General features: G+C 70.6%; 180 protein-coding genes, 1 tRNA gene, 1 CRISPR repeat array and 1 riboswitch (1 of these 183 only partly in view). Of the genes, 71 read left to right on the top strand and 110 right to left on the bottom strand.

Annotated features, from left to right (window positions below; translation table 11 throughout):
• From LHJ74_RS22485 to LHJ74_RS22450, 8 genes are all read right to left on the bottom strand, one after another.
• A partial coding sequence (locus tag LHJ74_RS22485) for a GTP-binding protein (RefSeq protein ID WP_260219946.1) occupies positions 1–538 on the bottom strand: 538 nt, incomplete at its 3' end.
• A complete protein-coding gene (locus LHJ74_RS22480; RefSeq protein WP_260219945.1) occupies positions 519–1,139 on the bottom strand; it encodes a DUF742 domain-containing protein in 621 nt (206 codons plus the stop codon). The genes LHJ74_RS22480 and LHJ74_RS22485, both read right to left, overlap by 20 nt.
• Positions 1,140–1,271: 132 nt before the next feature.
• Entirely contained in the window at positions 1,272–1,685 is a 414-nt protein-coding gene (locus LHJ74_RS22475) for a roadblock/LC7 domain-containing protein (RefSeq protein ID WP_260219944.1), read from the bottom strand.
• Positions 1,686–1,695: 10 nt separating this feature from the next.
• Complete coding sequence (locus tag LHJ74_RS22470) at positions 1,696–4,977, bottom strand: sensor histidine kinase (RefSeq protein ID WP_375546800.1); 3,282 nt, start codon at positions 4,975–4,977, stop codon at positions 1,696–1,698.
• Positions 4,978–5,312: 335 nt separating this feature from the next.
• Positions 5,313–5,939, bottom strand: coding sequence for a GTP-binding protein (locus tag LHJ74_RS22465; protein ID WP_375546799.1), 627 nt, complete (start codon positions 5,937–5,939; stop codon positions 5,313–5,315).
• Positions 5,920–6,333 carry a DUF742 domain-containing protein gene (locus LHJ74_RS22460; RefSeq protein WP_260219942.1) on the bottom strand — a complete coding sequence of 138 codons (414 nt, stop codon included), beginning with the start codon at positions 6,331–6,333 and terminating at the stop codon, positions 5,920–5,922. The genes LHJ74_RS22465 and LHJ74_RS22460 overlap by 20 nt, the downstream gene beginning before the upstream one ends.
• A gap of 67 nt (positions 6,334–6,400) precedes the next feature.
• Positions 6,401–6,814 (bottom strand): roadblock/LC7 domain-containing protein, encoded by a 414-nt coding sequence (locus tag LHJ74_RS22455; protein WP_037761444.1) that lies wholly within the window; start codon positions 6,812–6,814, stop codon positions 6,401–6,403.
• A 9-nt stretch (positions 6,815–6,823) separates the two neighbouring features.
• Positions 6,824–10,522 carry a sensor histidine kinase gene (locus LHJ74_RS22450; protein WP_260219941.1) on the bottom strand — a complete coding sequence of 1,233 codons (3,699 nt, stop codon included), beginning with the start codon at positions 10,520–10,522 and terminating at the stop codon, positions 6,824–6,826.
• Between the two features lie 551 nt (positions 10,523–11,073).
• On the opposite strand from LHJ74_RS22450, the gene LHJ74_RS22445 reads away from it, so the two are divergent.
• A complete protein-coding gene (locus LHJ74_RS22445) occupies positions 11,074–11,253 on the top strand; it encodes a hypothetical protein (RefSeq protein ID WP_260219940.1) in 180 nt (59 codons plus the stop codon).
• 114 nt (positions 11,254–11,367) lie between these two features.
• Here LHJ74_RS22445 and LHJ74_RS22440 read toward each other — a convergent pair whose 3' ends face one another.
• The 5 genes from LHJ74_RS22440 to LHJ74_RS22420 all read right to left on the bottom strand — a co-directional run bounded on the left by LHJ74_RS22440 (position 11,368) and on the right by LHJ74_RS22420 (position 17,805).
• Positions 11,368–11,604, bottom strand: coding sequence for an acyl-CoA carboxylase epsilon subunit (locus LHJ74_RS22440; RefSeq protein WP_260219939.1), 237 nt, complete (start codon positions 11,602–11,604; stop codon positions 11,368–11,370).
• Positions 11,605–11,618: 14 nt separating this feature from the next.
• Complete coding sequence (locus tag LHJ74_RS22435; RefSeq protein ID WP_260219938.1) at positions 11,619–13,184, bottom strand: acyl-CoA carboxylase subunit beta; 1,566 nt, start codon at positions 13,182–13,184, stop codon at positions 11,619–11,621.
• A 258-nt stretch (positions 13,185–13,442) separates the two neighbouring features.
• On the bottom strand, positions 13,443–15,062 hold the full coding sequence (cimA, locus tag LHJ74_RS22430) for a citramalate synthase (protein ID WP_260219937.1): 1,620 nt from the start codon (positions 15,060–15,062) through the stop codon (positions 13,443–13,445).
• Between the two features lie 355 nt (positions 15,063–15,417).
• On the bottom strand, positions 15,418–16,521 hold the full coding sequence (locus LHJ74_RS22425; RefSeq protein WP_260219936.1) for a branched-chain amino acid aminotransferase: 1,104 nt from the start codon (positions 16,519–16,521) through the stop codon (positions 15,418–15,420).
• Between the two features lie 258 nt (positions 16,522–16,779).
• Positions 16,780–17,805: a 3-isopropylmalate dehydrogenase gene (locus LHJ74_RS22420; RefSeq protein ID WP_260219935.1), complete on the bottom strand. Its 1,026-nt coding sequence runs from the start codon at positions 17,803–17,805 to the stop codon at positions 16,780–16,782.
• 141 nt (positions 17,806–17,946) lie between these two features.
• Here LHJ74_RS22420 and LHJ74_RS22415 point away from each other — a divergent pair, with 141 nt between their 5' ends.
• Positions 17,947–19,557 carry a purple acid phosphatase family protein gene (locus LHJ74_RS22415; protein ID WP_260219932.1) on the top strand — a complete coding sequence of 537 codons (1,611 nt, stop codon included), beginning with the start codon at positions 17,947–17,949 and terminating at the stop codon, positions 19,555–19,557.
• A gap of 8 nt (positions 19,558–19,565) precedes the next feature.
• On the opposite strand, the gene LHJ74_RS22410 is transcribed toward LHJ74_RS22415, so the two are convergent.
• From LHJ74_RS22410 to LHJ74_RS22400, 3 genes are all read right to left on the bottom strand, one after another.
• On the bottom strand, positions 19,566–19,712 hold the full coding sequence (locus tag LHJ74_RS22410; protein ID WP_260219931.1) for a hypothetical protein: 147 nt from the start codon (positions 19,710–19,712) through the stop codon (positions 19,566–19,568).
• A 389-nt stretch (positions 19,713–20,101) separates the two neighbouring features.
• Positions 20,102–21,733: an L-glutamate gamma-semialdehyde dehydrogenase gene (pruA, locus tag LHJ74_RS22405; RefSeq protein ID WP_260219930.1), complete on the bottom strand. Its 1,632-nt coding sequence runs from the start codon at positions 21,731–21,733 to the stop codon at positions 20,102–20,104.
• Positions 21,734–21,831: 98 nt separating this feature from the next.
• Complete coding sequence (locus tag LHJ74_RS22400) at positions 21,832–22,758, bottom strand: proline dehydrogenase family protein (RefSeq protein ID WP_260219966.1); 927 nt, start codon at positions 22,756–22,758, stop codon at positions 21,832–21,834.
• A gap of 317 nt (positions 22,759–23,075) precedes the next feature.
• Here LHJ74_RS22400 and LHJ74_RS22395 point away from each other — a divergent pair, with 317 nt between their 5' ends.
• Complete coding sequence (locus LHJ74_RS22395) at positions 23,076–24,458, top strand: PucR family transcriptional regulator (RefSeq protein ID WP_260219929.1); 1,383 nt, start codon at positions 23,076–23,078, stop codon at positions 24,456–24,458.
• A gap of 110 nt (positions 24,459–24,568) precedes the next feature.
• Here LHJ74_RS22395 and LHJ74_RS22390 read toward each other — a convergent pair whose 3' ends face one another.
• The 8 genes from LHJ74_RS22390 to LHJ74_RS22355 all read right to left on the bottom strand — a co-directional run bounded on the left by LHJ74_RS22390 (position 24,569) and on the right by LHJ74_RS22355 (position 37,149).
• Positions 24,569–26,053 carry an MFS transporter gene (locus LHJ74_RS22390; protein WP_260219928.1) on the bottom strand — a complete coding sequence of 495 codons (1,485 nt, stop codon included), beginning with the start codon at positions 26,051–26,053 and terminating at the stop codon, positions 24,569–24,571.
• A gap of 144 nt (positions 26,054–26,197) precedes the next feature.
• Positions 26,198–26,890 (bottom strand): TetR/AcrR family transcriptional regulator, encoded by a 693-nt coding sequence (locus LHJ74_RS22385; protein WP_260219927.1) that lies wholly within the window; start codon positions 26,888–26,890, stop codon positions 26,198–26,200.
• Positions 26,891–27,155: 265 nt separating this feature from the next.
• On the bottom strand, positions 27,156–28,745 hold the full coding sequence (serA, locus tag LHJ74_RS22380; RefSeq protein ID WP_260219926.1) for a phosphoglycerate dehydrogenase: 1,590 nt from the start codon (positions 28,743–28,745) through the stop codon (positions 27,156–27,158).
• A 245-nt stretch (positions 28,746–28,990) separates the two neighbouring features.
• The gene (gene ilvC / locus LHJ74_RS22375) at positions 28,991–29,989 is read right to left on the bottom strand and encodes a ketol-acid reductoisomerase (protein WP_260219925.1); all 999 of its coding nucleotides are present in this window, start codon (positions 29,987–29,989) and stop codon (positions 28,991–28,993) included.
• 118 nt (positions 29,990–30,107) lie between these two features.
• Positions 30,108–30,632: an acetolactate synthase small subunit gene (ilvN, locus tag LHJ74_RS22370; RefSeq protein ID WP_260219924.1), complete on the bottom strand. Its 525-nt coding sequence runs from the start codon at positions 30,630–30,632 to the stop codon at positions 30,108–30,110.
• 20 nt (positions 30,633–30,652) lie between these two features.
• Complete coding sequence (locus LHJ74_RS22365) at positions 30,653–32,518, bottom strand: acetolactate synthase large subunit (protein ID WP_260219923.1); 1,866 nt, start codon at positions 32,516–32,518, stop codon at positions 30,653–30,655.
• Positions 32,519–32,790: 272 nt separating this feature from the next.
• Positions 32,791–35,949: a putative bifunctional diguanylate cyclase/phosphodiesterase gene (locus LHJ74_RS22360; RefSeq protein ID WP_260219922.1), complete on the bottom strand. Its 3,159-nt coding sequence runs from the start codon at positions 35,947–35,949 to the stop codon at positions 32,791–32,793.
• Positions 35,950–36,171: 222 nt separating this feature from the next.
• Positions 36,172–37,149, bottom strand: coding sequence for a 2-hydroxyacid dehydrogenase (locus LHJ74_RS22355; protein ID WP_260219921.1), 978 nt, complete (start codon positions 37,147–37,149; stop codon positions 36,172–36,174).
• 70 nt (positions 37,150–37,219) lie between these two features.
• Between LHJ74_RS22355 and LHJ74_RS22350 the strand changes: the two genes are divergently transcribed.
• The 3 genes from LHJ74_RS22350 to LHJ74_RS22340 all read left to right on the top strand — a co-directional run bounded on the left by LHJ74_RS22350 (position 37,220) and on the right by LHJ74_RS22340 (position 39,893).
• Entirely contained in the window at positions 37,220–38,233 is a 1,014-nt protein-coding gene (locus tag LHJ74_RS22350; RefSeq protein WP_260219920.1) for an aldo/keto reductase, read from the top strand.
• A gap of 185 nt (positions 38,234–38,418) precedes the next feature.
• On the top strand, positions 38,419–39,558 hold the full coding sequence (locus tag LHJ74_RS22345) for a PQQ-dependent sugar dehydrogenase (protein ID WP_260219919.1): 1,140 nt from the start codon (positions 38,419–38,421) through the stop codon (positions 39,556–39,558).
• A gap of 110 nt (positions 39,559–39,668) precedes the next feature.
• Positions 39,669–39,893, top strand: a complete 225-nt coding sequence (locus LHJ74_RS22340; protein WP_260219918.1) for a DUF6191 domain-containing protein — start codon at positions 39,669–39,671, stop codon at positions 39,891–39,893.
• Between the two features lie 110 nt (positions 39,894–40,003).
• Here LHJ74_RS22340 and LHJ74_RS22335 read toward each other — a convergent pair whose 3' ends face one another.
• The 8 genes from LHJ74_RS22335 to gatC all read right to left on the bottom strand — a co-directional run bounded on the left by LHJ74_RS22335 (position 40,004) and on the right by gatC (position 50,583).
• Positions 40,004–43,225 (bottom strand): helix-turn-helix transcriptional regulator, encoded by a 3,222-nt coding sequence (locus LHJ74_RS22335; RefSeq protein WP_511262222.1) that lies wholly within the window; start codon positions 43,223–43,225, stop codon positions 40,004–40,006.
• Complete coding sequence (locus LHJ74_RS22330; protein WP_260219916.1) at positions 43,207–43,428, bottom strand: hypothetical protein; 222 nt, start codon at positions 43,426–43,428, stop codon at positions 43,207–43,209. Before LHJ74_RS22330 ends, LHJ74_RS22335 begins: the two co-directional genes overlap by 19 nt.
• Before the next feature lie 153 nt (positions 43,429–43,581).
• Complete coding sequence (locus tag LHJ74_RS22325) at positions 43,582–44,391, bottom strand: hypothetical protein (RefSeq protein WP_260219915.1); 810 nt, start codon at positions 44,389–44,391, stop codon at positions 43,582–43,584.
• A 45-nt stretch (positions 44,392–44,436) separates the two neighbouring features.
• Positions 44,437–46,707, bottom strand: a complete 2,271-nt coding sequence (locus LHJ74_RS22320; RefSeq protein WP_260219914.1) for an MMPL family transporter — start codon at positions 46,705–46,707, stop codon at positions 44,437–44,439.
• A 296-nt stretch (positions 46,708–47,003) separates the two neighbouring features.
• On the bottom strand, positions 47,004–48,512 hold the full coding sequence (gene gatB / locus LHJ74_RS22315; RefSeq protein ID WP_260219913.1) for an Asp-tRNA(Asn)/Glu-tRNA(Gln) amidotransferase subunit GatB: 1,509 nt from the start codon (positions 48,510–48,512) through the stop codon (positions 47,004–47,006).
• 15 nt (positions 48,513–48,527) lie between these two features.
• Positions 48,528–48,773, bottom strand: coding sequence for a hypothetical protein (locus tag LHJ74_RS22310; RefSeq protein WP_260219912.1), 246 nt, complete (start codon positions 48,771–48,773; stop codon positions 48,528–48,530).
• Positions 48,770–50,245 (bottom strand): Asp-tRNA(Asn)/Glu-tRNA(Gln) amidotransferase subunit GatA, encoded by a 1,476-nt coding sequence (gatA, locus tag LHJ74_RS22305; RefSeq protein WP_375546806.1) that lies wholly within the window; start codon positions 50,243–50,245, stop codon positions 48,770–48,772. Before gatA ends, LHJ74_RS22310 begins: the two co-directional genes overlap by 4 nt.
• A gap of 41 nt (positions 50,246–50,286) precedes the next feature.
• The gene (gatC, locus tag LHJ74_RS22300) at positions 50,287–50,583 is read right to left on the bottom strand and encodes an Asp-tRNA(Asn)/Glu-tRNA(Gln) amidotransferase subunit GatC (protein WP_027751508.1); all 297 of its coding nucleotides are present in this window, start codon (positions 50,581–50,583) and stop codon (positions 50,287–50,289) included.
• Between the two features lie 213 nt (positions 50,584–50,796).
• On the opposite strand from gatC, the gene LHJ74_RS22295 reads away from it, so the two are divergent.
• Positions 50,797–53,052: a serine/threonine-protein kinase gene (locus LHJ74_RS22295; protein ID WP_260219911.1), complete on the top strand. Its 2,256-nt coding sequence runs from the start codon at positions 50,797–50,799 to the stop codon at positions 53,050–53,052.
• A 195-nt stretch (positions 53,053–53,247) separates the two neighbouring features.
• Here LHJ74_RS22295 and LHJ74_RS22290 read toward each other — a convergent pair whose 3' ends face one another.
• The 5 genes from LHJ74_RS22290 to LHJ74_RS22270 all read right to left on the bottom strand — a co-directional run bounded on the left by LHJ74_RS22290 (position 53,248) and on the right by LHJ74_RS22270 (position 60,519).
• A complete protein-coding gene (locus tag LHJ74_RS22290; protein ID WP_446033489.1) occupies positions 53,248–55,581 on the bottom strand; it encodes a putative bifunctional diguanylate cyclase/phosphodiesterase in 2,334 nt (777 codons plus the stop codon).
• Between the two features lie 270 nt (positions 55,582–55,851).
• Complete coding sequence (gene ligA, locus LHJ74_RS22285) at positions 55,852–58,113, bottom strand: NAD-dependent DNA ligase LigA (RefSeq protein WP_260219910.1); 2,262 nt, start codon at positions 58,111–58,113, stop codon at positions 55,852–55,854.
• 40 nt (positions 58,114–58,153) lie between these two features.
• Complete coding sequence (locus LHJ74_RS22280; RefSeq protein ID WP_375546804.1) at positions 58,154–59,119, bottom strand: methionine synthase; 966 nt, start codon at positions 59,117–59,119, stop codon at positions 58,154–58,156.
• Between the two features lie 151 nt (positions 59,120–59,270).
• Positions 59,271–59,969, bottom strand: coding sequence for an SDR family oxidoreductase (locus LHJ74_RS22275; protein WP_260219908.1), 699 nt, complete (start codon positions 59,967–59,969; stop codon positions 59,271–59,273).
• A gap of 25 nt (positions 59,970–59,994) precedes the next feature.
• Positions 59,995–60,519, bottom strand: coding sequence for an LOG family protein (locus LHJ74_RS22270; RefSeq protein ID WP_260219963.1), 525 nt, complete (start codon positions 60,517–60,519; stop codon positions 59,995–59,997).
• 19 nt (positions 60,520–60,538) lie between these two features.
• Between LHJ74_RS22270 and LHJ74_RS22265 the strand changes: the two genes are divergently transcribed.
• Positions 60,539–62,527 carry an NAD-binding protein gene (locus LHJ74_RS22265; protein ID WP_260219907.1) on the top strand — a complete coding sequence of 663 codons (1,989 nt, stop codon included), beginning with the start codon at positions 60,539–60,541 and terminating at the stop codon, positions 62,525–62,527.
• 29 nt (positions 62,528–62,556) lie between these two features.
• Here LHJ74_RS22265 and LHJ74_RS22260 read toward each other — a convergent pair whose 3' ends face one another.
• Positions 62,557–64,191, bottom strand: coding sequence for a glycine/sarcosine N-methyltransferase (locus LHJ74_RS22260; RefSeq protein ID WP_446033488.1), 1,635 nt, complete (start codon positions 64,189–64,191; stop codon positions 62,557–62,559).
• Positions 64,192–64,573: 382 nt separating this feature from the next.
• Between LHJ74_RS22260 and LHJ74_RS22255 the strand changes: the two genes are divergently transcribed.
• Positions 64,574–65,068 (top strand): Dps family protein, encoded by a 495-nt coding sequence (locus LHJ74_RS22255; protein WP_260219906.1) that lies wholly within the window; start codon positions 64,574–64,576, stop codon positions 65,066–65,068.
• A gap of 173 nt (positions 65,069–65,241) precedes the next feature.
• Here LHJ74_RS22255 and LHJ74_RS22250 read toward each other — a convergent pair whose 3' ends face one another.
• Complete coding sequence (locus tag LHJ74_RS22250) at positions 65,242–66,537, bottom strand: hypothetical protein (protein ID WP_260219905.1); 1,296 nt, start codon at positions 66,535–66,537, stop codon at positions 65,242–65,244.
• A 179-nt stretch (positions 66,538–66,716) separates the two neighbouring features.
• Here LHJ74_RS22250 and LHJ74_RS22245 point away from each other — a divergent pair, with 179 nt between their 5' ends.
• Positions 66,717–67,895: a cysteine desulfurase family protein gene (locus LHJ74_RS22245; protein WP_260219904.1), complete on the top strand. Its 1,179-nt coding sequence runs from the start codon at positions 66,717–66,719 to the stop codon at positions 67,893–67,895.
• A gap of 24 nt (positions 67,896–67,919) precedes the next feature.
• On the opposite strand, the gene LHJ74_RS22240 is transcribed toward LHJ74_RS22245, so the two are convergent.
• Positions 67,920–68,654, bottom strand: coding sequence for an N-acetylmuramoyl-L-alanine amidase (locus LHJ74_RS22240; protein ID WP_375546798.1), 735 nt, complete (start codon positions 68,652–68,654; stop codon positions 67,920–67,922).
• Between the two features lie 247 nt (positions 68,655–68,901).
• On the opposite strand from LHJ74_RS22240, the gene mnmA reads away from it, so the two are divergent.
• Together mnmA and LHJ74_RS22230 are read left to right on the top strand one after the other, a co-directional pair.
• Complete coding sequence (gene mnmA / locus LHJ74_RS22235) at positions 68,902–70,059, top strand: tRNA 2-thiouridine(34) synthase MnmA (RefSeq protein ID WP_260219903.1); 1,158 nt, start codon at positions 68,902–68,904, stop codon at positions 70,057–70,059.
• A 49-nt stretch (positions 70,060–70,108) separates the two neighbouring features.
• On the top strand, positions 70,109–70,777 hold the full coding sequence (locus LHJ74_RS22230) for a TetR/AcrR family transcriptional regulator (RefSeq protein WP_260219902.1): 669 nt from the start codon (positions 70,109–70,111) through the stop codon (positions 70,775–70,777).
• On the opposite strand, the gene LHJ74_RS22225 is transcribed toward LHJ74_RS22230, so the two are convergent.
• The gene (locus tag LHJ74_RS22225) at positions 70,774–71,664 is read right to left on the bottom strand and encodes an alpha/beta hydrolase (protein ID WP_260219901.1); all 891 of its coding nucleotides are present in this window, start codon (positions 71,662–71,664) and stop codon (positions 70,774–70,776) included. The genes LHJ74_RS22230 and LHJ74_RS22225 overlap by 4 nt on opposite strands.
• Positions 71,665–71,786: 122 nt before the next feature.
• On the opposite strand from LHJ74_RS22225, the gene LHJ74_RS22220 reads away from it, so the two are divergent.
• Positions 71,787–72,545 (top strand): TIGR03086 family metal-binding protein, encoded by a 759-nt coding sequence (locus LHJ74_RS22220; RefSeq protein WP_260219900.1) that lies wholly within the window; start codon positions 71,787–71,789, stop codon positions 72,543–72,545.
• A 25-nt stretch (positions 72,546–72,570) separates the two neighbouring features.
• Here the strand turns inward: LHJ74_RS22220 and LHJ74_RS22215 are convergent, their stop codons facing one another.
• On the bottom strand, positions 72,571–73,404 hold the full coding sequence (locus LHJ74_RS22215) for a thioesterase family protein (protein ID WP_260219899.1): 834 nt from the start codon (positions 73,402–73,404) through the stop codon (positions 72,571–72,573).
• Positions 73,405–73,428: 24 nt separating this feature from the next.
• On the bottom strand, positions 73,429–74,001 hold the full coding sequence (locus LHJ74_RS22210; protein WP_260219898.1) for a cupin domain-containing protein: 573 nt from the start codon (positions 73,999–74,001) through the stop codon (positions 73,429–73,431).
• Between the two features lie 47 nt (positions 74,002–74,048).
• Between LHJ74_RS22210 and pdxR the strand changes: the two genes are divergently transcribed.
• Positions 74,049–75,524 (top strand): MocR-like pyridoxine biosynthesis transcription factor PdxR, encoded by a 1,476-nt coding sequence (gene pdxR, locus LHJ74_RS22205; RefSeq protein ID WP_260219897.1) that lies wholly within the window; start codon positions 74,049–74,051, stop codon positions 75,522–75,524.
• A 158-nt stretch (positions 75,525–75,682) separates the two neighbouring features.
• Positions 75,683–77,140 carry an aldehyde dehydrogenase family protein gene (locus tag LHJ74_RS22200; RefSeq protein WP_260219896.1) on the top strand — a complete coding sequence of 486 codons (1,458 nt, stop codon included), beginning with the start codon at positions 75,683–75,685 and terminating at the stop codon, positions 77,138–77,140.
• Positions 77,141–77,242: 102 nt separating this feature from the next.
• Here LHJ74_RS22200 and LHJ74_RS22195 read toward each other — a convergent pair whose 3' ends face one another.
• From LHJ74_RS22195 to LHJ74_RS22165, 7 genes are all read right to left on the bottom strand, one after another.
• The gene (locus LHJ74_RS22195; protein ID WP_375546803.1) at positions 77,243–78,586 is read right to left on the bottom strand and encodes an ABC transporter ATP-binding protein; all 1,344 of its coding nucleotides are present in this window, start codon (positions 78,584–78,586) and stop codon (positions 77,243–77,245) included.
• Entirely contained in the window at positions 78,523–79,623 is a 1,101-nt protein-coding gene (locus LHJ74_RS22190) for an ABC transporter ATP-binding protein (protein ID WP_260219894.1), read from the bottom strand. The genes LHJ74_RS22195 and LHJ74_RS22190 overlap by 64 nt, the downstream gene beginning before the upstream one ends.
• Positions 79,620–80,618 carry an ABC transporter permease gene (locus LHJ74_RS22185; protein ID WP_260219893.1) on the bottom strand — a complete coding sequence of 333 codons (999 nt, stop codon included), beginning with the start codon at positions 80,616–80,618 and terminating at the stop codon, positions 79,620–79,622. The genes LHJ74_RS22190 and LHJ74_RS22185 overlap by 4 nt, the downstream gene beginning before the upstream one ends.
• 115 nt (positions 80,619–80,733) lie before the next feature.
• On the bottom strand, positions 80,734–82,503 hold the full coding sequence (locus tag LHJ74_RS22180; protein ID WP_260219892.1) for an ABC transporter substrate-binding protein: 1,770 nt from the start codon (positions 82,501–82,503) through the stop codon (positions 80,734–80,736).
• Positions 82,504–82,570: 67 nt separating this feature from the next.
• Positions 82,571–83,569: an ABC transporter permease gene (locus LHJ74_RS22175; RefSeq protein WP_260219891.1), complete on the bottom strand. Its 999-nt coding sequence runs from the start codon at positions 83,567–83,569 to the stop codon at positions 82,571–82,573.
• Positions 83,570–83,864: 295 nt separating this feature from the next.
• Positions 83,865–84,635, bottom strand: coding sequence for an enhanced serine sensitivity protein SseB C-terminal domain-containing protein (locus LHJ74_RS22170; protein ID WP_260219890.1), 771 nt, complete (start codon positions 84,633–84,635; stop codon positions 83,865–83,867).
• Positions 84,636–84,867: 232 nt separating this feature from the next.
• A complete protein-coding gene (locus LHJ74_RS22165) occupies positions 84,868–85,638 on the bottom strand; it encodes an enhanced serine sensitivity protein SseB (protein ID WP_260219889.1) in 771 nt (256 codons plus the stop codon).
• A gap of 181 nt (positions 85,639–85,819) precedes the next feature.
• Between LHJ74_RS22165 and LHJ74_RS22160 the strand changes: the two genes are divergently transcribed.
• Positions 85,820–86,512, top strand: coding sequence for a hypothetical protein (locus LHJ74_RS22160; RefSeq protein WP_260219888.1), 693 nt, complete (start codon positions 85,820–85,822; stop codon positions 86,510–86,512).
• A gap of 172 nt (positions 86,513–86,684) precedes the next feature.
• Here the strand turns inward: LHJ74_RS22160 and LHJ74_RS22155 are convergent, their stop codons facing one another.
• A complete protein-coding gene (locus tag LHJ74_RS22155; RefSeq protein WP_375546797.1) occupies positions 86,685–87,338 on the bottom strand; it encodes an AAA family ATPase in 654 nt (217 codons plus the stop codon).
• A gap of 157 nt (positions 87,339–87,495) precedes the next feature.
• A riboswitch (glycine riboswitch) is annotated at positions 87,496–87,648 on the top strand.
• A 141-nt stretch (positions 87,649–87,789) separates the two neighbouring features.
• On the opposite strand from LHJ74_RS22155, the gene gcvT reads away from it, so the two are divergent.
• The 6 genes from gcvT (at position 87,790) to LHJ74_RS22125 (ending at position 93,283) form a co-directional block, all read left to right on the top strand.
• On the top strand, positions 87,790–88,992 hold the full coding sequence (gcvT, locus tag LHJ74_RS22150; protein WP_260219887.1) for a glycine cleavage system aminomethyltransferase GcvT: 1,203 nt from the start codon (positions 87,790–87,792) through the stop codon (positions 88,990–88,992).
• A 200-nt stretch (positions 88,993–89,192) separates the two neighbouring features.
• A complete protein-coding gene (gene gcvH, locus LHJ74_RS22145; protein ID WP_260219886.1) occupies positions 89,193–89,573 on the top strand; it encodes a glycine cleavage system protein GcvH in 381 nt (126 codons plus the stop codon).
• 28 nt (positions 89,574–89,601) lie between these two features.
• Positions 89,602–90,876 carry a serine hydroxymethyltransferase gene (gene glyA / locus LHJ74_RS22140; protein WP_260219885.1) on the top strand — a complete coding sequence of 425 codons (1,275 nt, stop codon included), beginning with the start codon at positions 89,602–89,604 and terminating at the stop codon, positions 90,874–90,876.
• Between the two features lie 81 nt (positions 90,877–90,957).
• Positions 90,958–92,340, top strand: coding sequence for an L-serine ammonia-lyase (locus LHJ74_RS22135; RefSeq protein WP_260219884.1), 1,383 nt, complete (start codon positions 90,958–90,960; stop codon positions 92,338–92,340).
• Between the two features lie 267 nt (positions 92,341–92,607).
• On the top strand, positions 92,608–92,850 hold the full coding sequence (locus LHJ74_RS22130) for a tautomerase family protein (RefSeq protein WP_260219883.1): 243 nt from the start codon (positions 92,608–92,610) through the stop codon (positions 92,848–92,850).
• Positions 92,851–93,079: 229 nt separating this feature from the next.
• Positions 93,080–93,283 carry a hypothetical protein gene (locus LHJ74_RS22125; RefSeq protein WP_260219882.1) on the top strand — a complete coding sequence of 68 codons (204 nt, stop codon included), beginning with the start codon at positions 93,080–93,082 and terminating at the stop codon, positions 93,281–93,283.
• Positions 93,284–93,310: 27 nt separating this feature from the next.
• On the opposite strand, the gene LHJ74_RS22120 is transcribed toward LHJ74_RS22125, so the two are convergent.
• Positions 93,311–96,466, bottom strand: coding sequence for an AfsR/SARP family transcriptional regulator (locus tag LHJ74_RS22120; RefSeq protein WP_260219881.1), 3,156 nt, complete (start codon positions 96,464–96,466; stop codon positions 93,311–93,313).
• A gap of 221 nt (positions 96,467–96,687) precedes the next feature.
• Between LHJ74_RS22120 and LHJ74_RS22115 the strand changes: the two genes are divergently transcribed.
• The gene (locus tag LHJ74_RS22115; RefSeq protein ID WP_260219880.1) at positions 96,688–97,284 is read left to right on the top strand and encodes a helix-turn-helix domain-containing protein; all 597 of its coding nucleotides are present in this window, start codon (positions 96,688–96,690) and stop codon (positions 97,282–97,284) included.
• A 94-nt stretch (positions 97,285–97,378) separates the two neighbouring features.
• Here the strand turns inward: LHJ74_RS22115 and LHJ74_RS22110 are convergent, their stop codons facing one another.
• The 11 genes from LHJ74_RS22110 to LHJ74_RS22060 form a co-directional block, all read right to left on the bottom strand.
• Entirely contained in the window at positions 97,379–98,155 is a 777-nt protein-coding gene (locus LHJ74_RS22110) for an SDR family NAD(P)-dependent oxidoreductase (RefSeq protein ID WP_260219879.1), read from the bottom strand.
• A gap of 94 nt (positions 98,156–98,249) precedes the next feature.
• Positions 98,250–99,569: an APC family permease gene (locus LHJ74_RS22105; RefSeq protein ID WP_260219878.1), complete on the bottom strand. Its 1,320-nt coding sequence runs from the start codon at positions 99,567–99,569 to the stop codon at positions 98,250–98,252.
• Positions 99,566–100,522 (bottom strand): transketolase family protein, encoded by a 957-nt coding sequence (locus LHJ74_RS22100; RefSeq protein ID WP_260219877.1) that lies wholly within the window; start codon positions 100,520–100,522, stop codon positions 99,566–99,568. The genes LHJ74_RS22105 and LHJ74_RS22100 overlap by 4 nt, the downstream gene beginning before the upstream one ends.
• Entirely contained in the window at positions 100,519–101,391 is an 873-nt protein-coding gene (locus LHJ74_RS22095) for a thiamine pyrophosphate-binding protein (protein WP_260219876.1), read from the bottom strand. Before LHJ74_RS22095 ends, LHJ74_RS22100 begins: the two co-directional genes overlap by 4 nt.
• Positions 101,388–103,325: a M20/M25/M40 family metallo-hydrolase gene (locus LHJ74_RS22090; protein ID WP_260219875.1), complete on the bottom strand. Its 1,938-nt coding sequence runs from the start codon at positions 103,323–103,325 to the stop codon at positions 101,388–101,390. Before LHJ74_RS22090 ends, LHJ74_RS22095 begins: the two co-directional genes overlap by 4 nt.
• Positions 103,322–104,362, bottom strand: a complete 1,041-nt coding sequence (gene argC / locus LHJ74_RS22085; protein WP_260219874.1) for an N-acetyl-gamma-glutamyl-phosphate reductase — start codon at positions 104,360–104,362, stop codon at positions 103,322–103,324. The genes LHJ74_RS22090 and argC overlap by 4 nt, the downstream gene beginning before the upstream one ends.
• Positions 104,355–105,674: a DegT/DnrJ/EryC1/StrS family aminotransferase gene (locus LHJ74_RS22080; protein ID WP_260219873.1), complete on the bottom strand. Its 1,320-nt coding sequence runs from the start codon at positions 105,672–105,674 to the stop codon at positions 104,355–104,357. The genes argC and LHJ74_RS22080 overlap by 8 nt, the downstream gene beginning before the upstream one ends.
• Positions 105,671–106,321, bottom strand: coding sequence for a degT/DnrJ/EryC1/StrS aminotransferase (locus tag LHJ74_RS22075; protein WP_260219872.1), 651 nt, complete (start codon positions 106,319–106,321; stop codon positions 105,671–105,673). Before LHJ74_RS22075 ends, LHJ74_RS22080 begins: the two co-directional genes overlap by 4 nt.
• Positions 106,322–106,491: 170 nt before the next feature.
• Positions 106,492–107,376 (bottom strand): ATP-grasp domain-containing protein, encoded by an 885-nt coding sequence (locus LHJ74_RS22070; protein WP_260219871.1) that lies wholly within the window; start codon positions 107,374–107,376, stop codon positions 106,492–106,494.
• Complete coding sequence (locus LHJ74_RS22065; RefSeq protein WP_260219870.1) at positions 107,373–107,564, bottom strand: lysine biosynthesis protein LysW; 192 nt, start codon at positions 107,562–107,564, stop codon at positions 107,373–107,375. Before LHJ74_RS22065 ends, LHJ74_RS22070 begins: the two co-directional genes overlap by 4 nt.
• A 569-nt stretch (positions 107,565–108,133) precedes the next feature.
• Positions 108,134–109,546, bottom strand: coding sequence for a Glu/Leu/Phe/Val dehydrogenase dimerization domain-containing protein (locus LHJ74_RS22060; RefSeq protein WP_260219869.1), 1,413 nt, complete (start codon positions 109,544–109,546; stop codon positions 108,134–108,136).
• A gap of 1,136 nt (positions 109,547–110,682) precedes the next feature.
• Between LHJ74_RS22060 and LHJ74_RS22055 the strand changes: the two genes are divergently transcribed.
• Entirely contained in the window at positions 110,683–111,438 is a 756-nt protein-coding gene (locus LHJ74_RS22055) for a S1 family peptidase (RefSeq protein ID WP_260219868.1), read from the top strand.
• A gap of 116 nt (positions 111,439–111,554) precedes the next feature.
• On the opposite strand, the gene LHJ74_RS22050 is transcribed toward LHJ74_RS22055, so the two are convergent.
• From LHJ74_RS22050 to LHJ74_RS22005, 10 genes are all read right to left on the bottom strand, one after another.
• Positions 111,555–112,346, bottom strand: a complete 792-nt coding sequence (locus tag LHJ74_RS22050; protein WP_260219867.1) for an ABC transporter permease — start codon at positions 112,344–112,346, stop codon at positions 111,555–111,557.
• Positions 112,343–113,383 (bottom strand): ATP-binding cassette domain-containing protein, encoded by a 1,041-nt coding sequence (locus tag LHJ74_RS22045; protein WP_260219866.1) that lies wholly within the window; start codon positions 113,381–113,383, stop codon positions 112,343–112,345. The genes LHJ74_RS22050 and LHJ74_RS22045 overlap by 4 nt, the downstream gene beginning before the upstream one ends.
• A 40-nt stretch (positions 113,384–113,423) precedes the next feature.
• On the bottom strand, positions 113,424–114,260 hold the full coding sequence (locus LHJ74_RS22040) for a DUF4097 family beta strand repeat-containing protein (protein WP_260219865.1): 837 nt from the start codon (positions 114,258–114,260) through the stop codon (positions 113,424–113,426).
• Positions 114,261–114,363: 103 nt separating this feature from the next.
• Complete coding sequence (locus LHJ74_RS22035; RefSeq protein WP_260219864.1) at positions 114,364–114,903, bottom strand: hypothetical protein; 540 nt, start codon at positions 114,901–114,903, stop codon at positions 114,364–114,366.
• Between the two features lie 277 nt (positions 114,904–115,180).
• Positions 115,181–115,999 carry a maleylpyruvate isomerase family mycothiol-dependent enzyme gene (locus tag LHJ74_RS22030; protein WP_260219863.1) on the bottom strand — a complete coding sequence of 273 codons (819 nt, stop codon included), beginning with the start codon at positions 115,997–115,999 and terminating at the stop codon, positions 115,181–115,183.
• A gap of 55 nt (positions 116,000–116,054) precedes the next feature.
• Entirely contained in the window at positions 116,055–116,858 is an 804-nt protein-coding gene (locus LHJ74_RS22025; RefSeq protein ID WP_260219862.1) for a phytanoyl-CoA dioxygenase family protein, read from the bottom strand.
• 47 nt (positions 116,859–116,905) lie between these two features.
• Complete coding sequence (locus tag LHJ74_RS22020) at positions 116,906–117,841, bottom strand: carbohydrate ABC transporter permease (protein WP_260219861.1); 936 nt, start codon at positions 117,839–117,841, stop codon at positions 116,906–116,908.
• On the bottom strand, positions 117,838–118,797 hold the full coding sequence (locus LHJ74_RS22015) for a carbohydrate ABC transporter permease (protein WP_375546796.1): 960 nt from the start codon (positions 118,795–118,797) through the stop codon (positions 117,838–117,840). The genes LHJ74_RS22020 and LHJ74_RS22015 overlap by 4 nt, the downstream gene beginning before the upstream one ends.
• A gap of 2 nt (positions 118,798–118,799) precedes the next feature.
• The gene (locus tag LHJ74_RS22010) at positions 118,800–120,125 is read right to left on the bottom strand and encodes an ABC transporter substrate-binding protein (protein WP_260219860.1); all 1,326 of its coding nucleotides are present in this window, start codon (positions 120,123–120,125) and stop codon (positions 118,800–118,802) included.
• A gap of 91 nt (positions 120,126–120,216) precedes the next feature.
• On the bottom strand, positions 120,217–121,317 hold the full coding sequence (locus LHJ74_RS22005) for a sialidase family protein (RefSeq protein ID WP_260219859.1): 1,101 nt from the start codon (positions 121,315–121,317) through the stop codon (positions 120,217–120,219).
• A gap of 223 nt (positions 121,318–121,540) precedes the next feature.
• Between LHJ74_RS22005 and LHJ74_RS34245 the strand changes: the two genes are divergently transcribed.
• Positions 121,541–122,230: a FadR/GntR family transcriptional regulator gene (locus tag LHJ74_RS34245; RefSeq protein ID WP_311203335.1), complete on the top strand. Its 690-nt coding sequence runs from the start codon at positions 121,541–121,543 to the stop codon at positions 122,228–122,230.
• A gap of 18 nt (positions 122,231–122,248) precedes the next feature.
• Here LHJ74_RS34245 and LHJ74_RS21990 read toward each other — a convergent pair whose 3' ends face one another.
• Positions 122,249–122,875, bottom strand: coding sequence for a TetR/AcrR family transcriptional regulator (locus tag LHJ74_RS21990; RefSeq protein WP_260219858.1), 627 nt, complete (start codon positions 122,873–122,875; stop codon positions 122,249–122,251).
• Between the two features lie 84 nt (positions 122,876–122,959).
• Here LHJ74_RS21990 and LHJ74_RS21985 point away from each other — a divergent pair, with 84 nt between their 5' ends.
• From LHJ74_RS21985 to LHJ74_RS21975, 3 genes are all read left to right on the top strand, one after another.
• Complete coding sequence (locus LHJ74_RS21985) at positions 122,960–123,355, top strand: DnaJ family domain-containing protein (RefSeq protein WP_260219857.1); 396 nt, start codon at positions 122,960–122,962, stop codon at positions 123,353–123,355.
• A 243-nt stretch (positions 123,356–123,598) separates the two neighbouring features.
• The gene (locus LHJ74_RS21980; RefSeq protein WP_260219856.1) at positions 123,599–124,822 is read left to right on the top strand and encodes a macrolide family glycosyltransferase; all 1,224 of its coding nucleotides are present in this window, start codon (positions 123,599–123,601) and stop codon (positions 124,820–124,822) included.
• A gap of 230 nt (positions 124,823–125,052) precedes the next feature.
• A complete protein-coding gene (locus LHJ74_RS21975) occupies positions 125,053–125,790 on the top strand; it encodes a class I SAM-dependent methyltransferase (RefSeq protein WP_260219855.1) in 738 nt (245 codons plus the stop codon).
• A 113-nt stretch (positions 125,791–125,903) separates the two neighbouring features.
• On the opposite strand, the gene LHJ74_RS21970 is transcribed toward LHJ74_RS21975, so the two are convergent.
• Positions 125,904–128,351 carry an Hsp70 family protein gene (locus tag LHJ74_RS21970; RefSeq protein ID WP_260219854.1) on the bottom strand — a complete coding sequence of 816 codons (2,448 nt, stop codon included), beginning with the start codon at positions 128,349–128,351 and terminating at the stop codon, positions 125,904–125,906.
• Positions 128,352–128,480: 129 nt separating this feature from the next.
• On the bottom strand, positions 128,481–129,386 hold the full coding sequence (locus tag LHJ74_RS21965; RefSeq protein WP_260219853.1) for a LysR family transcriptional regulator: 906 nt from the start codon (positions 129,384–129,386) through the stop codon (positions 128,481–128,483).
• A gap of 79 nt (positions 129,387–129,465) precedes the next feature.
• Between LHJ74_RS21965 and LHJ74_RS21960 the strand changes: the two genes are divergently transcribed.
• Complete coding sequence (locus LHJ74_RS21960) at positions 129,466–130,836, top strand: MFS transporter (RefSeq protein ID WP_260219852.1); 1,371 nt, start codon at positions 129,466–129,468, stop codon at positions 130,834–130,836.
• Here LHJ74_RS21960 and LHJ74_RS21955 read toward each other — a convergent pair.
• Together LHJ74_RS21955 and LHJ74_RS21950 are read right to left on the bottom strand one after the other, a co-directional pair.
• On the bottom strand, positions 130,805–131,392 hold the full coding sequence (locus tag LHJ74_RS21955; RefSeq protein ID WP_260219851.1) for an isochorismatase family protein: 588 nt from the start codon (positions 131,390–131,392) through the stop codon (positions 130,805–130,807). The genes LHJ74_RS21960 and LHJ74_RS21955 overlap by 32 nt on opposite strands.
• A 55-nt stretch (positions 131,393–131,447) precedes the next feature.
• On the bottom strand, positions 131,448–132,125 hold the full coding sequence (locus tag LHJ74_RS21950) for a hypothetical protein (protein ID WP_260219850.1): 678 nt from the start codon (positions 132,123–132,125) through the stop codon (positions 131,448–131,450).
• Between the two features lie 167 nt (positions 132,126–132,292).
• Between LHJ74_RS21950 and LHJ74_RS21945 the strand changes: the two genes are divergently transcribed.
• Complete coding sequence (locus tag LHJ74_RS21945) at positions 132,293–133,159, top strand: AraC family transcriptional regulator (protein WP_260219957.1); 867 nt, start codon at positions 132,293–132,295, stop codon at positions 133,157–133,159.
• Positions 133,160–133,326: 167 nt separating this feature from the next.
• Positions 133,327–133,629, top strand: coding sequence for a putative quinol monooxygenase (locus LHJ74_RS21940; protein ID WP_260219849.1), 303 nt, complete (start codon positions 133,327–133,329; stop codon positions 133,627–133,629).
• Between the two features lie 26 nt (positions 133,630–133,655).
• A CRISPR array of direct repeats spans positions 133,656–133,989; the repeat unit is 29 nt; unit sequence GGGTCCATCCCCGCGTGCGCGGGGAGCAG.
• Between the two features lie 83 nt (positions 133,990–134,072).
• On the opposite strand, the gene LHJ74_RS21935 is transcribed toward LHJ74_RS21940, so the two are convergent.
• Positions 134,073–134,492 carry an ATP-binding protein gene (locus LHJ74_RS21935; protein ID WP_260219848.1) on the bottom strand — a complete coding sequence of 140 codons (420 nt, stop codon included), beginning with the start codon at positions 134,490–134,492 and terminating at the stop codon, positions 134,073–134,075.
• A 166-nt stretch (positions 134,493–134,658) separates the two neighbouring features.
• Between LHJ74_RS21935 and LHJ74_RS21930 the strand changes: the two genes are divergently transcribed.
• On the top strand, positions 134,659–135,501 hold the full coding sequence (locus tag LHJ74_RS21930) for a helix-turn-helix domain-containing protein (RefSeq protein WP_260219847.1): 843 nt from the start codon (positions 134,659–134,661) through the stop codon (positions 135,499–135,501).
• Positions 135,498–135,743 (top strand): DUF397 domain-containing protein, encoded by a 246-nt coding sequence (locus LHJ74_RS21925; RefSeq protein WP_260219846.1) that lies wholly within the window; start codon positions 135,498–135,500, stop codon positions 135,741–135,743. Before LHJ74_RS21930 ends, LHJ74_RS21925 begins: the two co-directional genes overlap by 4 nt.
• Before the next feature lie 16 nt (positions 135,744–135,759).
• Here the strand turns inward: LHJ74_RS21925 and LHJ74_RS21920 are convergent, their stop codons facing one another.
• Complete coding sequence (locus tag LHJ74_RS21920) at positions 135,760–136,248, bottom strand: hypothetical protein (protein WP_260219845.1); 489 nt, start codon at positions 136,246–136,248, stop codon at positions 135,760–135,762.
• 97 nt (positions 136,249–136,345) lie between these two features.
• Positions 136,346–137,821, bottom strand: a complete 1,476-nt coding sequence (locus LHJ74_RS21915) for an NsdA family TPR-like regulatory protein (protein ID WP_260219844.1) — start codon at positions 137,819–137,821, stop codon at positions 136,346–136,348.
• Positions 137,822–137,982: 161 nt separating this feature from the next.
• On the opposite strand from LHJ74_RS21915, the gene LHJ74_RS21910 reads away from it, so the two are divergent.
• Entirely contained in the window at positions 137,983–138,333 is a 351-nt protein-coding gene (locus LHJ74_RS21910; protein WP_260219843.1) for a DUF6415 family natural product biosynthesis protein, read from the top strand.
• Between the two features lie 87 nt (positions 138,334–138,420).
• Here LHJ74_RS21910 and LHJ74_RS21905 read toward each other — a convergent pair whose 3' ends face one another.
• On the bottom strand, positions 138,421–139,143 hold the full coding sequence (locus LHJ74_RS21905) for an SIR2 family NAD-dependent protein deacylase (protein ID WP_260219842.1): 723 nt from the start codon (positions 139,141–139,143) through the stop codon (positions 138,421–138,423).
• Between the two features lie 125 nt (positions 139,144–139,268).
• Positions 139,269–139,910: a TetR/AcrR family transcriptional regulator gene (locus LHJ74_RS21900; protein WP_375546795.1), complete on the bottom strand. Its 642-nt coding sequence runs from the start codon at positions 139,908–139,910 to the stop codon at positions 139,269–139,271.
• A 125-nt stretch (positions 139,911–140,035) separates the two neighbouring features.
• Between LHJ74_RS21900 and LHJ74_RS21895 the strand changes: the two genes are divergently transcribed.
• Positions 140,036–140,905 carry an NAD(P)-dependent oxidoreductase gene (locus LHJ74_RS21895; RefSeq protein ID WP_260219841.1) on the top strand — a complete coding sequence of 290 codons (870 nt, stop codon included), beginning with the start codon at positions 140,036–140,038 and terminating at the stop codon, positions 140,903–140,905.
• A 139-nt stretch (positions 140,906–141,044) separates the two neighbouring features.
• On the opposite strand, the gene LHJ74_RS21890 is transcribed toward LHJ74_RS21895, so the two are convergent.
• Positions 141,045–141,638 (bottom strand): GNAT family N-acetyltransferase, encoded by a 594-nt coding sequence (locus tag LHJ74_RS21890; RefSeq protein WP_260219840.1) that lies wholly within the window; start codon positions 141,636–141,638, stop codon positions 141,045–141,047.
• 136 nt (positions 141,639–141,774) lie between these two features.
• Between LHJ74_RS21890 and LHJ74_RS21885 the strand changes: the two genes are divergently transcribed.
• The gene (locus LHJ74_RS21885; RefSeq protein ID WP_375546794.1) at positions 141,775–143,331 is read left to right on the top strand and encodes an SDR family oxidoreductase; all 1,557 of its coding nucleotides are present in this window, start codon (positions 141,775–141,777) and stop codon (positions 143,329–143,331) included.
• Between the two features lie 66 nt (positions 143,332–143,397).
• Here the strand turns inward: LHJ74_RS21885 and LHJ74_RS21880 are convergent, their stop codons facing one another.
• Together LHJ74_RS21880 and LHJ74_RS21875 are read right to left on the bottom strand one after the other, a co-directional pair.
• A complete protein-coding gene (locus tag LHJ74_RS21880) occupies positions 143,398–144,132 on the bottom strand; it encodes a hypothetical protein (protein ID WP_260219838.1) in 735 nt (244 codons plus the stop codon).
• Positions 144,129–144,941 carry an alpha/beta fold hydrolase gene (locus LHJ74_RS21875; RefSeq protein WP_260219837.1) on the bottom strand — a complete coding sequence of 271 codons (813 nt, stop codon included), beginning with the start codon at positions 144,939–144,941 and terminating at the stop codon, positions 144,129–144,131. The genes LHJ74_RS21880 and LHJ74_RS21875 overlap by 4 nt, the downstream gene beginning before the upstream one ends.
• A gap of 146 nt (positions 144,942–145,087) precedes the next feature.
• Here LHJ74_RS21875 and LHJ74_RS21870 point away from each other — a divergent pair, with 146 nt between their 5' ends.
• Together LHJ74_RS21870 and LHJ74_RS21865 are read left to right on the top strand one after the other, a co-directional pair.
• A complete protein-coding gene (locus LHJ74_RS21870) occupies positions 145,088–145,843 on the top strand; it encodes a type 1 glutamine amidotransferase (protein WP_260219836.1) in 756 nt (251 codons plus the stop codon).
• Positions 145,844–146,091: 248 nt separating this feature from the next.
• A complete protein-coding gene (locus LHJ74_RS21865) occupies positions 146,092–146,676 on the top strand; it encodes a DoxX family protein (protein ID WP_260219835.1) in 585 nt (194 codons plus the stop codon).
• 320 nt (positions 146,677–146,996) lie between these two features.
• On the opposite strand, the gene LHJ74_RS21860 is transcribed toward LHJ74_RS21865, so the two are convergent.
• Complete coding sequence (locus LHJ74_RS21860) at positions 146,997–147,746, bottom strand: SDR family oxidoreductase (protein WP_260219834.1); 750 nt, start codon at positions 147,744–147,746, stop codon at positions 146,997–146,999.
• Positions 147,747–148,021: 275 nt separating this feature from the next.
• On the opposite strand from LHJ74_RS21860, the gene LHJ74_RS21855 reads away from it, so the two are divergent.
• Complete coding sequence (locus LHJ74_RS21855; RefSeq protein ID WP_260219833.1) at positions 148,022–148,957, top strand: class I SAM-dependent methyltransferase; 936 nt, start codon at positions 148,022–148,024, stop codon at positions 148,955–148,957.
• Positions 148,958–149,003: 46 nt separating this feature from the next.
• Here LHJ74_RS21855 and LHJ74_RS21850 read toward each other — a convergent pair.
• The 3 genes from LHJ74_RS21850 to LHJ74_RS21840 all read right to left on the bottom strand — a co-directional run bounded on the left by LHJ74_RS21850 (position 149,004) and on the right by LHJ74_RS21840 (position 150,783).
• Positions 149,004–149,077, bottom strand: a tRNA-Met gene (locus LHJ74_RS21850).
• 83 nt (positions 149,078–149,160) lie between these two features.
• A complete protein-coding gene (locus tag LHJ74_RS21845; RefSeq protein ID WP_260219831.1) occupies positions 149,161–149,688 on the bottom strand; it encodes an ATP-binding protein in 528 nt (175 codons plus the stop codon).
• 327 nt (positions 149,689–150,015) lie between these two features.
• A complete protein-coding gene (locus LHJ74_RS21840) occupies positions 150,016–150,783 on the bottom strand; it encodes an enoyl-CoA hydratase/isomerase family protein (RefSeq protein WP_260219830.1) in 768 nt (255 codons plus the stop codon).
• Positions 150,784–150,929: 146 nt separating this feature from the next.
• Here LHJ74_RS21840 and LHJ74_RS21835 point away from each other — a divergent pair, with 146 nt between their 5' ends.
• Positions 150,930–151,970, top strand: coding sequence for a CopD family protein (locus tag LHJ74_RS21835; RefSeq protein ID WP_260219829.1), 1,041 nt, complete (start codon positions 150,930–150,932; stop codon positions 151,968–151,970).
• Between the two features lie 41 nt (positions 151,971–152,011).
• On the opposite strand, the gene LHJ74_RS21830 is transcribed toward LHJ74_RS21835, so the two are convergent.
• Entirely contained in the window at positions 152,012–153,271 is a 1,260-nt protein-coding gene (locus LHJ74_RS21830; RefSeq protein WP_260219828.1) for a L,D-transpeptidase, read from the bottom strand.
• Positions 153,272–153,593: 322 nt separating this feature from the next.
• Here LHJ74_RS21830 and glgX point away from each other — a divergent pair, with 322 nt between their 5' ends.
• The 6 genes from glgX to LHJ74_RS21800 all read left to right on the top strand — a co-directional run bounded on the left by glgX (position 153,594) and on the right by LHJ74_RS21800 (position 165,228).
• A complete protein-coding gene (glgX, locus tag LHJ74_RS21825; RefSeq protein WP_260219827.1) occupies positions 153,594–155,786 on the top strand; it encodes a glycogen debranching protein GlgX in 2,193 nt (730 codons plus the stop codon).
• A 197-nt stretch (positions 155,787–155,983) separates the two neighbouring features.
• Positions 155,984–157,258 (top strand): MFS transporter, encoded by a 1,275-nt coding sequence (locus LHJ74_RS21820; RefSeq protein WP_260219955.1) that lies wholly within the window; start codon positions 155,984–155,986, stop codon positions 157,256–157,258.
• A gap of 57 nt (positions 157,259–157,315) precedes the next feature.
• On the top strand, positions 157,316–159,175 hold the full coding sequence (locus LHJ74_RS21815; RefSeq protein WP_260219826.1) for an ABC transporter ATP-binding protein: 1,860 nt from the start codon (positions 157,316–157,318) through the stop codon (positions 159,173–159,175).
• On the top strand, positions 159,172–161,100 hold the full coding sequence (locus LHJ74_RS21810; protein WP_260219825.1) for an ABC transporter ATP-binding protein: 1,929 nt from the start codon (positions 159,172–159,174) through the stop codon (positions 161,098–161,100). Before LHJ74_RS21815 ends, LHJ74_RS21810 begins: the two co-directional genes overlap by 4 nt.
• A 225-nt stretch (positions 161,101–161,325) precedes the next feature.
• The gene (locus tag LHJ74_RS21805; protein ID WP_260219824.1) at positions 161,326–162,921 is read left to right on the top strand and encodes a M4 family metallopeptidase; all 1,596 of its coding nucleotides are present in this window, start codon (positions 161,326–161,328) and stop codon (positions 162,919–162,921) included.
• Positions 162,922–163,260: 339 nt separating this feature from the next.
• On the top strand, positions 163,261–165,228 hold the full coding sequence (locus LHJ74_RS21800; RefSeq protein WP_260219823.1) for a M4 family metallopeptidase: 1,968 nt from the start codon (positions 163,261–163,263) through the stop codon (positions 165,226–165,228).
• Between the two features lie 54 nt (positions 165,229–165,282).
• On the opposite strand, the gene glgP is transcribed toward LHJ74_RS21800, so the two are convergent.
• Complete coding sequence (glgP, locus tag LHJ74_RS21795; RefSeq protein WP_260219822.1) at positions 165,283–167,871, bottom strand: alpha-glucan family phosphorylase; 2,589 nt, start codon at positions 167,869–167,871, stop codon at positions 165,283–165,285.
• A gap of 303 nt (positions 167,872–168,174) precedes the next feature.
• Here glgP and LHJ74_RS21790 point away from each other — a divergent pair, with 303 nt between their 5' ends.
• The 8 genes from LHJ74_RS21790 (at position 168,175) to LHJ74_RS21755 (ending at position 180,772) form a co-directional block, all read left to right on the top strand.
• Positions 168,175–170,196, top strand: a complete 2,022-nt coding sequence (locus LHJ74_RS21790) for an alpha-1,4-glucan--maltose-1-phosphate maltosyltransferase (RefSeq protein WP_260219821.1) — start codon at positions 168,175–168,177, stop codon at positions 170,194–170,196.
• Positions 170,193–171,923 carry a maltose alpha-D-glucosyltransferase gene (gene treS / locus LHJ74_RS21785; RefSeq protein WP_260219820.1) on the top strand — a complete coding sequence of 577 codons (1,731 nt, stop codon included), beginning with the start codon at positions 170,193–170,195 and terminating at the stop codon, positions 171,921–171,923. Before LHJ74_RS21790 ends, treS begins: the two co-directional genes overlap by 4 nt.
• Before the next feature lie 988 nt (positions 171,924–172,911).
• Positions 172,912–174,465 carry a maltokinase N-terminal cap-like domain-containing protein gene (locus tag LHJ74_RS21780; protein ID WP_260219819.1) on the top strand — a complete coding sequence of 518 codons (1,554 nt, stop codon included), beginning with the start codon at positions 172,912–172,914 and terminating at the stop codon, positions 174,463–174,465.
• 110 nt (positions 174,466–174,575) lie between these two features.
• Positions 174,576–176,936 carry a 1,4-alpha-glucan branching enzyme gene (gene glgB, locus LHJ74_RS21775; RefSeq protein WP_260219818.1) on the top strand — a complete coding sequence of 787 codons (2,361 nt, stop codon included), beginning with the start codon at positions 174,576–174,578 and terminating at the stop codon, positions 176,934–176,936.
• Between the two features lie 109 nt (positions 176,937–177,045).
• Positions 177,046–178,719, top strand: coding sequence for an AbeC-like domain-containing protein (locus tag LHJ74_RS21770; RefSeq protein WP_260219816.1), 1,674 nt, complete (start codon positions 177,046–177,048; stop codon positions 178,717–178,719).
• Complete coding sequence (locus tag LHJ74_RS21765) at positions 178,716–179,153, top strand: hypothetical protein (protein ID WP_260219815.1); 438 nt, start codon at positions 178,716–178,718, stop codon at positions 179,151–179,153. The genes LHJ74_RS21770 and LHJ74_RS21765 overlap by 4 nt, the downstream gene beginning before the upstream one ends.
• Positions 179,150–180,007 carry a serine/threonine kinase C-terminal domain-containing protein gene (locus LHJ74_RS21760; RefSeq protein ID WP_260219814.1) on the top strand — a complete coding sequence of 286 codons (858 nt, stop codon included), beginning with the start codon at positions 179,150–179,152 and terminating at the stop codon, positions 180,005–180,007. Before LHJ74_RS21765 ends, LHJ74_RS21760 begins: the two co-directional genes overlap by 4 nt.
• Positions 180,008–180,268: 261 nt before the next feature.
• Positions 180,269–180,772 (top strand): GNAT family N-acetyltransferase, encoded by a 504-nt coding sequence (locus LHJ74_RS21755; protein ID WP_260219813.1) that lies wholly within the window; start codon positions 180,269–180,271, stop codon positions 180,770–180,772.
• A 104-nt stretch (positions 180,773–180,876) separates the two neighbouring features.
• Here the strand turns inward: LHJ74_RS21755 and LHJ74_RS21750 are convergent, their stop codons facing one another.
• The gene (locus LHJ74_RS21750; RefSeq protein WP_260219812.1) at positions 180,877–182,307 is read right to left on the bottom strand and encodes a cation:dicarboxylate symporter family transporter; all 1,431 of its coding nucleotides are present in this window, start codon (positions 182,305–182,307) and stop codon (positions 180,877–180,879) included.
• A 220-nt stretch (positions 182,308–182,527) separates the two neighbouring features.
• Between LHJ74_RS21750 and LHJ74_RS21745 the strand changes: the two genes are divergently transcribed.
• The 5 genes from LHJ74_RS21745 to LHJ74_RS21725 all read left to right on the top strand — a co-directional run bounded on the left by LHJ74_RS21745 (position 182,528) and on the right by LHJ74_RS21725 (position 188,448).
• A complete protein-coding gene (locus tag LHJ74_RS21745; protein WP_260219811.1) occupies positions 182,528–184,258 on the top strand; it encodes an ATP-binding protein in 1,731 nt (576 codons plus the stop codon).
• Positions 184,255–184,968, top strand: coding sequence for a response regulator (locus LHJ74_RS21740; protein ID WP_260219810.1), 714 nt, complete (start codon positions 184,255–184,257; stop codon positions 184,966–184,968). The genes LHJ74_RS21745 and LHJ74_RS21740 overlap by 4 nt, the downstream gene beginning before the upstream one ends.
• Positions 184,969–185,306: 338 nt before the next feature.
• Positions 185,307–186,662: an ABC transporter substrate-binding protein gene (locus tag LHJ74_RS21735; protein WP_260219809.1), complete on the top strand. Its 1,356-nt coding sequence runs from the start codon at positions 185,307–185,309 to the stop codon at positions 186,660–186,662.
• Complete coding sequence (locus tag LHJ74_RS21730; protein WP_260219808.1) at positions 186,659–187,543, top strand: carbohydrate ABC transporter permease; 885 nt, start codon at positions 186,659–186,661, stop codon at positions 187,541–187,543. Before LHJ74_RS21735 ends, LHJ74_RS21730 begins: the two co-directional genes overlap by 4 nt.
• Positions 187,544–187,545: 2 nt before the next feature.
• Positions 187,546–188,448, top strand: coding sequence for a carbohydrate ABC transporter permease (locus LHJ74_RS21725; RefSeq protein WP_260219807.1), 903 nt, complete (start codon positions 187,546–187,548; stop codon positions 188,446–188,448).
• Positions 188,449–188,452: 4 nt separating this feature from the next.
• Here LHJ74_RS21725 and LHJ74_RS21720 read toward each other — a convergent pair whose 3' ends face one another.
• Positions 188,453–189,103: a flavodoxin family protein gene (locus LHJ74_RS21720; protein WP_260219806.1), complete on the bottom strand. Its 651-nt coding sequence runs from the start codon at positions 189,101–189,103 to the stop codon at positions 188,453–188,455.
• A 240-nt stretch (positions 189,104–189,343) separates the two neighbouring features.
• Here LHJ74_RS21720 and LHJ74_RS21715 point away from each other — a divergent pair, with 240 nt between their 5' ends.
• On the top strand, positions 189,344–190,225 hold the full coding sequence (locus tag LHJ74_RS21715; RefSeq protein ID WP_260219805.1) for a sigma-70 family RNA polymerase sigma factor: 882 nt from the start codon (positions 189,344–189,346) through the stop codon (positions 190,223–190,225).
• A gap of 117 nt (positions 190,226–190,342) precedes the next feature.
• Here the strand turns inward: LHJ74_RS21715 and LHJ74_RS21710 are convergent, their stop codons facing one another.
• The 3 genes from LHJ74_RS21710 to LHJ74_RS21700 all read right to left on the bottom strand — a co-directional run bounded on the left by LHJ74_RS21710 (position 190,343) and on the right by LHJ74_RS21700 (position 191,495).
• Positions 190,343–190,786, bottom strand: coding sequence for a hypothetical protein (locus tag LHJ74_RS21710; RefSeq protein ID WP_260219804.1), 444 nt, complete (start codon positions 190,784–190,786; stop codon positions 190,343–190,345).
• A 185-nt stretch (positions 190,787–190,971) separates the two neighbouring features.
• A complete protein-coding gene (locus LHJ74_RS21705; RefSeq protein WP_260219803.1) occupies positions 190,972–191,241 on the bottom strand; it encodes a DUF7848 domain-containing protein in 270 nt (89 codons plus the stop codon).
• Entirely contained in the window at positions 191,238–191,495 is a 258-nt protein-coding gene (locus LHJ74_RS21700) for a hypothetical protein (RefSeq protein WP_260219802.1), read from the bottom strand. Before LHJ74_RS21700 ends, LHJ74_RS21705 begins: the two co-directional genes overlap by 4 nt.
• 106 nt (positions 191,496–191,601) lie before the next feature.
• Here LHJ74_RS21700 and LHJ74_RS21695 point away from each other — a divergent pair, with 106 nt between their 5' ends.
• Together LHJ74_RS21695 and LHJ74_RS21690 are read left to right on the top strand one after the other, a co-directional pair.
• Positions 191,602–192,438 carry a helix-turn-helix domain-containing protein gene (locus LHJ74_RS21695; protein WP_260219801.1) on the top strand — a complete coding sequence of 279 codons (837 nt, stop codon included), beginning with the start codon at positions 191,602–191,604 and terminating at the stop codon, positions 192,436–192,438.
• Positions 192,435–192,644, top strand: coding sequence for a DUF397 domain-containing protein (locus LHJ74_RS21690; protein ID WP_260219800.1), 210 nt, complete (start codon positions 192,435–192,437; stop codon positions 192,642–192,644). Before LHJ74_RS21695 ends, LHJ74_RS21690 begins: the two co-directional genes overlap by 4 nt.
• Before the next feature lie 97 nt (positions 192,645–192,741).
• Here the strand turns inward: LHJ74_RS21690 and LHJ74_RS21685 are convergent, their stop codons facing one another.
• Positions 192,742–193,767 carry a 6-phosphofructokinase gene (locus LHJ74_RS21685; RefSeq protein ID WP_260219799.1) on the bottom strand — a complete coding sequence of 342 codons (1,026 nt, stop codon included), beginning with the start codon at positions 193,765–193,767 and terminating at the stop codon, positions 192,742–192,744.
• A 564-nt stretch (positions 193,768–194,331) separates the two neighbouring features.
• Here LHJ74_RS21685 and pta point away from each other — a divergent pair.
• The 3 genes from pta to pyk all read left to right on the top strand — a co-directional run bounded on the left by pta (position 194,332) and on the right by pyk (position 199,282).
• Positions 194,332–196,515 carry a phosphate acetyltransferase gene (gene pta, locus LHJ74_RS21680; protein WP_260219798.1) on the top strand — a complete coding sequence of 728 codons (2,184 nt, stop codon included), beginning with the start codon at positions 194,332–194,334 and terminating at the stop codon, positions 196,513–196,515.
• On the top strand, positions 196,512–197,771 hold the full coding sequence (locus LHJ74_RS21675; protein WP_260219797.1) for an acetate kinase: 1,260 nt from the start codon (positions 196,512–196,514) through the stop codon (positions 197,769–197,771). Before pta ends, LHJ74_RS21675 begins: the two co-directional genes overlap by 4 nt.
• Before the next feature lie 83 nt (positions 197,772–197,854).
• Positions 197,855–199,282, top strand: a complete 1,428-nt coding sequence (gene pyk, locus LHJ74_RS21670) for a pyruvate kinase (RefSeq protein WP_260219796.1) — start codon at positions 197,855–197,857, stop codon at positions 199,280–199,282.
• A 113-nt stretch (positions 199,283–199,395) separates the two neighbouring features.
• Here pyk and LHJ74_RS21665 read toward each other — a convergent pair whose 3' ends face one another.
• The 4 genes from LHJ74_RS21665 to LHJ74_RS21650 all read right to left on the bottom strand — a co-directional run bounded on the left by LHJ74_RS21665 (position 199,396) and on the right by LHJ74_RS21650 (position 203,796).
• Positions 199,396–200,859 (bottom strand): hypothetical protein, encoded by a 1,464-nt coding sequence (locus LHJ74_RS21665; RefSeq protein WP_260219795.1) that lies wholly within the window; start codon positions 200,857–200,859, stop codon positions 199,396–199,398.
• 25 nt (positions 200,860–200,884) lie between these two features.
• Positions 200,885–201,475: a DUF6114 domain-containing protein gene (locus LHJ74_RS21660; protein WP_260219794.1), complete on the bottom strand. Its 591-nt coding sequence runs from the start codon at positions 201,473–201,475 to the stop codon at positions 200,885–200,887.
• Between the two features lie 114 nt (positions 201,476–201,589).
• On the bottom strand, positions 201,590–202,204 hold the full coding sequence (locus tag LHJ74_RS21655; RefSeq protein ID WP_260219793.1) for a DUF6230 family protein: 615 nt from the start codon (positions 202,202–202,204) through the stop codon (positions 201,590–201,592).
• Positions 202,205–202,812: 608 nt separating this feature from the next.
• Positions 202,813–203,796, bottom strand: a complete 984-nt coding sequence (locus tag LHJ74_RS21650) for a tetratricopeptide repeat protein (protein WP_260219792.1) — start codon at positions 203,794–203,796, stop codon at positions 202,813–202,815.
• Between the two features lie 147 nt (positions 203,797–203,943).
• Between LHJ74_RS21650 and LHJ74_RS21645 the strand changes: the two genes are divergently transcribed.
• Complete coding sequence (locus tag LHJ74_RS21645) at positions 203,944–204,579, top strand: TetR/AcrR family transcriptional regulator (RefSeq protein ID WP_260219791.1); 636 nt, start codon at positions 203,944–203,946, stop codon at positions 204,577–204,579.
• Positions 204,580–204,658: 79 nt separating this feature from the next.
• On the opposite strand, the gene icmA is transcribed toward LHJ74_RS21645, so the two are convergent.
• The 4 genes from icmA to LHJ74_RS21625 form a co-directional block, all read right to left on the bottom strand.
• On the bottom strand, positions 204,659–206,359 hold the full coding sequence (gene icmA / locus LHJ74_RS21640; protein WP_260219790.1) for a coenzyme B12-dependent isobutyryl-CoA mutase large subunit: 1,701 nt from the start codon (positions 206,357–206,359) through the stop codon (positions 204,659–204,661).
• 217 nt (positions 206,360–206,576) lie between these two features.
• A complete protein-coding gene (locus LHJ74_RS21635; RefSeq protein ID WP_260219789.1) occupies positions 206,577–206,909 on the bottom strand; it encodes a DUF3817 domain-containing protein in 333 nt (110 codons plus the stop codon).
• Between the two features lie 92 nt (positions 206,910–207,001).
• Positions 207,002–207,511 carry a MarR family winged helix-turn-helix transcriptional regulator gene (locus LHJ74_RS21630; protein WP_260219788.1) on the bottom strand — a complete coding sequence of 170 codons (510 nt, stop codon included), beginning with the start codon at positions 207,509–207,511 and terminating at the stop codon, positions 207,002–207,004.
• A gap of 21 nt (positions 207,512–207,532) precedes the next feature.
• Positions 207,533–208,825, bottom strand: coding sequence for an MFS transporter (locus tag LHJ74_RS21625; protein ID WP_260219787.1), 1,293 nt, complete (start codon positions 208,823–208,825; stop codon positions 207,533–207,535).
• 84 nt (positions 208,826–208,909) lie between these two features.
• On the opposite strand from LHJ74_RS21625, the gene LHJ74_RS21620 reads away from it, so the two are divergent.
• Complete coding sequence (locus tag LHJ74_RS21620) at positions 208,910–209,893, top strand: ArsR/SmtB family transcription factor (protein WP_260219954.1); 984 nt, start codon at positions 208,910–208,912, stop codon at positions 209,891–209,893.
• A gap of 4 nt (positions 209,894–209,897) precedes the next feature.
• Here the strand turns inward: LHJ74_RS21620 and LHJ74_RS21615 are convergent, their stop codons facing one another.
• The 3 genes from LHJ74_RS21615 to LHJ74_RS21605 form a co-directional block, all read right to left on the bottom strand.
• A complete protein-coding gene (locus LHJ74_RS21615) occupies positions 209,898–211,775 on the bottom strand; it encodes a glycosyltransferase family 2 protein (RefSeq protein ID WP_260219786.1) in 1,878 nt (625 codons plus the stop codon).
• A 157-nt stretch (positions 211,776–211,932) separates the two neighbouring features.
• Positions 211,933–212,223 carry an MTH1187 family thiamine-binding protein gene (locus LHJ74_RS21610; protein ID WP_260219785.1) on the bottom strand — a complete coding sequence of 97 codons (291 nt, stop codon included), beginning with the start codon at positions 212,221–212,223 and terminating at the stop codon, positions 211,933–211,935.
• Positions 212,220–212,579: a DUF3817 domain-containing protein gene (locus LHJ74_RS21605; RefSeq protein WP_260219784.1), complete on the bottom strand. Its 360-nt coding sequence runs from the start codon at positions 212,577–212,579 to the stop codon at positions 212,220–212,222. The genes LHJ74_RS21610 and LHJ74_RS21605 overlap by 4 nt, the downstream gene beginning before the upstream one ends.
• Positions 212,580–212,805: 226 nt before the next feature.
• Here LHJ74_RS21605 and LHJ74_RS21600 point away from each other — a divergent pair, with 226 nt between their 5' ends.
• Genes LHJ74_RS21600 through LHJ74_RS21585 form a run of 4 tightly spaced genes read left to right on the top strand, consistent with a single transcriptional unit; the run spans position 212,806 to position 215,426 of the window.
• Positions 212,806–213,444 carry an AIM24 family protein gene (locus LHJ74_RS21600; RefSeq protein WP_260219783.1) on the top strand — a complete coding sequence of 213 codons (639 nt, stop codon included), beginning with the start codon at positions 212,806–212,808 and terminating at the stop codon, positions 213,442–213,444.
• Complete coding sequence (locus LHJ74_RS21595) at positions 213,444–214,094, top strand: AIM24 family protein (RefSeq protein WP_260219782.1); 651 nt, start codon at positions 213,444–213,446, stop codon at positions 214,092–214,094. Before LHJ74_RS21600 ends, LHJ74_RS21595 begins: the two co-directional genes overlap by 1 nt.
• Positions 214,091–214,915 carry an AIM24 family protein gene (locus LHJ74_RS21590; RefSeq protein ID WP_375546793.1) on the top strand — a complete coding sequence of 275 codons (825 nt, stop codon included), beginning with the start codon at positions 214,091–214,093 and terminating at the stop codon, positions 214,913–214,915. The genes LHJ74_RS21595 and LHJ74_RS21590 overlap by 4 nt, the downstream gene beginning before the upstream one ends.
• A gap of 37 nt (positions 214,916–214,952) precedes the next feature.
• Positions 214,953–215,426, top strand: a complete 474-nt coding sequence (locus LHJ74_RS21585) for a MarR family winged helix-turn-helix transcriptional regulator (RefSeq protein ID WP_260219781.1) — start codon at positions 214,953–214,955, stop codon at positions 215,424–215,426.
• Positions 215,427–215,450: 24 nt separating this feature from the next.
• On the opposite strand, the gene LHJ74_RS21580 is transcribed toward LHJ74_RS21585, so the two are convergent.
• Positions 215,451–215,703: the 3' end of a sensor histidine kinase gene (locus LHJ74_RS21580; RefSeq protein ID WP_260219780.1), read on the bottom strand. Its footprint extends 1,373 nt past the window's final position; 253 of the gene's 1,626 nt are visible here — the last part of the coding sequence; its start codon lies off the right edge, out of view; the stop codon is at positions 215,451–215,453.

Raw genomic sequence — 215,703 nt, 5'->3', positions numbered from 1 at the left:
CGCTCTTGGCGTCGCCGCGGTGCCGGGCGTCCGTGGTGATGATCGGCGCGTCCGGCCCGATCTGCAACGCCTCCCGCACCTCCTCCGGCGTATACGGCTGATGACCGTCAAACCCGTTCAAAGCGATCACGAACGGCAGACCGGAGTTCTCAAAATAATCCACCGCCGGAAAACAGTCCGCCAACCGACGCGTGTCCACCAGCACCACCGCACCGATCGCACCACGCACCAAGTCATCCCACATGAACCAGAAACGATCCTGACCCGGCGTACCGAACAAATACAGAATCAGATCCTGATCCAACGTGATCCGACCGAAATCCATCGCCACCGTCGTCGTGGTCTTGTCCGCCGTATGCGTCAGATCATCGATACCCGCCGAAGCCGACGTCATCACCGCCTCCGTACGCAGCGGATTGATCTCCGAGACCGCACCGACGAAGGTCGTCTTCCCCACACCGAACCCACCAGCCACCACAATCTTGGCCGAGGTCGTGGAGCGGGCAGCCGCACCGCCGCTAGAGCTTGCGAAGTCCACTGAGCACCCTTTCGAGCAGTGTCACGTCTGGCTGGCCGTCGGCGGTCGAGTCGCCGCCGCCAGGCTGGTGGATGGCGACGAGCCCGGCCTCGGCCAGATCGGCGACGAGAATCCGGGCTACGCCGAGCGGAATGGAGAGCAGTGCGGAGATCTCGGCGACCGACTTGATCTCGTAGCACAGGTGACAGATCCGCTGGTGCTCGGGCAACTGGCCCTGGAGCTGGGCGGTTTCCGCCGTGGTGTGCACCAGCGCCTCGATGGCGAGCTGGTAGCGCGGCCTGGTCCGGCCGCCGGTCATTGCGTAAGGGCGCACCAACTGCTGCGGCTCGCCGCGGCCCTCTCCGCCACCGGCCTCGGGGCGGGGGCTCGACGACGGCGCCGGCTGGATGCGGGAGGGCGGGCGTGGCGCCTGCTGCTGCGGCGGCGCGGGCGGCTGCCGCTCGTACTGTGGCGGGTGCACCGGCTCGCGTGAGGGCTGGGGCTGCTCTTCCCGCACGTGGTCGCTGGGCGCGGAGGGGAAATTGAAGCGCTTCAGGGGAGACCCCGGAAGCTGCTGGTCGCGGCCATTCCCGTACGACGGGCCGCCTGGGGGCGTTGTCACGATTCCTCCTCCGGCTCACGGACTAGCGGGCCACACTTGCCAGTTACTGCCTCAGCTTCTCAAGCGGGCACCGCGTCCCCGCACCTTATGGGGCAGAGCCGCATTGCGCACGACCTGTCTCCTGTTTGAGAACTAGTTGAGCAGGCTTCCTTGCAGTTCCGCGCGGAGATCGGGAGTGAGAACCGTCCCCGTGCGGTCGACAAGAAGGGCCATCTCGTACCCGACGAGACCGATGTCGGCCTCCGGGTGCGCGAGAACGGCCAGTGAGGAACCGTCCGAGATCGACATGATGAAGAGGAAACCACGCTCCATCTCCACCACCGTCTGATTCACGGCACCTCCCTCAAAGATCCGGGACGCCCCCGCCGTGAGCGAGGTCAGACCCGACGCCACCGCAGCCAGTTGATCGGCACGGTCACGCGGGAAGCCCTCGGACAACGCAAGGAGCAGTCCGTCGGCGGAGACCACCACTGTGTGGGAGACACCGGGGGTGTTGTCCACGAAGTTGGTGATCAACCAGTTCAGGTTCTGCGCCGCCTGGCTCATCGGGCTCACACTAACGCTCCTGATCGTAGGTGCTGCCGGGGCCGAAGCCCTGTCGGTCGTTCTGGGTGGTGTCACCGGTGGTTCGTCCCCGGCGGACACCGCGATGCAGGTTACTCAGTCTGCCGCGCACATCTTCCGGGGACCGGGAGATGTGCGGACCGCCCTGGGGGTCCTGCTCCGCTGTGCCCTCGACCAGGTTGGCCCTGGGCACCCGCCGGGGAAGACCGGATTCAGTGACGCCGCCCGCTTCCGGTTCACGCAGTCTGCCTGCCCGGTCCCGACGGTCGTCGTTCACCGAGGTCCACTCGGAATGGGCATTCTCCGAATGGTCCGGCGGTGCCGGCAGGGACTCCTGCGACTGCTGGTCCGGAGATTCCGTTTGGGGCTGTTGCTGCGCTTCCGGGCCTTCTTCCCACTGCTGCCACCCCGGGTCACGACGCGGCAGCCCTGCGCCGGTGGTCGAGCGGAACGTGCTCGGTGAGGGACCCGGTCGTTCGAAGCCTACGTGGTTGCCGGTGGGGTCGGAAATGCCTTCGACAGATTCCGCTTCCGGCTGGTCCGGCTGCTGCTGACCGTACGGGGACTGCTGTAGGCCGTAGCCGGGATCCGAATGGAGGGGCTGGTCGGGCCGGCCCGGTCCAGCATGATCGTTACCAGACTGATCGCTACTGGTCTGACCATATCCACCCTGGACATAGCCCTCCTGGTCATACCCGGTCCGGCCATAGCCGGTCGGCTCGTAACCGGACGCACCGTACTCGTTCTGGGGATACTGGTTCTGCTGGTAGCCGATCTGGGGATGCCCCGCCTGAGGGTCTCCGGCCTGGGGATGCCCCGCCTGGGAGTGTCCCGCCTGGAGGTGCTCGGGCTGCTGGGGGTGCTCAGCCTGGTACCCGGTCTGCCCGTGGCCCGCGTGTCCGGGCGGGGTCTGCTCGCCGAAGTTCTGCTGCCGTGCCTCGACCGCCGCACGGCGCTCCTCCCGCTGCACCGAGCGGTTGACGGAGTCGAACGCCGAAGGAGCCGAGCCGGGCTCAGCCGGACGGTAGCTGGCGTCGTCGAAACCGAGCTCCGCGGCCGACGGCAGGCTGCTGTCGACGACCGGCGGCGCTGCGTAGGGCTGGACAGTGGTCCCGGGCTGCTCGGTGACGATCGGGGAGACCGTGAAGTCCTCCGCAGGCGCCTCCTCGGCCTCGCCCCCGCCACCACGCGTGATCACCTCGGGCAGCATGACCAGCGAGGTGGTGCCCGCCGCAGCCCCCGAGGGCCGGAGCTGGACCCGGATGCTGTGCCGGTTGGCGAGGCGGCCGACGACGAAGAGGCCCATCCGCTGGGAGATCGAGGCATCCACCGTGGGCGGGTTCGCGAGCTTGTGGTTGATGTCCGCGAAGTCCTCGGAGGTCAGGCCGATGCCCTTGTCGTGGATCTCGATCATCACCCGACCGTCCGGCAGCCGGGTCGCGGTGATCTCGACCTTGGTATGCGGCGAGGAGAACGAGGTGGCGTTCTCCAGCAGCTCGGCGAGCAGATGCACGAGGTCGGTCACCGCAGCACCGTGGATTTCGCTCTCCGGCACGCCGGACAGTTCGATGCGGTTGTAGTGCTCCACCTCCGAGGAGGCGGCGCGCAGGACGTCGACCAGCGGCACGGGCTCGTTCCACCGCCGGCCGGCCTCCTCGCCCGCCAGGACGAGCAGGTTCTCGCCGTTGCGCCGCATACGGGTCGCGAGATGGTCCAGCCGGAAGAGGCTCTCCAGCTGCTCCGGTTCGGCCTCGTTGTTCTCCAGGCTCGTGATCAGTTCGAGCTGCCGCTCGATCAGGCCCTGATTGCGGCTGGAGAGGTTGGTGAAGATTGCATTGACGTTTCCTCGCAGGAGCGCCTGTTCCGCCGCGAGGCGTACGGCCTCTCGGTGCACCTGGTCGAATGCGCGGGCAACCTCGCCGATCTCGTCCCGGCTGTCCAGGGGTATCGGCTCGACGCGGGTGTCGACGCGGCCCGGCTCGGTGCGCGACAACTGGTCGACCAGCATCGGAAGACGCTGCTCGGCGACGCCGAACGCCGCGTTCCGCAGAACGCGCATGCTGCGGCCCATGGAGCGTGCCATCATCCCGGCGACGAGGAAGGCCAGCAGGAGGGCGGCCAGCACGGCGCCACCGTTGACGAAGGCGTCTCGCTTGGCGTCCGCGGATATCTGCTCGGTCTCCTTCACCGCGTCGCCGGCGAGCCGCTTCTCGACCGCGCGATAGGCGTCGAACTCGGCGGTAGCGGCGCTGAAGTAGCTCTCGGGGGTGATTCCCCTGTCCTTGAGCGTGCTGGCACGGGAACCGCCGGCGATGGCGGTGACCATCTTGTCCATGGCCGGCGGGGCGACGAAGGGCCGGTCCTCGGACTCGGCCTCCGCCTTCGCCGCGGCGGTCTCGCGCACACTCTCCGCCTGCACCCCCGCCAGTTGGCTCTTGAGCAGCTCGACGTCCTCGGGGCGGCCGCCGGAACGGTACTCCTCAAGTGCGATGTTCTCGAGGTAGGCGTACGAGGCCAGGGCCGTGAGCTGCTGCTTCTTGCTCTTCTCGGAGGGCCCCGGCTTGAGCAGCAGATGCATGCCGAGGGAACGCTGGAGGGACTCGGCGGACTTGGCCAGCGAGATCGCGTAGACCGCACGTCCGTACGCGGTGACGTTGCCGGTACCCAGACCGAGGTCGTTGGCGAACTCCATCAGCGGGTGCTGGACCTGGACGTAGCCCTCCTCCGTCTGGGCCCCGCTCAACCGGTCGGTATAGGCGGCCTGGCGGAGGGTGGGGAGTCCCTGCTCGGCCTTCTTGAAGGCGGCGAGGCGGCGCTGGAGTGCCGGTTTGTCCGGTGCCCCCTTGATGCGTGCGTCGAAAGCCCGCTTCGCCCTGTCGGTGGCATCGCGCACCTCCTCGACCTCGGGGTCGTCGGGATCACCGCGGAGAAGCGGCTCGGCGGAGCGGTCGCGTTCGTTGGTCAGGGCATGGCTGTAGTCAGCCGCGGCCTCCACCAGTTCGGCGATGTGCCGGGCGTCCTTCGCCTCGTTCCAGGTTTCGATGGATTCCTGGACACGGATGCCGCCGAAGACAAGGGCGACCAGCACCGGGATGAGCAGGATCGCGTTCAGCCGGGTGTGCACCCGCCAGTTCCGTACGGCCATCCTGCTGCCGCCGGTGCCAGGCGGCACCGGCGCGTCGGACTGGCCCGTCGTCGTGCGGGGCGGCGGGGTGAAGTTCCCCCGCGACCCACCTCCGAGCTGCTGGTCAGGACCCTTCTTGCTCCGCCTCACTCGACTACTACCTCTCGGCGTCCGGCCCGCCGACTTCGCTCAAGCCGTGGCTACTGATGAGTTCAACGAATTTCAGCACGTCAAGGCGTCTGTTACCAAACACTTGACGTCGCCGCAATTTCGTGGAAGCCGTCGAGAGGTAAAAAGGACATAGCAACTACTGTGCGACAAAAGCCTATAGAACCATGCGCAGAGGGGAGCGTTCTGCTCGCCGCCAGTGGTTGCGGCAGGGCCAATTGCTTGCCGAACCGTTATAAACCCGGATGAGGGCACGACGAAGAACACACCCACGGGAGTGAACGTCTCCTGCGGCAATAGCTAGTTGATCACCCTGGTCACTTGAGGCGGGCGAGCAGTGCGTGTTCCACGAGAGTGATCAATCCGCTCTTGGCGTCGCCGCGGTGCCGGGCGTCCGTGGTGATGATCGGCGCGTCCGGCCCGATCTGCAACGCCTCCCGCACCTCCTCCGGCGTATACGGCTGATGACCGTCAAACCCGTTCAAAGCGATCACGAACGGCAGACCGGAGTTCTCAAAATAATCCACCGCCGGAAAACAGTCCGCCAACCGACGCGTGTCCACCAGCACCACCGCACCGATCGCACCACGCACCAAGTCATCCCACATGAACCAGAAACGATCCTGACCCGGCGTACCGAACAAATACAGAATCAGATCCTGATCCAACGTGATCCGACCGAAATCCATCGCCACCGTCGTCGTGGTCTTGTCCGCCGTATGCGTCAGATCATCGATACCCGCCGAAGCCGACGTCATCACCGCCTCCGTACGCAGCGGATTGATCTCCGAGACCGCACCGACGAAGGTCGTCTTCCCCACACCGAACCCACCAGCCACCACAATCTTGGCCGAGGTAGCTGCTCGGGGTGCGGATTCCCCGTATCCCATCTGTCCCATCTGACCTGTCTGCCCCGTCTGTGGGCTAGAGCTTGCGAAGTCCACTGAGCACCCTTTCCAGCAAGGTCACAGCGGGGGCGCCGCCGGGCTCGGCGGTGCTGCCCGGCTGGTGAATGGCCACCATCCCGGCCTCGGCCAGGTCGGCGACGAGGATCCGGGCCACCCCCAGCGGAATAGCCAGCAGCGCGGACACCTCCGCGACCGATTTGACCTCACGGCACAGATGGCAGATCCGCTGGTGCTCGGGCAGGAGCCCGTGCAGGTGGGCCGGGTCAGCAGTCGTGCTCACCAGGGCCTCGATGGCCAGCTGATAGCGCGGCCTGGTACGGCCGCCCGTCATTGCATACGGGCGCACCAGCGGCTGGTCGCCTTCACCCCCATACGATGCATGATGATTCGGGGCACCGTACGGGCCGGGCGAGGCGGGCGGCGGGGTCATGGCTCCTCCGGGCGAGGCATGAGGTCGGCGAGGCGGACTGTAGTGCTCAAGTGGGGGGAGCTTCAGATCAGTTGAGGATGCTTCCCTGCAGCTCGGCACGCACGTCGGGGGTGAGAACCGTCCCCGCGCGGTCGACAAGAAGGGCCATCTCGTACCCGATCAGGCCGATGTCGGCCTCCGGGTGCGCGAGAACGGCCAGTGAGGAACCGTCCGAGATCGACATGATGAAGAGGAAGCCACGCTCCATCTCCACCACCGTCTGATTCACGGCACCTCCCTCAAAGATCCGGGACGCCCCCGCCGTGAGCGAGGTCAGACCCGACGCCACCGCAGCCAGTTGATCGGCACGGTCACGCGGAAAGCCTTCGGACATGGCCAGTAGGAGGCCGTCGGCGGAGACCACTACCGTGTGCGACACACCGGGGGTGTTGTCCACGAAGTTGGTGATCAACCAGTTCAGGTTCTGCGCCGCCTGGCTCATCGGACTCAACTAACGCTCCTGCTGGTAAGTGGGGCCAATGTCGTGACCGTCCGTGGCCTGTCGGCCTTGTCGGATGCCACGACGGAGATTGGTCAACCGCCCGCGTACGTCATCGGGTGCACGCGAGACCTGCGGACCGGACTGGGCGGACGACTGCTCCTGTGCGGTGCCCGCGACCAGGTTGGCGCGGGGCACACGGCGGGGCAGTCCTGAGGTGGTGACCCCTCCGGCGGCGGGCTGGCGGAGCTGCTCCGCCTGCCGCCAGCTCTCGTCGTTCGGAGGGGACCCCCAGTTGGCCCCCGCTTCGCGGGGGGTGCCGGTGCCGAAGCCGTCGCCGTTTCCGAGGGTGCCGCGGGCTGGTTCGCGCTGCGGCATCGCCGGTGTGGCGGAGGCGGGGCCGGGGCGCTGGGTGTGCGCCTGCGGCGGCTGCTGCTGGTCGTCGCTGTTGGGTGCTGGTTCCGGTTGGACGGAACGCTGCTGCGACGAGCCCGAGCCACGGAACCAGTTGGATTCCATCGACTCGAAAATCGGGGTGGGCGTGTCGGCCGCGGCCGGGGGCCCGGCCGGGATGCCGAACTCCAGGTCGCGCTGTGGCGCGGGGGCCGGTGCCTCCGGTATGGCGAACTCGCCGGTGTGCTGCGGCTGCGGCACCCGCCCGGTCGGAGCGGGCAGGGCGGGCTGGCCGAACTGCTGGAACTCGCCCGTGTCCTGCGGGCCCTGCTCCGGCCGCACCTGCTCCGGATAGCCGGGAGAGGCGTACTCACCCGTGTCCTGCCGGTTCTGCTCCGGATAGCCCGGGCGGGGGTACGCGCCCGTGTCCTGCGGGCTCTGCTCCGGATAGCCAGGGCGCGCGTACTCGCCGCTCGTCTCCGCGTCGTCGTGCCCGCGCGGAGTCTCCTCCGGGCTGGCCCAGCTGGGCCTTGCCTGCTCCGCGGCCCGGTCGGCGCTGCCCGGCACGCCTGCGGGAGGCGGACCGTTGAAGTCGGGCCGGTCGAACTCCGCGGTGTCCCCGGGGCCGCCCCGGCTTGCCGCACCGGCCGGAGGCGCCGGCGGGGCCTGTGAGGTGAACGGAGGCTGCGGGAACTCCCCGGTGTCGCCCGGCCCGTGCTGCGGACGTGACGGCGATTCGCCTGCCGGACCGCTCCGGGTGGGCAGCGGCGGAGCCGCAGGGGGCTGGCCGGCTCCCAGGCCGTTCGCCGGAGTGTCCTGCCGGGGTGCGCCGACTGGGCGTCCCCCGCTCCGGCTGCCGAAGAAATCGGTGGCCGTGCCGCCCCTGTCGCCTCCCGGCGGGGTGGAACCGGCGCCGGTCGGACGGGTGGGCAGTCCGTTGCTCCGGTGCTGGCCGCCTGCTTCCCCGCTGCTGCCGGGGAGCGCGGGGCGCTGGTTGCCGCCGCCGACCTGGCCGCGCGGCGGGACCGCGCCGAGGCGGGTCGTGGCGGCTGCTCCCGCACTCCTGGGCTCGCGCTGGAGTGCGGCCGCCAGGCCGGGGCCCTTGGGCGCGCCGGAGGCGTTCGAGGCGACGCCCGGGGGTGCCGCGCCCGGCTTGCCCTTGGGACCGGCCGCCCCGCTCTGCGCGGCGCCTTGTGCGACGTCGACGGGAAGCATGACCAGCCCGGTCGTACCACCGGAGTCGGAGGGGCGAAGCTGGATGCGGATGCCGTGCCGCAGTGAAAGGCGGCCGACCACGAACAGGCCCATGCGCCGGGAGACGGAGACGTCCACCGTCGGCGGGTTCGCCAGCCGTTCGTTGATCGCGGAGAGGTCCTCGGGCGACAGCCCGATGCCGGTGTCGTGGATCTCGACCAGCACCCGGCCGTCGGGCAGCGCGTGACCGGTGACCTTGACCTTCGTCTGCGGTGAGGAGAAGGAGGTCGCGTTCTCCAGCAGCTCGGCGAGCAGGTGCACGAGGTCGTTGACCACGCGGCCGGCGACCTCGGTGGTGGGGACGGAGCTCAGCTCGATGCGCTCGTACTGCTCCACCTCGGAGGCGGCGGCGCGGAGCACGTCCACCAGTGGGACGGGCCTGGTCCAGCGGCGGCCGGGCTCTTCGCCTGCGAGGACGAGGAGGTTCTCGCCGTTACGCCGCATACGAGTCGCGAGGTGGTCCAGCTTGAAGAGGGAGGACAGCTGGTCCGGGTCGGCCTCGCGGGATTCGAGCTCGGAGATCAGGCTGAGCTGCCGCTGGATGAGGCCCTGGCTGCGACGCGAGAGGTTGGTGAACATCGCGTTGACGTTGCCCCGCAGCAGCGCCTGTTCGCCCGCCAGCCGGACGGCTTCGCTGTGGACGTCGTCGAACGCGGACGCCACCTTGCCGATCTCGTCCCGGCTGTGTACACCGACGGACTCGACCGAGGTGTCGATGTCCTGCGGCTCGGCCTCGGACATCTGCTTGACCAGCTCGGGCAGGCGGCGGCGGGCGACGTCCTGCGCCGTGTCCTGGAGCCGGCGCAGCGAGCGGACCATCGAGCGGGCGACGACGAAGGCGCCCACCAGGGAGATGCCGAGGACCAGGAAGATCACGACACCGTTGATGATGGCGTCACGCTGGGCCTCGGAGCGGAGCTTCCGGGCCTGCTGCTCCATCTCGGTGAGCAGCGTGTCCTCGATCTTCCCCATCTCGTCGATCTTCGTCTTGTCCTGGTCATACCAGTCCATGTACGAACGCTGCTCGCGCTTGATGCCGTCCGCGGACTTCAGCACCCGATCGCGGTAGGTGTCGGCGGCGGTGATGTTGACGATGCCGCCGTCGAGAGGCTTGAGGAGCTCGGCCGCGCCCTCTTCCTGGATCTTCCCGAACGTCGTGAGCTTGGCGTCCTCACTGGACATCGCTGTGCTGGCGTAGAGGCGGTCGGTCTGCGAAAGGTCGGGGCCGTCCTTGCGGGCCAGGCCGGCGCTGATGATCGCACGCTGGACGGAGGCGAATTCCTTCGCCGAGGAGAACGCGGCGAGAGCACGGGTGCTCTGGATCATCTCGGGGTTGCTCGTGGCCTGCGCCATGTCCAGCGAGAGCGAGAGGAGGGACTCGATCAGTCGGCTGTACCGGTCGACCGTCTGGGAGGTGTACTCCTCGTTGTTGTACGCCGCCTCCCGGATCCCCTTGATGTCGTTCAGCTGACGGGTGATGTCCACGACCGTGGTCTGGACACCCGACATCACCTTGTCGTCCGAGTTGATGTCGCCGGTGTGCTCGTGGAACGCCTGGCGGGCCCGGTCGGTGTCCTCGCGGGTGGCGACGACCGCGTCGTCCTTGTCGTTGCCCGAGCTGATCAGCGGGCCGGCCGACTTGTCCCGTTCCTCCTGGAGGGCGGCGGCCAGCTCGGTTGCGTGCTCCGTCATCTCGGTGAGGAGCTGCATGTTGTCGAGCTGCTCGACGTTGTCCAGGGAGCTGCTGATACGCAGCCCGCCCAGCGTGGTGGCCGCCACTACCGGCAGCGCGAGCAGAGACACCAGACGCGTACTGATGCGCCAGTTGCGCAGAGCAAGACGTGATCCGGGGCCGGTCGGCACTTTGTCCTTCGGGGTCTTCGAGCCCTCGCCGCCGTCTCCCTTGGCTCCTTTGGCTCCCTTGGACTTGGAGCTGCCGGAGTCCTGGGCGGCCGCGGACGGCCCGCTCCCGTGGGCGCGCTGGGGAGAGGAGCCGCGGTTGGTCGAACCGCGCAGCTCCGGGTCCCCCGCAGCGCTGCCATCCCTCTTGAAACGTCCCTGCACTAGCGTCGCAACCTCTGGACCAGGCGTCCCCCCGCTTTGGGGCGGCGGAACGGTATCGAGTCATGGGGGTTCCAGGGCCCCCTGGGCGTCGTGAGTGACCGGCGCGTCCCCTCAGTAACCGCCGCACGGCGCTTGGTCTGCGCCCCCTGCGCGCCGGCTGATTTCCTGCGGCGGTCCGTGGAATTCCAGCACAGTGCCGGATCTCCAACAAGGGCTGTGGATAAGCCCGTGACACCCGTGACGCTACGCAGATATTGGATCACCTGCTGTAGAAAAGATGCCCGGGAAAACGGACTTACCGCCACCAATACCCCGTGCATTACCTGCACTTCACTAGCAGGGAGTGAACACAGAATCTTCACTTCTGCCCCTGGTTGTCCGTTCCCGAGTGGAGAGTTGATCAGGTGTTTTGTCTCGTTTGCCCGTACCTGAGTGAGAAAAATCACACGGCAGAAGTTGCCTAGATCACGGGAGCGCTGGGAATAGCCGTCCTACTCTCAGCATTTACATGCCATAGGAAAACGACAAGCGACTCGCTGGGGACCTCTCACGTGAAGACGACCATGATCACGAACAACATAGCCAACCCGCAGCGCACCACGCTCGCCCATCTCAAGGACACCGAGGAGCTCACCACCGAGGCCGTCGAGACGGGACACGAGCCGCAGCTCCCCGCCCAGACCGCGAACCCGCGCCGCACCGTGCTCATGGACATCCCCGGCAGCGTCTGAGCCGCCCCGCGTCAAGACCCTACGCCAATGGCCCCGTCAGCACCTCTCGTCCGAGGTGTACGGGGCCTTTGACGTGCCCGCTCGTGGCGCGCGGCCCCAGTCAGCGGCTCCCGGTCAGTGCTGCCAGCTGTGTGCCGTGGAAAAGCCGTGCTGACGCTCCAGCCGCCGCCAGGCGGCGCGGCTCTGCCGGGCCGACGGAGCCGTCCGGCTGTGCGCCGCAGCCCGCGCGAGCAGTACCGCGGTGAGCGCCGCCAGCTCCTCGGCATCGGCCTGACCGCGCTCCAGACGGACCAGATTGGCCGTGGTCGGTGCGGCCGGCGCGCTCGGTGCGATCGGTGTGGTCGGGGTCATTGTGCATCTCTCCGTCACTGGGGTGGGTTGCCGTGCTTACGGGCGGGCAGGTCAGCGTGTTTGGTGCGGAGCATGGCCAGCGTCTCGATGAGAACCTGCCGGGTCTCGGCCGGATCGATGACGTCGTCGACCAGACCCCGCTCAGCGGCGTAGTAGGGGTGCATCAGCTCGGCCTTGTACTCCTTGACCATCCGGCTGCGCATCGCCTCCGGGTCGTCGGCGGCCGCGATCTGCCTGCGGAAGACCACGTTGGCCGCGCCCTCCGCGCCCATCACCGCGATCTCGTTGGTCGGCCAGGCATAGGTGACATCCGCTCCGATGGACTGCGAGTCCATCACGATGTACGCGCCGCCGTACGCCTTCCGCAGCACCACCGAGACCCGCGGTACCGTCGCGTTGCAGTACGCGTACAGCAGTTTGGCGCCGTGCCGGATGATCCCGCCGTGCTCCTGGTCCACTCCCGGAAGGAAACCGGGCACATCCAGCAGGGTCACCAGGGGGATGTTGAACGCGTCGCACATCTGCACGAACCGCGCCGCCTTCTCGGATGCCTCGATGTCGAGCACACCCGCCAGCGACTGCGGCTGGTTCGCCACCACACCCACCACCTGGCCGTTCAGCCGCGCCAGCACACACAGCACGTTGGTGGCCCAGCGCTCGTGGATCTCCAGCAGCTCGCCGTCGTCCACCAGCTCCTCGATCACCGCCCGCATGTCGTAGGGCTGGTTGCCGTCGGCGGGCACCAAGTCCAGCAGCGCCTCACAGCTGCGGCCGGGCGGGTCCTCGCTCACCACCGACGGCGGGTTCTCCCGGTTGTTGGCGGGCAGGACCGAGAGCAGATAGCGGACTTCCTCCAGGCAACCGCGTTCGTCGTCGTAGACGAAGTGGGCGACTCCGGAAGTACCGGCGTGCACATCCGCTCCGCCGAGTCCGTTCTGCGAGACCTCGGCGCCCGTGACCGCCTGCACGACGTCCGGGCCCGTGATGAACATCTGGGAGGTCTCCCGCACCATGAACACGAAGTCGGTCAGGGCCGGTGAGTACGCGGCACCGCCCGCGCACGGGCCCAGCATCACCGAGATCTGCGGGATCACGCCGGACGCCCGGGTGTTGCGCTGGAAGATCCCGCCGTATCCGGCGAGGGCGGAGACACCCTCCTGAATCCGCGCCCCCGCGCCGTCGTTGAGCGACACCAGCGGCGCGCCCGCGGCGATGGCCATGTCCATGATCTTGTGGATCTTCGCCGCGTGCGCCTCCCCGAGCGCTCCGCCGAAGATCCGGAAGTCGTGGGCGTACACGAACACCGTTCGCCCGTGCACCAGGCCCCAGCCCGTCACCACACCATCGGTGTACGGGCGCTTCTCCTCCAGTCCGAACCCCGTCGCACGGTGCCGGCGCAGGCCCTCCACCTCACGGAAGGAGCCCTCGTCGAGCAGCAGGTCGATCCGCTCCCGTACGGACAGCTTTCCTTTGGCGTGCTGTGCCTCGGTGGCCTTCTCGCTTGGCCCGCGGCGGGCCTGCTCCCGCAGGGCATGCAGTTCGGCAACGCGGCCGCGGGAATCCTGAGGCTGATCGGTCATGTATAGACCCTACGAAACGCACCCGCTCCGCGCCGTCGTCAGATTCGTACAGTCTCCGCGCCCGATTCATGGCTGCGCTGGACAGAACCGCGCCTCCCAGAGGGTGTCACGCAGGTAGGTCCGCCGGACGAACCGGGCTGAGCTGTGGAATTCCCACAGCCTTCCCCCACCCGCTGTTGACGAAAGGCCGGTCCGCCGCTCCACCGGCCGTGCCGGCTGCCGGTGGAGCGGATGCGCGGGCCCTGCCGTGCTCCCTGGTTATGCGCGGGGCGGCGCCCCGTCGCTCGGCGTCACTCCGGCGCGCAGCAGCCCGTAGGTGTAGGCGTCACCGAGAGCCTGCCAGGAGGCCGCGATCACGTTGTCCGCGACGCCGACGGTGGACCACTCGGTGCTGCCGTCACTCGTGGAGATGAGCACCCGGGTGGTGGATTCGGTGCCGTGCCTGCCCTCCAGGATGCGCACCTTGTAGTCCACCAGCTCCAGCCGGGCCAGCTCCGGGAAGATCCGCTCCAGTGCGACGCGCAGCGCCCGGTCCAGTGCGTTCACCGGCCCGTTGCCCTCGCCGGTGGCGACGACACGCTCGCCCTTGGCCCACAGCCGCACCGTCGCCTCGTTGGCATGGGTGCCGTCCGGGCGGTCCTCGACGATGGCCCGCCAGGACTCCAGCCGGAAGAAGTCCGGGGCGCCGCCGTGCACCTCGTCCCGCAGCAGCAGTTCGAAGGAGGCGTCCGCTGCCTCGTACGAGTAGCCGCGCAGCTCCTGCTCCTTGACCCGGGCGACGATTCGGCCGACCAGCTCGCGGTCGCCGGTCAGGTCGTATCCCAGTTCCTTGCCCTTGAGCTCTACTGAGGCGCGCCCGGCCATGTCCGACACGAGCATCCGCATGGAGTTGCCGACGAGTTCCGGGGCGATGTGCTGGTAGAGGTCGGGGTCGACCTTGATCGCGGAGGCGTGCAGGCCCGCCTTGTGTGCGAAGGCGGAGGTGCCGACGTAGGGCTGATGGGTGGAGGGGGTGAGGTTGACCACCTCGGCGATCGCGTGCGAGATGCGGGTCATCTCGGCGAGCGCGCCGTCCGGCAGCACCGTCCGGCCCTTCTTCAGCTGCAGGGCGGCGACGACGGGGAAGAGGTTGGCGTTCCCGACCCGCTCGCCGTAGCCGTTGGCGGTGCACTGGACGTGGGTGGCGCCCGCGTCGACGGCGGCGAGGGTGTTGGCCACCGCGCAGCCGGTGTCGTCCTGGGCGTGGATGCCCAGGCGGGCGCCGGTGCCGGCCAGTACCGCCCGCACGATGTCACCCACCTGGTCCGGGAGCATGCCGCCGTTGGTGTCACAGAGCACGACCACCTCGGCTCCCGCTTCGTGCGCGGCCCGTACGACGCCGGTCGCGTAGTCGGGGGCGGCACGGTATCCGTCGAAGAAGTGCTCGCAGTCGACGAAGACGCGGCGCCCCAGCTCCCGCAGGTGGGTGACGGTGTCCCGGACCATCCGGAGGTTCTCCTCCAGGGTGGTGCGCAGGGCCAGCTCCACGTGGCGGTCGTGGGACTTGGCGACCAGCGTGACGACGGGCGCGCCGGAGTCGGCGAGGGCGACGACCTGCGGGTCGTCCGCGGCGCGCACACCTGGCCGGCAGGTGGCGCCGAAGGCGACGAGCTGTGCGTGCCGGAAGTCGATCTCTCGCTGGGCCCGCTCGAAGAACTCCGTGTCGCGCGGGTTGGCGCCGGGCCAGCCGCCCTCGATGAAGCCGACGCCGAACTCGTCCAGATGGCGGGCGATGGTCAGCTTGTCGGCGATGCTCAGGTTGATGCCTTCGCGCTGGGCGCCGTCGCGCAGTGTGGTGTCGAAGACGTGGAAGTCGTCGCTGGGGGCTTCCTTTGTCATGGTGGTCTGGCTCCTGTCGGGGTGGGCAAGGGATTCGGAAGACCCGGCTCCACTTATCCCCATCGTCCCGCGTGCTCCCGCCGTCCGGCTCGGTAGGGCCGGAAAACGAAAAAACCCCTCGCGGGTGCGAGAGGTCTGCGCGCGGGTCTGGGACGGTGTCCACTGCCGCCTTCGTGAGTGCGGTCAGTGGTCACTGAGGACCGGCGCGCTGTCACCAATAATCATGGCGAACGAGAGCACGGGGACAGTCTGCACGATTTCCCGGTGAGGCGTGGCACGGTCTCACGATTCGGGAAGCGTGCGGAAGGCACGCGCCCAGGCGCTCCCCCCGCAGCGCCTGGGCGAGCCCGGTGCGTCAGCTCACCGGATGCATCCAGCCGTGCGGGTCCGGTGCCTCGCCGGTCTGGAGGGCGAGCAGCGTCTCGCGCAGCTGTGTGGTGACGCTTCCGGGCTGGCCGTCGCCGACCGTCCATTCCGCGCGGGCGGACTTCACCTGCCCGACCGGTGTGATGACTGCGGCGGTGCCGCAGGCGAACACCTCGGTGAGGGTGCCGTCGGCGTTGCCCTCGCGCCAGCCGTCGGTGGAGATCCGGGTCTCCTCGACGCCGTAGCCCAGGTCCTGGGCGATGGCCAGCAGCGAGTCGCGGGTGATGCCCGGCAGCAGCGTGCCCGTCAACTCCGGTGTGAGGATGGTGGCGCCGGGGCCCGAACCGCGCACGAAGCACAGGTTCATCCCGCCCATCTCCTCGATCCAGCGGCGCTCCAGCGCGTCCAGCCAGACCACCTGGTCGCAGCCCTGCTCGGCCGCCTCGGCCTGGGCGACGAGCGAGCCGGCGTAGTTGCCACCGGTCTTCGCCTCCCCCATGCCGCCCGGAGCGGCGCGGACGTACTCCTCGGAGAGCCAGACCGAGACGGGCTTCACCCCACGCGGGAAGTAGGCGCCCGCCGGTGAGGCGATCACCATGAAGAGGTACTCGTTGGCGGGCTTCACGCCCAGCCCGACCTCGCTGGCGAACATGAAGGGCCGGAGGTAGAGGGACTGCTCGGGCTCGCTCGGCACCCACTTCCGGTCCTGTCGCACGAGCAGGTCGCACGCCTCGACGAAGGTCTCCTCAGGGAGCGTGGGCATGCCCAGCCGGCGGGCGGAGTTCTGGAAGCGCCGGGCGTTGGCGTCGGGGCGGAAGGTGGCCACCGAGCCGTCCCGCTGGCGGTACGCCTTCAGACCTTCGAAGATCGTCTGCGCGTAGTGCAGCGTCATGTTCGCCGGGTCGATCTGGAGGGGCGCGTACGGCTGCAGCTGGGCGTCGTGCCAGCCGCGGCCCTCGGTCCACTTGACGGTGACCATGTGGTCCGTGAAGTGCCGGCCGAAGCCGGGCTCGCGCAGCAGCGCGTCGCGCTCCGCGTCGGACAGCGGCTGCGCCGAGGGCTTGAGGTCGAATGCGATTCGGGGCGTGGTCATGTGAGCGCGTCCTTCACTGAGTGTCTTGAGGACCGCGTCCCGCCGTCCCGTGTACTAGGACGTCCGAGCTTCTCCTCGTACTGCGGCCCGCGTTCGATTATCGCTCGAAGGGAACCGGAAGACGGACGCGGGCAGCGGCCCTGACTAGATGGTGACACCCAACCGCTCGGTTGCCCAGCGGCCGGGCTTGACAGACCCGACCGGCATCGCTGTGCACGCCCGGGATGGTTCCCGGGCGTGCACAGCGGCGGACAGGCCCTAGCTGGCTACTCGTACCGCGATCGCGTCGCCGGTCTGGGTGGTCGTACGGGCGCCGGAGCGCTCCGCGAGGTCGGCGGAGACGGCTTCCTCGACGCGTACGGCTTCGGTCTCGTAGCCGAGGTGCCGCAGCAGCAGGGCGACGGAGAGGATGGTCGCGGTGGGGTCGGCCTTGCCCAGACCCGCGATGTCCGGCGCGGAGCCGTGGACCGGCTCGAACATCGAGGGGAAGTCGCCCGCCGGGTTGATGTTCCCGGACGCGGCGAGGCCGATGCCGCCGGTGACGGCGGCGGCGAGGTCGGTGAGGATGTCGCCAAAGAGGTTGTCGGTGACGATCACGTCGAAGCGCGCGGGGTCGGTGACGAAGAAGATCGTCGCGGCGTCGACATGAAGGTAATCGGTGGTGACCTCGGGATACTCCTGGCCCACCTTGTCGAACAGATTCTTCCACAGGTGCCCCGCGTACACGAGGACGTTGTTCTTGTGCACCAGGGTGAGCTTCTTGCGCGGGCGGGCCGCGGCCCGCGCGTAGGCGTCGCGGACGACGCGCTCGACCCCGTACGCGGTGTTCAGGCTGACCTCGGTGGCGACCTCGGCCGGGGTGCCGGTGCGGAAGCTGCCGCCGTTTCCGGCGTACGGGCCCTCGGTGCCCTCGCGGACGACGACGAAGTCGATGTCCGGGCGGCCCGCCAGCGGGGTGGCCGTCTGCGGGAACAGCTTGGAGGGGCGCAGGTTCACGTAGTGGTCGAAGGCGAAGCGCAGCTTCAGCAGCAGCCCGCGCTCCAGGACCCCGGAGGGCACCGACGGGTCGCCGATGGCACCCAGCAGGATCGCGTCGTGGCTCTTGAGCCGTTCGAGTTCGGCCTCCGGGAGGGTCTCACCCGTCTCATGCCAGCGCCGGGCACCGAGATCGTAAGTCCCGGTCTCCAGCTTGACGTCCTGCGGGAGGACGGCGGTCAGGACCTTGAGCCCCTCCGCCACGACCTCCGGGCCGATTCCGTCACCGGGGATCACTGCGAGATTCATGCTGCGGACCCTACTCTCCGTCCCAGGAACTGACACACCTGGTCCATATCCCGGACGGTTGGCCTGCCGGACGGGTGCGCTTCACCGTGCCGACCGCCCGGAGTCTTCCAGAAGTTGGCACTCGCTGGGAACTTCTCCCCCATGGACACACCACGGATGGGCATCCCCGAACGGCTCGCCGAGCGGATGAGCATGCCCGAGCAGCACGCGTATCTGCGCTCCCTGCTCTCCGGGCGCGGCCGTCCCTCCCGGCGAAGTGTCCTGCGCGGCGGGCTGCGCGGCGGTGCGCTGACCGCCGCAGGAGCGGCCGGCGGTGCCGGGCTGTCGGCCTGCACCTCGGACCAGGAGCGCAGCAGCGACGGGCCCGCACTCGTCCGCTCGCCGGTACGGGTGGACGGCTCGCTCGCCGCGCCCTTCGGTCGGCACCTCGCGTTCGGGGCCGATCCGAAGACCCAGATGGTGGTGTCCTGGCAGGTCCCCTTCGCGGTGCGGAAGCCGTACCTGAGGGTGGGCACCGAACCCTGGGAGCTGAGCCTGAGGTTCGACGCGGAGGTCCGCGAGCTGCGCACGCCCTCGCTCTCGCGGCACCTCGGGGACGTGGAGCAGTTCTATCTGCACGCCGCGCTGGACGGCCTGCGGCCCGGCACCACGTACTACTACGGCGTCGGCCACGACGGGTTCGACCCGACGGCGGCCGACCGCATCTCGACCCTGGGCTCCTTCAGCACCGCCCCGCCCCGCGCGGACGGGCCCTTCGTCTTCACCGCGTTCGGTGACCAGGGCGTCAGCTACGACGCGCTGGCGAACGGCCAGCTGCTGCTGGGTCAGAACCCCGCCTTCCATCTGCACGCGGGCGACATCTGCTACGCGGACGAGACAGGGCACGGCAAGGAGTCCGACACCTATGACGCCAGGGTGTGGGATCAGTTCCTCGCCCAGACGGAGCCGGTCGCGGCGCGGGTGCCGTGGATGGTGACGACCGGCAACCACGACATGGAGGCCTGGTACTCGCCCAACGGCTACGGCGGCCAGGCGGCCCGCTGGTCGCTGCCTTCCAGCGGCCCGGACGCGAAGAACGCCCCGGGCGTCTACTCCTTCGCGTACGGCAACGTCGGGGTGGTGGCGCTGGACGCGAACGACGTCTCCTACGAGATCCCCGCGAACCGGGGCTACACCGGCGGCGCCCAGACCCGCTGGCTCGACGCCCGGCTGAGGCGGCTGCGCAGCACACCGGGCATCGACTTCGTCGTCGTCTTCTTCCACCACTGCGCCTACTCGACGAGCACGCACGCCTCGGACGGCGGCGTACGCGACGAGTGGGTGCCGCTGTTCGAGAAGCACCGGATCGATCTGGTGATCAACGGGCACAACCACGTCTACGAGCGCACCGATCCGATCAGGGGCCACGAGTCCACCCGAAAGCTGCCCGTCGGCGGGACCACCGATCCCGCGCGCGACGGCACCGTCTATGTCACTGCCGGCGGTGCGGGCAGGAAGCTCTACGACTTCCCGGTGCCGGAAAGCTACGAGGGGCACGAGAACGAGCGGGATCACGTCCGGACGTTCCACTGGACACAGGAGCGCTCACGGAATCCGGACAGCGTCGAGTGGTCCAGGGTGCGCTACGCGGGCTTCTCGTTCCTCGCTGTCGAGTCACGGCCCGGCGACAGGCCGGAACTGGCGGTCACGGCGCTGGCGGAGTCGGGACGGCGGATCGACAACTTCGTCGTCAGGCGAGCACGCACCGCGTGATCAGGCACTCAGTGCCCGGTCGCGCCCCCGTTGTCCCGGCGGTCCAGCGCACGCTGGAGTGCCGCGGCAGCGTTCCTGCGGTCGTTGTCCCGGCCGTCACGGCGGTCGCGGACGGCGGTGTGGCGGGCGGCACGGCGGCGAGCGGTCTCGTCCATTGTCGGCAACTCCTTCTGCGCATGGCTTCACAAAGGCGGATTCAGCGCGCCGGAAGGGTGCGGGGGCAGGCATGCGGCAGGGGTCACCTGCGCGGGGCAGCTCGCCTCGCTCGCGATCGCTCGATGGAGCGGAACGTTCGGCTCCTCCTACCGTATGGGCCGTGGGCTGGGATGTCTCGTTTTTACTTGGGCTTCCTACTATCTGAGACGGTGAAGGCCCCTGTGGTCACACGATCGGGTGAAAATGCCGCCCCGCACCGTTCGCCGGGGCAATCACCGCCGGCCGCCCCCGCCCGGACGCAACCGGAGCCCGGCACCCCGCCGCGGGGTGCCGGGCTCCGGCGGTGAGGTGGGACTTCGAAGACACCCCGTAGGCCCTGCCGGGTGCCTCAGCCCATGTGCGGGTAGCGGTAGTCGGTCGCCGCCACCTGCGTCTCCTTGATGGCACGGGGCGACATCCAGCGCAGCAGGTTGAACTTCGAGCCCGCCTTGTCGTTGGTCCCCGAGGCACGGGCACCGCCGAACGGCTGCTGGCCGACGATCGACCCGGTGGGCCGGTCGTTGAGGTAGAAGTTGCCCGCCGCGAAACGGAGCTTCTCCGACGCGGCGGCCAGCACGGCGCGGTCCTTGGCGAGGATGGCACCGGTCAGGGCGTAGGCCGACGCCGACTCCATCTGGTCGAGCATGGTGTCGAAGTCGCCGTCCTCGTAGACGTGCACGGCGATGAACGGGCCGAAGTACTCGGTCTTGAAGAGTTCGTCCTCGGGGTCGGAGCAGGCGACCACCGTCGGGCGCACGAAGTAGCCGACCGAGTCGTCGTACGTGCCGCCCGCGACGACCTCGCAGTTCGGAGCGGTCCGCGCGCGGTCGATGGCGGCCTTGTTCTTGGCGAACGCCCGGTCGTCGATGACGGCGCCGACGAAGTTCGACAGGTCGCTGACGTCACCCATCGCCAGACCGTCCACCTCGGCCGCCAGCTGCTCCTTGAGGCCGCCCTCCCACAGGGAACGCGGGACGTACGCGCGGGAGGCCGCGGAGCACTTCTGTCCCTGGTATTCGAAGGCACCACGGGTGATGGCGGTCTTCAGAATCGCCGGATCGGCCGTGGGGTGGGCGACGATGAAGTCCTTGCCGCCGGTCTCGCCCACGATGCGGGGGTAGGACCGGTAGCCGGCGATGTTCTCGCCGACCGTCTTCCACAGGTGCTGGAAGGTGGCCGTCGAGCCGGTGAAGTGCACGCCCGCCAGCTCCGGGTGCGGCAGGGCGACCTCGGAGACCTCCTTGCCGTCCCCCGTCACCAGGTTGATGACGCCCTTGGGCAGCCCGGCCTCCTCCAGCAGCTCCATCAGCAGCACCGCGGAGTGGGTCTGGGTGGGCGACGGCTTCCAGACCACCACGTTGCCCATCAGGGCGGGAGCGGTGGGCAGGTTGCCCGCGATGGCGGTGAAGTTGAAGGGCGTGATCGCGTAGACGAAGCCCTCCAGCGGCCGGTGGTCCAGCCGGTTCCAGACGCCCTTGGGCTGCATGGGGGGCTGCTCGGCCATCAGCTCACGTGCGAAGTGCACGTTGAACCGCCAGAAGTCGATCAGCTCGCACGGGGCGTCGATCTCCGCCTGCTGGATCGTCTTCGACTGACCCAGCATCGTCGAGGCGGCGATCGTCTCGCGCCACGGCCCGGACAGCAGCTCGGCGGCCTTCAGGATGATCGCGGCCCGGTCGTCGAAGGACAGCGCGCGCCAGGCCGGGGCGGCGGCCAGGGCGGCGTCGACCGCCTCCTGGGCGTCCTGGCGGGTGGCGTTGCCATAAGTGCCGAGCACGGCCTTGTGGTTGTGCGGCTGTACGACGTCGACGCGCGCGCCGCCGCCCATCCGCTTCCGGCCGTTGATCGTCATCGGCAGGTCAACCGGGTGCCCGGCCAGCTCCTTGAGCTTCTGCTCGAGACGGGAGCGCTCCGCGCTGCCGGGTGCGTAGGTGTGCACCGGCTCGTTGTACGGGGCGGGGACCTGGGTCACAGCGTCCATGGCTTCCGTGTCTCCTTCACGTTCGGGGGTCTTCGATAAGGGTCTGGTGGAGGGGGCCGTTTACGGAGCCCGGGGCGGACGACGGGCTGCGGGCCGGGTCAGCGGCGCCCGGCCAGCGCACGCAGGAAGAAGGCGAGGTTGGCCGGACGCTCCGCGAGGCGGCGCATGAAGTAGCCGTACCAGTCTGTGCCGTACGGGACGTACACGCGCATCCGGTGACCCTCGGCCTTCAGCCGCGCCTGCTCGGCCTCGCGGATTCCGTAGAGCATCTGGAATTCGTACTCATCCTGCTTGCGGCCGTGGCGACGGGCCAGCTCCTGGCCGATTGCCACCATCCGGGGGTCGTGCGAGCCGATCATCGGATAGCCCTGGCCGGCCATGAGGATCTTGAGGCAGCGGACGTACGCCCGGTCGACCTCGCGCTTGTCCTGGTAGGCGACCTCGGCAGGCTCTTTGTACGCGCCCTTCACCAGCCGCACCCGGGATCCTTCCCCGGTCAGCGCCCGGCAGTCATCCTCGGTGCGGAAGAGGTAGGACTGCACGACCGCGCCCGTCTGCGGGAAGCGTTTCCGCAGCTCTGCGAGGATGGCCAGGGTGGACTCGACCGTTGTGTGGTCCTCCATGTCCAGGGTGACCGTGGTGCCCGCCGCGGCGGCGCTCTCCACCACGGGGAGCACGTTGCGGTAGGCGAGGTCGTGGCCGCCGGGCAGAGCCTGGCCGAAGGCCGACAGCTTCACGGACATCTCGACTCGCGGCCCGACACCGTCACTCGCGAGGGCCGTGCAGAGGTCGAGATAGGCGTCCCGGTTGCGCAGCGCCTCGGATCGGTCGGTGATGTCCTCACCGAGATGGTCGAGGGTGACGTCCAGGCCGCGGTCCGTCAGGGACCGCACACTGTGCAGCGACTGATCGAGGCGCTCACCGGCGACGAAGCGGTCGACTACGGGGCGGGTGACCGGCGCGGCCGAGACGATACGGCGGATGCTTTCGCTGCGCGCGGCGGCGAGGAGCACGGGACCCAGCACGGGCACCTCCAGTGAAATCGGGCTGACGGCGGGGGTGTCGCCGTGGCGGTCCCCCGGGCGGTCGTGAGGCGACCGGGCGGGCGGGACGGTGATCGAACCCTCCTCCGTGCAACTTAAGGATCCCGCCGCCGCGCCGACATCGACAGCTGTCACGCATCTGTGTGCCGGATCTCAGACATATGTATGAGAATGGTTTCCGACAGCCGGTTTCCCCGGCGGCACCCGGCGGAGCGGCCCGCGCGGCGGGCGGGGCGGAGCCGCGAGTAATCCGGAAGTGATCAAGAGGTGATCAGAGTGAGGGAGGTGACGCGGGCGGCATGCGCGAGGACTACCAGGAGCTGATCGACGAGGTCTCCGCGCTTCTCGGTACCCCGGCGACGCTGGAGAACCGGGATTTCGGGCTGATCGCCTTCGGAGCCCACGAGAGCCACGGGGACAGCCCCGACCCTGACCTGCACCTGGACCCGGTGCGCACCCGCACCATCCTGCAGCGGCGGTCGACCACCGCGGTGCGGGAGTGGTTCGAGAGCTTCGGCATCACCCGCGCCACGGGGCCGGTGCGCATCCCTCCGGACCCGTCAGCAGGCGTCCTCACGGGGCGGCTCTGCCTCCCGGTGCGGCACGGCGGCGTTGTCTACGGCTATGTCTGGCTGCTCGACGACGGCGCGCTCGACCTGGCCGACCCCCGGCTGGCCCAGGCCCGGATGACGGCGGACCGCATCGGCGGACTGCTGGCGGCGGAGGCGAGGACCGGTGCGCGTACGGGAGACCTGCTGCAAGCCCTGCTCTCCGGCTCCGGCGGCAACCGTGACGAGGTGGCGGCGGAACTGCGCACCGCGCTGGGGACGACGGCCGGGGCGCCGTTGGCGCTGATCGCGGTGCTCCGGTGGCCCGGCCCCGCGGGCGGCGGCGCTGACCGCTCGGCGGGCGGCACGGGAGGTGCCGTGGATGCCGCCTCTCCCTCGGCGGAGGGCGGACTCGACGGGTGGGCCCCGAGTCCCACCGGGCTGCCCCATGTGGCGGCCGGGTGCGTGCTCCCCGAGCCCGGCGGCGGCCCGCGCGGCGCGGCGGCGCCCGGCGCCGGGGGCGAGGGCGGCGACGGCCGCGGCGGTGCGTCCGGAGGCAGCCGGCCGGGAGCCCTGGCCGTACTGGTGCGGCTGCGGACCGCCGACAGCCTGGGCCCGGCCCATACGGTCGCGGACCGTCTGCTGCGTGTGTCGCCTCCCGGCGCGGTGCAAGGCGATGCGGCGAGGGGCGGTGCGGCGGGGGCGGCGCGGTTGCTCCGGGCAGCGGCGGGGATCAGCGTTCCCGGCGGCGGGCTCGCCGGGCTGCCCCTGGCCTGGCGCGAGGCGGTGGCTGCGGCGCGAGTGGCGCGGGCGGACCCCCGGCACGCCCCCGTGGCCACATGGACGGCGCTGGGACCGTACCGGCTGCTGACGGCGCTGCCCACGGCGCCCGGGCCCGATCCCGCCGTACGCCCCCTGCTCGCCGCGGCACAGCGGGAACTGGCGAGCACCGCCGAGGTGTTCCTGGACCACGCGGGGCAGGCCGGGCGCACAGCGGCGGAACTGGGAATCCACCGGCAGACGCTCTACTACCGGCTCTCCCGGGTCGAACAGCTCACGGGACTGGACCTGCGGGCGGGCGAGGACCGCTTGCTGCTGCACATGGCGCTCAAGGCCGCACGGCTGACCGGCTGACCCGCCCGGCCTGCGCCGTTGCGCTGCCCGCGCACGCGCACACGTCCGGGACAGCCGCCCATGAAGGCCGCAGCTGCGCTGTCCCGGACGTGCCGGCCGGTCTTCCGTCTTTACCCCGCGTGGGCGGCGGACAGTTCGTCCACCCCGGCCTCGGCGTCGCGTCGGGGCCGCGGCGCGTTCATCACCAGTCCGATGACGACCGCGGCCGCGAGGAGTACCACGGTGGCCACCGCGTAGCCCTTGGCGAAGCCTTCGACCAGCCCGTCCTTGAGCACGGCCGGGGTGGGCTCGCGGTCGGCGAGGTAGTCGGCGGTCGCGCTGGTGGCGACGGTGTTGAGCAGCGCGGTGCCAATGGAGGCGCCGATCTGCTGCGAGGTGTTGAGGGTTGCCGAGGCGATGCCCGCCTCCTCCGGTTTCACCCCGTACGTCGCGTAGTTCATCGCCGGGGCCATCACCAGGCCCACGCCGAGGCCGACCAGGATTTCGGCGGGCAGCACTCCGGCCGCGTAAGAGGTGTCCGCCTTCACCTGCGTCAGCCAGCTGGTGCCGGAGGCCAGCAGCAGCAGACCGGTGACCATCAGGACGCGCGGGGGGAACTTCGGCAGCAGACGAGGGGCGAGACCGCCCGCGGAGACCAGCACTCCGCCGGTGAGCGGCAGGAAGGCGACACCGGTGACCACCGGCGAGAAGTCCTTGACCACCTGCATGTAGTAGGTGAGGAAGAGGAACAGCCCGAACATGCCGATCACCGAGAGCGCGACGGCGAGATACGCGCCGCCTCGGGCCCGGTGCATCACGACGCTCAGTGGCAGCAAGGGCTGCGGCGCGCGGGCCTGGCTGAGGACGAAGAGGGCGAGAAGTACCACGCCGAGCACCAGCGCTCCGATGACCAGCGGGGAGCCCCAGCCCTCGGATTCGGCCTCACTGCACCCGAAGACGACCGCCACCAGGCCGGTGACGGCGAGAAGCACACCGGGCACGTCGAGGCGGGCGCGCTTGGTGGAGAGGGTGTCGGCGGGCAGTACGTACCAGCCGAACGCGGCGATGACGGCGATCGGCACGTTGACGTAGAGGCACCAGCGCCAGTCCAGGTACTCGGTGAGCGTGCCGCCGACCACCAGGCCGACGGCTCCGCCGCCACCCGCGATGGCGCCGAAGACGCCGAACGCCTTGGCACGCTCGGCCGGCTGGGTGAAGCTCACCGACAGGAGTGAGAGGGCCGCCGGTGCGAGCATCGCGGCGAAGACGCCCTGGAGGCCGCGAGCGGCGAGCAGCAGGCCGAAGTTCCCCGCCGCCCCTCCCAGCGCGGAAGCGGCTGCGAAACCGAAGAGGCCGATCACGAAGGCGCGCTTGCGACCGGTGTAGTCGGAGATCCGGCCGCCGAGCAGGAGCAGGCTGCCGAAGGCGAGGGTGTAGGCGGTGATCACCCACTGGCGGTCACCGTCGGAGATGTTCAGTTCCTTCTGCGCGGAGGGCAGCGCGATGTTCACGACCGTGATGTCGAGAACGATCATCAGCTGCGCGAGGCCGATGAAGAGAAGGGCGAACCAGCGCCGGGGATTGGCCTCCGGTCGCACGGCTTCGGTTGCAGACATGACAGTGCCCTTTCTGGGGGTTTTCCAGTGCGGGGAGCGCCGGGGCGGAGAGGTGCCGAGGCGCGGTGGGAGAGGTTTCGCGCATGCCCTGGGTCATCGGTGTGGACCACCGGTGCGGGCTGCCGGTGCGGGTCTTCGGCCTTGTCAGTCACTGCGCGCGGCGGCCGGCGGGTTGGCTGGCGGAGTGACCGGTGGGGTGGCCGGTGAACCACCCGCCATCCGTTCCCGGATGCGCCGGAACCAAATGACCCCGATCGCGGGTCCGGGGAGCCGCTGCCGGCGCGGCCAGGCGGCCGAGGGGCGCAGACCGTCCAGGTAGATCTCCAGCTGTCGGTGGGCGAGCGCCTCGTCCTCGGGAAACCTCCCGCCGGGCAGCGGCCGGGTCAACCGGATGATCATGAAGATGACGTCGCCCGGCACGACGTCCGCACGGAGCAGTGCCGCCTCCTGCGCCTTGATGATCAGCTGCTGCAGCGGATCGACGGCGTCGGGGGCTTCGCCCAGGAGTTTGTTCATCTCGATCCGGCCGAACAGTGAGGGCATCACCGCGCCGATCTTGAGGTCGAGGGCCGCGTGCATCGCACGGCGCAGGGCTTCGAACGGATCGGCTTCCAGCTCCACCGAGTGGCTGATCGCCTGGTAGAGCTCCTGGAGGGTGCTCACCGCCACGGCGTGCACGAGGTCTTCCCGGCTGGGGAACCGCCGGTAGAGGGTGGCGACCCCCACGCCCGCACGGCGGGCGATCTCGTCGAGCGGCGCGTCCGGCCCCTCGTGGACGAAGATCTGCCGTGCGGCCCGCAGGATCTGCTCACGGTTGTGCTGTGCGTCCGCGCGCATCTGACACCTCCAGGAGTTGCCGACAACGAAGCTAGGTGGATGGTTTCCCTCCACCTAGAACCACGCTAGGGCCCAAGTGGAGAGTTCTCATCCGTCTAGGCCCAAGTGATAGGCGAGTCGCCAGATCCGCTTCATATATGCAATCGCGTATGTGCACCCGCGCCGGAAAGGCGCGCGAAAAAGGCCCGGACCGGCGACAGCGCGCCGGTCCGGGCCCGCCCGGCCTGGGGCCGGGACAAGGAACCTCGGGGAACCTCGGAGTCAGTCAGTCCTGCAGGTTGACGTTGCGCGCGGAGGTGGCGCCGATCTCCTCGGCGATCTCCGCCAGCACGGGCGCCGGGATGGTGTCGTCCACGGTCATCGCGACCAGGGCCTCGCCGCCCGCCGTCGCGCGGGAGACCTGCATACCCGCGATGTTGATGCCCGCCTCACCGAGGATGCGCCCGACGGTGCCGACGACTCCGGGGCGGTCGCCGTACCGCAGGAAGGCCATGTGGTCGGCGAGCGCCAGATCGACGTCGTGCTCCCCCACGGCCACGATCTTCTGCTGGTGCCGGGGGCCGCTCAGGGTGCCGGAGACCGAGACCTCCTCGCCGTCCGCCAGTGTGCCGCGCACGATCACCACGTTGCGGTGCTCGGCCGACTCGCTGGAGGTGGTCAGCCGGACCTCCACACCACGCTCCTGGGCGAAGAGCGGAGCGTTGACGTACGACACCGTCTCGTCCACGACGTCCTCGAAGACGCCCTTGAGGGCGGAGAGTTCGAGCACCTTGACGTCGTGCTGGGTGATCTCGCCGTACACCTCGACATCGAGCCGGACGGCGACCCCGCTCGCCAGCGCCGTGAAGATGCGGCCCAGCTTCTCCGCGAGCGGCAGCCCCGGCCGTACCTCCTCGGCGATGACGCCGCCCTGGACGTTCACCGCGTCCGGCACCAGCTCGCCCGCCAGCGCGAGCCGGACGGACCGGGCGACCGAGATACCGGCCTTCTCCTGCGCCTCTCCGGTGGAGGCGCCGAGATGCGGGGTGCACACGACCTGGTCGAACTCGAACAGCGGGGAGTCGGTGCAGGGTTCAGACGAGTAGACGTCCAGGCCCGCTCCGGCGACCCGGCCCTCCTTGAGCGCCGCCGCCAGCGCCTCCTCGTCGACGATGCCGCCGCGAGCGGCGTTGACCACGCGGACGCTGGGCTTCACCTTGTGCAGCGCGTCGTTGCCGATCAGCCCGAGGGTCTCCGGGGTCTTCGGCAGGTGCACGGTGATGAAGTCCGAGACCTCGAGCAGCTCGTCCAGGGTGAGCAGCTTGACACCCATCTGCGCCGCCCGCGCGGGCTGCACATAGGGGTCGTACGCGACAATCTTCATGCCGAAGGAGGACATCCGCTGCGCGACCAGGACGCCGATGCGGCCGAGACCGACGACCCCCAGCGTCTTCTCGGACAGCTCGACACCCGTGTACTTGCTGCGCTTCCACTCGCCGTTCTTCAGCGCGGTGTTCGCCTGCGGGATGTTGCGCGCGGTGGCGACCAGCAGGCCGCACGCCAGCTCGGCGGCGGTGACGATGTTGGAGGTGGGGGCGTTGACCACCATGACACCGGCCTTGGTGGCGGCCGGTACGTCGACGTTGTCCAGCCCTACCCCGGCACGGGCGACGACCCGGAGCTTGCGGGCCGCCGCGATGGCCTCGGCGTCCACCTTGGTGGCGCTGCGCACGAGAATGGCGTCGACATCGGCGATGGACGACAGGAGCTCCGCCCGGTCGGCGCCGTTGCAGTGGCGGATGTCGAAGTCCGGTCCGAGCGCGTCGACCGTGGCGGGCGAGAGCTCTTCGGCGATGAGTACTACGGGCTTGCTCACTGGGTCTCAGTCCTCACTTGTCCTGTGCGGACGGCCGCGTCCCGACGGCCGAAGGCGTGGGTTTGGCAGCCGCGTGGAGACGCACGACGCTGTGAGCCTGTGACGCGCTTGTGCTGCGCAGTCTATCCACCCAGCGAGCGCACCAACCGTCCTTCGGACGCATTGATCACCCGGCCGTGGCGCCGTTCGTCCCGGATCGGGCGGCGGGGGCGGACCGTGCCGGCCCGCCCCCGCCGCCGAAGGGGTCAGGCCTCGTCGTCGACCCAGCTCATGAGCTTCCGGAGCTTCTTGCCGGTGGTCTCCAGCAGGTGGTCCTCGTCCGCCTTCTTGTACGACTTGTAGTTCGGCAGACCCTGCTCGTACTCCTTCATCCAGTTGTGCGCGAAGGTGCCGTCCTGGATCTCGCCGAGGACCTTCTTCATCTCGGCCTTCGTCTGGTCGTTGACGATCCGCGGGCCGGTGACGTAATCGCCCCACTCCGCCGTCTCCGAGACGGACCAGCGCATCTTCTCCAGGCCGCCCTCGTACATCAGGTCGACGATCAGCTTCAGCTCGTGCAGGCACTCGAAGTAGGCGATCTCCGGCTGGTAACCCGCCTCGACCAAGGTCTCGAAGGCCGCCTTGACCAGCGCGGAGGTGCCACCGCAGAGGACCGCCTGCTCGCCGAAGAGGTCGGTCTCGGTCTCCTCGGTGAAGGTGGTCTTGATGACACCCGCGCGGGTGCCGCCGATCGCCTTGGCGTAGGAGAGCGCCAGCTCGAACGCCTTGCCGGTGGCGTCCTGCTCGACGGCGGCGATGCACGGCACGCCGCGCCCCTCCTCGTACTGGCGGCGGACCAGGTGGCCCGGGCCCTTCGGGGCGACCATGCAGACGTCGACGCCGGCCGGGGGCTTGATGAAGCCGTAGCGGATGTTGAGGCCGTGGCCGAAGAAGAGCGCGTCCCCGTCCTTGAGGTGCGGGGCGATCGACTCCTGGTACACCTTGCCCTGGATCGGGTCCGGCACCAGGACCATGATCACGTCGGCTTCCGTCACGGCCTCGGCCGGAGTGGTGACCCTCAGGCCCTGCTCCTCGGCCTTCGCACGCGACGTGGAGCCCTCGTGCAGACCGACCCGGACGTCGACCCCGGAGTCGCGCAGGGACAGCGCGTGCGCATGGCCCTGGCTGCCGTACCCGAGCACCGCGACCTTGCGGCCCTGGATGATCGACAGGTCGGCGTTTTCGTCATAGAACAGCTCGGCCACTTCTCAGAACTCCTTGGCTCAGTGTGCTTCAGTTGGCGCGGACCACACAGCTGCGGATCGCGGATGCGGGCGGCCCCTCCACCGTAGGCGGACGGGGAGCCGCGCGCGGAAGGGTCGGTCAGGCGCTGCGTTCGAGCGCCCGCAGGGATCGGTCCGTAATGGAGCGGGCACCTCGCCCGACCGCGATGGTGCCGGACTGGACCAGTTCCTTGATGCCGTACGGTTCCAGCATTTTCAGCATCGCCTCGAGCTTGTCGCTGCTGCCCGTGGCCTCGATGGTGACGGCCTCCGGCGCGACGTCGACGGTCTTGGCGCGGAAGAGCTGGACGATCTCGACGATCTGGGAGCGGGTCGCGTTGTCGGCCCGCACTTTCACCAGAACGAGTTCGCGCTGGATGGCCGATCCGGGCTCCAGCTCGACGATCTTCAGGACATTGACCAGCTTGTTGAGCTGCTTGGTGACCTGCTCCAGCGGGAGGTCCTCGACATTCACCACAATGGTGATGCGGGAGATGTCGGGATGTTCGGTGACACCGACCGCGAGGGAGTCGATGTTGAAGCTGCGCCGGGAGAAGAGCGCGGCGATCCGGGCGAGGATTCCCGGCGTGTTCTCCACCAGGACGGAGAGCGTGTGCTTGGACATCTGTCGTGGATCTCCGATCCTCAGTCGTCGCTGTCGCCGAAGTCAGGCCGGACGCCGCGCGCCGCCATGACCTCGTCGTTGGAGGTGCCTGCCGCGACCATCGGCCAGACCATCGCGTCCTCATGGACGATGAAGTCGACGACGACGGGCCGGTCGTTGATGGCGTTCGCCTTCTCGATCACCGCGTCGAGCTGGGCCGGGTCCTCGCAGCGGATGCCGACACAGCCCATGGCCTCGGCCAGCTTCACGAAATCCGGGACACGCGTGCCCTTGGGCGCTGCCTCGCCATCGGCGCCACTGCCCGAGCTGAGCACGGTGTTGGAATAACGCTGGTTGTAGAAGAGCGTCTGCCACTGGCGGACCATGCCGAGCGCACCGTTGTTGATGATCCCGACCTTGATGGGGACGTTGTTGAGGGCGGCGGTCACCAGCTCCTGATTGGTCATCTGGAAGCAGCCGTCCCCGTCGATCGCCCAGACCGTACGGTCCGGGACGCCGACCTTGGCGCCCATCGCGGCCGGAACCGCGTACCCCATGGTGCCCAGGCCGCCGGAGTTGAGCCAGGTCGCGGGCTCGTCGTACTCGATGAAGTGCGCGGCCCACATCTGGTGCTGACCCACGCCCGCGGCGAAGATGGTGCCCTCCGGAGCGAGCCGGCCGATGCGCTCGATGACCTGCTGCGGGGAGAGCGAGCCGTCCTCGGGCAGGTCATATCCGAGGGGGTAGGTCTCGCGCCAGCGGTTCAGCTGCTTCCACCAGTCGCCGTAGTCGCCCCTGCGGCCGGCCTCGTACTCCGACTGGACGGCCACGATCAGGTCGGCGATGACCTCGCGGGCGTCGCCGACGATCGGCACGTCGGCGGCGCGGTTCTTGCCGATCTCGGCCGGATCGACGTCGGCGTGCACGACCTTCGCGTGCGGGGCGAAGGAGTCGAGCTTACCGGTCACCCGGTCGTCGAAGCGGGCGCCGAGCGCCACGATCAGATCGGACTTCTGCAGGGCGGTGACGGCCGCGACCGTACCGTGCATTCCGGGCATTCCCAGGTGCTGCGGGTGGCTGTCCGGGAAGCCGCCGATGCCCATCAGCGTGGTCACGACGGGGGCGCCGGTCAGCTCGGCCAGCACCTTCAGCTCGGCGGTGGCACGGGCCTTGAGCACCCCGCCGCCGACGTAGAGCACGGGGCGGGCGGCCTCACCGATCAGCTTGGCGGCCTCGCGGATCTGCTTGGCATGCGGCTTGGTGACCGGCCGGTAGCCGGGCAGGTCCTGCTGCGGCGGCCAGCTGAAGGGCCCGCGGTTCTGCAGTGCGTCCTTCGCGATGTCGACGACGACCGGGCCGGGGCGCCCCGTGGAGGCGATGTGGAAGGCCTCGGCGATCGTGCGCGGGATGTCGGCCGCTTCGGTGACCAGGAAGTTGTGCTTGGTGATCGGCATCGAGATGCCGCAGATGTCGGCTTCCTGGAAGGCGTCGGTACCGATGGAACGGGAGGCCACCTGGCCGGTGATGGCCACCAGCGGGACGGAGTCCATGTGGGCGTCGGCGATCGGCGTGACGAGGTTGGTGGCACCGGGGCCCGAAGTGGCCATGCAGACACCGACCTTGCCGGTGGCCTGGGCGTATCCGGTGGCCGCGTGGCCCGCGCCCTGCTCGTGCCGCACCAGGACGTGGCGCACCCGGGAGGAGTCCATCATCGGGTCGTACGCGGGAAGGATCGCTCCACCGGGAATGCCGAATACCGTGTCGGCGCCGACCTCCTCGAGTGAACGGATGAGGGACTGGGCGCCCGTCATGTACTCGACTCGCGCGGCCGGTGCGGCCTGCTGCTGTGATCCGCCGGTACGGGCCCGTGGCTGCGGTTTGGGGGCCCCGGTGGCCTGCTCGGTCATCGGCTGTCTCTTCTCGGAGAGTGAGGGTTGACGCTCGTTTTGTACGGTCTGTGCGTTTGGTGCCCCGTATCCCGGGCGGTGCCGGGGCATCGGTGCAACAAAAAACCCCCCGTGCCGTAAGGCAAGCGAGGGGAGCGCGTCGCTGGTCATCCGGGGGCAGTGCAGCCCCAGGTCAGCCGACGCGCTGTCCAAGTACGAGAATTCGGGTGCGCATGGCATTGACCTTCCTCCGAGCTGCCTGTAGGTGTCAAGCGGGTGGGACGGTCGTCTCACTATTTGAGCGCATCGGGGGATGCGGGTGACGCGTGCACTCCCTGGTCCGGCCCCGGCCCCCCGGCAGGGCCGGGGCCACCGAGCGGGCTGCCCGTGTGCCACGCGGGCAGCGATCCCGCGACGACGACCGAGCGCCCTGCTCCGGAGTGCTCCGCCGCCGACGGAACGGCCTCGGGCACCGGATAGCCGCCGCTGGTCAGCGCGCGGCGCAGCCGGTGCTCGTCCAGCGCGCCCGAGAAGGCGGCGCCCTGGCCGTGCGTACAGCCCATCGACCGCAGTACCGAAACCTGCTCGGGCAGGTCCACGCCGTCCGCGACCGAGGAGAGGCCCAGGTCTCCGGCGATCCGGAGCAGCCCGGAGGTGATCTTCCGCAGCCGAACGGACTCCGCGATGCCGTCCACCAGCCCGCGGTCCAGGCGCAGCAAGTCCAGGGGCAGTCGACGGAGCGCCGCCATCGCCGCGTAGCCGCTGCCGAATCCGTCCAGCGCGATGCCGACCCCGAGTCTGCGGAGCCCGGTCAGGCGCTGCTCCAGCTCGTCCAGGGGTATGCGCGGGTCGCTGTCGGACAGCTCCAGTATCAGCGAGCCGGGTGGCAGTCCGTGCCGCTCCAGCAGCGTCTCCACCGTGCCGAGGCCGAGTGCGCGGTTTGTCAGCCGGCCGGCGGAGAGCCGCACGGTCACGGGGGTCTCGAATCCGGCCCGGTGCCGGGCGGCGGCCTGCGCCACCGCCTCCTCCAGCAGCCAGCTGCTCATCTCGGACGCGCGATCACCCTGTGGCTCCGCGCCCCGCGCGCCGTCCGGGCGGAGGAACTCGGCGGGGGTGAAGAGTATGCCCTGCGAGGAGCGCCAGCGAGGCTGCGCCGTGACGGCGGTGACCAGTCCGCTGGCCAGCTCGATCACCGGCTGGTGCAGCAGGGTGAATTCACCGCGGTGCAGCGCGCTGCGCAGCTTGGTCGCCTGCTCGGCGCGGCGCGTCACATCGGCCTGCATCTGCGGGGCGTACAGCTTCACCTGCGCCTTGCCCGCCTGCTTGGCCCGGTACATCGCGAGGTCGGCGTTGCGCATCAGGCCGGCCGGGGAGATGCCGGGCTCGGCGAAGGCGATGCCGATGGAGGCGGCCACCCGCACCTCCGTGCCCTCCACCCGGTAGGGCTCGGAGAGGGTGAGCCGCAGTCTGTCCGCGATCTCCCGGATACGGGTCTCCCGGGCGCCGGAGGCGCGGGTGCTGGGGTTTCCGTCGCCGAGGATCAGGGCGGCGAACTCGTCGCCGCCCAGCCGGGCTGCGGTGTCCCCGGCCCGTACGGACTCCTGGAGGCGCCGGGCGGCGTTGATGAGCAGTTCGTCGCCCGCCTGGTGCCCGACGGTGTCGTTGACCGCCTTGAAGCCGTCCAGATCGATGAAGAGCACCGCGGTGTCGCCGTCGCCGCCGCGCCGCCCGCTCAGGGCCTGGCGCACCCGCTCGGTGAACAGCGCACGGTTGGGCAGGTCGGTCATCGGGTCATGCGAGGCGTTGTGCTGAAGTTGGGCCTGGAGACGCACGCGCTCCGTCACGTCACGGCTGTTGAAGATGAGCCCGCCCTGGTAGCGGTTGACGGTGGACTCGACGTTGAGCCAGTGCCCGGCGCCGTGCCGGAAGCGGCACTCGATGCGGGTGGAGGGCTCGGCCGAGGCCGGGGTCGCCAGGAAGCGGCGCACCTCGTGCAGGACGCGCGACAGATCCTCTCGATGTATCAGAGCAGCCAGTTCGGTGCCGATCAGGGCGTCGCCGTCCCGCCCGTAGACCCCCGCGGCGGCGGGCGACACATAGCGCAGCACCCCGCTGGCCGCGGCGATCATGATGACATCGCTGGAGCCCTGGACCAGGGAGCGGAAGTGGTTCTCCTTCTGGGCCAGCTCCTGGGTGAGCGAGATGTTGTCGACGAGCATGATGCCCTGCCGCACGACGAGCGCGAGCACCACCGTGCAGCCGGTGAACAGCACGACGCGGTCGATCTCACGGCCGTTTATCGAGTTGTAGATGATGCTCAGGGTGCAGACGGCGGCGGCCAGGTAGGGAGTGAGAGCCGCGAGTGAGCCCGCCATGGGGCCCCGCCCTCCGGGTGGGGGCGTCTCCGCCTGGGCGGAGGCGTGCGCGGTGTCAGGCGCCGGAGCGGGTGCCGCCGCTCCGGCACCGGACGTGCCGGAGGCGAGGCCGGGCGCGGGTGCCGGTCCGGGCACCGGGGTGCCGAAGTTCGCGCCCGGGACTGCCCGGTCCTGTCGTGCGCTGTGCCGCCCGCATCTACGGGATGTGCCGGACGGGCCGGACGTGCCGACCCAGGGCGCGTACGCGAGCAGCAGCGAGCCCGCGAACCAGCCCGCGTCGAGCAGCTGCCCCGAGCGGTAGCCCTCCCGGAGAGCGGGGAAGACGAACATGGTGTCGCACAGCACCGTCAGGGCCAGCGCCGCGACCGCGGTGTTGACGGCCGAGCGGGCCGCCTTGGGGCGCCTGAAGTGCAGCGCCAGGACCATGCTGACCAGCACGATGTCCAGCAGTGGATAGGCCAGGGTGAGGGCCGCGCGAGCGACCGTGGCGTCCTCCCAGGCGGCGATGTGGACGAGCGCCAGCGACCAGGAGAGAGTCAGCAGTGAACCGCCGATCAGCCACGCGTCGAGCCCCAGACAGACCCAGCCGGACCGGGTGACGGGGCGTCTGGCGAAGACCAGCAGGCCGATGATGGCCGGTGGTGCGAACAGCAGGAAGCAGTAGTCGGCGACGGACGTGCGCGGGACCGGCTGGTCCAGCACCAGCTCGTACCAGCCCCAGACGGCGTTGCCGAGCCCCACCATGGCGGAGGAGAGGCCGAAGAGGAACCAGGCGGGCCGTAAGCGGTTGCCCCGGTGGGCCCGTGCGTACCAGAGGCAGGAGGCGGCGGCGAGCAGTGCGGCCGCGCTCAGCCCGAAGTCGCCCATGACCAGAGCGACCGTCTCCGAACCCCAGCCGACCGCCGCCCCGGTGGCGTACGCGCCGCAGACGGCGGCGAGCACGATCCGGGGGACGGCACCGGAGGTGACCGCGCTGTACCAGGGCCGCCGGGTGGACCGCTCGGCCGACGCGGGCGGCGGCTGCGGTGCTTCCGGTGGCGTGGAGTGCGGGTGCGCTGGAGCCCCCTGGGCGCTCATCGCACACCCCCTGGAGACGGGGTGAGCCGTAGTCCGGGTGTGCTGTGCTCGCCGCACCGCACATGCCGCTTTCGGCGATTGGTCCGTTGGCCGCGCATCCCTCAGCCCCCCTCGTTGTCCTGGTTTCGCCCCCCGTCGGGACGATACACCAGGATGGTCACTCAGGGACATAGTTCCGATACGGTCCGTGACGGACAGGAATGCTGTACATTTCCTCCCTTTTCAGTCGGCCGTCACGAGGACGTGTTCCAGGGGTTCACCGGCTGCCCAGCGCTGCAGTTGGGCGCTCAGAAGGCGCTTCGCACGGGGCAGGAACGCCGTCGTGGGACCCCCTACATGCGGGGAGATCAGGACCCCGGGAGCCTGCCAGAGCGGGTGGTCCGCAGGCAGCGGCTCCGGCTCGGTGACGTCCAGCGCCGCCCGCAGCCTGCCCGACGTCAGCTCGTCCAGCAGCGAGCCGGTGTCCACCACGGCCCCGCGCCCGACGTTGACGAGCAGCGCGCCGTCCCGCATCCCCGACAGGAAGTCCTTGCCCGCCAGACCTCGGGTCGCTTCGGTGAGGGGCAGGCTGAGGATCACGACATCGGCGCGCGGAAGCAGATCGGGCAGTTCAGAGAGCGCGTGCACGGGACCGCGCGCCGTCGTACGCGCCGTCCGTGCCACGCGCAGGACTTCGGCGACCTCGAACGGGATGAGCCGGTCCTCGATGGCGCTGCCCACCGCGCCGTAGCCGACGATCAGCACGGACCGGTCGGCGAGCGCCGGATGGACGCCCGGCAGCCAGCTGCCGGACGGCTGCGCCCGTACGAACTCGGGGATGCCCCGCAGTGAGGCGAGGGTGAGGGTGAGGGCCAGTTCGGCCGTGCTGGTGTCGTGGACACCGCGTGCGTTGCACAGCTGAGTGCCACTGGGCAGATCGGGGACGGCCTGGGTGACATGGTCGATGCCCGCCGTGAGAGTCTGCACCACCCGTACGCCCGTCATGCGCCGCAGCGGGCGTACGGCCACCTCCGTGCCCTTCATGTACGGCACGACGTAGAAGGCGCAGCGCGCCGGATCGGCGGGGAAGTCCGGACCGCCGTCCCAGAAGCGGTAGGTGAGTGAGCCCGGCAGGCCGTCGATCTCGTCGGGCGGGACGGGGAGCCACACCTCGGTGGCGGCCTGCGAGGGGACGCTGGAGTTCGAGGACACAGAAGCCATGGCCAGAGGCTATGCGAAGAGTGTCGGAGGTACGCGCTAGTTTGGGGCCGTCAGGAGGGAGTTCATCCAGGTGGAGCGCAGGACTGTCGGTGCGGCGGCCCTTGAGGTCGGGGCGATCGGCCTCGGCTGCATGCCCATGAGCTGGGCCTACTCCGCCTCCCAGCAGGACGGCGAGAGCTCGCTGCGCACGCTGCACACCGCCCTGGACCGCGGCTGCACGCTCCTCGACACCGCCGACATGTACGGGCCGTTCACCAACGAGCTGCTGATCCGCAGGGTGCTCAAGGAGCGGCGGGCGGACGCCTTCGTCTCCACCAAGGGCGGCCTGCTCGTCGGCGACCAGCACATCGTGGCCAACGGACGGCCGGGCTACGTGAAACGCGCGTGCGACGCCTCGCTCCGGCGGCTGCGCACCGAGGTCATCGATCTCTACCAGCTGCACCGCGCCGACCCCGAGGTCCCGGTCGAGGAGACCTGGGGGGCGATGGCCGAGCTGGTCGCCGCCGGAAAGGTGCGGGCGCTGGGGCTGTGTGCCATGGGCGCGCGGGCCGACCGGCGCCCTGCCCACCGGCGCTCCGGCGGGTCGATGCACGAATCGACACTGCGACAGCTGGCCAGGATCCAGCAGATATTCCCGGTGAGCAGCGTGCAGGCGGAGCTGTCCGTCTGGTCCCGGGAGGCACTGGACGGCCTGCTGCCCTGGTGCGAGGCGCGCGGGGTGGGCTTCCTGGCGGCGATGCCGCTCGGCAACGGCTATCTGACGGGCACTCTGACCCCGGGCAGCGGCTTCGAGCCCGACGACATACGGGCCCGGCATCCACGCTTCACGGCGGAGATGATGGCCGCCAACCAGCCGATAGTCGCCGGGCTGCGCCGGACGGCCGGACGGCACGGGGCCGCCACCACCCCGGCCCAGGTCGCGCTGGCGTGGCTGCTGGCACAGGGACGCCATGTGGTCCCGGTGCCGGGCACGAAGAAGGAACGCTGGGCGTCCGAGAACGCGTCGGCGGCGGATCTGGTGCTGACCGCGGAGGACCTCGCGGAGATCGGCGCGCTTCCCCTGGGCCAGGGGTCCTGGGACTAGGGCGTGTTTGAGAAGTAGCGCCGCGACGGTCCTCGCGGCCAGCTGTCTTCACCGTCGCGGGGCCCGGATGACGGGGGATGTGATGTGCTGGGACTGACGGTTGGATCACCCGTGGTGGTCCGGGTACTCGGGAGGCGCTGAACGTGCGTAGGCATCCACTGGCAGGAGGATCCGCCAGGGCGGCCGTGGCGGTGATCGCCGCCGGAGCCCTGTTCGCGGCCGGGTGTACGTCCGATGGGGATTCGTCCGGTGAGAAGACCGGCAAGCCGGACAAGGGCAGCCCGTCGGCTTCCGGCAAGGAGCCGGACGGCGCCTCCCCCGCCGGCCCGCCCGCGAAGGGGTCCGTGAAGGTCGAGCGCACCGTGGCCACCGGGCTCGATTCGCCCTGGGGGATGGCGGCACTCCCCGACGGAGACCTGCTGGTCTCCTCCCGCGACACCGGCGAGATCCTCCGTGTCGACGGCAAGAGCGGCAAGAAGACCGAACTCGGTTCGGTGCCCGGGGTCGCCCCCGGCGGCGAGGGCGGGCTGCTGGGAATCGCGGTGCCCTCCGGCGACGCGAGCATGGTCTATGCCTATCTGACCACCGCCTCCGACAACCGCATCGTGCGGATGCTCTACGACGAGAAGAAGGAGCCGGGAAACCAGCTCGGTGCACCCGACAATCTCCTCAAGGGCATCCCGAAGGGCCAGATCCACAACGGGGGGCGCATCGCCTTCGGCCCGGACAAGATGCTCTACGCGGGTACGGGCGAAGCCGGGGACCAGGCACAGTCGCAGGACAAGGAGTCGCTCGGCGGCAAGATCCTGCGGATGACCCCCGACGGAGAGCCGCCCGGGCGGGGCAACCCCGAGGCGGACTCGGTGGTGCTCAGTTACGGCCACCGCAACGTACAGGGTCTGGCCTGGGACAAGGAGGAGCGGCTGTGGGCTTCCGAGTTCGGCCAGGACACCTGGGATGAGCTGAATCACATCGAGCCGGGCGGGAACTACGGCTGGCCGGAGGCCGAGGGCAAGGCCGAAGAGGAGGGGTACGCCGATCCGGTCGAGCAGTGGCGGACGGAGGACGCCTCGCCGAGCGGCATCGCCGTGGCCGAAGGCTCCGTGTGGATGGCCTCGTTGCGCGGTGAGCGGCTGTGGCGCGTCCCGCTGGCCGGGACGAAGCCGGTCGCGAAACCCCAGGCGTTCCTGGAGGGGAAGTACGGACGGCTGCGCACCGTCGTCCCGGACGGGCGGGACGGACTGTGGCTGCTCACCAATGAAACGGACTCGCGGGGCACCCCGGAGAAGGGTGACGACCGTATCCTGAAGCTGAAGGTGAGCTGACGGACGCGGGGCGGCCGCGCGGGCTCACCTCCGGAGGCGCCCGGCCGCCTACCGGGGCGCGCGGAAGCCGCCCCCGGGCAGGCCCCTGGGCGTGGGGAGGGAGCGGCACCATGCTCGGAATCAGCGAACTGTTCATGCCCGGCGCTCAGCACACCGAGGACGAGCGGCAGCGCCTCGACCACACCCGTGTGATCGAGGGCGACCACGGCTCGGGGCGTGGGCCGGTCGACCTGGAGTCGGGGCAGATAGTAGTCCTCACGCAGGAGGCGGTGCTGCCGCCGAAGCCGCGCGTCGAGGAGGCACCGGAGGAGGAGCGGGCGACCTTGCGGCGTTAGGGCGGCTCAGGACCTGCCCGGTGGAGTTGTGGGGAAAGCCCCGCCCCACCCAAACCACGCGCCCCACCCGGCCCGTCGGCCCGCCTGTGCGGTGAGTCCCGCCCGTGCCGTCAGCCGGTGACCGGCGATCCCGCGCCGGTGACCAGTCGAAGGCGGTGCGCCATCGCCGCCGCCTCACCGCGACCCGCCACACCCAGCTTCGTCATGATGTTCGACACATGGACACTGGCGGTTTTCGGCGAGATGAACAGCTGCTCGGCTATCTGCCGGTTGCTCCGCCCTGCGGCCACCAACTCCAGGACACCCCGCTCCCGCGCGGTGAGCCCGAACGAAGCGGCCGGCTCCGCCTCCTCCCGCGCGGCCTGCCGCGCGGAGCTCCGCCGCTTCACCTCGCCCGCCGCGGCGGCGCGCAGATCGATCCGGGCCCGAGCGGCGAGCTGCTCGGCCTCCTCCATAAGCGGCCTCGCGCCGAGTGTGGCCGCCGCGGCGTGCGAGAGCGTGAGCAGCTCCGTGGCCTTGGCGCGCGTGCCTTCCGCCACGCCTGAGCCCACCCCGGAGAGCAGCGCCTCCGCCCAGCGGTGACGGGCCTGTGCCAGCTCGTACGGCCGCTCCAGCGGCTCGAAGGCGGCGACGGCCTCCGCCCATTTCGTCTCGTCCGAAGCCCCTTGCGCGCGGGAGAGCTCGGCGCCCACCAGCAGCGAGTGCGCTTTCCACACCACCGCCGGATGCGGCAGTGTGCGGGCCACCCGCCGGATGAGCGCGAGCGCCTCCGCCCGCCCCGCCTCGGCGCCGGGGAGGCCGAGGAAGCCCGATTCGCTGCTGGCGGCCGAGTGCAGCAGCGGCCAGACGTAGACGTGCATCCCGACCGGGATCTCCTGGTCGAGCGCGCCCTCCAGCTCCGCACGCGCCTGGGTGTACGCGCCCCTGTGCGCCGCGAGAACCAGGGCGAAGCGGCGGGCCGGGAGTTCACAGTGCGGCTGGCGCGGCCGGGGCAGTTGCTCGCGCACCCTTGCATGGGCGACCTCCAGGGCGGCGAAGTCCCCCCGGTTCATGGCGAGCTGGCAGGACAGCAGTTCCTGCCAGCCACGGGTGGTGGGCCAGACGGCGAGACGGCGGGCCTTCTCCACCAGCTCGGCGGCCTCGTCCCAGCGCCCCATCGACTGCAGCGCGGCCGCCTGGTTCCCCAGCGCGAACGCTTGCTGGTCGCGCCTGCCGTGCTCCTCGGCGGCCCGGGCACCCTGGGCCGCCTCCTCGACCGCTTCGGACGAGCGCCCCACCAGATCCAGCTCGGCCGCGAGATTGATGCCGGCGCGGCACACCAAGGCGTACGCCCCCAGCTCGACGGCCCGCTCACGGGCAGTGCGGATCTCCGCCAGGCCCGCTTCCACATCTCCCGAATGCGCCATCAGCCCGCCCAGGGTGATCCGGGCGCTGGCCTCGGTGACTTCGGCGCCCACCACCCGGGCCAGCTCGACCGCGCGGACTGCCGTCGACAGCGCATCGGCGCCCGGGGCGTGCAGCATGCCCCAGCCTGCGGCTGCCGTCAGCACCGCCGCATGCACGGCCGACGGGGGCAGGCCGCGGACGAGCTGCTGGGCACGCGCGATCTCGTCCCATCCGTCGCTGCGGCCCAGTGCCTCCATCACCAGCGAGCGCTGCACCCAGAACCACGCGGCGCGCAGCGCGTCGTGGTTTTCGTCGAGCATGGCCAGCGCACGCTTCGCGACGGCCAGCGCACGCTCTATCTCGCCACCCGAGCGGGCGGCGACCACCGTCTCCGCCAGCAGATCCATGAAGCGCAGCGATTCCGCTTCGGGCTCTGCCGCGCAAGCCGGGTAGACCTCGGCGTCATCAATCGGCCGCAGCTTCGCCCGTACGGCGGCCGGGACGTCTTCCCACAGCTCGATCGCCCGCTCCAGCAACTGGTGCTGCTCGGCGTACGCGTGCTGTGCGCGGGCCTCCACCGAGGCTGCCAGCACGGCGGGCAGCGCCTTCGCCGCGTCCCGGCCGCGATACCAGTGGTGCGCCAGTCTGGTCGCGCGCACCTCGGCCCGGACGAGCCCGGGATCGGCCTCCAGCGCCTGGGCATAGCGGCGGCTGATCCGTGCGCCCTCGCCGGGAAGCAGATCGTCGCTGACGGCCTCGCGCAGCAGTGCGTGCCGGAAGCGGTAGCCGCCGTCGAGGCCGACGTCGTCCGCGGGCAGCAGGACGCTCGCCCCGACGGCGGCGCGCAGGGCCTCCAGCAGCTCGTCCTGGGGCAGCTCGCACACGGTGGCCAGCAGGGTGTGCTCGACCTTGGAGCCGCCCTGGGCGGCGATGCGCACCACGCGCTGCGCCGGCTCCGGCAGCGCCTCGACCCGGACCAGCAGCAGATCGCGCAGCGATTCGCTGATCCCGCAGGTGGCGCAGTTCTCGGTGAGCTCCTCCACGAAGAACGGATTGCCGTCCGTACGGTCGAAAATGGTTTCCACCAGCTCCGATTCGGGCTCGGCCACGCCCTGGATACCGGCGATCTGCGCCCGCACCTCCGTCAGGCTGAGCCGGGGCAGCTCGATACGGCGCACCGTACGCAGCCGGTCGTGCTCGGCGAGGAAGGGGCGGAGCGGGTGGCGGCGGTGGATGTCGTCCGCGCGGTACGTCGCGACCAGGATCAGCCGGCAGGACTGGACGGAGCGGTAGAGATAGCCGAGCAGCTCACGGGTGGAGCGGTCGGCCCAGTGCAGGTCCTCGATGGCGAGCACGAGAGTGCGCCCACCGGCCAGCCGCTCCAGCAGCTGCGCGGTCAGCTCGAAGAGCCGGGCCCGGCCGTCCTCGCCGCCGTAGACCTCGCGGTGTGCGGAGGCGGCCGCGGCCGGGAGCGGTGCCAAGTCCGGCAGCAGCCGGGCCAGCTCGGCCTCCCGCCCGCCAGCCGCCGCCATGATCTCGGCGCCGCCGAGCGTCCGGTGCAGGGAGCGCAGCGCCGTGGCGAAGGGGGCGAACGGCAGGCCGTCCGCCCCCAGCTCCAGACAGCCGCCGAGGGCGGTGACGGCGCCCTGCTTCCGGGCGTGCCCGAGGAACTCCTCCAGCAGCCGGGTCTTGCCGACACCGGCCTCGCCGCCGACCAGCAGGAGTTGGGGCTCACCCGCATCGGCGCGCACGAGCATCTCCGTGAGGGCGGCGAACTCCTCACTGCGGCCGACGAAGACCGGGCTGACCGCGATGTTGTTCTCCACGCCGCCCAGCATGACACCGCCCACCGACATCGGGGCTGCTCCGGCGCTGTCCAGTGCGGTGGCCGGGAGGCTCTCCCGGGAAACCGGCATCGTCCGTCCGCCTACGCTGCCTTGGTCCACCGGGCGGTGTGCCGCCTCACCCGCCCCTCTGCCTCGTCGTCCAGCTGACGCCGGCGGCGGCCGGTGACGGCCCTCCGTGCCTGCCGCTCCTCGGCCGCGGCGCGGCGCAGGTCGTCGATCCGCAGCAGCTGTGCCTGGTACTGGCCTTCGTGCATGGTGTGCTCTCCCGAGACTTGGTGGTGCGCGTCTTCCGATGGCTCCACTCTCTTCTCCCAGGGGGGTCGGCCACATCGGGCGCCTTCCCAGTGTTGACGCTTCGGGGTGCCTTAGACGGCGCGGCGGGATGCCTTAGGAGAGGCCCCCAGGGCCTGTCCTGGACGGTGCGGCTGCGGCTCGGCCTTACGTCCGGCTACGCGCTACGGGGCTTCCGCGCCGTCCGCGCCGTCCGGGGCCCGCAGCAGCTGCTCCGTCAGCTCCGCCCGCAGCTGCGCGGCGTCCTTGCGCAGTACGCCGGGCGCCGCCTTGTTCCACCGGGCGGCCGTCTCGTCCAGCGCGGCTGCCAGCTCACGCCGCACCCGGACCCGGCCGACGAGGAGCGCCAGCCCCACCAGGGGCCGGGCCAGCGCGCGGCCCCGCACGGAGACGGTGCAGGTGAGTTCCACCCGCCCGCCGGCCACCGCCCGGGGAGTGACGCGCAGGCGGGCGCGGGCCAGCCGGTGGTCCACGGCGCCGGTGACGGGCGCCGTCCCGCGCCGTGCGCCGCGCCGCCGGTCCGCCGCACTCCACCAGGCCGCCAGGTCCACCCGCAGCATGCCGGAGGCGCGCCGCAGGACGGAACTGCGGCCCGGGGCGGTGAAGTGCCAGTCGCCCCCGAGCGTGCCGGGACGGCGCGCGCCGGCCAGCCGTACGCTCCCGGTGAGCTCCGCACCGTCGGCGGATCGCGCCTCCAGCCGTACGGCGGTGGCCGAGGCGCGCTGCCACTCCTGGATCAGGAGCGCGGCCCGTGAACCGTCCGCCTCCGGCTGCGCCTCGTAGCGCGTGCCGGGGCGCAGGTGCTCTCCGTGCGCCAGGCGCACTTCGGGCACCGCGCGGCCGTCGGAGAGACGGAGCGCGCCGTCCGGCTCGGCACGTACGGACTCGGCGAGGTCATGCAGCATCAGGAGGTACGCCTCGAACCAGCGCCGCGGCACGGGGACTATGGTGACGCGGTGCCGGAATCGGGCCATGCGGGCATCATCGCGGCCGCGCCGTACGCCGCGCAACGGAGGGGGTCAGGACCCGGAGGGCGCCGGGGCGTTCTCCCGCGGAGCCGGTATCGTTCCGGCGGAGCCCACCGGCTGGTCCGCGTCCGCGTCCGCGTCCTCGGGCACGGGCACCTGCTCTGCCGGGGGCTCGATGCTGAACCGCGGCAGTATCCGCTCCAGCCACTTCGGCAGCCACCAGTTGGCGCCGCCCAGCAGATGCATCAGCGCCGGGACCAGCAGGGTCCGCAGCACGAAGGCGTCCAATGCCACGGCGGCGGCGAGGCCGATGCCGAACATCGCGATGATCCGGTCGCCGCTGAGGACGAACGCCCCGAAGACCGCGATCATGATCGCCGCCGCCGAGTTGATCACCCGCCCGGTCTCCGCGAGGCCGACTCGTACGGCACGGCGGTTGTCGCCGGTCAGCTGCCACTCCTCGTACATCCGGCTCACCAGGAAGACCTGGTAGTCCATCGAGAGCCCGAAGAGCACCGCGATCATGATCACCGGCAGGAAGGGCTCGATCGGCCCCGCCCCGCCCATGCCCAGCAGCCCGAGGCCCCAGCCCCACTGGAAGACCGCGATCACCACACCGAAGGACGCCGCGACCGCCATCACGTTCATCACGGCGGCCTTGAGCGGGATGCCGATACTGCGGAAGGCCAGCAGCAGCAGCGCGGAGCCCAGCGCGACGACAACACCCAGGAAGAGCGGCAGCTTACCGAGGATCACGGACGCGAAGTCGTCATAACTCGCCGTCTGCCCGCCCACATGGACCTGCAGCGGCTTCCCATCCGTCTGCTGCGGAAGGACCTCCGTGCGCAGCCGTTCCACCAGCCGCGACGTCTCGTTCGCCTGCGGGGAACTCTCCGGAACGATGGTGATCACGCCGGTGTCGCCGCTGCCGTTGAGCTTCGCGGCGGTGACCTCGGCGATACCCTCGGTGCCGCGCAGCCGGCCGGGAAGTTCGTCGAAGGCGAGTTTGCCCGCCGCCCCGTCGATCTCGGCGACGAGGGTGAGCGGTCCGTTGGCGCCCGGCCCGAAACCCTCGGCCAGCATGTCGTACGCCTGGCGGGTGGTGGCGGTGGCCGGTGCGTTCCCCTGGTCGGAGGTGCCCAGCTGGAGCCCGAGCACGGGCAGGGACAGCACCACCATCACGACCGCCGCCACACCGCCCAGCAGCTTGGGATGACGCTCCACGAAGGCGGACCAGCGCGCGGCCGGCCCGGTGATCCCCTCCTGGGAGGTGGGACCGGTGACGGCCAGCCTGGCCCGCTCCCGGCGGCTGAGGGCTTTGTCGCCGATGAGGCCGAGCAGCGCCGGCAGCAGGGTCACCGAGGCCAGCACTGCCAGCACCACGGTCATCGAGGCCGCGACGGCGACGCCGTTGAGGAAGTCCAGCCGCAGCACCAGCATGCCCAGCAGGGCGATGCACACGGTCACCCCGGCGAAGACGACGGCCCGGCCGGCGGAGGCCACCGCCCGTTCGGCGGCGACGGCGACCGCGAGCCCCTCCTTCAGGCCCCGCCGGTGCCGGGTGACGATGAACAGGGCGTAGTCGATGCCCACACCCAGCCCGATCAGGGTGCCGAGCATGGGGGCGAAGTCGGCGAGAGTCATCAGGTGGCCGAGTAGTCCGATGCCGAGATACGCGGTGCCGACGCTCACCAGGGCGGTGACGATCGGCAGCAGCATGGCCGCGAGGGAGCCGAAGGCGAGCAGCAGCACGACGGCCGCGGCTGCCACTCCGATGAGCTCACTCAGATGCGAGGTGACCCCTTCGGTGGTGGCGACTCCCGGCCCGCCGAGGGCGACGTCCAGGCCCGCCACGTCCTCGGCGGCGCCCTGCGCCTCGTCGACGACAGCCGCCACCTGGCCCTTGTCCAGGTCGTCCGTGCCCGCGGCGAAGTGCACGGTGGCGTACGCGGTGCGGCCGTCGGCGCTGATTTGGTCCGCCCCGTCGGTGCCGTACGGGCCGCTGACCTGGGAGACACCGGGGAGTCCGGCGATGCGGGTGAGCGCCTGCTGCATCCGCTGCTCGACCTCACCCCCGCGCACGCTCCCGGCGTCTTCACCGGTCGTACGCCAGACCATGGAGTCGCTGTCTCCGGCCTGCTGCGGAAATCCCTCACTGAGCAGTTCCCCGGCTCGCACCGACTCGGTGCCCGACACCCCGTAATCGTTCGAGTAGGCCGTACCCGCGGTGGCCACAGCGGCCCCGACGCCGACGAGAGCAGCGAGCCACAACGCCATGATGACGAGACGGCGGCGCAGACACCACCGGGTGAGTCGGACCATATGCGGTTCCCTGTTCGGTCTGTGGATCTTTCAGGGAATCGTGGCCCTCAAAGAGCACATGCGCATGGATGTGGCGATGCGTCGACTCTGGCACCTTCTTTAGATCATTCGGACTTATCGTGCGCTTACTCACACGCCGCAGCTCAGATGGAGCACACAAGGTGAAGGGGCGGCCACCCGCTGGTTTCGCGGATGGCCGCCCCGTCCGGGCAGGTGTTGATCATTCGCTCGGGGCAAGCCGCTCGAGGCAGTGCCCGACTATTCGCTCGGGGCAAGCCGCTCGAGGCAGTGCCCGACTATTCGCTCGGGGCAAGCCGCTCGAGAATGAGTTCCCGCACCCGCCCCGCGTCCGCCTGTCCACGGGTGGCCTTCATGACCGCGCCGACCAGGGCGCCCGCCGCCGCGGTCTTGCCGCCGCGGATCTTGTCGGCGATTGCGGCGTTGCCCGCGATCGCCTCGTCGACGGCCGTGCCGAGCGCGCCCTCGTCCGAGACGACCTTCAGGCCGCGCTTCTCGACGACCTCGTCCGGGGTGCCCTCACCGGCGAGTATGCCCTCGATCGTCTGGCGGGCCAGCTTGTCGTTGAGGGAGCCCTCGGCGACCAGCTCGGACAGCCGGGCGACCTGCTCCGCGGTGATGGGCAGGTCGGCGAGTTCGAGGCCTTCCTCGTTGGCGCGTCGCGCCAGCTCGCCCAGCCACCACTTGCGCGCCTGATCGGCCGGGGCGCCCGCGTCGATCGTGGCGACGATCAGGCCGACCGCGCCCGCGTTGAGCGCGGACTGCATCTCGTGCTGGGAGATGCCCCACTCCTCGCGCAGCCGGTTGCGGCGCAGGCGCGGCAGTTCGGGCAGTTCGGCACGGAGCTCCTCCACCCACTCGCGCGAGGGGGCGACGGGCACCAGATCGGGCTCGGGGAAGTAGCGGTAGTCCTCCGCCTCCTCCTTGATCCGCCCCGAGGTGGTGGAGCCGTCCTCCTCGTGGAAGTGGCGGGTCTCCTGGAGGATCGTGCCGCCGCTGTCGAGGACGGCGGCGTGCCGCTGGATCTCGAAGCGCGCAGCACGCTCGACCGAGCGCAGCGAGTTGACGTTCTTCGTCTCCGACCGGGTGCCGAAGGCGGCCCTGCCGTGCGGGCGCAGCGACAGGTTCACATCGCAGCGCAGCTGACCCATCTCCATACGGGCGTCGGAGACGCCGAGTGCACGGATGAGTTCGCGCAGTTCGGCGACGTACGCCTTGGCCACCTCAGGCGCGCGCGCCCCCGCGCCCTCGATCGGCTTGGTGACGATCTCGATCAGCGGGATCCCGGCGCGGTTGTAGTCCAGCAGTGAGTGCGAGGCGCCGTGGATACGGCCGGTCGCGCCGCCGATGTGGGTGGACTTGCCGGTGTCCTCCTCCATGTGGGCCCGCTCGATGCCGACCCGGAAGACCTCCCCGTCCTCCAGCTGGACGTCGAGATAGCCCTCGAAGGCGATCGGTTCGTCATACTGGGAGGTCTGGAAGTTCTTCGGCATGTCCGGATAGAAGTAGTTCTTCCGGGCGAAGCGGCACCATTCGGCGATGTCGCAGTTGAGCGCGAGGCCGATCCGGATCGCCGACTCGACGCCGGTCGCGTTGACGACGGGCAGCGAGCCGGGCATGCCGAGGCAGGTGGGGCAGGTCTGGCTGTTCGCGTCGGCACCGAGGCCGGTCGCGCAGCCGCAGAACATCTTGGTCCTGGTGCCGAGCTCCACGTGGACCTCGAGGCCCATGACGGGGTCGTAGGCGTCGAGCGCGTCCTCGTACGACGCCAGTTCAGTGACGGTCACGGAATTTCTTGCCTCTCAGTCGTCCGCGAGGACATCGTCCGTGTCCAGGCGCCGGATCTCTCGTACGAGCAGGGCAACGCCCGTGACGATCCCGGCGGCCGAGACCGCCACGTCCAGCAGCTGGAGCTTGTCGCCCTCCTCGCGGGCACGCTGTGCCCGCTTGACGGTGCCGACCACACCGAACAGTGAGGTCGCGATGGACATGTACATCCCGGTCTTTGACTTCTTGAAACCCTTGGCCTTCTGCAGCGTTCCACTCACAGTGACGGTGCCTCCTCAAGCAGGGGATGGCCCCAACGTGCCTGGAGAGCGGCCTCGATCGCCGCACCGACACGGTAGAGCCGGTCATCGGCCATGGCGGGGGCGATGATCTGGAGCCCCACCGGCAGGCCGTCCTCCGGCGCCAGGCCGCAGGGAAGCGACATGGCGGCGTTGCCCGCCAGGTTGGACGGGATGGTGCACAGGTCGGCGAGGTACATCGCCATCGGGTCGTCGGCCCGCTCCCCGATCGGGAAGGCGGTGGTCGGCGTGGTCGGCGAGATCAGCACGTCCACGCTCTCGAACGCCTTGCCGAAGTCGCGCGTGATGAGCGTACGGACCTTCTGGGCCGATCCGTAGTACGCGTCGTAGTAGCCGGAGCTGAGCGCGTAGGTGCCGAGCATCACACGCCGCTTCACCTCGTCACCGAAGCCCGCCTCCCTGGTGAGGGCGGTGACCTCCTCCGCACCGCGGCTGCCGTCGTCGCCGACCCGCAGCCCGTAGCGCATGGCGTCGAACCGGGCGAGGTTCGAGGAGCACTCGCTCGGGGCGATCAGGTAGTACGCGGCCAGCGCCTTGGTGAAGGACGGGCAGGAGACCTCGACGACCTCGGCGCCCAGCTCCCGCAGCAGTTCGACGGACTCGTCGAAGCGCTGCATGACCCCGGCCTGGTAGCCCTCGCCGCGGAACTCCTTGACGACACCGACCCGCAGGCCCGTCACGTCGCCCTGGCGGGCGGCGGCGACAACATCGGGGACGGGCTGGTCGATGGAGGTGGAGTCCAGCGGGTCGTGCCCCGCGATGACCGCGTGCAGCAGGGCGGCGTCCAGCACCGTACGGGCGCACGGTCCGCCCTGGTCGAGGGAGGAGGAGAAGGCGACCATGCCGTACCGGGACACGCCGCCGTACGTCGGCTTGACGCCCACGGTCGCGGTCATGGCGGCGGGCTGTCGGATGGAACCGCCGGTGTCGGTGCCGAGGGCGAGCGGCGCCTCGAAGGCGGCCAGCGAGGCGGACGAGCCGCCGCCTGAGCCGCCCGGGATCCGGGTCAGGTCCCACGGGTTGCCGGTCGGACCGAAGGCGCTGTTCTCGGTGGAGGATCCCATCGCGAACTCGTCCATGTTGGTCTTGCCGAGGATGACGACGTCCGCGTCCTTGAGCCGCTTGGTCACGGTCGCGTCGTACGGCGGGATCCAGTTCTCGAGGATCTTCGAACCGACCGTGGTCGGGATGCCCTCGGTGGTGAAGATGTCCTTCAGGGCGAGCGGCACTCCGGCCAGCGGGCCGAGCTCCTCGCCGCGCGCCCGCTTCTCGTCCACCGCGCGGGCCTGGGCGAGCGCGCCCTCGCGGTCGACGTGCAGGAAGGCGTGCACCTTCTCGTCGACGGCGGCGATACGGGCCAGATGCGCCTCGGTCACCTCGACCGCGGTCATCTCCCCGGCGGCGATCCCGGCGGCGATCCGGGCGGCGGACATGCTGGTCAGGCTCGTCACGTCAGTCAGGTCACTCATGGTGGTCACTCCTCCCCCAGGATCTGCGGCACCTTGAAACGCTGCTGTTCCTGGGCCGGGGCGCCGGAGAGCGCCTGCTGGGGGGTCAAGCTCGGTCGGACCTCGTCCGGGCGCATGACGTTGGTCAGCGGCAGCGGATGGGAGGTCGGTGGTACGTCCTCGTCGGCGACATCGGAAACGGCGGCGACCGCGCCGATGATGTCGTCGAGCTGACCGGCGAAGTGATCGAGCTCTTCGTCTTTCAGCTCCAGACGCGCCAGCCGTGCGAGGTGGGCGACCTCCTCGCGCGTGATGCCAGGCATGCGATCCTCAGGGGTGAGTGCGGGCGGTTCTTCTCGGTCCTTCTCGTTTCCCGCCCAATCCTATGGCGCCCGGCTCCCGGTCGGCGAAGCGGTTTGGCCGCGGAGTGGGAACTGCCGTGGAACGCGGGCGGAAATCGCCCGCAGAGTCGTGCCCCTGCCCGCTCTTCCTGCGCGTGGCTACGATGATCTTTCCGACGGGGGAACGGGGAGCTCATGGCGTACGGAGGGTCCGAGGGCAGGCTGACCGGACTGGAACTGGCTGGGCGGTACCGCCTTGAGGCACGCCTCGGCGCGGGCGGCATGGGCGAGGTCTGGCGGGCACGGGACCGGACGCTCGGGCGCGAGGTCGCCGTGAAGGTGTTCACGCCGCGGCAGGAGCCGGACGGCGAGGAGTACGCGGGCCTGCTGGCCCGGTTCCGCCAGGAGGCAAGGGTCGTAGCGGCGCTGGACAGTCCCTGCATCGTCGCCCTGCACGATCACGGCACCGCCCGCGTCCCCGATGGTGCGGAGGTTCCGTTCCTGGTGATGACACTGGTACGGGGGCGCACGCTCCAGCAGATCATCACCGCCGAGGGACCGCAGCCCGTCGGGCTCGCGCTGGAACGGGCGGCGCAGATCTGCCAGGCGCTGACGGCGGCGCACGCCCAGGGCATCGTGCACCGCGACATCAAACCGGCGAACGCGATGGTGAGCGACGACGGCGCACTGAAGGTGCTGGACTTCGGCATCGCCCGCATCGCCGAGACCGGCACCGGCGCGCTGAGGCTGACTCTCACCGGAGAGATGCCCTTCGGCAGCGTGCTCTACATGGCGCCCGAGCGCTTCCGCGACCAGGCGGGCGACGCCAGGACCGACCTCTACGCAGTCGGCTGCGTGCTGTACGAACTGCTGGCGGGACGCCCTCCCTTCAGCGGCAGCGCCGCCGGAATCATGTACAACCACGTGCACGACATGCCGGTCCCCCCGAGCCGTATCCGGCCGGAGGTGCCCGCCGAGGTCAACCGCGTCGTCATGGGCCTGCTGGCCAAGGACCCGGCGGACCGGCCGCAGGACGCGGCAGGGGTGGCGGAAATCCTCGCGGCCCTCGCGCGGGACGCAGCGCAGGCGCAGCCGGAGGACGAGGCAGGCCCGGAGGAGACGGAACCGGAGGAGACGGAACCGGAGGAGGCCCCGCCGGAGTCGGCGGCCCCACCGGTTCGGGACCCCGCACACGCACACGCCCCTACTCCGCGACGCATCGCCGTCCCGCCCCGTACCGGCTCCCGACCGTCCGCGCCGGTGCCCAGCCGTCCGCTCGACCGTGCTCCGGTACGCCCGGCCCGCCGGATCGGCGGCCGTACCACAGCCGTGCTCACGGCCGTCGGACTGCTGGCGGCGGTCGGTGTGGTCGCCGCCACCGGCTGGCCCGGGGAGGACGGCCCGCAGTACGTGATCGGTGTCCAGGAGGGGTTCGAGGTGGACGGCACGGGTGCGGACGCCGTACGCGCGGCTGTCGAGGACGCGGGCGAGGACCTGCCCTTCACCCTCAGGACCGTCCCCTTGAAGCACGCCGCCGACGCCAAGGAGCGCCGGCGGCTCGAGGACGGCTGGCTGGACCGTCACGAGGATCTGGTCGCTGTCGTCAATCCGCAGTCCGGCTCGCTCCTGTCCTCGAACGGCCCCGGGGATCCTGTGCTGGTCCACGGATGCCAGGGCTATCAGGCGCCCGGCAAGTGGGACGGCAAGACCTTCATGGCGTCGGCCACCCAGCAGCAGACGGGCGCCCGCATCGGTGAGTACCTCGCTGCCGCCGACGGTGTCGACACCGTGTACGTGCAGGACGCGACCGGCGTCCGGGTGGAAGCGCTGGTGGCGGCCCTGCGGCAGCAGGGGGTGCGGGTGGTCCAGGACGACGACCTGAAGAGTGCCGAGCGGCTGGATGAGAAGAAGCTGCGATCCGTCCTCACGGAGGCGGATGCGGACGCCGTCTATCTGGACGACGACAGGCGGTCCGCGTGGACAACAGCCGTGGACGAGAGCGGTTTCGAGGGACTGCGGATGCTCGCCGCCACGGACGTGGAATGCACAGACGAGCCGGGCTCCGACAGCCCCGCCCCGTCATCCGTCGAGGGCTGGCTGCTGGCCCGCAGCTTCTACTCCCCGGAGCGGGACCCGCAGAAGATGCGCCCGATCGGTGTCCGGTCGGCTCTCGGCGCGGAACTGGCAGCCGCACCGTTCGCCGTCGAGACGTACCAGGCGACACGCGCCCTGATCGACGCGCTCAGTGCCCTTCCCGAAGGGCACAGCGCGACACAGGCGCGGGAGGCGCTGGCGGCCGAGCTGGGCTCGGTGGACACCGAGGGCCCGGTGGGCCGGGTCCGCTTCGGAGAGCAGCGCACCGTACGCGAACCCGCCGTCTGGATCGACCGGGCCGAGGACGGCGCCTGGAAACAGACCGCCGCCCTGACGGCGCGCCCCCGGACGCCCTAGGGTCTGACAGATGGCGCCGTCCGCCCGGAGGGCGGTGCTGGCGGCGGCTGGTGCGTGCGGCTGCAAGGCGGAGGAGCGTCCTCGTAGTGGGCTACTCGGACGCTGCGACAACGCAGCAGATGCGCGTGCCAGCCGCCGCCAGCAAGGCGGGATGTGTCAGACAGGCCCTAGCGCCGCGTCCGGCACGAGTGCCGGTCAGGTGACCGGCTGGTCCGCGCCCTCCTCCGTCGGGGCCGGGACCGGCGGCCCCGGTTCCGGAGCAGGCAGCTGGGCGGGTGGCGGCGGCGCTGGAAGCGACGGCGGAGACGGGGGCGAGGGCTGGACCGGAGCGCGCCCTCCCTCGCGGGAGCGGAGCCAGGCGGTGGCCTCCGCCGGCGGCATCGCCGCCGCGACGAGCCAGCCCTGCACCGCGTCACAGCCCAGATCCCGCAGCCGCTCCCAGGTCTCGTCGTCCTCCACTCCCTCGGCCACCACCAGCAGCCCCAGGGAGTGCGCGAGGTCGAGCGTGCAGCGGACGATCTCCGCGTCCTCCGCGTCGACCGCGAGCCGGGCGACGAACGACCGGTCGATCTTCAGCTCACTCACCGGCAGCCGCCGCAGGTGCACGAGGGAGGAGTAGCCGGTACCGAAGTCGTCGAGCGACATCTTCACCCCGTGCCCGGTCAGGCCGGCGAGGGTGTCCGCGGCCCGCTGAGGGTCCTCCAGCAGGACATGCTCGGTGATCTCCAGCTGCAGGGCGCCCGGCGGCACGCCGTGCCGGGCCAGCCGGGCGGCGACCGAGCCGGCGAAGCCGGGAGAGTGCACGTCACGCGGTGAGACGTTGACCGCCACCGGCACGATGAGCCCGCTGGCACGCCACCGGGCGACCTGGGCGAGCGCGGTCTCCAGCACGTACTCCGTCAGCCGGGGCATCAGTCCGGAGGTCTCGGCGATGGCGATGAACTCGTCGGGCGGCACCTTCCCGCGCTCGGGGTGTGCCCAGCGCACCAGTGCCTCCAGCCCGGCGACCCGGCCGTCGAAGCCCACCTTGGGCTGGTAGTGCAGCTCGACCTCGCCCGCGTCGAGGGCCCGCCGCAGATCCGCCAGCAGGCCGAGCCGGTCGGGGGTGTTGCTGTCCCGCGCCGCCTCGTAGACCTCCACGCCCGTACGGTCGCGCTTGGCCTCGTACATCGCGACATCCGCGCGCTGGAGCAGGCCCTCGGCCTCGGCCGCGTGGTCGGGGAAGACGGCGACGCCCGCGCTGGCCTCCAGCACCAGCGTCAGTCCGTCCAGATCCAGGGGGGAGCCCAGCGCCGCGACCAGGCTCCGTGCGACCCGCTGCGCGCTCGTCGTGGATCCGGTGACCGGCAGGAGCACCGCGAACTCGTCGCCGCCGAGCCGTGCCGCCTCGGCGCCGCGGGGCAGCACCTCCCGGAGCCTGTCCGCTATCTGCAACAGCAGCCGGTCGCCCGCGAGATGGCCGAGCGTGTCGTTGACCGAACGGAAACGGTCCAGGTCGATCAGGATGAGCGCCGACCTCTCCCCCGCCCGGTCCGCCTCCTCCAGCGCCGCCCAGGCGCGCTCCATCAGCCACAGCCGGTTGGGCAGACCGGTGAGCGGGTCGCGCAGCTGCTCCTCCGCGCGGGCGCGGGCCATCCACAGCGTGGAGTCGAGCGCGATCAGCGGCACCGCGAACAGCGGCAGCAGCAGCGGCGTGTCGACCGCGACCACCACGATCAGCGGGGAGATGCCCAGCAGTGCGACGGCGACCAGTGCCTGCCGCACCAGCGCGGTGCGGGCGACGGTGGTCAGCGGGACGCTGCGCCCCGGGTAGGCGTACCAGAGCAGCGCCCGGGTGAGCAGCAGGTATGTGCACGCGGCCACGACGATCTCGGGCAGCGCGGACGCATCCCAGGAAGCCGGATCCCAGGGGGTCTCGACCGAGGCACGGGTGCCGAAGCCGAGGAGGGTGAGGGTCGAACCGCCGATGCCCGCGATGTCGATCGCGCAGTGCAGCAGTGCCTGCCGCCAACGATGCCGTCGTGCGGCACCGACGAGTAAGACGACGGCGAGGGAGACGAGGACGGCGGGCATCCAGCCGTAGAGCAGCAGGATGGCCAGGGTGAGGGCGGCTCCCGAGCCGGTGCCGCTCCACCAGCGATCCGGGCCCAGTGCGACCAGATGACCGACGACGATGCCGGTCAGCAGGGCGAACGACCAGCCCTCGGTGCCGTCGGGGAAGAGCGCGCGCTGCTCGCCGAGTACGCGGTACACAGCGGCGGCGAGGACGAGCGCGGCCACTGCGGCGATCACCACGGGCAGGCCGGGCACCCGCACCGACACCAGCCGCTGCAGCCACGGCGCCCGGCTCGCGCCGGGTACCGCCCTGTCGTCCGCCCGAACGGCGTCGGGTGGCCGTCCGGTACCTTGCTGCCGCTGCGGTGCGGACCGGGAAACGGCTCCGTTCACCGTCCCGGCCCGGGGGGAAGCCGCTGACGACTGCGGCGTCCCCGGGGAGAATGCAGCGTCGGCACCGCGGGGTTCCTGCATGCCCGTCCCTCTCACCACGTCCGCACCTGACGCCGCCACGACAGGCTCACCCTTCAACAGTAGGCCGGGGATTGCCTGCTGGGCAGCGATCGGCCGTGGTTGCCTCAATGCGATCTGGCCTTCGACGGTCATCTGCTATGCGCCGTACGGGTGCTGTACACGTATCAGACGGCTTGTGTGGCCGCCCGTCTCCGGAGGCCAGCGGCACCGCCCGGGCCTCTCCTGGCCCGCCGCAGCGGGCGGACCAGGGCCGTTCGAGGGTGCCCGGGACTATTCGGGTGGCGCCAGCGCGACGTCGCGGGCGGCTTCCGGACCCTGTTCCAGAAGGACGGTGAAACCGTCGTCATCCAGAATCGGGACCTTGTGCTGCACCGCCTTGTCATATTTCGAGCCAGGATTGTCGCCGACGACGACGAATGCGGTTTTCTTGGAAACGGACCCTGTCACTTTCGCGCCCACTTTCTGCAGGGCTTCCTTCGCTCCGTCCCTGGTGTGCGACTGGAGCGTCCCGGTCACCACCACGGCGAGGCCCTCCAGCGGACGCGGGCCCTTCTCACCCTCCGGCTGCTCCTCCTCCATCCGGACTCCGGCCGCCCGCCAGCGCTCGACGATCTCCCGGTGCCAGTCCTCGGCGAACCACGCCTTCAGCGAGGCCGCGATCGTCGGCCCGACGCCGTCGGCCGCCGCAAGCTCCGACTCGTCCGCCTCCGCGATGCGGTCCAGCGAGCGGAACTCCCGCGCCAGCGCCTCCGCCGCGACCGGGCCGACATGACGGATCGACAACCCGGTGATGATGCGGGCGAGCGGGCGCCGCTTGGCCGCCTGGATGTTCTCCAGCAGGGCCAGGGTGTTCTTCTTCGGCTCGCCCTCCTTGTTGGCGAAGAAGGTGACGACCTTCTCCTCGCCCGTCTCCGGATCGCGCTTGGGCAGGCCGCTGTCCTGGTCGAGGACGTGGGAGCGGATGGGGAGCAGCTGCTCCACCGTCAGCTCGAAGAGCCCGCCCTCGTCCATGAGCGGAGGCTCGGCGGGCTCCAGCGGCTGGGTCAGCGCCGTCGCCGCGACATAACCGAAGTGCTCGATGTCCAGGCACTTGCGACCGGCCAGATAGTAGATCCGCTCCCGCAGCTGCGCCGGGCAGAACCGGGCGTTGGGGCAGCGCAGGTCGATGTCGCCTTCCTTCATCGGGCGCAGTGCGGTGCCGCAGTCCGGGCATTCGGCGGGCATCTCGAACTCCCGCTCGCTGCCGTCCCGCAAGTCCGCGACCGGGCCGAGGATCTCCGGGATGACGTCCCCGGCCTTCCGGAGCACCACCGTGTCCCCGATGAAGACGCCCTTGGACTTCACCACCTGCTGGTTGTGCAGCGTGGCGAACTCGACCTCGGATCCCGCGACCGTCACTGGTTCCACCACGGCGTAGGGCGTGACCCGGCCGGTGCGGCCGACACCGACCCGGATGTCGGTCAGCTTGGTGTTGACCTCCTCCGGCGGGAACTTCCAAGCGATGGCCCAGCGTGGTGCCCGGGAGGTGGAGCCCAGCCTCCCCTGGAGCGGGATCTCGTCGAGCTTGACGACGACGCCGTCGATCTCGTGCGCGACGGAGTGACGGTTCTCCCCGTAGTAGGCGATGAACTCCCGCACCCCGGCCAGACCTTCGACCACCTTGGTGTGCCGGGAGGTCGGCAGGCCCCACTCACCCAGCAGCTCGTACGCCTGCGAGAGGCAGTCGATGTCGAAACCCTCGCGAGCGCCGATACCGTGCACCACCATGTGCAGCGGGCGGCTCGCGGTGACTCTCGGATCCTTCTGGCGCAGCGAGCCCGCTGCGGCGTTGCGCGGGTTGGCGAAGGGTTTGTCCTCCGCCTCCACCAAGCGCGCGTTCAGCTCCTCGAAGCGCTCCATGGGGAAGAAGACCTCGCCCCTGACCTCCACCAGCGCCGGAATCCGCTCGCCCCGCAGGCGCTCCGGGATGTCCCCGATGGTGCGGATGTTGGGCGTGATGTCCTCGCCCGTACGCCCGTCGCCGCGGGTCGCCGCGCGGGTGAGGCGCCCGTGCTCGTAGGTCAGGTTGACCGCGAGGCCGTCGATCTTCAGCTCGCACAGGAAGTGGTGCTGCTCGACGCCCTCCAGCTCGCGGGCGATGCGGTCGCCCCAGGTCTCCAGCTCCGCCGCGTCGAAGGCGTTGTCCAGCGAGAGCATCCGGTCGCGGTGGGCTACCTCGGTGAACTCCGTCTGGTACTGCCCCGCCACCTTCTGGGTGGGTGAGTCGGGCGTACGCAGCGGGGGGTGCTCCTCCTCCAGTGCTTCCAGGGCACGCAGCAGCCGGTCGAACTCGGCGTCGCTGACGACCGGTGCGTCCTTGACGTAATACCGGAAGCGGTGCTCCTCGATCTGCTCGGCGAGGTGAGAGTGCTGCTCGCGCTTCGCGGCGGGAACCCCCGCCCCCGCAGAGCCGACCGGCGCCGAGCCACCCCTCTCCTCGTCCGCCTGCTGCCCGTGCGTCCGCTGCTCGTCCGCGTGCTGTGTGCCAGCCACCGTCTCGTCCTCCCTGCGGTCCGGGATGAACCGGAGATCATCAGTACTCAGGGTTGTCAGCGAGGGACCTCGCGGCCCGGACGCAGTGCGCGAGCGCGGCGTGGGCGTAACCGGGCGAGGCGCCCGCCAGCCCACACGACGGAGTGATCACCACCGACTCCGCGAGGAGTGCCGGTGACAGCCCCAGCCTGCGCCACAACGACCTGACACCCATGACGCTACCGGCCGGGTCTGACAACGCACCGGATTCGGGGTCCGCACCGGGGATGACACCGGCGAACAGTGCCAGACCGCCCTCGACCGCTTCCCCCATCATGTCGTCCTCACTCTCGGTGAGGAGCCCGAAGTCGAACGAGATCCCGGTGACGCCGGCTCGCCGCAGCAGTGCGAACGGCACCTGGGGCGCGCAGGAGTGGACGATGACGGGGCCGTCATGGACGGCGAACACCTCCCGGAGGGCCCCCTCCACCACGGACCGGTCCACGGCGTCGTACGTGCGGTAGCCGCTGGCGGTGCGCACCGTGCCGCGCAGTACGGCGGTCAGCGACGGCTCATCCAGCTGGAGCACCGGCTGCGCTCCGGGCACCCGCCGCCGCAGGTCCGCCAGATGCGCCCGCAGGCCCTCCGCCAGCGACGCGGTCAGATCCCGGCAGGCACCCGGGTCACCGAGCATCGCCTCGCCGCCGCGCCGCTGGAGCGCGGCGGCCAGCGTCCACGGTCCGACGACGGAGACCTTCAGCGCGCCCCGGTACCCCTGGGTGAACTCCTCCAGGGCGTCCAGGTCCTCACGCAGCCAGGAGCGGGCCCGGCGGGTGTCCCGGCCGGGCCGGTCGCTCAGCCGCCAGCCGCTGGGCTCCAGCTGGACGTACAGCTCGGCCAGCATCCCCGCCGTACGGCCCGTCATGTCCGCTCCCGGGCCGCGTGCGGGCAGCTCCGGCAGGTACGGGAGTGCCTCCAGCGTTTCCGTGATGGCCTTCGCGGCCTCGCGTGTGTCGCCGCCCGGCATCGACCCGATCCCGGTCGCGGCGGCCGTACCCCAGCTGAAACTGCCCTGTTCCGTCACCCGGCAAGCGTAACGACCTGGTGCACGATAGCCAGTGGATCAGGTCGTAAGGGCGCACGGCGGCGCGCCCGCACCGGAAGGCCGGGCACCGGCGTCAGGCGCCGGGCCGCACGCTCAGATCCGTGATCTCGGCGCCGGGCGGCAGGTCCAGCGCCGTGAGCAGCGTCGTCGCCACCGACTCCGGGCTGAGCCAGCTGGACGGGTCGTACTCCTTGCCCTCCTGCCGGTGCACCTTCACCTGCATCGGGGTCGCCGTACGCCCCGGGTAGACCGAGGTGACGCGGACGCCGCTGCCGCTCTCCTCCGCCCGCAGCGCGTCGGCCAGCGCCTTGAGACCGTGCTTGCCCGCGGCGTACGCGCCCCAGTCGGCGTTGGCGCGCAGACCTGCGCCGGAGTTCACGAAGACGACGTGCCCCCGCGAGGAGCGCAATTGCGGAAGCAGCAGCCTGGTCAGCTCGGCGGGCGCGACCAGGTTCACCGCCAGCGTGGTGTTCCACACCTTCGGGGTCAGCTCGCCGACGGGGCCCAGGTCCACCACTCCGGCGATGTGCTGAAGTGAGTCCAGCCTGTCGGGCAGTTCCTGGTGGCTCAGGGCCCAGGAGAGCCGCTCCGGATCGGCGAGGTCGCCGACGAGCGTGCGGGCGCCCGGGAAGGACTCCCGCAGTTCCCTGGCGCGGCCCGCGTCACGCGCGAGGAGCCAGAGTCCGTCACCGCGCTCCAGCAGGCGCCGCGCCACGGCGGCGCCGATGCCGGAGCCCGCGCCGGTGATCAGGTGTGTCGTAGGTGCAGCCATGAGGCCATCGTGCCTCACACGCCGGTCACCCGCCGAGGGCGGTGATCGCCTCCTGCGCGTCCGCGGCGAAGGTGACCAGGTCGGTGAGCGGCACGGGCAGGAAACGCTCCGCATCCATCCGCAGCATCTGCTGCTGCAACCCGTCGTAGAAGCCTGCCGTGTTGAGCACCACGACGGGCTTGCGGTGCATGCCGTGCTTCTTCAGCTCCAGGATGTCGGTGGCCTCATCCAGCGTGCCGGTGCCGCCGACCATCACGACCACCGCGTCCGCGTGCTGCAGCATCAGCGCCTTGCGCTCGGCGAGATCCCTCGCGATGATCATGTCGTCGGTTTCGGCCCGTGCCTTGTGCTGGAGGAACTCCACCGACACACCGATGAGCCTTCCGCCCGCGCCCTGCACGCCGTCCGCCACCACCTTCATCAGGCCGACGTCGGAGCCGCCCCACACCAGGGCGTGCCCGCGCTTGCCGATAAGCTCGGCGAACTCGCGGGCAGCCGCCGTGTAGACCTCGTCGAGGTCCGCGGCGGAGCAGAAGACACAGATGTTCAAAGGGGTGTCCGAGGCGTCCATGGTAAGCAGCCTAGGCGGAATCCGCAGGCGCCGCCCCCACATGGTCGTGTGCGGTGACAACGCGCTGTCGCAGCGGCTCTCCAAGGAGCTGACGACGGTCTACGGGCAGCATGTAACCGTGATCCTGCCGTCGTTGCGGGGCGGTGACCATGGTCCGCAGATCGCCGCGCTGGTGGGCTCCCCTGAGCTGTCCGTACGGGCGGTGGAGGCGCAGGTGCCCGACGACGCGGCGTTGCGTGAGGCCGGTATCGAAGACGCCGCCGCGCTCGCGCTCACCTCGGGCGACGACCAGCTGAACATCCACATCGCGCTGCGTGCCCGCCGGATGAACCCGCGGCTGCGGCTGGTCATCCGGATGTACAACCGCACACTGGGCAGTTACCTGGAGAACCTCCTGGACCGGGCCGCCGAGGTCAACCACCCTGATCTCGACCAGTCGGAGATAGACGCCTCCACCACGGTGCTGTCCGACGCGGACACCGCGGCGCCCTCGCTGGTCGCCGCCGCGGTGGTCGGCAGCGACAAGATCGTGTCCGCCGACGGCCTGTTGCTGCGGGCCAAGGAGCGCACTCTCGGCGCGATCGGCTCCCGGAGCGGCAGGCGCCCGCTGTGCACGCTGGCGCTGCTGCCCGACACCTCCGGGCCGGGTCCGGAGGCGGGCGAGGGCGACACCGAGGAGGAGTCGGAGGGGACCGGCGGGCCCGTACTGCTGCCGGACGAAGCCGACCTGACGGGGCTTCCGGGGCGGCGCGGCGCCGTCGTGCTGGAGGCGATCACGCGGCGCCCGCAGCCGGGGGCCGGCACACGGAGCCTGCCCCGGCTGCTGCCCTTCCAGCCGCTCAAGGAGCTGTTCTCGCGGCGGCTGCGCTACGCGGTGGCCGCGATGGGCGCCGTGGTGGCGGCGCTGGCCGCGGCCAACTGGTGGATGCGCGGCGGGAGTCCGGTGCACGCGGCGTATGTGGTCCTGCTCGACTTCTTCGCCATCAACGATCCCAAGGTGGATGAGCCGTCGGACGAGCAGATCCTCCAACTGCTCTCCGGAATGGCCGGACTGATGATGCTGCCGCTGCTTCTGGCAGTGGTGCTGGAGAGTTACGGCGCCTTCCGCAAGGCCGCCTCGCTGCCCGATCCGCCGCGCGGGCTGTCCGGCCATGTGGTGCTGCTGGGCCTGGGCAAGGTGGGCACCCGGGTGCTGGACCGGCTGCTGGAACTGGGCATTCCGGTGGTGTGCATCGAGCGCGACGACGAGGCACGCGGCATCGCGCTGGCGCGCTCCCGGCGGGTGCCGACACTGATCGCGGATGTGACGGACAACGACGTGCTGGAGGCGGCGAAGATCAAGCGCAGCCGCGCCCTGCTCGCCCTCACCAGCGACGATGGGACCAATCTGGAGGCGGTGCTCTACGCCCGGCAGGTGAAGCCCGAACTGCGGGTCGCCATGCGGCTGTTCGACGACGAGTTGGCCGCCACGGTCTACCGCACGCTCCGCGACACCTATCCGCTCGCCCAGACTCGCAGCCGCTCCGTATCCGCGCTGGCGGCTCCGGCCTTCGCGGGTTCGATGATGGGGCGTCAGGTGCTCGGGGCGATTCCGGTGGGCCGTCGCGTGCTGGTCTTCGCGGCCGTGGACGTACGCGGCAACCCGCTGCTGGAGGGCCGTACGGTCGCCGAGGCGTTCCGGGCGGGGACCTGGCGGGTGCTTGCGCTGGATGTGGCGCGGCCGGGCCAGCGGCGGGCGGATCTGTCATCCCTCTCACCGGACTCAACAGGGCCTGCGGGTGAGCTGGAGTGGGGGCTGCCCCCGGGGTACGTCATGCGGCCGGGTGACCGGATGGTGGTCGCCGCGACCCGGCGGGGGCTCGGTGCGCTGCTGGCGGCCGGTCCCGCGCCCTCGCCCATCCCGGGCCCGCCCCGGGTGCCGGGTCCGCCCCGGGTGCCGGGCCCGCCCCGGGTGCCGGGCCCGCCGCCACCCCCGGTCAACGGGTGACGGCGGGCGCACGGGCCCGAAGTGGCTCCCTAGCGCACGAAGTGAAAGATGCCCCAGGTCAGGTGGTGCTCCTGGCCGCCGTGCACCCAGTCGCGGAGGCCCTTCTTCATGCGGGTGAGGTAGTCCGCGCTGACCTTGCCGCCCAGACCGTCGGCCTCCTGCCGCTCGGTCTCCTCCAGCACTCTTCCGTAGTGCCTGGCCACCTGCTCGCGGTGCTCCTCGAAGCCGCCCTCGCCCACCTCGGTGAAGCCCAGCCGGGCCAGTTCACGGCGGTAGAAGTCCGGTGAGCCCAGGTCGTCGAGATGGATGCGGTCCAGGATCGGCCTCAGCACGTCGGTGGGGCAGCCGTCGACCGCCATCGGGTCGGTGAAGATCAGCTCACCGCCCGGGCGCAACACCCGTGCCACCTCCTCCAGCACCCGGTGCCGGTCACCGCTGTGCAGGAAGGCGTCCTGGGACCAGACGACGTCGACGCTGTCGTCGGGATAGGGGATGCTCTCGAACGAGCCGTCGACGACCTCGATGGCGCCGGTCAGCCCGCGCTCGGCGTTGAGCGTGCGATGCCGCTCGTTCTCCACCTCGCTGAGGTTGAGCGCCAGGACCCGGCAGCCGTGCTTCTCGGCCAGGTGGCGTGCGGAGCCGCCGTAACCGGAGCCCAGGTCCAGGACGATGGAGCGCTCGGTCAGCGACAGCTTCGACGCCATACGCTCGACGGTGCGGTGACTGGCGTCGACGATGGGCTCGTCGGCCCGCTCGTACAGGCCGACGTGGATGTCCTCGCCGCCCCACACCGAGGCGTAGAAGGTGTCGGCATCCGAGGAGTTGTAGTAGCTGCGGGCCGTGGAGACCGCCGCCGAGTGCCCGTCCTCACCCTCCTCCATGATGTACGCCTTCTCCGCCACATGGACGTAGAAATCTGGCTGCTCATCGCGGTAGGTGTGCTGGAAGTCGCCGTACGTCTCGACCCGCTGGAATCCCACATCCGTCATCAGCTGACGTGTGTAGTCTTTACGCAGCGGAAACATGTTGAGGTGGTACACGGAATCGTCCGCGAAACTGTACCGCATACGGCACAGCCCCTCATCCATGTATTCCGGTTCCACCGCGACATCCTCGCCGCAGTAGTAGTAGATGTGCTTGCTGGAGAAGCCGCGGTCCAGGATCGTGTCGTAGTTCCGCTGGTCCAGGATGAGCACTCCGTCATGCTTCAGCATGGCGTAGAACTCGGCGAGCGCCTTTCGTCGGTCACTCTCCGAGAAGAGGTGCGTGAAAGAGTTTCCGAGACAGACGATCGCGTCGTATTCACCATGCACGTCGCGATTCAGCCAACGCCAGTCCGCCTGGACTACACGCAGAATGTGGTCCCCGTACTTGACCCCGTTCGAGAACGCCTGCGCCAGCATCTCGGCGCTTCCATCGGCACTCACGGTCTCGAAGCCCGCCTCGAGCAGCTGCACCGAGTGGAATCCGGTGCCCGTCGCCACGTCGAGCACGCTCTTCACGCCCCGCTTGCGCAGCAGGTCGATGAAGAAGTTACCCTCGCTCTGACTCCTCTTCTCCCAGTCGATGAGCGAGTCCCACTTCTCCACGAAGCTGGGTACATATTCCTCGGTGTAATGCCCTGTTTCCCGGACGTCTACCGGGTTGTCTCCAAATTCCTGCACCGGTCGCGCTGAAATGATGAAACCTCCGGTTGTCGAGTCGGTGGTCTCCGCAATGCGCGGGCACCCCGAGTCTGCGGAGGATTACGGGGAACCACGCATGGGCTCCATCGCATCACTATCCACGGGGAGCGGTAGTCATGCCACCGAATCTCTGATCACACCTGGCCATTGACGTCAAATGCGCGCTCGACCAGCGCATTCTTCGTCCAGAATTTTTCTGCGCTGCAAGAACGACAATTCGTCGCAATAGCCTACGAACAGGCGGTGATCGTCGAACCCCTCTTGCGGCACGCAGTGCCACGGATGCACAGCAGGCGCGATGCGGCGCGCGGCGGTACCGTAGGGGTGCGAACGGGTGCACTCGAGAGAAAGTGAACTAATCGTGACATACACGGTGAAGAGCACACTCCCCGACCATGACCTCAAGGTCGTGGGCGAGGCGCTCCAAGGCGAGTTGGTGGACCTCGTGGACCTCTCCCTTCTCGCCAAACAGATCCACTGGAACATCGTGGGCCCGCGTTTCCGTTCCATCCATCTCCAGCTCGACGAAGTCGTCACCCTCGCGCGCCGTTATTCGGACACGGTTGCCGAGCGCGCCGCGGCACTCGGTATCCCCCCGGACGGACGGACCTCGACGGTAGCCGCGGGAACTGCGGTCGGCACGGTCAATGAAGGCTGGCTGCAGGACACGGTGGCGGTCGCCACGATGGTCGCCGCCCTGTCCTCCTCCATCGGAAAGGCCCGCGAACGGATGACGGCCGTCGGCAGGGTGGACTCGGCTACGGAGGACATCTTCATTAGCCTCACCCTCGAACTGGAGAAGCAGCACTGGATGTTCCAGGCCGAGAACGTCAGCTCGGATCAGCGTCTCGCGTAGAACGCCACCCGTACGGCAAAGCCGTATGCAGGGATAACACGGCGCGAGGGGTGTTTCCCGTATGCGCCGGAATCCAGACCGAACGCGGCGGTCGAACTGGAGCGCGACCGGAAGAAGGCAGAAGAAGGCCCCCGACGGGACGAAACCGGCGGGGGCCTTCTCGCGGAGATGTGTCAGTAGCCGGGCGGAGGGCCCGGCGGGGGCGGCGGGACTACCGGGGGGCCATGGGCAGCAGGCGGGCCGTGCTGGGGCGGCGGCGGGTACGGCTGGGCGTAGTGCGGCGGCGGGTGCTGCCGCTGGGGCTGCTGATACTGGGGGGCCTGTTGGTAGGGCGGCGGATACTGCAGGTACGGCGCCGGGTGCTGCTGGTACGGGACGGCCTGGCCGTATGCCTGCGGCTGATACGGCTGATACGGCTGGGCGTACTGCTGGTGGGGGCCCGCGTGCGGGTCGTACGGGTCCAGCTCCACGGTCAAGGGAGTGAACGGAACCTCCTCGGGCCCCTCGGGTGTCACCGGCGTGCCCGGGCGCACACCCAGCGCGAGGACCGCCAGTCCGCCGACCAGCGTCAGCAGGAGCTCCACCTTCCTCATCAGATCCGGCATCCGAGCGCGCTCGTCCAGCTCGAAGAGCCTCTCCGAGTCGGCGTACTGCCACAGCGTGGTGACGGCTTCCGGCAGCACCGCCAGGACCACGCCGAACGCGAACCCCCGCGCGGACACCCGCCGGTTGGCTGCCAGCGAAACCCCGACGGCACCGATCACGGCGAGCATCGTCCACCGCCAGGCGGGAGCGACGTCCAGCAGCTGGAGCACCGCGTGTTCTCCGAGGAAGTACTGCCGCCAGGTCTCGCCACCGCTCTCGGCGGCTGTGTGGATGTTCCAGCCGATCCCGTACGCCGTCATGATGCCGAGGCACACGGCGATGACGACGGCTCCGGCCTTGGTGGGAAGCTGCGGCGACTCGGACGGCAGCGGCGGCTCCGGCGACGGCTCGTACGGGTTCGGGGCGGGTGGCCACTCCTGCCTGCCCGCCAGCAGCACGACGGCCAGCACACCAGTGAAGACCGCCACCCAGCCGCAGCTGATGAGCGCGGCGTCCAGCGAGGCGTCGTCGAAGAAGCCCTGAACCGTGTACCAGGGTGAGGACTCCTCGTGCGACGCCGCGTGCCAGATCACCGGCACCCGGTAGGCGAAGGTCAGCGCACAGGTCACCGCCAGCAGTCCGCCCGCCGATCCGGCGGCGGTGAACGCGGCGAAGGCCGCGGCGAGCTGCAGCAGGCCGAGCCCGGCATCGCCTGCGCTGGTGGCGGGCATGCTGTCCATCGCCGCGCTGGGCGCGGACCTTGTCCACAGATCCCAGATACCGCCCGTACCCTGCTCGAACAGGTCGTAGAGCACCCAGGTCCAGGTGTGCAGTGCGAAGAGCAGGCAGAAGATCCCACCCGTGATGCGTGCGTTCGTGCTCAACACCCGGACTCGTCCCACACCCACCGGCAACTCCCCCTCGCAACGCCGGTCGACCGGCGGGGCGACCCTAGCAAGCCGGTCTGGCACACGGCGCTACGGCGTGCGCCAGACCGTTACGGGGCACGAACCCCACGCGCCCCGCCGTGCGCCCCCCTAAGGCTCGTAGAATCGGAAACATCATGGCTGATTCCGCCTACTTCGATCACGCTGCCACCACGCCCATGCTCCCCGAGGCGGTGCGCACGATGACCGCCCACCTGGGCGTCACCGGCAATGCCTCCTCGCTGCACGGCGCGGGGCGGCGGGCCCGCCGTACCGTCGAGGAGGCCCGGGAGGCCCTCGCCGCGGCGCTCGGCGCCCGGCCCAGTGAGGTGGTGTTCACCAGCGGCGGCACCGAATCCGACAATCTCGCGGTCAAGGGACTGTACTGGTCGCGCCGGGCCGCCGACCCCGCCCGTACGCGGGTGCTGGCCAGCCCCGTCGAGCACCACGCGGTGCTGGACGCGGTCTACTGGCTCGCGGACCACGAGGGGGCCGTCGTGGAGTGGCTGCCGGTGGACACCTACGGGAGGGTCCACCCGGAGGCGCTCCGCGAGGCGATCGCCCGCGACCCCTCGAATGTGGCCCTGGTCACCGCGATGTGGGCGAACAACGAGATCGGCACCATTCTCCCCGTCGCCGAACTCGCGGCTGTCGCCGCCGAGTCCGGCATCCCGATGCACGCGGACGCGGTGCAGGCGGTCGGGCAGCTGCCCGTCGACTTCGCCGCCTCCGGACTGGCCGCGCTCACCCTGACCAGCCACAAGATCGGCGGCCCGTACGGCGTGGGTGCCCTGCTGCTGGGCCGTGAGTACGCGCCCACGCCCCTGCTGCACGGCGGTGGCCAGGAGCGCGACGTACGGTCCGGCACACTGGACGTGCCCGCCGTCGCCGCGTTCGCCACGGCGGCCGGGCTGGCTGAGGAGCGGCGCGCCGGCTTCGCCGCCGACGTCGGCGGCCTGCGCGACGCGCTGATCGACTCCATACGCAAGGTCGTGCCGGAGGCCGTCCTCAACGGCGACCCGGATCCGGCCGGGCGGTTGCCCGCCAACGCGCACTTCTCCTTCCCCGGCTGCGAGGGCGACTCGCTGCTGCTCCTGCTCGACGCGCAGGGGATCGCGTGCTCGACAGGGTCAGCCTGCACGGCGGGGGTGGCACAGCCCAGCCATGTGCTGCTGGCCGCCGGAGCCGATCCGGAACTGGCGCGCGGCACCTTGCGGTTCTCGCTCGGGCACACCTCCACGGAGGCCGAGGTGGCGGCGCTGGCCGAGGCCATCGGACCGGCGGTGGACCGGGCACGGTCGGCGGGACTGACCTGACTCGCCTGGCCCGGTCGGTGGCGCTCAGCTCTCCCGGCGCTGGTTCAGCTCCGCCCGCACGAGAGCCAGATAGCGCTCCCAGTCCCAGTGGGGCCCCGGGTCCGTGTGGTCCGCGCCCGGGACCTCATGGTGCCCGATGATGTGCTCCCGGTCGGCGGGGAAGCCGTACCGCTCGCAGATGTCCGCCGCCAGTTTCGCCGAGGCCGCGTACATGGGACCGGTGAAGTCCTCCGGCTGGTCGACGAATCCCTCGTGCTCGATGCCGATGCTGCGCTGGTTGTAGTCCCGGTTACCCGCGTGGTAGGCGACATCCAGTTCCCGGACCATCTGCGCGACCTGTCCGTCCCCGGTGCGCACCACGTAGTGCGCCGCCGCGCCGTGCGCAGGGTCCTGGAAGACCTTGAGCGCGATCGCGTAGCTGCCCTGGATGACGTGGATGACGATCCGGTCGATGGTGAAGTCGTCCGGGCGGTCGGCCCGCCGCCAGTTCGCGCCGTCAGCTGCCACCCACTGGGCGGTCCGGTAGTCGACGGCGCCGGGCGTCCGCGGCTTCTCATTCCCCGGCAGCCGCCACCACCAGCGCGAGAGCGCGTCCCGCGCCGCGTACCCGGCAACGGCGAGGGCCGCGGCGCTGCCGCCGCCGATCAGCAGAGCACGCCTGCTGACGCCACCGCTGCCGTCGCGCGCGGTGCCGCCGCCGCGCCTTCCGGCAGGCGCTCCGCCCGGTGCGGCCGACGACCCGCCCGCCCCGTCCCGCACCCCTGCTTCCCCCGGCCCGGACCCCGTCGGTCCTGGTTCCTCCGGTCCTGGTTCCTCCGGTTGGGGCCGCGTCTGGTGCCGCACGTGTCTCCCGTCGCGTGTGCTCGCCTGCCTCCGGTGCTCTCCGGTCCGGCGACGGAACAACGCGCACGGTGCGGTCTCCGGTTCCCCGGCGAGGAGCACGGCACCGGCCCCGCTCACGGGCGTACCGGAGAAGAGAAGCGCGGCACCGTACTCTGGAGGGGTTATGGATGCCACTCCCGCCGCCGTGCCGCCCGAGCCCGCCACCCGCCTCCGTGTCCTCGCCGCCATGTCCGGCGGGGTCGACTCCGCCGTCGCCGCCGCCCGGGCCGCCGCGGCGGGCCATGACGTGACGGGCGTGCATCTCGCGCTCTCCGCCAACCCGCAGTCCTTCCGTACGGGCGCCCGCGGCTGCTGCACGGTCGAGGATTCTCATGACGCCCGCCGCGCCGCCGACGTGATCGGCATCCCCTTCTACGTCTGGGATCTCGCCGAGCGCTTCCGCGAGGACGTGGTGGAGGATTTCGTCGCCGAGTACGAGGCGGGGCGCACGCCCAATCCCTGTCTTCGCTGCAACGAGAAGATCAAGTTCGCGGCGCTGCTCGACAAGGCGCTGGCACTCGGCTTCGACGCGGTGTGCACGGGCCACTACGCCACCGTGGTACGGGGTGCCGACGGGGCCCGCGAGCTGCACCGGGCGAGCGACGAGGCCAAGGACCAGAGCTATGTGCTCGGGGTGCTCGACCAGCGGCAGCTGGCGCACGCGGTGTTCCCGCTCGGTGACACGCTCACCACCAAGGACGAGATCCGGGCCGAGGCGGAGCAGCGCGGGCTGGCGGTGGCCCGCAAGCCGGACAGCCACGACATCTGCTTCATCGCCGACGGCGACACCCAGGGGTTCCTGGCGGATCGCCTGGGCAGCTCGGAGGGCGAGATCCTGGACGAGTCGGGCGCCAGCCTGGGCACCCACGACGGCGCGCACGGCTTCACCATCGGCCAGCGCAAGGGGCTGCGCATCGGGCACCCGGCGCCGGACGGCAAGCCGCGCTACGTGCTGGACATCTCACCGGTGGACAACACCGTGACCGTCGGCCCCGCCGAGTCTCTCGACGTCTCGGCCCTCACCGCCGTCCGGCCGCGCTGGTGCGGCACGGCCCCGGCCGCGCCCGGCCGCTACACGGCCCAGATCCGCGCGCACGGCGGCGAGATCGAGGTCATCGCCGAGCCGGGTGAGGACGAGTTGCGGGTGCGCTTCGCGGAGCCGATGCGCGGGGTGGCGCCCGGCCAGGCGATCGTGCTCTACGACGGCACCCGTGTCGTCGGTTCGGCGACGATCGCGACGACGGAGCGGACCAGGCCGCTGGCCTCCCAGTCCGGAGTGTGAGGCGCGAGGCCGGAGCGGACGCGGGCAGACGGGGAAGGGACACCGCCGGATGACGGACACAGGCACACCGGTACCGGCGGAGGCCGCCCGTACGGACCGCCGGGTCGAGCGCGGGAACCAGACGCGCCAGCTGATCCTGCGCAGGACGGTCGACATCGCCTCGGTGGAGGGGCTGGCAGGGCTGTCCCTGGGGCGGCTCGCGGGTGAGCTGAAGCTGAGCAAGAGCGGTGTCTTCGCGCTCTTCGGCTCCAAGGAGGAGCTTCAGCTCGCGACGGTCCGTGCGGCGAAGCGGGTGTACGTCCAGCATGTGGTGCAGCCCGCGCAGGAGGAACCGCCCGGCATCGGCCGGGTGCTGACGCTGGCGGAGAGCTGGATCCGCTACTCGGAGGAGCGGGTCTTCCCGGGTGGCTGCTTCTTCCACTCCGTCTCGGCCGAGTTCGACGCCCGCCAGGGCCCGGTGCGGGACGCGATCGCCACGGCCCGCCGGGAGTGGATCGCCTACATCGAGCAGACGATCGAGGAGGCGCGGGAGGCCGGTGAGGTCGGGCCGGACACCGAGGTGGCCCAGCTCGCCTTCGAGATCCTCGCCTTTCTGGAGACGGCGAACGCCGACTCCGTCCTGCACGACGACCCCGCCTCGTACGGGCGGGCCCGCGCGGCGATCCGCAGTCGGCTGACCGGCTGCGCCACCGACGCGTCACTGCTGCCACAGCCCTAGGGTCGGTTGGCTGCGGCCTCAGAGCCCGAGAGGACGGCTGCGGGGCCGATGAACTCCAGGGCCGCGCCGAGGACTTCGGGATCACCGAGGATGCGGCGGTGCCCGAGGCCGTGCGTGGTGATGAGGCGGGCGCGGGTGTCGCCGTACGCCAGTAGCATTCTGCGGGACTGCTCGAAGTGCACCGTGTCGTCGTCGGCGTCATGAATCAGCAGCAGGCGGGCGTGCGTCGCCTCGGGCTGGTAGGTAGCCGAGAAGCGGGTCCATATGTCCGGCTCACCGGGGAAGAGCCGGGTTTCGATCTGGCGGCGCAGCTCCGTCCCGATCCGTGGGCGCAGGCGCAGGATCGCGCAGAACTCGTCGGCGAGAAAGCCGAATTCGGCGACGCCGCTGAGGGCGACGACCCGCGCGGCGTGCACGCCGGAGTGCAGCGCCCTGAAGGTGCCCAGGACTCCGAGCGAGTGCGCCACGATGGCCTCGAAGTCCCCGTACCGCCCGTGCAGCCGACCGATGATCTCCTGGTAGTCGAGGACGGTGGTGCCGCGGCCGGTGGAGGCGCCGTGCCCGGGGGCGTCGAAGGTGAGGGGGCTGTAGCCCGCCTGCAGCAGACCGGGCACGAAGGCCGTCATGCGTGAGCCCCGCGATCGCCAGCCGTGCACGAGCAGCACTGGCCGTTCCCCGCTCCCCCATCGATGGGTCACCACCTCCCGGCCGCCCAGCCGCAGCCGCCCTGTCGTCGCCTCGGCCAGCAACCGGGCCTCGGCGGGCCGTACCGCGCTGCGGGCCAGTGCCAGCGGGAAGAGGCGGGAGGCTCCGTAGCCCGCGAGCCGCGGCGTCACCAGGGACGTGCCGTTGAGGGCCGTACGAACGAGTGCTTTGGCGGGATCCATCTTGGGGCTCCTCCGGGTGGGGCGCGGATGCGCGGGCGTGTTCCGGGATCGTGATGAGTGATAAAGTAGCACGATCGTTCGCACACTTTTCAAGGCCGAACAGTGCCACCGAGGAGGAGCAGATGCCTCACCCTTACGAGAGCGGCGCCGGAACCGGAAGCGTCCTCCGGGGCGGACCGAACGCACACTTCAAGCGCGAACTGGACGAGCTGATCGACAGGCAGCTGCTGCCGTGTGAACCCCCCGCCGCGGAAGGGCACCCCATGGACATCGTCGAACTCGACCGGATCGCCGTACGGGAGTCCCTGCGGATCGTCTCGGCCGCGCGGGCCGCGGACTGGGACCGCCCCACCCCCTGCCGCGAATGGACGCTGCGTGGCCTCGTCTCCCATATGGCGGGCCAGCACCGTGGGTTCGCGGCTGCTGCCCGGGGTGAGAGGGCCGATCTCGAGGTCTGGCAGGACGCAGCGCTCGGCGCCTCACCGGGCGAGGTCTACCGCGCCTCGGCGCAGGACGCACTCGACGCGTTCGGCGAACCGGGGCTGCTCCAAAGGGAGTTCTGGCTCCCTGAGATCCGCCCCACCGGCTCTTTCCCCGCCGGCACCGCAGTGGGCTTCCACTTCATCGACTACGTCGTGCACTCCTGGGACGCAGCCGCCGCGCTGGGCCGCACAGTCGACTTCCCCGAGAACGTGCTGGAGGCGGCGCTGCGCGTCGCGGCACAGGTGCCCGACGGCGAGTCGCGCCAGACGCCGGGCACGGCCTTCGCCCCGTCGCTGCCCGTAGCGGCCGATGCCCCGCTGCTGGACCGCACTCTCGCCCTCCTCGGCCGCGACCCGGGGTGGGCCCCTGCCCGGAGGCCCGCCGAGCAGCGCCGGTGAACAGCGCCGGTGAAGAGGACCGGTTTCAGGACCCGTCGCGCAGCGGGCGGGCCAACTGCCGGGACTGGGCGACAAGTCGGTCCGCCGAGTCCCAGACCTCGGCGTCCTCCTCCAGGAACCCGCCCGCCAGATTGCGGGTGCTGAGGGCAACCCGCAGCGGGCCGGGAGCCGGGAACGCCCGTACGTGGACCGTCAGTTCGACGGTCGGCACCCAACCGCCCAGCCCCAGGTCGAAGGCGGTGGGCGGCAGCGAGTCGACAGCCAGCAGCAGGGCGAGCGGGTCCGGCGCCCGCCCGTCGGCCAGCCCGAACCAGGCACGCACCTCGCCCCTCCCGGAGGGCTTGCCCAGCGCCCAGCCGACCGTGGCCGGGTCGAGCCGCATGTCGAGACGTGCGGCGATCGCCGGGGTGTCGGCTCCGCTCGGGTCGTGCTCGGTGCCGAAGCAGTGTTCGTACGGCGGGATCTGCGGGGGCTTGGCGCTGGTGCGGACGTCGTCCGGCAGCGCGTCCAGCGCGCCGTACGTCGCCAGCACGCGGACCCGCTCGACTTCGGTGCCGTCCGCGTCCGTCTGGAAGAGCGAGGCGGAGCCGGTGGAGAGGCTGCGGCCGGTGCGGGCGGTGTCCGTACGGATGACGGCCGGTCCGGCAACGGTCGCGGTCAGGTAGTGGGCACTGATGCTGAACGGGTCGGGGTGGGGCAGCGCGTCGGCGAGGGCACGGCCCAGGACGCCGAGCAGATAGCCGCCGTTGAGCGCGTGCCCTATCGCCCACCCGGCAGAGAGATCCGCGTCGTAGACGCCCGGCTCGCGTCGGCGTACGGCGGTGTCGCGGTCGAACTCGCTGAGAGTGGCGGCATGCATGGACAGCACGCTACACCGACTTTATTACTGTCGGGTAGACAGGGCTGCCGGGCCGTTCTCGGCGAGTGCGTCGCGCCAGACGGCGCTGTCCACATAGTGGTTGTCGTAGTGCTCCGAGGAGCCGCGGACGTCCTGGAAGGTGGCCTCGCCGTGGTGTACGCGCTCCAGCAGCCGGTAGTAGTCGAACCGGGCCATGCCCGGCGTGAAGACCACCAGCGCCTCGGCGGTACGACCCGGCGCGGGCGCGAAGGCGTGCGGCACCATCGGCGGGACGAACAGGAAGTCGCCCACCCCCAGGGTGTGCACCTGCTCTCCGGAGAGGATCCGCAACGAGCCGTCGAGCACGAGGAACATCTCGCCGGCCCGGGTGTGGAAGTGGGCGGGTGCTCCGGGGGATCCCTGCTGGAACGTGGCCCGGTTGGCGGTCAGGGCGCCGCCGGTGGCGCCGGAGTCGGCGAGCAGGGTGATGAGGCTGGTGGGGCCGTCGGCGAGTACCTCGGCATCGGCGGCGCGCACCAGCACCGGGGCGGTGGGCTGGGCGACGGCAGCAGAGGAGGCGGATACGGAGGCATCGGTGGTGTGGCTGTCGATCGTCATGAGTACGACGCTACGGCCGTGATAGACCTTGCGAGGGGTGCATTTTCATGACGGATTCATGGGTCAATACAGCGGAGCGGATCGGCCGTGATCTGCATCTGGAGCTGTCCGGTACGGGCGGTCGCCGTGCTGCCCTGATCCGCGCGCTGCGCGGCGCCGTCCGGGAGGGCCGGCTGGCCGCCGGCACCCGGCTGCCGCCGTACCGATCGCTCGCCGCCGATCTCGGCCTGGCCCGCAACACCGTCGCCGGGGCGTACGCGGAGCTGGTCGCCGAGGGCTGGCTGACCGCCCGGCAGGGCTCCGGCACCCGCGTGGCGGACCGCGCCGTGCCACTCCGCACGGGTGGCGTACCGAAGAAGCCAGCGGCTCACCCGGCCCGCCCGGCTGCCCCGCCCGCGCACAACCTGCGCCAGGGCCTGCCGGACGCCGCCTCCTTCCCGCGCGCCGACTGGCTCGCCGCCGCCCGTCGGGCGCTCAACGCCGCGCCCCACGAGGCGTTCGGGCCGGGCGACCCGCAGGGCCGCACCGAGCTGCGGCAGGCGCTGGCCGCCTATCTGACGCGGGTCCGAGGGGTGCGTACGGCGCCGGAGCGGATCGTCGTCTGCTCCGGCGTCGCCCACGCCATGCGGCTGCTGTTCGGCGGCGGGGTACTGCGCGGCCCACTGGGCGTGGAGGCGTACGGGCTCGGCTTCCACCGCTCGCTGCTGGCCGCCGCCGGTGTCCGCACGGTGCCGCTCACCGTCGACCAGGACGGTGCCCGTGTCGGGGAGCTGGCGAGCGCGCCGGGCGCGCGGGCGGCGCTGCTCACTCCGGCCCATCAGTTCCCGACGGGCGGGCCGCTGTCCGCGCCCCGGCGTACGGCCGTCGTCGACTGGGCCCGCGCGCACGACGGGCTGCTCCTGGAGGACGACTACGACGGGGAGTTCCGCTACGACCGCAAGCCCGTCGGCGCCGTGCAGGGGCTGGACCCGGAGCGCGTGCTGTATCTGGGCTCGGTCAGCAAGAGCCTCTCCCCCGCTATGCGCCTGGGCTGGATGGTGCTGCCCGAGCACCTCGTGGGCCCCGTGCTGGCGGCCAAGGGTGAACGGGAGGGGTGGGCCGGGGTGCTGGACCAGCTCACGCTTGCCGAGTTCATCGACTCCGGCTACTACGACCGCCACGTGCGCCGTACCCGCCAGCGCTACCGGTCGCGGCGCGACCAGCTCGTCGCCGCCCTCGTCGCCCGCGCTCCGCACATCGCCCCCACGGGCGTCGCCGCCGGCCTGCACGCCGTACTGCGGCTGCCGCCGGGCACCGAGCGCGCCACTGCCGAGGCCGCCGCCCGGCGGGGCCTCGCCGTGGACGCCCTCGCCGACTTCCGGCATCCGGACGCGGCGGGGTGCGGCGCCGACGGCCTGGTCGTCGGTTACGCGGCCCCGCCGGACCACGCCTACGGCGCGGCCCTGGACGCACTGTGCCGGATCCTGCCTGAGCCCGGAGGAGCTGTTGCCCCGCCCCAGCCGGGAGGAGACGGCTGCGCCTGATGCCGCCACTGCCGGCACGCCGGCGGCAGGTGCCGCACAGGCCCCTGGTCTTCGTCCCGAAACGGGGCCAACACCCCTTCCCCATACGTAACATGGGACATCACGACAGGACCTGTGCAGTGTGCTCTACAGCTGTGCGCTCGACGGAGAGGCAAGCCATGTCGTTTTTCTCGGAGCTGACCTTGCAGTACATCGCCGGTGAGTGGCGGCCGGGCTCCGGGTCCTGGGACATCATCGACTTCGACCCGTACAGCGGCGACAAGCTCGCCGCCGTCACGGTGGCCACGGTGGAGGAGGTGGACCAGGCGTTCCGCGCCTCCGAGCGTGCCCAGCCCGCATGGGCCGACTGCGGCGGTTACGCCCGCCGTGTGGTCTTCGAGCGCGTCATCCGGATGATCGACGACCGGGAGCAGGAGCTGCGGGACGCGATCATCCGCGAAGCGGGCAGCACCCACATCAAGGCCGAACTCGAACTGCAGCTCGCCAAGGAGTTCCTGCGCGAGTCGATCGCGCTGGCGATGCGCCCCACCGCGCGAATACTTCCCTCGCTGACGGACGGCAAGGAGAACCACCTCCACTGCGTACCGGTGGGCGTGGTCGCCGTCGTCAGCCCCTTCAACTTCCCGTTCCTGCTCTCCATCAAGTCGGTGGCCGCGGCCCTCGCCCTGGGCAACGGGGTGGTGCTCAAGCCGCACCAGACCACCCCGATCACCGGCGGCACGCTGCTGGCCCACCTCTTCGAGGAGGCGGGACTGCCGCCCGGCGTGCTGAACGTCGTGATCACCGACATCGCCGAGGTCGGGGACATCCTGCTCGAACACCCCGTGCCGAAGGTCATATCCTTCACCGGCTCGGACCGCACGGGGCGCCATGTCGCCACCGTCGCCACCGCGAACTTCAAGCGGCCGATCATGGAACTGGGCGGCAACAGCGCCCTGATCGTGCTGGACGACGCCGACATCGACTACGCGGTGGACGCCACCGTCTTCAGCCGGTTCGTCAACCAGGGCCAGGCATGCATGGCCGCCAACCGGATCCTGGTGCAGCGGGGGGTGGCCGAGGAGTTCACCGACAAGTTCGTCGCCCGCGTCCGCGCGCTCAAGGTCGGCGACCCCAAGGACCCCGCCACCCAGATCGGCCCGCTGATCAACTCCTCCCAGGCCGAGGCGGTGACGGCCGCCGCCGACCAGGCGCTGCGCGAGGGTGCCACCGCGCTGCTGCGGGGGCGTACCGACGGCTGTCTGGTGGAGCCGACCATCCTCACCGACGTGCCCACGCAATCAGCTGTGCTGCGGCAGGACATCTTCGGCCCGGTGGCGATCCTGCTGCCCTTCGACGAGGTGCAGGACGCGGTGCGGATCACCAACGACACACCGTACGGACTCGGCGGCGCGGTGCACACCGCGGACATCCAGCGCGGACTGGCGATCGCCCGGCAGGTGGACACGGGGATGTTCCACATCAACGACGGCACCGTCCACGACGAGCCCATCGTCCCCTTCGGCGGGGAGCAGAACTCCGGCATGGGGCGGCTGAACGGCGACGCGATGGTGGAGGCCTTCACCACCCAGCGGTGGATCTCCGTCCAGCACGGGCGGAGCAGCTTCCCCTTCTGAGCTGAGCCCGGACTGGCCCGCGCCCGGACCGTACAGACGCGAGAACTCCCCGCACCGCGCGCCCCGGAGGGCGCCGTACGGGGAGTCCGAGCGGCCGGGGGCTCAGCTCTTGGCCACGGCCTCCTGGCCGGGCCGCTCCAGCTCCGTCTCCTTGACCTGCAGGTGCTCGGCGGACTTCTCCGCAGCGGTCAGCAGTTCGGTGTCCTCGGGGTGCAGGTCCTCGTGGTCCTCCGGGTGGTGGCAGGCCACCTGGTGCCCGGTACGCAGCTCCAGCATGGGGGGCTCCAGGGTCTTGCAGACCCGGGTGGCCTTCCAGCAGCGGGTGTGGAAGCGGCAGCCCGACGGGGGCTTGACCGGCGAGGGAACATCGCCCTCCAGCAGGATCCGCTCGCTGCCACGCGCGGCCTTCCCCCGGGGGTCGGGCACCGGTACCGCGGAGAGCAGCGCACGGCTGTACGGGTGCATCGACGAGGTGTACAGCGACTGCCGGTCCGTCAGCTCGACGACCTTGCCGAGGTACATGACCGCGATCCGGTCCGAGACATGGCGGATCACCGACAGGTCGTGGGCGATGATCACATAGGTCAGGCCCATCTCCTGCTGGAGGTCGTCCAGCAGGTTGACGACCTGGGCCTGGATGGAGACGTCCAGCGCGGAGACCGGTTCGTCCGCCACCACCAGCTTGGGCCTGAGCGCCAGTGCACGGGCGATGCCGATGCGCTGCCGCTGGCCGCCGGAGAACTCGTGCGGGTAGCGGTTGTAGTGCTCGGGGTTGAGCCCGACGACCTCCAGGAGCCGCTGCACCTCCTTCTTCACGCCGCCCTCGGGCTGCACACCCTGGAGCTTGAAGGGTGCGCTGACGATCGCGCCGACGGGGTGCCGTGGGTTCAGCGAGGAGTACGGGTCCTGGAAGATCATCTGAATGTCGCGGCGCAGCGGCCGCATGGCCGCGGTACCGAGATGGGTGATGTCGCGACCCTCGAAATCGATCTGTCCCGCCGAGGGCTCCAGCAGCCGGGTGACGAGCCTGCCCATCGTCGACTTGCCGCAGCCCGATTCACCGACGACGCCAAGAGTCTCACCGGACCGCACCTCGAAGTCGATGCCGTCGACGGCCTTGACCGCCCCCACCTGGCGCTTGAGCACACCCTTGGTGATGGGGAAGTGCTTGGTGAGACCACTCACCCGGAGCAGGACCTCAGCCTGCTCCCGGTCCTCCTCGACAAGAGCCGCCTTGTCCAGGGGGACCGCCTTGTCCAGGGCGGTCTTGTCCTGGGCGGTCTTGTCCTGGGCGGTCTTGCCAGAGGCGGTCTTGTCAGAGGCAGCGGTGTCGGAGGCAGCCTTGCCCGCCCCTTCGGGGTTGGTCATCTGCTCGTCCTCGCTCACAGCTTCGGCGCAATCTCTTCGTTCCAGAGGCGTTCCCGGTCCTCGCGCGGCAGATGGCAGGCGGAGTAGTGCCCGCTCTGCACCTCTCGCAGTTCGGGACGCTCGGTGCGGGTGATGTCGCCCTTGGGGATGTCCGCGTACGGGCAGCGCGGATTGAAGGCACAGCCGTCCGGGATGTTGATCAGACTGGGCGGGGAACCCTTGACCGGGTTGAGACGCTCCGTCCGCTCCCGGTCTATGCGGGGCATCGAGCCGAGCAGGCCCCAGGTGTAGGGGTGCTTCGGCTCGTAGAAGACCTTGTCGGCCGTGCCCCGCTCTACGCACCGGCCGCCGTACATCACCAGGATGTCGTCGGCCAGCTCGGCGACGACGCCCAGGTCGTGGGTGATGACGATGACCGCGGAGCCGAACTCCTTCTGCAGATCCCGGATCAAGTCCAGGATCTGCGCCTGGACGGTGACGTCCAGGGCGGTCGTCGGCTCGTCCGCGATCAGCAGCTCGGGGTTGTTGACCAGCGACATGGCGATCATCGCGCGCTGCCGCATACCCCCCGAGAACTCGTGCGGATAGCTGTCCACCCGCTGGTTCGGCTGCGGGATGCCGACCCGGTCGAGCATCTCGATGGCCCGCTTGCGAGCCACCTTCTTGTCGACGTCGTGGTGGATCCGGTAAGCCTCGATGATCTGCTTGCCGATGGTGAAGTACGGGTGCAGGGCCGACAGCGGGTCCTGGAAGATCATCGCCATCTCGCGGCCGCGCAGCCTGCGCACCTCGTTGGCGTCGGCAGTCAGCAGCTCCTTGCCCTCGAGCCAGATCTCACCGGAGATCTTCGCCTTCTGGCGGCCGTACTGGCCCACCGTGTGCAGGCCCATGATGCCGAGCGAGGTGACCGACTTGCCCGAGCCCGACTCGCCCACGATGCCGAGCGTCTTGCCCTTCTCCAGTTGGAAGGAGAGGCCGTCGACGGACTTGACGACACCGTCGTCGGTCGGGAAGTGGATCTTCAGGTCCCGGACTTCGAGGAACGCGCTCGGTGCGGGCGAGCCCGCGGCCGCCGGCTCGGCGACGGCCGCGTCGGTCTTGCTGAGGTCTGTCATGCGAGCCTCACTCGGGGGTCGATCACGCTGTAGAGAATGTCCACGACGAGGTTCGCGACAACCACAGCGGTGGCCGTGATCAGGGTGACTCCGAGGATCACCGGCAGGTCGCGCTCGCCGATCGCCTTGAGTACCGCCTGACCGAGGCCGGGAAGGGAGAACGTCGTCTCCGTCAGGATCGCGTTGCCCATCAGCATGCCCAGATCCACACCCAGCAGGGTGATGATCGGGGTCATGGTGGAGCGCATCGCGTGCTTGCGGATGACGACCATCTCCCGTACGCCCTTGGCCCGCGCCGTACGGATGTAGTCCTCACCCATGACTTCCAGCATCGTGGCTCTGGTGAGCCGGGCGTACATGGCGCCGAAGAGGAACGCCAGCGTCACCCAGGGCAGGATCATCCCGCTGAACCAGTCGGGGAAACTCTCCTCGATCGGCGTGTACTCGTTACTGACCCAGCCGAGCCCGTAGGAGAAGATCGCGAGGGAGATCAGACCGGTGAAGTAGATCGGCAGCGAGACGCCCGCGAGGGCGACGGTCATCGACGCGCGGTCCCAGATGCTGCCGCGGCGGAGGGCGGAGAGCACTCCGGCGGTGAGCCCGATGATCAGCCAGATGACGGCCGCGCCGATGGCCAGGCCGAAGGTGACCGGGAAGCGGTCGGTCAGCACGGGCCAGATTGCCTGCTCGGTCTTGAAGGAGTACCCGAAGCAGGGCGCGTCGCACCTGGTCGTCGACCCGGCGCTTGTGTAGTCACGGCCGACGAAGATTGCCTTGAAGAACTCGAAGAGCTGGACAAGGATCGGGTCGTCCAGGCCGAGTTTCTGTCGAATGCCTTCCAGTGCCGCTGCGTCGGACGCCTTCCCGACATACATCGTGGCCGGGTCCACACCGGTCCACTTGGGAATCAGGAAGAAGATGCTGAAGACCACCAGAACGATGACGACCAGCATCACTGCGGCGGCGAACAGCCGCCTGATCAGGTATGTGAGCACTGCTCTCGGCCCTGCGGGGGCCCGGGCACCTCCGGAGATCGTCCAGAGGTGCCCGGGCCACCGCCGCGGCCCTCACCTGCCCTTCGTGCCTATTGGCGGGTGTGCCGGCGGTCGGTTACTTCACGCCCAGCGAGGCGTAGTCGTACTGCCCGCTGTAGGCGTAGGTGGAGTAGGCGTTGGTCAGTCGGCTCGAGCGCCAGGTGAGCATCTTCTCGAAGGTGAAGGGCAGGTAGTACGCGCCCTCCATCACCTGCTTGTTGATCGAGGAGGCGATCTCCGCCGCCTTGTCCTCGTCCAGCTCGGCCTCGAACTTCTCGAACGCCTTGTCGATCTTCGGCTCGTCGATCTCGGAGAAGTTGTTGTTGCCGTTGGGCAGGATGTTGACGCTGTGCCACAGCGGCTTGCCGTAACCCTGGACCGAGTTGAAGTCCGGGCCCCAGCCCATCACGATGATGCCGTAGTTCTTCTTCTTGACGACCTTCGGGTTACCGACGATGCCGGCGATCTGCGCGCCGTCGTACTCGTCGATCTGGGCCTCGATGCCGACCTTCTTCAGCGACGCCTGCATCGCCTCGGCGGTGTCGACCTCGACGTCCTTGTTGTTGCGGACGGCGATGGTGGTCTTGAAGCCGTTCGGCTTACCGCACTTCTTGAGCTCCTCCTTGGCCTTCTCCACGTTGGCCGCGCCGTCGTTCTTGGCCAGACCGTACGGGTCGTAGGAGGTGTCGGAGCCCGGGACCACGGGCGGCAGCATGTTGGTGCCGATGTCCCCGCCGCCCATCGGGCCGCCACGCGCGGTCTGGATCGACTTGTGATCCGAACCGTATATGGCCGCCTTGCGGCAGTGGATGTCGTCGAACGGCTTGACCGACTGCGGGAACGCCGCGTAGCGGATGAAGCCGGTCTCCGGGTTGTCGACGTTCCCCTTGTGCTCCTTCAGAGCGGAGGCGCGGCCGGCCGGGCTGAGGCCGGTGGCGTTGAGGTCGACGTCGTAGTCACCGCTGATGAGCCGCTTGTCCAGCTCATCGGGGTTGGAGATCAGGGTGACCGTGATCTTGCCCGGAAGTGCCTTGCGGACGGTGTCCGTGGAGCGCTTCCAGTTCTCGTTGCGGACGAGCACCAGCTTCTTGTTCGGCGAGTACTCCTTGAACTTGTACGGGCCGCTCGAGAACGGCGACAGGCCGTACTTCGACTTGGTGTCCTTGGCCTTGGGAACCGGCGACGAGGAGGTCATCGAGAGCATCTGCTCGAAGTCGCTGTTCGCCTTGGGCAGCTTGAAGACGATCGTCTTGTCGTCCGGCGTCTGGATCGCGTCGAGGCCACCCGGGTCCTTGTAGGGGCCCTTGTACTTGCCCTCGGGGTCCAGGGTGTTCTTCACGTGGACCGGTCCGCCGGAGAGCACGTCCTGTGCCCACTGGCGCTCGATGCCGTACTTGATGTCCTGGGCCGTGATGGGCTTGCCATCCTGCCAGGTGATGCCGTCCTTGAGCTCGTACGTGTAGGTCTTGCCGTCTTCGCTGACCTTCGCCGTGCTCTTGGCCAGGTCCGGCTTCAGCTCCAGGCCGCCCTCGCCCGGCACCGCCGCGGGCGTCACCAGCTGGCGCGAGTAGTAGCGCATGAAGTTCCAGGCGAAGCCGTAGTAACCCCGGGTGGTGTCCCAGGAGTCGGCGTCCTGCACGCCGATGAACTTCAGCGTGCCGCCCTTCTTGTCCGACGGGTTGGCGACCTTGTCGACCGCCGCGTTGAAGCCGGTGCCTTTTCCGCCGCCGTCACCGTCGCCGTTGTCGCTGTCGCCGCCGCCGCATGCCGCTGTGGTCAGCAGGGCCGCGACTACTACGGCTGACGCCGCGGCGCTTCGGCGCCTCGATGTGCCTAGAGATCTCACGATGTCGCATCCTCCGAGTTGTCACGGACCGGACGTAGCGCCGGGCCGGGGTAGGGCATTGAGGGGGTCAGCGGGTGCCCTTCGGGTCGAGCGCGTCGCGTACGCCGTCGCCGAAGAGGTTGAAGGCAAGCACGGTGATGAAGATCGCGACGCCTGGTACCACCATGTACATCGGATCCTCCTGGTAATACCGGACCGCGGTATTGAGCATCTGGCCCCAGGAGGCGGTCGGTGGTTTGACACCGGCCCCGAGGAAGCTGAGGGCCGCCTCGGTGAGGATGTTGGTGGGGATCATCAGCGTCGTGTAGACGGTGATCGGCGCGATCAGGTTGGGAAGCAGTTCCTTGAACAGGATGTAGCGCCTGCCCGCGCCGAGGCTGCGGGCCGCTTCGACGTACTCGCGTTCGCGGAGCGACAGCGTCTGGCCACGCACGATCCGGCCGATGTAGGGCCAGCCGAAGAAGCCGATCACCAGGATCATCACCAGCAGGCGGACCCCGGTGCCCTCCAGGCCCAGCAGCTTGTTGGGCATCACCGCGATCAGCGAAATGATGAAGAGCAGCTGCGGGAAGGCCAGCAGCATGTCCATGGTCCGGCTGATCAGGGCGTCGAGCCAGCCGCCGAAGTAGCCCGCCAGGATGCCGAGGACGGTGCCGAGGACGACCGCGACCATCGCGGAGAGGAAGCCGACGAGCAGCGAGATCCGGGCGCCGTAGACGATCCGGGCGAACACGTCGCGGCCGTTGACCGGCTCGACACCGAGCAGGTGGTCGGAGCTGATGCCGCCCAGCGAGCCGGTCGGAGTGCCGAAGAGCGGGTCGATCAGGTCCTGGTGATACTCGTTCGGCTCCTGGCCGACGAGGCTGGTGATCAGTGGCGCGAAGATCGCGACCAGGATCAGGCTCAGGACCACCACTCCGCCGGCTACCGCCAGCTTGTCGCGTTTCAACCTTGTCCACGCGATGCGGCCCAGCGAGCGGCCTTCCACCGCGTCCTTCGCCACGCGAGCGGCGACATCGGCGTCCGCGGTCTCGGCCGGAACCGTGTCGTGCAATGGTGCCGTCATCGTGGTGAGGACCCCTCTCGGCCGGCGGTGGCCGGCCCACGCCCGCCGCTGTAGCGGCTAGTTCCCTGCAGTTCGTACAAAAGGCCGACGGCCCATGGGTCGGGAGTCTTCATCGCGCTCACGATCACTCGCCAGACCTCCCGGTGAATGGATGCGCAACTGTGATGTCTTCAGGGGGTTTCCGTTATACGGACGGAGATCTTTAATAAGCGGTGAAAAACTGACGATAAAGTCCGTATCTGTCCGCCTTGATCATGAGGGCCAAGACGCTCTGGTCACCGTTGACCACGCCTGATCAGTATGCGCGCGGGTAACCGTACCCGTAGCCCGGCGCCACTCCGTGGACCGCACCGGCGTGCGCGTCCCGGTCGAAGAAGGGCCGCGCGCGGGCGCGGAGCCACATCGTGACCGGATCGTGGTCGTCCGACATGGCGACACTGGACACCGGCAGGCCCTCCGGCACCGCGCCGATCGACTGCTGCATCATCAACCGTACGGAGTCGACGGACGGCTGGCCGGTGTCATAGAGATCCAGGCCGATCGCCAGATACGGCGAGCCCAGCGCGGGCTGCACCCAGGCCCGGCGCAGCGAACGCACCGCCGGGGTGCGGTGGGCGTTGTGGATCAGCAGGGCATAGAACTGCGAAAGCTCCAGGGATGGTTCGGAAATCCGCAGGGGCCCGGCGGGCAGCCGGTCGAGGCCGGAGACGATGCGCCGCAGATCGAGCCAGGGGACGCCCACTCCCCCGCCGGGCGAGTGCGGGTTCAGCCAGATGCCCCAGCGGTCGGGGTAAAGGGCCGCCGCGATCTCCCGCCCGCCGATCACCTCGTGTGCGCGGTTCCATCCGGAGGCCGCCAGCTCCTGCGCCGAGGTCACACAGGGGGCGTAGCCGTGGCCCGCGACCTCCATGTTCCCGTACTGCGCGTCCGGGGAGCCGGCCTGCCCGTTCCAGAGCAGCATCCAGAGCCGGGCCTCGGCGAGGGTGTGCAGCAGTGCCTCGTAGACGTCGTACCGGCTGGGCGACACCTGTCGCAGCAGCTGTTCGACGCTCTCACCCGCGCTCACGTGGGCCGCCCCCTTCAAGTCGTCGCTCAGTCGCGATGCCGGTCATCACTCGGTGGCCTGGCCTGGCCCGACCGAGCCCGCGTGCACGCGATCGGCCCGGGCACGCGGCCGTGCCCCTGTGGACATCCAACCAGCTTACGAGTCCCGGCAGACAGGGCGTGGCGTACTCACCGTGTACTCGGCGGATACTCGGCGAATTGTCGGCCGTGCGAGGCCCGGTGACTCTCAGCCACTACAGCTCCCGTGAGAAGAACGGTCGCACGCACTGCCGCATCCACTCGACGACCGGATCCTGTGCGGCGTCCAGCAGCACCAACTGCACCGGCCACTTCACCGGCACCCTCCCGAGCGCGCGCCCCAGCGCGTCGTGCGCGGACTGCCGGGCCGCCGGATCCAGCAGGTCCAGCTCTATGCCCACGAAGAGCGCCGGCGGATCCCCCTCGCTGCTGGCCAGCGCACGCCGGGCGGTACGCACCGTCGGCACCGCCGCGAACTCTCCCGCCGCGGCGTTCTGGAAGTCCACCGGCTCGTCCTGCCAGTCCGGTTCGTAGAGCCTGACCCGTGCGCCACTGGCCATCCCGGGCACCCGGGCACCCGGCGTGGCCCGGCACAGCTCGGCCACCGCGTCCGGCGGGAGCGGCACCCCGACGGTGCCCTCGGGGTTCACCGCGATGCCTACCCGGGGCGGCAGTCCGCGTGCGAACTCGCTCACCGGCGCGACGCTGAAGGACATGTGTGCGCCGACCACCTGGAGGAACTGCTGCTCCGAGCTGAACACGGGGACGTACGGCGCCCCGCCCAGCTCAACGGTGGGCAGGTCGAGGTTCGGGCTGTCCGGACCGCCCCCCTCGGGCAGCGGCACCCACACGCTGCTGCGCCCGAGTACCTCCAGCAGGCGGCCGCCCGCGTTGGGGACGGTGAGGGAGGCCGCGAGGGTCTCCTCCAGCTCGTTGCCGGGCCAACCGCCACCATGGCCCGGCCCGTACTGGTGCGGAATGGTCATGTGCCCAGCCTAGAGCGTGTTCAGGAGAGTCAGGGCGAGTGATCTTGGCTGGATCACGACCTGCCATGGGACAAGGGGCCACCCGTTTGATCACGTAATGCGATCGACCGGTTGCGATGTGTGGGTTCATCTCGAAAGGTGAGGACTGTCCCCGTTACAACCGCACAGAAAGATATGTCCCATGCGCGTCAACAAGACGACGTCCCTGGCCCTCGCGGCCTCCCTCGCCCTCGGCGGAGCCGGCGCGGCGACCGCCGCGTTCGCCGCCGCCCCCGAGCCCGTCTCCCCGTCCGTCCAGACTCCGGCGCCCCTGCCCGGCACCGGGGAGATCGTTACGCAGAACGAGCTGCTGGGCGACACCAGCGCCGCACTCAGGCCGGTGAACGAGCTGGTCACGGCCGTACTCCAGTCCCCTCAGGGCAAGCTCCAGCAGGCAGAGGCCGAGAGGCACACCGCCGCGGTGCGGACGGCGATCGACGACGTCCGGAAGGCGGCGATCGCCGGCGGCACCGCCCACCGGGCGGCACCGGCACCCGCCGGAGCGCCCGCGGACCTGATCGCCAAGGCGGCGGACCAGTTGCAGAAGCAGGCCGAGGCACTGGTCGAGGTGTCCGCCCCGGCCGACAAGACGACGCCCGGCCAGCGCACGCCGGAGCTGAAGAAGGTGCGTGCCGAGCTGAAGTCCACGATGTCGGCCAGCGTCGACTTCCTGACCGCCGTCGTCTTCAGCGGTCAGCTGCCCACTCCCGGCCTGGAGGGTCTGCCCGAGCTGCCCGACATCTCGGAGGCCCCGCAGCAGCAGGACCAGCAGCAGGCGCAGCAGCAGGCACCGGACGCCGCCCAGAACTCCGGCATCGCCGGACTCCCCGGCTGACCGCGCGTCGACCCGGCGCGCGGTCAGCCGGCAGGCCGCCGGGGCGGGCCCGCCCCAAAGCCGCAGCTGTCCTCGTACACGGCCCGCCGCACCCTCGTGGAGCGGCGGGTCGCGTGCGCCCAGGCCGGACGGGGCCTGCCCGGCCTCGGGCCCTTATGCCCCGTCTGAGCCGTCACGCCTCCTCGAAGGCCACCCCGCACAGCGCGCCGGCCGCATCCCGGTCCAGCAGCACCACCGAGACGCAGCCCGGCGGCAGTTGCCCCTTCGCCGCCTCGGTGAGCAGCCGCCCCACCGCGCGCCGGTGCCGTGCGAACGCGTATCCGGAGACCCCGCGCCCCCGCTCGGCCTGGCCCGCCAGCGCGGTGTCCGCCGATACGTCCAGCAGCACCAGATGGAGCCCGCGCCCGCGCCGCCGCGCGTCGGCGGCCAGCCAGCGGCGCACCCAGCTCTGGGTGCCGCAGTCGTGCACGACCACGCTGGCACCCGAGGCAAGCGCCTTGCGCAGCACGGCGTAGTGCGCCAACCGGACCAGCGGCCGGTAGACGACATACGGCACCCAGCCGGGGAGTCGCCGCGCCCAGCGCTCCCGGGTGTCCTGCGAGTCGATCCGGCTGACCGAGCGCTCCACCACCGCGACCGTGCGGCGGATGAGCGTCGATTTGCCGCTGCCGGGCAGTCCGGAGACCACGACCCGGTCCCCCGCCGGGAAGAGGAGCGTTCTGGCCGCCGTCGTACCGCGCAGATCGCGCCCCGTGAAGGGCACCGTGACCGGTGCGGGTACCGACGCTCCGGCCGTCGTCGCGTAGGCGCTGCGCAGGCTTTCCACCTGAAGTCCTCCCCTGGCCATGCCGCGCGTTCACGGCTCCTCACGAGAGTGTCAAGAAAAGGTAATGAGGTTCAAGACGATTGCTCGCCGTCCACGCGGCCTGCCCATGTCCGTGGGCCCGTGCAATGATGAGGGCGCCAACTCCATACAGGCCGCTTGAATCCGCGCGGGAGAGTCCCCGGTCTCACACGTTCGTGTGAAAGTGCATGTCGTAGGAAGCGCATGCGCTGCGATGTCACACGAGAGACGGGGCGCCGAAGGAGCAAGATCCTCCCTTGAATCTCTCAGGCCCCGATACCGCGCAGGATGAGGCAGATCTGAAAAGCGGGCCGCTCGCCGGCCCCACCCACGGTGCAAGCCACCCGTCCGTACGCACGGACTGATGGCGAACCTCTCAGGTTCCGATGACAGATGGGGAGGACATCCGTGTCACCAGTCCCGGGAGCCTGACATGACCACCGCCAACAGCCCGAGTACACCCAGCGGTCCCCGCAAGACCGCCCTCGACGCCACCCACCGCGCGCTCGGCGCGACGATGACCGACTTCGCCGGCTGGGACATGCCGCTGCGCTACGGCAGCGAGCGCGACGAGCATCTCGCCGTACGCAGCCGTGCCGGCCTGTTCGACCTCTCGCACATGGGCGAGATCACCGTCACCGGACCGCAGGCGGGCGAGCTGCTGGACTACTCGCTGATCGGCAACCTGTCGGCCCTCAAGCCCGGCCGGGCCCGCTACACCATGATCTGCGACGAGCGCGGCGGCATTCTCGACGACCTGATCGTCTACCGGCTGGGCGAGCCGGAGGGCGCGGACGGCTTTGCCGGAGCGGTCGCCCCCGAGGGCTACATGGTGGTCGCCAACGCCGCTAACTCCCAGGTCGTACTGGACGCGCTGAACCATCGGCAGGCCGGTTTCGACGCCGCCGTGCGGGACGACCGGGACGCCTACGCGCTGCTCGCGGTGCAGGGCCCGGAGGCCGCCGGAATCCTGGCCAGGCTGACGGACGCGGACCTGGCGGGCCTGAGGTATTACGCCGGCCTCCCGGCCACGGTGGCCGACGTCCCCGCCCTTGTCGCCCGTACGGGTTACACGGGAGAGGACGGATTCGAGCTGTTCGTCTCCCCGGGCGACGCCGTCGCCGTGTGGGAGGCGCTGCGGGCGGCGGGCACGGAAGCCGGACTCCTCCCCTGCGGTCTCAGCTGCCGGGACACCCTCCGTCTGGAGGCGGGGATGCCGCTGTACGGGCACGAGCTGAGCACGGCCACCACCCCCTTCGACGCGGGGCTCGGCCGCACGGTCAAGTTCGAGAAGACGACGAACGACGGCCGTTTCGTGGGCCGGGAGCCGCTGGAGGCCGCCGCGAAGCGCGCCGCCTCCTCGCCGCCGCGCAAGCTGGTCGGCCTGATCGCCCAGGGCCGCCGGGTGCCGCGCGCGGGCTACCCCGTGGTCGCCGTCGCCTCCGACGGCGGGAGCACGGTGGTCGGCGAGGTCACCTCGGGAGCCCCCTCCCCCACCCTCGGCAAGCCGATCGCGATCGCCTATGTGGACGCGGCGCACGCCGAGCCGGGCACCGGGGGCGTGGCGGTGGACATCCGCGGTACTCACGAGCCGTACGAGGTCGTCGCGCTGCCCTTCTACAAGCGCCAGAAGTAACCGAGCGCCAGAAGCATCCGCCGGCAGCGCGCGAGGGCCGAAACCCGGTCCCGCGCAGCGGTCGGAAACCACCCGGAGGCAGCGGTCGGGAGCCCGGCCCGGCGTCCGGGCCGCAGGTCCCGGACATACGGCAGAGTTCTCCGCAGGCACTCGATCCGCCCGCCCGTCCCCATCGATCCCCCATCCAGGAGAATTGCCCCATGAGCAACCCCCAGCAGCTGCGCTACAGCAAGGAGCACGAGTGGCTGTCGGCCGCCGAGAACGGCGTCTCGACAGTCGGGATCACGGCGCACGCCGCCGACGCGCTCGGTGATGTCGTCTACGTCCAGCTCCCGGAGGTCGGCGACCAGGTAGCCGCCGACGGCACCTGTGGCGAACTGGAGTCGACGAAGTCGGTAAGCGACCTCTACTCCCCGGTGACCGGTGAGGTCACCGAGATCAACGAGGACGTCGTGAACGACCCGTCGCTGGTCAACTCCGCCCCGTTCGAGGGCGGCTGGCTGTTCAAGGTGAAGGTGGACGGTGAGCCGGAGGGCCTGCTCTCCGCCGACGAGTACACCTCCTTCGCCGCCGGTAACTGAGCACCCGCCCTCCCACCAGGAAGTCCTCATGACTCTTCTGAACAGCTCCCTTCACGAGGTGGACCCGGACGTCGCCGCCGCCGTCGACGCCGAGCTCCACCGTCAGCAGTCCACTCTCGAGATGATCGCCTCCGAGAACTTCGCCCCGGTCGCCGCACTGGAGGCGCAGGGCTCCGTACTGACCAACAAGTACGCCGAGGGTTACCCCGGCCGCCGCTACTACGGCGGCTGTGAGCACGTCGACGTCATCGAGGACATCGCGCGTGACCGGGTGAAGGCACTCTTCGGCGCCGAGGCGGCCAACGTGCAGCCGCACTCCGGTGCCTCCGCCAACGCCGCCGCGATGTTCGCGCTGCTCAAGCCGGGCGACACGATCATGGGCCTGGACCTGGCCCACGGCGGCCACCTCACCCACGGCATGCGGATCAACTTCTCCGGCAAGCTCTACAACGTGGTCCCCTACCACGTCGACGCGGACAGCAGCCTCGTCGACATGGAGGAGGTCGAGAGCCTCGCCAAGGAGCACCGGCCGCAGATGATCATCGCGGGCTGGTCCGCCTACCCCCGGCAGCTGGACTTCGCCGCCTTCCGCAGGATCGCGGACGAGGTCGGTGCCCTGCTGATGGTCGACATGGCGCACTTCGCCGGTCTGGTGGCCGCGGGGCTGCACCCCTCCCCCGTGCCGTACGCCGATGTGGTCACCACCACGACGCACAAGACGCTCGGCGGCCCGCGCGGCGGCGTGATCCTTTCCCGCAAGGAGTACGCGAAGAAGATCAACTCGGCGGTCTTCCCCGGCCAGCAGGGCGGCCCGCTGGAGCACGTGATCGCCGCCAAGGCGGTCTCCTTCAAGATCGCGGCGAGCGAGGAGTTCAAGGAGCGCCAGCAGCGCACCGTGGAGGGCGCCCGGATCCTCGCCGAACGCCTCACCCGGCAGGACACCGTGGACGCCGGGGTCTCCGTCCTCTCCGGCGGCACGGACGTGCACCTCGTCCTCGTCGACCTGCGCCACAGCGAGCTGGACGGTCAGCAGGCCGAGGACCGCCTCCACGAGGTGGGCATCACCGTCAACCGCAACGCCGTGCCCAACGACCCCCGTCCCCCGATGGTCACCTCCGGCCTCCGCGTGGGCACCCCCGCGCTGGCCACCCGCGGCTTCCAGGCCGAGGACTTCACCGAGGTCGCCGACATCATCGCCGAGGCCCTCCAGTCGGGCTTCGACGAGACGAAGGCCAAGTCCCTGGCCGGGCGCGTCGCCGCGCTCGCCGCGAAACACCCGCTGTACCCGGGTCTGAACAAGTAGACCCGGACGGGCGCCCCGGCCTCGCCGGGGCGCCCCCCTTCCCGCACGTCCGCCACCGCCTGCCCGCCAGGGAGCACCCCCATGGCCCTCTCCGTCTTCGACCTCTTCTCGGTCGGCATCGGCCCGTCCAGTTCCCACACGGTCGGCCCCATGCGCGCGGCCCGGATGTTCGCCCGCCGCCTCAAGAACGACGGCGTGCTCGCGCACACAACCTCCGTACGGGTCGAACTGTTCGGTTCACTCGGCGCGACCGGGCACGGCCACGGCACCCCCAAGGCCGTACTCCTGGGACTGGAGGGGCACGCACCGGCCACCGTGGACATCACGCAGGCCGACGAATGGGTGCGGCGCATCCGCGAGACCAAGCGGCTGCGGCTCCTCGCCGACGACATAGGCGACACCCACGAGATCGACTTCGACGAGTCGAAGGAACTGATCCTGCACCGGCGCCGCTCGCTGCCCTACCACGCGAACGGCATGACGCTCTTCGCCTACGACGCCACCGGCACGCCACTGCTGGAGAAGACGTACTACTCGGTCGGCGGCGGCTTCGTGGTGGACGAGGACGCGGTCGGTGAGGACCGCATCAAGCTGGACGACACCCCGCTCACCCACCCCTTCCGCACCGGCGACGAACTCCTGCGCCTCACCCGTGAGACCGGCCTGTCGATCTCGGCGCTGATGCTGGAGAACGAGAAGGCGTGGCGCAGCGAGGCCACGATCCGCGCGGAACTGCTGGAGATCTGGCGCGTCATGCGGACGTGTGTGACGCGCGGTCTGGGCCAGGAGGGCATCCTGCCCGGCGGCCTCAAGGTCCGCCGGCGCGCCGCGAACTCGGCCCGCCAACTGCGCGCCGAGGGCAACGCCGAGGCACACGCCATGGAGTGGATCACGCTCTACGCCATGGCCGTCAACGAGGAGAACGCGGCGGGCGGGCGCGTGGTCACCGCCCCCACCAACGGCGCGGCGGGCATCATCCCGGCCGTCCTCCACTACTACATGAACTTCGTACCCGGAGCCGACGAGGACGGCGTCGTCCGCTTCCTCCTCGCCGCGGGCGCGATCGGCATGCTCTTCAAGGAGAACGCCTCCATCTCCGGCGCGGAGGTCGGCTGCCAGGGCGAAGTCGGCTCCGCCTGCTCGATGGCGGCGGGCGGGCTCGCCGAGGTACTGGGCGGCGCCCCGGAGAAGGTGGAGAACGCCGCCGAGATCGGCATCGAGCACAACCTGGGTCTCACCTGCGACCCGATCGGCGGTCTCGTCCAGATCCCCTGCATCGAACGCAACGGCATGGCCTCGGTCAAGGCGGTCACCGCCGCCCGCATGTCCCTGCGTGGCGACGGCCGCCACCATGTCTCCCTGGACAAGGCCATCAAGACGATGAAGGACACCGGCGCGGACATGAAGGTCAAATACAAGGAGACCGCCCGCGGCGGGCTCGCGGTCAACGTCATCGAGTGCTGAGGCTACGGGCCCGGACCTGAGCGTTCCCCTCTTGCGGCACGGGCCGGCGCGGAGCAGCACGAGGGCCCGGCCGCCGGTACCGCGCGGCCCCCTTTTCCGCTCATCGGCCGCGTCTCTCACGCGGCTGCGGGACCCGAAGAGGAACGATCCGGGAACCGGGGCGTGGACAGTGGCGGGCAATCTGGACCGGGCCTCTCGCCCGGTCCGCCGTCGCAGCGGATGCGGACCAGCGCCGTCCGTCGCACCCACGCCCTGAGGAGCCCCAACATGCCTGTGATCACCATCGACTGGTGGCAGGGGAACGACCAGGAACGCCGGACGAACCTCGCGTCCGAGCTGGCCGCCACCGCCTCCCGGGTGACCGGATGCCCGATCGATGACGTGACCGTCATCGTGCGGGACTGCGACCCCGGCCACCCGTACGGGCAGCAGGAGGACTCCTCCGGTACCGCGCACCCGGAGGCGAACGGCTGCGACGAGATGCGGCTGGGCCAGGGAAGCCCCTGGTGAGACGTGCTGCCGCAGCCGAACCTGCCGCGGCGTGCGGCCGTATCCCTCGTGCGCCGCCGCTGGGTGTGCGTCGAGCCGGGACCTCCGTGCCGTGTCCGCCACCGAGCGGAGCGATTCCCGCCGTCTTCCCTGCACGCGGGGTACCCGCGCGGTAACGAGCCCGTACTCGTCCGGGAACGGCTGCCGACAAGTTGATGGCTGTCGCAGTCACTCAACGAGGGGGCACAAGATGAACAGCATGCGGTACAGGGCGGCCGGGGTTCTCACGACGGTCGTACTGGCGACGTCCGGGGGGATCGGGGCACAGGCCGGATGGGGGCACACGGCGGTGAAGGGCCACCACGCGGCCGGCCAGGTGCTCGGTTCCGGTGAGGGACCGGCGGTCGTGGTGACGCCTCCGGGCTCGGGCGAGGGCCCGGCCGTCGCGAACTGAGCCGGTCCCGTGGTGGTGGTCTCGGTGTCAGCCGTGGTGGTGGTCGCCCACCGGAGCGTTCATCGCGTTCAGCAACTGGGCGGCCTCGGCCCGGCGGGTGTCGGCGGTCGCGGTGTCTCCCCGCTCCGCCAGTACGTCGGCCATCCCCTTCAGGGCTCGCGCCATCTCGATGCGGTAGCCCATGGCTGAAGCGATACGGTGCGCGTCGGAGTGCAGTTCCCACGCCTCGTCGTGGTCGCCGCTCAGGAGGCGCAGGGCGCCGAGGATGTTCCAGACGGCCGCCTGCCGGATCGGCGCGCAGCTGCCGCGGGTCAGCTCCAGCGCCTGTGCCGCGTGCGCCGCCGCCCGCCCGGTCTCCCGCAGACCGCGCCACACCCTGGCGGAGAGGGCGAAGACCAGCGCACTGTCGCCCAGCGGCGCCGACTCGTCGCACAGCCCGAGGGCCCGGTCGAGGCAGGTGCGCGCGTCGTCGTCCTTGCCGAGGCCGAGACGGGCGAGGGCGAGGTCGGTCAGCGCCACGATCTCGTTCTCCCGGGCGCCGATGCGCTGGTTGAGCTCGACGGAGCGCTCGGCGGCGGCTGCCGCCTCGGCATACCGGCCCATGTGCTCGAAGAGGGAGCTGAGGTTCGTCAGGGACTCGGCCTCGGCGCGTGGAGCGCCCAACTCCCTCTTGATCGCTATGGACTGCTCCAGGTGGGGCAGCGCTTCACCGAACCGGCCCAGCGTGGCCAGCAGCAGCCCGAGCATCCCAGTGTTCTTGGCCTCGCCCCGCTGGTCCTTCAGCCGCACCGACAGCTCCAGGCCCTCCTGCGCCATGGTGAGCCCCTCGGCGAACCTGCCCAGTTTCCAGTCCGCGACGGCCAGGTTGGACAGGCTCAGCGCCAGCAGGTACTGGTTGCCCAGTTCCCGGGAGGCGGCGACGGCGATGCCCGCGACCTCGCGGAACTCCTCGAAACGTCCCCTGCTGTCGAGTTGGAAGACCACGTTGCGGGCCAGTTCCGCGGCGTGCCCGTGCGCCTTGCGGCGGCATGCGAGCGTGACAGCCGCCAGCAGGTTCTCCTCCTCACGGTCCAGCCACTGCCGGCCACGGACGGGGTTGCGCAGTACGGGCAGCGCGATGTCGGCGCGGGGGGTGTCCTCCAGCGTCCGGCTGAACGGGGCCCGGCCCCGGAAAGCGAGGTCGCAGGCCGCTTCCGTGGCGGCCACGTAGTAGTCCAGCAGCCGCTCCGCTGCGGCCTGGTCGACTTCGGACGGGTCCTCGCCCGCCTGGGTTCTCAGCCACTTGGCGAAGCTGCGCACCAGGTCGTGGAAGACGTAGCGGCCGGTCTCATACTGCTGCATCAGGTGCGTGTCCAGCAGGTGTTCGAGGACATCCTCGGCCTGGCCGGGATCGGTGCCGAGCAGCGCGGCGGCGCAGTAGGGGTCGAACTCCACCCCCGGATGGCTGTCCAGCAGCCGGAACGCGGCCTGATGCGTCGGGCTCAGGCCCTCGTACGTCAGGTTCAGGGTGGCGGTGACGCCGCGGGTGCCGGAGCGCAGCTCGTCCAGCCGGCGGGTCTCGTCACCCAGCCGGTCCACCAGATACTGCACGGTCCACCGGGAACGGTTGCGCAGCTTGGCCGCCGCTATCCGCAGCGCGAGCGGTAAGTGGGCGCAGAGTTCCACCAGTTCGGCGACCGCCTGCGGTTCGGCGGCCGTACGCTCCTCGCCGAGCATTCTGGAGATCAGCGCCGTGCTGTCCTCCGGGGGCATCCCGCCGAGGGATAGCCACTCGGCGCCGTCCAGGTCGATCAGCCGGGCGCGGCTGGTGATCAGTACGAGGGCGTCGGCGGACGCCGGCAGCAACGGCTGCACCTGGGCGCTGTCGATGGTGTTGTCCAGAAACAGGACCAGCCGGTACTGCTTCACGGTGGTCCGCCACAGCGCTGTGCGGCCCGCCTCGTCGTCCGGAATCCGGTCGCCGGGCACGTCGAGCATGCGCAGCAGTCCCTCGGCTACGGCACCGGGGGGCAGGGGCACCTCGCCGGGAGTGTGGCCGCGGAGGTCGAGGTAGAGGTGCGCGTCCGGGTACTGGCCGGCCAGCCGATGGGCGGCCCGGTTGGCGAGCGAGGTCTTGCCGCTCCCGCCCATCCCGTCGATCGCCATGATGCGGGCGCCGCGGCGGCCGTCCGGCTCGTGCCGGTCGGCGAGCAGCTGCTCCAACTCCCTTTCGCGGCCGGTGAAGTCCGGAAGGTCGTACGGCAGCGTGCAGCGGTGCGGGTCGTTCGACGGCCCCGCCACCAGGACCACGCGGGCCTCGGCGGGCGGTGCGTGCGGTGCGTGCGATGCGTGCGGCGCGGGAGCGGCCTTACCGGGGGCGGCTGCCGGGGCGGTGGGCACGGTGTCGGCCGGAACGGCCCTGCGCCTGCGGCGCGGTGGGGTGGCGAGTTCGGGACTGTTGCGCAGGATGCCCTCGTGCAGCGCGGTCACCCGCCCGTCCGGGTCCACGCCCAGTTCGTCCGCGAGCAGTCTGCGCACGCGGCTGTACTCGGCGAGGGCCTCGGACTGGCGCCCGGACCGGTACAGCGCCAGCATCAACTGCCCGCACAGAGTCTCCTGGAAGGGGTGCGCCGCGACCAGGTCACGCAGGTCGCCGACCAGGTCACCGACCTCGCCGAGTCCCAGCCGGAGCTCGAAGAACAGTTCCAGGGCCGCCAGCCGCCGGTCCTCCAGTGCCGCCGAGGCCGCCGTGATCACCGATCCGCCGGACCCCACCAGAACGGGCCCGCGCCACAGGGCCAGAGCCTCGCGCAGGGTGTCCACCGCGGCTTCCGGGTTGTCGTCCGCCGCCTGTTCGCGGGCCACCCGTACCAGGTCGGAGAAGGCGGTCAGGTCCAACTGACCCGGCTCGACCGCGACCCGGTAGCCCGGCCCCTCGGTGACGATCAGGTCCCGGCCGCCGGGGATGCGCCGCCGGAGTTCGGCGACGGCCTTGCGCACCTGGTGCGCCGCGGTGGCCGGCGGTTCCTCGTCCCACACGGCCTCGACCAGTCGGCTGACCGGCAGTACGCGATCCGGGGAGAGGAGCAGCGCGACCAGAACCCGTTCCTGTACCAGCCCGCCGGAGGGCAGTTGTTCCCCGTCACTCGTCAGACACTCAAGGGTTCCGAGGATGTTGAACCGGGCCAGCCGCAGTTCTCGCACGTTTCCTTCACTCCGCTCAGAGTTGCCCCCGCGACTACGTGCATGCCGATTTACACAGTTTTCTATTTAACCACCGGGGTGGGTGCGCACAGTGAGTGACTTCCCGGACACTTTCACCGCCCAGGTACCGGAACGGGACCGGTTCGGGAGTCCGCAGCCGCAGGCTGCGCATCAGGAGGGCGGGGTGCTCGGACTCCGCCCGCCTGACGACGGGAGCAGCGATGAAGTACCTGGTGGAACGGCATCTGCGGGACGGCGCCCACCTGCGGCGCACTCGGCCCCGGCACCACATGTACTGGCGGCGGATGGCTCGGGACCGCGTCCTGCTCTACGGCGGAGTCTGGGCCGAGGGGCAGGGCGACACCCTGATCGTGCAGGTCGACGATGTCGCCGTGCTGCGCCAGGTGCTGGGCGGCGACCCCTATGTACACGAGAGCCTGGTCGTGGACGTACGGACGCGGCAGCTCGGCGACGAGCCGAGCTGGCACAACGCCGGGCCGCCGGAGCGGTCTTCCACCGCGGGGCCGGTCACCGGAGCGGTCACCGCCATCGGTACGGGCCCGACGAGGGGACTGGCAGCGGCCTCCGCCGTGCGGGACCGGGCCGCCCCGCCGTCCCCCGGCGACGAGGCGCTCAGCGCCCACGAGTCGCGGATCAGCCGCATGATGCTCGACGGTATGACCAACCGTCAGATGGCCGCCTGCCTCGGAGTCAGCTCGCGTGCTGTCGAGCAGCACATCACCAGGATCTACCGCAAACTCGCCATCAGCCGCCGCGCCCAGCTCGCCGTCGCGCTGCACGGCCGCCCCGCCGCCTAAGGGCTGTGCTGGCGCACGACGACCCGGGGCCCGGCCTGTCGAAGGACCGGCCGGCCCACCCGGGTCGTGCGGCTCGTAGTTCATCACTCGCGGCTCACAGCAGCCCCTGGGTGGCTCCGCCGTCCACCGGCAGAACCGTGCCCGTGATCGAGCCGGCCGGTGCGGACGCGAGGAAGGCGGCGGCGGCGCCGACCTCCTCCGGTTCCGCGAGCCGGCCGATCGGGATGTCTGCGCACAACCCCGCGACACCACCGTCGAGTTGCTCGGCCCATGCCTGGAGCGTCGGCGTGCGGGTCATACCGGGCGCGATCACGTTCACCGTGACCGCCCCTTCGCTCAGTGCGGCGAGTTCGTGCACCAGCGACTTCGCGTAGCCGACGACCGCGGGACGGACCGTGTTGGACAGCGCCAGCCCCGGGATCGGCTGCTTGGCGGACAGCGAGGTGACGAACAGCACCCGGCCGTAGCCCGCCCGCCGCATGTGCGGCAGCGCCGCGCGGCTGAGGGTGATGGCGGACAGCAGGTTCAGCTCCACCGCCGTCCGGTAGTCCGGTACGCCGAACCGGCCGGCGCCCCCCTCCGACGGGCTCCCCGCGTTGGCGACCACCACCTGCGGTCCGCCGAACCGCTCGGCCACCTCGTCGACCCAGCCCTCGATCGCCGCGTGGTCGGTCACGTCCACGGCCGCGCCGTGCACCGGACCGCCGGCCTCCTTCTCCAACAGGGCCACCGCCTCCCGCAACCGGTCCACGGAGCGCCCGCACACCGACACCACAGCGCCCTCCGCGGCCAGTCGGCGGGCCACCGCCAGCCCGATACCGCTCGTCCCGGCCGCCACCATCGCGACCCGTCCGCTCAACCCGAGATCCATCGGGGCATCCTTCCAGCCGCTGTGCTCAGTGTCCTGCTCTTCCCCTGCCTCATGCCCGGCATCCGCGAGGGGCTGTCCGGGTGCTCTTCGGGGATCACCCGGACAGCCCCTGTTCCGCCGGTTCCGCGACCTGGGGCGTGAGGGGCGGCCGCACCGGCTCCGGTGCGGCCGGCCGGCGCCGCGCCGTCCACATGGACCAGCCGATCGCCACCCCACCGAGCGCCAGGGGGAGCAGCAGGAACCATCCGGAGAACGCCAGGATGACGGTCATCACCACGGCGGCCAGCACCGCGCCCCACCACACCGCGCTGCCGCGCGGCAGCAGCCGTACGCCTGCCAGCAGGCCGGCCACGGTGACCGCGATGAAGCACGCCGAGGCCGCCAGCATGACCGGTCCGAGCTGAGTACCGGTCACCAGCGCGAAGACGCAGACGAGCGAGCTGAGCACGAACAGCAGCGCCAGGCTGCGGCGCGGCACCTCGCCCGGACGGTGTCCCTTGGACAGCGCCGCGGGCAGTACACCGTCCCGCGCCAGGGCCGCGCCCAGTCGGGAGGCACCGGCCAGAAAGGCGTTCATCGTGCCGAAGGTGAGCAGCAGGGCCATCACCGCGGTGACCGCGGACGCGGCGGAACCCGTGCCCTGCTGGAGCAGCAGCGTCAACGGCGCGCTGGTGTTGGCGAGTTCGGGGCCGAGTACCAGCACGCAGGTCAGCGCGAGGCCCAGGTACAGCACGGCGATCACCGCGAGGGTCATTATGGTCACCCGTCGCAGGTCACGGGCCGGGTCGCGGAACTCACCGGAGAGATGTGTGACCGCCTCCCAGCCCGCGAAGGTGAAGAACAGCAGGCTGGCCGCCGGTCCGACGGCACCTAAGCCGTGCGGCGCGAACGGGGTCAGGTTGCTGGTGCGGGCGTGCGGCAGCGCGGTGACCACCGCGATCAGCAGCAGCACCGCCAGCAGGCCGACCAAAATCAGCTGGAGGCGCCCGGAGATCCGCAGCCCGGCCGTGTTGCTGCCGAACGCGGCCAGCAGGAGCACCGCGGCCACCAGGAGCGTCGCGCGCTGGCCGCCGCCCAGGGTGTGCGCCACGTACTGGCCGCCGACGTAGGCCGTGGCCGGGGCGCCGGCGGGCAGCGCGAAGTAGAACCAGTAGCCGACCGCTCCGGAGGCGCGTGCCCCGAATGCCTTGGAGACGAAGGTGGCCACACCTCCGCTGTCGGGATATCGCGCGCCGAGCGCGGCGAAGCTGGTGGCGACCGGCACGCAGAACATCAGCAGGGCCAGCCAGGCCAGCAACGACGCGGGGCCGGCCACCTCCGCGGCCAGGGCGGGAAGCGCGAGGATGCCGGCGCCCAGGATCGCCCCCACATAGATCGCGGTGCCCTGTGCCAGTCCGATCCGGTGGCTGCTCATGGCCTTCCCTCCTTCTTCTGTGCCGGAGTGCTCTCCGGCAGTTCCGCGTAAGGCGCGAGGGCCTTCCACAACGCTGCCTCGTTGAGGCCGAGTTCGTTCAGTACCTCTTCGTGGCTGCCGCCGTGCACCGGCCACCGGTCGCCCGCGTTGACCGACCGCACCTCGCTGCCGGGAAGCAGCAGGGCGAGGGCGGAGGCGACGCTGCCGGCCGGCCGGTGCTCCTCGACCACGATGAACCGGTCGAAGCGTCCGGCCAGTTCGGCGGCGGCCTGCTCCAGATGCGGCTGGTCGACGAAGCACAGGTGCGCGTGCGGCAGGTCCGGCTGGGCCCGGCGCACGGCCAGGCAGAGATCGGTGCCGACCTCGCCGACGGACACCAGGCAGGTGCCGTCCCTCCCGGCGCCCGCGTCGTCCCAGTTGACGACGGGAGGGTCGGTGCCCTCCCAGGGCAGGCTCACCGGGGCGGCGTTCCGGCCGGTACGGATGTAGTGCGGTTCCCCGGAGCGGGCTGCCCGTCGGATGACGGCCCGCATCTCCTCCTCCCCGTACGGCGCGGCCACCGTGACCCCGGGGATGGCGCGCAGTACGGCGAAGTCCTCCAGGCAGTGGTGCGTGGTGCCGAACCAGCCGCCGGACACACCCGCGTACGGGGCCACCACCGTGATCCCCGCGCCCAGGTAGCCCAGGGCGAGCTTGAGGCTCTCGGCGGCCCGCAGCGCGGCGAACGGCGCGAAGGTCGAGACGAAAGGCCGGTAGCCGCCCTCGGCCAGTCCGGCGGCCATGTCGATCATCGCGCCCTCGGCGATCCCGACGTTGAAGAAGCGGTCCGGGTACCTCGCGGCGAAGGGGTGGTTGCGTCCTCCGAGGTCCGCCTCCAGGCACAGGACACGGGGGTCGTCCGCGGCGATCTCGGTCAACTCGTCGCGGTAGGCGGTGCGTCCGGGCAGGGTCATCGCACGATCTCCTTCCAGGCGGCGGCCCGAGCGGCGTCGATGGTCACGTAGTGCGAGGCGGCCTTGCCCTCCACCGGGCGCAGGCCCTTGCCCTTGACGGTGTCGGCGATGACCGCCAGCGGCCGGTCGCGGTCCGACCGGTCCGGCTCGAAGACCTCCCGCAGCGTCTCCACGTCGTGCCCGTCCACCTGGCGGACCTCGAGGCCGAACGCGCGGAACCGCTCGGCCAGTTCCGGCTCGGGCGAGATGTCCGCGACCAGGCCGTCGTTCTGGCCGCCGTTGCGGTCCACCACGATCACCAGGTTCCCGGCCCGCTGGGCCGCCGCGACCTGGCAGGTCTCCCAGACCAGCCCCTCCTGGAGTTCGCCGTCACCCAGGACCGCGATGCCTAGCCCCGGGGTGCCGGCCAGCCGGCGGCTCAGGGCCCAGCCGAGCGCGTAGGGGGCGCCGTGGCCGAGGCTCCCGGTGGGGAAGCGGACCCCCTCGACGCTGGGGCCCGGGTGGCCGGTGAAGTGGTGGGTCGCGGCGCCGTAGTGCGCGGCCGGGTCCTCATCGAGGATGCCGGTGGCGTACATCGCGGCGTACAGTCCGGCGGCGGCGTGGCCCTTGCTCAGCACGACCTCGCTGTCTCCGTCCGTGGCCGTCCGGTCCAGCGCGGCGATCAGGATGTCCATCACGGACAGGCTTCCGCCGAGGTGGCAGCCGGTCGGGGTGGCCGCCATGTCGATCACCATCCGGCGCGCGGCGAGGGCGCGTTCCCGCAGCACGGATGCCGCGGTGCCGACGGCGGCGGGAGCCGCGGGAGCCGCGCCGGGGAAGGACGTCAGTACGAGGCCGGGGCGGGTGACCTCCGGGACGACGGTGGTCATCGGGCACCTCCCTGCAACTGCTGCCTGCCCTGGCCGTCCGGGGCGGCCAGGTCGAAGAACGCGGTGACCGCTTCCCGCAGCACGGCGCGGCCCCGGCGGTACTCGGCGGCGCCGATGTGCTCTTCCGCGGTGTGGTCCAGCGCCGAGTCGCCCGGCCCGTAGGCGACCATGGGGACGCCGCGCCAGGTCGTCGCCAGCGTGTTCATGTCGGAAGTACCTTTCTTCACCAGGAATCGGGGGCGTATGCCCTTGCGGTTCAACGCCCGGCCGAACGCTTTGGCCAGGGGGGTCGAACGGCCTCCGGCGTAGCCGGGGGTGGCCCGCAGGAAGGTGATCACCACGTCCTCGCCGACCGCCTCCGTGGCCGCCGCGCGCAGTGCGTCCAGGTCGGCCATCGGCGGCACCCGGAAGTTGAGGATCGCGGTCGCCGTCTGGCTCTCCGTGCCGGCGGAGCAGGACAGGTCGATGACCGCGCTCAGCGCCTCGTCGGCCTCCTTCAGCACCGCCCGCCGGATGTGCGCCAGCGAGTCGGTGAGGTGGTCGGGCGCGGACAGCGCCTGGAAGCCGGCCGAGTGGCCGCTGCGTACGGTCACGGTCACCCGCAGCTTGAACAGGCCGAAGTAGCCGAGAGTCAGCGCCCCGGAGCCGCTGGGTTCGCCCACCACGACGGCGTCGGCCGGATAGTGGTCGCGGGTGTGGAAGGCGCCCTTGGACGAGGAGACCTCCTCCTCCACCGCGCCGACGACACGCAGCCGCCAGCCGTCCGGGATTTCCGCGTCCGCCAGCGCCTCGAGGAAGGCGACCAGCGACGCCTTGGCGTCCACACTGCCGCGTCCGCGCAGAACGGCGTCCTGCCCGGTGGCGGCCGTCGGGGCTTCGGCGGCTTCGGCGGCTTCGGCGGCGGAATCCCAACTCACCGGCCAGATGAACGGCACGGTGTCGGCGTGGCCGAGCAACAGCAGGGTGCGCGGACCGTCGCCTCGCTCGGCCACCAGGTTGCCGGCCTCGTCGGCCCGTGCCTCGATGCCGCGCTCCCGGCACCACCGCACCAGATACCGCACGACCTCGTGCTCGTCGTACGAGGTGGACGGGATCTGCGTCGTCCGGCTCAGCAGCGCGAGGTCCTCCGAGGGCTCCCCGGCCACCCAGAAGCGGGTCCAGCCCGCGGGCTTGTCCATGGTGTGCGGTCCGGTCACCGCGACGTCCGCGGTGCCGAGCAGGCCCAGCTCCGCGGCGCGCACCTTCTGCTTCATCCGGCCGCCCGCGTAGGCGCCGGCGGTGCCGGGGAACGCGTCGCGCAGCGTGGACGCCGGGTCGCTGGGATCGGTGAGGATTCCGGCGGTCCCGGTGACCAGCCGCAGGTGGTCGGCGTCCAGCGCGTTCGCCAGTGTGGCGGCCAGTACGTCGGCGTCCACGTTGAGGTCGCTGCCGCCGTCGGCGTCCCGCACCGGCGGGGAGAGGCAGACCACGTCGTAGGCGTCGAGCAGGACGCCGAGCCGCTTGGCCTCGACCGACCGCACCGTACCGGCGCGGTGGTCCCTGACCACCTTGGAGCGGCCATCCTCGGCCACCCGCAGCGGCTTGTTGACGGTCCCGGTGACCAGTCCTTCGTGCGCGGCGACATGGGTGAGGACGGTCAGGCCGTGCGCGGTCAGGCCCGCCTCCACCGCGGGCAGGGTCACCCGGAGGTAGGCGTCAGCGATGTGCGGCATCTCCCCGGGCGGGCAGTAGCGCACGGTGTCGCCGTTGCGCAGCGTGAGGGACGGCATCGTCCGGCCGATGGAGCCGTAGTGCCGTTCGATGCCCTCGGCCCCGCCGGCGACGACCAGGACGCGTGCGCCCCGCCCGTGCACGGCGGCGATCTCGGCGAAGATCGTCGGATGCAGCAGGGTGCTGCTGCCGACCTTGATCACATACAGCGGACGTGCACTCATGGGGTCACCGCCGTGAAGGGGAGCGCCGTGGACTCGTCGAATCCGTGGACGAGGTTGAATGTCTGTACCGCCTGGCCGGCCGCGCCCTTGATCAGATTGTCGATCGCGGTGACGGCCACGTACTGGTCGCCGCGGACCGCGACCGCCACCTCCGCCATGTTGGAACCGACGACGCTCTTGAGCATCGGGAAGTCCGCCGGCGTCTTGAGCTGGGAGCGCGCCTTGACGAAGGGGCTGCGCGCGTAGGCGGTGCCGTACGCGCGCTTGACGTCGAGCCGGGAGACGTCCGGGCCCAGCAGGCCGTAGGCCGAGACCAGGATGCCGCGGGAGACGTCCAGGCTGAAGGTGGAGAACCGCAGTTGCGGAGCCCGGCCGGCGAAGGTGTGCAGCGCCTGCGAGATCTCCGGGGCGTGCCGGTGTCCGTAGGGCTTGTGCACCCGGAAGTTGCCGATCCGCTCGGCGGGGTGCTCGGTCGACTTGTTGCCGCTGCCGCTGGCGCCGGTCTTGGCCTCCACGACCACGTCTCCGGCCGCCAGGCCGGCGGCCACCAGGGGCTGGAGGGCGTAGAGCGTGGAGACGGCCATGCACCCGGGCAGGTTGAGGAACCGGGCTTCGCCGGGCGGGGGTGAGAACTCCGGTACGAAGTACTCGAAGGCCTCTGTCCACTCCGCGGACTGCGGGTAGTGGAGGGCGGCCTGGTCGGGGTCGGTGAGCCGGAAGTCCCCTGCGAGGTTGATCACCCGCGCGGCCCGCTCGGAGAGCTTGGGCATGAGCGGGGGCAGTGAGCCGGTGGGCAGGCACGCGAAGGCCACGTCGACCTCGTCGCACGCCTCCAGCGGGCCGAAGCGCAGCCGCGCGGCGTCGGGATGGTTGCGGATACCGGGCAGGACCGAGGAGATCAGGTGCCCGCTGTTCCGCTCGGACGAGAGATAGGCGAGTTCGACGCGCGGGTGTCCCAGCAGCAGCCGGACGAGTTCGCCGCCGGTGTAGCCACTGGCGCCGAGCACCGCCACGCGTACGCGGTCGTTGTCAGCCAAGGCGGGCCGCCTTCTCGTGGGGCCGCACGTACTCGCGTTCGGCGACCAGCTTGCGGATGGCGTCGGGGCGGGCGGCGACCTTGCGGAAGGCGTCCGCGTAGCGGGTGACTCGTTCGTACTCCACGGGGGAACGCAGCTCACGGCAGAGCACGACGGTGCTCTCCAGCATCGCGAGGATGTTCGGGAAGTCCGCCGGCCGGTGGTCGCGGACCGCCGCCGGGTTGAGGGTGAACGGGTAGCCGTTGCCGAAGCCGGTCCGCTCCCGGAACGGGAGGTGGCAGGGGATCGGTGTGTTCTGCCACTCGCGGGCCGGCACGCCCTCGGCGGTGAGCAGCTCGTGCACCGCCTCCTTGACCGCCCAGACGGGCAGGTCCGCCAGATCGACAGCCTCCGGCGCCAGGCCGATCCGGTACATGTTGTACGCGTGGGTGTGGCCCTCGGGCACGTGCGGCGGGGTGAACAGACCGGTCTCGCGCAACGCTTCGGCCAGCAGGCGGGCGTTCCGCGCCCGGATCGCGTCGTAGTACGGCAGCCGCTTGAGCTGGCCGGCTCCGAACGCGGCGGCGATCCAGGACATCCCGTAATCGATGCCGTTGCGCTCCACGAAGTCCACGGCCCGCTGGTAGGCGTCGTCGCTCCCGAAGAAGGCGATGCCGCCCTCGCCGCCGAGCGGGAAGTTCTTGTCCGCCATGAGGCTCTGCCCCGCGGCGTCCCCGAGGGAGCCGCACACCTGGTCGCCGATCTTCGCGGAGTGCGCGTGCGAGGCGTCCTCCACCAGCGCAAGCCCGTGCCGGTCGGACACCCCGCGCAGCGCGGCGACGTCCGCGGGCAGCCCGTGCACATGGACAGGCATGAGCGCCCGGGTGCGTTCGGTGACCGCCGCCTGCGCCGCCTCGGCCGACATGCAGTACGTCATCGGGTCGACGTCCACGAAGACCGGCACCGCCTTGGCGGCGACCACGGCCTGTGCGGTGGCGATGAAGGTGAACGCGGGCACGATGACCTCGTCACCGGGCTGCACGCCGGCGCCGATCAGTGCCAGGTGGAGACTCGACGTTCCGCTGGCGGTCGGCAGGGCGCGGTGCGCGCCGACGTAGGACCGGTACTCCTGGGCGAAGTCGGCCACGACCTTGTCCGGGTCGGACCGCTGCGCCAGCAGCATGGTGAAGACATCCTCCTTGGTGATCACCGGGAAGACGGTGCGCCGTACCTCTTTGGGGATCATCGCTGCGCCGCCGAACTCGGCCAGCTCAGCCGCGGTCTCGGCCGGGTCGGGCAGGGCCAGTGGGGAGGTGGGGAAGTCGGTGATCATCGGGAGCTGCCTCCGGTCGTCGCGGGGGTGCGGGAGCCGGCCTGCGCGAGTGCCATCCGGGCACACGCCGCGACCAGAGGGCTGAGCCGGTAGTTGAACTGAACGCCGGGAGCCATCCCGGCCTCGGCCTCCTGCTGCGTCCACATGGTCCGCAGGTCGAAGGCGCCGAAGATCTTCAGCCGCTCGCCACGTGCCCAGATCCGCTCGTCGTCGGTGAGCACCGCTCCCGCGGGGCCGAATCCGAGACCGGTGAGGTCCACCACCAGGGCGGGCGCCGTGGATTCGGCGGCCGACCGTGCGAAGTCAGCGGCGTTCGCCGGGGTGAGCGTCAGCAGGTCGAAGGCGGGAGCGGACGTGGAACCGGGCCCCGCTGCGTCCTCGACGCCGAGCCAGTCGACGAACGCCCGGGTGCGGTCACCGAGGCCGGCGGGCAGCACGGCCTGGTCGCCGTGGACGATGTCCTGACCGGTCAGCGCGGCGTGCACGGCCGCGCTCCGGCTGTTGACCAGGACCGCTTTGAGACGGCCGCTGCATTTCGTCAGAAGCCGTTCCAGCGACGGCAGTTCCTTGTCGTTCTTCTCGATGCTCATCACGATGCCGGAGGTCATTACCCGGGATAGCACAAGCGCGGTGTCGTACTGTTCCATGAGTGTCTCCTCGATCTGTGCGTGGCATTTCTCCACAGCTCTCCGACGGCCCGCGCCGCGAGGCAGGCCGCAGGGGGATGCTCGGTCGTACGGGTCGGGTGCGCGCGGTGTCGCGTCGGGCACGGTGCCGGTCCGGGCCCGACGCGAGGGGCGGAGCGGTGGCCGCCGGTTCAGGCGGCGAGTACCGAACCGGCCGGATCCAGCAACCCGACCACGTGGCGTGCGTAGAGTCCTGCGATGTCCACACCGTGTGTCTCGGACGAACGGGCGAACTCGGGGTTGGCGTTGATCTCCAGGACCGTCATCTCGCCGGTGCGCCGGTCCTCCATCATGTCCACACCGTAGAAGCCTGGGCCGAGCGCGGCGACGGACTGTGCGCACAGCCGCCGCATGTCATCGGTGACCTCGACCCGCTCGACCTGTGCGCCGAGGTGGGTGTTGGTGCGCCAGTTGGCGGACTTCCGTCGGATGGCGACGACGGGTTCCTCCCCGACTACCACGATCCGCAGGTCGTGGCCCGGCTTCTCCACGTACTGCTGCACCAGGACGGGAAAGAGCTTTCCCGCCGCGTCCGCGGACTCCCGTCCGCCGGTCCATGCCTCCAGTTCCTCCTCGTGGGAAAGGCGGGTCACGCCGCGCCCCCAGGAGCCCGATACCGGTTTGACCACCACGGGCCAGCCGAACTCGGTCGCGATGCCGTGTACTTGCTCGTAGGTGAACGCGTGCCGGGTCATCGGGTGCGGGATGCCCTGCCGGGCGAACAACAGGGCTTGAAGGCCCTTGTCGTTGCAAACCTCGATCGCCGAAGCGCTGTTCAGCGTGGCGACCCCGGCCTGTTCCAGGCGGCGAGCGGTGCCGATGGACTCACGGTGCGACAGGTTTCGCAGGACGGTCAGCCGTGGCCGCTCCCCCTCGGCTGCGAGGACCTCCGCCATGTCCGGCGGGAGTACCGGACGGGCGGTCAGCCCCTGGGCGCGCAGTGCGTCCAGGAGCCGGCGCTCGTCGGGGCGCAGCACGGTCACCGACAGCAGGACATCGGTGGCTGCGGTGGTCATTCGCCCCAGTCCTCCTCGACCTCGGGGGCCAGGGAGACCTCGTAGCCGCTCTCCGACGCGTTGGTCAGCTCGTGCTCCTGACCACACGTGCCGCACTCGACGATCTCGCCCTTCTCCGAGCCGCTTTCGACGTCCACGGCGCTGTCACACACAAGGCACGCTACGGTCGCTGTGACGATGGTCGGCATGCTTTTAGCCTTCCGTTCGGTTTCTGAGAGGAAGTCCGCCGCAGAGCGGGCACGGTCCTTGTGGGCCTGACCGCTCTCCGGTACTCACGAAGTTAGGGTCGGCAGCCGACGGACGCACTACGGAATCACGTACATGACATTTCCTGACCGGTCGCCTGGCCCGTATCGCCGGCTGTACCGGGGGGAACCGTGGGTCGGGGTCCGCGCCGGGGAGGCCCGGGGCAGCGCAAATGGCCGCCCCAGGCGGTGAAGAATCCTGGGGCGGCCTTCCCGGCGCGCTCTGAGTTCGCGCCCTGGCCGGTTCATGAATTGTTGCGGTCCGCTGCCCCGGCCACCTTGCAAAGGGCTGTCCCGTGATCCCTGGTGGATCAGCGCGCGGCGTATCCGGGCGTTCCGACAACGCAGCGAGGTGCCGTAGCTGTCGTCGTGCGCCCGCCAGGGATCACGGGACAGCCCTAAGGGAAAACCGGGGTCAGCGACGGCCGCGCCGCTGACCCCGGTACCGGCCTATGCCGGACGACGGGCCGAAGAGTGGCCGACGACGTTCGACAGCGTCCGCGTGGGCGTGTTCACTGGTAGGGGTCGGAGGCTGCCTCAGCCGGGCCCGGCCAGTAGGCGGGGCAGGATGCGGCGGGTTGCCGGCCGGCGTCCAGGGAGGTGTCGACCCCGTCGGCCGACGCCGTGAAGGCACCGTGCGACGTGTGGACGACGGCTTCACTGGTGTCCGCGGCGCCGGCGAGACCGGTTTCCGTCGCGCAGTCTCCGTCCAGGAACTGACGCTCCTGGGGCACGGCGGGGAACAGGTCACGGAAGGCCACCGCGCCGCCGTACTCCCGGATCATGCGCTGCGAGTTCTCCCTCGCGAACCGCACCCCGGCGGTCCGCATCGAGGTCCTCGTCTCATCGGCCCGGGCCATCAGGCCCCGGACGAGGGGACGGATCTCCGAGGACAGCCGGCTGCACGCGCCGGAGGGACTGACGACCTCGCCGAGAATGACCCACCAGGCCCCGGCCGCGGCGCCGGTGTTGGCGATGAAGTCGGGCACCACCGTGATCCCGCGGTCCAGCAGACGCTGTTCGGCCTCGGGGGTGGTCGGCACGTTCGCCGCCTCCACCACGAGCTTCCCCCGGATCTGGTCGCAGTTGTCCGCGGTGATCGTGTAGGACACGGCAGCAGGCACCAGGAGGTCGGCCTCCTGGCCCAGCCAGGAGTCGCCGGGGCCTTCCATGTCGTCGTCGCGCAGCACGGAGCGGTCGATGAGGCCGCTGGTGCTGCGCGCGGACAGCAGGAGCTCCACGTCCAGGCCTCGCGACGTGTTCAGGATGAGACCGCTCGCGTCCGTGATGCCGACGATCTTCACTCCGGCACGCGCGAGGTAGAGCGCCGTGGACCCGCCCATCGCGCCGAATCCCTGCACGACCGCCTTGGCCGACTCGGCGGCGATCCCCCGGTGTTCCAGGGCTGCCAGAGCGGCCTCAGCCACGCCGTAGCCGCCGACCAGTTCGGACAGCATGAGGCCGTCCGTACGAGTGGTGAACGCCCGCTGGACGCGTGCCTGCACATCGGCCTCGGACGGGGCACGGACCACGGCCGCGTGGAAGGAGTTCTCGCCGATACCGACCCGGGAGAAGGCGCGGTCGAGCTGCTCCTGTTGCGTACCGAGGTCGCCCGCGGTTACCCAGAAGCGCTCCAGCAGCGGTCGAACTCCCTGCAGGAACCTCTCCCGCACCTCTTCGGCGCGCGGATCCGCCGGGTCGAAGTCGATACCGCCCTTGGCGCCGCCGACGTGGATCCCGAAGGCGCCCATTTTGAGGGTCATCTCCCGGGCCAGTTCGGTCACCTCGGTGAGGGTGCACCCCGGGCGCATTCGCAGGCCGCCGGTGGCGATGCCCGTCACCAGCCGGTCGATCACGACGAACCCGCTGGCAGAGGTCAGGCTGTCACGCCAGGTGACCTCAAGATAGGGCTTATGCTCAAGCACCTGCATTGGCGTTTCGACGGCAGTTTGCGTCACTTGGCACTCACCCTTTCCAGTCACTGATAGGCACTCACTCGCATGCGGGACTTCCATTGGAAATCGGCATGAGAAACAAGCGGCCGAGGCCGCCTGCTGAGAACTGCTGCGGAATTCATCCGCTGATGTGTGTGACTGCACGCGCTCACGGGCAGTCGAGAGGACTACGGCAGGACAAAAAGCGCCCTCTGGGCGCCGTTGTGGTGTGAGCCCTCGTAGGGGCAACAAAGAAGATGCTGGGAAGTACGCAGAGAACACGTTTCGTTGCCTTGTGCTTAGCGCCTACTGTGAGGTCGCAGTTGATCCCTTGTCAAGGCATGTCTTGAGGGGGACCTCCGGCGTTTTCCCCCGCCGCGAACCGGCCCATTCGAACGGGACGAAAGCGCAGGTCAGCGGGGTCGCCCGAACAAAGGCCCACACGCACCTCCGACCGGCCTCCGGCGCGTCTCCCGGAAACACCGGCCCCCCGCCCGTATGACACGTTCGGCCCATGGCGGAACCAGGCGAGCGCACGGCAGAATACCGACCATGACGAAGGGTCAGGGTCAGGGTCAGGGTCAGGGGTCAGGGTCGGGGGCGGGTCTGCGGCTGCCGGTGCGGTGGCACCCCGGCGGGCGGCAAGTTCTTACCGGGCCACGACGCGAAGATCGTGCCGCAGCTCGAAGCGGACCATGGAAGCATGACCGCCTTCTGGGCCTGTACGAACAAGCGGTGACCCGCACACCGCCGAAGGCCGGTTGAATCCTGGGCCGTGAATCGTAGGTCTGCGCGGGGGCAGGCGTCGTGCGCACGGGGGGCCTGCGCGCGGTGCTGGTCGCCGAGAGCTTCGGGCGCCTCTCCGAGAGCGGGGCCGGCCGGGTTCTCCGTGGTCCCGCAGGCTCGGCGTGAGTACCGTCCCCCCCTCCGGTGACTTCCTCACCAGCGCCCGCCCGCCCGCGAGGATGTCGCCGCCTGCTCCGCGGCGGTGGACACGGCCGGGGGCCGGGGGCCATAAGCCGGTGCTATGGGAAGTCGCTATTACCCAATCGAACTCGCTTGCGGAATCCTGGTCTCCCCTGGACCCCCACGCGCGAGACATCGCGTGCCTTCGGAAACGAGGAGCCTTGCGAATAACCAGGATCGTCCCCGTCCTCATCGCCGCTCTACTCTCCGTCCTCACCTTCGCCTCCGCCGCCACAGCGCAGGACCAGTCCCCCCGCCAGGCGCTCCCCTCCGCCGCCACAGCCGGGAGCCAGTCGCCGGACCGGGGGCCGCAGCCGATCATCGGCGGCAGCTACGCGCAGAACGCCCCCTGGGGTGCACGCCTGTTCTCCAACGGCAGGGAGACATGCAGCGCGACGATCATCGCGCCCACCTGGATACTCACCGCCAAGCACTGTGTCAGCGGCGGGGGGCTCTCGTTCCGCATCGGCAGCCTCGACCAGACCTCCGGCGGCACGGTCGCCAACGGCGTCCAGGTGTACAACCACTCGTCGGACCTGTCGCTGGTCCGGCTCGACCGCAACGTCTCGGCGACCTACGCGCGGCTCGGGCAGCCCGGCTCCGTCTCGGTGGGGCAGAACGTGCAGGTCTACGGCTGGGGCGCGACGTCCCGGTGCGGTTCGGAGATCAACTGCCAGTCGCGGTACCTGAAGGTCGCGAACGTGACCGTGACCGGCGGGTGTTCGGACGCCTATGGCGGCTCGGCGATCTGCGCACGGCGCGGCGACGGCATCACCGCGGGCGGCGACTCCGGTGGCCCGATGATGGCGAACGGCGTGCAGGTCGGCGTCGCCTCCACCAGTGACCGGCAGACCACCACCGCGTACACGAACGTGACCCGGTACCGCTCCTGGATCCAGTCGGTGGCGGGCGTCTGATCCGGACCGGACCCCCGTAGAGTCCAAGGGGCGGCCGAAGCCAGTTGCGTTGGCTTCGGCCGCCCCTCATACGCTTCCCGAGGCGGCCGTCCGGTCTGAGGCCGCCAGGCAGCCTCTCAGCGGGTGGCGCCGCGGTTGAAGACCGACCGCGCCCACAGGTAGCCGACCAGGGTGAGCCCGGCGCACCAGGCCAGCGCGGTGATCCCGCTGTCGCCGATCGGTGTGCCCATCAGCAGGCCCCGCAGCGTCTCGATGATCGGTGTGAAGGGCTGGTACTCGGCGAACCAGCGCACCCCGGCGGGCATCGACTCCGGCGGGACGATGGCGCTGCCGATGAAGGGGAGGAACTGCAGCGGCATGGGGAGGTTGCTGGCGGTCTCCGGGTTTTTGGCCACCAGACCGATCCCTGCTGCCAGCCAGGTGAGCGCCAGGGTGAGCAGGGCCAGGACGCCGCCCGCCGCGATCCACTCGACCGGCGTGGCGTCGGGCCGGAAGCCCATGGCCAGCGCGACGCCGATGACGAGCGTGATGCTGGCCAGCGTCTGCAGCACGCCGCCGATGACATGGCCGGTGAGGAACGAGGCGCGGGAGATCGCCATCGTGCGGAACCGGTTGACGATGCCCTCCGTCATGTCGACGGAGACGCCGACCGCGGTGGACAGGGCTCCCGAGGTCGCGGCCATCAGGATGATGCCGGGAGCGATGTAGTCGATGTACTCGGTGCTGCCGGTGGCCGTGCCGTCGATGCCGGTGCCCAGCGCGCTGCCGAAGACGTAGTTGAACAGCAGCAGGATCATGACGGGCATCGCGACGATCGAGACCGTCATCGAGGGGTAGCGCAGCGCGTGCCTCAGATTGCGCCGCAGCATCGTCGCCGAGTCGCTGACGGCGTAGGACAGCGTGGTCATCGTGCGTACTCCTTCTGGGAGCCGGCTCCGTGGCCGGATTGCGGCCGACCGGTGAGGGTGAGGAAGACGTCGTCGAGATCCGGGGTGTGCACCGTGAGGGCCTCGGCCTGTACGCCCCCGTGCTCCAGGATGTCGAGGACGGCCCGCAGGGTGGAGAGGCTCCCGTCGCTGGGGATGTCCAGGGTGAGCGCCTCGCCGTCGCGGGTCCCGGCACCGAAGAGGGCGGCAGCGGCTTCGAGACCACTGTCCTCGGTGAAGTGGAGGCGGATATGGCCGCCGGGGATGCGGCGCTTCAGCTCCTCGGCGGTGCCTTCGGCGACCAGCTTGCCGTGGTCCAGGACTGCGATACGGTCGGCGAGTTGGTCCGCCTCCTCCAGATACTGCGTGGTCAGGAAGATGGTGACGCCGTCGTCGGCGACCAGGCCGCGGATGATCTCCCACATGGTGCGGCGGCTGCGCGGGTCGAGCCCGGTGGTGGGCTCGTCCAGGAAGATGACACGCGGATCGCCGACCAGCGTCATCGCGAGATCGAGCTTGCGCCGCATGCCGCCCGAGAAGGTGGCGACGGACTTGGTGGCCGCCTCGGTGAGGTCGAAGCGGCCGAGCAGTCCGGCGGCACGGCGTCGGCCTTCGCGCCGTTCGAGATGGTGCAGGTCCGCCATGAGGATCAGGTTCTCCTCGGCGGTGAGCAGGTTGTCGACCGCCGAGAACTGCCCCGTGACGCCGATCGCGGCACGTACGGCGTCGGCTTCGCGGGTCAGATCGTGACCCGCGACCCGCGCCTCGCCCGAGTCTGCGGGGATGAGTGTGGAGAGGATCTGGACGGTGGTGGTCTTGCCCGCGCCGTTGGGTCCGAGCAGCGCGAAGACGCTGCCCTCGGCGATGTGCAGGTCGATGCCGTCGAGCACCTGTTTGTCGCCGTAGGACTTGGCCAGGCCGGTGGCGGTGATCGCCGGTGGGGGCGCGGTCGAGGAGGACGCGGTCGCGCTGGCGGCGGTGATACCAGGGGCGGGGATGTGGGGGCCTGTCGAGGGCATGGCGGTCAGTCCCTTCTGTGGTGGGGCTGTGGCTGGAGGGTCAGGCGCGGCGGATCAGGATGTCGCCGAGGCTGGTGCGGGCATGGACCTCGACCGTCGCGTCGGAGGCTCCGGGGCCCTCCGCCGCACCGAGGGTGTTGCGCACGCTGCCGAGCCGGGTGTTCACGTCGAGCCAGGCGGCTGTGGAGTCACGGATGCCGACCTCGAGATCACCGGCGGCCGTGTGGAGCGCGATCCTGCCGCGTGCCACTTCGCCGATCCGGATGCTGCCGTTGGCGGCCTTGGCGTCGACTCCGGCGTGTGCGACACCGACGGAGATACGGCCGTTGGAGGCGTTCACCCGCAGGTCGCCGGTGACCTCGCCGATCACGGTCTCGCCGTTGGCGTTCTTGACGGCCGCCGCGCCGGCGAGCGTGCCGATGTCGATCCGGCCCGATCCGGTGATCTCGGCGTCGCCCGTCGTACGGTCCACCCGGATGTCGCCGTAGGAGGTCTTCAGATGGACGCCGGCTGCCTCGTCGACCTGGATGTCACCGGCCGAGGTCTTGATCCTGCACTCGCCGAGGGGGCCCTCGCAGGTGAAGTCCGCCAGAGGTGAGGCGCCCTGCACATCCGATCCGGCGGGCAGTTCGACGGTCACGTCCAGCGCCCCGCTGCGGCCGAACAGCGAGTGCTTCTTCGGCCCCTTGACCAGCAGCCTGCCGCCCGAGTAGCTGACCTTCGTCTGCTGGGCGGCCCGCACGTCGGCTTCCTCGGCACCGTCGTTCGGCAGCACCTCGACGACGGTGTCCGTGCGCTTGCCCGCGGTGACCCGGACGGTCCCGACGTCGAATTCGAGGGTGGCGGAGATCGGTTCAGGTGTGTCGAAAGTAGGCATGGCTGTCCCGTCCTGATGGCTGTGGTGAGTGTTTGCCCTGGTGGGGCGCTCGGTGGGCGAGTGTGGCGGTGGGGGCTCGGGCTGGTCCTGCCGGGGGCTCTGCCTAGCGGACCCAGCCCGTATAGCCCTGGGACCCGGCATGGCCGGCCCGCCCCGGCGGACGGCTGACCTCCCCCGGCTCCAGCGCGGTGGCGACTGCCCGCACGAGCCAGGCGTTGACCGAGAGGCCCTCCTGCCCCGCCGCGTCCTCGACCCGCGTCTTGAGGTGGGCGGGAAGGCGGAAGTTGATACGCGCCATACCGCCCTCGTCACCCTCGGCAGGTGCGGGCGGCACAGGCGCCGCCCGCACACCGGCGGGCCCGCTCTCCCCTGCCTCCGACTCCTCGTACCGCCCGAGGGACGGCGGTGGCGTCACCACGAACTCGGGGTCGAGCCCGCGCAGCCGCACATCGACCGAACCCGGTGCGAGATCACTGGTGACTTCAGCCATGGCGGCGGACAGCGCGTTGAGCAGGGTGAGACGGGCGGCCGACTCCAGGGGCGCGGTGAGCCGCTCGGCCAGGGCACGGGCTTCGTCTCCGCCCGCCTCGGCGGCGACCGCGAGCTCTTGTCGGAGGTTGTCCACGTACGGCGTGAGGTCCATAACGCCACTATGGCACATGGATGGCGCCATCAACAAGTGAAATGGCACCATCCGTGTGCCACGCTTGCATCACTGCACGCCACGGTGCGCCACGGCGGTGCGGCGCAGCGCGAGGCGGGGCGGGGCGAGGCGAGGCAGGCAAGCCGCACTGGCATCCGTGACGTCCACTTGGCGCCTGTTTGGCACCAGCGTGGCGCGCCGCTCGCACACGCCGGCCGGCACGGGGCGGCGGCATGGCTCCTCGGCCGAGGACGGCCCCAGGCGCGGCGGCCCCGCGTCAGCGGCGCTGCCAGTGGCCGACCCGCTCCGACCATGTGGCGAACAGCTTGGTGTCGCCGCTCAGTTCGACGCGGTCGGCCCCTGCGGGCCCGACGTCACCCGCGCCCTGCCGCCCGTAGACGAGGAGCAGCAGGCCGGAGAGCGGACCGCGCACCGTGACTGCGGCGTCCTCCCGTGCGTGGCGCCAGCCGGGTGTGTCACCGGTGAGGTCGACAAGCCAGTCCGCCGCCTGGCCGGACGCGGCGTCGGTCGCGTGGAAGTGCAGGGTGCGGCCGGGGCCGAGCAGCTCGGGAAGTACCGACTCGGACTCCAGGAGTCCGGGAAGCGAACCGAACTCCAGCCACTCCTCGAACCCGTCCTGGGCGATTTCCTGACTCAGGACGAATCCGGTGCCGAGCGCAAGGGACGCGTCGGCCCGGTGCAACACGGTCTCGTGCAGCATGCGGCGCGCCCAGAACACCGCCGTCCGGCCGGGGATCACCGTCCACACCTCGGCGTCGGGCCCTGCCGAGCGCAGCGTGTCCGCCAGTTGCCCGGCGTTCTCCATGAGCCAGGCACCGAGTACGGCGGCGTCCCCGCCCGAGGGCTCGGATCCGCTGTCCACGTCGCCCTCGGTGAGGGGCCGTGGCGAACGGGTCCGCACCATCGTCTCGATCCAGCGGTACGCGCCGCCGACGTGCCTCAGCAGCCGGTCGAAGTCCCAGCCGGGACAGGAGGGCACCGGCGCGGACAGGTCCACCCCGGCGACGCTGGACGTCAACTGCCCGGCCTGTGTGACGAGTTCGTCGCAACAGCGGTCGTGGCTCAGAGGTGTCATCCCGTCACGGTAGACCACCCGGGTGACCGCGCAAGGGGGCCCGGGACCAGCCGGATCAGTGCGGCCCCGGCGGCCCGAACTCCGTGCCGCACGGCCCCGCCCCGGTGCTCTCCTCCAGCGCGACACGCTCACCGGACATCGTCAGCGTCTGGTACCAGTCGCCGATCCGCTCCGTCGAGACGCCCGTGTAGTGGCAGATGAAGGAGCGCCGGAAGCGGTCCTCCGTCCGGTTGGGGCCGGAGCCGTGCACCAGGCTGCCGTTGAAGAACAGCACGTCCCCCGGGTCCATGTCGACGGGCACCGGCTCCAGGCCCGGCGGCGGCGGCACGTACTCACGGGAGAAGGAGACGTCCGGGTCGGCCTGCTCGGGGCAGAACAAGTCCAGCCGGTGGGTGCCGGGGACGACCTCGAGGCCGCCGTTCTCCCGGTCGATCCGGTCGCAGGCGATCCACGCCGCGACACAGGTGCCCGGCTCGACCCGCAGATAGAAGTTGTCCTGGTGCAGGGCCTGGCCACGGGCGCCGGGCGGCTTGAAGTAGAACATGCTCTGCGCTGCCAGCACCGGCTCGCCGAGCAGTTCCTCCAGGATCTCGCTCAGCCTCGGGTCGAGCAGCACCTCGCGGGCCGGCGCGTTGATGCGGTGCGGGTGCATGACCCGCGGGTGGTCGCGCAGCGGATCGTACGGACCCTCGGGAAGCTGCGGCTTCGGCTCGAAGTGCCCGGGCACCGGCCCGGCGGCGTGCAGGGCGGTGAACTCCGCGCGCAGCTTCTCGATCTCACGGGGCGCGAACAGGCCGCGCACCACGGTGAAACCCTGCTCGGTGAACTCGGGAGCGAGGCTCCCGTGGACGGTGGGCATCGCCACTCCTCTTGTACGGGGGGAGGTACTGGGCTGGTGCGCCGCTCTCAGGACTTGAGGCTTCCCTCGGTGAGGCCGGTGCGCCAGTAGCGCTGGAGCACGACCATCAGAACCATCAGCGGAAGTACGGACACGAACGCGCCGCCCACGGTCAGCTGGTACAGCACCGGCTGACGGTCGGCGTAGCCCTGCCAGGAGGACAGGCCGAGAGTGATCGGATACAGCTTGGAGTCGGAGAGCATGACCAGCGGAAGGAAGAAATTATTCCAGATGTGCACGAACTGGAAGAGGAACACGGTGACCAGCGCGGGCGACATCAGCCGCAGCGCCAGCACGCGGAAGATCTTCCCCTCCCCCGCTCCGTCGATGCGGGCCGCCTCCAGCAGGCTGTCGGGCACCGACGCGGCGGCGTAGATCCGGCACAGATAGACGCCGAACGGGCTGACCACACTGGGCACCAGCACTGCCCAGTAGGTGTTGGCCATCCCGACCTCGCTGAAGAGCAGATAGAGCGGCAGCGCCAGCGCCGTACCGGGGATCAGGACCCCGGCGAGCACGATGTTGAAGACGGCTTCGCGGCCACGGAACTGGTACTTGGCAAGCGCGTATCCGGCGGCGGCAGAGAGCACAGTGGCCACGGCCGCGCCCACACCCGCGTACAGCAGGCTGTTGGCGAACCAGCGCAGGTAGATGCCGTCGTCGTAGGTCACCAGGTCACGCAGGTGGTCCAGCGGCTGCGGGTCGGAGAACCAGAGGCCGAAGGTGCCGAACAGGTCGGCGCTGCTCTTCGTCGAGGAGACGCCCAGCCAGTAGACGGGCACCAGGAAGTAGAGCGCGGCGACGCAGAGCAGGGAGAGGGTGATGATGCGGTGGCGCAGCGGCGCGCCGGTCCTGCGGGCCCGGGCGGCCGCGGCGCGCCTGGCCTCCCTGCGGCGCTTGACCGGATCGGTCCCGGCCGGTTCGGTCTGCTCTGTCGCCGTCATCGGTCGTCGCCCTTTCCGCTCCGGCCGACGAGGCGCAGGAAGCCGAACGACAGCACGCAGGCGACCAGCGCGAGCAGTACGGCCTCGGCCGCGGCGCCGTGGTAGTTGTTGCTCTTGAACGCCTCGTCATAGGCGTGCAGGTTGGGCGTGTAGCCGGTGTCGACGTTCCCGGTGAGCGGGCGCAGCACCAGCGGTTCGGAGAACAGTTGCAGCGTGCCGATGATGCTGAAGACCGTGGTGAGCACCAACGCGGGTCTCATCAGCGGCAGCTTGATGCGCCAGGCGACCTGCCAGGCGTTGGCACCGTCGATGCGCGCGGCTTCGTACAGGTCGCCCGGTACGGCCTTGAGCTGGGAGATCAGCACCAGCATGTTGTAGCCGGTGAACTGCCACAGCACGATGTTGGCGATCGACCACAGCAGGGTGCCGTCGGAGAGGAAGTCGACCTCCCACCCTGCCCCGTGCAGCACGTCCACCAGCGGGCTGATGCCGGGCACGTAGAGGAAGCCCCACAGGATCGAGGCGATCACCCCGGGCACGCCGTACGGCAGGAAGAACGCGGCACGGAAGAACACGACGCCGCGGGCGGACGCGGATTCCAGCAGCAGGGCGAGCACGGTGGCCAGCAGGATCATCACCGGCACCTGCACGGCGCCGAAGAGCAGCACCCGGCCGAAGCCGGCGACGAACCGGTCGTCCTCCAGGGCGTGCGTGTAGTTGGAGAGGCCCGCGAAGACCTGGGTCTCGCTGCCCAGGCCGAGCGCGCCGGTGCGTTCCACCTTCAGCATGCTCTGGTAGAGCGCGTAGCCGATCGGGGCGATGAAGCAGGCGAGGAAGAGCAGGCAGAAGGGCAGCAGGAAACCGGCCGCGGCCCGGTTCCGCGGGGCGGTCACCCGCTGCCGACTGCGCTGCCGGGTGCGGGTGCGGGTGCGGGTGGGGGTACGGGCAGGGGCCACGGTCAGGCCGCCTCGACCTTGAGTCCCTTTTCCTTCATATCGTCCATCACCAGCTTCTGGACCTTGCCGATCGCGTCCGTGAACGAGGCGTTCCCGTTCATGGCCTCGGTCAGTTCGTCGGTGAGGTGCTGGAACATGGGGACAGTCGTCGGCCCCCACTTCCAACTGGTGTCCACGGCCTTGTCGGAGGCGGCGAAGACCTCGTTGTACCGCTGCCCGTCGAAGAACTCGCTCGCCTCGTCCAGGCTGGACCCCTGGAAGCCCTGCTTCGCCGCGGGCCAGCCGTAGCCGCCCTTGATCAACAGGTCGATGCTCTCCGGATCGGTGTTGAGCCAGACCGCGAAGTCGACCGCGTCCTTTGGGTGTTCGGCCCCGGTGAAGACAGCGGTCGTCGATCCGCCCCAGTTGGAGGACGCGTCCGCTCCGCGCTCCCACTGCGGCATCGGCGCTGCCCGCCACTTCCCTGCGGTGTCCGGCGCGTTGCCCTTGATCAGCGCGTCGCCCCACTGCGCGCCGATCCAGTTGACGATGTCGCCGGACTGGATGTCGGCGTACCAGGCGCTCTGGGTGACCGGGATGGTCTTCACCAGCTTCCCGCGCACCAGCCCCTCCCAGAAGGTGAGGACCTTCCGCGTGGCCTCGCCGTCGATGCCGACGATCCACTTCTCGCCCTCGGTGCGGAACCACTGGGCACCGGCCTGCCAGGCGACGGAGGCTATCCAGCCGCCCGAGCTGGCCGGGAAGGTGCCGATGTAGGCGCCCGACTTGCGGATCTGCTTGGCGGCCGTCTCGTAGTCGTCCCAGGTGGCGGGCGGTTCGATGTCCCACTTCCGGAACAGGTCGTGGCGGTAGAACATGCCCATGGGGCCCGATGCCTGCGGGATGGCGTACACGCCGCCGTCATAGACGACCTGCTCCCACTGCCAGCCGACGAACTTGCTCCTGTACTCGGCCGCGCCATGGTCTGCGAGGTTCAACAGACCCTTGTCCAGCAGGAATTCGGCGATGTTCTGGTATTCGACCTGTGCCAGGTCCGGCGGGTTGCCCGCCTTGAGCGCGGCGTGCATCTTCGCGTACTGGGCGCTGTTGGTGGGGGACACCTTCTCCACCTTCACCTGGACGTCGGGGTTCTTCTTGTTCCACAGGGCGACGGCCTTCTCGATGCCGGGGACCCACGTCCAGAACATCAGGGTGATCTTCTCGCCGGGCTTGCGCTCGGTCGCGGTATCGCTCTTGTCTTCGGAGCCGCAGGCGCCGAGCGTGAGCCCGGCGGCGGTCGCGGCCGAGGCGGTGAGCAGGGTGCGCCGGGATGTGCTGACCTCGGTCATGTGCGTCCTCCTGGGCGGGCCTTGGGAGATCATCTGAGTCAGAGGGGGCAGCTGGGGCTCGGCTGTGGCTTGACTGCGGCCGCGAGCGGGCTCAGGCGAGCTGAGAGAGCGGGATGCGGCGGAAGGTGATCGTCGTGTAGGCGCTGAAGTCGCCGGTCTCGTAGAGCAGTCCGAGCGTTTCGTCGTCGATCCGGACGAGGTCCGAGTACGCGGCGGGCAGCCCGTCGACGGTGTAGGCGTCGCGCCAGGTCCTCCCCGCGTCCCGGCTGGCCCGTACGGTCATCAGCGCGCGTGCCGACGGATCGGCGGGGCCGGAGAAGAGCAGCAGGCCGGGTTCGCCCAGCCACAGGACGCTGCCCTCGACAACCGGGGCGACGAGGCCGGCCTGCGGCCGGAAGGGCAGCGTGAGGCTCACGCCGCCGTCCTCCGAGTGGGCGTCGGCGCGGTGGCCTGGCGAATCGGCGTCGTTGCGGGTGTTGAAGTAGACCCTGCCGTCGGCGAGTTCAGCGGCAGTGGTCTCGTTGACGTTGACATAGCCGTCGGGGTTGTCGTCGACGTAGCCGAGCCGCCAGGTAGCGCCGCCGTCGTCGCTGAGCAGGTCGTGGCCGCCGTTGTAGCGGCCCTCGGTGCCGTTGTCGGCGCCGGTCGGGGGCAGCGAGTGGTTGGCCGGTACGACGATCCGGCCGGTGTACGGGGACTGCCGCAGTTCCACGGCATGTCCGGGTGTTGTCGCGTACCAGCGCCATTCGGGCCGCTTGACGGCGTCGGTGATCTCCCGTGGCGCCGACCAGCCCGCGCCCTCGTCGTCGCTGTGCTGCACGTACACGCGGCGGCCGTCGGTGGCGGAGACCTCGCCGCGACGGATACGGCTCTCCGTGGCCTCGGCCGCGTTGTGCACCTGCACGAGGACGATGCGGCCCCCGGCGGTGGCCACCGGGGCGGGGTTGCCCGCGAGATCGGCGCCGTTCGCCGACACCACCGTCATCGGACCCCAACTGCGGCCCCCGTCGGTGGAGCGGCGCAGCACGATGTCGATGTTGCCGGAGTCGGCCGATCCGTCGCGCCGTCCCTCGGCGAAGGCGAGCAGCGTGCCGGAGGCGGTCGCGACGACGGCGGGAATGCGGTAGCTGGCGTAGCCGTCCCTCCCGGCGCGGTACGGCACCGAGTACTCGGGGGGCTCCTGTGACGGCATGGGCTCCTCCGTTCCGGTCCTCGCGCAGAGGGCCGAGAGGTAGGACGAGAGGTAGGACGTCCTGTGTCCGTGAGGGGACAGTAGGTATGCGGATTCGGCCCGTCAAGAGCAGAAACATGGGAAACTGTGGCCGGTTTCAGCCGCAGGGCACAGCAGTCACGAAGCCGGGTCGTAGGATGTCCCTCACTCTCCCCACCTGTCGACCAGTGCCGCAGGAGGCACCGTGAGCAGACCGGATCGCGGCCGTACGCTGCAGGACCGCATCGTCGATCTCATTCATGAGCAGCGACTGCCCCCCGGCTCCGTACTGCCGACCGAGCCGCAGCTGATGGACCGGCTCGGGGCGAGCCGCAACAGCGTCCGGGAGGCCGTACGCGCGCTTCAGGCACTGGGCATAGTGGAGATCCGGCACGGCTTGGGCACCTTCGTCGGGGAGGCACCGCTCAAGGTGCTCACCCCCTCCCTCGCCTTTCACATCCGCACCCGCTCCTCCGCACCCGGAGTCACCGCACTCGGCGATCTGGTCGGGGTGCGGGAGCTGCTGGAGGTGGGCCTGATCGGCTCGGTCGCCGCCTCGATCAGTCCGGCCCGGCTGGTGGCACTGGAGGCGCTGGCGGAGCGGATGAGCGAGGACCCCGAGGCGGACCGCGCCTTCCACGCGCTGCTGTACGAATCCTGCGGCAACGACCTGGTGCTCCAGCTGATACAGCTCTTCTGGGGCGTCTACCACGAGGTGGAGAACACCCTGGAACCACCGGTGGACCGGGCGGAGGAGATCGCCGCCAACCACCTGGCGATCGTCGCCTCGCTGCGCACGGGGGACGCGGAGGCGGCACGCGAGGCGATGCGGCGGCACTTCACCGACGTCAAGGCACGGGTGGAGCACGCGGAGCGGCTGGCCGCCTCACCCTGACCGCGCGCGCCAGCGGTCTCACTCCGGTGCCGGAGCGGGGCCGGGCACGGTGAACAGCCGGTCGAGGTGGTAGCGCAGCACCTCCTCCGCCGCCGCGGCCGTACGCTGGCCGACCAGCACGCTCGTGCCGAGCCCGTGGCTGAGGGTCAGCAGCCGCGCGGCCTCCGCGGCCGGATCGGCGCCGACGGCCAGCTCCCCGTCCGTACGGGCCCGGCGGAGCACGCCGGCGAGCTGCCGCTCCTGGCGGTCGGGCCCCGCGACGAACGGCTGCTCGGCCAGAGCGGCATCGCCCATCGCCAGCACCGCGTAGGACGTCCAGACGAAGTGGAATTCCCGGCTCCGCGCGTCCGTCGGAAGCGCCTCAGCAAGAAACGCCTCGATGTACGCGCGCGCCGGGGGCGGACTCGGCAGCCGCGCGAGCCTCCCCGCGAGCCGCTCAGCGCTCTGGCGTTCCAACTGGAGCAGCGCGGCGTGCATCAGCTCGGACTTGTCATTGAAGTAGTACTGCACCAGCCGGAGCGAGACACCCGCCTCGGCGGCCACCGCGCGCATGCTCACCGCATGAAGTCCGCCCCGCCCGGCGACCCGCACCAGAGCGTCGGCGATCACGGCACGCCGCTCCTGATGGTCAACGGTCCTGGGCACGCTCTCTCGCCTCTCCGGCAGCTTGCGAGGTATTCTTTATGGTACATCCGTATCACGAAGTGCAGGCAGTACGGGAGATCCCTCATGACCGAACGCAAGCCCCCCGGCATCAGCTTCGAGAGCTGGGCCGACCGGCAGATCCGCGAGGCCGCGGAGCGCGGCGAGCTGGACGACCTGCCCGGCGCGGGCAAGCCCCTGCCCGGCCTCGACAAGCCCTACGACGAACTGTGGTGGGTCAAGGAGAAGATGGAGCGCGAGGGCCTCTCCTGCCTCCCGCCGTCGCTCGCCCTCCGCAAGGAGGCGCAGGAGGCCCAGGTGGCGGCGGCCCGCGCCCCGTCCGAGGCGGAGGCGCGGCGGATCGTGGCAGGCATCAACGAGAGAATCCGCGAGGCGCTCCGGAACCCGCCCGCGGGCCCCCCGCTCAACCTGTCCCCGCTGGACATCGAAGAGGTCGCCGCGGACTGGCGCGCCCGCCACTGAGCCGCGCTCCCCCCACGGGGCTGCGCCCGCGCTCCCGCCAATCCGGTGGACGGTGCCCTCCCCGCCGGGTTAGTGTTCCGCGCATGTATTACCACCAGATCTACGGCTGACACGGCTACGGGCGGCGACGCTTCGCCCCGCCCTCCCCGTCCGCACGTCTGCGCCGCGCCTGAATATCTGAGCGCGCGCCCACGTGCCGGGCTGTCGTGCCTTCCCACCGTAGAACTGAAAGAGTGGTCTCTCATGTCCCGTCGCCGTACCGCTGTCACCCATGCCCAGACCGGGTCAGCACCCGCCCCGCGCGCGCATATCGCGATGATCGGCATCCCCGCCGTCAGCCACACCCTCCCCAGCCTGGAGATCATCCGTGAGCTGGTGGCCCGCGGCCACCGGGTGACGTACGCGAACGACCCGGCCGTAGCCGAGCTGATCTCCCCCACCGGCGCCCAGCTCATGCCCTACAAGTCGACGCTGCCCGTGGCCGACAACAACTGGCCGGACGACCCGATCGCCGCGATGGACGTCTTCCTGGACGACAACATCCAGGCCCTCCCGCAACTGAGGGCCGCCTACGACGACGACCCGGCCGACCTCTACCTGTACGACATCGGCGCCTACGCGGCCCGCGCCCTCGCCGAATCGCAGGACCGCCCGGTCATCCAGCTCTCCCCCACCTATGTGTCGTGGAAGGGCTATCAGGAGGAGATCGGCGCCTGGCTCAAGGGTCTGCCCGGCGCCGCGGACCACCTGTCGAAGTTCGCGTCCTGGCTGGCCCGTTCCGGCGCGGTCACCACGGACGTCGACCTGTTCGCAGGACAGCCCGCGCGCGTCCTGGCGACGATCCCCCGCGCCATGCAGCCGAACTCCGACCGGGTCGACACCGAGGCGGTCACCTTCGTCGGCCCCTGCCTGGGCGAGCGCGAGGACCAGGGCACCTGGACGCGCCCGTCCGAGGCGGAGAACGTGCTGCTGGTGTCGCTCGGCTCAGCCACCACCCGGCAGCCGGAGTTCTACCGCCAGTGCGTGGCGGCCTTCGGCGGTCTGCCCGGGTGGCATGTGGTCCTCCAGATCGGCAAGTACACCGACCCCGAGGTGCTCGGCGACCTGCCGCCCAATGTCGAAGTGCACTCCTGGGTCCCGCAGTTGGCGATCCTGGAGCAGGCCGACGCGTTCGTCACGCACGCGGGGATGGGCGGCAGCGGTGAGGGCCTGTACACCGGTGTTCCCATGATCGCCGTCCCGCAGGCAGCCGAGCAGTTCGCGAACGCCGACAAGCTCGTCGAACTGGGCGTGGCCCGCCGTATCGACACCGCCGACGCCACGGCCGACGCGCTGCGCACGGCACTGACCGAGCTGACCGGCGATCCGCAGGTCGCCCGCCGCTCGGCGGAGCTGCGCGCCCAGGCCCGCGAGGAAGGCGGCACGCAGCGCGCCGCCGACGAGATCGAGGCCGCGCTGGGGCGCTGACGCGCTGCCGGACAGCGGCTCGGCGGCGCTGACGGAGCAGCGCACCGAGGGTGGGGCAGGGATGCGGAGACAGCACGCCCCTGCCCCACCTGCCCCCGCCTGTCCCGCTTCGGCGTGCGAGTTCACGCACGCCACGGAGGGTCCGCAATCACCCCTCTGCGCACAACAGTTGCGGGTACCGTGGCGTTCCGTCCTTCGGGTCTCCATCCCGTTCGGGGAAGGAAGCAGCCATGCCTGAAAAGCCCACATTCGCGTTAGAAGACGTCGACTTCGAGGCCACCTACCAGGGCAAGCCGCCGGTGAAGGGCAAGGAAACCTCGTTCGGCGTCACGCCGTGGGACATCGGTGAACCGCAACCCCTCGTCGTCGAGTTGGAGCGTTCCGGACAGCTGAAGGGCGAAATCCTGGACGCCGGATGCGGACTGGGCGAGAACGCCCTGTTCCTCGCCGGAAAGGGCCACCGCGTCACCGGGATCGACGCCGCCCAGACCGCGCTCGACAAGGCGCGGCGGCTGGCGGAGGAGCGCGACGCCTCCGTCGAGTTCGTACGGTCGGACGCGACCACCCTCACCGAACTCGACGACGAGCGGTTCACCAGCGTGCTGGACAGCACGCTCTACCACTGCCTGACCGAGGACAAGCAGCGGGACTACGCGGCGGCCCTGCACCGGGTGACGAAGCCGGGCGCCCAACTGCACCTGTTCTGCTTCGCCGACACCGCCACCGGTTTCCGGCTCCCCCAGTTCCTCGTCAGCCGGCAGAATCTGCGCACGAACCTGGGCCCCCACTGGGACATCCACGACATCCGGCCCGCGCAGTACACGACCTCGCTGACCAGGGAGACCATCGTCGCGATGGACGCCAGGTTCGCGGACATCGGAATCTCCATCAACCCCGACGAGGTCGAGGTCGACGAGCAGGGGCGGGTCCAGGCGACGGTGTGGCACCTGCACGCGACCCGCCGCTGAGCACGCCTGGGGCGCGCGGCGCGCCCCAGGCCCGGCTGAACCGTTCGGACAGTGGAGGAGGGCTACGAACGGCACCGGCCGTGCACGGCCGGCGGAACGTGCGAGCGGCTGCTTCAGTCCGGCCTGGGAACAGGGACGTGAACGGGGACGAGACGGCGCAGGTCGGGCCATCGGGAGGAGCCGACCAGGGAAACGGCCGCGTGGTCGACGGTGCCGGTGACCGTGTTGCCGGTACCCAAGTCCTTGGCCGTGACGTGGAAATTGCGGTTCGCGTCGAAGTCGGCCGTGACCTCGATCCGGGGCACGCCCTTGGGTGCGGGCGGGAGCGCCACTTCGAGGACCGCGAGGGTCCTGTTCCGTGACGCCTCGCGACGTTCGCCCTCCACGACGTGGATCACCACGGTGGGCTGGTCGTCCGTGTGCGTGGTGAAGACCTCGCTGCGTTTCGTGGGGATCGTCGTGTTCCGCTGTACGAGCTTCGTGTTGACGCCCCCCTCCGTCTCGACGCCTATCGAATGGGAGCAGACGTCGAGCAGCAGCACGTCCTTCATGGCACCGGCCAGGATGCCGGCCTGGATGGCGGCGCCGGTGGCAGCACCGTCTGGGGCGAGGCCGCGATAGGGCTCCCGGCCGCCGGTGAGCCGACGGACCATGTCGCCTACCGCGGGCATCCGGGTGGCGTCGCCCGTCAGGATGACCCGGTCGACGTCGGCGAGTGTGAGCCCGGCATCGTCGAGTGCGTGCTCGACGGTCCGACGGCAGCGCTCCAGCAGATCCCCTGTGAGGGCCTCGAACTCCTCGCGGGTGAGCGCCTCGTCAAGGTGCACGGGCCCATGCGGGCCGGAGGCGAGGTAGGGCAGATGGAGGGAGGTGGCGCGTGCCGCCGACAGTTGCTTCTTCGCCGACTCGGCCGCCTCCCGGAGCCGCTGCACCGCCACGGCATCGCCGGCGAGATCCAGGCCGTCTTGCTGCTGTACGCGGTGGAGCATGTGCTGGACGATCCGCAAGTCCCAGTCGTCACCGCCGAGATAATGGTCGCCCGCAGTCGCCACGACCTCCACGACACCGTCCCCGAGGGTTATCAGCGCGACGTCAAGCGTCCCTCCCCCGAGGTCGAAGAACAGCACGGTGCCGTCCTCGCGCCCCAGGCCGTATGCCATCGCCGCGGCAACGGCTCCGCTGATCACCCGCAGGACGGGGAGCCCCGCCTTCTCACCGGCCCGGGCCAGCGCCGCCCGCTGGTCCAGCGGGAGGCAGGCGGGCACCGTCAGCACCGCCCCGCTCAGCGGCCCTCCGAAGTGAGCCTCGGCGTCCTCCCGCAGGCGGGTGAGGAGCAGCCTGACGGCGTCCTCCGCCGTGAGCCGTACGTCGCCCCGCGTGATGCTCCAGTCCGTCGCCAGATTCCGCTGTGCCGCACGCACGGTGTGGTCCGGGTTGGTGACAGCCTGCCGCTCGGCGGCCGTGCCGACGACGATCTCTCCCTCGGCGGCGACTGCCACCAGGCTCGGTGTCCGCACCGCTCCCTCGGCATTGGGGATCAGCCGGACCTTCCCCCTCTCCAGGAAACCGACCGCCGAGTGCGTCGTACCGAAGTCGATACCGATGCGGGGTCGCGGCATCGTGGCAGTGGGTGCGTCCTGGGCCGATGCGGAACCGGCGGACTGGGTGTACGAAGCGGTCGGTGGCGTGGTGCGGTTGTGTATGAGGGTCGTCACCGAGTGGGGCCAGGGGGAGGCGCCGGGGAGGTGGTCCGGCGGGTTCCAGTGCGAGGAGATCCGCTCCAGCAGTTCCGCGAGTCCGGGCCGCTTTTCGTAATCTTTGGCCAGGCAGGCGGCGGCCAGCTCGCGCAGCGGTCCGTGAAGAGCGTCCAGGCGCGGCGGGCCGTTGACGACGCGGTGCAGGACCGCGAGGGGCGGGCCCTGGCCGAACGGTTCGACGCCACTGGCGGCGAAGGCGATCAGCGCACCGAGTGCGAAGACGTCACCGGCTGGGCCCACCCGGCCGCCCTCGGCCTGCTCCGGGGACATGAAGCCGGGCGTGCCCATCGCCGTACCCGTCGCCGTCAGGGCGGTTGAGTCCAGGCTCCGGGCGATCCCGAAGTCGATCACGCGGGGCCCGTCGGCGGCCAGCAGCACGTTCGAGGGTTTGAGATCACGGTGAAGCAGGCCGACTGCGTGGATGGCCTGCAACGCCTCCACCAGCCCGGCCGCCAGCGGCCACACCGAATCCTCCGGCAGCGGCCCGGACTCCGCCACGGCCCGGGCCAGGTCCGGTCCGGGAATGTAGACGGTCGCGACCCACGGCGGGTCCTCCTGCGGCCCGGCGGCCACCACCGGAGCGGTGAACGCCCCGCCCACCGCCCGAGCCGCCTCCACCTCCCGGCCGAAACGGCGCCGGAACTCAGGCTGCCGCGCGAGATGGGGATACACGACCTTCACCGCCACCGCCCGCCCACCGGGCGACCGGCCGAGGAACACCTCTCCCATCCCCCCGGCACCCAAGCGGCCGCGCACCACGAAATCCCCGACCCGCTCCGGATCACCCGTCTTCAACGGCTCCATCGCCCACCCTCCCCCATCTGGAACCCACGAGCCCACCCGGCCCCTACCCCACCACCAGAACCGCCACCACCTCACCCCGGCTCCCCGGCACTCGGCCGGGGCAGTGCGGGCAAGGCGGCAAGGCGGAGGTCACGTCTCCGAGTCGGGTGCCCAATGCTCTCGGGCCAGTGCAGCCAAGGTTCGCAAAGCCGCTGTGCGGCGGCGGTCCTTGTGGAGGACAAGATAGACGCCGAGGACCGGTCGGGAGGTCCACGGCAGGACGATGACATCGCCGCGGGCTACCTCGTCGGCGACGGCTGCGGCGGGAAGAATCGCGACTCCCAGGCCGGCGGCTGCGCAACGTTTGAGCGCCTCCACGCTGACGAACTCCACAGTTGCCGGATGGATGGCAGCTTGCGCCAGTTCTCGTTCCATGATGTCTCGCTGGGCGCATCCCTGCTCGATGAGCAGGAGCGTCTCCCGGGCGAGGTCGGCTGTCTGGACGCGGGGGCGGGAGAGGAGCCGGTGGCCGGGGTGGGCGACCAGCAGCAGTGACTCTTCAGCCAGGCGTTCCGCACTGGCCATCGGGGCCAGTACGTGCTCCTCCAGGAGGAATCCGACGTCGAGGGTGCCCTCACTCAGCGAGGTGATGAGGGAGGTCCTGCCGGCGGGGCCGAACACGACGCGCAGCAGGGGGTAGTGCTCCTGGAGCGCGCGTAGCACGGGAGGCAGCAGGTGCGCGCACAGGCTCTCCGGGGCAGCGATGCGCAGGGTGCCTTTCATCTGGCGGGTGTCGCTGCCTGCGCCCTGGACCGCCTCCCGGGCCTGCTGTGCCTGATTCAGGAGGAGTTGCGCCTGCGATCGCAGTTCACGGCCTGCGTCGGTGAGGGCGACGCGACGGCCCAGCCGCTCGAACAGGGGGATGCCAAGGTCGGCTTCGAGTGATTTGACGTGGGCGGTGACGCTGGACTGCACATAGTCCAGTTCCTGCGCGGCGCGGGTGAAGCTCAGGTGGCGTGCGACCGCGAGGAACGTCGAGAGGTGCTTCAAATCCACGGACCGATCGTACTCTTCGATCGAATCGATCGATAACGTTCGTTGGACGTGATCGATGTGCGGCCCGTACAACACTGGTATGGCCCTCTTCACCGCATCTCGGCATCGAGCGGAGCAGGATCCCACCGGGCTCGGCGGGCGGGACTTCCTGCTGCTGATGGCAGCCACACTGGGAACGTTCTCCAACTACGCACCCCTGCTGGCCGTCGCCTCCCTGTGGTCGGCCGAGGGCGGCTCGGGGCATGGCGGGGTGGGAGCAGCCACCGGCGTGACGATGGCCACGACCGTGGCCGTGCAACTGGTCATGGGCCGTCTGCTGCGGAGGTTCGGGCTGTGCCGGATCCTGGCGTCCGGGGCATTGCTGCTCGGACTGCCGACGTTCGCCTATGTGTTCTCCTCCAGCCTGGCCTGGGTCCTGGCGGTCTCGGCCGTGCGCGGTGCCGGCTTCGGGATGGTCGCGGTCGCCGGCAGCGCGCTGGTCGCCGAACTGGTACCGGCCCGGCAGCGAGGCCGGGCTGTCGGGTGGTACGGCATCGCTGTCGGCCTGCCCCAGGTCATCTGCCTGCCCCTGGCCGTGTGGTGCGCCGAGAGCTTCGGGTTCACTCCGGTCTTTCTGGCCACGGGAGCCCTGAGCGTGCTGGCGGCTCCTCTCGCCGCGATGATGACAGGCCAGCGCGTGGAGGAACCTCGGCCGCAAGCTGGCCTGGTCGCGCAGGGCACCGTCGGCAGACTTCGCCCGCTGGCCGGCCCGTGGACCGTGCTGATCGTCTCCGCCTGCGCCCTGGGCGGCGTGACTTCCTTCCTGCCGCTGGCCATGGAGGGCCCGACGGCCGCCCCGACCGCACTGTTCGTGCTCTCCACCGCCGTGATCGCGGGGCGCTGGGCGGCGGGCGTGTGGAGTGACCGCGCGGGAGTGGGACTTCTCCTCGTTCCGGGTGTGCTCGCGTGCGCACTGGGGACGGGAGGCTTCGCCCTGGCGACCAGCGCGGTGCCGGGTGCGGCGTTGCTGGCTGTGGCGTCGGCCGCTGTTTACGGACTGGGGTTCGGTGCCCTCCAGAACGACACCCTGGTGGTGATGTTCCGCCGCGCGGGACCGAGCGGCAACGGCACGGCCAGCACCGCCTGGAACATGGCCTACGACGCGGGCACCGGCGTGGGTGCTGTGGGCGTCGGGCTGTTCTCCCAAGCACTGGCCGTCAACGGCGCCTACGCCGTGGCCGCGGCCCTGATCATGGTTGTCGTGCCTTTCGCCCGACGTGATGGCGTCCGCGAGCGCGCGGACCGGTGCCGCAGGCACCCGGACACGGAAGTCCCCAGTAGGCAGAACCCTGGCTCCTCCCCACCTCCGGCATCCCCACTTCAGGCATCCCCACTTCAGGCATCCCCGCTTCCGGCCTCCTCCGACCGAAACGGCAAGGCTAGAGCCTGTCCGTGCAGCCCGGGGCCGTGAACCCGACCTCCGCGGCCCGCGCGGTGATCTCGGCCTCGTCGCCGAGGGCCCATCCCGCGACCCGTGAGACCACAGCCGCCGGAACCACGTCGCTTATCCCCGGTGCCGCCGGTATGTCGTGCGTCGCGTGGGCGTCGTACGGCAGGATCACCCGGTACCCCAGCTCCAGGGCCGTACGGGCCGTCGCCTGGACACACATCTCGGACATCACGCCGCAGACGGCGAGTGCCCGCACGTCAGCGCCGGTCAACAGGCTTGCGAGCGCGGTCTCTTGGAAGCTGTCGTCCACGGTCTTGCGGATCACGACCTCCGCGGGCCCCGCCTCGACGGGATGATGGAGCTCCCAGCCGGGCGTGTGCGGCTCGACGTCCTCCCCGGGCTGCCCGTCGTTCTGCACGTGAACGACGAGCGCCCCGCTGCTCCGGGCCCGCGCGATGAGGTCCGCCGTACGGTCCAGCAGGCGGGCCGCCTCGGGCACTGCCCCGTCACCGGAGACCAGAGCCGACTGGACGTCCACGACGATCAGGGCCTCTACGGGAAACGCGCGGTTACTCATGCCGCCATCATGACCATGGCAGCCGCGCACCTCCACCGGGTTTCGCCTTCGCTCCCTAAACCGGGTCCTTGTCCGCCCTCGAGGTGCCGTCCCACCGCCAGGACGTACGGCGGGGGCGGCCGGGCAGGTCCATGCGGCCGGTGGCCCAGAGCAGGGTGGACCAGGCGTCGGGCCCGGCCTGGACGTCGGGAAACAGCCGGTGCAGGACACGTGCGCACAGGTCCGCGGGCGGCTCCCACGCCAGTCCGAGCCCGCCGGCGACATCATGGGTGTGCGCGAGCGTCTCCACGATGCCCATGGCGCCGAAACCCTCCGGGTCCGACACCCCGAAGGTGTGGTACGAACGTACCTCGGGCGGGGTCGTACGCACCATGGCCGCCAGCAGGGCGCCGCACGCCTCCAGCACCTCCAGCAGACCGGCCGGACCAGGGCCCTCCTCTCGCTCGACATGGACCATGTTGTACGGGCCGCCCTGCCGCCTGGGGAACCAGGTGAACGCGATGTTCCGGTCCAGCGCGGGCGTCTGCGGGCCGAGTTGGGACGCGTACTGGAGCAGGTCGTCGGCCAGATGCTCGACGGTCTCCCAGCAGTCCCACTCCAGCGAACCGGCCTTGGCGGACCAGTCCGCTCCCGTCTCCACCCCCGTTCGCAGGGTGTCGACAGCGAGCCGGACGGCCAGTACGACATCGTCGGCGGTGACAGGACCGGATTCTGCGGTGAGATCTTCAGACATGCCGGGACCGTACCAACCACCCGCGCACCGGGCTCCCCCTTACCTGCGGCCCGCTCGCCCCGCACCCGCACCCGCCCCGGCACCCGACCGTGCCGGGCACAGGATGTCGGGTGCGCCGGTACGCGCCGGGCCTAGCGTGAGTGAACAGCAAAGGGAAGGAGACCGGTGTGCTGGAGCGGCTGAACCAGGCAATGGAGTACATCGAGCAGCACCTCCTCGATCAGCGCATCGAGGCCGCCGAGCTCGCACGGACCGCCGCCACCTCGGAGTACCACTTCCGGCGGCTGTTCTCCGCGCTGGCGGGCATGCCGCTGTCCGAGTACATCCGCCGCAGACGGCTCACGCTCGCCGGCGCCGAAGTGCTCGCCGGGACGGAGACACTGCTCGACATCGCAGTGCGCTACGGGTACGGCTCGGGCGAGGCGTTCGCACGTGCGTTCCGCGCAATGCACGGCGTGGGCCCCTCGGAAGCCAGGCGAACCAGGGCGGCACTGCACGCCCAGCCACGGATGTCCTTCCGCCTCACCGTCGAAGGGAACAGCAGCATGCGGTACCGGATAGTCGAGAAAGACGCCTTCCGAGTGGTCGGCAAGAAGGCTCGGGTCCCCCTCGTACACGAGGGCCTGAACCCGGCGATCGTCGCTTTCATACGGAGCATCGAGCCGGAGACACTGCGGCGCATGGAGGAGCTGTCCGACCAGGAGCCGAGCGGGATCGTCGCCGTGACCAGCGACATCGCCGAGAGCCGCGCGGAGGGCACGGAGCTCGACTACCACCACGGCGTGGCGACGAGCGCCCCCGCACCGGAGGACATGGACACGCTCCTCGTCCCGGCCGGGACCTGGGCGGTGTTCGAGAGTTCGGGTCCGTTCCCCCTGACGCTCCAGTACCTCTGGCGCGATGTGTACACCCAGTGGTTCCCCTCCAACCCCTACCAGAGCGTGCCGGGCCCCGAGATCCTCCGCACCCGCCTCTCCCCGGACGCCACGGAAGCGGACGCGGAACTCTGGATCCCGGTCGAACCCTCCGCGTAGGCCTTGCAGGCCGTGCATCGGTCGACGGAATGACCAGCTTTCCGCTGCGGAAGCGTCCATTCCGTCGACCGATCACGGGGATCCGGGTCCGAGTCCAGGATCCCGGGGAAGATCCGTGACAGGGTGCGGGGAAGGGCTGTCGAGGCCCGGAGGAGAGCGGAGGCATCATGACGTACGGCTACATCGGCTCGATGAAGGCCAAGCCCGGACACCGCGAGGACGTCGTGTCCATCCTGCTGCGCAACGCGGACAGCCTGCGTCAGGCGGGCTGCGACCTGTACGTCGTGAGCGTGTCGGAAACGGACCAGGACACCATCTGGGTCACCGAGGTCTGGCACACCAAGGAACGCCACGACGCGTCACTCCAACTCCCCGAGGCCAAGGCCGCCATCAACGAGGCGATGCCGATGCTGACGGGCGAATTCACCAGCCAGGAAACCACCGTCCGCGGCGGCCTGGGCCTCCACTGACCCACCGGCCGCATACGCCGTAGTCAGCCCCAATCCCCGCATGCGCGGGGAGCAGTAGAAGCGGCTGTTGCCGTCGGTGTTGGCCTCAGGTCCATCCCCGCGTGCGCGGGGAGCAGACCATCGTGGGATCCGCAGCCGTCCTCACCCTGGGTCCATCCCCGCGTGCGCGGGGAGCAGTTGCGCCGCGGGAAGCCGAGCGCCTTGGTGACGGGTCCATCCCCGCGTGCGCGGGGAGCAGAAGGAAGGCACGCGGCGCAAGATTGACCCCACGGGTCCATCCCCGCGTGCGCGGGGAGCAGAGCGGGTTGCCGACGAACAGGACCAGGGCGATGGGTCCATCCCCGCGTGCGCGGGGAGCAGGCTGGGTGACCTGGGGGTTTATCCGGAGGGGAGGCCGGTTTCATTCACTTTCAGGGAATGCGACATATCGGCCGCGCGGTTGGTCATCGGTTCACGCTAGCGCATGTGGGGGCGCCCGGGGACAGGTCGACTTCGGCCCAGACCGTTTTGCCGATTGGGGTGCGGGGGTGGGTGCCCCAGCGGGTGGCGAGGGTGGAGACCAGGAGGAGGCCGTAGCCCGATTCGGCGTGGGCGGGCGGGAGTTCGGCGGTGGTCGGTGGGTACTGCTCGTGGCGGGCGTCGGAGACGTCGATGCGGATCACGCTGTGCAGGACGGCGATCTGAAGCTCGAAGTCCCGCCCGGATACGCAGCCGTGGCGGACCGCGTTCGCGCAGAGTTCGCCGACGATCAGTTCGACGGTGCGGGTGGGCACGCTGTCGTACGGAAGCCCCAGCGCGTCCAGGCGGTCGGCCGCCAGGTGGCGGGCGAGGCGGGCGCCGCGACGGGTGGAGCTGAAGCGCATGCAGAAGAGCCGGGTAGGGACGGCGGGGGGAGTTTTTGACTTCACAGGGTGACCATCCCGTCACTCCGTCTAGAGTGGCCAGATCAGTCCGGTGTACCGATCTGTGACGTACGGGCTGGTACGGGACACGTACGAGCCGGACCGTTCAGACGTGGAGGTGGCGGGCATGGGCCGCCAGACGACGAAGAAGATGCAGTCACAGCAGCAGGACGACCGGCCGGAGGCGTGGCGTTGCTACGGCCGACTGGTCAAACTCTTCCGTGAGCAGGCCCAGTTGACCCAGACCGCGCTGGCTGACGGCATCGGGTACTCCTACGAGCAGACCTCCTCCATCGAGCAGGGCCGCCGCCCCGCGAAGTACACGTTCACGGAGGCGGCCGAGCGGGTGCTTGGTGCGCGGGGTGCGCTGATGGCGTTGCAGGAAGAGGTGGAACTGGCCAAGCTGCCGCGTTTCTTCCAGGACTTCGCGAAGATCGAACTGGAGGCGGTGAGCCGTTTCGAGTATGAGCCCCAGCTCGTGCCGGGCCTGCTCCAGACGGAGGAGTACGCGCGGGCGGTGTTCAGCGGCCACGTCCCGCAGTTGGAGCCCGAACTGTTCGAGCAGCACCTCGAAGCGAGGATGGAGCGGCAGAAGCTGCTCACTCGAACGCCGATGGTGCAGTTCTCGTTTGTGCTCTGGGAGCCGGTCCTGCGCAATCCGGTGGGGGGCTCCAATGTGCTGAAGGCGCAGCTCCGCCATCTGCTGAAGGTCACCGAATTGCCGAATGTGGAGATCCAGGTGATTCCGGCGGTCGCTGGCATGCATCCGGGCCTCAACGGTTCGATGGTGCTGCTGGAGACGCAGGAACACCGGCGAGTGGCCTATCTGGAGTCGCAGGACACCGGGTTGGTGATCACAGAGGCAAGCACGGTCAGTGATTTCGGTCTCCGGTATGGCAAGCTGCGCTCGCAGGCCCTCAACATTGAGGAGTCCGCACGTCTGATCGATCGCGTGGCAGGAGAGCTATGAGCGACGAGCTGGCCTGGTTCAAGAGCAGCTACAGCGGCAGCGACGGCGGCAACTGCGTCGAAGTCGCTGTTGCCTGGCGCAAGTCCAGCTATAGCGGCAGTGGCGGCGGCAACTGCGTCGAGGTCGCCGCGTGTGCCGAGGTCGTGCGTGTGCGGGATTCGAAGGATGTGGGTGGGCCGCAGCTTGCCGTGTCTCCGGAGGCGTGGGACGCGTTTCTGCTGACGTGCCATGGTGCGGCCTGAGTAAGGGCTCGGCTGTTCAAAGCGTACGCCTGGCGCCAGGGGGCCACGCGGTGTCGATCGGGAGCCCTGCGGCCTGGGCCTGGGCCACGACGTCCGCCGTGCCGCCGCCGCGGCCGGATGGGGGGCTGCCGTCCCATACCGCCATCAGCCGGTCCGCGCGGGACAGGAGGGTGCGGTTCGCCGCCTCGTACGCCTCGCGGTCGGCCGTGTCGTGCGGCATGACCAGCACCTCCGCCGCAGCGTCCACGAGCCGGTCGAACGTGGCGGCATGGTCGGGCTTCACCTTCGTCTGCCGGTAGTCGCGTGAGGGCAGTACGACCACCAGTCGTCCGCCTGCCGCCAGCACCGCTTCGGCGAAGAGGCTGTCGGCTCCGCGCGCGATGCATGAGACCCCGACGAGGGCGGCCGGGTCGTACGCGGCCAGCAGTTCCGCCAGTTTCTTCCGCACCAGGGGCACCGAGGCGTCGGTCAGGTCCATATGCCCGGTCACAGCGACTGTGGTCATGGTTGCCCTTCCTCGTCATGATGCCGGCAGGCTCGTCACGCGTGTCAGCAAGCCCTTCGCGCGGCCAGCAGGCTCTCATACGATCATCAGACTCTTTTCATGCGGTCAGCAGGGTTCGGATGCTACTTCGCACGTCGGCGACACCCCGGGGAACGCTGTCGCCGACCGTGTACGGGTAGAGCCGGGCAAGTTGCGAGCGGACCCGGCCGGAGGGGAGGCGGGCGGAGGCGTCGATCGCGGCGCGGGTGTGTTCCGTCGCCGCCGCCGTGTCCCCGAGCAGGAACGCGCATTCGGCGAGGCCGATGCAGTCCAGTGCGTGGCTGCGGCCCGCTTCCGCTCCTCGCTGCTCCAGGGCTGTGCGGATGTGGTCGGCGGCTTGTTCGGCGTAGGCGCGTGGTTCGGTGCGGGCCAGGTCGAGGAGTCTGCCGCCGGTGACCCCGGCTAATTCGGCCTCGTTGAAGTAGCCGATCCAGTACGGCTCGTCGGCCAGGCCTGCCGCATCGGTGAGGGCTCCGGCCGCCTGTTCCGTCGCGCGCCGGAAGGCCGCCGGGCGGTTCATGTGGGCGAGCGCCCACGCCTCCCGGGTGTGGAGCATGGCGAGCAGCCGTGGGGTGGCGTTGCCGCGTGCTCCGTCCTGCGCGAGGCGCACGAGTTCGAGGGCGTCGTGCGGCCGGTCGTGGTAGAGCATCTGCCGTGCCATGCCTGCCAGTACGTTCGCGCCGAACTCGGTGTCGCCGCCCGAGTGTGCGGCGCGCAGGGCCAGCCGGTAGTAGTCCTGGGCGCGTCGCTGCTGGCCGACGTCCCATGCCATGGAGGCGGCGGTGCCCGCGAGTTGGGCCATGACGGCGTGCAGGCGGCGCTCGATGGCCGGGGCCTGGTGTTCGTCCAGGGCGGCGGACACCTCGGCGAGTTGTCCGGCAACCGCCTTCCGGCGGAGCCCGCCGCCTCCGTTGCGGCCCCATTGACGGAAGGCCCGCGCGGTGGTCTCCAGGTCGTCCACCTCGCGGGCGCCGAGTCTGCCGGGGCGGGCGGAGCGGCGGGGTCTCTCGTCGCGGACGGCGGGGACGCGCCAGCCGTCGAGCGCTTCGAGGAGGGGCGCGCCGGTGACTGCGGCGCTTGCGAGGGCGCGCGTCGCGGCGCGGCGGTCCATCACGAGGTCGCTCCTGGTCAGTGCGGCGGCCATGCTTGCGGAGACGTCCGGCCGCCACGGTACGGCGTCCTCGTCGGCCTGCGCGTAGGTCGGCGTGTTGGGGGGCGCTGGGTCGCCGTCGTTCGGCCGTTCGGGTAAGGATTCCCAGGGACGGGGGGCGAGGCCGACCATGTGGCCGGGGATGCGCAGCCCGTCGGAGATGCGGCGGATCACGTCTATCGAGGTGACCCGCTGCTGTCCGTTGAGGATCGAGGAGACTTTGCCGGGGGTGAGCCGGCAGGCGGCTGCGATCCTGTTCTGCGAGAGTCCGCCCCATTTTTTCATCAGGGCGAACGCCGCCGCGAAGTCGTGCTCGCCGAGTGCGCGACGCAGGTCCTCTCGGCTGAGGATGTCGGGGGTGAGCGGACCGGAAGTACTGTCCATAAGCTGTCAGGCTTCCTGGGCGATCCTCGGCACACTCCGCAGCGCACCGTTGACACTACTGACTGTATTACCGGCTCGGTAACCCTTGGCGGTCATCCCGAAATCAGGCATACGAGAGGAGCCTTCCGATATACCGATTACCGTCGACGCCGGGAGCCTCCGTGTCCTCCACTGCGCCCGAGCACGCCCCCGCTCCAGTACCCGCCGACGCCCTCCGGGCCCTGATAGACCGTGCGCTGGAGACCCTGGCACTGCCCGGTCGGCCGGAATTGGCTGCGCTGGAGCGAGAGTTACGTCAGTACGCAGAGCAGTTGCTCCCGGATGCGGAAGCGGTGGTCGAGGGGTTGTGGCGCGGCTCGCTGTCCTGGAACCTGCGGCGCGGAAGGCTGGAGGCGATCCGGCGTCTGCTGGGGCAGGCGCCGGGTGCGGATCCGCTGACCGCGCATGTGCAGGTACGCCACCTCGTCGCGGACTGCCGGGTGCTCCTCGGATATCTGGAGGAGCACCGGTGACAGGGGGCTCAGCGCCCCACGGCGAAAAGCGTGGCGGATTACGGCCACCAGGTGGCCGTAGTACGCCACGCTCGTTTTCCGCGCGCGTCAGGCGGCGTGGTACTGCCGGAGCAGGGCGGGCAGGGCCGTGCCGATCGGTTCGCGGACGATCTCGTCGGCACGGTCGTCGTACGGCGTGGGATCGGCGTTGACGATGACGAGGCGGGCGCCGTGGTCGGCGGCGACAGCGGCGAAGGAGGCTGCGGGCTGGACCTGGAGGGTCGTACCGACGGCCACGCACACGTCGCACGCCTTGACAACGGCCATCGCCTGCCCCAGCACCTCAGGGTCGAGCTGCTGGCCGAACATCACCGTCGCCGTCTTGAGGATGCCGCCGCACTCCAGGCACGGGGGATCTTCCTCCCCCGCCGCGACGCGGGCCAGCGCCTCCTCCAGCGGGGTCCGGGCGTCGCACTCGGTGCACAGGACCGTCCGGGCGGTGCCGTGCAGTTCGAGGACCTTGCGGGCGGAGGTGCCCGCGAGCTGGTGCAGCCCGTCGACGTTCTGGGTGAGGACGCGGACGGGCGTCCCGGAGCGCTCCAGGTCGGTGACGGCGCGGTGGGCGGCGTTCGGCTCGGAGCGCAGCGTCGGGCTTTCGCTCCGCATGCGCCAGGAGCGGCGGCGGACATCCGGGTCGCTCATGTAGGCGTCGTACGTCACCAGCTTCTCGGCGCCGGGGTCGCGGCGCCACAGGCCGTTGGGGCCCCGGTAGTCGGGGATGCCGGAGTCCGTGGAGATCCCGGCGCCGCTGAGGATCGCGACGAGAGTCATGCGGCGAGCGTATGCGGCGGCGCGCGGCGGGGCGAACGCTTTCGGTGCGGGAACGCGGCAGCGCGGCAGCGCGGGCGCGCTTCGGACGGCGCGGCAGCGCGGGCGGGCATCGGACGGCGCGGCGGTCAGGCCCGGTAGGAGCCGATCAGCCGGGACAGGTGCTTGCCCGCAGCCCGCAGGGGCTGGTCGTCACGGGAGACCTGGGCGGCCAGTTCGGCGCCCTCCAGCGTGCTGATGACCGTGCAGGCGAGGTCGCGCGCGTCGTCCTCGGCGATGCCCGTCCCGGGCTGGCGGAGCTTGTCGAAGACCAGGTCCTGCCAGCGGGCGAAGGCTTCGGCGGCGGCCTGCTGGATGTCGGGGGCGCGGCCCGCCGTGCCGAGTGCGGTGGCCGTGACCGGGCAGCCCTCGATCCAGTCGGACGCGCGCAGCCCGTCCGCGAGCATGCGGCAGCAGGCGATGATGGCCACCCCCGGGTCGTCCTCGCCTGCCAGGACCTCGCGCAGGGCGTCGGCGAACTCCTGGTCACCGTGCTGGACGGCCGCGACGGCCAGCTCCTGCTTGCCGCCCGGGAAGAAGTGGTAGACGGAGCCGAGGGTGGCTTCGGCCTCGCGGGAGATCTGCTTGATCCCGGTGCCGTCGTATCCCTGCCGCTGCATCAGCAGCGACGCCGAACGGACGATGCGCTCGCGCGTGCTCAGGCCGTGGGCCGGGGCGGCGGCCCTGCGGGGCGGGGCGGCGGTCTCGTCTTGAGCGGTCGTGGTCTTCACAGGGTGACTCTACCGGATAGAGCGTTCGTTCTAGAGATGCGCTACGCTGCCCCAGTCAGTAGTTAGAGCGTTCGTTCTAGTGCCGCCGCAGGCGGCGCATCGACAGCGACGGCAATGGGGATCTCATGAGCAAGCAGGCAGTCACCGTCATCGGCCTCGGTCCGATGGGCAGCGCGATGGTGCGGGCGTACCTGGCCCAGGGCCACCCCGTGACCGTGTGGAACCGCACCGCGAGCAGGGCCGACGAGCTGGTGGCCGAGGGCGCGGTGCGCGCCGCCTCGGCCGGTGCGGCAGTGGCCGCCAACGAGCTGGTGGTGCTGAGCCTCACCGACTACGAGGCGATGTACGCGATCCTGGAGCCGGTCTCCGACTCACTTTCCGGCCGGGTGATCGTCAACCTCACCTCCGACACCCCGGAGAAGGCCCGCGCGGCGGCAAAGTGGGCGGCCCGGCACGGCGCCGAGCACCTCACCGGCGGCGTCCTGACGCCGCCCTCGGGCATCGGGAACCCGGAGTTCTCGACCCTCTACAGCGGGCCGAGGAAGACGTTCGAGGCCCACCGGGACACCCTTGAGGTGCTCACCGCCACCGATTACCGGGGTGAGGACGCGGGGCTGGCCGCGCTCTACTACCAGCTGAACATGGATGTCTTCCGGACCTCGATGCTTGCCTGCCTGCACGCTTTCACGGTGGCCGAGGCGCACGGCATCAAGGCCACGGACCTTCTGCCGTACGTCAAGAACGCGGCGGCGCTGGACCAGTTCCTCGACTTCTACGCGCCCCGCCTCGACGCGGGTGAGCACCCGGGGGACGTGGACCGGCTGGCCATGGGCGTGGCGAGCGTCGACCACATCGTGCACACGACGAAGGACGCGGGCATCGACGCCGCACTGCCCGAAGCCGTGCTGGAGATCTTCCGGCGCGGCGTGGCGGCCGGGCACGGGGCCGACAGCTTCACCAGCCTGGCCGGGACCCTGCGAGGGGCCCGGAAGTAGGGCCTGTCCGCGCCGACGGGTGCCCCGCACGGCCGCGCGCAGCGTACGGGCGGGGCGCCGCGCGCAGCGTACGGGCGGGGCGCCGCGCGCAGCGTACGGGGCGCGGCGCGGCGGCGTACGGGGCGCCCGTCAGGACCGCTCACGGCTGCCCGTGGTGCCGGGCCCACTCCGGCGCGAGGATCGACATCAAGACGGTGTCCACCCGCGCGCCCTCCCAGTACAACGACTCGCGCAGCACCCCTTCAGCGACGAAGCCCGCCTTCTCGTAGACCCGCCGGGCACGGGGATTGTGCGGGAAGACCTCCAGCGAGATGCGGTGCAGGCCCAGCCGCTCGAAGCCGTAACCCACGATGAGCCTGGTCGCCTCGGTGCCCAGGCCGCGTCCGAACGCGCCCGGCACGAAGCCGATACGAAAGCCGCAGCTCTCGTTCTCGGCGTCCCACTCGTTGAGCACCGCCTCGCCGATGCAGCGGCCGGTCGCCCGCTCCACGACGGCGAGGTCCAGCCGGTCGTCCTGGTCTTCCCGGGTCTCGTACCAGGCCCGTGCCCGGGCCTCCTCGAATTCGCCCTCATCGTGACTCCCGGTCAGCCACGCCACCTCCGCGTCGCGCAGCATCGGCAGCAGCGCGGGGACGTCGGCGCCGGTGACCGGGCGCAGTACGACCAGTTCGCCGTCGAGAGTGGGCTTGGCGCGGAAGTCGGGGCGCGGGGCGGGCTGCTCGGAGTGGGTCATCCTCGCAGCCTGCACCACCGCCGGACGTGTTGTCATACCGGTTTCTCCGGTGCGGCGGAGCGCAGGCCGACCGCCGCGAGGCGGCACAGTGGGCGCCGTGGCCTGCCGTTGGGGTTGGGGCCGTCGTGAGCGAGGGATGCGGAGAGGAGCCCGGTCCGTGCGGGAGGAGAGCGCCCAAGGAGAGGAAGACACCGGAGAGGGCGCGAAGGCGTTGCGCTGCCTGGTGACCGGCGCCAGCGGCTACGTCGGCGGCAGGCTGGTGCCGGAACTGCTCGCGGCGGGCCACGAGGTGGTGTGCCTGGCCCGTACACCCGCGAAACTGCGCGACCATCCGTGGGCGGCGGACGTCACCGTGGTGCGCGGCGATGTCACCGACGCCGTGTCGGTCGGCGCGGCGTTGCGGGGCATGGACGTCGCCTACTACCTGGTGCACGCGCTGGGCAGCGGGCGGGACTTCGAGGAGACCGACCGCCGCGCGGCCCGGACCTTCGCCGAGCAGGCCGCCGAGGCGGGGCTGCGGCGGATCGTGTACCTGGGCGGACTGACTCCGGCGGGCGTACCCGAAAGCGAACTGTCGCCGCATCTGCGCTCGCGCGCGGAGGTCGGCCGGGTTCTGCTCGACGCGCCCGTACCGGCGGCGGTGCTGCGGGCGGCGGTGGTGATCGGCTCCGGCTCCGCTTCCTTCGAGATGCTGCGCTATCTGACCGAGCGGCTGCCCGCGATGGTGACGCCGCGCTGGGTCCATACGCCGATCCAGCCGATCGCCGTACGGGATGTGCTGCGGTACCTGGTGGGTTGCGCGCGGCTGCCGGCCGAGCTGAACCGCACGTTCGACATCGGCGGCCCGCAGGTGTGCACGTACAGGGAGATGATGCAGCGCTACGCGGCGGTGGCCGGGCTGCGACGGCGGCTGATCGTGCCTGTCCCGCTCCTGACGCCCGGCCTCTCCAGCCATTGGGTCGGCCTGGTCACGCCGGTGCCGAGTTCGATCGCCCGGCCGCTCGCGGAGTCGCTGCGGCACGAGGTGGTGTGCCAGGAGCGGGACATCGAGCGGTACCTGCCGTCGCCGCCCGGCACGCCGGTCTCGTTCGACCGGTCCGTGGAACTGGCGCTGCAACGGGTGCAGGAGGCGAACGTCGCCACGCGCTGGTCGTCCGCCTCGGTACCCGGCGCACCCAGCGATCCGCTGCCGACCGACCCTGACTGGGCGGGCGGCAGCCTCTACACCGACGAGAGGGAACAGCTCGTCGACGCGTCGTCGGAGGCCCTGTGGCAGGTGATCGAGAGCATCGGCGGCGAGAACGGCTGGTACTCCCTGCCACTGGCCTGGGCAGTACGGGGCCAGCTGGACCGGCTGGTGGGCGGTGTCGGCCTGCGGCGCGGCCGGCGGGACTCCGAGCGGCTGCGGGTGGGTGACTCGCTGGACTTCTGGCGGGTCGAGGAGATCGAGCGCGGACGGCTGCTGCGCCTGCGCGCGGAGATGCGGCTGCCGGGGCTGGCGTGGCTGGAGCTGCGTTCGGTACCGGACGCACGGGGACGCACGGTGTATCAGCAGCGTGCGGTCTTCCATCCGCGCGGGCTCGCCGGGCAGGCGTACTGGTGGGGCGTCTCGCCTTTCCACGGGGTGGTGTTCGGGGGCATGGCGCGCAACATCGCGCGGGAGGCCGAGAAGCGGGAGGCGGCCGCAGGGTGAGCGCGGACGCCGCGCGGACGCCGCGCGCTGTTCAGCGCCGGGGGCGTCTCGCGGCAGCGGGAAGGTTCAGTACCGCTCCGGGTCCGGGATGATCACGACCTCGCTGCCGACAGGCGTGAACCCGGCGGCGAGGAAGGAGCGCAGGGAGCGGGCGTTGCCCGGGGCGATGGCGGCAAAGACCGGTTCGCCCGAGGGGACGAGGGTGAGCGCGTCGCGCAGGAGGGCGCGGCCGTGCCCCCGGCCCTGTTCCTGACCGGGGCCGTGGCCGTCGGAGCCGTCGGAGCCGTCGGAGCCGTCGATGAGTTCTATGCCGAGTTCGCGGCGGCCCGCGAGGCCGTCGGCCAGGGTGATCAGGCCCCGTTCGTCACCGTGCACCCGCACGTCGGTGCGCAGCTCCTGGGCCAGCCGCACCCGGGGATGCCGGTCGAGGTCGTGGCGTTCGGGCAGGCGCGGGGCGCTGTCGTCCCCCGTGCCGCGTGCCACGAGGGTCACGTCCAGGTGGACTATCCGCCCGCGCGGGCCCGCCAGCCAGCGCAGGAAGTCCGGTGCCAGCGAGCCGCCGAGGCCGTCGGGCGGGCCCGGTGCCTCGCATACGGCCGCCTCCGGGCGCGCGGTGGCGATCACCGCGTGGCCGGTGAAGGCGACCGAACACTCCTGCCCGTCCGGCATCGCGGGGAGTACGGTTACGCCTCCGTCGGCTGCCGGGAACCGGCCGTCCGCCGCGTCGAGGAGCATGCCGAGCAGCGGGTGCTGCGGGCGGGGCGACGGCGGAGGCGGGGGCGGGACGGCCGCTGCCGTCATCGGCCGTCCTGGACGCGGGCGAGGAACGGGCGCAGGGCCGCGTTGAACTCGTCCGGGCGCTCCAGGTTGGGCATGTGCGCGGCGCCCTCGATCACCACCAGGGTGGAGTCGGGGAGCTGCCGGTGCATGAACTCGGCGTCGCTGACCGGCGTGTACTCGTCATCGGCGCCGACCACGACCAGCGCGGGCACGCTCACGGTGGTGAGCAGATCGCGGTAGTCGGGGCGTTCGGCCCGGCCGCGCAGCGCCGCCGCCGCGCCCTCCGGGGGCGTGCCGCGCATCATGCGCAGGACGTGTCCGGCGACGGTGGGGAGGGTGGCGACGTTGTAGGGGGCGACCATCTTGTCGATGACCTCGTCGGCGTAGCCGTCCATGCCCTCGGCGAGCAGCCGGTCGGCCATGGTGTTGCGGAAGACCTTGCCCTCGGCGGTTTCGGGGGCGGGGAAGGTGTCCGCGAAGATCAGTCCGGTTACCCGCTGCGGGAAGAGCCGGTAGAAGTCCATGACGATCTGGCCGCCCATGGAGAGGCCGCCCAGAATGACCCGGTCCAGCCCCAGGTGGTCCATCAGGCCCGCCGTGTCCTGGGCGAAGACCTCCAGCCCGGTGATGCCGGGGACGACGCCGCTCTCTCCGTAGCCGCGCAGATCGGGTGTGATGACGCGGTATCCGGCGGCCGTGAACTCGTCCGCCTGGGGCTGCCACATGCTCCGGTTGAACGGGTGACCGTGGACGAGGAGCAGCGGTGTGCCGTCGAGGTCACCTTTGTCGTCGTAGCCGATGGAGATGCCGTCGATGGTTGCAGTGGCCATGCGATCACCCTATGGGACGCGGCTGTGGGGGCGGACGCCGCTACCCGAAAGGTTTCACCAGGCGGCCTGGAGGAAGGCGGTTCAGGTCCGGGTGATCGAATGTGGTGGAGACCAGACGGTTTGAGAGGCGTGAAGGGGGCGTACGGATGACACGCGTGCTAGTGGTGCAGAACGGTCCGAACGGAGGTCCGGGCCGGTTCGGCGACTGGCTGATCGAGGGCGCGGGAGCGGCCACAGCCGGAGAAGCCGCGACCGGAGAAGGAGCGGCGGGGCTGGAGCTGGACGTCTTCCACCCGTACGCCGGAGCGCCTCTGCCCGCGCGGCTCGCGCACGAGGCGGTGATGGTGCTCGGCGGCGGCTACATGCCGGACGCCGATGACCGGGCCGACTGGCTGGCGCCCACCCGCTCCCTTGTCGCGCAGGCGCTGGAGACGGGGGTGCCGGTCTTCGGGATCTGTCTGGGCGGGCAGCTGCTGGCCCAGGTGGCGGGCGGCACCGTACGGGCCGACCACGGTGCGCCCGAATCGGGCAGTACCGCACTCACGCTGCGCCCCGAAGCGGCGGACGACCCGCTCTTCCACGGCCTGCCGCAGCAGCTGACGGCGGTGGAGAACCACGTGGACGCCATCACCTCGCTGCCGCCCGGCGCGCACTGGCTGGCGGAGAGCGAACGATGCCCCTACCAGGCGTTCCGCTACGGCGACCGCGCCTGGGGCGTGCAGTTCCACCCGGAGGCCACGGCGGCACAGGTCGGGACGTGGCCCCCGGAGAGGCTGCGTGAGCTGGGGTTCGACCCGGACGAGGTGCGGCGTACGGCGGAGCGGGACGAACCGGCGTCGACGCCGGTGTGGCGTGAGGTGGCGCACCGTTTCGCGGGCGTCGTGACCGGCACGGCCGGCTGAGAGCCTGTCGGGTGGCCTCGGGCCGGAGAGAGGACGCGGTCCAACGACGAAAGTGTGCGTGCCGGGGCGTAGCGGCCCGGCACGGGGGCACCCGACAGGCTCTCAGCCGCGGGCGCTGGACATGCGGGGTGGGCGGAGTCTCGGCAGAGTAGGGATGACGGGTCGGGGTGACCGGTCGCACCGCATGGGGCATGCCGCCTGCGGTGCCGCATGCGTGCGCATGCCGACAGAACAGAAAGGTGCTTCACATGCTCCTCCGCCGCCTCGCACGTCCGCTGCTGGCCACGATCTTCATCAGCGGCGGCATCAACGCCCTCCGCTACAGCAAGGCCCATGCCGACATGGCCGCGCCCATGCTGGAGAAGACGATCGGAGCGCATTCCGAGAAGCTGCCCGACTCCGTGCCGACCGATCCGGAGACCCTGGTCAAGCTGGACGCCGTGGCGAAGATCGTCGCCGGTACGGCCTTGGCGCTCGGCAGGTTCCCCCGGTTCTCCGCCGCGGTGCTGCTGGCCTCACTGGTGCCGACGACTGCGTCCGCACACAAGTTCTGGGAGTTGGAGGACGCGAGCGAACGGGATGCGCAGCGCATCCACTTCCTCAAGAACGCGGGGCTCGCGGGTGGGCTGCTGCTGGCAGTCGCCGACACCGAGGGCAAGCCGTCGCTCGGCTGGCACGCCCGGCACGTCGCGCACTCGACGGGGAAGCAGGTCGGGAGCCTGGGCAATTCCGTCCAGGGCGGTCTGCGCAACGCCCAGAAGTCCCCGAGCCACTGCGCCCGCCGCGCCAAGCGTGCCCGGGCGACGGCGGGGTCGCGGTTGCGGTCGCACTGAGCGCCGGCGCGTCGGTGCGCGTCGGTGCGCGTCGGCGCCAGGGGCGCGGAGGACGGCGGGCGCGGCGCAGACTCCAGCGCTGATCCGTTGCTCGACGGACAGGCCCGTGCCGCCATCAGCTCGGCGGTCGACCGCGGGGACGAGCGCCATGCCGCCGACCGGGACGAGGAGTCGGAAGCGCTGCTCGACGAGCTGCGCCGGGCCACCGGGCTCGGTGGCCGCCCGCGCCGCCTCACAGACGAGGCCGAGCGCGCGCGGCAGACCGTGACCCGCCCGCCTCCGCGACGTCCTGCGGCCGCTGGGCCAGACAGTCGTGCGGCTCAGCAGAGGCCGCCCGTGGCGTTGACGATCTGGCCGGTGAGCCATCGCGCCCCGTCTCCGGCCAGCAGCGCGACAACATCGGCGATGTCGGCGGGCTGCCCGAGCCGCCCCAGAGGTGTGTGCTGGGCGATCATTTCGAGCGCTGCCGCCTCGTTCACCCCGCGCAGCAGGTCGGTGTCGGTGGGGCCGGGGCAGACCGCGTTGACGGTGATGCCGCGGGCGCCCAGTTCGATCGACGCGACCTTGGTGAGCTGCTCGATCGCGCCTTTGCTGGCGGCGTACGGGGCGTTGCCCGGGGCCGCACGGGTGGTGTTGCCGGTGGAGATGTTGATGACGCGGCCGCCGTCCCGCATGGTGCGGGCGGCATGACGCATGGTCAGGAAGGCCGATCTGGCGTTGACCGCCATGACCCGGTCGTACTCGTCCTCGTCGGTCTCGGCGATCGGCGCGGCCTCGAAATCCGCCGCCGCGTTGTTGACGAGGATGTCGAGGCCGTCGAGCCGCTCCCCCGCGGTGGCCATCAGCTCGCCCACGGCTCCCGGGGCGGCCAGATCGATCCGCACTCCGTACGCACGCCCGCCGCTGTCCGCATCGAGGACGCCGCGTTCGACCTCCGCGGCGGCGTCGGTGCTGCGCGCGTAGTTGAACACCACCGTCGCGCCCTCCGCCGCGAGACGCTCCACGATGGCTCGTCCGATGCCCCGGGAACCGCCCGTGACCACCGCGTTCTTGCCGTCCAGCGCACCCATATTGGGCCTCCTGTCGCCGCGTGACCGTATGTCGCCACCCGTCCCCCCGCAGGTCCTTCCCCTCCGGTCACCCCGGGAAGCCACCCGGACGGTCCGGCCGTCGCCGCCCGTTTCGCCGGAACGGCAAAAGATCTTGGACTGTGGGCGGTAGGTGCCGCAGTCTCGGCAGCGGCAGCCTCAGCAGCGGAGCGCCTGACCGCGCACCCCCGCGTCTCCCGTACTCACCCACGCCCACGCCCACGCCCACACGCCAGCGCAATCGGAGGAACCCGGTAATGACCAGCGACACCGGCACCCACGGACATCACAGCAACCACGGCCACCAGCACGGACGCCACGACCACGACTTCGACTGGGAGGAGATGGCCGAGCTGCTGGAGCGGGAGGCCGAGCTGCACAGCGGCTACCTGAAGGAGGCCGCAGGCTGGCTGCGCGACGGTCTGCTTCACGGCCCGGAGGCGCCCGGCACCGTCAGCCGGGTCCTGGACGTGGGCAGTGGTCCCGGTGTGGTCACGGCCCTGCTCGCCCGGTACTTCCCCGACGCCGAGACGGTGGCCGTCGACGGCACCCCGGAGCTGCTGGAGCGCGTCCGGGCGCGGGCCGCCTCGCTGGGGCTGGAAGAGCGGGTCCGCACCCACCACGCCGAGCTGCCGGACGGTCTCGGCACCCTGGAGACGCTCGGCGGCGCCGAGCTGATCTGGGCCAGCCAGACGGTGCACCACATCGGTGACCAGCAGGCCGCTCTCGACGGGCTGGCGCGCGCCCTGCGGCCGGGCGGCCTGCTGGCGGTCGCCGAGCGCGGACTCAGCCGCCGCAGCCTGCCCCGCGACATCGGCATCGGACGCCCGGGCCTGGAGGCCCGGCTGGAGGCCGCCCTCGAGGACTGGTTCACCGGGATGCGCGATGAGCTGCCCGGTTCCGTGAGGGTGGTGGAGGACTGGCCCGGCATGCTCGCCCGCGCAGGACTGACCCCGGCAGGCTCCCGCAGCTTCGTCATCGATCTGCCCGCCCCGCTGGATGCCCGGGCGCGCGAGCACGTCCATGCCACGATGAGCCGCTTCCGCGACGGTGTCGGCGACGGCCTCAGCTCTGAGGACAACCGGACGCTGGACGCCCTCCTGGACGCGGATGCCGAAACCGGCATCCTCCGGCGCCCCGACGCCTTCTATCTCAGCACCATCACCGTGCACACGGCGCGCGCTCCGCAGTGAAAGTGAGGAGGCCCGGCACACGATGTGTGCCGGGCCTCCTTCGCAGTAGCGGGGACAGGATTTGAACCTGCGACCTCTGGGTTATGAGCCCAGCGAGCTACCGAGCTGCTCCACCCCGCGGCGATGTCTGCAACTCTACGGCACCGCGACCACCAGGGGAAATCGGCTCCCCGGCGAGCAGAGGCGTCCGCTCCGACGGCCTCTCAGCGCTCGGGCACGCGCATCTCGAACCAGGTGTTCTTGCCGCGCGGCAGCAGGTCCACGCCCCAGCGGTCGGCGAGGGTGTTGACGAGGAAGAGGCCGCGCCCGCTCGTGTCCATATCGTGCACCGGGAGCAGGCAGGGCAGGCCCCGGGAGGGGTCCCGGACCTCGACCCGGATCCAGCCCCGGCGCTTCTGCATGCGCAGCCCGAAGACATGCGCCCCGGTGTGGCGCACGGCGTTGCCGACGAGTTCCGAGACCAGCAGGACGGTCTGCTCGGTGGGCTCCTCCGGCAGCGACCAGCGCAGCTCCATCACCGCCTGGGCAAGCCGCCGGGCCGTACTCGCGGACTGGGGGCGGTTGGGCAGCCGCACCTCGCGCACCGTCGGATCACCGACGACTTCCAGGAGGGCGAGGGGGCTGCCATCCGGGCTGCGCTCCGGGTGATCGGCGCTGAGCTGCTCGGTCTTCGGGCCACACTCCGCCACGGGCATCTCGGTCGGGCTCGACACGTCTCCCACTCCCACCATGGCCCCATCATGGCGCCCGTACGCGCGCTTCGGGACGGATACGGCGGATCGCACCGCCGACCGTCAACCGTCCGCAGACTCCCGGAAGTCTACGGGCTGACCGCCCCTCAGGTCTGACCAGGGGCTACTTGCCGTGGACGGGTGATCACGCGTGGTGGCGGCGGCGGAGGTGCCGGGCCGGGCCGGAAGCGGCCGCGTCCCCCACATGCCGGGCGCGGGGCGGCGCCGCGCGCGCCATCCCCGCAGCGCCCCACCGGCAGCCCCCCACCCGCAGCCCCCCGCCGGCAGCGCCGCCACCCCGCAGCGAGTGGACGCGCCACACGCCGGTCAGCGGAACTTCGCCTTGCCCGGGCCCTCTTCGATGAAGCTGCGCATCCCCGTCTCGCGGTCCTCCGTCGCGAAGAGTGCCGAGAACCAGTTGCGTTCGATGGTCAGCCCGGTGTCGAGGTCCGTCTCCAGGCCCGCGTCCACGGACTCCTTGGCGGCCCGCAGCGCGAGGGCCGGGCCGGTCGCCAGGGCGGCGGCCCAGGCGTGCGCCTGCGCGTAGACCTCGCCGTCGGGCACGACGCGGTCCACCAGCCCGATGGAGAGGGCCTCCTCGGCGCGCACCTGCCGCCCGGTGAAGATCATGTCCTTGGCACGGGACGGGCCGACCAGGCGTGCGAGCCGCTGCGTGCCGCCCGCGCCGGGGATGAGGCCGAGAAGTATCTCCGGCTGCCCGAACTTGGCCCGCTCGCCCGCGATACGGAAGTCGGCACAGAGCGCCAGTTCGCATCCGCCGCCCAGCGCGTAGCCGGTCACCGCCGCGACGACGGGCTTGGGGATACGGGCGACGGCGGTGAAGGAGTCCTGCAGGGCGCGGGACCGGGCGATCATCGCCGCGTGGTCCATCACCTGCATCTCCTTGATGTCCGCGCCCGCCGCGAAGACCTTCTCGCCGCCGTGGACCAGCACGGTCCGTACGTCGTCGCGCGCCGTCGCCTCCTCGGCCAGCTCACGCAGCCGGTCCTGGGTGGCGATGTCCAGCGCGTTCATCGGGGGACGGTCGAGGCGGAGGATGCCGACGCCCTGGTCGACTTCGAGAGTCACAGTCATACGGAAAGGTTAGCCGTCGTTCACATGTACGCGGCAGCCCTGGTGGAGTACCCCTGATTCGAAAGGACGAATATCCGGTATGCCGGTAACCCTCCATATACCCCGTAAACTTGTCGTACCGTCTTCTGTACGTAGATGATCTCGGGGTGACGCTTTCCGACCGCGCAGCCAGGCATGCCCGCCCGCGCTCCCTCCGCCGCGTCCTCCTGGTGAGCGGGCTGGTCCTGTGCGCCGTACTCCTCGCCCTCACCGGCGCCACCCTCGCCACGAACGGGACGAACGAGCTGCGTTCACCGGCGACCGGGACCTCCGCGCTGCTGCGGTCGGCGCTTGTCGTCTCCCTCGCCCTGCTGCTGGGCGAGCTGGCGGTGGCCCGGATGGCCCGCACCCTTCCGGGGGAAAAAGCGGAGGCCGGGGCTGCGGCCGGGACCGGGACCGGGACCGGGACCGGGCTGGATGCGGGGACGGCGCCCCTGCGGCTGCCCCGCAGCTGGGCGACGGCGGCGGCGGTCGTCGGAGCCCTGTCCGCCGAGGGGCAGCTCTTCCTGCTCGACAGCGGCGGCTCGCTGGCCACCGCTTCGGGCAGCGCCGACCTCGTGGAGGTGTACGGCACCCGCACCGGGAGCCTTGCTCATCTGGCGGCCAACGGCTTCCTGTTCGCCGCGCTGTGCTTCGGCACCCGGCGGCACGCCTGGGCGCCCGTACCGCTGGCGACGGTCGTGCTCGCCGAGGCGCTGCGCGCGCACCCCGAGCCGGACAGTCCGCTCTACGGCTCGCTGCTGACCTTCGTCCATCTGACGGCGGCCTGCCTGTGGGTGGGCGGGCTGGTGTACGTACTGCGCGCGACGCGGCTGTGGCGGCACCGGCCCGCGGCCGTGAGGGCGCTGTGGGGCCGCTACACCCGGCTGGCGGCCTTCGCCTTCGCGGCGGTCGCCGTCACCGGGACGCTGAGCACCCTGCGGCGGCTGCCCCTGGACGCGGTGCTGGACACCGCGTACGGGCGCACGCTGCTCGTCAAGCTCGCGCTGTTCTCGGCCGTGAGCGCGCTTGCCCTGGGCGCCCGGCAGCGGCTGCACGGGCGGCGGGACCTGGACGGTACGGCGCGCCCGGCCAGGGCCGAGTCGGTGGCCCTGGCCGGGATCGTGGTGGTCTCCGCGGTGCTGACCGTGGTGCCCCTGCCCGGGTGAACGCCGGGCGGGGCGGGGAGGGTCGGGCCGGGTCGGAGGCGTCAGGGCGCCGCCGTCCAGTCCTCCCAGTCCATGTTCCAGCCGCTGAACCCGTTGTCGGGCTGGATCGTCTCGTCCTTGGAGTTCTTCACCTCGACGATGTCCCCGACCAGCGAGTTGTCGTAGAACCATGCGGCGGGCGTGCTCTTGTCACCGCCGCCGCGCGCGTCGAAGAGGCCGATGCAGCCGTGACTGGTGTTCGCGGACCCAAAGGTCGCCTTGCCCGCCCAGTAGTTGCCGTGGATGAAGGTGCCGGAGGTGCTGAGGCGCATTGCGTGCGGCACGTCCTCGATGTCGTACTCGCCGCCGAAGCCGACGGTGTCCCCGTTCATCCGGGTCACCTCGTGCTTCTCGCTGATCACCATCTTGCCGTTGTAGGTGGAGGTGGCCGGTGCACCGGCGCTGATCGGCACCTGCTTGATCTTCTTGCCGTCGCGCAGCACGGTCATCGTCTTCTTCTTCGCGTCCACGACGCTGACCTGGGCCCGCCCGATGGTGAACTTCACGGTCTTGTGCTGCGTGCCGTAGACCCCGTTGGCGCCCTCGACCCCGTCGAGGTGCAGGTTGAGGGTGACCTTGGTGCCGGCCTTCCAGTACTTCTCCGGACGGAAGTCGAGGCGGTTGTTCCCGAACCAGTGGCCCTCGATCTTCACCCCGGGGTCGGCCTTGACGGAGAGCGCCTTCTCGACGCTCTCGCGGTCCGCGATGGGCCGGTTGAAGCGGACGGACACCGGCATGCCGACGCCGACCTTGTCGCCGTCGTCGGGGGTGTAGTAGCCGATGAAGGTGTCGGCCGGGACGATGGTGGTGAAGCTGGTGTGCTCGGCGGAGGTGCGCCCTTCGGCGTCCTCGGCGACCGCGTGCACCGAGTACTCGGTCTTGGTCATCAGGTGGCGTTCCGGCTTCCAGGCCGCGCCCTTCTTGACGATCTTCCCCGGTATCCGGGTGCCGTCGTCGTCCTTGACCGTGACCTTCGTCAGCTTGCCCTGGGCCGCCGTCACCTTCAGTGCGCCGGTGGTGGCGACGTCGTCCGCGCCGTTCTTCGGCGCGATCTTCACTATCGCCTCGGAAGGGCCCTTGGGCACTTCCTTCTTCTGTTCCTTGCCGTCCTTGCCGTCCTGTGTGCTCGCCGCCGAGTCGCCCGTGCCGCCGCAGGAGGTGACGACGAGCAGCAGGACGGCCAGCAGGGCGGCGAGGGCCGCCGCCGACCCGCCGACGACGCGGCCCCGGTTCCCCTCGCGTATCGCATCCGCGTTCAACATGGCCTTCAGGTCCACGAAAAGCCCTCTCCGTTCGCACGTGCCGCGCACCCGGCGTGCGCCCCCGATCATTTTCAGACAATCACACGGGCATATCAGCATCGCCACCCTCTGTGTCACTGTTCCGTCGCAGTTTTCGGCCCCACGCACGGCGTCCGCACCGCTTTCCGCGCGAAGATCGGCCACCGGCCGTGACGAAGGGCCGCGCACCGGGAAGGGCTCCCGCACAGCGGCGTGGTGACACATCGACACCGCTGCACCGCGAACACCGCGGCACCGCGAACACCGCGGCCCGAGAAGCCCCGACGCAGCAGGAGGCCGGTACGTGTCCTACGCACCCGAACGCGCGGCGCCCGCCGAACAACCCGAGGGCACCGTCTGGCCGGGCTCTCCGCAACCGCTGGGGGCCCGCCACCATGTGGGCCCGTACGGCGTGAAGGGCACCAACTTCGCCCTGTGGGCGGGGTCGGCGGAGGGCGTGGAGCTGTGCCTGTTCGACGACGAGGGGCACGAGACGCGCCGCCGGCTGACCGAGCTGACCCACCAGATCTGGCACGGCTTCGTCCCCGGCGTACGCCCCGGCCACCGCTACGGCTACCGCGTGCACGGCCGCTGGGACCCAGAGACGGGCGCCCGCTGGAACCCGGCCAAGCTGCTGCTGGACCCGTACGCCAGGGCCGTGGACGGCGGCTTCACGCTGCCCGCCGAGGTGTACGCCCATGTGCGCGACTGGCCGCAGCAGGACGTGGCCGACACCGTGCGGGACGAGCGTGACTCGGCGCCGTACGTACCCAAAGGTGTCGTCGTCGACGACCGCGACAGCTGGGACGACGACCGCCGGCCGAAGACGCCCTGGGCCGACTCCGTCCTCTACGAGCTGCACGTACGCGGCTTCACCAAGCAGCACCCGGACATCCCCGAGCCCCTGCGCGGCACCTACGCCGGGCTCGCGCACCCCGCCGCGCTCGCCCATCTGACCCGGCTGGGGGTGACCGCGGTGGAGCTGCTGCCCGTACATCAGTTCGCCCACGAGGAGCACCTGCTGCGGCGCGGGCTGCGCAACTACTGGGGCTACAACTCGATCGGCTACTTCGCCCCGCACGCCGCGTACTCGGCGTCCGGCAGCCGCGGGCAGCAGGTCGGCGAGTTCAAGCGGATGGTGCGGGCCCTGCACGGCGCGGGCATCGAGGTGATCCTCGACGTCGTCTACAACCACACGGCGGAGGCCGCCGAAACCGGGCCGACCCTCTCCCTGCGCGGCATCGACAACCTGGGCTACTACCGCCCCGCCGCCGGGGACCCGCGCCGCTACGCCGACTACACCGGCTGCGGAAACACCCTGGACGTGGTGCAGCCCCAGACGCTCCGGCTGCTCACCGACTCGCTGCGCTACTGGGTGCAGGAGATGGGCGTCGACGGCTTCCGCTTCGACCTGGCCGCCGCGCTGGCCCGCTCCATGCACGACGTCGACATGCTCTCGCCGTTCCTGGCGGTCATCGCCCAGGACCCGGTGCTGCGCCGGGTGAAGCTGATCGCTGAGCCCTGGGACGTGGGCAGCGGCGGCTACCAGGTCGGGTCGTTCCCGCCGCTGTGGACTGAATGGAACGACCACTACCGCGACACCGTCCGCGACTTCTGGCGGGGTACGGTGCCGGACCTGCGGGATCTGGGCTACCGTCTGTCCGGATCCAGCGACCTGTACGCCTGGGGCGGCAGGCGCCCGTACGCCTCGGTCAACTTCATCACCGCGCATGACGGATTCACGCTGCGCGACCTGGTGACGTACGAGCGCAAACACAACAAGGCGAACGGCGAGAACAACCGGGACGGGACGGACGACAACCGCTCCTGGAACTGCGGCGTGGAGGGCGGGACGGAGGACCGCGAGATCGCGGCGGTGCGCCGCCGGCAACTGCGCGGCATGCTGACGACGCTGCTGCTGTCCACCGGAGTGCCGATGCTCGTCGCGGGCGACGAGATGGGCCGCACCCAGGGCGGCAACAACAACGCCTACTGCCAGGACAACCCGGTCAGCTGGGTGGACTGGTCGCTCCGCGACGAGCCGGGCTGGGGCACGCTGACCGATCTGGTCGCCCGGCTGCTGCGGCTGCGGCGCAGTCACCCGGTGCTGCGCCGCAAGGCGTTCTTCTCGGGGCGTGCGCACGGGCCGGAGGGGCTGCGGGACCTTGCCTGGTTCAACGGGGACGGGGAGGAGATGGCGGAGGACGACTGGTTCGTCCCCGGCTCGACGCTGGCGATGTACCTGTCCGGCCAGGACATCCCGCAACGGGACGCGTGCGGGGTGCCGGTGACGGACGACAGCTTCCTGTGCGTGCTGCACGCGGGCGCGCGCCCGCGACGCTTCCCGCTGCCCGGCCCGCCGTGGAGCGAGCGGTACGAACTGCTGGTGGACACCTCGCACGAGGACCAGGGGCAGGCACCAGGGACGACGCACCGGGCCGGTACGAAGATCCTATTGCCGGAGCGTTCCGTTCTGCTGCTGCGCGCGGTGCCGTAACGGCCTGCTGCCGGAGGCGGCGGCGGACGGAAACTCGTGCATCGGTTCGTAACCCGATGGACGTGGAGGATTGGTCCACACCACACTGGGGGGCTGTGACCGCTCCCAGGGCCGACGCCTCCCCCGACGCCCCCGCTGACCCGCCGGCGAACCCGCCCGCCGGATCCGGGGTCTCCGGGCCGCCGCTGCCCGAAGGGCTGTGGACCCGCAACTTCCTGCTCTTCTTCGCCGCCCGGGCCGTTGCCAGGCTGGGGGACGCGATGCTGCCCATCGCGCTGTCGGCGGGGCTCCTGCAGTACGGGCACGGCGCGGGCGCCATCGGTTACGCGATGGCCTCCTTCTCCGTCTGCTTCGCCGGTTTCGTCGTCTTCGGCGGCGTCTTCGCCGACCGGATGAACACCCGCTGGCTGATGGTGGGCTCGGACGTGGTGCGGATCGGCACCCAGGGCCTGGCGGCCGGACTGTTCTTCAGCGGACATGTGGTGCTGTGGCAGATCTGCGCGATAGGAGCCGTCAACGGCATCGCCGCCGGCACCTTCCAGCCCGGTGTGGCGAGCACGGTGCCCCGGGTGGCCCGCGACGTGCAGGGCGCCAACGGCGCGATCCGTACCGCCGAATCGCTGGCCATGCTGGCGGGGCCGGCCGTCGCGGGGATGTTCGTCGCGGTGGCCTCGGCGGGCGGCGTCTTCGCGGCGCACGCGGCGACGTACGCGCTCAGCGCGCTGTGCCTGCTGCTGCTGCGGCTGCCGGAACCGGTCACGGGCAGGGCCGGGGCCGGGGCCGGAACAGGCGGAGCTGCGGCGGGCAGCCCGGGAAAGGCACGCAGCAGCTACCGTGCCGATCTGGCCGAAGGCTGGCGGGAGTTCCGTGCGCGCAGCTGGATGTGGGGGGTCATCCTCATCTGGATGGTCCTGATGATCACGGTAACCGGGCCGCTGGTGCCGCTCACCGCCAGCGAGATCATCCCGAACCAGGGCGCGGGGGCGTACGGCCTTGTCAACTCCGCGCTCGGCGCGGGCACCGTGGTGGGCGGGCTGGTCGCCATGAGGGTGCGCCCGGCGCGGCTGCTGCGCGCCGGATCGCTCTCGCTGTTCGGCTTCGGCCTCTACCCCGCCTCCGTCGGGCTTCAGCTCCCGATGGGCGCGGTGCTGGCCTGTACGGCGGCGGCCGGCGCGGCCAGCGCCTTCTGGGGCGTGATGTGGGCGACCAGCGTGCAGACCCAGATACCGGGCCCGATCCTGAACCGCATCCATGCCTACGAGGTTGCCGGTTCGCTGGCCATGATGCCCGCCGGGCAGGCGCTGGCGGGCCCGGCGGCTGCGCTGTTCGGGGGGCGTACGGTGCTGGTGGCCAGTGGTGTGGCGGCCGTACTCGTCTGCTGCGCGCTGCTGTCGGTGCCCGCGATCCGCAACCTGCCGCGGGCGGAAGGCGGCGCGGACGGCCGCGCGAGGGTCCCCGCGAAGGACGGGTAGGGAAGGGAGCGGAAACCCAGTGGGAGATGTCAGTCCCGAACCGTAATCTCACTTCTGATGTCTGCCACCGCCGCCGAGAGCGCCGCCCCCCGAGATCTCACCGCCGCTGACGGCGGTCAACGGTCCGCCGTCCGCTCCCTGCTGCGCCTTTGGCCGTATGTGCGGCCGGTGCGGGTGCGGCTGTTCAGCGCGGCCCTGGTCGCGGTCGTCGCCTCCTGCCTGGGGCTGGTGATCCCGCTCGTCCTCAAATGGATCGTGGACGGGCCGGTGGCCGACCGCGACACCGGCGGAGTGTGGCTGGGCGGCGCACTGCTGCTGGGTGTGGGCGTGCTGGAGGCGGTGCTCTTCGGCCTGCGGCGCTGGCTGGTCGCGCGTCCGCTGGCGGGCGTCGAAGCCTCGTTGCGTGGCGATCTGTACGGGCACATGCAGCGCCTCCCGGTCGCCTTCCACGACCGCTGGTCCAGCGGCCAGCTGCTCTCCAGAGCGACGACCGACCTCCAGCTGCTGCGCCTCTTCCTGGCTTTCCCGCTGACGTTTCTGCTGGTCAACGGCACCACGATCGTCGCCGGTTGCGTCATCATGCTCGTCCAGGAGTGGACGCTGGGGCTGGTGATCCTCACTCCGCTGCTGCCCCTGATGGTGCTGTGCTCGCTCTTCGAGGTGCGCTACTCCCTCGCGGGGCGCAGAGCGCAGGATCAGCTGGGCGACCTGACGACGGTGATCGAGGAGGCCGTGCTCGGCGTCCGGATCATCAAGGGCTTCGGCCGGCACCGCAGCCAGGCCCGCGCCTTCCGCTCGCTCTCCGAACGCCTGCTCGGTACGGAGCTGCACAAGGCCCGGCTGCTGGCCGGGATCATGGGCGTGATCATGGCCCTGCCGGAGATCGCCCTCGGCGCCGCTCTGGTGCTGGGCACCCTTCAGGTCGCGGACGGCTCGCTCTCGGCGGGCACCCTCGTCGCCTTCCTCTCCACGGCGCTGGCGCTGCGCTGGCCGGTGGAGTCGCTGGGCTACCTGCTGGCCATGAGCAACGAGGCGGCGACGGCCACCGACCGCTACTTCGAGGTGCTGGACACCCCGATACCTCCGGACACCGACCACCCTGCGGGCGTTCGCGGCGCCGCGCCGCCGGGAGGCGGGCTCGAGGTCACCGGGCTGCGCTTCGAGGGAGTCACCTTCCGCTATCCGGACGCCGCGCCCGGCACGGCGCCGACGCTGAGCGGTGTCGACCTGCACATCCGGCAGGGCGAGACGATGGCGCTCGTCGGTGCGACGGGGAGCGGCAAGACGACGCTCACCGCCCTCGTCCCCCGGCTGCACGAGGTGACTTCGGGCCGCATCACGCTCGACGGCACCGACATCGCCGCCATGTCCCGGGCCCAGCTGCGTACGCTCGTCGCGGTGGCCTTCGAAGAGCCGACTCTCTTCTCCGCCAGCGTCGAAGAGAACGTCCTGATGGGGGCCGGCGGCGCCCAGGACCCGGATGTGGACAGGGCACTTCGGGTGGCGCAGGCGGACGGCTTCGTCGCCGCCCTGCCGCACGGCACCGCCACCCAGGTGGGCGAGCAGGGGCTGTCGCTGTCCGGCGGGCAGCGGCAGCGGCTCGCGCTGGCCCGCGCCGTGGTCGGTACGCCGCGCTTCCTCGTACTGGACGACCCGCTCTCCGCGCTGGACGTGCATACGGAGGCCGCCGTCGAGGCCGCGCTCCGCGAGGTGCTGGCGGCCACCACGGCGCTGGTGGTCGCGCACCGCCCGTCGACGGTGCTGCTCGCCGACCGGGTGGCGCTGCTGTCGGGCGGCCGGGTCACGGCGGTGGGCACCCATCACGAACTGCTGCGCGGCGACGCGGAGTACGCCGCGCTGATGTCCGGTGACCAGGCCCCTCAGCGGGGACGCGAGCGGAAGAGGAGCGCACGGTGACCACGACGGTGGACGGCCAGCCGCCGGAGTCCGGACCGGGAACCGCGAAGGCCGGGGCAGCGTCCGAGCCCACGCCGGGCCGGACGCCCGGCCCCGCCGACGGCGCACCTCCCGAAGGCGCACCCCCCGAAGGCGACCCGTTCGACAGCGATGTCCTGCCCGCCCCGCCCGGCGCGTCCCGCCGGCTGCTCGGTTCGCTGCTGCGTCCGCACCGCCGCCTCGTCGCCGCGGCCGCCGCGCAGCTGCTGCTCCAGCAGGCGGCCGTCCAGGCCGGACCGCTGCTGGTCGCCTACTCCCTCGACAACGCCGTCCCGGCCCTGCGGCAGCACGACGACCACGGGCCGCTCATCGCCGTCGCCGTCGCCTATCTGGTCTGCGCCCTCACGGCCGGGGTGCTGCACTACGGCTTCATCAGGACGGCCGCCAGAGTCAACCAGACGGTGCTGCTCGCCCTGCGCGGCAGGATCTACCGCCATGCGCAGTCCCTGAGTGTCGACTTCCACGACCGCTACACCTCCGGCCGCCTCATCTCACGCTCCACCACCGACGTCGAGTCGCTGCGCGAGCTGCTGGACGAGGGGCTCCAGGAACTGCTCACCATGATCATCTCGGTTGTCTACATCGCCGTGCTGCTGCTCTGGCTCGACCTGGGCATGGGCGCCGCCGCCCTGCTGTCCTTCCTTCCGCTCGTCCTGCTCGTGCGGTCCTTCCAGCGCCGGTCGATGCGGATCTATCGCAGCCGGTCCACCGCCATAGCCGCCGTCATCGTGAAGTTCGCGGAGACGATGAACGGCATCCGCCCGGTCCAGTCGTTCCGGCGGGAGCCCGCCAACGACGAGGCGTTCCGGGAGCTGAACGACGACCACCGGCGGAGGAACGGGGACGCCATCCTGGAGATGGCCCGCTATGTCGTCGGCTCCCGGCTGACCGCCAACGTCGCCGTCGCCGCGATCGTGCTGTGGGGCTCCTACCGGGTGGCGTCGGATGAGCTGGCGCTGGGAGTGCTCGCCGCCGCCGCGCTGTATCTGCGCCGTCTGTACGAGCCCATCGACCGGCTTGCGATGTTCCTCAACAGCCTCCAGTCGGCTGCCGCCTCGCTGGAGAAGATCGCGGGGCTGCTCTGCCAGCAGCCGTCCGTCCCCGAGCCCGCAAAGCCGCGGCCGCTGCCGGAGCGGAAGCCGGGCAGTCCGGGGCGCGAAGTCGTCTTCGACTCCGTCCGCTTCACCTACCGCACGGGCGACGAGGTGCTGCCCCGCTTCGCTCTCACCCTGCCCGCCGGGCAGGTCGTGGCCGTCGTCGGGGCGACGGGGGCCGGAAAGTCGACGCTCGCCAAGCTGCTGGCCCGCTTCTACGACCCGAGCGCGGGCCGGGTGCTGCTGGACGGCACGGATCTGCGCGAGCTGGACACGGTGACGCTCCGCCGGGCGGTGGTGATGGTCACTCAGGAGGCGTTCCTGTTCTCCGGCACGGTCGCCGAGAACATCGCGATCGGCCGCCCGGACGCGACGCGGTCCGAGATCGAGGAGGCGGCGCGGGCGATCGGGGCGCACGAGTTCATCGCCGCCCTGCCCGACGGGTACGACACCGACGTGCGCAAGCGCGGCGGCCGCATCTCCGCCGGGCAGCGCCAACTCGTCGCCTTCGCCCGCGCGCTGCTCGCCGACCCGGCCGTGCTGATCCTGGACGAGGCGACCTCCTCCCTGGACGTCCCCGGCGAACAGGCGGTTCAGCGCGCGATGGACACCGTGCTGCGCGGCCGTACTGCGGTGGTCATCGCACACCGGCTCTCCACCGTCGACATCGCCGACCGGGTGCTGGTCATGGAGGGCGGCCGGATCGTGGAAGACGGGCCGCCCGCCGAGCTCATCGCCGGTACGGGCAGGTTCGCGCATCTGCACCGCGCCTGGCGGGATTCCCTCGTCTGACGGCCACGGCAGGACGGTTCTGCCCGCTATCCGGTGAACGCATAACGATTTCCGGCCAAGCGTGATCGATTTTCTTCGCGTTGATGACATGTACGCGATGTCGGTGGCAGTCTGCCGATGCAAGTCACACGAACAAACACGCGTCACACGTACCTCAGTTCTGTCCGGAGCGCCTGCCCCCACGGGCGCGCCGTTCCGGCCCCCCACGGCAGATGGAGAGACCGAGTGAGAAGCATCAGCAGGAAGCACCGCATATCCGCGCTCGCCGCGACCGCCGCACTGGTCGCGGCGGGTGTCACCGCGGGCACGGCGGGAGCCTCGCCCGCCAAGGACGGTGCCGACTCCGGCGGTGCGCCCGCGCCGCTGACAGCCACCCAGCACACCAAGCTCGTCAAGTCGGCGGACGCCACGGCTGCCAAGGCCGAGACCGCCCGCGAGCTGGGCCTCGGCGGCAAGGAGAAGCTGGAGGTGCGGGACGTCGTCAAGAACCAGGACGGCACCACCCACACCCGCTACGAGCGCACGTACGACGGACTGCCCGTCCTCGGCGGCGACCTGGTCGTCCACCGGAGCAAGTCCGGTGCCACCGAGAGGGTCACCAAGGCGACGAAGGCGAAGATCAGCGTGCCGACGACGGCGGCACCGGCCGCCGAGAAGCCGAAGGCCACCACGGCCAAGGGCAGCGAGGCGCCCCGCAAGGTCATCTGGGCGGCCGACGGCAAGCCGACGCTGGCCTGGGAGAAGGTCGTCGGCGGCAAGCAGAAGGACGGCACGCCCAACGAACTGCACGTCATCACCGACGCCAAGACCGGCAAGAAGCTCTACGAGTACCAGGGCGTGCACAACGGCACCGGCGAGAGCCAGTACGCCGGCAGCGTCGAACTGGGCACCTCCGGCTCCTCGGGCTCCTTCACGCTCACCGACGGCGAGCGCGGCGACCACAAGACGTACGACCTGAAGGGCGGTCAGGGCAGCGGCGACCTCTTCACGGACGACGACGACGCCTGGGGCGACGGCACCCCCGCCGACCGGCAGACCGCGGGCGTGGACGCGCACTACGGCGCGGCGCTCACCTGGGACTACTACAAGAACGTCCACAAGCGGGACGGCATCAAGGGCGACGGTGTCGGCGCCAGCAGCAACGTGCACTACGGCGACAACTACGTGAACGCCTTCTGGCAGGACTCCTGCTTCTGCATGACCTACGGCGACGGGCAGAACAACGAGCACCCGCTCACCTCGATCGACGTCGCCGCCCACGAGATGACGCACGGCGTCACCTCCCACACCGCGGGCCTGGAGTACGCCGGGGAGTCCGGCGGCCTCAACGAGGCGACCTCCGACATCTTCGCCGCCGCCGTCGAGTTCAGCGCGGACAACCCCGAGGACGTCGGCGACTACATGGTCGGCGAGGAGATCGACCTCAACGGCGACGGCACGCCGCTGCGCTACATGGACCAGCCCAGCAAGGACGGCTCCTCGCTGGACTTCTGGTCACCCGACGCCGGTGACGTGGACGTCCACTACTCCTCCGGCATCGCCAACCACTTCTTCTTCCTGCTGTCGGTGGGCAGCGGCGAGCGCGAGGTGAACGGCGTCCAGTACAACTCGCCGACGGCGGACGGCTCCACGGTCGAGGGGATCGGCATCGAGAAGGCCGAGCAGATCTGGTTCAAGGCGCTCACCGAAGAGATGACGTCCACCACCGACTACGCCGACGCACGACGGGCCACGGTGGCCGCGGCCACCGGGCTGTACGGAGCGGACAGCCCCGAGGTCAAGACGGTCGAGGCCGCCTGGACCGCGGTCAGCGTCTCGTAACGCAGCACGACCCACGCAGCACGACCCACGCCGCCCCGCCGGAGGCCCCACGGCCCCCGGCGGGGCGGCGTCTTTCCGATAGCCGGACACTGAACTCTGGGCAACGGACAGATTTCAGCCAAACTCTTGTCGCGACCCTGACAGACCACGCCCGCGGTGGCACGCTGGCTCCCGGTCGGCGCAGCACTCCCTACAGGCCCGCACATGCGCCGTACCACCACCCCCCACACGCAGTATCGCTCCAACTGATCTGCCGAACGGGCCGGACGGCGAACCATCGCCGACCGGCATCCCCACACGGCCGCGCCCCTCGCCGGCCGAGCAGAGAAGGAGTCACGCGTGAGATCCACCTCCCCCAGACGCGCCAACAAGCGCGCCAGAGCCGCCGGAGCCCTCATTGCCACCGCAGCCATGGTGGCCGTAGGCGTACAGGCGAACACCGCCAGCGCCGCCCCCGAGGCATCCAAGGCCAACCCCGGCGCCCTTCCCGCCAAGGTGACCCCGCAGCAGAAGGCCGCCCTGCTCCAGAAGGCGGAGCAGAAGCAGGACGCCACCGCCAAGGCTCTCGACCTGGGCGGCAAGAGCGAGCTGCGGGTGCGGGACGTCGTCAAGAACAAGGACGGCGCGACCCACACCCGCTACGAGCAGACCTACGACGGGCTGCCGGTCCTCGGCGGCGAGGTCATCGTGCACCGGACGCCCGAGGGCGCCGTCGACGGTGTCGACAAGGCCGTCGAGACGAAGATCAGCGTGCCGACGACGAAGGCATCCGCCGACGCGAAGCCCAAGACGCCCGCAGCCAAGGACAGCAAGGCGCCCCGCAAGGTCATCTGGGCGGCCGACGGCAAGCCGACGCTGGCCTGGGAGAAGGTCGTCGGCGGCAAGCAGAAGGACGGCACGCCCAACGAACTGCACGTCATCACCGACGCCAAGACCGGTGACAAGCTCTACGAGTACCAGGGCGTGCACAACGGCACCGGCAACAGCCAGTACAGCGGCACCGTCGGCATCGACACCTCCGGCTCCTCCGGGTCGTACCGCATGGAGGACTCCGTGCGCGGCGGCCACGAGACGAGGAACTCGGACACCGGCGCCGTCTTCACCGACGCGGACGACGTCTGGGGCAACGGCCTGCCCAGCAACGTGCAGACCGCGGGCGTGGACGCGCACTACGGTGCGGCGCTCACCTGGGACTACTACAAGGACGTGCACCAGCGCAACGGCATCCGGAACGACGGAGTCGGCGCCACCAGCAACGTCCACTACGGCAACGCCTACCAGAACGCCTTCTGGCAGGACTCCTGCTTCTGCATGACCTACGGTGACGGCGCGAACAACGAGCACCCGCTCACCTCGATCGACGTCGCCGCCCACGAGATGACGCACGGCGTCACCTCCAACACCGCGCGGCTCGTCTACTCCCGTGAGTCCGGCGGCCTGAACGAGGCGACCTCCGACATCTTCGCCGCCGCCGTCGAGTTCCACGCCAACAACCCGGAGGACGTCGGCGACTACATGGTCGGCGAGAAGGTCGACCTCTTCGGCAACGGCGACCCGCTGCGCTACATGGACGAGCCCAGCAAGGACGGCTCCTCCCTGGACAACTGGTACTCCGGCGCGGGCAACGTGGACGTCCACTACTCCTCGGGCATCGCCAACCACTTCTTCTACCTGGTGTCCGAGGGCAGCGGGCAGAAGGTCATCAACGGCGTGTCCTACGACAGCCCCACCTATGACAACCAGCCGGTGACCGGCATCGGCATCAACGCGGCCGAGAAGATCTGGTTCAAGGCGCTCACCGAGAAGATGCACTCGAACGAGACCTTCGCGGACGCACGCGCCGACACCCTGGAAGCAGCAGCGGAGCTCTACGGCGCGGACAGCCCCGAGCAGCTTGCCGTCGCCAACGCCTGGGCGGCCGTCAACGTCGGCGACCGGCCCGGCGACCCGGGCGAGCCCGGCGGCGACGAGTTCGAGAACACCGACAACGTCAACATCCCGGACGCCGGAGCGGCCGTCACCTCCTCCATCGCGGTGACCGGTGTGAGCGGCAACGCTCCCAGCGACCTCAAGGTGTCCGTCGACATCAAGCACAGCTACCGCGGTGACCTGGTCCTCGACCTGGTCGCTCCGGACGGCACCCTCTACCGGCTCAAGAACTCCAACGGCGACTCCGCGAACAACGTCCTGGAGACCTATACGAAGAACGCCTCCTCGGAGACCGCCAACGGCACCTGGAAGCTCCGCGCCCAGGACGTCTACCGGGCCGACACCGGCTACATCGACAGCTGGAAGCTCACCTTCTGAGCAGGCCGGACTGAGCAGTTCAGCCTGAGCAGTTCAGCCTGAGCAGTTCAGGCGTCAGCCCACGAGTGCCCCCGCCGCCCCGCCGGACAGCCCCACATCGTCCCGCGGGGCGGCGGTCAGCCCCAGCTCCGCAGTCCCCGCCAGCAGCCGGTGCGCGGGCAGCACCCGGACGGTGTAGCCGAACGGCCCGGTACGGTCCAGCGCCAGCGGCCCCTCGTAGGTCCAGCGCCCCTCCAGATCAGGTCCGCCGGACGGCTTCAGCGGCACCCGTACGGTCTCGCCGGGCGTGAGCACATCCGACTCGTCGACCCGGCCCGCCACCGCCTGCACCTCCACCTCGTCGGGGCGCAGCCCGCCGAGTGCGACGCGCACCCGCAGCGCCAGCGAACCGCCCAGCTCCAGGGAGGCGGAGGCCGAGCCAGCCTGCTCGACATGGTCCACCACCACGCCGCTCCAGCGGGCCCGCACCCGGGCCTTCCAGGCCGCCAGCTCCTCGGCCGCGTGGGTGTCCATCGCCCGGTGGGCGAGCGCGGCCGGTGCGTACAGCCGCTCCACGTACTCGCGCACCATCCGGTCGGCGACGACCTTGGGGCCGAGCCGCGCCATCGTCTGCCGCACCATCTCGATCCACCGGCCGGGCACCTCGCCGCCGACCGGGCCCCGGTCGTAGAAGCGCGGTGCGACATGGCGTTCGATCAGTTCGTAGAGCGCGGCGGCCTCGATGTCGTCCCGCCGGTCCTCGTCGGGTGCCGTCGCGCCGTCCGCGCTGGGCACCGCCCAGCCGAAGTCGGGTTCGAACCACTCGTCCCACCAGCCGTCCCGCACCGAGAGGTTCAGCCCGCCGTTCAGCGCGGCCTTCATCCCGGAGGTGCCGCACGCCTCCAGCGGCCGGAGCGGGTTGTTGAGCCACACATCGCAGCCGGGGCAGAGCTTCTGCGCCATACCGATCCCGTGGTCCGGCAGAAAGACGATGCGGTGGCGCACCTGGGGGTCGTCCGCGAATCGCACAAGATCCTGGATGAGCCGCTTGCCGCCGTCGTCGGCCGGATGCGCCTTGCCCGCCACCACGATCTGCACCGGCCGTTCCGGGTGCAGCAGCAGCTCCGTCAGCCGCTTCGGGTCACGCAGCATCAGCGTGAGGCGCTTGTACGAGGGGACCCGGCGGGCGAATCCGATGGTCAGCACGTCCGGATCGAGTACTCCGTCGATCCAGCCCAGTTCGGCCCGCACCGCGCCCCGCTGGCGCCAGGACGCGTGCAGCCGGGTCCGTACCTCCTGCACCAGCTGGCCGCGCAGGGTGCGGCGCAGCTCCCACAGCTCGCCGTCGGCCAGCCGGGCCGGGTCGCGCGGCACCTCGGGGGCGATCCAGGTGGGGGCGTGCACGCCGTTGGTGATCGAGGCGACCGGCACCTCGGCCGGTTCGAAGCCGGGCCACAGACCGGCGAACATCTCACGGCTCACCGTGCCGTGCAGAGTGCTCACGGCGTTGGCCCGCTGGGCGAGCCGCAGGCCCATCACGGCCATGTTGAAGCGGCCGGGATCGCCGCCCCCGTGGTTCTCGGTACCGAGCCGGAGCACCTGCTCGGCGGCGATGCCGGGGAGTTCGGCGTCGTCGCCGAAGTGCCGGGCCACCAGGTCGCGGTCGAAGCGGTCGATGCCCGCGGGCACCGGGGTGTGGGTGGTGAAGACGGTGCCCGCCCGTACGGTCTCCAGCGCGGCGTCGAAGCCCCGCCCCAGCACGGCGAGTTCGCGCACGCGCTCCAGGCCGAGGAATCCGGCGTGCCCCTCGTTCGTGTGGAAGACCTCCGGCTCCGGGTGCCCGCTGATCCGGCTGTACGCGCGCACCGCGCGGACTCCGCCGATGCCCAGCAGCATCTCCTGGAGCAGCCGGTGTTCGTCGCCGCCTCCGTACAGCCGGTCGGTCACCTCGCGTTCGGCGCGGTCGTTCTCCTCCACCTCGGAGTCGAGCAGGAGCAGTGGCACCCGGCCGACCCGCGCCTGCCACACGTGGGCGCACAGTGACCGGCCACCGGGCAGCGCGAGCACCACCGAGACGGGCGTTCCGTCGTTCTCACGCAGCAGCTCCAGCGGCATCTCGTGCGGGTCGAGCACCGGATAGCGCTCCAGCTGCCAGCCGTCGCGGGAGAGACTCTGCCGGAAGTAGCCGCGCCGGTAGAGCAGGCCCACGCCGATGAGCGGTACGCCGAGGTCGCTGGCGGTCTTCAGGTGATCTCCGGCGAGGATGCCGAGCCCGCCGGAGTACTGCTGCAGCGCCTCGGTGATCCCGAACTCCGGAGAGAAGTAGGCGATGGCGCGCGGCCGTTCCCTGCCGTTCCGGCCGTCGCCCTCGCGCTGGTACCAGCGCGGCTGCTCCAGATACTCCCGCAGGTCCTTCACCACCGCGGTGAGCCGCCGCAGGAACCGCCGGTCCCGCGCGAGCTCGACGAGCCGGTCCGCCGGTACGGAACCGAGCAGCCGCACGGGGTCGCCTCCGGCGGCCTCCCAGCCCTTGGGGTAGGTGTCCCGGAACAGCTCTCTGGTTCCCGGATCCCAGGCCCAGCGCAGGTTGTGCGCCAGTTCGGAGAGCGGCTGAAGCGGCTCGGGCAGGACAGGACGGACCGAAATGCGACGAATAGCCTTCATCCGCCCGAAGATACGCGCGCACCGCCGCCCGCCCGAGCACCCTCCGGCCATGTCCCCATGTCCATCCACCACTTCCACCCGTGTGCGGAACCCCGGAGTCCGTCGACGGTAATGACACCTGCGCCCCGTACTCGTGGGGATTGCGTCGACCGGCGCCGGTACCCGGCAGGCGCCCGCCAGCGCGGGGCCCGCCAGACGGGTGAGCGCGCAGCGGGCGTCACGGGCGCACCGCTGCGGGGGCCCGCAGAACCGCTACAAATGAGCGGATACCCGCACACTTTCGCAGATCTGGCAGGTGAGCCCATGATCGGTCGCATTCCCGTGCTCGACGTCCAGCCGCTCGTCGACTGCGGTCGGCGACCCGCCAAGGCCGTGACCGGAGAGACCTTCGAAATCTCCGCCACCGTCTTCCGCGAAGGGCCCGGGGCGGTCGGTGCCAATGTCGTACTGCGCGACCCCGGTGGCCGCTCCGGCCCCTGGATCCCGATGCGGGAGGGGGAGCCCGGCACGGACCGCTGGAGCGCGGAGGTCACCCCGGACGCGGAGGGGCGCTGGACCTACATCGTCGAGGGGTGGAGCGATCCGGTCACCAGCTGGCAGCAGACCGCTCTGATCAAGATCCCGGCGGGCATCGACACCGAGCTGACCTTCCAGGAGGGCGCGACACTGCTTGCGCGGGCGGCGTCCGACGTGCCCAAGAGCGGCGGCGGGCGGGCGGCCGTGCTGGCGGCCTCGGTCGCGCTGCGCGACACCACGCTGGCGGACGCGGACCGGCTGGCCGCCGCGCTGGCGCCGGAGGTGACGGCCGTACTGGAGCGGTATCCGCTGCGCGAGCTGGTTACCGCATCGCTCGCGCTCCCGCTTCAGGTGGAGCGCGAACGCGCCCTGTACGGGGCCTGGTACGAGTTGTTCCCCCGGTCGGAGGGCGCGGTCGTCGAGGAGGGGGCGCCCCCGGTCACCGGCACGCTGCGGTCCGCCGCCGAGCGGCTGCCCGCGCTGGCCGCGATGGGCTTCGACGTCGTCTATCTGCCACCCGTCCATCCCATCGGCGACACCTTCCGCAAGGGGCCGAACAACGCGCTGACGGCCGGCGCCTACGACGTGGGCTCGCCGTGGGCCATCGGCTCGTGGGCGGGCGGCCACGACGCGCTCCACCCCGACCTGGGCACCTTCGAGGACTTCGACGCCTTCGTCGCACGCGCCCGCGAGCTGGACATGGAGGTGGCCCTCGACTTCGCGCTCCAGTGCTCCCCCGACCACCCCTGGGTGAAGGAGCATCCGGAGTGGTTCCACAAGCGGACGGACGGCTCCGTCGCCTACGCCGAGAACCCGCCGAAGAAATACCAGGACATCTATCCGGTCGCCTTCGACGAGGACTACCGGGGCATCGTGCGCGAGACGCTGCGCCTGCTGCGCTTCTGGATGGAACGGGGGGTGCGGATCTTCCGGGTGGACAACCCGCACACCAAGCCGGTCGCCTTCTGGGAGAAGGTGCTGGGGGACATCAACCGCACCGACCCGGACGTCATCTTCCTCGCCGAGGCCTTCACCCGCCCGGCGATGCTGCGCACACTGGCCAAGATCGGCTTCCAGCAGTCCTACACCTACTTCACCTGGCGCAGCGGCAAGGCGGAACTGACGGCCTATCTGCGCGAGCTGGCGGGCGAGTGCGCCGCCTACCTGCGGCCCAACTTCTTCGTGAACACGCCGGACATCCTGCCCCGCAACCTCCAGGGGCGCGGGCTGCCCGCCTTCGCCGTACGGGCCGTGCTGGCCGCGACGATGTCGCCCAGCTGGGGTGTCTACGCCGGATTCGAGCTGGGCGAGGCGAGCGCGGCGCCGGACGGCGGGGAGGAGTATCTGGACTCGGAGAAGTACCAGCTGCGGCCCCGCGACTGGGCGGCGGCCGAACGCGCCGGACGCAGTCTCGCCCCGCTGATCAGCACTCTCAACCGGGTACGCCGGGAGCAGCCCGCGCTGCGGCAGCTGCGCGGAGTGCACTTTCACACCACCGACAATCCGCAGGTCATCGCGTATTCGAAGCGAAGCGGAAGGCATTCCGCCGACACCGTGCTTGTCGTGATCAACCTCGATCCCCACCACACCCACGAGGCCACGGTGTCGTTGGACACCCCGGAACTCGGCCTCACTCCCGCGCAGGAGAGTGGCGCCGAGCTCTTTCAGGTGCGCGACGAGCTCACCGGTGAAGCCCACAACTGGGGCAGGGACAACTACGTGCGCCTGGCGCCGGGCCGGATGCCCGCACCGGCGCACGTGTTCTCGCTGCGACCGTCCCCATCGACCGGAGGGTCACCCAATTCATGATCGTCAACGAGCCCGTCCCCGACACCTTCGAGGACACCCCCGCCAAGGACCGCGACCCGGACTGGTTCAAGCGCGCGGTCTTCTACGAAGTCCTCGTCCGCTCCTTCCAGGACAGCAACGGCGACGGTGTCGGCGACCTGAAGGGCCTCACGTCCCGGCTCGACTACCTGCAATGGCTGGGTGTCGACTGCCTGTGGCTGCCGCCCTTCTTCAAGTCCCCGCTGCGCGACGGCGGTTACGACGTCGCCGACTACACCTCGGTACTCCCCGAATTCGGTGATCTCGCCGACTTCGTCGAGTTCGTCGACTCCGCGCACCAGCGGGGCATGCGGGTCATCATCGACATGGTGATGAACCACACCAGCGACGAGCATCCGTGGTTCCAGGAATCCCGCAGCGACCCGGACGGGCCGTACGGCGACTACTACGTCTGGGCGGACGACGACTCGCAGTACCCGGAGGCCCGGATCATCTTCGTCGACACCGAGGCGTCCAACTGGACCTTCGACCCGGTGCGCAAGCAGTACTACTGGCACCGCTTCTTCTCCCATCAGCCGGACCTCAACTACGAGAACCCGGTCGTGCAGGAGGAGATGATCTCGGCTCTGCGCTTCTGGCTGGACCTGGGGATCGACGGCTTCCGGCTGGACGCGGTGCCGTACCTGTATGCCGAGGAGGGCACCAACTGCGAGAACCTCCCCGCCTCGCACGCCTTCCTGAAACGCGTGCGGGCCGAGATCGACGCGCACTATCCGGACACCGTGCTGCTGGCGGAGGCGAACCAGTGGCCGGAGGACGTCGTCGACTACTTCGGTGAGTACGCGGGGGGCGGCGACGAGTGCCACATGGCGTTCCACTTCCCCGTCATGCCACGGATCTTCATGGCGGTGCGGCGCGAATCCCGCTACCCGGTCTCGGAAGTGCTGGCCAAGACCCCGGCCATCCCGTCCGGCTGCCAGTGGGGCATCTTCCTGCGCAACCACGACGAACTGACGCTCGAGATGGTCTCCGACGAAGAGCGCGACTACATGTACGCCGAGTACGCGAAGGACCCGCGCATGCGGGCCAACATCGGCATCCGCCGGAGGCTCGCCCCGCTGCTCGACAACGACCGCAACCAGATCGAACTGTTCACCGCCCTGCTGCTGTCCCTGCCGGGCTCGCCGATCCTCTACTACGGCGACGAGATCGGCATGGGCGACAACATCTGGCTGGGCGACCGGGACGCGGTGCGTACGCCCATGCAGTGGACACCTGACCGGAACGCCGGATTCTCCTCCTGCGACCCCGGCAGGCTGACGCTGCCCGCCATCATGGACCCCGTCTACGGCTACCAGGTCACCAACGTCGAGGCGGCGATGAGCTCACCGTCCTCGCTGCTGCACTGGACGCGGCGGATGGTCGAGATCCGCAAGCAGAACCCGGCGTTCGGCCTGGGCACGTACACGGAGCTGCCCTCCTCCAACCCGGCGGTACTCGCCTTCCTGCGGGAAGCCCCGCTGACCGGGGACGGCGGGGACGACCTGGTGGTCTGCGTCAACAACTTCTCCCGCTTCCCCCAGCCGACCGAGCTGGACCTGCGGGACTACAACGGCCGCGTACCGGTCGAACTGATCGGCGGCGTACGGTTTCCGCCGATCGGCGAGTGGCCCTACCTGCTGACACTCGCCGGGCACGGCTTCTACTGGTTCCGCCTGCGCCGCCAGCGCGTCCGCGCGGCGGCGTAACCTCCCGCGTCCCAGCCCCGCCCAACGGGGTGGCCCGGCCACCGGGCCACCCCGCCACGAGGCGCTGGGGCTGGGGCTGGAGCTGGAGCTGGGCGCCGGAGCATCCCCGACCAGCGGAGCTGTCGGAACCCGGCCTCGCGGGCACCCGCGCTGCGGCCGGGCAGCGGATTGGATGCGGCTGGGATGCGGGCGCAGCGAGCCGCCCAGCCACCAGCCCGCGGGCGCAGCGCGGTTGCCCGGCCGCCTCACGCCGGGCAGAGCGCACCCGGCCACACGGCCGTCCCCCACCGGCCACCGAGAGGCGGTGGCCCGGCACACGGGCCGCCGGGTCAGTCGCCTCTGGCCCCGGTGTGGGCACCTTCTGGGGGCGGGGCCGGTTGCGTTTCAGCCGCTTGACCCGGTCCGTACCGCCGAAGTCGCCGGGGTCGGCGCCCGGCCTGCGGGCCCCCGGTCCACGGCCGTCCCCGACCAGCCCCAGGGCACGGTGCCCCGGCACACGGGACCGCCGGGGGCGGTCACCTGGGCCCCGCCACCCGGACAGGGCGGAGCGAGCGAGCCGCCCAGCCAGCTGGATCGCCGGACAACGGGCGCGGACCTGCAGCCGTCCGGCCAGCCACCGAGTCACGCACACGGAGCCGCCGGAGGCCAGATACCCGGACGCGGGCGGAGCGTGCCGCCCAGGCAGCGGTCGGCGGGCAGCCGAGGTGCTCCTGGCGCGAGGTGCCCGGGGAGGCGGGCCCGGGTGCGGCGGGAACGCCGGGTGTCCCCGGCGCGCCCTCGCAGAGGCGAGCGCGGAGCACCGGACGCCGCGGAGGACGCCAGCAGCCCGCCGCCTCGGGGGCGCGGCGACCTCGGATGGGGGTGTGGCGGCGGGCTGCGCCTACGCCGCACGGCGGAATCTCGGTCAACACATCCGGCACCGCCGCGCAGCAGACGCCGCATAACGGGACACTTCGCGTACCTTTCGTGTGCCCGGGGAAAGGATGGCATGTCGGACAGCTCCTTGCCCCTCACGGCGGCTCCGCCCGCTCCCCCGTCCACCGGGCATGCCGGTGCCGAGCTGCTCCACTCGCTGGCACCGCTGCTCGCCGATTGGCTGCCCCGGCAACGGTGGTTCGCCGGGAAGGGCCACCCGATCAGCGGCTTCACTCCGGTCACCGCGACTGAGCTGCTGCCCTTGGCCGTCGACGGCACGGCGCCGGGGCTGCTGCACATGCTCGTACGGGCCCGGCAGACGGCCACCGCCGCCGAGCTCGCTCCCGGCGCCGAAGCCGACTGCTACCAGCTGCTGCTCGGTGTGCGGTCCGTGCTCCCGCCCGGTCTCGCGACCGCGCTCATCGGGCGTCCGGCGACCGGAGCGCTGCGCGGACTGGCGGTCTACGACGCGCTGCACGACCCCCGGCTGACGGGCCTGCTGCTGGAGCGGCTGCGCTCCCCCGGACGGCTTGGAGCCCTCCGCTTCGCGGGCGGCATGGGCGGCACCAGCACCGGCACCAGCATGACCGGCACCAGCATGACCAGCTCCGGCACGACCAGCTCCGGCACGACCAGCTCCGGCACGACCAGCACACGCGGCGACACCCGCCCCGACATCCGGACGCTGCGGCCGCGCCCCCTGGACGCCGAGCAGTCCAACTCCTCGGTTGTCTACGGCGACGCCTACATCCTCAAGCTGTTCCGCCGCGTCGGCCCCGGCCTCAACCCCGATCTGGAGCTGCCGCTCGCGCTCGCCCGCGCCGGGTGCGACCGGGTGCCCGAGCCCACCGCCTGGTTCGAGACGGCGCCTGCGCCCCGGCGCGCGACGCTCACCCTGGGCGTCTTGCAGCCCTTCCTCGCGGGCAGCGGAGACGGCTGGCAACTCGCGCTGCACGCGCTCGCCGGGCGGCAGGACTTCACCGGTCAGGCCCGTGCGCTGGGCCGGGCCACGGCCGAGGTGCACGCGGGGCTGGCCGACGCGCTGCCGACCACCGTCCTGCACGGCTCCCAGCTCGCCCAGCTCGCCCGGGAGATGGACGGGCGGCTGAACACGGCCGCACACGCCGTCCCCGCGCTGCGCCCGTACCGCGGGGGGCTGCGGAGCGCCTTCGCCGCGCTCGGTGAGCTGTCCCGGCGCGGCCATACCCGGCGGGCCCAGCGCGTGCACGGGGACCTGCATCTGGGCCAGGCGCTGTGCGCCGCAGACGGCGGGCGCTGGAGTCTGATCGACTTCGAGGGCGAGCCCGCCCGTCCCCTCGACGAGCGGCGCCGTACGCAGCCCGCCGTACGGGATGTCGCGGGCATGCTGCGCTCGTTCGACTACGCCGCCTGCCAGCAGGGCATCAGCGAGCGCTGGACCCACCTCTGGGCCGAGGCCAATCGCGCGGCCTACTGCGGCGGCTACGCCGAGGTCACGGGCGCGGACCCGCGCGACGACGCGACGCTGCTCCGCGCGTTCGAGACCGACAAGGCGGTGTACGAGGTGCTGTACGAGGCCCGGCACCGCCCCGGCTGGCTGCCCATCCCGCTTTCCGCCATCCGTCGGCTGGCCGCTCCGGAGACCTGACCCGCTCCGGAGACCTGACCCGCTTCGACCCCGGCCCGCGCGACCGCCAGCCAGCCCGCGCGACCGCCCACACTCTCACCCGCCCCGACTGAGCCCGGAGGGCCTGTCCCATGACACTCAGCCCCTACCAGCAGCCGCAGCCACCCAGCACCGTTCCGGCGGTCTTCCGTTCCCGTCCGGCCACGCCGTCGGCCGCCCCGCCCTCGCCTCCACGCCCGCACGGCCACGGCGTGCGGGTCGCCGAGCCGCTCGCGGAGGGCGATCGCGGGCGCCTCCTGTCGGGCACGCACCACGACCCGCACGCCTGCCTGGGCGCGCACCCGGTGCGGGGCGGCATCGTGGTCCGGGTGCTGCGTCCGTACGCCCGCGCGGTCACCGTGCTCGCGAAGGGGCTGCGGGCGGAACTGCACGAGGAGGGGGACGGGTTCTTCGCCGGGGTGCTGCCGATGCCCGGAATCCCCGAGTACGAACTGCTCGTGCGGTACGGCGATGCGGAGGGCAGCTCAGACGGCGGCACCGAGTTGCGGCTCACCGATCCGTACCGATTCCTGCCCTCCCTCGGCGAGTTCGATCTCCACCTGATCTCCGAGGGGCGCCACGAGCAGCTGTGGCGCGCGCTCGGTGCCCGCACGATGACGCATGCCGGGGTCACCGGCACCCGCTTCACCGTCTGGGCCCCCAACGCGCGTGGCGTGCGCGTCGCCGGGGACTTCAACTACTGGGACGGCACCGCGCTGCCGATGCGTTCGCTCGGCTCCAGCGGCGTCTGGGAGCTGTTCGTGCCGGAGATCGGCGAGGGGGCGCGGTACAAGTTCGAGATCGCGGGCTCCGACGGCACGCGTACGCTGCGCGCCGACCCGATGGCGAGGCGCGCCGAGTGCCCGCCGTCGACGGCCTCCGTCGTGGAGGTCTCGCGGCACGTCTGGCAGGACGCCGACTGGCTGACGCGCCGTGCCGGCTGGGCCCCGCACCGCTCGCCGTTCTCCGTCTACGAGGTGCATCTGCCTTCTTGGCGGCCGGGCCTGGGATACCGCGAACTGGCGGAGCAGCTGCCCGGCTATGTCAGGGATCTGGGCTTCACCCATGTGGAGCTGATGCCCGTCGCCGAGCATCCGTTCGGCGGCTCGTGGGGGTACCAGGTGACCGGTTTCTACGCCAGCACCTCCCGGCTGGGCTCCCCGGACGACTTCCGGTTCCTGGTGGACTCGCTGCACGGCGCGGGCATCGGCGTGCTGATGGACTGGGTCCCGGCGCACTTCCCCAAGGACGACTGGGCGCTGGCCCGGTTCGACGGCGAGCCGCTGTACGAGCCCGCCGATCCGGCACGGGCCGAACATCCGGACTGGGGCACCCTGGAGTTCGACTACGGGCGCCGCGAGGTGCGGAACTTCCTGGTGGCGAACGCGGTCTACTGGTGCGAGGAGTTCCACCTCGACGGCCTGCGGGTCGACGCCGTCGCCTCGATGCTCTATCTGGACTACTCGCGCGAGGAGGGCGCCTGGTCTCCGAACGCGCACGGCGGCCGGGAGAACCTGGACGCCATGGCCTTCCTCCAGGAGATGAACGCCACGCTCTACCGCCGCTGCCCCGGCGTGGTGACGCTCGCCGAGGAGTCCACGGCCTGGGGCGGGGTGACCGGTGCCACCGACCACGGCGGCCTGGGCTTCGGCTTCAAGTGGAACATGGGCTGGATGCACGACTCCCTGGAGTACATGGCCAAGGAGCCCGTGCACCGCAAGTACCACCACAACGAGATGACCTTCTCGATGGTCTACGCCTGGTCCGAGAACTACATGCTGCCCATCTCGCACGACGAGGTGGTGCACGGAAAACAGGCGCTGGTCGCCAAGATGCCGGGCGACTGGTGGCAGCAGCGGGCCAGCCACCGCGCCTATCTGGGCTACATGTGGGCGCACCCCGGCAAGCAGCTGCTCTTCATGGGGCAGGAGTTCGCGCAGGGCGCCGAATGGTCGGAGGGCCACGGGCCGGACTGGTGGCTGCTCGACCCGGCCTACTCGGCCGAGCCGGACCACCGGGGCGTGCGCGATCTGGTGCGCGAGCTGAACCAGGTCTACGGGCGCACGCCGGCCCTCTGGCAGCGCGACACCGACCCCGGTGGCTTCTGCTGGATCGACTGCGACGCGAGCGACGACAACGTCTTCGTGTTCCTACGCTACGACGAGGCGGGTGATCCGCTGCTCGCCCTCTCCCACTTCTCCCCCGCCGTACGGCACGGCTACCGGCTTGGTGTGCCGGAGGAGATCCCCGCCTGGGCGGAGGTGATGAACACGGACTCCCTCGCGTACGGGGGCAGCGGCGTGCGCAACCGTGCCCCGCTGACCCCGGAGCCCGTCCCGGCGCACGGGCGCCCCTGCTCCCTGAGCACCACGCTGCCGCCGCTGGCCACGGTGTGGCTCCGCCCGGTACGCGGACCGGTCACCCCGGGCGCACCGCACCCGCACGCCCCCTGACCCAACCGGAGCTTCTGTCCTTTTTCGTCCGAATGATACGCAGAGACCATCACCGTCCGGTATCTTCTCGACTCTCCCTGTCACATCGTCAGTGAAAGCCGAGGGATCTGTGGACGCTCCGGCACGCCGTCATGCTCACAGTGAGGCCACTCGTCTCCTGTGCGCGGGCAGTCATCTGGACAACGGCTTCCGTCGCCGCGTCATCGACGAACTGGTCGGCCACGAGGAGCGCCCGGCCGCGCCCTCCCTCGGCATCGACGCCGTGTCCGTGCTGGCGCACGCGCTGCGCGCCCGCCGTCGGGAGGTGTTCACGGCGCTCCTCCTGCTGGCGCTCTGGATCTGCTTCTTCGGCGTGGACATCGCCATGACGGACAAGGAATTCAACATCCCGACCCCGAACGTCTTCGAGAGTTCGAGCGGTGCCGATGCCGGCTTCTCCGGCGGTGACGAGCCGAGCAGTGACGCGCTCAGCGTCCCCGGCGGTATGGCGCTCTTCTACGGGGCCGCCTGCTTCTTCCTGTGGGCGGCGCGCGCCGTCTCAGCCCTCCGGCCCGCCACCGACACGGACCAGCGAAGGCGCGGCACCAAGCTGCCCACGTTCTGGGGCGCGGTGCTCATCGTCCCCGCCTGGGGCGCGATGCTCACCTACTGGATGGCCGCCCTCGCCGGCTTCACCGAGAAACCCGCCTCGGTCATCTTCCCGCTCCTCATGGCACTCGTCATCGGCGTCCAGCGCACTCGAGTGGCCACGGTCATGCGGGAGGAGCTGGGCGACGAGGTCTTCCCGCACCGCCGGCCCCCGGAGTTGCCTGCCCGCCGGCGCTACCGCCGCGTCGGCGCGGCCATCGCCCGCGAGCAGTACGCGTCCATGGTTCTGTACGACCCGCACCGACCCTTCGTGGGCGCGGGCAGCCCGTACGAGCCCTGGTCGCTGGCGCTGGAACTCAAGAAGCCGGTCGCGGCCGTCCCGAACCAGGGAGAAGTTCCGCTGACCAGCCGCACGGTCATCGATCTGATCAAGCCGCGGCTCATCGCGCTGCGTGCCTCCGCAGAGCGCACCAGCCGGGACCGGCTGCGGCAGCTGGAGATCGAGGAGTTCGTCTACCTGCCGTCAGGAGTGCCGCGTGACGCCGGTATCTACGAGCCGTCGGCCGTCGCACAGCATCTGGCAGCTTCCGTGAACGAAGGCGGCGAGGCACGCCGGCACTTCCTGCGCATCCGCGTCGGTGCCTGGGACGAGCAGATCGTCCTCTCGGTACTCGTGCGGGTGCACACGCAGGGCGGAATGCTGGTGCTCGAGGTCGTCCCGCACGTACTCGGGCCCGTCACGGAGGAGTTCAGAGAGCTGGACACCCTCGCGGCAAGGCGGCCCGGTGACGTGCCGCGCGAGTCCGTGCAGGCGGTGCTCGCCGCCCCTGCCGCGACCTTCGCGACAGGCATCGCGGCGGTCGGCATGCTGGTCTCGGCCTTCCGTGCCGCGATCAACGGACCGGAGCGCGCGCTGCCGGACGCGCCGCTCACCTCCGTGCGGGAACTGGGCAGCACGAACGACCTGTCGCTCTTCCAGGAAATGGACGTCAGCCGCCACATCAAGACTGTCCAGGACCGTATCGCGAGCGGTGTGCGGGACGCGCTGGAGCAGAGCGGCTACGAGACCGACCGCTTCGAGCAGCAGATCGTGAACGTGCGCGAGGGCGGAATCTTCATCGGGGAGATGCGCGGCGGCGCCGTGGCAACCGGCGCTCAAGGCAGGGCCACACACATGCAGGGGGACCAGCAGTGAACACGGGACCAGCGGACTCGACGGGCGGCCGGGCGGCGGAACAGGAGCGGCGGGCAGCCGAAGGAGTGGAAGGGGGCGCGGGCGGCGGCACGGTGCACATCACCTCGATGTCGGGCGGTGCGATCGCCACCGGCCCGTACGGCCACGCCGCGCACTACGCCGCCCCGCAGGGCGCAACGGACGAGGCGACAAGGGCGCTCCTGGAGGCGGTCGACACCCTGCGTGAACACATCCGGCTGCTCCAGCCCACGGAGGAGACGGCGGAGGTGGACGGCGAACTCGAGGAGGTCCAGGGTGACATCGCTCGTACGGGCCGAGCGGACTCCAGCCGACTGGAGCGTCTGCGGGCCCGTCTGGAGGCGGGCGCGACCGCCGTCGGAGGACTGGCGTCGGCGGCGGCCGTCACCCAGGCGGTGGGGGAGCTGATGCAATGAGGCAGTGGGACCCGGACCGTCAGCGCTGGACCGACGACGCCGAGGGCATGCGGCAGGCGGCCCCGGGCGATCCCGCTCCCCCGGCCCCTCCCGGAGATCCGCACCGCCCGCACCCCACCCGTCCGCAACGGCTGGTGCTTGCGGGCCTTGCCATGGTGCTGTTCGGCGCGGCGGCCGGAACGGGGGGCTGGTTCCTCGTACGTGACGAGGCGCCGGGCGCGAAGAGCGATGCCGCCCCGTCCGCTTCGCCGTCCGCCTCCGCACCCGTGGCGCCACCGGACGACAAGGGCACGAAGCGGCCCGGAGACGGGGCCCCGGTGCCCTCCACCGCTCCGGGGTCCTCGGCGCCGGTTCCCGGATTCTCCCGCGCCGCAGGCCCGGAGGGTTTCACCGTGGACGTCCCGGACGGCTGGGAAGGGCGTGAGGAGCAGGGGGTGGCCGCCCCGGTCGTCTCCTACGAGTCACCGGACCGCCGTCGTCAGCTTCACCTCTTCTGGGTCGAAGACCCCACGCCCTACAAATCTCTCGAACTCGCGGAGGGCCTCCTCCTCAGAGATGAGGGCAAGGCCCGCGCATACGAGCGCCTCGCGCTGCGCCGTATCGGCGAGAGGAACGGCAGCGGCGCGGGTCCGATACGGAAGTCGGCCGAGTGGAAGTACACCTACGTCCATCCTGAGCATGGCCTCCGGTACGTCGTCGACCGGCGCTTCCAGGCGGAGGATGGCGAACTGTACGCGATCCGCGCAATCGGCCCGGCCGAGGACAGGGAATCCCAGAACCGTCTGCTCCAGACAGCCCGCGCCACCTTCTGCCTGGAGGGCACCCCGTGCCCAGGGACGGGGGCACAGCCTTAGAGCCCCTGACAGAATGGGCGGTCGGCTTGCGACGCCTGGCACGCGCGCTCGCCGCGTTGTCGGAGTCGTCCATGTACGCCCAGTACGAGGACGATCCTCCGCCTTGCGAGCGCACGCACCAGACGCCGCAAGCTGATCGACCGCCCATTCTGTCAGGGGCTCTTAGGCCCTGTCCGGGCGACCGGGCGCGCAGAGAGCGGGCAGACAGCGGGCAGATAATCGGAGTGTGCTCCGGGGTGCCGCATGATAGTTCTCGCCGCTATGGACGATCTTCTGACCACTCGGCTGCTGCTCCACCCGCTGACCGTCGCCGAGGCGGAGCGAGTGGCGTCGGGCGAGCCGGGGCCCGACGACCGGTGGGCGCCGGGGTATCCGGCCGAGGGGGACGTCGAAGGGGTAAGGGACTTCCTGAACGCCTGCGCGGCGACCGGGAATCCGCAGCCCTTCGGCGACTACGAGATCCGCCGCCGCGAGGACGGACGGGCCATCGGCGGCCTGGGCTTCAACGGACCGCCGGACGAGGCGGGCCGCATGACCATCGGCTACGCCCTGATCCCCTCGGTGCGGGGCAACGGATACGCGACCGAGGCGCTGCGCGGACTGCTGGAGTTCGCCCGCGCCCGAGGCATCGTCTGTGTGAAGGGCGACGCCGACCACGGCAATATCGCCTCCCAGAAGGTCATGCTGGCGGCCGGCATGCGGCAGGTCGCGGAGGACGAGCGCGTGAAGTTCTACGAGGTCACCTGGGCAGAGCCCGACGGGTGACGGGTGACGGGGTGGCGGCGGGATTCGCCCACATCGTGTGCGTCTACGGCCAGGATATGGCCGTAGACGCACACGATCGGCTCCGCCGCTCTCGGCTCACCCGGCTAATGGGCCGCCGGACTCTTCGTCGGCTCAGCCTGGGCGGGCAGGCCGTTGACCGCGTCCGTCCCAGCGCCGTTGGCGCCTCCGTCACCGCCGCCGTGGGCCGCGCCGTCCACCTCAGCCCCGTGGCCGTCGTCCACGAGGGACTGTTCGTCGAACGGGAGCTTTCCGGCCAGGACCTGGGCCACCCGCTCCTGATCGATCTCCTTCGTCCAGGTGCCGACCAGCACCGTCGCGACCGCGTTGCCCGCGAAGTTCGTCAGGGCGCGGCACTCGCTCATGAAGCGGTCGATGCCGACGATCAGCCCGACGCCGTCCACCAGGTCGGGACGGTGCGACTGGAGACCTCCGGCCAGGGTGGCGAGACCGGCGCCGGTGACGCCCGCCGCACCCTTGGAGGCGATGATCATGAAGGCAAGCAGGGAGATCTGCTCGCCGAACGCGAGCGGGTCGCCCATCGCCTCGGCGACGAACAGCGAGGCCATGGTGAGGTAGATGGCCGTGCCGTCCAGGTTGAAGGAGTAGCCGGTCGGCACCGTGATGCCCACCACCGGCCTGCTGATGCCCAGATGTTCCATCTTCGCGATCAGCCGCGGCAGCGCCGACTCCGAGGAGGAGGTGGAGACGATGAGCAGGAACTCCCGGGCCAGGTACTTCAGCAGCAGGAAGATGTTCACTCCCGCGACCAGCCGCAGGATCAGGCCCAGCACCAGGAAGACGAACAGCAGACAGGTCGTGTAGAAGCCGATCATGATGACCGCGAGCGACTTGAGCGCGTCGAGGCCCGTCTCGCCGACCACCGCCGCGATGGCGCCGAAGGCGCCGACGGGGGCCGCCCACATGACCATGCCCAGCACCCGGAAGACGAGCCGCTGCATGTGACCGATCCCGCGCAGCACCGGCTCACCGGTCCTGCCCATCGCCTGGAGGGCGAAGCCCACCAGCAGCGCGATCAGCAGGGTCTGCAGCACCTCGCCCTCGGTGAAGGCGGAGACCATCGAGGTGGGGATGATGCCGAGCAGGAAGTCGGCGGTGCTTTCGCTCGCGCCCTCCGCCTCGGCGGCTCCGGCCTCCCGCACCTCGTTCGTCAGGTCGAGGCCGCTGCCGGGGTCCAGCACGTTGCCGACCAGGAGTCCCAGGGCGAGTGCGACGGTGGACATGACAAGGAAGTAGCCGAGCGCGAGCCCACCCACCGCGCCGACCTTCGCGGCCTTGCGCACCGAGCCGATGCCCAGCACGATCGTGCAGAAGATCACCGGCGAGATCATCATCTTGATGAGCTTGATGAACCCCTCACCGATGGGCTTCATCTCGACGGCCACACCGGGTGCGGCGAAACCGAGCGTGATCCCCGCGAGCACCGCGGCGATCACGGCGAGGTAGAGGTAGTGCGTTCTGTCCCGCGGGCGTTTGGGCGGAGACTGGATGGACACGTCGACTCCAGGGGATGACGGCTGAGGGTCGTTCCCGGACCAGCTGTCCCGGGGCGTCGCCGCCCCGGATACGAGGTTCAGGAATCCCGGCGACTATGCACGCCGCTGTGGCGCAGGTCACTGTTACGTGCATTACGTGCACGGGGGGCGGCACGAAACCTCACCGGAACGACGCCCTCGCCGTGCCACCGAGCGTCGCGCTCGGGGGCAGACTGGCCGTATGCGTGTCCCCCGTCCCCGCAGTCTCGCGGGCCAGCTGTTCGCGATGCAGGTCGTGCTGGTAGCCGCCCTGGTGGCGGGCAGTGCGGTCTTCTCCTACCTCACACACCGCGAGCAGGCGGAGAGTTCGGCCCGGCACCGGGCGATGGCGACGGCACAGGCGGTGGCCGACTCGCCCTCGGTACCCGAGGCGATACGCACCCCGCACCCCAGCGAGGTGCTGCAGCCCTACGCGGAGCAGGTACGGCACGACACCGGCGTGACGTTCGTCACCATCATGGACACGAACCTGGTGCGCTGGACCCATCCCAATCCCAAGCGGATCGGCGGCACCTTCGTGGGCCACACCGCCCCCGCGCTGGCGGGCCGGACCTTCTCCGAGACCTACACCGGCACCCTGGGGCCCTCGGTGCGCGTGGTCACGCCGGTCAGGGACGGCAACCGCGTCGTCGGCCTGGTCAGCGCGGGCATCGCGGTCGAGGCCATCAGCGAGCAGGTGCGCGAACAGGTCACGGCGCTGATCGGCGCCGCCGGGATCGCCCTGGCGCTGGGCGGGCTGGGCACCTACGTGGTCAACGCCCGGCTGCGCCGCCACACCCACGGCATGAACGCCGCGGAGCTGAGCCGGATGCGCGACTACCACGAGGCGACGCTGCACGCGGTGCGCGAGGGTCTGCTGATGCTGGACGGGCAGCGCCGGATCGCGCTGGTCAACGACGGCGCCCGGGAGCTGCTGGGACTCCAGGGGCCCGGACTGCTCGGCCGCAACATCGCCGAGCTGGGTCTGCCCGCGCCGCTGACGGGCGCACTGCTCGCCTCCGAGCCACGGATGGACGAGGTGTATCTGACGGCGGAGCGGGTGGTCGTCGTCAACACCTCACCCGTCTCGGGCGGTGAGCGGCGCGGCACCGTGGTCACCCTCCGGGACCATACGGATCTCCAGTCGCTGGCCGGTGAGCTGAACTCCGTGCGCGGCTTCGCGGAGGCGCTGCGCTCGCAGGCCCACGAGGCGTCGAACCGGCTGCACGCGGTCGTCTCGCTGATCGAGCTGGGGCGGGCGGAGGAGGCCGCCGAGTTCGCGACGGAGGAGCTGGAGCTGGCCCAGGCGCTGACCGACCAAATGGTGGCGGCCGTCGCGGAACCGGTGCTGGCCGCGCTGCTGCTGGGCAAGGCCGCACAGGCGCACGAACGCGGCGTGGAGCTGGCGCTGACCCCGGACAGCCGCATCGACGACGGGCTGATCCCGCCGCAGCTCCCGGCGCGCGACCTGGTGACGATGGTGGGCAACCTGATCGACAACGCGGTCGACGCCGCGGCGACGGCGGACACCGCGGACGGCGCGGATGCGACCGGCCCCGCGCCCCGTACGCCGCGGGTCACCGTCACCGTGCGGGCCGAGCGGCCGGGTGCGGGCGAGGCGTACGAGTACACCGCGCTGCTGATCCGGGTCGCGGACAACGGGCCCGGCGTCAGCCCCGCCGACGCACAGGACGTCTTCCTGCGCGGCTGGTCGACAAAGGCCGCCGGCCCCTCAGCCGGCCCAGGGGCGACCGAAGCGGTGGGCGACGGGCGCGGCCTCGGGCTGGCACTGGTGCGGCAGACCGCGGGGCGGCACCGGGGCACCGTACGGCTGGACGAGGCACAGGGCGGCGGGGCGGAGTTCACCGTACGCCTGCCGCTGCGCACGGAGGCGCCGCCCACCCCGTCCGCGCAGGTGGGGGGCACCGCATGACCGACCGCACCGTTCCGGCCCCCGTGGAGGTCCTGGTCGTCGAGGACGATCCCGTGGCCGCCGACGCCCACGCCCTCTATGTCTCCCGCGTGCCCGGCTTCCGGGTGGCCGGCGTCACGCACACCCGCGCGGAGGCGGGCCGCGCGCTCGACCGGCTGCCGGTCGACCTGATCCTGCTCGACCTGTATCTCCCCGACGGCCACGGCCTCTCGCTGCTGCGGGCGCTGCGCGGTGCCGGGCACACCACGGACGTCTTCGCGGTCACCTCGGCCCGCGATCTGACGGTGGTGCGTGAAGGGGTGTCCCTCGGGGTCGTCCAGCACGTGCTGAAACCATTCACCTTCGCGACGCTCCGGGACCGGCTCCAGCAGTACGCGGAGTTCCGCAGCAGCACCAACGGCGCGGGCGGCGAGGCGGGAAGTCAGGCGGAGGTGGACCGCGCGCTGTCCACGCTGCGGGCACCGCAGCCCTCCACACCGCCCAAGGGGCTGAGCGGTCCGACGCTGGAGTCGGTGACGTCCGCCCTGCGCGCGGCGGGAGCCGGTGGGCTGACGGCGAGCAGTGGTGCCCAGGAGATCGGCGTCAACCGGATCACCGCACGCCGCTACCTCGAACATCTGGTCACCACGGGGCAGGCGGAGCGGAGCCCGCAGTACGGCGGCGTGGGGCGCCCGGAGTTCCGCTACCGGTGGCGCGCCACCCAGGCCTGACGGCCACATCCGCCTCCCACACCACACCCGTCCCGAGCGCACCCATCCCTGCCCCGGCCGTCGGCGCAGGACCTATTGACCGGTCATGGCGACGCTCGTACGGTCCCCTAGGGTATGTCGTTTGGATCATGCTGGATCGGTGAGCGGGGTCTGGTGCGTGGCGTCGCAAGGCGGAGGAGGGAGTCAACGCGGAGCGTTGGCGACTGACGACAACGCGGCGAAGGCGCGCACCAGGGCACGCGAACCCGGCATGATCCAAACGGCAGACCTGGCAGCAGCCCACGAGGCCGACGGTCCACCAAGGGCCACCCCCGGCCGTGGCCCAGGAGGTCATGCCCGTGCGCCCCACCGCTCCGTTGATCTTCTCCCTCACCGCCGCAGTCGCCCTCAGCACACTCACCGGGTGCGGAGGGGGCTCCGGAAACGACAAGGACACCCTCGAGGTCGCCTTCCCGAAGGACACCAACAACAAGGTCACCTGGCGGGACGACTACATCGACGACATCGCCGCGAAGTTCGAGAAAGCGAACCCGGGCAAAGACGTCAAGCCGGTCCCGATCCAGGCGACGGGGAACGACTACTACACGAAGATCCAGCAGATGATGCGGTCCTCGAAGACCGCACCCGACCTCGTCTACGAGGACACCTTCCTCATCAACTCGGACATCAAGAGCGGCTATCTGCTCCCACTGGACGGCTATCTGAAGGACTGGAAGGACTGGGACCAGTTCGAGGAGAGCGCCAAGAAGGCCGCCAGGGCGGAGGACGGCAAGACCTACGGCGTGCCGGACGGCACCGACACCCGGGGCCTGTGGTTCAACAAGAAGCTGTTCAAGAAGGCCGGGCTGCCCCAGGACTGGCAACCGCGCACCTGGGACGAGGTGCTGGAGACCGCGCGCACCCTCAAGCGGAAACTGCCGGACGTCATCCCGCTCAACGTCTTCACCGGCAAGGGCGCGGGCGAGGCCGCCGCCATGCAGGGCTTCGAGATGCTGCTGTACGGCACCGACGACCCGCTCTACGACGAGGGTTCGAGGAAGTGGGTCACCGGAAGCAAGGGGTTCCGCGACAGCCTGGAGTTCGTCGAGACGGTCTACTCCGAGAAGCTGGGCCCGGACGTCTCCGACGCCCTGGACGCCAACATCCAGACAAGGGTGCCGACCGAGTACCTTCCCGAGGGCAAGCTGGCCATCGCACTGGACGGCTCCTGGCTCAGCCAGCAGTGGATCAAGACGGGCGGCAAGCCCTGGCCCGAGTGGTCCACGACGATGGGGCGCGCGGCGATGCCCACTCAGGACGGCGGCGGCGCGGGGAAGGTGAGCATGTCGGGCGGCTGGACGTGGTCGATCCCGAAGCAGTCGGACAACCACGATCTCGCCTGGAAGATGATCAAGACCTTCCAGACACAGCAGAACGCCACCGACTTCTGTGTGCGCGGCGCGCAGATCGCGGTGCGCGCGGATGTCGCCGAGGATCCGCAGTACCAAGGCTCCATGCCTGGCATCGAGTTCTTCACCGACCTCGTCGAGGTCAGCGAGTACCGGCCCGCGCTGCCCGTCTACCCGCAGGTGTCCGCCGCCCTGACGGAGGCGATGGAGCAGGTGACGGCGGGCGACGCCTCGCCCGGCGAGGCCGCCGACAGGTATGACGAGGAGCTCGAGTCCCTCACCGACGGGGCGGTCACGACACGGTGAGCGTCGCCAAGGTCCCGGCGGCCGGTGGCCGCCGGTACTGGCGGTGGCTGCCGATCGCCCCGGCCACCGCCCTGCTGCTGCTCTTCCTCGGCGGGCCGATCGCCTACTGCGTCTGGATCGCGCTCACCGACATGCAGCTGACCGGCCAGGAGTCGGCCTCCTTCGTCGGTCTGGACAACTTCCGCCGCGCCTTCCAGGACGACGCCTTCATCAACGCGGTCGTGCTGACCCTGGTCTTCACCCTGCTCTCCTCGATCATCGGGCAGAACACCCTGGGCCTGGCGCTGGCCGCCCTGATGCAGCGTGCCGGGAAGACGGTGCGGACCGTCACCGGGGTGGTCGTCATCTGCGCCTGGGTGCTGCCGGAGATCGTCGCCGGATTCCTGCTCTACACCTTCTTCCACAGACAGGGCACCCTCAACGCCGTACTCGACTGGCTCCATCTGCCCAGCCAGAACTGGCTGTTCACGCTGCCGATCCTGGCGGTGTCGTTCGCCAACATCTGGCGGGGCACGGCGTTCTCGATGCTCGTCTACTCGGCTGCGCTGTCCGAGATCCCCACCGAGGTCACCGAGTCGGCACAGGTCGACGGGGCGAACGCCCGGCAGCGGCTGTGGTTCATCACCCTGCCGATGATCCGCCGCTCCATCGGCACCAATCTGATGCTCAACACCCTCCAGACGCTCTCGGTCTTCGGCCTCATCTGGGCGATGACGCGCGGCGGACCGGGCAATCGCAGCCAGACCCTCCCGGTCTTCATGTACGACCAGGCGTTCGACAAGGCCCTGATCGGCTACGGGACGGCGGTCGCGCTGCTGCTGCTCCTGGTCGGCGCGCTCTTCTCGGTCATCTATCTGCGCCTGATGCGCGAGGAGGTCTGAGCATGGCCCACACCCCCGCCGCCCGAACCGCCCGGCCTGTCCGGTCCACCCGGCGTGCCCGGCGTGCCCGGCCCGTTCGTCTCACCCGGCGCGCCCGCCAGCGACTCGCCGCCAACCTGGCGCTGCTCGCCGTGGCCGCCGCGTTCGTCGTGCCGCTGCTGTGGCTGGTCTTCGCCTCACTCGACGCGGACGCCGACCTGCGGGTGAGTCCGCCCGCCTCGCCGACGCTGGACAACTTCTCGGCGGTGCTGACCGACGAGATCACCTTCACCCCGATGCGCAACAGCCTGCTGATCTGCGGCAGCGCCACCTTGATGACCATGGTCTGCGCGGCGCTGGCCGCCTATCCGCTCTCCCGCTACCGGTCCCGCTTCAGCCGCCCCTATCTGCTCACCATCCTCTTCACCACCTGCCTGCCCATCACCGCGATCATGGTGCCCGTCTACGGCCTGTTCGTGCAGATCAACCTCATCGACACGCTCTCCGGCACGGCGTTCTTCCTGGCCACGTCGCAACTGCCGTTCGCCGTATGGCTGATGAAGAACTTCATGGACGGCGTCCCGGTGGTGCTGGAGGAGGCCGCGTGGACGGACGGCGCCAGCTGGTTCCAGTCGTTGACACGGGTGATCGTGCCGCTGATGGGGCCCGGCCTCACCGTCGTCACGATCTACAGCTTCATCATGATGTGGGGCAACTTCTTCGTCCCCTTCATGCTGCTGCTGAGCCCCGAACAACTTCCGGCCTCCGTGAGCATCTTCACCTTCTTCGGCAACTACGGCTCCGTCGCCTTCGGCGAACTGGCGGCGTTCTCGCTCCTCTACTCCACCCCCGTCCTGGTGCTCTACATCCTCATCTCCCGCCGCATCGGCGGCGGCTTCACCCTGAGCGGAGGGGTCAAGGGCTGACCTGTCAACGGCTGACCGGGGAGAGGAGGCGCTCGTCCGCCCGCGCGCGCCGGTAGGTCCCGGCGACGGTGGCCACCCGCCGCCCCAGTTCGCGCGCGGTGCGCAGATCGGTGGCCGGCGGCACGGTCTCCGCGCTGGTGTCGTTGTCCGACTGGGCCATCGCGCCCAGCCAGCTGCCCAGCCGGTTCAGGTCCTCCACCGAGCCGGTGGAGCTGGACCACCCGGCCTGCTGGGCGAGCCCGACCCAGAGCATGCCGTGCTGGGCGGCGAGCAGCGCGAAGTCGACAAGGGAGTTGAGCTTGTCCCCGCTCATGGCGCCGCTGTTCGTGAATCCCGCCGCGATCTTGTCCTGCCAGCGCATGCCGTCCTGCATCGCGGCACTGGTCTCCTCCGCGAAGGATTTGAACGCCGCCGACGGACTGCCCATGTAGGTGGGGGCGCCGAAGACGATGGCATCGGCTGCGTCGAGACTCGCCCACGCGGCGTCGTCCAGCCGGTCCACCGGCAGCAGCTCGACCGTCGTGCCGGTCACCTCGCAGGCCCCGGCGGCCACGGCCTGCGCCTGGCGGGCGGTGTGCCCGAAGCCGCTGTGATAAGCCACCGCGACCCGCACCGGAGCGGGCTCTCGTACATCGAGGTCAATCGCTTCAGACATGTCATCTCCTGGTTCAAGCCGGGCATCAGCCAGGCATCAAGGGTCGTCAGCCGGAAATCAGGCCGGTCGCAGAGCTCCCCCAGGGCATGCACAGCGGGAGCAAATCCGCGGAGCCGGGGAGGCGGCGCCCCGACCGGCTACGCTGGCGGAGCGGGAGGTCAGGGGCACAGAAACGGCGCCCGCCGCTCTCAGCTCACTTCATCACTGGGTATGACGAACGGCGACGAGGAAAGGTGACCGATGGACGAGCACGACCTCCTGGCAGAACGCTTCGATTCCCACCGAGGCCACTTGCGGGCACTCGCGTACCGGATGCTCGGCTCGGCGAGCGACGCGGACGACGCCGTCCAGGAAACGTGGCTGCGGCTCAGTCACGCGGATGCCGCAAACATCGGGAACCTCGCCGGATGGCTGCGCACGGTCGTCTCCCGCGTGTGCCTGGACATGCTGCGCTCGCGCCTCGCGCGACGGGACGATCCCGTGGGCGGGCAGGTGCCGGAGCCGGTCACGACCGGTCAGGAGTCCGACCCGGAACACGAGGCGCTGCTCACCGAATCCGTCAGCAGCGCGCTGCTGGTGGTGCTGGAGCGGCTGGCACCCGCGGAGCGCATCGCGTTCGTCCTGCACGACCTGTTCGCCGTCCCCTTCGGGGAGATCGCCCCCGTCGTCGGACGAACGCCCGTCTCCGCCAAGAAACTCGCCAGCCGCGCCCGCCACCGCGTGCGGGGCGACGCCACGGCCTCCGAGGTCGATCTGGCCTGGCACCGCCGCGTCGTCGACGCCTTCCTCGCCGCCGCACGCGGCCGCGACATCAACGCGCTTCTCGACGTCCTCGACCCGCAGGTCGTACGCCGGGCCGACGCCGCGGCCGTACCGCCGGGCACACCGCTGGAGATCCGCGGTGCGCAGGCGGTGGTCGAGGAAACCCTCCTCCTGTCCCGACAGGCGCGGTTCGCCGAACCGGCGCTGGTGAACGGGGCCCTGGGCATCATCGTGGCGCCGCGGGGGCGGCTGCGCCTCGCCCTCAGCCTCACGATCAGCGCAGGCCGGATCACCGAGTACGAAGTCATCGCCGACCCCCAGCGCCTCCACGACCTCGACCTCGCCGTCCCCGTCCTCTAATCCCGCACCCGCCGAAGACCGTGCCAGCGATACAGGGCCGGCCAACAAGCCCCAGCCGCCCGACCCCCAGGAAAGGGACACGCTGCCCAGTCGGCTGGCGCCTGCACGGGACGGCATTTACTTCCATGCGCCGTTGATGAACACTTGCGACGTGCCGTCGGACTGCGGATTGACCCAGATAAGCCCGCCCTCATCCTCGGGGTAATACGCGTTCACCCCTAATGGGCCTTCGACGATCTCCTCGCCCTGAAACCGCCCCTCGGTCGAGAGCCACGCTTCGAGTTCGAGCTGACTCTGGGACTGTTGGGCCCACCAGGGTTCGACCTCGTCAGTGGGCATCGTGAAGCGCCATTGCGCACTGTGGCGGTCCTTGCTGCTGCACTCGACGTTTTCGGCACTGTCAGGCAGCTCCACGGCGAACTTCGAGTCGCAGTCGACAGGCCCTTGAGCCAAGTCGAGGCCCGCCAACGTCAGCACCCCAAGCGCAGCAGCGATCCCGATAGCCGCCGCTGCGCGAGCGTTCCAGTCCGGGCCGGTGTTGTCCTCGGTCGCGGGGTCCACCACACGAGCGTAAGTCCGGCCCATCACCAGAGGAAGGGACTAACCTGAGGCACGTTCAGCCAGACCACGTGGCCGTAGCGAAGCGGGCGCCCTGCCCAAGACGTACTGCACCGTCTGGCCAGTGCCGTACACAAAGCCCTCGGCGAGCACTTCGCACCGGTAGCCCGCCGGTTCTGATCTGCCGATCATGCCGGGCCCTCCCGCCACATCACCCACGGGCGCTCGATCACTTCGGCGTAGCTGGTGTGGTCGGGGTACTCCCGCAGGTGCTGGAACGTCCACCGCTGTGCCTCTTGCGCATCGGTGAGCGCTTCCGACTCCGCGCCACACTCCGTGTCGTCGCCGGTGAGGGTGAGACACCGGAACTTGAGTCTGACCGGCGGGGCGTCGTCGTCCTGGTCGGACCGCAGCCTCCAGTTGACGAAGCGGAACACGCGGTTGGCTGGCGGTGTCACAGATACTCGCCTCGGCTCCGGGCGTTGCACCGCGTGTTCTCGGCTCGCAGCCGCTCTATCGGTGCCGTGAGGCGGACGTGCTCGGGCTTCGCCTCCCATTCGGTCCCGCCGCAGACCGGACGCAGCAACCAGTACGGGCCGACGACTCCGCGGAACTCTCCGACCCGGCCATGGCGCATGTCCACCATGAGCGTGCCGGGCTCCGGAACGTAGGCGGGCTCCTGCCCGTCTGTGGGAACGCTCTGCTCAGACACCGCCACTCCTCTCCGTAGTGGTTCCACTACCAAGGCGGCTCAGCGTGGCCTAGCGTTGGGAACCGTTCAACGTGTCAGGACGGGACGGAAGGTTGGTGTCAGTCCTTTGAACGTCAAGGAGTTGGACCCGGAAAGCTCCCCGCAAGCCGCCTTCGGGGCGCGCCTGCGCAGGCTGCGCAGAGAGCGCGGGTGGACGCAGGACGAGTTGGGGGAGCTGATGGGATATTCCAGTACGCATATGTCATCCGTCGAAACCGGTCGGAAACTTCCGACCTTGCGGTTTTCGCGCAGTGCCGACCTCGCCTTCGGTATCGCGGAGACAGCAGATACTTTCGAACGCGAGTGGCGCGAGATCCGGCATGGCTCACTGCTGGAAGGCTTCCCGCAGTACGTCGGCTACGAGGGCCGGGCGGCGGAGATACGGCTCTTCGAGATCGGGATCATCCCCGGTCTGCTCCAGACGCCGGAGTACGCGAGGGTGATCGCAGACAGCGACGTCAGACGCGGAGCGATCAGCGCCGCGCAGGCGCAGGAGCGGATGGCGTTCCTCGCGGAGCGGCAAGCCGCGCTCGTGCGCACGCCCCCGCCCCTGGTTTTCGTGGTGCTGGACGAGAGCTGCATCCGCCGTCCCCTCGGCGACGCAGCCGTCATGGACGCCCAGTTGGCGTATCTGGCCGAGTTCGCCGGGCTGCCCAACACCGTGCTCCAGATCGCTCCGTACGACATGGGTGCGCGTCGCACGCTCGATCTGCCGGTCTACATCCTGACGATGGCGGACCGCTCGCTGATGTCCTACGCCGAATCCGCGCAGCGGGGGGATCTCGAGCGGGACAACACCTTCGTCCTGCCCATGCTGACGGCATACCATCAGCTACAGGCCGAGGCGCTGTCCCAGGCGGCTTCCGTGGCCATAATCGAGCAGTTGCGAAAGGGCACAACGTGACGACCGAATCCCCTCGCTGGTTCAAGTCCTCCTACAGCAGCAATGGCGGCGCCTGTGTGGAGGTGGCCGCCAACCTCGCCGCTTCGCGCGGTGTGATCCCTGTCCGTGATTCCAAGAACCCGACCGGCCCGGTGTTGAACGCCTCCGTAGACGCATTCGCCTCGTTCGTGGCGGGCGTCAAGGGCGGGGAGTTCGGCGCCGTCTGAGACGTCGCCGACACCCACCGGGTTAAGCAGCCCCATCGTGCACCGCATGGTGGGGCATTTGCTCTGCGCCGGGCCGCGCGGCGGATCACGCTCAGCGCTAGAAGACCGCTTCGGTCTCGTCCATGCGGTCCTGCGGGACGCGCTTGAGCTCGGAGACGCCGTCCGCCAGGGGCACCATCTCGATGTCCGTGCCGCGCAGCGCCGTCATCCTGCCGAACTCGCCCCGGTGGACGGCCTCCACCGCGTGCCAGCCGAAGCGGGTGGCGAGCACCCTGTCGTACGCGGTGGGGGTGCCGCCGCGCTGCACGTGGCCGAGGATGACCGGCTTGGCCTCCTTGCCGAGCCGGTGCTCCAGCTCGACCGCCAGCCGGTTGCCGATGCCGACGAAGCGCTCGTGCCCGAACTGGTCGATGACGCCCTTCTCGTACGGCATCGAGCCCTCCGCCGGATGCGCGCCCTCCGCGACGCAGATGAGCGCGAAACGCTTCCTGCGTGCGAAACGCTCCTCGACCATCTTCGCGAGGTCGTCGACCTGGAAGGGTCGCTCCGGAATGCAGATCGCGTGCGCCCCGGCCGCCATGCCGGCCTCCAGTGCGATCCACCCGGCGTGACGGCCCATGACCTCGACGACCATGACGCGCTGGTGTGACTCCGCGGTGGTCTTGAGCCGGTCCATCGCCTCGGTGGCGACGCCGACGGCGGTGTCGAAGCCGAAGGTGCGGTCGGTGGCGGAGATGTCGTTGTCGATGGTCTTGGGCACTCCGACCACCGGGAGGCCCGCGTCCGCCAGCATCCGCGCGGCGGTCAGCGTGCCCTCGCCGCCGATCGGGATGAGGGCGTCCAGGGCCAGACGCTCGATCAGCTCCTCGGAGTTGTCGCACGCCTCGCGCAGCCGGTCCCGCTCCAGCCGCGAGGAGCCCAGAATGGTGCCGCCACGAGCCAGGATGCCGGCGACCGAGTCGATGTCGAGCGTGCGGTAGCGACCCTCCAGGAGCCCCTTGAAACCGTCTTCGAAACCGATGACCTCATCATTCCGATCGGCCACCGCTCGGTGGACGATGGACCGGATCACGGCGTTCAGGCCGGGGCAGTCGCCGCCCGCGGTGAGGACTCCGATACGCATGAGGTTCGCTTCTCCTGCCGCTGATGCCCACTGGTGGAGCGTCGGTCCGATGAGCTGACGCGATTGTTTCATGTCTTGAACACATCCCGCACGGGCGTCCAACACACGAGAACGCCTGACGCGCGGCATCATCGGGCACGCAGGTACCGTCAACAGTAACGGCCTGGCGCGCGATAGCCAGTGGATCAGCGAGCGGCGTCATGGGGCTTCGGCCACAAGGCGGAGGAGGGAGGCGACGCGGAGCGTCGTTGACCGACGAGAACGCCGGAGGCAAAGTCGCAGGGCGTCGGGAGCCCGCTGGCTGTCGCGCACCAGGCCGAGCGCCGCGGCACCGCCGGTGCACGGCGCGGCCCATGGCACCCCCATGACATCTCATCGCACAGCTCATGGCGGGCAGGTCTCAGTGCGGAGACCGCACGGCGGACCGTAGGGACCCCACGGGCCGTCACCGCCCCGCCGGCCAGCCCAGCGGACCAGTCAGCTCAGCCGACCCAGCCAGCCCAGCCAGCCCAGCCAGCCCAGCCAGCCCAGCCGGCGAACGACCGCAGGAGAGGGAGAGCACGCGTGACACGCAGCGTGTATGTGACCAGCACCGACCGGGGGGACGGTCGCCAGGTCGTGGATCTGGGGGTGATGGAGCTGCTGACCCGCCAGGTGGACAGGGTGGGTGTCTTCAGGCCGCTCGCCCACGCCGGGCCCGATCCCGTCTTCGACCTGCTGCGGTCCCGCTACCGGCTCACCCAGCCCGTCGAGACCGTCGTCGGCTTCCGCCATGACGAGGCGGCGGCGCTCCAGGCCGAGCAGGGCACGGACGAGCTGCTGTCCCGGCTTGTCGACCGCTTCCACGCGGTGGCCGCCTCCTTCGAGGCGGTGCTCGTGCTGGGCTCCGACTTCGCGGACACCGGGCTCCCGGCCGAGCTGGCGCTCAACGCGCGGATGGCCAACGAGTTCAGCGCGGCCGTCATCCCGGTGGTCGGCGGCTACCACCAGACCGCCGAAACCGTGGTTGCCGAGGTGCGCAACGCGCATGACGCCTACGCCGCCCTGGGCTGCGAGGTGATCGCGACGATCGTCAACCGGGTGCGGGACGGTGACGCCCGGGAGGCCGCCCGCGCGCTGGGCGGCCACCTGCCCGAGCCGGTCTACGTACTGCCCGAGGATCCGGCCCTCTCCGCACCGACCGTCGCCCAGGTGCGCGACACGCTGGGTGCCGAGGTGCTGCTCGGCGATCCTGCCGGGCTCGCCCGTGACGTGCGCGACTTCGTCTTCGGCGGTGCGCATCTGCCCACCTTCCTGCCCGCCCTCACCGAGGGCTGCCTGGTCATCACGCCCGGCGACCGTGCGGATCTGATCATCGGCTCACTGGCGGCGCATTCCGCCGGATCACCGGCGATAGCGGGCGTCGTCCTGACCCTCGACGAGCGGCCCGGCGAGGAGACGATGCGGCTGGCGGCCCGCCTCGCCCCCGGCACCCCGCTGCTGGCCGTCCGGGACAGCTCCTTCCCCACCGCAGCGGAACTGGTTCCGCTGCGGGGCAGGCTGACCGCGACGAGCCCGCGCAAGGCGGAGATCGCGCTCGGCCTGTTCGAGACCCATGTGGACACCGCACAGCTCACCGAGCGGCTCTCGGTGGTGCGCAGCGGCCGGGTCACCCCGATGATGTTCGAACACGAACTGATCGAGCGCGCCCGCGCCCACCGCCGCCACGTCGTCCTGCCGGAGGGCTCCGAGGAGCGGGTGCTGCGCGCAGCCGAGGTGCTGCTGCGCCGCAACATCTGCGATCTGACCCTGCTCGGCGAGAGCACCGCCGTCCGCAAGCGCGCCGCCGAGCTGGGCCTGGACCTCCAGCTCCTCAGCGACGACGAGATCGCCGACCCCGCCGGTGCTGACGGTCCGGCCGCGGCGACCGCCCGGGTCGTCGACCCGCAGACCTCGCCGCTGCGGGAGCGCTTCGCCGAGGTGTACGCCCGGCTGCGCGCGCACCGTGGAGTCACCGAGGAGCTCGCCTACGACGTGGTGGCGGACGTCTCCTACTTCGGGACGCTCATGGTGCAGGAGGGTCTGGCCGACGGCATGGTCTCGGGCGCCGCGCACTCCACCGCCGCGACGATCCGGCCCGCCTTCGAGGTGATCCGGACCAAGCCGGACACCGGCATCGTCTCCTCGGTCTTCTTCATGTGCCTGGCCGACCGGGTGCTCGCGTACGGCGACTGCGCCGTCAACCCGGACCCGGACGCCGAGCAGCTGGCCGACATCGCCATCCAGTCGGCGGCCACCGCCGCGCAGTTCGGGGTGGAGCCGCGGATCGCCATGCTGTCGTACTCCACCGGCACCTCGGGCTCCGGCAAGGACGTCGACAAGGTACGGCAGGCCACCGAGCTGGTACGGGCGCGCCGCCCGGAGCTGCTGGTGGAGGGGCCGATCCAGTACGACGCCGCCGTGGAGCCCTCGGTCGCGGAGACCAAGCTGCCGGGCTCGGCGGTAGCGGGCCGGGCGACGGTGCTGATCTTCCCTGATCTGAACACCGGCAACAACACCTACAAGGCCGTGCAGCGCTCGGCGGGGGCGGTCGCCGTCGGCCCGGTGCTCCAGGGGCTGCGGAAACCGGTGAACGACCTCTCCCGTGGAGCACTGGTGCAGGACATCGTGAACACCGTGGCGATCACCGCTATCCAGGCGCAGAGCGCCGTACGGGCACCGGCACCGGCACCGGCACCGCAGGGCGCGCGGAACGGCGCCGCGTCATGAGCGCCGCCACCACGAACACCGCGAGCGCGACCGGGACCCGTGTCCTCGTCCTCAACTCCGGCTCTTCGTCGCTGAAGTACCAACTGCTGGACATGGCCGACGGTTCGCGGCTCGCGACCGGGCTGGTGGAGCGGATCGGCGAGGCCACCTCGCGGCTCTCGCACACCCTGCTCGCCTCCGGCGGCGCCCCCGGCACCTCCCGTACCCGCGAGGCGCCGATCGCCGACCACGACGCCGCGCTCAAGTCCGTCGCGGCGGAACTGGCGGCGGACGGGATGGGGCTGGAATCGCCGGAGCTGGCCGCGACAGGGCACCGGGTCGTGCACGGGGGGCAGCGCTTCACCGAGCCGACGGTGATCGACGAGGCGGTGCTCGCGGAGATCGAGCGGCTGGTGCCGGTGGCACCGCTGCACAATCCGGCGAACCTCATGGGCATCCGCACCGCTCAGGCGCTCAACCCGAGACTGCCGCAGGTCGCGGTCTTCGACACCGCCTTCCACACGACGATGCCGGAGCACGCCGCCCGCTACGCGATCGACGTACGCACCGCTGACGAGCACCGCGTCCGCCGCTACGGCTTCCACGGCACCTCGCACGCCTATGTCTCCCGCCGGACGGCGCAGCTGCTGGGCAGGGATCCGGCCGAGGTGAACGTGATCGTGCTGCATCTGGGCAACGGCGCCTCCGCGTCGGCGGTGCGGGGCGGGGTGTGTGTGGAGACCTCGATGGGGCTGACTCCGCTGGAGGGCCTCGTGATGGGTACCCGCTCCGGGGACGTGGACCCGGCGGTGATCTTCCACCTGTTCCGGGTCGCCGGGATGTCGGTGGACGAGATCGACATCCTGCTCAACAAGAAGAGCGGACTGCTGGGGCTGTGCGGGGACAACGACATGCGGGAGATCCGGCGGCGGGTGGACGAGGGCGACGACACGGCGCGCCTCGCGTTCGACATCTACGCGCACCGGCTGAAGAAGTACATCGGCGCCTACTACGCGGTGCTGGGCCGGGTGGACGCGCTCGCCTTCACGGCGGGTGTGGGCGAGAACTCCGCGCCGGTGCGGGAGGCGGCCGTCTCCGGGCTGGACGGGCTGGGGCTCGCGGTGGACGCGGAGCTGAACGCGGCACGTGCGGACACGGCCCGGCTGATCTCGCCCGAAGGCGCCCGGGTGGCGGTCGCCGTCGTCCCGACCGATGAGGAGCTGGAGATCGCCCGGCAGACCTATGCGCTGGTCAGTCCGGAGCCGGCCCGGGAGTAGACCGGGAGGAGAAAGGCCCCGTACGTGACTCGGCTCACCCCCTGATACGTTCCGCTCTTGAACAAAATGAGAGGATGCGCTCCATGCGCCGTTCCAAAATCGTCTGCACCCTGGGCCCCGCCGTCGACTCCTTCGATCAGCTGAAAACGCTGATCGAGGCGGGGATGAACGTGGCCCGCTTCAACATGAGCCACGGGTCCCACCCCGAGCATGAGGAGCGGTACCACCGTCTCCGTAAGGCCGCGGAGGAGACCGGCCGGGCGGTCGGCGTGCTCGCCGACCTCCAGGGGCCCAAGATCCGCCTGGAGACCTTCGCCGAGGGGCCGGTGGAGCTGGTCCGCGGCGAGGAGTTCACCATCACCGCCGAGGACGTGGCCGGTGACAAGTCGATCTGCGGCACCACGTACAAGGGGCTGCCGGGTGACGTCTTCAAGGGTGACCCGATCCTGATCAACGACGGCAACGTCGCCCTCCAGGTCATCGAGGTGAACGGGCCGCGCGTCCGCTGCATCGTGATCGAGGGCGGGGTGATCTCCGACCACAAGGGGATCAACCTGCCGGGTGCCGCCGTCAACGTGCCCGCGCTGTCCGAGAAGGACATCGACGACCTGCGGTTCGCGCTGCGGATGGGCGCGGACATGGTGGCGCTGTCCTTCGTGCGCAGTGCGTCCGACGTGCGCGACGTGCACAGCGTGATGGACGAGGTCGGCCGCCGGGTGCCGGTGATCGCGAAGGTCGAGAAGCCGCAGGCCGTGGAGAACATGGAGGAGGTCGTCCTCGCCTTCGACGGGGTGATGGTCGCGCGCGGTGACCTGGCGGTGGAGTACCCGCTGGAGCGGGTCCCGATGGTGCAGAAGCGGCTGATCGAGCTGTGCCGCCGCAACGCCAAGCCGGTGATCGTGGCGACCCAGATGATGGAGTCGATGATCACCAACTCGCGCCCGACGCGCGCCGAGGCGTCCGACGTCGCGAACGCGATCCTGGACGGCACCGACGCGGTGATGCTCTCCGCCGAGTCCTCGGTGGGGCAGTACCCGATCGAGACGGTCAAGACGATGTCGAAGATCGTCGAGGCGGCGGAGGAGGAGCTGCTCAGCCGGGGCCTGCAACCGCTGGTGGCGGGCAAGAAGCCGCGCACCCAGGGCGGTTCCGTTGCGCGTGCGGCCTGCGAGATCGCCGACTTCCTGAGCGCCAAGTCGCTCATCGCCTTCACCAAGTCGGGAGACACCGGGCGGCGGCTGAGCCGCTATCGCGCCTGCCAGCCCATCCTGGCCTTCACCACGGATGATTCCACCCGCAACCAGCTGACGCTGAGCTGGGGCGTGGAATCCTATGTGGTGCCGCATGTGGGGACAACTGACGAGATGGTCGACCTGGTCGACGCGGAGCTGCTCAAGCTCAAGCGCTACGACAAGGGCGACATCATGATCATCACGGCGGGCTCGCCTCCCGGCGTGCCGGGCACCACGAACATGGTCCGGGTGCACCACCTGGACGGGGCGGACGACTGACCGCTCCCTGACACCCCCGGTCCGAGGCCGAGGCCCGCACCTCTCAGTGCTGCGCGGCGCAGCACCAGGGGTCGCGGGCCCGGCCGTTCGCGGCGCTGCTGACGAAACAGACCCTAGGTGATCGACTGGTGCAGGCCGGGTATCGTCAGGGTGCCGCCGAACTGGCCCGCCTGAGTGACCTTCACCTTGGTGAAGTACGCCTCGGAAACGTTGACGGGCGGCGGGTGCTCCGGGTCGAAGACGATCGGGATGAGGCCGAAGAGATTGCCCTCCAGCCGCTCCGTGTACATGGTCACCCGGCCGTCGCGGATGGTGGACGTGGTGCCCTTCGCCGCTTCGACATGGTAGGTCGTGCCCTGGGGACCGGCAACGATCTGGTGCAGGTCGCCGATGTCGAGGCCGCTGGACGTGAACTTGAGCGCCTGCTTCGTCTTGCCGTTCGCCATCGTGACGTTGACGACGCCCTCGTAGTCCAGGTCGTGCAGCGCGAGGGAGCTGGCCTCCAAGTACCAGGGCTGGTTGGGCAGCGTGACGGGCGTCCGCTCGTCGTCGCCGTCGACCTTCTTCTCCTCGACGCACGGGAACGGCTTCTTGCCGTCCTCCTCTGGTTCGGATGCCTCGCCGGCCGCTCCCTCGTCCTCGGCGTCCGGGTCATCCTTCTCCACGCCCGACGTGCCGGACGCGCCGGGCCGCTGCTCCTCAGGTTCCTCGCCGCCCCCGCCGTCCTGGGCGTCCTCACCGCCCTGAGAGCCCGTGACGTCCCGAAGGCCCTCGACGGTGTCCTCGACGCCCTTCTCCGCCTTGTCGACGGTGTCCCCGACGCCTTCCTCGGCCTTGTCGACGGTTTCCTCGACCGCCTCGGTCGGACTCTTCCCGACGGACTTCTCCGACTCGGGCGCGGCTTCCTCCGCCTCCTTCTCCGCCTCCCTCTTCTTTTTGGGAGTCAGGGCGTCCTTGAGCTTCTCGCCCAGGCCCAGCGGGTCCAGCGGGTTCTTCTTCCCGGGCTCGGGTTCCGGCTCCGGGTCGGGCTCGGGTTCCGGCTCGGACGGGTCGGGCTCCGGATCGGGCTCCCGCTCGGTCCTGCCCGCGTCTGAACCGTCCGTGCCCCCGCCGGACGGCGAACCGTCGGATCCCGGGGAGTCCGGCGTACCCTGCTCCGAAGGCGCGGCCTCATCCCCCTCGCCCGCTCCGGGCTCCTTGGCTGCCTTTTCCCTGGCCGCCTTCTCCTTGGCGGCTTTCTCCCTGGCCGCTTCGGCCTTCGCCGCCTTCTCCTTCGCCGCCTTCTCCTTCGCGGCTTTCTCCTTGGCCGCCTTCTCCTTGGCCGCCTTCTTCTCCGCGTCGGCTTCCTGGTCCGGCGCGGACACACAAGGTCCGTCCTTGAAAGGGTTCTTGGGCAGCGGCTTGGCGTTCGCCAGTTGGGGGGTGAGCCCCATGCCCATCAGCACGGCGGACGGCATGGCCACCATGGCCACCGCCTTGCCGGCGGGGAGATGCAGCCGGGTCAGCAGCGGCTTGCGGGGAGCCGCATGCCGTGGTGCCGTCCTCGTGCGACGCCCGCGGGTCGGGGCGTCGGCCACGGCAGTCGCTTCCTCCCTCGCTTCGTCACCCGGCACCGTGCCTCCCGTTCGCGTGATTCCCGTCGGCCGCGGTCGACGCGGACGAAGCCGGAGCCGAGGCCGTTCCAGTGACTGACAGGTCGTCGTTCGCGGCGTCGTCGGCTTCCAGGAGCCCGGCCGCCTTCGCTCTCTCACCGCGAGTGGCACCACGCCCGGCGACGGCGGACTCGGTGGGCAGAGGTCTCCCGGGTGCCCAGGAGACACCGAGGGCGCCGCCGAGCAGCCCCGGCACAAAGCCGATCAGGAAGGCGCCGAAGTTCGAGACGACAAGCGAGACCAGCGCCAGCAGGATCGCCGCGACACCGGCGAAGACCCGGGACTGCGGCTGGAACCACATGGTCAGGCCGAGCACGATCAGGAGAACGCCGATGATCAGCGAGCCCGCGCCCGCCGTCGTCGACATCCTGATGGTCAGCGAGCCCAGAGTCAGGTTCTGGTAAGGGACGTACATGATCGGAATACCGGCGAGCAGCGTGAATATGCCGCCCCAGAAGGGGCGCTGACCGCGCCATACCCGGAAATTCGCGCGCATCCGGCCGAGCCGGTCGATCGGCCGCTCTCGCGTGTCGGCGCTCATGTCTACAGCTCCTCGGGACTGGCACAAAGCCTGCGGGGTGGAACAGCCGTACGGGCCCGGGGTCGGGGCGCGGTTCCCACCCTGGCGCGGGCCCGCGCCCGTACGGTCAGTGCGTCAGTAGCACTCGTGTGCGCCCTTTTTGACGGACATCTTGAGGCCGCTGAGCTTGAAGGTTCCGGCTGTCGTGGCCCATGCACGCTGCCTGACGTCGGTGAAGATGACCGAGTCGGCCTGCTGCCCGAAGGAGCCCTTGGCGTACTCGTCACCCTTCTGGACACCCGGGCCCTTGGTGGCGTCGTCGACCGAGACACCGATATCGAAGTTCTTGAACGTGGCGTTCGCCGCCAGGTCATCGGCGTCGATATAGAGCTTTTTCGCCGTGACGGGTGTGTTTCCCCGGCCCGCGCTCAGCTTCATCGAGATATCGCCGAAGAGCGGTACCGGGATGACCACCGACTGGCAGAGGTTCTTGATTTCCGCGTCGTTCATTCCGACGACGGTGACGGGCTTCTTGCCCTTCTTGGTGCTGTCCAGCGCACCGTACTGGGTGAACCCGGTGGCCTCCAGCCGGTCAGCAGTCACCTTGAACTGCTGGCCGGAGACACTGAACGAAGCCGCCAGCGCGCCCTGGGCCAGGGCTACTCCGATGGCGGCTGTAGCGGCAACGCTGGGCACCATGACGACGGCGAACCGCTTCCATCTGGTCCCGCCACGAGCCAGAGACTCCATGACTTTCCTCCTTCTCGGACGTACATCTCCGGTACGGGGGCTGCGGGCCCACACCCGGGATGGGAGAAGTGCTACGTCCTCGGGAAGGGGAGCGCCGTCACCTGAAGCCGTACTAGTACGTGCGTCCGAGCTGTCGGCGATCACCCCCGAGTGACAACCACTGGCCACGCTCCCGCGCAACCCTCATGAGCGGACAGGCTCCACCTGCGGCGAAGACCCCCCTGTCCGCGAACCGGCATTGCTGCCTTCCGGCCGCCCGGTGGGGAACCGCCCCCCTGTGAACACACGGACCGGTTGGCCGCAGGAGCCCGCAGGGGACGGACCGAGCTTGGCCGATCGTGGTCCATCTGCGGCCCGCACACAAGGGGTTCCTTACTTGGGAGTAACGAACGGATAACCGCCAGGCTGCCTCGAAGCGCAAGCGCGCCACAGAGGGTCGCCGGAATCTATCACCCAACAGGCCGATTATTCGGACAAGTCCGGGTCGAATTCCTTAGCTCACTTACTGCGAGTAATAGCGGCTGCGCTTACCAAGTTTTGGTAAAACGCAGCCGCTGAAGTCGCTAAATCAATGAGTGGTGACGCACCGGGCAGGCCGAGTGGCCAGGTCAGAACAGGACGCGCGCCAGGGCGCTACGCGCGGTGACCACCCGCGGGTCATCCGCACCGACGACCTCGAAGAGCTCCAGAAGCCGCAGCCGTGCCGACTCCCGGTCATCCCCTGCCGTCCGCTTCACCGTCTCCACGATGCGGCCGAACGCGTCCTCGACATGGCCGCCGACCAGTTCGAGATCGGCCGCCCGCAGCTGCGCCCCCACATCCGTCGGCCGGTCCGCGGCCTCCGCACGCACCTGCTGGGCGTCGAGCCCCTGCACCCGGCCGAGCAACTCGGCCTGGGCGAGCCCGAGCTGTGCCTCGGTGTTACCCGGCTCATCCGAAAGGACGTTCTTGTACGCCTGCACCGCGCCGTTCAGATCACCCGAATCCAGCGCGCTGTGCGCCGCGGCGAGTGCGGCGTTCTCTGGCGGCTCGGGGGCCTGCGGCCCCGCCGCCTCCTCAGCGCCCTCTCCCGCCTCGGTGGCCTCACCCGGCACGCCCTGAAGGCCGGTGATGCCGAAGCGCTGCTCGGAGACCTGGATCAGCTGGTCGAGGGTCTCCCTGATCTGCTGCTCCGGCGCCGCTCCCTGGAACAGCGGCAGCGCCTGCCCGGCGACCACCGCGAACACGGCGGGAATGCCCTGCACGCCGAACTGCTGGAACAGCATCTGGTTCTGGTCTACATCGATCTTGGCGAGCAGAAAGCGCCCGGCGTACTCGCGCGCCAGCCGCTCGAGGAGTGGACCGAGCTGCTTGCACGGCTCGCACCATTCGGCCCAGAAGTCGATGACCACCGGCACCTCGGCCGAACGCTGAAGCACGTCCGCCTCGAAGCCCGCCTCGTCGACGTCCATCACCAGGCCGCTCGGCGCGGGAGGTCCGCCTCCCTCGGCGGCGTCGGCCCGCGACTGCTCCGCTTTCTGCTTGGCCTCTCCGGCCGCCTTCACCGCGGCGAGGTCGACCACTCCGCTCATGGACATATTGCGTGGCTGCATGAGACCAGTCTCCCCCTTCCGCGCCGCGTTCGTTACTGGGTCCCCACCCAGCGTGTGTGATTGCCGCTCGAACGAGCGTTTCGCTACGACTCGTAGCGTAACACCGGGGGCGCCGGCGGGCGCGAGCACGGCGCTAGGGTGCCGACCATGGCCAGACCCCGCAGCGCCGCGGCCGACTGTGCGATTCTCGACGCCACGCGCGCCGCGCTCGTCGAACTCGGCTGGTCCAAGCTGACGATGGGGGACGTGGCGGCCCGCGCGGGGGTGGCCAAGACCACGCTCTACCGGCGCTGGACGGGCAAGAGCGCGCTCGTGGTGGACGCGGTCGCGGTGCTGTTCGACGAGCTGGAACTGCCGGACCGTGGAAGTCTGCACGCCGATGTCGAGGGGGTCGTGCTGTCCTTCGCGGCGCTGCTGGCACGGCCCGAGACCAGCACGTCACTGATGGCGGTGGTCGCCGAATCCACCCGCGACGCGGCGTTGCGCGACCGGCTGCGGTGCGCGGTCGTGGACCGCCAGAAGCGGCTGGTGCTGGACGGCCGCGCGCGGGCCCAGGCACGCGGCGAGCTGCCGCCCGACAGCGATCCGGCGTCGGCGGCGCGGCAGACGGACCTGGTCTTCGACCTCATCGCGGGGGCCGTGGTGCACCGCGCGCTGGTGAGCGGGGAACCGGTGGACGAGGCCTGGGCCGCCGGGTTCGCCACGCTGCTGGTGGCGGGTCTCGGCGCCGCGCACCCCCCAGCCCCGCCCCCGCAGCCCCGGACGCCCCCGGAGCCCTGCTGAGCCGCCTCCGGAGACCCGCAAGAGCCATCGGAGCCCCGGCCGAGTCTCCGGCCGGGGCCCCGGTGAGCGAGAGGGACGGTCAGAACCCCGGCGGCTCCGTGTAGACGCCCCACTCGTCGCGCAGCACACCGCAGATCTCACCGAGCGTCGCCTCCGCGCGAACCGCGTCCAGCATCGGCTCGATCATGTTGGCGTCGCCGCGGGCAGCGTCGAGCATCGCGTCCAGCGCCTTGCGCACGGCCGACTCGTCGCGAGCCTCGCGGCGGGCGCCCAGGGCCCGTACCTGCTCGCGCTCCACCTCGTGGCTGACCCGCAGGATCTCCAGATCGCCGGTTACCGAGCCGGTGTGGCAGTTGACGCCCACGACCCGCTTCTCGTCCTTCTCCAGCGAGCGCTGGTACTGGAAGGCGGCTTCGGCGATCTCGCCGGTGAACCAGCCGTCCTCGATGCCCCGCAGGATGCCGGAGGTCATCGGGCCGACGGGGTGGTTCCCCTCCGGGACGGCACGACGGCCGCGCTCCTTGATCTGCTCGAAGATCTTCTCCGCGTCGGCCTCGATCCGGTCGGTGAGCTGCTCCACGTACCAGGAACCGCCCAGCGGGTCGGCGACGTTGGTGATGCCGGTCTCCTCCATCAGCACCTGCTGCGTGCGCAGGGCGATCTCGGCGGCCTGCTCGCTGGGCAGCGCGAGGGTCTCGTCCAGGGCGTTGGTGTGCAGCGAGTTGGTGCCGCCGAGGACGGCCGAGAGCGCCTCCACGGCGGTGCGCACCACGTTGTTGTACGGCTGCTGGGCGGTGAGCGAGACTCCGGCGGTCTGGGTGTGGAAGCGGAGCCACTGCGCCTTCGGGGAGGTGGCGCCGTACTCGTCGCGCATCCAGCGGGCCCAGATGCGGCGGGCCGCGCGGAACTTGGCGATCTCCTCGAAGAAGTCCAGGTGCGCGTCGAAGAAGAAGGAGAGGCCGGATGCGAAGTGGTTGACGTCCAGGCCGCGGGAGAGCCCCAGCTCGACGTATCCGAAGCCGTCCGCCAGCGTGTACGCCAGCTCCTGCGCGGCAGTGGAGCCCGCCTCGCGGATGTGGTAGCCGGAGACCGAGAGCGGCTTGTAGTCGGGGATGCCGTGCGCGCAGTGCTCCATCAGGTCACCGATCAGCCGCAGATGCGGCTCGGGCTGGAAGAGCCACTCCTTCTGTGCGATGTACTCCTTGAAGATGTCGGTCTGGAGCGTGCCGTTGAGCAGCGCCGGATCGACGCCCTGCCGCTCCGCCGCGACCAGGTACATGCAGAAGACGGGGACGGCGGGCCCGGAGATCGTCATGGAGGTGGTGACGTCGCCCAGCGGGATGCCGCGGAAGAGCTGCTCCATGTCGGAGGCGGAGTCGATGGCGACGCCGCAGTGCCCGACCTCGCCGAGCGACTTCGGCTCGTCGGAGTCGCGGCCCATCAGGGTCGGCATGTCGAAGGCGACGGACAGGCCGCCGCCGCCCGCCTCCAGGATCATCTTGTACCGCTCGTTCGTCTGCTCGGCGTTGCCGAAGCCCGCGAACTGGCGGATGGTCCACGTCCGCCCCCGGTAGCCGGTGGCGTGCAGACCACGGGTGTACGGGTACTCGCCGGGCCAGCCGATGCGCTCGAAGCCCTCGTAGGTGTCCCCGGGGCGCGGGCCGTAGACGGGCTCGACCGGGTCGCCCGAGAGCGTGGTGAAGTCGGCGTCACGCTTGCGGGCCGCGTCATAGCGCGCCTGCCAGCGCTGCCGCCCCTGCTCGATTGCCTCAGCATTCATGCGGTCTCTCGCCTCTCTGCGCTCCCGCACCACGGGGTCCCGGTGCGGCCCCGGACGGGCCGACCCGGGGTGGGGGCCGACGCTGCCGGGAAGCAATTACTAGGACGTCCTACTAAGTGTCCTTCCGTAAGGGCCCTCCGCGCAAGCCATGCAGGGCGAGGGCCCGGTCACAGAGGGCTACAGCCGCCCGCTTCCCGGCGCAGCACCAAGTCCCGCCCTAGACCTTGGCGGGCTCACCGGACGCGCCCGCGAGCAGGGGCTCGACGTCACGCACGACCTGCCGCTCGACGAAGAACGCGGCAGTCGGAATCGTGCCGGAGACCAGCACCCACAGCAGCTTCCCGAACGGCCATCGGGCCTTCTGGCCCAGATCGAAGGCGAAGATCAGATACACGATGTAGAGCACACCGTGGAGCTGCGAGACCACGAACGTGAGGTCCTCGCCCTTGTCGAAGCCGTACTTGAAGATCATGCAGGCGCAGAGCACCAGCAGCATGACGGCGGTGACATAGGCCATCGCCCGGTAGCGGGTCAGGACGCTCTTCTTCATGAGGAAGAGCGTAACGGGCGGTTCGGGGCGATCTCCCCGGACCCCGCCGGGAAGGGCACGGTCCGGGCCGCGCCGGGGCGCGGCCCGGACCGTCAGTCCTCGTCGAAATCCTCTGCCGCCACCCGCAGCGGGCGCAGCAGCCGGAAGATCTCCGCACACTCCTCCGCGTCGTACACACCCAGGCCGAAGTCCACGGCCATCAGCTCCCGGGTGGCCTTCTCGCACACCTCGCGGCCCTTCTCCGTGATGGATGCGAGGGTGCCCCGGCCGTCATTCGGGTTGGGGCGCTTGGCGACCAGACCGGACTTCTGAAGCCGGTCGATCGTGTTGGTGACGGACGTCGGATGGACCATCAGCCGCTCACCGATCTTCGACATCGGCAGCTCGCCGTCATGGGAGAAGGTGAGCAGCACCAGCGCCTCGTAGCGGGCGAACGTCAGATCGTACGGTTTGACGACGGCGTCCACCTGGGCGAGCAGAATCTGGTGCGCGCGCATCACGGAGGTGATCGCGGCCATCGAGGGCGCGGACCCCCATCTGCGAGTCCAGAGCTCATCGGCGCGGGCGATCGGGTCGAACGGCAGGCTGAGCGGCTTCGGCACGCATCCGACCCTACCGGGCGGTCACTTGACGGGCACAGGTGTCTCAGCAAGCGGTCCCCGCCCGACAGACCGCACCGCCCGCACGGCGAACAGCACGCACACGGTACCCGCCGCACCCGCCCCCGCGGCGACCCAGTGCGGCGGCACGAACTCCGCCGCCAGGCCGCCCGCCGCCATTCCGACCCCCTGCCCGGTCATCAGACCGCCGGACATCACCGTCATCGCCCGGCCCCGCTGCGCCTCGGGGACCGCGTCGAAGAACCACCGGTCCAGCCCGAGGATGTACGCCATCCCGGCGCCCGCGAGCAGCAGCGCGGCCAACGCGAGCGGCAGCCCCGGACGGACGGCGAAGACCAGCAGCGGCAGCAGCAGACAGCCCGCCAGCGGCAGCACCAGCCGCTCCCTCGCCCTCGGGGTGAGCCAGGCGCCGACGGCCAGCTCCGCTGCGGCGGAACCGACGGGCATCGCGGCGAGCAGCAGCCCGACCACCGCCGGACCGGACCCGAGCTCCTTGGCGTACGGCGCGGCCAGCGCCTCCGGGACGACGACGAAGGCGGGCGGCAGCCAGCTCAGTGCGAGCAGCGCGCGGATGCGGGGATCGGCGAACAGGGCCCGGGTGCCGCCCCCGTGCCGGGCCGTGGCCGTCGGCGGGCGCAGCCGGGTGCGCGTGGCAAGGATCAGCGCCGAGCCGAGGAAACAGCCGACCGTGATCAGCAGCGCTGAGCGGGCGCTGACGAGGATCAGCAGCAGACCCGCCGCCGCGTACCCGACGATCTGTGCGCTCTGCGCCACGATCCGGATCAGCGAGCGCGCCAGGACGAAGCCGTCGCCGTCCAGGATCTCGCCGAGGCTGGCTGCCCGTACTCCGCCGAAGAGGGGCTGGACGAACGCGGACAGGGCGCGCAGCACCAGCAGCAGCGCGATCGGGACGCCCGGCACCACCATCGCCGCGACGCACAGCGCGCACAGCAGGTCGCAGCCCACCAGGATGCGCCGGGCGGGGTAGCGGTCGGCGATCGGTGCCAGCACGGCACCGCCGACGGCGAACGGCAGGAAGCCGGCGGCGAAGGTGAGGGCGGAGAGCAGCGGGGAGCCGGTCTCGGCGAAGACGAGTACGGGGAGGGCGATGTGCGAGACGACGCTGCCCAGCATGGACAGCACGTGCGCGGCGAAGACGGCGCGGAACTCGGCTACGGCGAAGACCTCGCGGTAGCTGCCGCCGGTGGTGCGGGGCGGCGCGGGGGTCTCGGGTGCCGGCTGGGCCGACCGTTCTGGCTGGGCTTTCCGGGCTTTCTCGGCTTTCTGGGCTGGCATCAGGGCAGCCTGCCGGGGTGCGCGGCGGCGACGTAGTGTTTCGTGGCAGCACGAATCACCTCGGGAGAGCGGAACCGGGCAGCCATGCCGTACCAGATGCACTTCGGTGCCGAGGACTTGCTCAACTGCCGTTTCGCGCTGTCACCCTCCTGGGAGACCCAGCAGGCCGTCCGGCTGCTGGCCCATCCCGGCGGCTGGAGCCATCATCTGCCGTGGCTGCGGCAGAGCACCGGGACGGCGAAGGGGCTCGGGCTGGAGCCGCTGTGGCTGCTGATGCCCGGGCGGGGATACACGCCCGACTTCCTGTGCCCGCCGCCGACCGGACCCGCCACCTCCTTCGACGAGGAGATGGCCGAGGTGCGGGCGACCGATCCGGCACTCGCCCACGCGGAGCTGGTCCGCTCGCTGGCCGACACCCCGGGCGCGGCGGAATCCCCCGAGGGAGAGGCGATGCTCGCCGACCCCGCAGCGGCCGTACGGCAGCTGGCCGACGCCAAGACCCGCGCCTGGGAGGTGCTGGTCGCCCCGCACTGGCCACGACTGCGGGCACTGCTGGAAGCGGACATCGCCTTCCACACCCGCAGGCTGGCCGACGGCGGGCTCGCCGCCCTCTTCGACGGACTGCACCCCGAGGTCTCCTGGACGGACGGCACGCTGACGGTCAACCACTGCTACCAGTACACCCGCACATTGGGCGGCACCGGGCTGACGCTGGTCCCCAGCGTGTTCGCCTGGCCGCATGTGGTCAGCGGCTTCGAGCCGCCGTGGCAGCCCGCCGTCGTCTATCCGGCGCGCGGCATCGGGGCGCTGTGGTCGGAGCCCGCGGCGGACACCCCGGCGGCGCTGGTGCGGCTGCTCGGCACGAACCGGGCGGCCATCCTGGCCGCGCTGGAGCAGCCCGCGTCGACGACGGGGCTGGCCGCCCGGCTCGGGCTCGCGCCGTCCTCGGTCTCGGTCCATCTCTCGGCGCTGCGCGGCGCGGGGCTCCTGACGTCGTACCGTCTGCGCCACCAGGTGCTGTACGAGCGGACCCCGCTCGGGATCGCCCTGGCGCAGGCCCGTACCTGAGGGCTCAGCGCTGGGCCGAGGTGGTGGCGAAAGCCGGTGCCGTTTCGCCCTGGCCCGGCGCTCCGGCGGGGATGGTGGTGCGGGCGAGGTCCGTCACGCCGCCCGGAGAGCCGTCCGCCGCTCCAGCCGCCTCGGCCGCGCCGCCCGGGGCAGCGGGCGCGCGCCACGCGCGGAGCTTCCGCGCTGCCGCGGGCAGCAGTTCCCGGATCCGGTGCTCGTCCCTGCCCTGTGCGTACCACCAGACCACCGCCGGGCCCAGTGCGACGGCCAGCGCCAGCAGCGACCACACCCGCATCGCCACATGGGTGTGCCCCAGCACGGCGGAGGCGGTCAGGGAGACGCCCACGGCAGCCGCCCACCACAGATGCGTACGGAAGGTGGCGGGCTGGTCGAGGCTGACCGATCCGCCCTTGGGGGTGACCACGAAACGGCACGGCCTGCGGAAGGCCGCCGCGATCAGGGAGCGGGCGTAGATGGGCGCGGAGAGGGCCGACATCAGCATTCCGGCCAGCCCCGTGGAGCCCTTGGGTTCGTGCGGCGAGACGTTGTGCCGCCGGTTCCACAGGTAGAGCCCGATCTGCAGCGCCGCCGCGTCCCCGTAGAACATCAGCCACAGCGACGGCGGGACCTGGGTGCCGGAGGCGCCGACCCAGAGGAAGAGGGTGCAGCTCAGGGCGCCGAGCATCCAGGTGAGACCGCTCATCGGATAGTAGGCGAGCATCAGCGAATAGCTCAGCAGCCGCCCGGCCGAGTGGCGGTGCGGGGTGCGGCCGAACTGGGTGAGCAGAGTCTCGTAGGTGCCGCGCGACCAGCGCAGCTGCTGGGTGAAGAAATCAGTCCAGGACTCCGGGCCCTCGCCGACGGCCAGGACGTCCGGGGTGTAGACGGAGCGCCACCGCCTGCGGGTTTCCGGATTGCGCCGCCGGTGCAGCTCGAAGCCCGTCGCCATGTCCTCGGTGATCGAGTCGCGCAGCCCGCCGATGGACTTCAGCGCGGAGACGCGCACGCAGTTGTTGGTGCCGACGAACATCGGCGAGCCGTAGCGGTTGCCCGCCCGCTGGATCAGGGCGTGGAAGAGGAACTGCTGGCTCTCGGCGAACTTGGTGACGATCCCCCGGTAGTTGCCGTACACCTGCGGCCCGACGACGAAGGCGACGTCCGGGTCGCGGAAGTAGCCGAGCATCCGCTCCAGGAAGGCGGGCAGCGGTACGTGGTCGGTGTCGACCGAGGCGAAGAACTCGTAGTCGTCGCCGTGCGCGTCCAGCCAGGAGTTGTAGTTGCCGTGCTTGGTCTTCGCCCGATGGGGTCCACGGGGGCGGTTCCAGTCCTCGACGCCCTTTCGGGTGAAGTGATGCACCCCCAGTTCCGCGCAGAGCGCGCGGGCATCCGGGTCGTCGCCCTCGTCCAGCAGCCAGACATGCAGCCTGCCCCGGTGACGCACTCGGACCGCGGCCTCCAGGGTGGCCCGGACCATCGAGAGCGGTTCCTTGCCGGGCACGTAGGTGGTCAGGAACGCCACCCGGGTGCCCATCCTGGGCCGTACGGGTATCGGATCGCAGGCCACCAGCGTGGCGTGGGCGACGGAGACGACATTGATCAGCCGGAAGACCTCGATCAGCCCGAGCGAGACGAGCATCACGGCGTCGGCACCGACAAGCCACGGCGGGCCCTCGCTCCGCTCCGCCCAGTGCGAGGGCCACATCAGCCAGATCAGCATGACGAGGCAGGCGCTGGGCGCCGCGCCCAGGAGGAGTGTCGCCCGTACGCGGTGCCGCCCGCGGGAGAGGAGGCTGCGGTAGCGGACCCGGTACTCGGGCCCCGCGCGGGTGAGGGGTCCGGCGAGCCGGCTGTAGGTCTCGTAGTCGTAGGCCTCCGGCGCCACAGTCCCTCCAGCCCGTCGACTTAGCCGATATGCCCACCAAAATGGACATAAAGAACCGTGTCGAACTGGGAGGGTCCGAGCGGGCGGCACTGCCTCCTCGCACCGTCTCAGCGGCGCCTCAGCGCCGCCTCACGCCGTCCCCGACGGTGTCGCTCCGTCAGGCGAGGTGCCGCTCCACGGTTTCCACCTTCGAGGTCAGACCGTCGGTGACGCCCGGCCGGATGTCGGCCTTCAGGACGAGCGAGACGCGGGGGGCGCGCGCCTCGACGGCGGCGACCGCGCGGCGTACGACCTCCATGCACTCCTCCCAGTCGCCCTCGAGGGAGGTGAACATCGCGTCCGTGCGGTGCGGCAGCCCCGACTCGCGCACCACGCGCACCGCCTCGGCGACCAGCTCACCCACGTCCTCGCCGACACCCAGCGGTGTGACGGAGAAGGCGACGATCACTTGTTGACCACGCCCCCGACCCGCTCCTGACGGGCACGCGCGGCGATGACCCCGGCACGCTCGTCGCGCTTGAGCACCCGGTCGCCGTAGAGGCCGCCGAAGGGCAGCAGGGCGAGCAGGAAGAAGAACCCGACCCGCTTGAGCGGCCACTTCGTGCGCTTCCACACATCGGCGAGCAGCACGACGTACGCGACGAAGAGCACGCCGTGGATGACGCCCAGCGGCATCATCAGGAAGTCGATGTCCGAGACCCGGCTGAGCAGCGAGCCGAAGAGCAGCAGGGCCGGGAAGGAAAGCGCCTCCGGTACGGAGACGAGCCGCAGTCGGTGCAGTGCGGCAGCAGTCTTGATGTCCACAGGGTGCCTTCGTGAGTGCGTCGGGAAAACGGACGTCGCCCTGCGCTCCTCCGGGCTCCCCCCACCCCGCGCGGCGCACGAGCCCGGCCATTCTCTCAGAGCCGGTCGGATGCACCCGGACCGGGCCGCGCACGACCCGAGCCCGGCGCGTGCGGCAGCCCGTCCGGGGGACGGTCCAGAAGAGGGGGCCTGGTATCCGTGCTCTTGGCCCGATAAGTTCACCCCTGTGGCTCAGTTTCTGCTTCAGGGTGGCAAGGTCCTCGCCGTGACACTCACCGGCGACGCCGTACAGGCGAAGAACGGCTCGATGGTCGCGTACGACGGCCAGATGGCCTTCAAGAAGATGTCCGGCGGCGGGGAGGGCCTGCGCGGCATGGTCACCCGCCGGATCACCGGCGAGCAGCTGACCGTCATGGAGGTCAAGGGGCAGGGCACCTGCTACTTCGCGGACCGGGCCGCCGACATCAGCCTGGTCCGGCTCAGCGGCGAGAAGCTGCATGTCGAAGCGAGCAATCTGCTGTGCACGGAGGCCGCCCTGCGCACCGGCACCACCTTCACCGGCGTACGCGGCGCCGCCCAGGGCAGCGGGCTGTTCACCACGACGGTGGAGGGCAGCGGCCAGGCGGCGCTGATCTCCGACGGACCGGCCGTCGTGCTGCGGGTCGGCCAGGGCACGCCGCTACAGGTCGACCCGGGCGCCTACGTCGCCCACACCGGCGACCTGCGGCAGAGCTTCCAGTCCGGAGTGAGCTTCCGCACCTTCATGGGCGAGGGCTCGGGCGAGGCCTTCCAGGTCCGCTTCGAGGGCGACGGGCTGGTCTATGTGCAGCCCAGCGAGCGGAACACCCTGGGGGGCGAGATCTGATGCCGTTCCACGAGATCAACTCGAAGCTTGTCGAGGCGCGGGTGGTGCCGGGCCAGCGCCTCTTCAGCCAGCGCGGCGCGATGATCGCCTACCGGGGCGAGGTGTCCTTCACTCCCAACAGGGCGAGCGGGCAGGGCGGCGTGATGTCCATGATCGGGAGGCGGGTGGCGGGCGAGGCCGCCCCGCTGATGACCGTGGAGGGCAACGGCACGGTGATGTTCGGGCACGGCGGCCACCACATCCAGGTGGTGGAGCTGGACGGCGACACCCTGTGCGTCGAGGCCGACCGGCTGCTGGCCTTCGACGGCTCGCTGGAGCAGGGCACGATGTTCATGGGCTCGCAGGGCGGGGTGATGGGCATGGTGCGCGGCCAGGTCACCGGGCAGGGGCTGTTCACCACCACCCTCAAGGGCAGGGGCTCGGTCGCCGTGATGGCGCACGGCGGCGTCCTGGAGCTGCCGATCACCCCGGGCCGTCCCGTCCATGTCGATCCGCAGGCCTATGTGGCCCACCACGGCGACGTACGCAACAAGCTGTCCACCGCGCTCGGCTGGCGGGACATGGTCGGGCGGGGCTCCGGCGAGGCGTTCCAGCTGGAGCTGTCGGGAGACGGCGCGGTGTTCGTGCAGGCGAGCGAGGAGAAGCTGTGAGCGGACCAACGGGACCGAGCGGTCCGGCAGGCCCCGGGGGCCCGGCCGTCTTCGACTTCCACACCCTGCCGTCGGACGACAACGTCAACCCGTACACCTTCTGTGTGGACCTGCACGGGCAGTGGTTCCTGCAGAAGGGGAAGATGATCGCCTACTTCGGGCAGATCAGCTTCAACGGCATCGGGCACGGCCCGCTGGACCGGCTGGTCTCCGGCAGCTTCCACTCCCCGCTGCACGCCTCCGACTGGGTGGTGGCCGAGGGGCAGGGCAAGATGCTGCTCGCGGATCGCGCGTTCGACGTCAACTCGTACGACCTGGAGGAGGGCAACCTCACCATCCGCTCCGGCAATCTGCTGGCCTTCGAGCCGACGCTGTCGCTCAAGCAGTCGATCATCCCCGGCTTCCTGACGCTGATCGGGACGGGCAAGTTCGTCGCCGCTTCCAACGGCCAGGTGCACTTCGTGGAACCGCCGGTCCGGGTCGACCCGCAGGCCCTCGTCGGCTGGGCGGACTGCCCCTCGCCCTGCCACCACTACGACCACCAGTACATGCGCGGGGTCATGGGCGGCGTCCGGGCGCTGACCGGCCTGGGCGGCGCCTCCGGTGAGGAGCACCAGTTCGAGTTCTCCGGCGCGGGCTCGGTGCTCATCCAGTCCACGGAGGTGCTCATGCCGGAACAGGCGACCGGCGGCGTCCCGCAGCAGGCGGGGGGGCCGGGCGGCGGGCAGCAGGGCCGGTCGGGCCAGCCGGGCCGTACCGGCGGGCAGACACCGCGGATGCCGGGTCAGCTCGGCGACCTGCAACGGCGCTTCGGACTTTGAACACCCGATTACGGATCCCTCGGTAAGGTCGACAGGTATGAACCCCGAAAACAGCGCCCCCTGGCTCAATGACGAAGAACAGCGGGTGTGGCGCACGCATCTGGAGGTCAGTCGCCTCCTCATGCACCAGCTGGAGCGCGATCTCCAACCGTTCGGCCTCACGAACAACGACTACGAGATCCTGGTCAACCTCTCCGAGTCGGAGGAGCGCCGGATGCGGATGAGTGAGCTGGCCACCCGCACCCTCCAGTCGAAGAGCAGGCTGTCCCACCAGATCACCAGGATGGAGAACAGCGGCCTGGTCAGACGGGAGAGCTGCGACTCGGACAAGCGCGGCCTCTTCGCGGTGCTCACCGAGCACGGCTGGGAGACCATGCTCAGCGTCGCACCGCACCATGTCTCCTCCGTGCGGCGGCACTTCATCGACCTGCTGCCGGAGGACAGCCTCAGCGAGCTGCAGAAGTCACTGTCCCCGGTCGCTCTCCATCTGCACGGTCAGCGGGATTCCTGACGGGATCGGCGGGACTACGGGGGCCTACGGCCTGTCGTCTGGCTCGGGCCCGACCGGCCCGACCGGCCCGACCGGCCCGACCGGCAGCCTCAGCTGGAACACGGCCCCGCCTTCCGGGGCCGTGTCGACGTCCAGCGTGCCGCCGTGCCGCCGCGCCACATCGCGGGCGATGGCCAGCCCGAGCCCGGCGCCTCCCTCATCGCGCGTGCGGGCGTCGTCGAGGCGAACGAAGCGCTCGAAGATCCGCTCGCGCTCCGTCTCCGGGATCCCGGCACCG

The sequence above is a fragment of the Streptomyces gossypii genome (assembly GCF_025165795.1).
GTDB classification, from domain to species: Bacteria; Actinomycetota; Actinomycetes; order Streptomycetales; family Streptomycetaceae; genus Streptomyces; species Streptomyces gossypii.
Note: the sequence above shows the minus strand (reverse complement) of the source record. Positions and strands in the feature narration are given on the sequence as shown.

Bases quoted from the DNA above. Each gene is read 5' to 3' on its own strand.
- LHJ74_RS22265 (WP_260219907.1), top strand. From the start codon at position 60,539: ATGGTAAGCAGCCTAGGCGGAATCCGCAGGCGCCGCCCCCACATGGTC.
- LHJ74_RS21935 (WP_260219848.1), bottom strand. From the start codon at position 134,492: ATGCGCTTCAGCTCCACCCGTCGCGGCGCCCGCCTCGCCCGCCACCTG.
- LHJ74_RS21635 (WP_260219789.1), bottom strand. From the start codon at position 206,909: ATGAAGAAGAGCGTCCTGACCCGCTACCGGGCGATGGCCTATGTCACC.
- LHJ74_RS22210 (WP_260219898.1), bottom strand. From the start codon at position 74,001: ATGACGATCGACAGCCACACCACCGATGCCTCCGTATCCGCCTCCTCT.
- glgP (WP_260219822.1), bottom strand. From the start codon at position 167,871: ATGAAGGCTATTCGTCGCATTTCGGTCCGTCCTGTCCTGCCCGAGCCG.
- LHJ74_RS21645 (WP_260219791.1), top strand. From the start codon at position 203,944: ATGGCCAGACCCCGCAGCGCCGCGGCCGACTGTGCGATTCTCGACGCC.
- LHJ74_RS21745 (WP_260219811.1), top strand. From the start codon at position 182,528: ATGCGTGTCCCCCGTCCCCGCAGTCTCGCGGGCCAGCTGTTCGCGATG.
- LHJ74_RS21720 (WP_260219806.1), bottom strand. From the start codon at position 189,103: ATGTCTGAAGCGATTGACCTCGATGTACGAGAGCCCGCTCCGGTGCGG.
- pruA (WP_260219930.1), bottom strand. From the start codon at position 21,733: ATGGACGCTGTGACCCAGGTCCCCGCCCCGTACAACGAGCCGGTGCAC.
- LHJ74_RS21865 (WP_260219835.1), top strand. From the start codon at position 146,092: ATGCTCCTCCGCCGCCTCGCACGTCCGCTGCTGGCCACGATCTTCATC.
- LHJ74_RS22105 (WP_260219878.1), bottom strand. From the start codon at position 99,569: ATGAGCAGCCACCGGATCGGACTGGCACAGGGCACCGCGATCTATGTG.
- LHJ74_RS22095 (WP_260219876.1), bottom strand. From the start codon at position 101,391: ATGACCACCGTCGTCCCGGAGGTCACCCGCCCCGGCCTCGTACTGACG.
- LHJ74_RS22220 (WP_260219900.1), top strand. From the start codon at position 71,787: ATGCCTCACCCTTACGAGAGCGGCGCCGGAACCGGAAGCGTCCTCCGG.
- LHJ74_RS22415 (WP_260219932.1), top strand. From the start codon at position 17,947: ATGGACACACCACGGATGGGCATCCCCGAACGGCTCGCCGAGCGGATG.
- LHJ74_RS21920 (WP_260219845.1), bottom strand. From the start codon at position 136,248: ATGACCACAGTCGCTGTGACCGGGCATATGGACCTGACCGACGCCTCG.
- LHJ74_RS22475 (WP_260219944.1), bottom strand. From the start codon at position 1,685: ATGAGCCAGGCGGCGCAGAACCTGAACTGGTTGATCACCAACTTCGTG.
- LHJ74_RS22135 (WP_260219884.1), top strand. From the start codon at position 90,958: ATGGCCCTCTCCGTCTTCGACCTCTTCTCGGTCGGCATCGGCCCGTCC.
- LHJ74_RS21790 (WP_260219821.1), top strand. From the start codon at position 168,175: ATGATCGGTCGCATTCCCGTGCTCGACGTCCAGCCGCTCGTCGACTGC.
- LHJ74_RS22435 (WP_260219938.1), bottom strand. From the start codon at position 13,184: ATGACCGATCAGCCTCAGGATTCCCGCGGCCGCGTTGCCGAACTGCAT.
- LHJ74_RS21870 (WP_260219836.1), top strand. From the start codon at position 145,088: ATGACACGCGTGCTAGTGGTGCAGAACGGTCCGAACGGAGGTCCGGGC.
- LHJ74_RS21905 (WP_260219842.1), bottom strand. From the start codon at position 139,143: ATGACTCTCGTCGCGATCCTCAGCGGCGCCGGGATCTCCACGGACTCC.
- mnmA (WP_260219903.1), top strand. From the start codon at position 68,902: ATGGATGCCACTCCCGCCGCCGTGCCGCCCGAGCCCGCCACCCGCCTC.
- LHJ74_RS21650 (WP_260219792.1), bottom strand. From the start codon at position 203,796: ATGCAGCCACGCAATATGTCCATGAGCGGAGTGGTCGACCTCGCCGCG.
- LHJ74_RS21880 (WP_260219838.1), bottom strand. From the start codon at position 144,132: ATGACGGCAGCGGCCGTCCCGCCCCCGCCTCCGCCGTCGCCCCGCCCG.
- LHJ74_RS21980 (WP_260219856.1), top strand. From the start codon at position 123,599: ATGTCCCGTCGCCGTACCGCTGTCACCCATGCCCAGACCGGGTCAGCA.
- LHJ74_RS22080 (WP_260219873.1), bottom strand. From the start codon at position 105,674: ATGATCACCGACTTCCCCACCTCCCCACTGGCCCTGCCCGACCCGGCC.
- LHJ74_RS21895 (WP_260219841.1), top strand. From the start codon at position 140,036: ATGAGCAAGCAGGCAGTCACCGTCATCGGCCTCGGTCCGATGGGCAGC.
- glgB (WP_260219818.1), top strand. From the start codon at position 174,576: ATGACACTCAGCCCCTACCAGCAGCCGCAGCCACCCAGCACCGTTCCG.
- LHJ74_RS22160 (WP_260219888.1), top strand. From the start codon at position 85,820: ATGCGCGTCAACAAGACGACGTCCCTGGCCCTCGCGGCCTCCCTCGCC.
- LHJ74_RS22320 (WP_260219914.1), bottom strand. From the start codon at position 46,707: ATGGTCCGACTCACCCGGTGGTGTCTGCGCCGCCGTCTCGTCATCATG.
- LHJ74_RS22130 (WP_260219883.1), top strand. From the start codon at position 92,608: ATGCCTGTGATCACCATCGACTGGTGGCAGGGGAACGACCAGGAACGC.
- cimA (WP_260219937.1), bottom strand. From the start codon at position 15,062: ATGACAAAGGAAGCCCCCAGCGACGACTTCCACGTCTTCGACACCACA.
- LHJ74_RS22025 (WP_260219862.1), bottom strand. From the start codon at position 116,858: ATGCCCACCGTCCACGGGAGCCTCGCTCCCGAGTTCACCGAGCAGGGT.
- glyA (WP_260219885.1), top strand. From the start codon at position 89,602: ATGACTCTTCTGAACAGCTCCCTTCACGAGGTGGACCCGGACGTCGCC.
- LHJ74_RS22355 (WP_260219921.1), bottom strand. From the start codon at position 37,149: ATGGCTTCTGTGTCCTCGAACTCCAGCGTCCCCTCGCAGGCCGCCACC.
- LHJ74_RS21715 (WP_260219805.1), top strand. From the start codon at position 189,344: ATGGACGAGCACGACCTCCTGGCAGAACGCTTCGATTCCCACCGAGGC.
- LHJ74_RS21830 (WP_260219828.1), bottom strand. From the start codon at position 153,271: ATGTTGAACGCGGATGCGATACGCGAGGGGAACCGGGGCCGCGTCGTC.
- LHJ74_RS22125 (WP_260219882.1), top strand. From the start codon at position 93,080: ATGAACAGCATGCGGTACAGGGCGGCCGGGGTTCTCACGACGGTCGTA.
- LHJ74_RS21660 (WP_260219794.1), bottom strand. From the start codon at position 201,475: ATGAGCGCCGACACGCGAGAGCGGCCGATCGACCGGCTCGGCCGGATG.
- LHJ74_RS22410 (WP_260219931.1), bottom strand. From the start codon at position 19,712: ATGGACGAGACCGCTCGCCGCCGTGCCGCCCGCCACACCGCCGTCCGC.
- LHJ74_RS22390 (WP_260219928.1), bottom strand. From the start codon at position 26,053: ATGTCTGCAACCGAAGCCGTGCGACCGGAGGCCAATCCCCGGCGCTGG.
- LHJ74_RS22200 (WP_260219896.1), top strand. From the start codon at position 75,683: ATGTCGTTTTTCTCGGAGCTGACCTTGCAGTACATCGCCGGTGAGTGG.
- LHJ74_RS21940 (WP_260219849.1), top strand. From the start codon at position 133,327: ATGACGTACGGCTACATCGGCTCGATGAAGGCCAAGCCCGGACACCGC.
- treS (WP_260219820.1), top strand. From the start codon at position 170,193: ATGATCGTCAACGAGCCCGTCCCCGACACCTTCGAGGACACCCCCGCC.
- LHJ74_RS21975 (WP_260219855.1), top strand. From the start codon at position 125,053: ATGCCTGAAAAGCCCACATTCGCGTTAGAAGACGTCGACTTCGAGGCC.
- LHJ74_RS22005 (WP_260219859.1), bottom strand. From the start codon at position 121,317: ATGCCGTCACAGGAGCCCCCCGAGTACTCGGTGCCGTACCGCGCCGGG.
- LHJ74_RS21685 (WP_260219799.1), bottom strand. From the start codon at position 193,767: ATGCGTATCGGAGTCCTCACCGCGGGCGGCGACTGCCCCGGCCTGAAC.
- gatC (WP_027751508.1), bottom strand. From the start codon at position 50,583: ATGCCTGGCATCACGCGCGAGGAGGTCGCCCACCTCGCACGGCTGGCG.
- LHJ74_RS21595 (WP_260219782.1), top strand. From the start codon at position 213,444: ATGCCGTTCCACGAGATCAACTCGAAGCTTGTCGAGGCGCGGGTGGTG.
- LHJ74_RS22280 (WP_375546804.1), bottom strand. From the start codon at position 59,119: ATGCCGGGCGGCGACACACGCGAGGCCGCGAAGGCCATCACGGAAACG.
- LHJ74_RS22100 (WP_260219877.1), bottom strand. From the start codon at position 100,522: ATGACCCTGCCCGGACGCACCGCCTACCGCGACGAGTTGACCGAGATC.
- LHJ74_RS21840 (WP_260219830.1), bottom strand. From the start codon at position 150,783: ATGACTGTGACTCTCGAAGTCGACCAGGGCGTCGGCATCCTCCGCCTC.
- LHJ74_RS21675 (WP_260219797.1), top strand. From the start codon at position 196,512: ATGAGCGCCGCCACCACGAACACCGCGAGCGCGACCGGGACCCGTGTC.
- LHJ74_RS21930 (WP_260219847.1), top strand. From the start codon at position 134,659: ATGGGCCGCCAGACGACGAAGAAGATGCAGTCACAGCAGCAGGACGAC.
- LHJ74_RS21585 (WP_260219781.1), top strand. From the start codon at position 214,953: ATGAACCCCGAAAACAGCGCCCCCTGGCTCAATGACGAAGAACAGCGG.
- LHJ74_RS21620 (WP_260219954.1), top strand. From the start codon at position 208,910: ATGCCGTACCAGATGCACTTCGGTGCCGAGGACTTGCTCAACTGCCGT.
- LHJ74_RS21740 (WP_260219810.1), top strand. From the start codon at position 184,255: ATGACCGACCGCACCGTTCCGGCCCCCGTGGAGGTCCTGGTCGTCGAG.
- LHJ74_RS22290 (WP_446033489.1), bottom strand. From the start codon at position 55,581: ATGCAGGAACCCCGCGGTGCCGACGCTGCATTCTCCCCGGGGACGCCG.
- LHJ74_RS22225 (WP_260219901.1), bottom strand. From the start codon at position 71,664: ATGGATCCCGCCAAAGCACTCGTTCGTACGGCCCTCAACGGCACGTCC.
- LHJ74_RS22165 (WP_260219889.1), bottom strand. From the start codon at position 85,638: ATGACCATTCCGCACCAGTACGGGCCGGGCCATGGTGGCGGTTGGCCC.
- LHJ74_RS22050 (WP_260219867.1), bottom strand. From the start codon at position 112,346: ATGACCACGCTGTCCTACGCCGTCAGCGACTCGGCGACGATGCTGCGG.
- LHJ74_RS22325 (WP_260219915.1), bottom strand. From the start codon at position 44,391: ATGGCCCGATTCCGGCACCGCGTCACCATAGTCCCCGTGCCGCGGCGC.
- LHJ74_RS21960 (WP_260219852.1), top strand. From the start codon at position 129,466: ATGGCCCTCTTCACCGCATCTCGGCATCGAGCGGAGCAGGATCCCACC.
- LHJ74_RS21655 (WP_260219793.1), bottom strand. From the start codon at position 202,204: ATGGAGTCTCTGGCTCGTGGCGGGACCAGATGGAAGCGGTTCGCCGTC.
- LHJ74_RS22035 (WP_260219864.1), bottom strand. From the start codon at position 114,903: ATGGACCTCACGCCGTACGTGGACAACCTCCGACAAGAGCTCGCGGTC.
- LHJ74_RS22365 (WP_260219923.1), bottom strand. From the start codon at position 32,518: ATGACCGAGCAGGCCACCGGGGCCCCCAAACCGCAGCCACGGGCCCGT.
- LHJ74_RS22110 (WP_260219879.1), bottom strand. From the start codon at position 98,155: ATGGATCTCGGGTTGAGCGGACGGGTCGCGATGGTGGCGGCCGGGACG.
- LHJ74_RS21725 (WP_260219807.1), top strand. From the start codon at position 187,546: ATGGCCCACACCCCCGCCGCCCGAACCGCCCGGCCTGTCCGGTCCACC.
- LHJ74_RS22385 (WP_260219927.1), bottom strand. From the start codon at position 26,890: ATGCGCGCGGACGCACAGCACAACCGTGAGCAGATCCTGCGGGCCGCA.
- LHJ74_RS22360 (WP_260219922.1), bottom strand. From the start codon at position 35,949: ATGAGCGCCCAGGGGGCTCCAGCGCACCCGCACTCCACGCCACCGGAA.
- LHJ74_RS22275 (WP_260219908.1), bottom strand. From the start codon at position 59,969: ATGGCTGCACCTACGACACACCTGATCACCGGCGCGGGCTCCGGCATC.
- LHJ74_RS22230 (WP_260219902.1), top strand. From the start codon at position 70,109: ATGACGGACACAGGCACACCGGTACCGGCGGAGGCCGCCCGTACGGAC.
- LHJ74_RS22190 (WP_260219894.1), bottom strand. From the start codon at position 79,623: ATGACAGACCTCAGCAAGACCGACGCGGCCGTCGCCGAGCCGGCGGCC.
- LHJ74_RS21885 (WP_375546794.1), top strand. From the start codon at position 141,775: ATGCGGAGAGGAGCCCGGTCCGTGCGGGAGGAGAGCGCCCAAGGAGAG.
- LHJ74_RS22425 (WP_260219936.1), bottom strand. From the start codon at position 16,521: ATGACCACGCCCCGAATCGCATTCGACCTCAAGCCCTCGGCGCAGCCG.
- LHJ74_RS21845 (WP_260219831.1), bottom strand. From the start codon at position 149,688: ATGGTGGGAGTGGGAGACGTGTCGAGCCCGACCGAGATGCCCGTGGCG.
- icmA (WP_260219790.1), bottom strand. From the start codon at position 206,359: ATGAATGCTGAGGCAATCGAGCAGGGGCGGCAGCGCTGGCAGGCGCGC.
- LHJ74_RS21780 (WP_260219819.1), top strand. From the start codon at position 172,912: ATGTCGGACAGCTCCTTGCCCCTCACGGCGGCTCCGCCCGCTCCCCCG.
- LHJ74_RS22440 (WP_260219939.1), bottom strand. From the start codon at position 11,604: ATGACCCCGACCACACCGATCGCACCGAGCGCGCCGGCCGCACCGACC.
- LHJ74_RS21950 (WP_260219850.1), bottom strand. From the start codon at position 132,125: ATGTCTGAAGATCTCACCGCAGAATCCGGTCCTGTCACCGCCGACGAT.
- gcvT (WP_260219887.1), top strand. From the start codon at position 87,790: ATGACCACCGCCAACAGCCCGAGTACACCCAGCGGTCCCCGCAAGACC.
- LHJ74_RS22040 (WP_260219865.1), bottom strand. From the start codon at position 114,260: ATGCCTACTTTCGACACACCTGAACCGATCTCCGCCACCCTCGAATTC.
- LHJ74_RS21755 (WP_260219813.1), top strand. From the start codon at position 180,269: ATGGACGATCTTCTGACCACTCGGCTGCTGCTCCACCCGCTGACCGTC.
- LHJ74_RS21625 (WP_260219787.1), bottom strand. From the start codon at position 208,825: ATGCCAGCCCAGAAAGCCGAGAAAGCCCGGAAAGCCCAGCCAGAACGG.
- LHJ74_RS22020 (WP_260219861.1), bottom strand. From the start codon at position 117,841: ATGACGGCGACAGAGCAGACCGAACCGGCCGGGACCGATCCGGTCAAG.
- LHJ74_RS22045 (WP_260219866.1), bottom strand. From the start codon at position 113,383: ATGCCCTCGACAGGCCCCCACATCCCCGCCCCTGGTATCACCGCCGCC.
- LHJ74_RS21760 (WP_260219814.1), top strand. From the start codon at position 179,150: ATGAGGCAGTGGGACCCGGACCGTCAGCGCTGGACCGACGACGCCGAG.
- LHJ74_RS21915 (WP_260219844.1), bottom strand. From the start codon at position 137,821: ATGGACAGTACTTCCGGTCCGCTCACCCCCGACATCCTCAGCCGAGAG.
- LHJ74_RS22065 (WP_260219870.1), bottom strand. From the start codon at position 107,564: ATGCCGACCATCGTCACAGCGACCGTAGCGTGCCTTGTGTGTGACAGC.
- LHJ74_RS22175 (WP_260219891.1), bottom strand. From the start codon at position 83,569: ATGACGGCACCATTGCACGACACGGTTCCGGCCGAGACCGCGGACGCC.
- gatA (WP_375546806.1), bottom strand. From the start codon at position 50,245: ATGTCCGCCGCCCGGATCGCCGCCGGGATCGCCGCCGGGGAGATGACC.
- LHJ74_RS22215 (WP_260219899.1), bottom strand. From the start codon at position 73,404: ATGCATGCCGCCACTCTCAGCGAGTTCGACCGCGACACCGCCGTACGC.
- LHJ74_RS22090 (WP_260219875.1), bottom strand. From the start codon at position 103,325: ATGAGTGCACGTCCGCTGTATGTGATCAAGGTCGGCAGCAGCACCCTG.
- LHJ74_RS22075 (WP_260219872.1), bottom strand. From the start codon at position 106,321: ATGGAACAGTACGACACCGCGCTTGTGCTATCCCGGGTAATGACCTCC.
- LHJ74_RS22295 (WP_260219911.1), top strand. From the start codon at position 50,797: ATGGCGTACGGAGGGTCCGAGGGCAGGCTGACCGGACTGGAACTGGCT.
- LHJ74_RS22115 (WP_260219880.1), top strand. From the start codon at position 96,688: ATGAAGTACCTGGTGGAACGGCATCTGCGGGACGGCGCCCACCTGCGG.
- LHJ74_RS21925 (WP_260219846.1), top strand. From the start codon at position 135,498: ATGAGCGACGAGCTGGCCTGGTTCAAGAGCAGCTACAGCGGCAGCGAC.
- LHJ74_RS22420 (WP_260219935.1), bottom strand. From the start codon at position 17,805: ATGAATCTCGCAGTGATCCCCGGTGACGGAATCGGCCCGGAGGTCGTG.
- LHJ74_RS22460 (WP_260219942.1), bottom strand. From the start codon at position 6,333: ATGACCCCGCCGCCCGCCTCGCCCGGCCCGTACGGTGCCCCGAATCAT.
- LHJ74_RS21860 (WP_260219834.1), bottom strand. From the start codon at position 147,746: ATGGGTGCGCTGGACGGCAAGAACGCGGTGGTCACGGGCGGTTCCCGG.
- pyk (WP_260219796.1), top strand. From the start codon at position 197,855: ATGCGCCGTTCCAAAATCGTCTGCACCCTGGGCCCCGCCGTCGACTCC.
- LHJ74_RS21890 (WP_260219840.1), bottom strand. From the start codon at position 141,638: ATGACCCACTCCGAGCAGCCCGCCCCGCGCCCCGACTTCCGCGCCAAG.
- LHJ74_RS21955 (WP_260219851.1), bottom strand. From the start codon at position 131,392: ATGAGTAACCGCGCGTTTCCCGTAGAGGCCCTGATCGTCGTGGACGTC.
- LHJ74_RS21815 (WP_260219826.1), top strand. From the start codon at position 157,316: ATGTCTGCCACCGCCGCCGAGAGCGCCGCCCCCCGAGATCTCACCGCC.
- LHJ74_RS22455 (WP_037761444.1), bottom strand. From the start codon at position 6,814: ATGAGCCAGGCGGCGCAGAACCTGAACTGGTTGATCACCAACTTCGTG.
- LHJ74_RS21855 (WP_260219833.1), top strand. From the start codon at position 148,022: ATGACCAGCGACACCGGCACCCACGGACATCACAGCAACCACGGCCAC.
- LHJ74_RS22010 (WP_260219860.1), bottom strand. From the start codon at position 120,125: ATGACCGAGGTCAGCACATCCCGGCGCACCCTGCTCACCGCCTCGGCC.
- LHJ74_RS22245 (WP_260219904.1), top strand. From the start codon at position 66,717: ATGGCTGATTCCGCCTACTTCGATCACGCTGCCACCACGCCCATGCTC.
- LHJ74_RS22395 (WP_260219929.1), top strand. From the start codon at position 23,076: ATGCGCGAGGACTACCAGGAGCTGATCGACGAGGTCTCCGCGCTTCTC.
- gcvH (WP_260219886.1), top strand. From the start codon at position 89,193: ATGAGCAACCCCCAGCAGCTGCGCTACAGCAAGGAGCACGAGTGGCTG.
- LHJ74_RS22340 (WP_260219918.1), top strand. From the start codon at position 39,669: ATGCTCGGAATCAGCGAACTGTTCATGCCCGGCGCTCAGCACACCGAG.
- pdxR (WP_260219897.1), top strand. From the start codon at position 74,049: ATGACGGATTCATGGGTCAATACAGCGGAGCGGATCGGCCGTGATCTG.
- LHJ74_RS21970 (WP_260219854.1), bottom strand. From the start codon at position 128,351: ATGGAGCCGTTGAAGACGGGTGATCCGGAGCGGGTCGGGGATTTCGTG.
- LHJ74_RS21985 (WP_260219857.1), top strand. From the start codon at position 122,960: ATGACCGAACGCAAGCCCCCCGGCATCAGCTTCGAGAGCTGGGCCGAC.
- ilvN (WP_260219924.1), bottom strand. From the start codon at position 30,632: ATGTCCAAGCACACGCTCTCCGTCCTGGTGGAGAACACGCCGGGAATC.
- LHJ74_RS21875 (WP_260219837.1), bottom strand. From the start codon at position 144,941: ATGGCCACTGCAACCATCGACGGCATCTCCATCGGCTACGACGACAAA.
- LHJ74_RS22030 (WP_260219863.1), bottom strand. From the start codon at position 115,999: ATGACACCTCTGAGCCACGACCGCTGTTGCGACGAACTCGTCACACAG.
- LHJ74_RS22070 (WP_260219871.1), bottom strand. From the start codon at position 107,376: ATGACCACCGCAGCCACCGATGTCCTGCTGTCGGTGACCGTGCTGCGC.